The organism is Oleidesulfovibrio alaskensis DSM 16109, from assembly GCF_000482745.1.
Lineage (GTDB): Bacteria > Desulfobacterota > Desulfovibrionia > Desulfovibrionales > Desulfovibrionaceae > Oleidesulfovibrio > Oleidesulfovibrio alaskensis.
The window spans coordinates 1-230686 of the sequence record NZ_KI519494.1; the positions used below are offsets into that span (position 1 = coordinate 1).

General features: G+C 59.9%; 209 protein-coding genes, 4 tRNA genes and 4 pseudogenes. 125 read left to right on the forward strand and 92 right to left on the reverse strand.

Annotated features, from left to right (window positions below):
• Positions 1–657 precede the first annotated feature (657 nt).
• Positions 658–744, forward strand: a tRNA-Leu gene (locus H586_RS0111900).
• 584 nt (positions 745–1328) lie between these two features.
• Here H586_RS0111900 and H586_RS19145 read toward each other — a convergent pair.
• Positions 1329–1694: a hypothetical protein gene (locus tag H586_RS19145; protein ID WP_011369254.1), complete on the reverse strand. Its 366-nt coding sequence runs from the start codon at positions 1692–1694 to the stop codon at positions 1329–1331.
• A gap of 190 nt (positions 1695–1884) precedes the next feature.
• Between H586_RS19145 and H586_RS0111910 the strand changes: the two genes are divergently transcribed.
• From H586_RS0111910 to aroE, 7 genes are all read left to right on the forward strand, one after another.
• Positions 1885–3276 carry an alkaline phosphatase family protein gene (locus tag H586_RS0111910; protein ID WP_051364058.1) on the forward strand — a complete coding sequence of 464 codons (1392 nt, stop codon included), beginning with the start codon at positions 1885–1887 and terminating at the stop codon, positions 3274–3276.
• A gap of 13 nt (positions 3277–3289) precedes the next feature.
• A complete protein-coding gene (locus H586_RS0111915; protein WP_011369252.1) occupies positions 3290–5449 on the forward strand; it encodes an ATP-dependent helicase in 2160 nt (719 codons plus the stop codon).
• Positions 5450–5506: 57 nt separating this feature from the next.
• A complete protein-coding gene (locus tag H586_RS0111920) occupies positions 5507–6526 on the forward strand; it encodes a thiamine-phosphate kinase (RefSeq protein ID WP_027182153.1) in 1020 nt (339 codons plus the stop codon).
• Between the two features lie 26 nt (positions 6527–6552).
• Positions 6553–7551, forward strand: coding sequence for a tRNA (N6-threonylcarbamoyladenosine(37)-N6)-methyltransferase TrmO (gene tsaA / locus H586_RS0111925; protein ID WP_011369250.1), 999 nt, complete (start codon positions 6553–6555; stop codon positions 7549–7551).
• A 166-nt stretch (positions 7552–7717) separates the two neighbouring features.
• Complete coding sequence (gene hisI / locus H586_RS0111935) at positions 7718–8110, forward strand: phosphoribosyl-AMP cyclohydrolase (protein WP_011369249.1); 393 nt, start codon at positions 7718–7720, stop codon at positions 8108–8110.
• Positions 8110–8994 carry an ATP phosphoribosyltransferase gene (gene hisG, locus H586_RS0111940; RefSeq protein ID WP_011369248.1) on the forward strand — a complete coding sequence of 295 codons (885 nt, stop codon included), beginning with the start codon at positions 8110–8112 and terminating at the stop codon, positions 8992–8994. Before hisI ends, hisG begins: the two co-directional genes overlap by 1 nt.
• Positions 8995–9157: 163 nt before the next feature.
• Positions 9158–9997 (forward strand): shikimate dehydrogenase, encoded by an 840-nt coding sequence (gene aroE / locus H586_RS0111945; RefSeq protein WP_027182154.1) that lies wholly within the window; start codon positions 9158–9160, stop codon positions 9995–9997.
• Between the two features lie 85 nt (positions 9998–10082).
• On the opposite strand, the gene H586_RS0111950 is transcribed toward aroE, so the two are convergent.
• The 3 genes from H586_RS0111950 to H586_RS20190 form a co-directional block, all read right to left on the reverse strand.
• A complete protein-coding gene (locus H586_RS0111950) occupies positions 10083–10526 on the reverse strand; it encodes a copper resistance protein NlpE (protein ID WP_027182155.1) in 444 nt (147 codons plus the stop codon).
• Between the two features lie 15 nt (positions 10527–10541).
• A complete protein-coding gene (locus H586_RS19150; protein ID WP_051364006.1) occupies positions 10542–11003 on the reverse strand; it encodes a DUF302 domain-containing protein in 462 nt (153 codons plus the stop codon).
• A gap of 270 nt (positions 11004–11273) precedes the next feature.
• A complete protein-coding gene (locus H586_RS20190; RefSeq protein WP_011369244.1) occupies positions 11274–13295 on the reverse strand; it encodes a methyl-accepting chemotaxis protein in 2022 nt (673 codons plus the stop codon).
• Positions 13296–14093: 798 nt separating this feature from the next.
• On the opposite strand from H586_RS20190, the gene H586_RS0111965 reads away from it, so the two are divergent.
• Both H586_RS0111965 and zupT read left to right on the forward strand, forming a co-directional pair.
• Positions 14094–16070: an acyltransferase family protein gene (locus H586_RS0111965; RefSeq protein ID WP_027182156.1), complete on the forward strand. Its 1977-nt coding sequence runs from the start codon at positions 14094–14096 to the stop codon at positions 16068–16070.
• 81 nt (positions 16071–16151) lie between these two features.
• A complete protein-coding gene (zupT, locus tag H586_RS0111970; RefSeq protein WP_011369242.1) occupies positions 16152–16967 on the forward strand; it encodes a zinc transporter ZupT in 816 nt (271 codons plus the stop codon).
• A 149-nt stretch (positions 16968–17116) separates the two neighbouring features.
• Here the strand turns inward: zupT and H586_RS20195 are convergent, their stop codons facing one another.
• The 19 genes from H586_RS20195 to H586_RS0112065 all read right to left on the reverse strand — a co-directional run bounded on the left by H586_RS20195 (position 17117) and on the right by H586_RS0112065 (position 39230).
• Positions 17117–17413 carry a type II toxin-antitoxin system HicB family antitoxin gene (locus H586_RS20195; RefSeq protein WP_011369241.1) on the reverse strand — a complete coding sequence of 99 codons (297 nt, stop codon included), beginning with the start codon at positions 17411–17413 and terminating at the stop codon, positions 17117–17119.
• A 504-nt stretch (positions 17414–17917) separates the two neighbouring features.
• Positions 17918–17993 (reverse strand) — tRNA-Phe (locus H586_RS0111980).
• A 90-nt stretch (positions 17994–18083) separates the two neighbouring features.
• Positions 18084–18659: a hypothetical protein gene (locus H586_RS0111985; protein ID WP_011369240.1), complete on the reverse strand. Its 576-nt coding sequence runs from the start codon at positions 18657–18659 to the stop codon at positions 18084–18086.
• Positions 18660–18662: 3 nt separating this feature from the next.
• A complete protein-coding gene (locus H586_RS0111990; protein ID WP_011369239.1) occupies positions 18663–20135 on the reverse strand; it encodes an aspartate ammonia-lyase in 1473 nt (490 codons plus the stop codon).
• Between the two features lie 108 nt (positions 20136–20243).
• Entirely contained in the window at positions 20244–20984 is a 741-nt protein-coding gene (locus H586_RS19170; protein WP_162147976.1) for a DUF1045 domain-containing protein, read from the reverse strand.
• A gap of 148 nt (positions 20985–21132) precedes the next feature.
• Positions 21133–21861, reverse strand: coding sequence for a histidine phosphatase family protein (locus H586_RS19175; RefSeq protein WP_011369237.1), 729 nt, complete (start codon positions 21859–21861; stop codon positions 21133–21135).
• Positions 21858–23135, reverse strand: coding sequence for a DVU_1551 family NTP transferase (locus H586_RS0112005; protein ID WP_051364008.1), 1278 nt, complete (start codon positions 23133–23135; stop codon positions 21858–21860). The genes H586_RS19175 and H586_RS0112005 overlap by 4 nt, the downstream gene beginning before the upstream one ends.
• Entirely contained in the window at positions 23135–24196 is a 1062-nt protein-coding gene (locus H586_RS0112010) for an XdhC family aldehyde oxidoreductase maturation factor (protein ID WP_011369235.1), read from the reverse strand. Before H586_RS0112010 ends, H586_RS0112005 begins: the two co-directional genes overlap by 1 nt.
• Positions 24180–25766 carry a DVU_1553 family AMP-dependent CoA ligase gene (locus tag H586_RS20200; protein ID WP_051364009.1) on the reverse strand — a complete coding sequence of 529 codons (1587 nt, stop codon included), beginning with the start codon at positions 25764–25766 and terminating at the stop codon, positions 24180–24182. The genes H586_RS0112010 and H586_RS20200 overlap by 17 nt, the downstream gene beginning before the upstream one ends.
• A complete protein-coding gene (gene trsS / locus H586_RS0112020) occupies positions 25763–27157 on the reverse strand; it encodes a radical SAM (seleno)protein TrsS (protein ID WP_011369233.1) in 1395 nt (464 codons plus the stop codon). Before trsS ends, H586_RS20200 begins: the two co-directional genes overlap by 4 nt.
• Positions 27154–27615, reverse strand: coding sequence for a DVU_1555 family C-GCAxxG-C-C protein (locus H586_RS0112025; protein WP_027182158.1), 462 nt, complete (start codon positions 27613–27615; stop codon positions 27154–27156). Before H586_RS0112025 ends, trsS begins: the two co-directional genes overlap by 4 nt.
• A 31-nt stretch (positions 27616–27646) precedes the next feature.
• On the reverse strand, positions 27647–28378 hold the full coding sequence (gene trsM, locus H586_RS19185) for a DVU_1556 family methyltransferase (protein WP_011369231.1): 732 nt from the start codon (positions 28376–28378) through the stop codon (positions 27647–27649).
• Positions 28375–28590: a DVU_1557 family redox protein gene (locus tag H586_RS0112035; RefSeq protein WP_011369230.1), complete on the reverse strand. Its 216-nt coding sequence runs from the start codon at positions 28588–28590 to the stop codon at positions 28375–28377. The genes trsM and H586_RS0112035 overlap by 4 nt, the downstream gene beginning before the upstream one ends.
• The gene (locus tag H586_RS0112040) at positions 28587–31097 is read right to left on the reverse strand and encodes a pyridine nucleotide-disulfide oxidoreductase/dicluster-binding protein (RefSeq protein WP_027182159.1); all 2511 of its coding nucleotides are present in this window, start codon (positions 31095–31097) and stop codon (positions 28587–28589) included. The genes H586_RS0112035 and H586_RS0112040 overlap by 4 nt, the downstream gene beginning before the upstream one ends.
• 112 nt (positions 31098–31209) lie before the next feature.
• A complete protein-coding gene (locus tag H586_RS0112045) occupies positions 31210–33933 on the reverse strand; it encodes a molybdopterin-dependent aldehyde oxidoreductase (protein ID WP_011369228.1) in 2724 nt (907 codons plus the stop codon).
• Positions 33934–34041: 108 nt separating this feature from the next.
• Positions 34042–35067 carry a molybdopterin-binding protein gene (locus H586_RS0112050; protein ID WP_011369227.1) on the reverse strand — a complete coding sequence of 342 codons (1026 nt, stop codon included), beginning with the start codon at positions 35065–35067 and terminating at the stop codon, positions 34042–34044.
• 452 nt (positions 35068–35519) lie between these two features.
• The gene (locus tag H586_RS0112055; protein ID WP_011369226.1) at positions 35520–36863 is read right to left on the reverse strand and encodes a sigma-54-dependent transcriptional regulator; all 1344 of its coding nucleotides are present in this window, start codon (positions 36861–36863) and stop codon (positions 35520–35522) included.
• Positions 36856–38088, reverse strand: a complete 1233-nt coding sequence (locus tag H586_RS0112060; protein WP_011369225.1) for an ATP-binding protein — start codon at positions 38086–38088, stop codon at positions 36856–36858. Before H586_RS0112060 ends, H586_RS0112055 begins: the two co-directional genes overlap by 8 nt.
• Positions 38088–39230, reverse strand: coding sequence for an iron-containing alcohol dehydrogenase (locus tag H586_RS0112065; RefSeq protein ID WP_027182160.1), 1143 nt, complete (start codon positions 39228–39230; stop codon positions 38088–38090). The genes H586_RS0112060 and H586_RS0112065 overlap by 1 nt, the downstream gene beginning before the upstream one ends.
• 350 nt (positions 39231–39580) lie before the next feature.
• Here H586_RS0112065 and H586_RS0112070 point away from each other — a divergent pair, with 350 nt between their 5' ends.
• Positions 39581–39775, forward strand: coding sequence for a hypothetical protein (locus tag H586_RS0112070; RefSeq protein ID WP_011369223.1), 195 nt, complete (start codon positions 39581–39583; stop codon positions 39773–39775).
• Positions 39776–39845: 70 nt separating this feature from the next.
• On the opposite strand, the gene H586_RS0112075 is transcribed toward H586_RS0112070, so the two are convergent.
• The 9 genes from H586_RS0112075 to H586_RS0112115 all read right to left on the reverse strand — a co-directional run bounded on the left by H586_RS0112075 (position 39846) and on the right by H586_RS0112115 (position 48830).
• A complete protein-coding gene (locus H586_RS0112075; protein WP_027182161.1) occupies positions 39846–40646 on the reverse strand; it encodes a hypothetical protein in 801 nt (266 codons plus the stop codon).
• A 100-nt stretch (positions 40647–40746) separates the two neighbouring features.
• The gene (locus tag H586_RS0112080) at positions 40747–41586 is read right to left on the reverse strand and encodes an FAD/NAD(P)-binding protein (RefSeq protein ID WP_011369221.1); all 840 of its coding nucleotides are present in this window, start codon (positions 41584–41586) and stop codon (positions 40747–40749) included.
• Entirely contained in the window at positions 41579–42667 is a 1089-nt protein-coding gene (locus H586_RS0112085) for a 4Fe-4S dicluster domain-containing protein (RefSeq protein ID WP_027182162.1), read from the reverse strand. The genes H586_RS0112080 and H586_RS0112085 overlap by 8 nt, the downstream gene beginning before the upstream one ends.
• A complete protein-coding gene (locus H586_RS0112090; protein ID WP_011369219.1) occupies positions 42667–43629 on the reverse strand; it encodes a 4Fe-4S dicluster domain-containing protein in 963 nt (320 codons plus the stop codon). Before H586_RS0112090 ends, H586_RS0112085 begins: the two co-directional genes overlap by 1 nt.
• 16 nt (positions 43630–43645) lie before the next feature.
• On the reverse strand, positions 43646–44110 hold the full coding sequence (locus H586_RS0112095; RefSeq protein WP_011369218.1) for a hydrogenase iron-sulfur subunit: 465 nt from the start codon (positions 44108–44110) through the stop codon (positions 43646–43648).
• Positions 44098–46056, reverse strand: a complete 1959-nt coding sequence (locus H586_RS0112100; RefSeq protein ID WP_011369217.1) for a CoB--CoM heterodisulfide reductase iron-sulfur subunit A family protein — start codon at positions 46054–46056, stop codon at positions 44098–44100. The genes H586_RS0112095 and H586_RS0112100 overlap by 13 nt, the downstream gene beginning before the upstream one ends.
• Positions 46053–46979: a CoB--CoM heterodisulfide reductase iron-sulfur subunit B family protein gene (locus tag H586_RS0112105; RefSeq protein ID WP_027182163.1), complete on the reverse strand. Its 927-nt coding sequence runs from the start codon at positions 46977–46979 to the stop codon at positions 46053–46055. The genes H586_RS0112100 and H586_RS0112105 overlap by 4 nt, the downstream gene beginning before the upstream one ends.
• Positions 46976–47533 carry a 4Fe-4S dicluster domain-containing protein gene (locus H586_RS0112110; protein WP_051364010.1) on the reverse strand — a complete coding sequence of 186 codons (558 nt, stop codon included), beginning with the start codon at positions 47531–47533 and terminating at the stop codon, positions 46976–46978. The genes H586_RS0112105 and H586_RS0112110 overlap by 4 nt, the downstream gene beginning before the upstream one ends.
• Before the next feature lie 115 nt (positions 47534–47648).
• Entirely contained in the window at positions 47649–48830 is a 1182-nt protein-coding gene (locus H586_RS0112115) for an iron-containing alcohol dehydrogenase (RefSeq protein WP_027182165.1), read from the reverse strand.
• 430 nt (positions 48831–49260) lie between these two features.
• Between H586_RS0112115 and H586_RS0112120 the strand changes: the two genes are divergently transcribed.
• Entirely contained in the window at positions 49261–49638 is a 378-nt protein-coding gene (locus H586_RS0112120; RefSeq protein ID WP_011369213.1) for a winged helix-turn-helix domain-containing protein, read from the forward strand.
• 152 nt (positions 49639–49790) lie between these two features.
• Here H586_RS0112120 and H586_RS0112125 read toward each other — a convergent pair whose 3' ends face one another.
• Genes H586_RS0112125 through modA form a run of 3 tightly spaced genes read right to left on the reverse strand, consistent with a single transcriptional unit; the run spans position 49791 to position 51965 of the window.
• Positions 49791–50522 carry an ATP-binding cassette domain-containing protein gene (locus tag H586_RS0112125; RefSeq protein WP_011369212.1) on the reverse strand — a complete coding sequence of 244 codons (732 nt, stop codon included), beginning with the start codon at positions 50520–50522 and terminating at the stop codon, positions 49791–49793.
• Positions 50519–51193 (reverse strand): molybdate ABC transporter permease subunit, encoded by a 675-nt coding sequence (modB, locus tag H586_RS0112130; protein WP_011369211.1) that lies wholly within the window; start codon positions 51191–51193, stop codon positions 50519–50521. The genes H586_RS0112125 and modB overlap by 4 nt, the downstream gene beginning before the upstream one ends.
• A 1-nt stretch (position 51194) precedes the next feature.
• On the reverse strand, positions 51195–51965 hold the full coding sequence (gene modA, locus H586_RS0112135; RefSeq protein ID WP_027182166.1) for a molybdate ABC transporter substrate-binding protein: 771 nt from the start codon (positions 51963–51965) through the stop codon (positions 51195–51197).
• A 141-nt stretch (positions 51966–52106) separates the two neighbouring features.
• Here modA and H586_RS0112140 point away from each other — a divergent pair, with 141 nt between their 5' ends.
• On the forward strand, positions 52107–53249 hold the full coding sequence (locus tag H586_RS0112140; protein ID WP_051364011.1) for a TOBE domain-containing protein: 1143 nt from the start codon (positions 52107–52109) through the stop codon (positions 53247–53249).
• An 18-nt stretch (positions 53250–53267) separates the two neighbouring features.
• Here the strand turns inward: H586_RS0112140 and fdhD are convergent, their stop codons facing one another.
• The 8 genes from fdhD to H586_RS20205 form a co-directional block, all read right to left on the reverse strand.
• On the reverse strand, positions 53268–54152 hold the full coding sequence (fdhD, locus tag H586_RS19190; protein WP_011369208.1) for a formate dehydrogenase accessory sulfurtransferase FdhD: 885 nt from the start codon (positions 54150–54152) through the stop codon (positions 53268–53270).
• 29 nt (positions 54153–54181) lie between these two features.
• Complete coding sequence (locus H586_RS0112150) at positions 54182–55105, reverse strand: formate dehydrogenase accessory protein FdhE (RefSeq protein WP_027182168.1); 924 nt, start codon at positions 55103–55105, stop codon at positions 54182–54184.
• Positions 55106–55163: 58 nt separating this feature from the next.
• Entirely contained in the window at positions 55164–55892 is a 729-nt protein-coding gene (locus H586_RS0112155; protein WP_011369206.1) for a 4Fe-4S dicluster domain-containing protein, read from the reverse strand.
• Between the two features lie 51 nt (positions 55893–55943).
• Positions 55944–58985: a formate dehydrogenase-N subunit alpha gene (gene fdnG, locus H586_RS0112160; RefSeq protein ID WP_081701847.1), complete on the reverse strand. Its 3042-nt coding sequence runs from the start codon at positions 58983–58985 to the stop codon at positions 55944–55946.
• Between the two features lie 165 nt (positions 58986–59150).
• Positions 59151–59618 carry a winged helix-turn-helix domain-containing protein gene (locus H586_RS0112170; RefSeq protein ID WP_011369203.1) on the reverse strand — a complete coding sequence of 156 codons (468 nt, stop codon included), beginning with the start codon at positions 59616–59618 and terminating at the stop codon, positions 59151–59153.
• A gap of 174 nt (positions 59619–59792) precedes the next feature.
• Positions 59793–60905 (reverse strand): M48 family metallopeptidase, encoded by a 1113-nt coding sequence (locus H586_RS0112175; RefSeq protein ID WP_027182170.1) that lies wholly within the window; start codon positions 60903–60905, stop codon positions 59793–59795.
• Positions 60906–60919: 14 nt separating this feature from the next.
• Complete coding sequence (locus tag H586_RS0112180; protein WP_027182171.1) at positions 60920–62032, reverse strand: YjgN family protein; 1113 nt, start codon at positions 62030–62032, stop codon at positions 60920–60922.
• Positions 62033–62139: 107 nt separating this feature from the next.
• Entirely contained in the window at positions 62140–64227 is a 2088-nt protein-coding gene (locus H586_RS20205; protein ID WP_051364012.1) for a methyl-accepting chemotaxis protein, read from the reverse strand.
• Positions 64228–64510: 283 nt separating this feature from the next.
• Here H586_RS20205 and H586_RS0112190 point away from each other — a divergent pair, with 283 nt between their 5' ends.
• On the forward strand, positions 64511–65029 hold the full coding sequence (locus tag H586_RS0112190) for a DUF4410 domain-containing protein (protein WP_027182172.1): 519 nt from the start codon (positions 64511–64513) through the stop codon (positions 65027–65029).
• A 151-nt stretch (positions 65030–65180) separates the two neighbouring features.
• Here H586_RS0112190 and H586_RS0112195 read toward each other — a convergent pair.
• Positions 65181–65267 (reverse strand) — tRNA-Leu (locus H586_RS0112195).
• Positions 65268–65462: 195 nt separating this feature from the next.
• On the opposite strand from H586_RS0112195, the gene H586_RS0112200 reads away from it, so the two are divergent.
• Positions 65463–66407 carry a bifunctional riboflavin kinase/FAD synthetase gene (locus tag H586_RS0112200; protein ID WP_011369198.1) on the forward strand — a complete coding sequence of 315 codons (945 nt, stop codon included), beginning with the start codon at positions 65463–65465 and terminating at the stop codon, positions 66405–66407.
• 147 nt (positions 66408–66554) lie between these two features.
• Positions 66555–68363 carry a chloride channel protein gene (locus H586_RS0112205; protein WP_027182173.1) on the forward strand — a complete coding sequence of 603 codons (1809 nt, stop codon included), beginning with the start codon at positions 66555–66557 and terminating at the stop codon, positions 68361–68363.
• Between the two features lie 128 nt (positions 68364–68491).
• On the opposite strand, the gene H586_RS0112210 is transcribed toward H586_RS0112205, so the two are convergent.
• The 3 genes from H586_RS0112210 to H586_RS0112220 are packed head-to-tail and all read right to left on the reverse strand — an operon-like array spanning position 68492 to position 70400.
• The gene (locus tag H586_RS0112210) at positions 68492–68773 is read right to left on the reverse strand and encodes a hypothetical protein (RefSeq protein ID WP_011369196.1); all 282 of its coding nucleotides are present in this window, start codon (positions 68771–68773) and stop codon (positions 68492–68494) included.
• A gap of 2 nt (positions 68774–68775) precedes the next feature.
• Positions 68776–69576 (reverse strand): 2-amino-3,7-dideoxy-D-threo-hept-6-ulosonate synthase, encoded by an 801-nt coding sequence (locus tag H586_RS0112215; protein WP_027182174.1) that lies wholly within the window; start codon positions 69574–69576, stop codon positions 68776–68778.
• A complete protein-coding gene (locus H586_RS0112220; protein ID WP_027182175.1) occupies positions 69573–70400 on the reverse strand; it encodes a tRNA1(Val) (adenine(37)-N6)-methyltransferase in 828 nt (275 codons plus the stop codon). The genes H586_RS0112215 and H586_RS0112220 overlap by 4 nt, the downstream gene beginning before the upstream one ends.
• 230 nt (positions 70401–70630) lie before the next feature.
• Between H586_RS0112220 and H586_RS0112225 the strand changes: the two genes are divergently transcribed.
• Positions 70631–73900, forward strand: a complete 3270-nt coding sequence (locus H586_RS0112225) for a UvrD-helicase domain-containing protein (protein WP_027182176.1) — start codon at positions 70631–70633, stop codon at positions 73898–73900.
• A 75-nt stretch (positions 73901–73975) separates the two neighbouring features.
• Here the strand turns inward: H586_RS0112225 and H586_RS20900 are convergent, their stop codons facing one another.
• Positions 73976–74113: a hypothetical protein gene (locus H586_RS20900; RefSeq protein WP_169727961.1), complete on the reverse strand. Its 138-nt coding sequence runs from the start codon at positions 74111–74113 to the stop codon at positions 73976–73978.
• A gap of 463 nt (positions 74114–74576) precedes the next feature.
• Here H586_RS20900 and cbiR point away from each other — a divergent pair, with 463 nt between their 5' ends.
• From cbiR to H586_RS0112245, 3 genes are read left to right on the forward strand one after another with little or no spacing between them, the layout of a single operon-like run.
• On the forward strand, positions 74577–75371 hold the full coding sequence (gene cbiR, locus H586_RS0112235) for a cobamide remodeling phosphodiesterase CbiR (protein WP_051364013.1): 795 nt from the start codon (positions 74577–74579) through the stop codon (positions 75369–75371).
• Positions 75371–75880, forward strand: coding sequence for a bifunctional adenosylcobinamide kinase/adenosylcobinamide-phosphate guanylyltransferase (locus tag H586_RS0112240; protein WP_011369191.1), 510 nt, complete (start codon positions 75371–75373; stop codon positions 75878–75880). Before cbiR ends, H586_RS0112240 begins: the two co-directional genes overlap by 1 nt.
• Complete coding sequence (locus H586_RS0112245; RefSeq protein ID WP_011369190.1) at positions 75881–76921, forward strand: DHH family phosphoesterase; 1041 nt, start codon at positions 75881–75883, stop codon at positions 76919–76921.
• Between the two features lie 164 nt (positions 76922–77085).
• Here the strand turns inward: H586_RS0112245 and H586_RS0112255 are convergent, their stop codons facing one another.
• Positions 77086–77412, reverse strand: a complete 327-nt coding sequence (locus tag H586_RS0112255) for a P-II family nitrogen regulator (RefSeq protein WP_011369189.1) — start codon at positions 77410–77412, stop codon at positions 77086–77088.
• Positions 77413–77432: 20 nt separating this feature from the next.
• The gene (locus tag H586_RS0112260; RefSeq protein ID WP_011369188.1) at positions 77433–78818 is read right to left on the reverse strand and encodes an ammonium transporter; all 1386 of its coding nucleotides are present in this window, start codon (positions 78816–78818) and stop codon (positions 77433–77435) included.
• 535 nt (positions 78819–79353) lie between these two features.
• Here H586_RS0112260 and H586_RS0112265 point away from each other — a divergent pair.
• From H586_RS0112265 to icd, 14 genes are all read left to right on the forward strand, one after another.
• Positions 79354–80157: a 2-amino-3,7-dideoxy-D-threo-hept-6-ulosonate synthase gene (locus H586_RS0112265; RefSeq protein WP_011369187.1), complete on the forward strand. Its 804-nt coding sequence runs from the start codon at positions 79354–79356 to the stop codon at positions 80155–80157.
• 28 nt (positions 80158–80185) lie between these two features.
• Positions 80186–81001 (forward strand): 2-amino-3,7-dideoxy-D-threo-hept-6-ulosonate synthase, encoded by an 816-nt coding sequence (locus H586_RS0112270; RefSeq protein WP_011369186.1) that lies wholly within the window; start codon positions 80186–80188, stop codon positions 80999–81001.
• 1 nt (position 81002) lies between these two features.
• Positions 81003–81989: a 3-dehydroquinate synthase II family protein gene (locus tag H586_RS0112275; protein WP_011369185.1), complete on the forward strand. Its 987-nt coding sequence runs from the start codon at positions 81003–81005 to the stop codon at positions 81987–81989.
• A 2-nt stretch (positions 81990–81991) separates the two neighbouring features.
• Entirely contained in the window at positions 81992–83131 is a 1140-nt protein-coding gene (pheA, locus tag H586_RS0112280; protein WP_027182178.1) for a prephenate dehydratase, read from the forward strand.
• A gap of 54 nt (positions 83132–83185) precedes the next feature.
• Positions 83186–84514, forward strand: a complete 1329-nt coding sequence (gene aroA, locus H586_RS0112285; protein WP_027182179.1) for a 3-phosphoshikimate 1-carboxyvinyltransferase — start codon at positions 83186–83188, stop codon at positions 84512–84514.
• Positions 84505–85287, forward strand: coding sequence for a prephenate dehydrogenase/arogenate dehydrogenase family protein (locus tag H586_RS0112290; protein WP_027182180.1), 783 nt, complete (start codon positions 84505–84507; stop codon positions 85285–85287). Before aroA ends, H586_RS0112290 begins: the two co-directional genes overlap by 10 nt.
• A gap of 112 nt (positions 85288–85399) precedes the next feature.
• Positions 85400–86833, forward strand: a complete 1434-nt coding sequence (locus H586_RS19200) for an anthranilate synthase component I family protein (RefSeq protein ID WP_034619383.1) — start codon at positions 85400–85402, stop codon at positions 86831–86833.
• Positions 86814–87419: an anthranilate synthase component II gene (locus H586_RS0112300; RefSeq protein WP_027182181.1), complete on the forward strand. Its 606-nt coding sequence runs from the start codon at positions 86814–86816 to the stop codon at positions 87417–87419. The genes H586_RS19200 and H586_RS0112300 overlap by 20 nt, the downstream gene beginning before the upstream one ends.
• 18 nt (positions 87420–87437) lie before the next feature.
• Positions 87438–88433, forward strand: coding sequence for an anthranilate phosphoribosyltransferase (gene trpD / locus H586_RS0112305; protein WP_011369179.1), 996 nt, complete (start codon positions 87438–87440; stop codon positions 88431–88433).
• The gene (locus tag H586_RS0112310; RefSeq protein ID WP_011369178.1) at positions 88426–89187 is read left to right on the forward strand and encodes an indole-3-glycerol-phosphate synthase; all 762 of its coding nucleotides are present in this window, start codon (positions 88426–88428) and stop codon (positions 89185–89187) included. The genes trpD and H586_RS0112310 overlap by 8 nt, the downstream gene beginning before the upstream one ends.
• 19 nt (positions 89188–89206) lie before the next feature.
• Positions 89207–89851, forward strand: coding sequence for a phosphoribosylanthranilate isomerase (locus H586_RS0112315; protein WP_011369177.1), 645 nt, complete (start codon positions 89207–89209; stop codon positions 89849–89851).
• Positions 89852–89938: 87 nt separating this feature from the next.
• Entirely contained in the window at positions 89939–91102 is a 1164-nt protein-coding gene (gene trpB / locus H586_RS0112320; RefSeq protein ID WP_011369176.1) for a tryptophan synthase subunit beta, read from the forward strand.
• 14 nt (positions 91103–91116) lie between these two features.
• Positions 91117–91929, forward strand: a complete 813-nt coding sequence (gene trpA / locus H586_RS0112325; protein WP_051364014.1) for a tryptophan synthase subunit alpha — start codon at positions 91117–91119, stop codon at positions 91927–91929.
• Positions 91930–92226: 297 nt separating this feature from the next.
• Positions 92227–93375: an NADP-dependent isocitrate dehydrogenase gene (gene icd / locus H586_RS0112330; protein WP_011369174.1), complete on the forward strand. Its 1149-nt coding sequence runs from the start codon at positions 92227–92229 to the stop codon at positions 93373–93375.
• A 222-nt stretch (positions 93376–93597) separates the two neighbouring features.
• Here the strand turns inward: icd and H586_RS0112335 are convergent, their stop codons facing one another.
• Positions 93598–94221: a LysE/ArgO family amino acid transporter gene (locus H586_RS0112335; protein WP_011369173.1), complete on the reverse strand. Its 624-nt coding sequence runs from the start codon at positions 94219–94221 to the stop codon at positions 93598–93600.
• Positions 94222–94322: 101 nt separating this feature from the next.
• On the opposite strand from H586_RS0112335, the gene H586_RS0112340 reads away from it, so the two are divergent.
• Positions 94323–95273, forward strand: coding sequence for a LysR family transcriptional regulator ArgP (locus H586_RS0112340; RefSeq protein WP_011369172.1), 951 nt, complete (start codon positions 94323–94325; stop codon positions 95271–95273).
• 8 nt (positions 95274–95281) lie between these two features.
• Here H586_RS0112340 and H586_RS0112345 read toward each other — a convergent pair whose 3' ends face one another.
• Entirely contained in the window at positions 95282–95875 is a 594-nt protein-coding gene (locus H586_RS0112345) for an LOG family protein (RefSeq protein ID WP_155891398.1), read from the reverse strand.
• A 184-nt stretch (positions 95876–96059) separates the two neighbouring features.
• Between H586_RS0112345 and H586_RS20210 the strand changes: the two genes are divergently transcribed.
• Positions 96060–97040, forward strand: a complete 981-nt coding sequence (locus tag H586_RS20210) for a bifunctional helix-turn-helix transcriptional regulator/GNAT family N-acetyltransferase (RefSeq protein WP_027182184.1) — start codon at positions 96060–96062, stop codon at positions 97038–97040.
• Between the two features lie 66 nt (positions 97041–97106).
• Here the strand turns inward: H586_RS20210 and zwf are convergent, their stop codons facing one another.
• Both zwf and gnd read right to left on the reverse strand, forming a co-directional pair.
• Positions 97107–98648 (reverse strand): glucose-6-phosphate dehydrogenase, encoded by a 1542-nt coding sequence (gene zwf / locus H586_RS0112355; RefSeq protein ID WP_051364015.1) that lies wholly within the window; start codon positions 98646–98648, stop codon positions 97107–97109.
• Complete coding sequence (gene gnd / locus H586_RS0112360; protein ID WP_338046810.1) at positions 98645–99715, reverse strand: phosphogluconate dehydrogenase (NAD(+)-dependent, decarboxylating); 1071 nt, start codon at positions 99713–99715, stop codon at positions 98645–98647. The genes zwf and gnd overlap by 4 nt, the downstream gene beginning before the upstream one ends.
• Between gnd and H586_RS0112365 the strand changes: the two genes are divergently transcribed.
• The 4 genes from H586_RS0112365 (at position 99710) to rfaD (ending at position 103744) form a co-directional block, all read left to right on the forward strand.
• Positions 99710–100447: a metallophosphoesterase family protein gene (locus tag H586_RS0112365; RefSeq protein WP_234702964.1), complete on the forward strand. Its 738-nt coding sequence runs from the start codon at positions 99710–99712 to the stop codon at positions 100445–100447. The two genes, gnd and H586_RS0112365, sit on opposite strands and share 6 nt — an antisense overlap.
• A gap of 107 nt (positions 100448–100554) precedes the next feature.
• Complete coding sequence (locus tag H586_RS0112370; protein ID WP_027182187.1) at positions 100555–101946, forward strand: protein kinase domain-containing protein; 1392 nt, start codon at positions 100555–100557, stop codon at positions 101944–101946.
• A gap of 4 nt (positions 101947–101950) precedes the next feature.
• Positions 101951–102613: a YkgJ family cysteine cluster protein gene (locus H586_RS19210; protein ID WP_011369165.1), complete on the forward strand. Its 663-nt coding sequence runs from the start codon at positions 101951–101953 to the stop codon at positions 102611–102613.
• A gap of 141 nt (positions 102614–102754) precedes the next feature.
• Positions 102755–103744: an ADP-glyceromanno-heptose 6-epimerase gene (gene rfaD / locus H586_RS0112380; RefSeq protein WP_027182188.1), complete on the forward strand. Its 990-nt coding sequence runs from the start codon at positions 102755–102757 to the stop codon at positions 103742–103744.
• An 80-nt stretch (positions 103745–103824) separates the two neighbouring features.
• Here the strand turns inward: rfaD and H586_RS19215 are convergent, their stop codons facing one another.
• Positions 103825–105294: a response regulator gene (locus H586_RS19215; protein WP_051364016.1), complete on the reverse strand. Its 1470-nt coding sequence runs from the start codon at positions 105292–105294 to the stop codon at positions 103825–103827.
• 175 nt (positions 105295–105469) lie between these two features.
• The gene (gene mutL, locus H586_RS0112395; protein ID WP_027182190.1) at positions 105470–107548 is read right to left on the reverse strand and encodes a DNA mismatch repair endonuclease MutL; all 2079 of its coding nucleotides are present in this window, start codon (positions 107546–107548) and stop codon (positions 105470–105472) included.
• Between the two features lie 123 nt (positions 107549–107671).
• On the opposite strand from mutL, the gene H586_RS19220 reads away from it, so the two are divergent.
• From H586_RS19220 to H586_RS0112410, 3 genes are read left to right on the forward strand one after another with little or no spacing between them, the layout of a single operon-like run.
• A complete protein-coding gene (locus tag H586_RS19220; protein ID WP_081701849.1) occupies positions 107672–108445 on the forward strand; it encodes an ABC transporter ATP-binding protein in 774 nt (257 codons plus the stop codon).
• Positions 108442–109230 carry an ABC transporter permease gene (locus H586_RS0112405; RefSeq protein ID WP_027182191.1) on the forward strand — a complete coding sequence of 263 codons (789 nt, stop codon included), beginning with the start codon at positions 108442–108444 and terminating at the stop codon, positions 109228–109230. The genes H586_RS19220 and H586_RS0112405 overlap by 4 nt, the downstream gene beginning before the upstream one ends.
• A 30-nt stretch (positions 109231–109260) precedes the next feature.
• Positions 109261–109572: a hypothetical protein gene (locus H586_RS0112410; RefSeq protein ID WP_011369160.1), complete on the forward strand. Its 312-nt coding sequence runs from the start codon at positions 109261–109263 to the stop codon at positions 109570–109572.
• A gap of 79 nt (positions 109573–109651) precedes the next feature.
• Here the strand turns inward: H586_RS0112410 and purE are convergent, their stop codons facing one another.
• Both purE and purD read right to left on the reverse strand, forming a co-directional pair.
• Entirely contained in the window at positions 109652–110158 is a 507-nt protein-coding gene (gene purE / locus H586_RS0112415) for a 5-(carboxyamino)imidazole ribonucleotide mutase (RefSeq protein ID WP_027182193.1), read from the reverse strand.
• 94 nt (positions 110159–110252) lie between these two features.
• Positions 110253–111524, reverse strand: coding sequence for a phosphoribosylamine--glycine ligase (purD, locus tag H586_RS0112420; protein WP_011369158.1), 1272 nt, complete (start codon positions 111522–111524; stop codon positions 110253–110255).
• A gap of 179 nt (positions 111525–111703) precedes the next feature.
• Here purD and H586_RS0112425 point away from each other — a divergent pair, with 179 nt between their 5' ends.
• Both H586_RS0112425 and H586_RS0112430 read left to right on the forward strand, forming a co-directional pair.
• A complete protein-coding gene (locus H586_RS0112425; protein ID WP_027182194.1) occupies positions 111704–113005 on the forward strand; it encodes a phenylacetate--CoA ligase family protein in 1302 nt (433 codons plus the stop codon).
• A gap of 181 nt (positions 113006–113186) precedes the next feature.
• Entirely contained in the window at positions 113187–114425 is a 1239-nt protein-coding gene (locus H586_RS0112430) for an HD-GYP domain-containing protein (RefSeq protein ID WP_011369156.1), read from the forward strand.
• Positions 114426–114732: 307 nt separating this feature from the next.
• Here H586_RS0112430 and argC read toward each other — a convergent pair whose 3' ends face one another.
• The 7 genes from argC to H586_RS20215 form a co-directional block, all read right to left on the reverse strand.
• Positions 114733–115806: an N-acetyl-gamma-glutamyl-phosphate reductase gene (gene argC, locus H586_RS0112435; RefSeq protein WP_027182195.1), complete on the reverse strand. Its 1074-nt coding sequence runs from the start codon at positions 115804–115806 to the stop codon at positions 114733–114735.
• Between the two features lie 185 nt (positions 115807–115991).
• The gene (locus H586_RS0112445) at positions 115992–116297 is read right to left on the reverse strand and encodes a DUF1844 domain-containing protein (RefSeq protein WP_011369154.1); all 306 of its coding nucleotides are present in this window, start codon (positions 116295–116297) and stop codon (positions 115992–115994) included.
• 66 nt (positions 116298–116363) lie between these two features.
• Positions 116364–117539 carry a pyridoxal-phosphate-dependent aminotransferase family protein gene (locus tag H586_RS0112450; RefSeq protein ID WP_027182196.1) on the reverse strand — a complete coding sequence of 392 codons (1176 nt, stop codon included), beginning with the start codon at positions 117537–117539 and terminating at the stop codon, positions 116364–116366.
• A 29-nt stretch (positions 117540–117568) separates the two neighbouring features.
• On the reverse strand, positions 117569–118759 hold the full coding sequence (locus H586_RS0112455) for a class I SAM-dependent rRNA methyltransferase (protein WP_027182197.1): 1191 nt from the start codon (positions 118757–118759) through the stop codon (positions 117569–117571).
• Between the two features lie 76 nt (positions 118760–118835).
• Positions 118836–121433, reverse strand: coding sequence for a DNA polymerase I (gene polA, locus H586_RS0112460; RefSeq protein WP_027182198.1), 2598 nt, complete (start codon positions 121431–121433; stop codon positions 118836–118838).
• Positions 121434–122139: 706 nt separating this feature from the next.
• Positions 122140–122448, reverse strand: coding sequence for a hypothetical protein (locus H586_RS0112470; RefSeq protein ID WP_027182200.1), 309 nt, complete (start codon positions 122446–122448; stop codon positions 122140–122142).
• A gap of 373 nt (positions 122449–122821) precedes the next feature.
• Positions 122822–125218 (reverse strand): mechanosensitive ion channel domain-containing protein, encoded by a 2397-nt coding sequence (locus H586_RS20215; RefSeq protein ID WP_051364017.1) that lies wholly within the window; start codon positions 125216–125218, stop codon positions 122822–122824.
• A 359-nt stretch (positions 125219–125577) separates the two neighbouring features.
• Between H586_RS20215 and H586_RS0112485 the strand changes: the two genes are divergently transcribed.
• Positions 125578–125653: transfer RNA gene (locus tag H586_RS0112485), tRNA-Ala, on the forward strand.
• A gap of 419 nt (positions 125654–126072) precedes the next feature.
• On the opposite strand, the gene H586_RS0112490 is transcribed toward H586_RS0112485, so the two are convergent.
• Genes H586_RS0112490 through H586_RS0112505 form a run of 4 tightly spaced genes read right to left on the reverse strand, consistent with a single transcriptional unit; the run spans position 126073 to position 128872 of the window.
• Positions 126073–126495, reverse strand: a complete 423-nt coding sequence (locus H586_RS0112490) for a hypothetical protein (protein WP_020886689.1) — start codon at positions 126493–126495, stop codon at positions 126073–126075.
• A complete protein-coding gene (locus tag H586_RS0112495) occupies positions 126492–128078 on the reverse strand; it encodes a recombinase family protein (protein WP_027182202.1) in 1587 nt (528 codons plus the stop codon). Before H586_RS0112495 ends, H586_RS0112490 begins: the two co-directional genes overlap by 4 nt.
• Positions 128071–128595 (reverse strand): DUF2924 domain-containing protein, encoded by a 525-nt coding sequence (locus H586_RS0112500; protein ID WP_027182203.1) that lies wholly within the window; start codon positions 128593–128595, stop codon positions 128071–128073. Before H586_RS0112500 ends, H586_RS0112495 begins: the two co-directional genes overlap by 8 nt.
• A gap of 34 nt (positions 128596–128629) precedes the next feature.
• A complete protein-coding gene (locus H586_RS0112505; protein WP_027182204.1) occupies positions 128630–128872 on the reverse strand; it encodes a hypothetical protein in 243 nt (80 codons plus the stop codon).
• 301 nt (positions 128873–129173) lie between these two features.
• Between H586_RS0112505 and lexA the strand changes: the two genes are divergently transcribed.
• From lexA to H586_RS0112565, 12 genes are all read left to right on the forward strand, one after another.
• Complete coding sequence (gene lexA, locus H586_RS0112510) at positions 129174–129797, forward strand: transcriptional repressor LexA (protein WP_027182205.1); 624 nt, start codon at positions 129174–129176, stop codon at positions 129795–129797.
• A gap of 46 nt (positions 129798–129843) precedes the next feature.
• Positions 129844–131010 (forward strand): hypothetical protein, encoded by a 1167-nt coding sequence (locus H586_RS0112515; protein WP_027182206.1) that lies wholly within the window; start codon positions 129844–129846, stop codon positions 131008–131010.
• Positions 131003–132067 (forward strand): hypothetical protein, encoded by a 1065-nt coding sequence (locus tag H586_RS0112520; protein WP_027182207.1) that lies wholly within the window; start codon positions 131003–131005, stop codon positions 132065–132067. Before H586_RS0112515 ends, H586_RS0112520 begins: the two co-directional genes overlap by 8 nt.
• Positions 132068–132389: 322 nt before the next feature.
• The gene (locus H586_RS0112525) at positions 132390–132716 is read left to right on the forward strand and encodes a hypothetical protein (RefSeq protein ID WP_011367849.1); all 327 of its coding nucleotides are present in this window, start codon (positions 132390–132392) and stop codon (positions 132714–132716) included.
• A gap of 195 nt (positions 132717–132911) precedes the next feature.
• On the forward strand, positions 132912–133496 hold the full coding sequence (locus tag H586_RS0112530; RefSeq protein ID WP_027182208.1) for a sigma-70 family RNA polymerase sigma factor: 585 nt from the start codon (positions 132912–132914) through the stop codon (positions 133494–133496).
• Between the two features lie 104 nt (positions 133497–133600).
• Positions 133601–133939, forward strand: a complete 339-nt coding sequence (locus H586_RS0112535; RefSeq protein WP_027182209.1) for a hypothetical protein — start codon at positions 133601–133603, stop codon at positions 133937–133939.
• Entirely contained in the window at positions 133936–134952 is a 1017-nt protein-coding gene (locus tag H586_RS0112540; RefSeq protein ID WP_027182210.1) for a PD-(D/E)XK nuclease family protein, read from the forward strand. The genes H586_RS0112535 and H586_RS0112540 overlap by 4 nt, the downstream gene beginning before the upstream one ends.
• A 26-nt stretch (positions 134953–134978) precedes the next feature.
• Positions 134979–135749 carry an ATP-binding protein gene (locus H586_RS0112545; protein WP_013219084.1) on the forward strand — a complete coding sequence of 257 codons (771 nt, stop codon included), beginning with the start codon at positions 134979–134981 and terminating at the stop codon, positions 135747–135749.
• 12 nt (positions 135750–135761) lie between these two features.
• Positions 135762–136235, forward strand: a complete 474-nt coding sequence (locus H586_RS0112550; RefSeq protein WP_027182211.1) for a DUF669 domain-containing protein — start codon at positions 135762–135764, stop codon at positions 136233–136235.
• Complete coding sequence (locus tag H586_RS0112555) at positions 136235–136717, forward strand: ERCC4 domain-containing protein (RefSeq protein WP_027182212.1); 483 nt, start codon at positions 136235–136237, stop codon at positions 136715–136717. The genes H586_RS0112550 and H586_RS0112555 overlap by 1 nt, the downstream gene beginning before the upstream one ends.
• The gene (gene recD2, locus H586_RS0112560) at positions 136669–138897 is read left to right on the forward strand and encodes an SF1B family DNA helicase RecD2 (RefSeq protein ID WP_027182213.1); all 2229 of its coding nucleotides are present in this window, start codon (positions 136669–136671) and stop codon (positions 138895–138897) included. Before H586_RS0112555 ends, recD2 begins: the two co-directional genes overlap by 49 nt.
• Positions 138894–142223 carry a CHC2 zinc finger domain-containing protein gene (locus tag H586_RS0112565; protein WP_027182214.1) on the forward strand — a complete coding sequence of 1110 codons (3330 nt, stop codon included), beginning with the start codon at positions 138894–138896 and terminating at the stop codon, positions 142221–142223. The genes recD2 and H586_RS0112565 overlap by 4 nt, the downstream gene beginning before the upstream one ends.
• 1 nt (position 142224) lies before the next feature.
• On the opposite strand, the gene H586_RS0112570 is transcribed toward H586_RS0112565, so the two are convergent.
• Both H586_RS0112570 and H586_RS0112575 read right to left on the reverse strand, forming a co-directional pair.
• The gene (locus H586_RS0112570) at positions 142225–142551 is read right to left on the reverse strand and encodes a type II toxin-antitoxin system RelE/ParE family toxin (RefSeq protein WP_027182215.1); all 327 of its coding nucleotides are present in this window, start codon (positions 142549–142551) and stop codon (positions 142225–142227) included.
• Entirely contained in the window at positions 142551–142826 is a 276-nt protein-coding gene (locus tag H586_RS0112575) for a type II toxin-antitoxin system Phd/YefM family antitoxin (RefSeq protein ID WP_020886703.1), read from the reverse strand. Before H586_RS0112575 ends, H586_RS0112570 begins: the two co-directional genes overlap by 1 nt.
• A gap of 648 nt (positions 142827–143474) precedes the next feature.
• Here H586_RS0112575 and H586_RS0112580 point away from each other — a divergent pair.
• The 3 genes from H586_RS0112580 to H586_RS0112590 all read left to right on the forward strand — a co-directional run bounded on the left by H586_RS0112580 (position 143475) and on the right by H586_RS0112590 (position 145119).
• On the forward strand, positions 143475–144245 hold the full coding sequence (locus tag H586_RS0112580; protein WP_027182216.1) for a hypothetical protein: 771 nt from the start codon (positions 143475–143477) through the stop codon (positions 144243–144245).
• 3 nt (positions 144246–144248) lie between these two features.
• Positions 144249–144527 (forward strand): hypothetical protein, encoded by a 279-nt coding sequence (locus H586_RS0112585; protein WP_027182217.1) that lies wholly within the window; start codon positions 144249–144251, stop codon positions 144525–144527.
• A gap of 91 nt (positions 144528–144618) precedes the next feature.
• Complete coding sequence (locus tag H586_RS0112590) at positions 144619–145119, forward strand: hypothetical protein (RefSeq protein ID WP_027182218.1); 501 nt, start codon at positions 144619–144621, stop codon at positions 145117–145119.
• Positions 145120–145719: 600 nt separating this feature from the next.
• On the opposite strand, the gene H586_RS0112600 is transcribed toward H586_RS0112590, so the two are convergent.
• The 3 genes from H586_RS0112600 to H586_RS0112610 are packed head-to-tail and all read right to left on the reverse strand — an operon-like array spanning position 145720 to position 147217.
• Positions 145720–146634 (reverse strand): tyrosine-type recombinase/integrase, encoded by a 915-nt coding sequence (locus H586_RS0112600; RefSeq protein WP_027182219.1) that lies wholly within the window; start codon positions 146632–146634, stop codon positions 145720–145722.
• Positions 146615–146989 (reverse strand): hypothetical protein, encoded by a 375-nt coding sequence (locus H586_RS0112605; protein ID WP_027182220.1) that lies wholly within the window; start codon positions 146987–146989, stop codon positions 146615–146617. The genes H586_RS0112600 and H586_RS0112605 overlap by 20 nt, the downstream gene beginning before the upstream one ends.
• Before the next feature lie 33 nt (positions 146990–147022).
• Positions 147023–147217 carry a hypothetical protein gene (locus tag H586_RS0112610; RefSeq protein WP_011366959.1) on the reverse strand — a complete coding sequence of 65 codons (195 nt, stop codon included), beginning with the start codon at positions 147215–147217 and terminating at the stop codon, positions 147023–147025.
• A gap of 139 nt (positions 147218–147356) precedes the next feature.
• Between H586_RS0112610 and H586_RS0112615 the strand changes: the two genes are divergently transcribed.
• From H586_RS0112615 to H586_RS0112835, 45 genes are all read left to right on the forward strand, one after another.
• Entirely contained in the window at positions 147357–147629 is a 273-nt protein-coding gene (locus H586_RS0112615) for a hypothetical protein (protein WP_011367832.1), read from the forward strand.
• A complete protein-coding gene (locus H586_RS0112620) occupies positions 147626–147904 on the forward strand; it encodes a hypothetical protein (protein ID WP_011367831.1) in 279 nt (92 codons plus the stop codon). Before H586_RS0112615 ends, H586_RS0112620 begins: the two co-directional genes overlap by 4 nt.
• The gene (locus H586_RS0112625; protein WP_027182221.1) at positions 147904–149427 is read left to right on the forward strand and encodes a terminase large subunit domain-containing protein; all 1524 of its coding nucleotides are present in this window, start codon (positions 147904–147906) and stop codon (positions 149425–149427) included. Before H586_RS0112620 ends, H586_RS0112625 begins: the two co-directional genes overlap by 1 nt.
• A 114-nt stretch (positions 149428–149541) precedes the next feature.
• Positions 149542–151050, forward strand: a complete 1509-nt coding sequence (locus H586_RS0112630) for a phage portal protein family protein (protein WP_027182222.1) — start codon at positions 149542–149544, stop codon at positions 151048–151050.
• Positions 151050–155639, forward strand: coding sequence for a minor capsid protein (locus tag H586_RS0112635; RefSeq protein WP_027182223.1), 4590 nt, complete (start codon positions 151050–151052; stop codon positions 155637–155639). The genes H586_RS0112630 and H586_RS0112635 overlap by 1 nt, the downstream gene beginning before the upstream one ends.
• On the forward strand, positions 155636–156148 hold the full coding sequence (locus H586_RS0112640) for a hypothetical protein (protein ID WP_027182224.1): 513 nt from the start codon (positions 155636–155638) through the stop codon (positions 156146–156148). Before H586_RS0112635 ends, H586_RS0112640 begins: the two co-directional genes overlap by 4 nt.
• The gene (locus H586_RS0112645) at positions 156145–156498 is read left to right on the forward strand and encodes a hypothetical protein (RefSeq protein WP_027182225.1); all 354 of its coding nucleotides are present in this window, start codon (positions 156145–156147) and stop codon (positions 156496–156498) included. Before H586_RS0112640 ends, H586_RS0112645 begins: the two co-directional genes overlap by 4 nt.
• A gap of 103 nt (positions 156499–156601) precedes the next feature.
• A complete protein-coding gene (locus tag H586_RS0112650) occupies positions 156602–159010 on the forward strand; it encodes a DNA adenine methylase (protein ID WP_027182226.1) in 2409 nt (802 codons plus the stop codon).
• A 12-nt stretch (positions 159011–159022) separates the two neighbouring features.
• On the forward strand, positions 159023–159385 hold the full coding sequence (locus H586_RS0112655) for a hypothetical protein (RefSeq protein ID WP_027182227.1): 363 nt from the start codon (positions 159023–159025) through the stop codon (positions 159383–159385).
• A gap of 18 nt (positions 159386–159403) precedes the next feature.
• Complete coding sequence (locus H586_RS0112660) at positions 159404–160267, forward strand: HK97-fold major capsid protein (RefSeq protein WP_027182228.1); 864 nt, start codon at positions 159404–159406, stop codon at positions 160265–160267.
• Between the two features lie 18 nt (positions 160268–160285).
• Positions 160286–160645 (forward strand): hypothetical protein, encoded by a 360-nt coding sequence (locus H586_RS0112665; protein WP_011366970.1) that lies wholly within the window; start codon positions 160286–160288, stop codon positions 160643–160645.
• The gene (locus H586_RS0112670; protein WP_011366971.1) at positions 160632–161096 is read left to right on the forward strand and encodes a hypothetical protein; all 465 of its coding nucleotides are present in this window, start codon (positions 160632–160634) and stop codon (positions 161094–161096) included. Before H586_RS0112665 ends, H586_RS0112670 begins: the two co-directional genes overlap by 14 nt.
• The gene (locus tag H586_RS0112675) at positions 161083–161442 is read left to right on the forward strand and encodes a hypothetical protein (protein ID WP_027182229.1); all 360 of its coding nucleotides are present in this window, start codon (positions 161083–161085) and stop codon (positions 161440–161442) included. The genes H586_RS0112670 and H586_RS0112675 overlap by 14 nt, the downstream gene beginning before the upstream one ends.
• Positions 161432–161917 carry a phage virion morphogenesis protein gene (locus H586_RS0112680; protein WP_027182230.1) on the forward strand — a complete coding sequence of 162 codons (486 nt, stop codon included), beginning with the start codon at positions 161432–161434 and terminating at the stop codon, positions 161915–161917. The genes H586_RS0112675 and H586_RS0112680 overlap by 11 nt, the downstream gene beginning before the upstream one ends.
• A 59-nt stretch (positions 161918–161976) precedes the next feature.
• A complete protein-coding gene (locus tag H586_RS0112685) occupies positions 161977–162600 on the forward strand; it encodes a hypothetical protein (protein WP_027182231.1) in 624 nt (207 codons plus the stop codon).
• Positions 162601–162612: 12 nt separating this feature from the next.
• Positions 162613–162870 (forward strand): hypothetical protein, encoded by a 258-nt coding sequence (locus H586_RS0112690; protein WP_020886729.1) that lies wholly within the window; start codon positions 162613–162615, stop codon positions 162868–162870.
• 2 nt (positions 162871–162872) lie between these two features.
• Entirely contained in the window at positions 162873–164402 is a 1530-nt protein-coding gene (locus H586_RS0112695; RefSeq protein ID WP_027182232.1) for a phage tail sheath C-terminal domain-containing protein, read from the forward strand.
• 30 nt (positions 164403–164432) lie between these two features.
• Entirely contained in the window at positions 164433–164879 is a 447-nt protein-coding gene (locus H586_RS0112700) for a phage tail protein (protein ID WP_225940361.1), read from the forward strand.
• A 15-nt stretch (positions 164880–164894) separates the two neighbouring features.
• A complete protein-coding gene (locus tag H586_RS0112705; RefSeq protein ID WP_027182233.1) occupies positions 164895–165572 on the forward strand; it encodes a T4 family baseplate hub assembly chaperone in 678 nt (225 codons plus the stop codon).
• 143 nt (positions 165573–165715) lie between these two features.
• On the forward strand, positions 165716–169351 hold the full coding sequence (locus H586_RS0112710) for a phage tail tape measure protein (RefSeq protein WP_027182234.1): 3636 nt from the start codon (positions 165716–165718) through the stop codon (positions 169349–169351).
• An 8-nt stretch (positions 169352–169359) separates the two neighbouring features.
• On the forward strand, positions 169360–169671 hold the full coding sequence (locus tag H586_RS0112715) for a DUF7768 domain-containing protein (RefSeq protein WP_027182235.1): 312 nt from the start codon (positions 169360–169362) through the stop codon (positions 169669–169671).
• Between the two features lie 3 nt (positions 169672–169674).
• The gene (locus H586_RS0112720; protein ID WP_011366981.1) at positions 169675–170145 is read left to right on the forward strand and encodes a CIS tube protein; all 471 of its coding nucleotides are present in this window, start codon (positions 169675–169677) and stop codon (positions 170143–170145) included.
• Positions 170142–170432 (forward strand): LysM peptidoglycan-binding domain-containing protein, encoded by a 291-nt coding sequence (locus H586_RS0112725; RefSeq protein ID WP_027182236.1) that lies wholly within the window; start codon positions 170142–170144, stop codon positions 170430–170432. Before H586_RS0112720 ends, H586_RS0112725 begins: the two co-directional genes overlap by 4 nt.
• Before the next feature lie 66 nt (positions 170433–170498).
• On the forward strand, positions 170499–171782 hold the full coding sequence (locus H586_RS0112730) for a phage late control D family protein (protein WP_027182237.1): 1284 nt from the start codon (positions 170499–170501) through the stop codon (positions 171780–171782).
• Positions 171775–172149: a YcbK family protein gene (locus tag H586_RS0112735; protein WP_027182238.1), complete on the forward strand. Its 375-nt coding sequence runs from the start codon at positions 171775–171777 to the stop codon at positions 172147–172149. Before H586_RS0112730 ends, H586_RS0112735 begins: the two co-directional genes overlap by 8 nt.
• Positions 172146–172565, forward strand: coding sequence for a DUF1353 domain-containing protein (locus H586_RS0112740; protein WP_027182239.1), 420 nt, complete (start codon positions 172146–172148; stop codon positions 172563–172565). Before H586_RS0112735 ends, H586_RS0112740 begins: the two co-directional genes overlap by 4 nt.
• A complete protein-coding gene (locus tag H586_RS0112745) occupies positions 172558–173607 on the forward strand; it encodes a phage baseplate assembly protein V (RefSeq protein WP_027182240.1) in 1050 nt (349 codons plus the stop codon). The genes H586_RS0112740 and H586_RS0112745 overlap by 8 nt, the downstream gene beginning before the upstream one ends.
• 12 nt (positions 173608–173619) lie before the next feature.
• Complete coding sequence (locus tag H586_RS0112750; protein ID WP_011366987.1) at positions 173620–173994, forward strand: hypothetical protein; 375 nt, start codon at positions 173620–173622, stop codon at positions 173992–173994.
• Positions 173991–174254, forward strand: a complete 264-nt coding sequence (locus H586_RS0112755; RefSeq protein ID WP_013258605.1) for a PAAR domain-containing protein — start codon at positions 173991–173993, stop codon at positions 174252–174254. The genes H586_RS0112750 and H586_RS0112755 overlap by 4 nt, the downstream gene beginning before the upstream one ends.
• Positions 174255–174264: 10 nt before the next feature.
• Complete coding sequence (locus H586_RS0112760) at positions 174265–174573, forward strand: hypothetical protein (RefSeq protein ID WP_013514567.1); 309 nt, start codon at positions 174265–174267, stop codon at positions 174571–174573.
• Positions 174570–175580 carry a carboxypeptidase regulatory-like domain-containing protein gene (locus H586_RS0112765; RefSeq protein ID WP_027182241.1) on the forward strand — a complete coding sequence of 337 codons (1011 nt, stop codon included), beginning with the start codon at positions 174570–174572 and terminating at the stop codon, positions 175578–175580. Before H586_RS0112760 ends, H586_RS0112765 begins: the two co-directional genes overlap by 4 nt.
• A 12-nt stretch (positions 175581–175592) precedes the next feature.
• Positions 175593–176483, forward strand: a complete 891-nt coding sequence (locus tag H586_RS0112770; protein WP_027182242.1) for a hypothetical protein — start codon at positions 175593–175595, stop codon at positions 176481–176483.
• Positions 176483–176911 carry a GPW/gp25 family protein gene (locus H586_RS0112775; RefSeq protein WP_027182243.1) on the forward strand — a complete coding sequence of 143 codons (429 nt, stop codon included), beginning with the start codon at positions 176483–176485 and terminating at the stop codon, positions 176909–176911. Before H586_RS0112770 ends, H586_RS0112775 begins: the two co-directional genes overlap by 1 nt.
• 99 nt (positions 176912–177010) lie before the next feature.
• Positions 177011–178420 (forward strand): baseplate J/gp47 family protein, encoded by a 1410-nt coding sequence (locus tag H586_RS0112780; RefSeq protein WP_027182244.1) that lies wholly within the window; start codon positions 177011–177013, stop codon positions 178418–178420.
• Positions 178420–179994: a phage tail protein gene (locus H586_RS0112785; protein WP_027182245.1), complete on the forward strand. Its 1575-nt coding sequence runs from the start codon at positions 178420–178422 to the stop codon at positions 179992–179994. The genes H586_RS0112780 and H586_RS0112785 overlap by 1 nt, the downstream gene beginning before the upstream one ends.
• Positions 179995–180004: 10 nt before the next feature.
• Positions 180005–180598 (forward strand): hypothetical protein, encoded by a 594-nt coding sequence (locus H586_RS0112790; protein WP_027182246.1) that lies wholly within the window; start codon positions 180005–180007, stop codon positions 180596–180598.
• 10 nt (positions 180599–180608) lie between these two features.
• The gene (locus tag H586_RS0112795; RefSeq protein WP_027182247.1) at positions 180609–181598 is read left to right on the forward strand and encodes a hypothetical protein; all 990 of its coding nucleotides are present in this window, start codon (positions 180609–180611) and stop codon (positions 181596–181598) included.
• Positions 181599–181602: 4 nt separating this feature from the next.
• Positions 181603–181734, forward strand: a complete 132-nt coding sequence (locus tag H586_RS21140; protein ID WP_267878774.1) for a hypothetical protein — start codon at positions 181603–181605, stop codon at positions 181732–181734.
• The gene (locus H586_RS0112805) at positions 181721–182182 is read left to right on the forward strand and encodes a hypothetical protein (RefSeq protein ID WP_027182248.1); all 462 of its coding nucleotides are present in this window, start codon (positions 181721–181723) and stop codon (positions 182180–182182) included. Before H586_RS21140 ends, H586_RS0112805 begins: the two co-directional genes overlap by 14 nt.
• Positions 182183–182194: 12 nt before the next feature.
• A complete protein-coding gene (locus H586_RS0112810; protein ID WP_011366999.1) occupies positions 182195–182728 on the forward strand; it encodes a hypothetical protein in 534 nt (177 codons plus the stop codon).
• A 15-nt stretch (positions 182729–182743) separates the two neighbouring features.
• Positions 182744–186292, forward strand: coding sequence for a DUF4815 domain-containing protein (locus H586_RS0112815; RefSeq protein WP_027182249.1), 3549 nt, complete (start codon positions 182744–182746; stop codon positions 186290–186292).
• A gap of 12 nt (positions 186293–186304) precedes the next feature.
• On the forward strand, positions 186305–186562 hold the full coding sequence (locus tag H586_RS0112820; RefSeq protein WP_027182250.1) for a hypothetical protein: 258 nt from the start codon (positions 186305–186307) through the stop codon (positions 186560–186562).
• A gap of 249 nt (positions 186563–186811) precedes the next feature.
• Entirely contained in the window at positions 186812–187648 is an 837-nt protein-coding gene (locus tag H586_RS19230) for an amidoligase family protein (RefSeq protein WP_234702965.1), read from the forward strand.
• 100 nt (positions 187649–187748) lie between these two features.
• Positions 187749–188270 (forward strand): DUF5049 domain-containing protein, encoded by a 522-nt coding sequence (locus H586_RS0112830; protein ID WP_027182251.1) that lies wholly within the window; start codon positions 187749–187751, stop codon positions 188268–188270.
• Entirely contained in the window at positions 188255–189034 is a 780-nt protein-coding gene (locus H586_RS0112835) for a glucosamine 6-phosphate synthetase (RefSeq protein ID WP_027182252.1), read from the forward strand. Before H586_RS0112830 ends, H586_RS0112835 begins: the two co-directional genes overlap by 16 nt.
• A gap of 28 nt (positions 189035–189062) precedes the next feature.
• Here H586_RS0112835 and H586_RS0112840 read toward each other — a convergent pair whose 3' ends face one another.
• The gene (locus H586_RS0112840; protein ID WP_200903569.1) at positions 189063–189434 is read right to left on the reverse strand and encodes a four helix bundle protein; all 372 of its coding nucleotides are present in this window, start codon (positions 189432–189434) and stop codon (positions 189063–189065) included.
• On the opposite strand from H586_RS0112840, the gene H586_RS0112845 reads away from it, so the two are divergent.
• The 10 genes and pseudogenes from H586_RS0112845 to H586_RS20700 form a co-directional block, all read left to right on the forward strand.
• The gene (locus H586_RS0112845) at positions 189428–189940 is read left to right on the forward strand and encodes a gamma-glutamylcyclotransferase family protein (RefSeq protein ID WP_034619284.1); all 513 of its coding nucleotides are present in this window, start codon (positions 189428–189430) and stop codon (positions 189938–189940) included. The genes H586_RS0112840 and H586_RS0112845 overlap by 7 nt on opposite strands.
• Positions 189941–190088: 148 nt before the next feature.
• Complete coding sequence (locus H586_RS0112850; protein WP_027182255.1) at positions 190089–190709, forward strand: TetR/AcrR family transcriptional regulator; 621 nt, start codon at positions 190089–190091, stop codon at positions 190707–190709.
• Positions 190706–192181 (forward strand): TolC family protein, encoded by a 1476-nt coding sequence (locus H586_RS0112855; protein WP_027182256.1) that lies wholly within the window; start codon positions 190706–190708, stop codon positions 192179–192181. The genes H586_RS0112850 and H586_RS0112855 overlap by 4 nt, the downstream gene beginning before the upstream one ends.
• Positions 192178–193395 (forward strand): efflux RND transporter periplasmic adaptor subunit, encoded by a 1218-nt coding sequence (locus tag H586_RS0112860; protein ID WP_027182257.1) that lies wholly within the window; start codon positions 192178–192180, stop codon positions 193393–193395. The genes H586_RS0112855 and H586_RS0112860 overlap by 4 nt, the downstream gene beginning before the upstream one ends.
• On the forward strand, positions 193382–194389 hold the full coding sequence (locus H586_RS19235) for a patatin-like phospholipase family protein (protein WP_011367009.1): 1008 nt from the start codon (positions 193382–193384) through the stop codon (positions 194387–194389). The genes H586_RS0112860 and H586_RS19235 overlap by 14 nt, the downstream gene beginning before the upstream one ends.
• A complete protein-coding gene (locus H586_RS0112870) occupies positions 194379–194873 on the forward strand; it encodes a hypothetical protein (RefSeq protein ID WP_011367010.1) in 495 nt (164 codons plus the stop codon). Before H586_RS19235 ends, H586_RS0112870 begins: the two co-directional genes overlap by 11 nt.
• Positions 194870–197944, forward strand: a complete 3075-nt coding sequence (locus tag H586_RS0112875) for an efflux RND transporter permease subunit (protein ID WP_027182258.1) — start codon at positions 194870–194872, stop codon at positions 197942–197944. The genes H586_RS0112870 and H586_RS0112875 overlap by 4 nt, the downstream gene beginning before the upstream one ends.
• Positions 197941–198969, forward strand: coding sequence for a putative ABC transporter permease (locus H586_RS20220; protein WP_011367012.1), 1029 nt, complete (start codon positions 197941–197943; stop codon positions 198967–198969). Before H586_RS0112875 ends, H586_RS20220 begins: the two co-directional genes overlap by 4 nt.
• On the forward strand, positions 198966–203477 hold the full coding sequence (locus H586_RS0112885; RefSeq protein WP_027182259.1) for an acyl-CoA dehydratase activase: 4512 nt from the start codon (positions 198966–198968) through the stop codon (positions 203475–203477). Before H586_RS20220 ends, H586_RS0112885 begins: the two co-directional genes overlap by 4 nt.
• Positions 203405–203593 (forward strand): annotated as a pseudogene (locus H586_RS20700) (hypothetical protein); the annotation flags it as partial. The gene H586_RS0112885 and the pseudogene H586_RS20700, both read left to right, overlap by 73 nt.
• Positions 203594–203733: 140 nt before the next feature.
• On the opposite strand, the gene H586_RS20845 reads toward H586_RS20700, so the two are convergent.
• Positions 203734–203988 (reverse strand): hypothetical protein, encoded by a 255-nt coding sequence (locus tag H586_RS20845; protein ID WP_027182260.1) that lies wholly within the window; start codon positions 203986–203988, stop codon positions 203734–203736.
• An 88-nt stretch (positions 203989–204076) separates the two neighbouring features.
• Between H586_RS20845 and H586_RS0112895 the strand changes: the two are divergent.
• Positions 204077–205244, forward strand: a pseudogene (locus tag H586_RS0112895) (Fic family protein).
• Positions 205245–205668: 424 nt separating this feature from the next.
• On the opposite strand, the gene H586_RS0112900 reads toward H586_RS0112895, so the two are convergent.
• The 3 genes and pseudogenes from H586_RS0112900 to H586_RS20225 all read right to left on the reverse strand — a co-directional run bounded on the left by H586_RS0112900 (position 205669) and on the right by H586_RS20225 (position 209391).
• Positions 205669–205869, reverse strand: coding sequence for a hypothetical protein (locus H586_RS0112900; protein WP_027182262.1), 201 nt, complete (start codon positions 205867–205869; stop codon positions 205669–205671).
• Positions 205870–205916: 47 nt separating this feature from the next.
• Positions 205917–207023 (reverse strand): annotated as a pseudogene (locus H586_RS20535) (IS3 family transposase).
• Positions 207024–207309: 286 nt separating this feature from the next.
• Entirely contained in the window at positions 207310–209391 is a 2082-nt protein-coding gene (locus H586_RS20225) for a sigma-54 interaction domain-containing protein (protein WP_081701851.1), read from the reverse strand.
• Positions 209392–209745: 354 nt separating this feature from the next.
• Between H586_RS20225 and H586_RS0112920 the strand changes: the two genes are divergently transcribed.
• The 5 genes from H586_RS0112920 to H586_RS0112940 all read left to right on the forward strand — a co-directional run bounded on the left by H586_RS0112920 (position 209746) and on the right by H586_RS0112940 (position 216802).
• Complete coding sequence (locus H586_RS0112920) at positions 209746–210600, forward strand: substrate-binding domain-containing protein (protein ID WP_027182264.1); 855 nt, start codon at positions 209746–209748, stop codon at positions 210598–210600.
• A gap of 114 nt (positions 210601–210714) precedes the next feature.
• The gene (locus H586_RS0112925; protein WP_027182265.1) at positions 210715–212751 is read left to right on the forward strand and encodes a TonB-dependent hemoglobin/transferrin/lactoferrin family receptor; all 2037 of its coding nucleotides are present in this window, start codon (positions 210715–210717) and stop codon (positions 212749–212751) included.
• A gap of 65 nt (positions 212752–212816) precedes the next feature.
• The gene (locus tag H586_RS0112930) at positions 212817–214679 is read left to right on the forward strand and encodes an extracellular solute-binding protein (RefSeq protein ID WP_051364019.1); all 1863 of its coding nucleotides are present in this window, start codon (positions 212817–212819) and stop codon (positions 214677–214679) included.
• Positions 214676–215773: a microcin C ABC transporter permease YejB gene (locus tag H586_RS0112935; protein WP_027182267.1), complete on the forward strand. Its 1098-nt coding sequence runs from the start codon at positions 214676–214678 to the stop codon at positions 215771–215773. Before H586_RS0112930 ends, H586_RS0112935 begins: the two co-directional genes overlap by 4 nt.
• A gap of 9 nt (positions 215774–215782) precedes the next feature.
• Positions 215783–216802 (forward strand): ABC transporter permease, encoded by a 1020-nt coding sequence (locus H586_RS0112940; RefSeq protein ID WP_027182268.1) that lies wholly within the window; start codon positions 215783–215785, stop codon positions 216800–216802.
• Between the two features lie 5 nt (positions 216803–216807).
• Here H586_RS0112940 and H586_RS0112945 read toward each other — a convergent pair.
• Positions 216808–217443: pseudogene (locus tag H586_RS0112945) on the reverse strand (transposase); the annotation flags it as partial.
• Positions 217444–217737: 294 nt separating this feature from the next.
• On the opposite strand from H586_RS0112945, the gene H586_RS0112950 reads away from it, so the two are divergent.
• Both H586_RS0112950 and ngr read left to right on the forward strand, forming a co-directional pair.
• Positions 217738–218145, forward strand: coding sequence for a GFA family protein (locus H586_RS0112950; protein ID WP_027182270.1), 408 nt, complete (start codon positions 217738–217740; stop codon positions 218143–218145).
• Between the two features lie 315 nt (positions 218146–218460).
• A complete protein-coding gene (gene ngr, locus H586_RS0112960) occupies positions 218461–219069 on the forward strand; it encodes a nigerythrin (protein ID WP_011369063.1) in 609 nt (202 codons plus the stop codon).
• Positions 219070–219370: 301 nt separating this feature from the next.
• Here ngr and phnN read toward each other — a convergent pair whose 3' ends face one another.
• From phnN to phnG, 9 genes are read right to left on the reverse strand one after another with little or no spacing between them, the layout of a single operon-like run.
• A complete protein-coding gene (gene phnN, locus H586_RS0112965; RefSeq protein ID WP_027182271.1) occupies positions 219371–219925 on the reverse strand; it encodes a phosphonate metabolism protein/1,5-bisphosphokinase (PRPP-forming) PhnN in 555 nt (184 codons plus the stop codon).
• The gene (locus tag H586_RS19255; RefSeq protein WP_011369061.1) at positions 219922–220632 is read right to left on the reverse strand and encodes a DUF1045 domain-containing protein; all 711 of its coding nucleotides are present in this window, start codon (positions 220630–220632) and stop codon (positions 219922–219924) included. Before H586_RS19255 ends, phnN begins: the two co-directional genes overlap by 4 nt.
• 57 nt (positions 220633–220689) lie before the next feature.
• The gene (locus H586_RS0112975; protein WP_027182272.1) at positions 220690–221856 is read right to left on the reverse strand and encodes an alpha-D-ribose 1-methylphosphonate 5-triphosphate diphosphatase; all 1167 of its coding nucleotides are present in this window, start codon (positions 221854–221856) and stop codon (positions 220690–220692) included.
• Positions 221853–222551, reverse strand: coding sequence for a phosphonate C-P lyase system protein PhnL (gene phnL, locus H586_RS0112980; protein ID WP_011369059.1), 699 nt, complete (start codon positions 222549–222551; stop codon positions 221853–221855). The genes H586_RS0112975 and phnL overlap by 4 nt, the downstream gene beginning before the upstream one ends.
• Before the next feature lie 38 nt (positions 222552–222589).
• The gene (phnK, locus tag H586_RS0112985; protein ID WP_420835301.1) at positions 222590–223444 is read right to left on the reverse strand and encodes a phosphonate C-P lyase system protein PhnK; all 855 of its coding nucleotides are present in this window, start codon (positions 223442–223444) and stop codon (positions 222590–222592) included.
• Positions 223437–224393 (reverse strand): alpha-D-ribose 1-methylphosphonate 5-phosphate C-P-lyase PhnJ, encoded by a 957-nt coding sequence (locus H586_RS0112990; RefSeq protein WP_027182274.1) that lies wholly within the window; start codon positions 224391–224393, stop codon positions 223437–223439. Before H586_RS0112990 ends, phnK begins: the two co-directional genes overlap by 8 nt.
• Entirely contained in the window at positions 224393–225589 is a 1197-nt protein-coding gene (locus tag H586_RS0112995; RefSeq protein WP_027182275.1) for a carbon-phosphorus lyase complex subunit, read from the reverse strand. Before H586_RS0112995 ends, H586_RS0112990 begins: the two co-directional genes overlap by 1 nt.
• Positions 225580–226191: a phosphonate C-P lyase system protein PhnH gene (gene phnH / locus H586_RS0113000; RefSeq protein WP_011369055.1), complete on the reverse strand. Its 612-nt coding sequence runs from the start codon at positions 226189–226191 to the stop codon at positions 225580–225582. The genes H586_RS0112995 and phnH overlap by 10 nt, the downstream gene beginning before the upstream one ends.
• Positions 226188–226643, reverse strand: coding sequence for a phosphonate C-P lyase system protein PhnG (gene phnG, locus H586_RS0113005; protein WP_011369054.1), 456 nt, complete (start codon positions 226641–226643; stop codon positions 226188–226190). Before phnG ends, phnH begins: the two co-directional genes overlap by 4 nt.
• Before the next feature lie 136 nt (positions 226644–226779).
• Between phnG and phnF the strand changes: the two genes are divergently transcribed.
• Positions 226780–227562: a phosphonate metabolism transcriptional regulator PhnF gene (phnF, locus tag H586_RS0113010; protein ID WP_027182276.1), complete on the forward strand. Its 783-nt coding sequence runs from the start codon at positions 226780–226782 to the stop codon at positions 227560–227562.
• Between the two features lie 11 nt (positions 227563–227573).
• On the opposite strand, the gene phnE is transcribed toward phnF, so the two are convergent.
• Genes phnE through phnC form a run of 3 tightly spaced genes read right to left on the reverse strand, consistent with a single transcriptional unit; the run spans position 227574 to position 230464 of the window.
• Positions 227574–228671 carry a phosphonate ABC transporter, permease protein PhnE gene (phnE, locus tag H586_RS0113015; RefSeq protein ID WP_011369052.1) on the reverse strand — a complete coding sequence of 366 codons (1098 nt, stop codon included), beginning with the start codon at positions 228669–228671 and terminating at the stop codon, positions 227574–227576.
• Positions 228672–228697: 26 nt separating this feature from the next.
• Positions 228698–229579 (reverse strand): phosphonate ABC transporter substrate-binding protein, encoded by an 882-nt coding sequence (gene phnD / locus H586_RS0113020; RefSeq protein WP_027182277.1) that lies wholly within the window; start codon positions 229577–229579, stop codon positions 228698–228700.
• A gap of 57 nt (positions 229580–229636) precedes the next feature.
• On the reverse strand, positions 229637–230464 hold the full coding sequence (phnC, locus tag H586_RS0113025) for a phosphonate ABC transporter ATP-binding protein (protein ID WP_011369050.1): 828 nt from the start codon (positions 230462–230464) through the stop codon (positions 229637–229639).
• Positions 230465–230686 lie beyond the last annotated feature (222 nt).

The window sequence follows — 230686 nt, forward strand, 5'->3', positions numbered from 1 at the left end:
CTTCCGTGCAACGCTGCTTTATGGACCAGCTCATTGGGCGGTTTATGTAGGTTCGGCAAGCCATGAGGTGATTCGGGAGAGCAAACACAGCTCGCCGCGCCGGAGCCATTTCTCTGCCGCCCGCCAACGCCGCGCATCGTGGGTGCAGGGAGATCATCTCCCTGCCCGCCGGAGGCAGTTACTGAGCAACCCTAAATACGCCTCCGGCGGGCAAAGGGATTGATTCCCCTTGCATCCCCCGTTGCGCCCGTCCTGCGCCGGTCAGCTCCACTGCTTCGGGCGTACGGCTGCGGCATACGTTGGCCCTTAGGGAGCCTTCCGTGCAACGATGCTTTATGGACCAGCTCATCGGGCGATTATTGATGGGCATTCGGCAAGCCATGACGTAATTTGCAGAGCAAACACAGCCCGCCGCGCCGGAGCCTTTTCTTTGCCGCCTGCCAACGCCGCGCATTGCGGGTGCAGGGAGATCATCTCCCTGCCCGCCGGAGGCAGATATTAAGCAACCCTAAATACGCCTCCGGCGGGCAAGGGGAAAGACTTCCCTTGCATCCCCCGTTGCGCCCGTCCTGCATCGGTCAGCCCGACTGCTTCGGGCGCACGGCTGCGAGGACAGCTTGACGGAAAGCGTATGTCATACTAGAGAAACCGCCACATGCCCGAGTGGTGGAAGTGGTAGACACAAGGGATTTAAAATCCCTCGGCTTACGAGCTGTGCCGGTTCAAGTCCGGCCTCGGGTACCACGCAAGAAAGGCGGCTATGGCTTTTGCTGTAGTCGCCTTTGCTGTTTCACATAGAATTTTGGGGGATTACGCGTGGCTGTGTAGTCGCTGTCCGGCGTTTGGGCATGCAGCTCCGGTGTCGCCGTACGATCAGGCCAAGTGGTATGTGCGGGGCTGCGCCGGATTGAGCGCTTCCCGGGCGATGCTCCGGCATAGTTTTGAGGGGGGCGCGCGCTGGCAGCAGGGATTGTTCTGTGATGATTTTGCCGGAAGCAATGCCCGTGACTTTGCGCAGAACGGTATCTGCTTGTTCCGGTGGAATTTGACCTTGAGTATATAGAGGCGCAGTACGGTATGCCTGCCGGTCGCGGGAAAGTTTGGACAGGCAGTGACGGCAGGAGATGTGTGCGCATGCCCGTGTTGTATCCGGTTGCCATATGACAGTACGGCGGGCCTGCATTCGGGCTGTTTACCTTTGTGCAGGTACAGACAGGTTGTGCCCGATGTAATGCCGTGACTGTCCGCTGGAAGGGAAAAGCCGGTGTTGGTATGCCATGCAGGGCGGCGCGCGGGGAAGCGTTGCCAGTTTCGGGCGGGTGCCGGGTTCAGATGCTGTCAAGCCCGAGCAGAGACACGGCGGCTTCGGACCAGCCTGTGTGCTGCAGCCGGTATACAAGCAGCTCCTGCAGATTTTTATTCACAAAAAGCAGTCTGCCGTGCACATGGCCCGACATACTCCGTACCACAGTATCGCACACGGCATGAAAGACTTCTTCTTCGCATCCGGCAAATACACACTGTACGCGCAGCGCGTCACCTTCCGGTTCATATTGCATATAGTCAGCTCCGTGTGCGGCCAGCGCATCATGCAGCGTACTGCGGAAAGCTTCTTCCAGCGCATACAGTTCGTTGTAGCTCAGTTCCGGGCTGTACGAGAAAAAACCGAACATTTCACAGTCATACTTGGCCATGTGTTCCCTCCTGCAACACTGTTGTCAGCATACGGCAGTCTGACAGGTGGTTGTGTGCGCCATGGCGGCACCTGTCGAGCATACCGTAAAACGAGGCAGGTTTCCACGGCTGTGCCCGGTTCCGCTTCCGGCCCTTCCTTGGTGGTGGCCGATGCTGGCTTGCCGGCGCATGTTCTGGTACACCTTCGCCATGTCGCAGAAAACGCAAACAGACCTGCACAAGGTTTCTCACCGGCGGCGCATGGTTATTCTGGGACTGGACGGACTGTCTTTGTCCATGGCTGTCAAACTGTGCGCCACCGGCCGCTTTCCGCACCTTTCGCGCCTTGCGCTTGCACCGGAGTGCGGCACAGTGCGGGCCGAGCTGCCGGAACTGTCTCCTGTCAACTGGACGTCTTTTTATACCGGCTGCGGGCCGGAAGATCACGGAATTTTCGGATTCACCCGCATCAGTCCAGCCAGCTATCAGATGGCACTTGCGGATTTTTCTCAGGTGGCTGTTCCCACAATTTTTGACCGGTTGGGTGATGCCGGTTATGCAAGCAGACTGGTGAACCTGCCCAACACGTATCCGGTGCGTCCGGTCAAAGGTGCCATGACGGTGGCTGGATTTGTGGCACCGGAACTATCCCGTGCCGTGCATCCGCCTTTTCTTGCGCACCGGCTGCGCGAGGCCGGATACCTGCTGGAGGCGGATACCACCCGCGGTGCTGCTGACCTGCCGTATCTGCTTGCGCAGCTGCGTGCCACACTGCAGTCGCGCAGATACGCTCTGGAGCTTTTGTGGCCGGACCTCGGCTGGGATGTGTTCACCATAGTGCTCACAGAAACAGACCGCCTTTTTCATTTCTTTTACGATGCGGTGACTGAGCCTGACCACCCGCAGCATGAAGCCTGCATGGTTTTGCTGCAGGAGTGGGACGCACTGATCGGCCGCGTGCTGGAACTGTACGACGCCCTGCCTGTTCCGGGGCGCCTGATGGCGCTGGCAGATCACGGGTTCACACGTCTGATCACAGAGGTGGACATTAACGCATGGCTGCGGCAAAACGGGTACCTGTATACACAGCATCATGACGGTGCGACGGCAGAGCTGGACGCCACGGGTATTCTGCCGGAGACCAGAGCGTTTGCGCTGGACCCGGGCCGTATCTATCTGCATACGGCACAGCGGTTCGGCAGGGGCAGGCTGACCCCCGCGCAGGCCGGACAGACCATGCAGGCCGTCACTGAAGGATTGTTGCGGCTCACATACAACGGTCAGCCGGTCATCAAGGCGGTGCACACGGCCGACAGCCTGTACAGCGGTCCCTTGCGTGACAGGGCGCCGGATATTGTCTGCGAACCGCATGACGGCTTTGATCTCAAGGCCAAGTTCGACAGGACGGAAGTTTTCGGCTTTTTCGGCAGAACGGGTACGCACACTGCGGACGGAGCTTTTTTTTACGATTCGATGCACGCGGCACCGCAGATAATGCGTCATACGGGCAGGCTGGTGCTGGAGCATTTCGGTCTGGCCCCTGTCGCACAATCAGGCCGCCCCGCGGCGACGGGGCTTATCCACCCGCCCGGCAACAAGTAACGATACCATATATATGATTGATTATAAAAAAGAACTGAACGCGGCTCAGTACGAAGCCGCCACCACCCTCGAAGGCCCCATGCTGGTCATAGCCGGAGCAGGCAGCGGCAAAACCCGCACAGTGGTGTACCGGCTGGCAAATATGGTGCAGCAGGGCATTGCCGCGTCCAATATTCTTCTGCTTACGTTCACCCGCAAGGCCGCACAGGAAATGCAGCACAGAGCGGCCCAGCTGCTGGGCCAGTCCGCGGGCATGGTGGGCGGAGTGCAGGGAGGTACGTTCCATGCCTTTGCCTATTCCATTCTGCGCATGCACAAACCGCAGGGGTACGAAGGCGATCTGTCCGTCATGGATTCCGCCGATGCCGCCGGTGCGCTGAAACACTGCAAGGATACGCTGGGACTGGGCAAAGGGGACCGGAGTTTTCCCAAAACGCAGACCGTCATGGGGCTGCTGTCCAAAGCGCGCAACAAGGAACTGACGGTGGAGGATGTCCTGCGGCGCGAAGCCTTTCACCTGGCATCCTACGCGGGCGATCTTACGCGCATCAGCGACACCTACAGGGCGTTCAAGCGCAGACATGCGCTTATGGATTATGATGACCTGCTGTTTGAGCTGGAAAGGCTGCTGCAGTCCGATGCCGACCTGCTGGCGTACTACCGCGACCGGTTCAGATATATCATGGTGGACGAATTTCAGGACACCAACCTGGTACAGGCGCGGTTGGTGCGTTTGCTGGGCAGCGGCCACAACAACGTGATGGCTGTGGGCGACGACGCGCAGTCCATCTATGCGTTCCGCGGTGCCAATGTGCAGAATATTCTTGATTTTCCTGACATGTTTCCCGGAACGCGTATCATCAAGCTGGAAGAGAATTACCGTTCGGTACAGCCTGTGCTTGATCTGACCAACGCCATTCTTGACGATGCGCCGCAGGCGTTCCGCAAAAAGCTGTTCACCCGGCGCGAAGGAGGTCCTACCCCTCATGTGCTGCGCCCGCTTTCAGACCTGACTCAGGCGTCCATGGTCACATCAAAAATAACCGAGCTGCTGCGTACATACCCGCCGGATGAAATCGCCGTGCTGTTCCGCGCCGGATACCAGTCCTACCATGTGGAGATGCAGCTGGGAAAGCTGGGCGTCAAGTTCAAGAAGTACGGCGGGGTTCGTTATTCTGACGCCGCTCATGTCAAGGACGTTCTTTCCTACATACGGCTGGTGGTCAACCCGCTGGATCTGCCGGCGTTTCAGCGGATGGCTTCGCTGGTAAAGGGCATAGGGGCAAAAACCTGCCTGAAGCTGTACGATGCGGCCCAGAAAGCGGACAGAAGTGTTTTGAAAAAGGCCTGTGCACGGTTTCCCGACCTGCAGCACGATCTGGACATGCTGGATGCACTGCGGGCAAAGCCGCTTACTCCGGCCGGTCTGACGCAGGCCGTTATTGAACATTACCAGCCGCGGCTCGAAGCCAACTATCCTGACGACTACCCCCGCAGACAGCACGGGCTGGAACAGCTTGTCCAGATTGCGGCATCGTACAACGATGTGGATCTGATGCTTTCGGACCTGTGTCTGGAGGACCCCGCAACGGACAAAGGTGAAGACATCAGCGCGGTCACGTTGTCCACCGTGCATTCCGCCAAGGGGCTGGAATGGTCGGCGGTGCTGCTCATTGATCTGGTGGAAGACCGTTTTCCCTCGCGCCATGCCCTGAACAAGGCAGAGGACTTTGAGGAAGAGCGGCGGCTTATGTATGTGGCGTGCACGCGGGCCCGTGATTATCTGGCGCTGTTTGTGCCTGCCACCATCTACGACCGCAGCGGAGGCGGCAATACACCGGCCAATCCCAGCCCCTTTGTGCGTGACCTGCCCGCCCATCTTTATGAAGACTGGCGCGAAAACTTTACCGGCACGCTTACCCGCAGGCAGGATGCCCGTCCGGTTACTGTTTCTGCCGCGCGCACGTCCGGCCCTGCGTCCGGCGGTGGCCGGCAGGCGGAACAGGGCGGCGGCGCGCTGGGCAACGGCGGCAGACCGGCTTCGGGGTATTGCACGCACAAGATTTTCGGCAGGGGCAAAATTATTCAGCATGTGCCGCCCGACAAGTACCGCGTCAATTTTCCGGGATTCGGTCTCAAGGTCATTATGGCCCAGTATCTTACTCTGGAATGATAACGGCCCGCTGCCGCGGCCGCCGCAAAATTCACCGGAACCCACACGGATGCGCATATGAGCACCATGACTTCCGAAGATGCGTTTCTTGCCTGTATTGACAGGCACTTCTGTAACGAGCACCCGCATATGCTGCGGGGCAGAGGCGATGATTGCTGCGAACTGGCATGTCCGCCGCGTATGACGCTGAGTACAGACCTGTTCATGCAGGACACCCATTTCCGGCTGAGCTATTTTTCCGCAGCGGACATAGGGCACAAGGCGCTGGCTGTGAATATCAGCGATATTGCCGCCGCGGGCGCCCGGCCGCTGGGATTCAGCATGGGGCTTATGGTGCCGGAAAAGCAGCCGGGGCCGCACCGGCTTACCGGGGCGTTCTGGGACAGCTTGTTTGACGGCATGGCGCAGCTGGCCCGCAGTCACGGCATGGCACTGACCGGAGGCGACCTGACCCGTGCGGGTACGTTCGGCCTGTGTGTGACGGTGTGGGGCGGCCCCTGCGGCGATGCGCCTTTTTTGCGGCGCACAGGGTGCAGACCCGGCGATGCCGTTTTTCTGGCGGGCGAAGCCGGACTGGCCCGCACCGGCCTGATGGCGCTGGAAGCCATGGGGGCGGAGGCTGCCGGCGAGTATCCGCATGCTGTGGCGGCTCATCTGAGGCCGGTGCCGCTGGTGCGCAGCGGGCAGCGTCTTGCTGCTTTGCAGGGGGCACGGCCGCAGTCACGCATCACGTTGATGGATCTTTCCGACGGACTGGCCCGTGACCTGCCGCGTCTTTTTGCTGCCGGTGAAGGCACCTGCGGTGCCTCGCTGGTTCTGCCCGATGCTTCACTGCATCCAGATGTGCGCCGCTGGGCCGCAGAGCAGGGTACTGATGCCGCCGTGCATGCGTTCTGCGGCGGAGAAGATTATGCACTGCTGGGCACCTGTGCGCCCGAAGCCGTGGCCGATGTCATTGAGGCCGCGGCATGCGACGGGGAGCCCGTGCGGGTGCTGGGCACGGTACACGGCGAGCCGGTTGTCATGCTGAACGGCGTACCGGTTACCGGCGGCGGGTTTGATCATTTTTCCGGTTAAGATGCGTCATACAGGAGGCTTGCCCCATGACGGCAGAACTGCGCTTTATAGGTGTTGTCCGTTCTTCTCTTAAAGATATCGGCGATTGCCCCAAACAGGGGGATGAAGGCGGCGTGGAGGCATGGGTGGACATCCATGAAGAGTACCGCGCCGGACTTGATTCGCTGCGGGCGGGGCAGGGGCTGACGCTGCTCACATGGCTGCACGAGGCCGACAGGTCGGTTCTTTCCGTTCATCCGAGAGGCGATACCGGTCGTCCGCGGCGCGGGGTGTTCAATACCCGTTCGCCTGCACGGCCCAACCCTGTGGGGCTGCACGAGGTACGCCTGACGGCAGTGGAAGACGGCAGGCTGAAAGTCGCCCCGCTGGAAGCGCTGGACGGTACGCCTGTCATTGATATCAAAACAAGTTTTGACCAGCGCAGCGGTACTGGCGGCGCAGCGTCGCATGCCGCGCCGCAGGGGGCAGCCGCCGTGCTGCGGCATGCCTGCCGTACCGCGTGGGAGCGCGGACTGCTTTCCGGTTTTAACGGCAACATCAGTCTGCGCATTGACAGCGACACCTGTCTTGTGACCTGTACCGGCTCTGTAAAGGGCGATCTGCATGCCGAAGATACGGCGCTGGTACGTATAGATTCCGGCGAACGGCTGGCGGGAGGCGTACCTTCTTCGGAGACGGCCATGCATCTGGCCATCTACCGCAGCCAGCCGCAGGCGCAGGCGGTGGTGCACACGCATCCGCCCTGCCTGCTGGCGCTGGGCATCCGCGTGGCAGCGGACGAACTGCTGCGTATTCCGGTGTACGAGTCGGACCTGATACGCAGGCGCATGACATCCGTTCCCGCGCATGCACCGGGCTCTCAGGAACTGGCACAGGCAGCGGGTGAGGCTGCGCGGACGCACGAAGCGGTGTACATGGAGCGGCACGGACTGGTGTGCTGGGCCGGTACCGTGCGTCAGGCGCTGGCGCTGAGTGAAGAAATAGAGCATCTTGCCGGAATGCACCTGCATGCGTCAGGCATATAGTGCGTTGCTGCGGGTTGCACATTGTATACAAAAACGGTATTTCGGGCGATTCAGAGCCAGAGATTCTGAACCTGCTCCGGCCGCGTGGTGTACGCGGCCGCACCTTCTGTGTCCGGACACGCGCCGCGGAAATCCGCCATGCGCATAACCAAGAGGATCACATGGAATGACCGCAGACCTTCCCGATTTTGTTCCCGACTTTGAAAAAACGGGCGGCCTTGTTCCCGCCATCGCACAGGACGCCGTAAGCGGCGAAGTGCTGATGATGGCATGGATGAACGAGGAAGCATGGCACCGGACGCTTACCACCGGTGAAGCCCATTACTTCAGCCGCAGCCGTGGTTCGCTGTGGCATAAAGGCGGAACTTCGGGACATACCCAGCATATCAGGGCCGTGCGTCTTGACTGCGACAGCGACACCATTCTGCTGCTCGTGGACCAGATAGGCGGCGCGGCCTGCCATAAAGGGTACAAAAGCTGTTTTTTCCGTGAACTGAAGGATGGCGAGATTTCCGTATGCTCGCCCTTGGTGTTCGACCCTGAAGAGGTATATAAATAATGTCTGCAGATACACATATCATCAAGCTCGGCCTGCCCAAAGGCTCTCTGGAACAGTCCACCATCAATCTGTTTGCCAAATCCGGCTGGAAGATACGCCAGCATCACAGAAACTACTTTCCCGAAATCAACGACCCCGAGATCACGGCGCGTCTGTGCCGTGTGCAGGAGATTCCCGGATATATCGAGGAAGGCATTCTTGACGTGGGGCTGACCGGCAAGGACTGGCTGCTGGAACAGGGCTCGGACGTCGTGGTGGTTTCGGATCTTGTCTACTCTAAAACGTCCAACCGCCCCGCAAGCTGGGTGCTGGCCGTGGCAGGAGATGCTCCGTACCAGCGCCCCGAGGATCTGGCAGGCAAACGTATTGCCACCGAACTGCTGGGCGTGACCAGACGCTATTTTGAAGATGCGGGTATCCCCGTCAATGTGTTTTATTCATGGGGAGCCACAGAGGCCAAGGTTGTCGAAGGGCTTGCCGACGCCATTGTGGAGGTGACCGAGACAGGCACCACCATAAAAGCGCACGGGTTGCGGGTTATTGCTGAAGTGCTGCTGACGAACACTGTGCTTATTGCCAACCGGCAGGCATGGGAAGACCCGGCCAAGCGGCAGAAAATCGAACAGCTGGACCTGCTGCTGCAGGGCGCATTGCGGGCCGAATCGCTGGTGGGGCTTAAGATGAACGTGCCCACGGGCAAACTTGATGCAGTGCTGGACAAGCTGCCCAGCCTCAATTCACCTACGGTGGCCAGCCTGCGCGACGGCAAATGGGTGGCGGTTGAAATCGTGGTGGATGAAGGCGTGGTGCGCGACCTGATTCCCGAGCTGAAAGACGCAGGGGCAGAAGGCATCATCGAATACGCCCTGAATAAAGTCATCTGACGCATGGCGCAGCCGTGCCTGCGGCGTTTGCGGCCTTCCGGCCGGAGCCGCAGTTCTTTGCTATATGCCGGAGGCTGCCCCATGTCACAGGGGCAGCCTTTTTTCGTTCAGCAACCGTCTACCGCACAGGCCCGGCCGCGCCGGTCTGTTTTCAGGAACCCCTATGACAACTCCGCGTATTCCACGGCAGCTTTACGGCATCATCGGATATCCTCTGGGCCATTCCATGAGCCCCTTGCTGCATAATTGGGGCTTTGAACTGCTGGGCGAGCAGGCCGCCTATATGGCTTTTCCCGTGGCGTCTGAAAAACTGGCGGAATTCATCTGCTGTGCACGTATGCTTCCTGTATCCGGGCTCAGTGTGACCATACCGCATAAGCAGGCGGTCATGCCGCTGCTGGACGCGGTGACCCCTCGTGCGCAGGCTGCCGGCGCGGTGAACACGCTTTTTTATGATGATGGAAAACTGACCGGCGATAATACGGATGTGTACGGCTTTCTGCATCCGCTGGATTTGTGCGGTACGGCGCATGCTGCCGCGCTGGTGCTGGGAGCCGGCGGGGCGGCCAATGCCGTGCTGGCCGCGCTGACTGCGCGGGGCATGTGCAATGTGACAGTGACCAACCGCAACGGCGACCGCGCCCGTATTCTGGCAGAGCGTTTCGGGGTGCGCTGTGTGGCGTGGGAGGAACGCCATGCCGTGGATGCGGATCTTGTGGTAAACACCACACCGCTGGGCATGGCCGGAGACCGGCAGGCGCAGACGCCGCTTGATCCGGCATTTTTCAGCTCCCGGCCCGCGGGGCTGGCCTATGATCTTATATACAATCCTGCACAGACGTTTTTTCTGGCATCGGCACAGGCGGCAGGCTGGCGGGTGTTGAACGGGCTGGACATGTTTGTCGCACAGGGGGCGGAACAATTCCGCATCTGGCGCGGTCGTGAGCTGCCCTTTGCGCAGGCACGCGCGCTTATCGCAGACGCGCTGGCTTCAGGCTGCTGATTGTACCGGTTTTTGCCGCGTACGCGGAGCGCAACGGAGCGGTATGTGCGCCCCGCCGTCGCGTGGAGGCGGGGCGCACGGGGTATTACGGGTACTGTGATTTTTTCAGTATGTAGTGGGGGGCAAGGACTCCCTGCACCCTGTTGCCTTCGCGGTCCAGCAGAAAAAGCTGATTTTCGCCAACAAAGAACATCTGGTGATCCGCGGCGGCATCCAGTTCCACACGGAAGCCGTCAACCCAGCGGAAGGTGCCTTCTATCATGGTGCCGGGGTCTTCTTCTTCCTGATATTGCTGCCACCATGAATAGGTTCCGTTTGCTGCCAGTGTTACGCGCATTTCGATGCCGGGGCAGCTGGCACAGGGGATGACCCCCGCGTAAATTCCTTCCCAGTCCAGCGCGGTGCGGGCTGTATGTCCGGCGTCGGCATAGCCGGAACTTTCTGTCCGGTGTCCTTCCGGCTGCGCGGCTGCGCAGCCTCCCAGCAGAACCACCAGCAATGTCAGGCAGAGCAAGGGTATTCTGTTCATCGTATCAATCCGTAGTTATCTGGTTATGGCGGAGCCGCACGCCTGTTGTACCAGACCGGCAAGCAGCCGGTCTACGGCATCAATGGCTTGGGCGATGGCCGTAGTATCCTGAGCATTCGGGGCATTCGGGGTGTGCGGGGCTGCATGACCGGCGGAAAGCCCGTGGCGTGCCGCAGTGACGGAAAACGGCGTGTAGACTATTTCACAGCCGGAACGCGTCTCGCGCACAAGAACCTTCAGCGGCAGTTCCAGCGCCAGTGTGGGGGCCTGATTCATAAGCGGTGTGCCCGCAGCAGGGTTGCCGAACACCACTACTTTTGTCTCCGGCATGGTCAGACCGGCGTCTTCCGCGTTCTGTTTGTGGTCAAACACGGCAAAGACGCTCATGTTACTGTCGCTGAGGGCGCTCAGAAACGCTTTCCAGACGGCAAGAGTGTCTGCGCTGCACGGAATCTGCACAATCTCTCTGGTGTCCATGGTTGTTTTTCCTCGCGTTGCCGTTGGTATACCGGCATTTGCAGGTTGCGGGCCCCCCGCTGTACAGAGCGACCTTTATCCACGTTGCTGCAATATACCCCCCCGTTATAAAAAAAGAAACATGTAAAGCAGTTTTTACGGCACTGCCGTACCCGCATGCTGCATACGCCGCCGGTGCGGGTACAGGTAATAATTTTACAGTATGACCCTGCATACAAAACAGGCCGGAGGGCAAACGTCCTCCGGCCTGTTATCTGCTGTGTGGCGCGGTTATGATTTTTTCAGATTTTCCACGATAACCTGCAGCTCGCCGGACATTTTGGCAAGCTCTTCCAGAGCCGCAGTGGATTCGGCCATGCTCTGCGTCGTTTCTGCAGTAATGTGCGCCACCTCGTCCACAGCCTGATTTATCTGTTCCGACGCTGCGGACTGTTCTTCCGCCGCTGTGGCGATGGACTGCACCTGCGTGGCGTTGGCCTCGGCATAGGCGAGAATCCGCTTGATGGCTTCGCCGGATTCTCCGGCCAGTGTTGCGGCGTCTTCCACTGCATCCGAAGCGGATTCCATGGAGCGGATACTTTTTCTGGAAGAGTTCTGGATGGCGTGAATCTTGTCACCCACCTCTTTGGTGGCCCCGATGGTTTTTTCGGCCAGTTTGCGGACTTCATCGGCCACCACGGCAAAGCCTCTTCCGGCGTCGCCCGCGCGGGCGGCTTCTATGGCGGCATTAAGCGCCAGCAGGTTTGTCTGGTCGGCTATGTCGTTTATGACGTCCATTATCATGCCGATGCCGTCAGCCTGTGCCCCAAGCTCTGTCAGGTCCGTGGTCATCACCTGCGTTTCCTTGTGCAGAAAGTTGACCGCTGCGGCCACTTTGTCCACCAGTTCGGCGCTGCGTCCGGCTTCGCGGTGGGCGGCGGAAGCATTGGAGGCAGCCTCTCCGGAATTGCGTGCAACCTCCATGACCGATGCGTTCATCTGCTCCATGGCGGCTGCGGTTTCTGTCATGCGCGCCTTCTGGATATCTGAAGCACTGCTGATCTGGCGCGCCTGTGCTGACAGTTCTTCCGTGTTGGTGGCAATGCGTTTTACCACTCCCTCTATCTGCGATGTGGCCTGCAGAATACCGCGCCTTGTGGCCTGCAGGGCTTCCCTGCGGGCTTCTTCGGCCTGTTCGGTAGCTTTGCGGGCGCGTTCTGCCTCCTGCGTGGCGGCGCGCTCTTTCTGTTCCGTTTCGGTTATCATTTCTTTCAGCCGTGCCACCATGGTGCGCAGTGCCTCGGCAAGAACACCCACTTCGTCGCTGCGGTTGATGTCCAGCGTTTCATCCAGCCTGCCTTCTGAAACAGCGGCGGCAAATGCCACGCCCCTGCCAAGCGGACGGAATATGAGAAATGAAGCCAGCAGGTTGACCATAAGCACAGAAAGAAGCAGTGCCGTTACCGCCATGCCTATGGTGAGGTACAGATTTTCTTTTGAGTCTTTTTCAATGGCCGCAGTGCTTTCAAAGGCCAGCACTTTCCAGTTGAGACTGTCTATGTAGTACAGGCTTCCTTCATACGTCTGGCCGCCATGCGTGAACGACAGCCGGCTGGTTCCGGTGGTGCCCTGATATCTCTTCAGGTCGGGAATGACATCCCACAGACTTTTGCCGATGTCCTTTTCGTCGGGAGCCGCCATGATGAAGCCGTCGCGCCTTATGAGCAGGACATTTTTAAAATCCAGCACCTGCCGGGTGAAGCTTGTGATTTCATTCATGGCCAGATTGGCGCACAGCGTGCCGGCCACTGCCCCGTCTTTTGTTATGGGAACACCGGCGGCCATGACCAGTTCGCCGATGGAGGATGTGTAGGGCGTTGTGATGATTCTTTTTTCACCGTTGAAAATTCTTACATACCATTCGCGGCCCAGATCTTTTGCGTTGAAGTTGCGTATCTGCCCCTTGGCCGTGTAGGTCAGCCCGTCGCGCAGGCCGTAATAAGCTTCGCTCACGTTTGTCTGCAGCATCAGGGCGTGCAGCACTGAAAGCCTGTACTCCATGTCATCGGGGGTATGAGGGCTTAACACCGGCGCAAGCATTCTCGCTGCAAGCTCCAGCGCGTTGAAGTATGTATCGGTTTTTTCCGAAACAGCTTTGCCCACGGCCGTGGCCACTGTTTCCAGCTTGATATGCTGGGCTTTGTTCGATGATTCGCTGAAGCGCTGGTATGAAACTGCGGCCATTGCGATGATGACCAGTGCGAAAAAAGATAACACACTCAGTACAATTTTATTTTTTGCACTTAACGCCATGTCTGCCCCTGATGATTGCCGCAGGCACAGTGCGCCGGCGGGGGACAGGCGCTGCAACAGGCGCCTGCATATCTTTCATATAGTATGTGTGGAATGGAGAGCCTTTCACAGGCCCAGCGTTTGCTGTGTGCTGCCGTCCAAAGGTTTGCAGCAGGCGCTTTCCAAGCATGAAGCATGCCACTATATATAAGATATCAAGGAACTGTACTGTGTATTTATTGCGTATGATGCGTACTGTTATATTATGTATGCAATGGTATGAGCTCGAGCGGAATGTGTGGATATGTATTCATGGTTTGTGTGTTCCATAAAAGAAACATGACAGGTGCTTCATATGATTCAATTTGCATGCTATTGATTTTTGTGTGTCATTATTGAAACGCTAGTTCCATAATTGAAACGCAGGAGCAGATTTTTCTGTATCGTTGTTCTAATTGGCAGGATGTATGAATTTGCCATATTGCTATATTGTTTGTATTTTTTATGATGCAATGTGATTTTTATGGCAGTAGGAATATTTTTTTGAAAACTTGATGCTCGTTAATTCGATGCTGTATCGCTTCTGTGTGTATATTTTTGTTTTTGTCCTATATGTATTTTTTATTAAATATCCTGTTTTGCATTTGCGATATAGTGATTGAACTTTTTAATTGCGTACCGCTGTATTTGTTTTTGTGTGTATTCGTGCTCTGCAATTTGATGCTTTTAGCTGCTGTTGCAAATACTTTGCAAAAAAAGTAAGAAAAACGCCGCAATCACTCCGGTTGCCAAGGGGATTTTCAGCTCAGGGAGGGGGGCTTGCGCTACAGAGCGGATATCGACGGTCTGCGGGCCGTGGCTGTGGCTGCTGTTCTTTTGTATCATTTTGAGGTGGGGGCGTTGGCCGGGGGATTTCTGGGGGTGGATGTTTTTTTTGTGATCTCCGGATTTCTGATTACCGGCATTATCCTGCCCGCCGTGCAGAACAACACTTTCACCTTTTCCGGTTTTTACAAAAAGCGCGTGCTGCGTATTTTTCCTTTGTTTGCCGTGGTGCTGGCGTGCTGTTTTGCTGCCGGCATGCTTATTCTCAGCCTCAAGGAATTCCGGCAGTTTTCGCAGGATGCGGCGTATGCAGCGCTGGGCGTTTCCAATATCCATTTTTTTCTGCACACCGGTTATTTTGACTTGGCAGCAAAAGCGAAGCCGCTGCTGCATACCTGGTCGCTGGGTGTGGAAGAACAATTCTACTTCTGTCTGCCCGTGCTGCTTGTCATGCTGCGTGCGCGCAGCGTCCGCTTCCGGGCTGCGGTTCTGGGGGGGCTTGCGGCCTGCTCGCTGACCGCCATGCTCGTCACGGGACGTACAGCGCCGGACGCGGCGTTCTATCTGCTGCCGTTCAGAGCGTGGGAGCTGCTGGCAGGGGCCTTGCTGGCACTGCATACGGGGGCGGTTCATGCAGGACGCGGCAGCTTGGCGCTGCGTCAGGCCGTTTCGCTGGGCGGGGCGGCGCTCATAGGCTCCGGCATGGTGTACGCCACCCCCGCCATGCATCCCGGCTGGGTGACGCTGCTGCCTGTGGCGGGCACATGTGCTGTCATCTGGGGAGCACATGACAGCCGCACGCTGGTGAACAGACTTCTGTCGCTTTCTGCCATGCGGTTTACTGGCCGTATTTCCTATTCACTGTATCTGTGGCACTGGCCTGTGCTTGTTTTCGGTGTGATGCTGGGAGGGCCGCTCACACCGCAGCGTACGGCGGTCATGCTGATGTTCTGCGTGGTGCTTTCGTGGCTTTCATGGCGTTATGTGGAGCAGCCGGCACGACACAGCGAGCGCCTGCTGTCCGGCTGGCGTCCGGTACAGGTGTTTGTTCCCGTGTTGCTGCTGCTGGTGGCCGCGGGCATAACCGGCTTTGCCACCAAGGGGCTGCCGCAGCGGCTCACAGCACAGGGACGGCAGATGGAAACGCTGCGGGCATTTAAAAATACCGATGTGCAGCCGGAAAAACTGACTGTTGCCGCCATGACGCCGCTGGGCGGAGGCAGCGGACACCCGGACTTTATCGTGTGGGGTGACAGCCATGCGGAGCACCTGTATCCGCTGTTTGTCCGTCTGGCACAGCGGTACGGTCTGCACGGGCTGATGGCCACCCATTCCAACACCATACCCTCGCTGAATGTGCAGCTGGGCGAACAGTACGACGCCGCAGTGCAGTTTAACAGAAAAATGCTGGAGGTGGTGCGCGCCACGGGTGTGCGCCATGTGATTCTGGCTGCCCGCTGGCAGGGCTATCTTGCAGCGCGCATGTTGCAGGACGGCAGCCCCGTGCCGCCGGACAGAACCGCCGGTGCGGTGTTTGCCTCGGTCGGGCAGCTGACGGCAGACCTGCGCGCCATGGGCTGTACCGTGTGGCTGGTGGAGGATGTGCCCGGCCACGCCTTTTCTGCGCTGGATGAATTGCAGAGGCCGCTGCGGCCCAGCAATGCCGGTGAATTTGAGTCAACCGCAGCCGCTGCAGCCGATAAAGGGCGTGCCGTTGTCGAGCGGTTTCTCGATGGGCAGGCGGCAGCGGGAGTGCAGGTTGTCCGCACACGCGCTCTCTTTCTGTCCGGTGACCGCTATCTGGCTGTACGCGGCGGTGTGCCGCTGTACAGGGATACAAATCACCTGAGCGCCCCCGGTGCCCTGCTGCTTGAAGGAGCGCTGTGGCCTGCGCTGGCACAGATAGGGACCGACCGTGTTGTGGCGCACCGCACGGCACCTGTCCTTGCCCCGCAGAACTCCCGCCCGTGATGTAGTGTGTTTATTCTTGCTCTGAGGCGCATATCTGGTATTGTTTCAGACTGATATCTCTACCTGTGCCAGGAGCTGAAAATGTTTGCTACCCAAGATATTCTGTTCGCCTTCGGCCTGACGCTGTTTGCCGGTCTGTGTACCGGCATCGGCAGCGCTCTGGCGTTTTTTACCCAGAAAACCAATACAAAGGTGCTGTCTGTGGCACTGGGGTTTTCGGCGGGTGTCATGCTGTACGTTTCTTTTGTGGAAATTCTGTCCAAAGCGCAGGATGCCCTGACGGCATCTCTGGGCAATGTGGCCGGTGCGTGGGCAACTGTGGCTTCGTTTTTCGGGGGCATCGGGTTCATTGCGCTTATCGACTATTTTGTGCCGTCGGAAGAAAACCCCCACGAGGTGCAGAAAGTTGAGGCCATGGACGACCAATGTGAGGCAGCGCGTTTTAAAAAGCTGTACCGCATGGGAATCTTCACTGCCCTTGCCATCGGTATTCACAACTTTCCCGAAGGGCTGGCAACGTTTACAGCGGCCCTGACCGATCCCCAGCTGGGTGTGGCCATTGCCGTGGCCATTGCCATTCACAACATACCGGAAGGCATTGCTGTCTCCATACCCGTCTTTTATGCCACCGGTGACCGCAGGCTGGCGTTCAGGCTGTCGTTTCTGTCGGGGCTTTCAGAGCCTGTGGGCGCGCTGGTGGGCTATCTGCTGCTGATGCCGTTTTTTTCAGATACGGTCTTCGGCGTGCTGTTTGCGGGTGTTGCAGGTATAATGGTGTTCATTTCGCTGGATGAACTGCTGCCTACGGCAAAGGAATACGGCGAGCATCATCTTTCCATTGCCGGTGTTGTGGCCGGTATGGCTGTTATGGCGCTCAGCCTGCTGCTGTTTATCTGATTGCGGTGGCGGACCGTTGCAGAAAAGCCCCCGCAAGGGGGCTTTGTGTTTGCTGCAGACCGGCCCTGTAAAACGTACCGGCCATTCTGCGGGCCTGCTGGCTCCGGTTTTCTGCTGCTCCGTATGGCCGGCAGGAAGGGGGAACGCCTTTATGCAGGGGCTCCGCAAACCGGTACCGCTCTCACCAGAAAGTCCCGTGAGCGGTCTATACCGTCTTCTTGCATACTTGCAGCGGCAAATGCCACAACCTCTTCGAAGGAGGCGGCAGGGGGCATTTCGCGTTGTTCCTCAGCCCGGACCTGAGCCTCAAGAGCAAGTACATCGGCTGCGTTTTCAAGTGCGTCAGCAAGGTCCTCCCCGTATGTAAAAGCCCGTGGACACTCCGCGAACCGGACAAGATAGCCACCTTCCATAGCGGGCAGAAGTGCTGCGTAATGGTTTTCCATATCTGTTGTTTTTCCTTGTGGCAGAAGAACCGTCCCGCGAAGCCGTCAGTTTTGCTGCCGGTGCTGCGCCACATGCGTGATTCTGTGCCGCCAGCGCCGGTTGTCTGATGGAGATCCGGGCCGGAACGTGTTTGCCGCCGCTGGAAACGGGACGGCGGGCAGTGAATGAGGGCTTCCACCGGAGGGCGGGGCCGGTGGGCCTGTCTGACGGGTAACATGTTGATGATATGCTTTTTTTGCAGCAAGGCAAGAGGCTTTCAGCGGCTTTGTATAGATTATGCCTTTCAGATTTTTGCAGCACTGTCTGCAGCAGTGAGCGGCGGGCGCGAAAGGTCGTCGGCGGTTTTCCGGTGTCTTTTTGCGGCACAGGAGGGCTTGAGGTCTTCGGTGCGGAATTGTGTGCGGCGATGCGCCGCAAGGGGGCTTTGTGTTTGCTGCAGACCGCAGATGTGGGCGAAAGAATAAAAAAAGGCGGCTACATTTCTGTAGCCGCCCTGGCACTCGTGGTGCCGAGAGAGAGAATTGAACTCCCGACACGGGGATTTTCAGTCCCCTGCTCTACCAACTGAGCTATCTCGGCGTCGCGGAGACATTGTTTAAGCAAAGCGGCATATCATTGCAAGCCTTTTTTTGCCTTTTCCTGAAAAAAGTTGCCGGAACGCCCGCGCAGCTACAAAAAAAGCCGCTTGGCATTGCGCATGGCGTAGTCGCAGTCGGCCACAAAACGCAGTGAAGCCTTCTGCGTGGGGGTGGCGTCTTCGGGTATCCGGCCATGGCGCAGCCAGTCGAGCATATCCTCCACAGGCGCGGTAACGCTGAACCAGTAACCCTGCGGGGCCGGTACGGGGCTGTGGGCATAATGTCCGAACAGGATTTTATCATCCACGATGATGACGGGCATGCAGGGCATGGCACGGGTTTCGTACAGTTCCACCAGTCCGTCATGGCGTGCGGCAAGCCGGACAAGAAAGTCGCGCGAGCTGTTGAACTCATGCTCCATCTGCGCCAGAGAATAATCGGGCCGCAGGACATGCATGAATTCTTCCATCCAGCCCCTTTTGGGGTCAAACGGCAGAGTGATGGCATGCAGCTTGCGGAAGCCGGGCTTGGTGAGTGCGGTGCTCAGGGCTTCGATGTGACGCGGTGAACGGGCGAAGTTGGAGTAAAGTGCGGCGTGCATGATGATGCGCCTGCGGGCTTCTGCAAAGACAAACGGCAGGCTTGCCGTATGGATGCCTACATACATGGATCATTCTCCGTTGTTGGATTCGTCCGGCAGAGCCTTGTCCGGTACCGTGTGTCCTGTGCGGCCGGAGCATTGCTGCGGCAGGTCCTGCGGTGTGAAGCCCAGCTTGCGCATACGCTCCGGTGCCAGCAGGCTGCGGATGTTGTCTTCCGGCACGCAGAGAGCCTGCGCCGCCACCCGGGCAAACGGAGTGCCGGTGGTCCGGGCCGTGTGCAGCATCTGCTCCACGGCAGTGTGGCCGGCCAGCGGCACCAGCACCGCCGCCAGTGCGGCGGAACGTCCCACATGGCTTTGTGCCTGTTCCGCCTGCGGCTCAAGGCCCTGCATGCAGCGGTTGTTGAGCAGCGTCACGCTGCTGCGCATCAGGTGCAGCGACTCAAGCAGGGTGTGTGCCAGCAGCGGCATGAACTGGTTCAGTTCCAGCGTGCCCATGGCCGAAGCGTGCGCGGCAAGACCGTCGTTGGCCAGCACCCGCAGCGCAGCCTGTGAAACGGCTTCGGCGATTACAGGGTTCACTTTGCCGGGCATGATGGTGGAACCGGCCTGCATGGCGGGCAGTTTCAGCTCGCCCAGTCCGGCACAGGGGCCGCTGCCCAGCAGCCGCAGATCCGTGCTGATTTTAAGCAGATTGGCTGCCAGTGCCTTGAGAATGGCGGAAACCTCGACCAGCTGGTCGGTGTTCTGGGTGGCATCCACCAGATTTTCCGCTCTGGAAAGTTTGAGTCCCGTAACGCTGCGCAGGGTGTCTGCAGCTTTCAGTATGTAGTCGCGGGGGGCTCCCAGACCGGTGCCGATGGCCGTGCCGCCCAGACTGACCTGTCGTATGCGTTCTCTGGATTTGAAAACCCGCCATCTGTCGCGGGCCACTGCTTCTGCCCATGCCCCGAATGTCATGCCGAACGTCATGGGAACAGCGTCCTGCAGCTGGGTCCGGCCCAGACGCAGCGTGTCCTGATGTGCGGCTTCAAGCTGCTGCAGCTGCGCCTGCAGGGCGGCGGTCTCTTTTTCCAGCGCAGTCAGTTCGTGCAGCATGGCCACGCGCAGTGCGGTGGGAAAAACGTCATTGGTGGACTGGTGCATGTTGACATGATTCAGGGGGCTGACCAGCGAATGCTGTCCGGGAACGCCTCCGAGCAGCTGGCAGGCGCGGTTGGCCACCACCTCGTTCATGTTCATGTTGGCCGAGGTGCCGGCCCCGCCCTGAAACGGGTCTGTGATGAAGCTGTCCTGATGGCTGCCGCCGATGATTTCCAGGCAGGCGGTTTCGATGGCTTCTGCCAGCCGGTTGTCCAGATACCCCAGACGGGCGTTGGTGCGCGCGCAGGCCAGCTTGACCTGAGCAAGAGCACGGATGAGCGGGGGGGCAAGGCGGTAGGGGCTTACGGGAAAATTTTCTGCGGCACGCAGCGTGTGTATGCCGTACAGCGCATCTGCGGGCAGTTCCCTGCTGCCCAGCGCGTCATGTTCAGTTCGCATAGTCCTCCGTGCCTGTTCACTTTTTCAGGATGTCGGTACCGTAACACGGGCGGCCATGCGGTTCAACAGAACGGCGCGGTTATCAGAACGGCACGGGCGGTGGCGTGGCTACAGGCGGGCCCGGTATCTGCGTGCAGGGCTTTGCCGGCCGGTAAGGGGAATGCGTTTTTGCAATATGAACGGAGAAACACGGTTTTCCTGACGGAAAAGGCACAGTTCGCCGATGTGCAGTGCGCCGGGCAGAAAAGGAGCGACGAGGGGCGCCAGTTTTTCGCACAGTGCGCGTCTGCATGCGGGGTCGCGGATTCTGCCCGTGAGGGCCATGTAAAAGCGGTAATCTTCAAGCACAAAAGGATAGCCGAACCGCATCAGCAATCTTTCCTGTCTTTCTGTGAGAGGCTTCATGCGGTGACGTTCCATGTCTGCGGGGCTGAGCGGTGCACGCAGCGGTTCAAAAAAACGCAGGCAGGCATCGGCCAGTCTGCTGATGGCTTTGCAGGGGCGTTCCGGCACCAGCGCCACCTGTGCTCCCAGACAGGCCAGCCGCAGCGGCGGGCCGCAGACCGGCGGCTGTGTTGTGCAGAATTCTTCCAGTGCGGCGGAAAGCTGCGCCGGTGTGATGCGCGGTGCAGCCTCGAACGGGGCCCGTATGGTGGCGTGGAACCCGCGCCGGCGTGTTCCGGCAATCAGGTTTTCTGTTTTATGCCCGCAGAATGAATCCCGCAGTGCCGGATGGGACGGCATTGTGTCGGGTACCGCGGAAGGCGTCCGGCCCAGCCAGCGGCGGCCGAATTCTTCCAGCGGGCTGCCGTGCGGCGGAATCATGTATACAGCGTATCTGCGGGACAACTGCGTTCTCCGTTGCCGTAGGCCGGACACGGGGACGTCCTGATGCCGGACATGCGCGGCCATCAGGCGTCCTCCGGTGCAAAAGGGGGATGTTCCGTTGTGCCTGTGCCGTGTGACGGAGATGTGGCGGCGGTGTGCCTGTTGCGCGTCAGAAAGGTACGGGGGTGCCCAGCAGGGCCGCGGCCTCGTGGGCGCGCAGGTTGTGCCCCAGCAGTCTGGGGATGCCGGTGTTCAGTTCGACCACTGCGGCACACGCGTATGAAGGATAAAAGGAGAAAAGATCGTCAAGCGGGGTGTCTGTAAGATGGCAGAGCAGCGTGCGCAGCCACCCTGCGTGTGTCACCGCCACGGCGGGAAAGGGACCTGCGCTCATGAGCGCCAGAGATTTGCGCATGCGGATCTGGACATCGGCAAAGCTTTCACCCTGCGGCGGGCGGAATCCGGCCATGTTGCGGCCGCGTTCTTCGTATTCGCGGGGGTACAGATGCTCGATGGCGGCAAAGGGCATACCCTCCCACCGGCCCAGATTGATTTCGTCCAGATCGGCCAGCACGGTGACTTCACTGCTTTCCAGCCCGCCTGAAAGGGGGGCCAGCGTCTGACGGGCCCTGATGGCGGGGCTGCAGTACAGTGCGGCTATGCGCGGCGGGCGCGGGGGGGCATCGGCGTGCACGGCTCCGCAGGCGGCCTGAGCAGCCTGCGCTCCGCACCGGCAGGCTTCTTCAGGGTCGGGCAGCTGTTCTATGCCGAACGCCGCGGCTATGCCCTGCGCCTGAGTCAGACCTTCCGCCGAAAGCTGCACGGGCGTCCTGCCGATGGCGCGTCCTCCGCTGCCGGAGGTGGCCGCATGGCGGAACAGCGCGATACGGCCGTTCATGCAAGCTCCTGTTGCAGCAACCGGTAGCTGTCCTGCCCCAGAGCGGCGTCCAGCAGACGCCGCAGCGTCATTGCGCGGTGTTTGCGGGCCGAAATATCGCGTACCGCCTGCGGGTCGCGGTTCCACTCTCTTATGCGTTGGTCAAAGCGTTCTTCCATGGGAATCAGCGTCGTGCCCCGTATGTATTTATCCGCCAGCATGACCAGTTCGCGTTCACCGGGTATGCGCACCCGCGCGGGGTCCGTATCCCTGTGGGCCGCCACTATGCGCGCTGCGGCGTCAAATCCGTACCGGCGCAGCATGGCTCCGCCGGCTTTTTCGTGCTGCCTGTAGCCCTTCAATATATCGTGCAGGGTACCGGATGCAAGGGCAAGACCGGCATCGGGCAGAGATTCAACGGACGGAGAGGCGCAGCTGACCATCCGGCAGGCGAACAGAGCGGCCGCCTGTCCCACGCGTACCCCGTGTGCGCGCACATGGGGCGGCGTTGCGGCAATATCAAGCAGCGCCAGCACTTCGCCTGCCGTGGGGATGTGCCTGCGTCTGAAGGCCGCAACGGCCAGCCTGTATGCTTCGGGCGTGTCCATGTCGCGCAGGCAGCCTTCATCGGCAACGGGCACCGTGGTGTTCATGCCGAGGTCTGCAAATGCCCGGATGACGGCCCGCAGTCCGTCTTTGCCGTCATGCCGCAGTACGCTGCGCAACACATCAGCGCGCAGCAGCGGCGGATGCCCCGTGCGGCTGCGGTGCGGCGATGCCACAGGCAGCGTGACGGCGTGCCCCTGCCGGACAAAGGAGGCCGCAAGCAGCATGCAGGTGGACGCGCGTACCAGCGGGGTGTCAACGGGCAGAATAAAGGCCGCGTCAACGTGAGAGACAATGGCCTGTATGCCGCACTGTACAGAGGAAAACATGCCGTTTTCCGGATGCGGGTTGGTCACGGCGGTCAGACCGCAGCGGCGGGCTTCGGCGCGGACAGCATCGCCGTGATGACCGCAGACGACAACCACGGGGCCTGTGACGGCCGCTGCCAGCGCCAGCGCCGTCTGCTCCAGAACGGTGCTGCCGCCGAGGGGCAGTATGGCTTTGCACCGCCCCATGCGTGATGATTCTCCTGCGGCCAGAATAATACCGCCGATGCGCGGCAACGGGCCTGTGATGTCCTGCGGCGGCCATGCGGGAAGACACAGCGCCGGAGGCGGGGCCGGTTTGGGCCCCCGGCACGCGCTGTTATCCTGCTGACGCAGGCCGGGGGTGGATAAACTGCGGGGCATCAGCTTGCTCCGTCTCCGTTGCCGGCGGCACGGCAGGCGATGATTTCCGCCATGATGCTCACGGCGATTTCTTCGGGAGTGCGTGCCCCGATTTCCAGGCCGATGGGGCAGTGGCAGCGCGCGATGGAGCTTTCATCAACCCCTTCGCTGCGCAGCTGATCATACAGCGCGTCGCGTTTGCGTCTGCTGCCGATCATGCCCACATAGCAAGCGGGAGTCTTCAGCGCCTGTTCCAGCACGGTTTTGTCGTGCAGGTGTCCTCTGGTCATGATGACCACGTAGCACTGCGGAGTGATGGTCAGCTGTGCAAATGCCTGACCGAAATCCGGCAGCACCACGGTGCGGGCCTGAGGAAACCGCTGCGGACTGGCAAATTCTTCGCGGTCGTCCAGCACGGTCACGGCAAACCCCGTCATGGAGGCCATGGCCGCCGTAGGCAGTGCCACATGACCTGCTCCGAAAATGATCATGCGCGGTGAGGGCTGCAGCCATTCCGTAAACCGGCATGTTTTTCCGTCGCAGTCCAGCGTGGCAGACGCTGCGGCAGGCGCTGCATGACCGCAGTCAGGTGTCTTGCGGCCGGTGACGGCAAAGCAGGCCTCGCGCGTGGCGGCTGCGGTGTGTTCCAGCCGCTCCATGGTTGTTTCCAGCCCGCAGGCTTTGCCCTGCAGCAGGCTGTCGCGTGCGGCGCACAGCACCTCGGCCCCGCGCCTGCCTGCCTGTATGTGTTCAGCCACCACGGTCAGCCGGCCGCCGCAGACCATGGCGGCCTTGGCAGCTTCTTCATTGCTCAGGTCAAAATGCCTGATGACGGCCAGTTCCGGACCGGACTCCGCTGCGGAAGAGGCGAATCTGCCGGTGAGCATTTCGCGTCCCAGTTCCATGCAGCCCGCCTCCATCAGACCGCCGCCCACGGTGCCCAGTATGCTGCCGTCACGTCGCACGGCCATTTTGGCACCGCTTTCCCGCGGGGTGGAACCGGACTGCATGGCAATGGTCACAATGACCACATCTTCGCCCTGTTCAAGAAGTGCGCATACAGAATCAAGGAAGCTGTTCATGGTATGATTCTCCGGAGTTGAGAGGTGGCGTGCCCTGTGGAATGACGCGGATACGGCGTTTGCCGAAACCCGCCTGCGGTGCGGTGCGGGCGACATGGAACGTTGTCCCGCCGTGGCGTGTCAGAGCCGCAGGCAGGGGTGAATCCGCCAGCGCTTTTTCTGCCTGCTGCCGCAGCGTCCGGTCCGTACCGGCTGCCGGCGCGGGGTACAGCGTGATTTGCAGCGGGGTACCGGCCCACGGCTGCCAGCATGCTTCAAAATCATGCAGCCCGGCAAGGGGCAGAAGAATGTTGTCCAGATCGGCAGGGTACAGGCTGCCGCCGTCCGGCAGTGTGATTCCTTCGCCGGTTCTGCCCCTGCCGGGGCTGATGCGTCTCAGCGGGCTGCCGCAGGGGCATGCACCGGCAAGCAGCCGCGCCAGATCGCCGGTACGGTAGCGTATGAGCGGCATGGTGCGGCGGCGCAGGGTGGTGATGACCAGTTCGCCCTCCTGTCCGTCGGGCAGGGGGGTGCCGGTAACGGGATCTATCACTTCGGCCAGCAGGTCGGCTTCGCGCAGGTGCAGTCCCTGATGTCCGCAGCCCAGCGCTCCGCCCAGACCTGTTTCCGTCATGCCCCAGTGGACAAGCACTCTGCAGCCGAAAATGCGGCGTATGAGTCCGGCCACCGCGGGGGGCACGCTGTCCCAGCACAGCAGCACCGTGTGAATGCGGCCGGGGTCGTAACCGGCTTGCTGCCAGGCCAGTGCCAGATGCCTGACATGGCTGGCCGACCCGACAATCACTGCGGCTTTTTCCGTATGGGCCAGCCGTGCCAGCGCCGGAGCGCCCTGCCCCATATTGCCGGCCACGGAGCGCATGCCTGCGTTTTTCAGCGCGGTACCCAGCAGGCGCCCCACACTGGCGGGGCGTTCTCCCGGCAGGACAGCCAGCACGGTATCGCCGGGATGCCCCACGCTCAGCATGCCCCACGAAAAAAATTCCACCGTGGCGTTCAGGTCTCCTTCAGAAAAGAAAAGTCGCTTTGGCCGGCCGGACGTGCCCGATGTGTCCAGCGTGACCACCCGCGCCACGTCATCCTGCGAGGTGCACAGCAGGCTCAGAGGTGCGCGGCGCAGCACATCGGCATGCAGCAGAGGAAGGCGGTGCAGCCCCCCGCGCGCGCTGATGCTTGCCGGGTCCACACCCTGCAGGGCTTGTCTGTAATAGGGTGAAGCCTCTGCGGCGAGGGCGAGCACCTCGCGCAGTCTGTCTGTCTGCCATGCGCTTATGCCGGAAGCCGTGAGCAGCCTGCGCAGTTCCGGATCGCTGTATGCGGGGTTGCAGGCCGCGGCGCAGGAAATTCCCATGGCCCGGGCCGTCAGCCCGTCCGGAGTGAACACCGCCTGATTGCGCTGTCCTTCTGCATCGCTACCTGCATCGCTGCCTGCATCGCTGCCCGTGCTGTCTTTTCCGCTGTGATTTTCCCTGTCCGGTCCGGCGCAGCACGGCGGGGCTGTGTGCGGGGCCTCATGCGGCATGCCTGCCTGTCCGCGGCATTGCCGGGGCAACACGCTGCGGTCTGCTGTCATTGTCCGCTCCTGTGCAGGGGCACTCCCAGCGCACTGGTGCAGTTCCATGCGCAGAAAGGCACTATGCGCCCGTCCGGAGCGGCCACATGGATGCAGCATCCGCGTACTCGTTCCAGATCAATGTTCCAGACATCCTGAAAGGCCATGGCCGACACGGCAAAGGTGTGCGTGGCCGCACGCTGCAGAAAACGGTCAAGGTCGTCGGCGGGCGGCTGCGGTGCGGTGCTTTCCTGCTGTTGCGGGGCGCCGTTACGCGGTGCGGCCCATTGGCGTTTGACAAAGGCTTTGGCAGCGTCGGCGCCTTCGCTGGCGGGTCTGGGGCGGCAGTCGCAGGCACTGCGCTGTACGGAAAGGCGCTGGAGTCCGCCGTCTTCACGCACCAGATAGTTGGCATGGAATGAACACAGCGAATGCTCGCAGCCGGGCGGCAGAAAATCATCGGTGGTCACAAGTCCCGCGGTCTGCTTTTCAAGGCCGCGCATGATTTCAGGCAGGGTGATGCGTTCTGCGGGGGGCGGGCCCTGTTCGGGGGCACGGGTTGCGCCGTCTGGCGCGGGGTGTCTGCCGAAGTGGCTTACCGGCTGGAAATGGACTCCGCGCACGGCAGGACACAGGGCAGCACCAAGGCGCAGAATTTCTCCGATATTGTCGTCGTTGACTCCCGGTACCACTGTAGGAACCAGCACAATGCCTATGCCCGCTTCGGAAAGCAGTCTGACGGCTTCCATTTTTTCGCGCAGCAGGGGCATGCCGCGCAGGGCGGTGTAGATGGCATCCTGTGTGCCGTCAAACTGCAGAAAGACGGAATCCAGTCCGGCACGGGCCAGCTGCGCGGCAAGAGAAGGTTCGCGGGCTATGCGCAGACCGTTGGTATTCAGCTGGACAAAAGGAAAACGTTCCTTTGCCATGCCGATTATCTGCGGCAGGTCGTCGCGCATGGTGGGCTCGCCGCCGGAAAGCTGCACGTTGCAGGGGCCCGTGCGCGGGCGGGCGTTGTCCATGAGCGTCCGCAGCGCGGCCATATCCGGGTCGGGCGGGGCGGACTTGCCGGCGGAGGCAAAACAGAACCGGCAGTGCAGGTTGCAGCGTGAGGTTATTTCAAAAAGCAGCGTGCAGGTGTGCTGGTTGTGTTCCGGACACAGGCCGCAGTCAAAGGGACACCCTTTTGTTCTGCTTCCTCCGGGCGCGGGCGGAGTGGGCAGCTTGGGTTTTTTCCAGCCCTGCATGGCGGGCAGCCCCCGCCATACCGGGGTGCGGAATTCGCCGTGGCGGGGACAGCGTTTTACCTGCAGCACGGTATCACCCTCGTGTTCGTGCCGCGCGGGAATACGTTGCAGGCATACGGGGCAGAGGCTTTCGCGCATGTCGGCTTCAAGAAAAAATGGATTCATGCAGGTTCTTCGTCCTTTCCCGTGGCGGAGTCCAGCGCATGGGCGTCCAGAATTTCCAGCAGCCTGCCGTACGCCGCTGCCACCAGTGTGCCGCAGCGGCTCATATCCGGCGTGCGGCATTGGCCGCCGGTAATCTGACTGCATTGAATGCCGCCGTATTGCGCGACTGCCTGCCCGAACCATTCGCCGTATTCTTCCAGCAGCAGCGGCAGAATTTCGTCTGCCGTGTCGTTATCGTGTCCTTTGGCCGTGTACAGGGCCAGCAGACAGTTGCCGCCGGTAAGTACACCGCAGGGGCCGTCGCAGTCACTGCCGCCATGGCACAGGCCCGCGGCCGCGCGCACAAGGTCGGGGTTGCGTCTGCCCATACCTTCAAGAGCAAGCAGTATGAGAATCTGGCTGCAGCAGTAGCCCTGCCCTGCCAGCCGCATCATGGTAAGCGATGTATCGTCGAGCATGGTTATTCTCCGTGGAAGGTGTGAGTGGTCTTCAGCCTGACCTGCGGGCCAGCAGCAGAAAGTAGCCTGCGCCCGTTCCGGTGTGCGGGATGTTTGCAGACCGGCCCGCAGCCGCGGCGCTGAGAGAGCACAGCGGTTCACCCGCCAGAACAAGACGGGCAGCCAGCGTACCGAGCATGGGGGTATGGTCCTCAAAGCACAGAGGCAGAAAGCCGGCCTGCCGCAGCATGGCCAGAATGCCGCTGCGCGTTGCCTGCCATCCAAGGCAGGAACCGGCGGGCAGCGTATGTTTTTTCTGACCGGTCAGGTACAGGTCGGTAACGGCCAGCGTGCCGCCGGAACGCAGCAGATTGCGGAAAATATGCAGTGCGCGGGCGGGGTCCGGCAGCAGGGAAAGAACGCATTCACACAGAATCATATGAAAGCTTTCCGGAATGAAAGGCGGCTGCATGGCATCGGCCCGCACCATGGGCACTCCTGTTGCGACGCGGCAGGGAACATCCCCCTGCCGGTGACGGCCGGCCAGCATGTCCATGCCTGCAGCCAGCGCCCCGTAACGGCGACGCAGATGCAGGGCGGAAGCGCCGGTGCCGCAGCCTGCATCAAGCACTCGCCAGCCGGGCTTGACCCCTGCCAGCGCCGCGGCGCGGTCGGTAAGCTCCAGCCCGCCGGGGCGCCATGCATCGGGCGAAGCTCCGCGCATGGCCGGACGGGCCCACAGCGGCTCGCAGGCAGCTGCCGGTGCTGTGCCGGTGCAGGTCACTTGTCCTCCAGCAGGCTTTCCACATCCGCCATTTTACCGGTGGCCAGATCTTCGGGAATCAGCACCAGTCCGCAGGCGGCGCAGGCAGGCAGTTCCACGTTGAACAGGCTGTCCAGATATTCCAGTTCCACGGTGGCGGGCTGCAGGGGTTGCCCGCAGCGGGCGCACACCCAGTGTGAATAATCTTTGTCCAGAACCTTCATGGTGCTCATGACGGTGTTCTCCCGTTGACTGTGCGCACGTGCATCCGGTGGCTCCACACGTTGTGCACCGTGAAGGTGTTTTCATCGTGCCGGGTGAACTCCACCCAGTAGGTGACCACAACGGGCCGCAGCGATGCCAGCCGGTGGCCCTGCGGGCTGCGCGTATCCTGCAACCAGCGGTTGTCGCGGGAATGCAGCAGCACTTTGCGCACGTCGGCATCCAGAATACGCCGCTCTTCCATGCGTGCGGCGGCCTGTGCCGTGTAGCGTATTTCGAGCGCCGCCTGCGGGCCGGAGGCGGCAGGCGCTTCATCCCAGCAGGATGTCAGCAGATATTCCCGCAGTCTGGCCCTGTTTTCATGCCGTGCCGAAAGCGAGGGGGCATGCCGTGCCGCGGCGGAAAAACCTTGCGCGCAGCAGTCGGCAGGCAGGGTTCCGGCGACGGGCTCTTCCTGCGCGGAAGGCAGGGGGGCTGCGGCGATGGCGGGAGCGTCAGCCTGCGCGGGCAGCAGAATGTCGAGCAGGTGGGCTGTGCGTTTGCCGTGCGCCGCAAGCCTGTCGCGGCACATGGCGCAATAGGTCACGGCATCGGCCTGCAGGTCTGTGCCGGAGGGGGCTGCTTCCGCTGTCTTGCCTTGTGCGGGGGGGGCCCCCAGCCGCAGCGCTCTGCCTTCTGTTATCTTTTTTCCCAGTGCCGCATTGGCCTCTGCCGCCAGACCGCCGAAACCGCAGCATTCCGTGGTTTCCGCGGTCAGTTCCGGTTCGTGCACGGCTATGCCGTAGCGTTCCAGCAGCGACCTTACGGCCTGTCGCATGGGGGCGTCTTCGCGGGTGCCGCATGGGTCGTGCAGCACCACGGCGGGGTGTCCGTCTGCGGTTGCCGGCTGCAGAATATCCGGCCGGCTGTCAGTCAGGCTGTCCATGATTTCCCACAGTCCGGTCACGTCTGCCTGCGGCAGATGGCTGCGCAGCATGACGGCGCATGAGGGACAGGCGGCAATGATGACGGGAGAGCCGAGGTTTTCCCAGTCCTGTTTCAGGGCGGCCACGGTGCCGGCGGTCAGTTCGTTTCTGCCCGACCATTGTGCAGGAGCACCGCAGCAGCGCAGCATCAGGCCCACACCCTGATTCTGCGCGGTACCGCATGATGGGGGCAGATGCCGCCGCAGCCATTCCCATGTACGGGGAATGCTGTCCGGGTCCGAAGCAGCAAGCTGGCATCCGGGGAAAAACACCCAGCCGCTTGCCTGCGTGTCCGGAGCGTGGCGCGCCAGCGTACAGTGTTCTCCGTTGGCAAATTCCATATCGCGGAGCGCGAAATCGTGGGCCGAAGGGGGCATTTTGCCGCGGCGGACCATGCTTTGCCGGGCCTCTGCACACAGCGCGCCCATATCAAAGCCGTTGGGGCACAGGGTGGCGCACAGTCCGCACTGCATGCATGAGTTGATCATGGTGTTGGCCTGCCGCGTACCCATGACGATGGATTCATTGTTGTATATGCGACGGGCGTACTGTTTCGGATAGCTGCCGTATTCCTGCAGAAAGACGCAATGCCTGACACATTCCATGCATTCACAGCGCAGGCAGCGGGCTGCTTCGTTACGGGCCTGCGTGGCGTCGTATCCGCCTGCGGGTACGGGCACGGGCGGAGCGGGTTGTACTTTTTCCAGACTGGTGAACAGCGTGGATTCAAACACGCCTTCGCGTTCGCGTCCCGCAACCAGTGAAGCTCCCTCGTGCAGCCGGGCCACAGAGGTGGCCGCCCGTCTGCCCTGTGCCGCGGCGGCTACGGGGGAAGCCCCCTCCGTAACGGAGCATGGCAGCGGCGGTGCTGCAAACACGCCGTGCGTTGCCGTGCCCAGCGTCAGGGGGTCCGGTTCCGGCAGGCCTGCCATGAGCCTGTCATAGGCGCGGGGCGTGATGAATACGGCTCCGCACTCTTCCAGACAGCCGGCTGCCAGACCGGAAGTGATTTCTGTGTGTTCCTGTATTTCCGCGCCGAGTCTGCGCATGGTGTCCAGCTCTTGCTGCAGCATGCTGTCTATGCTGTCTGCGGCAGCGGGGGGAATGTGCAGACCGTCCAGCGCATCCGCGGGCGGGGTGTCCGTGTATATGGTGACGGCAATGCCTTTTCTGGTCATATCCCATGCGGCGGCAAGACCGGCCAGATCGCATCCGAGCACGGCGGCTTTTTTGCCGCGGGAAGGGGCGGGCAGTATGCGCGGCTGGCGGGTTGCCCGCTGTGCGCAGACGTGTTCCAGCGCCGGCAGTTCTATGCTGCCGCCTGCCTGTCCGCGAATGCAGGCACTGCGGCACGGCCCGTCGCAGATGCGGGCGAGCACCCGGGGCAGGGGCATGGTGCGGCACAGTGTGGCCCATGCCTGATCATATTTTTCTTCCGCCATGCGGGTGCAGAATTCTTTCACGTCCACGTGCAGCGGGCAGGCGGCGCGGCATCGGGGCGGCTCTTCCTGTGTGCAGCGTGCTTCCCAGCGGCGCAGTTCGGCCTGTTCCATAACGTCTGTCCCCCGGAACGTCGTTCACGCATGCACCGTTACGGCACACGCGCGGAAAAAAAAGGACGGCCCCCGCCCCTGAGCGGGGGCCGTCTGCATGGTATCTGTTACGCTATGCCTTGGCCTGCAGGCCTGCAAGCACCTTTTCCGGCAGGGCCGGCAGTCGGGTGATGCGTACGCCGCATGCGTTGTATATGGCGTTGATCACGGCTGCATGGGGGCAGGTGAGCGGCAGTTCGCCCACACCCGCTGCGCCGAAGGGCCCTTCAGGCCGGTCCGATTCGTGGTAGATCAGTTCGATTTCATCGGGCACCTGCTTGATGTAGGGGAAGCCCGCACCCTTCATGGTGGAGTGCTTTTTGATGTCTTCGAAGTCTTCAGTGAGGGCCAGACCGATGGCCTGAGCAACACCGCCGTACATCTGTCCGTCCACGGCCAGCTTGTTCACGATTTTGCCCACGTCGGCGATCATGGTCATTTTTTCCACGGTGGTCTTGCCGGTGGCCACTTCCACGGCCACTTCGGCCATGAAGATGCCGTACATGTACACGGCAAAGGGGTTGCCCTGACCGTTGGTGTCGCAGTCGGTGCAGGGGGCTGTCCATTTACCGTTGTACTTGGTGGCTATCTTTTCATCGACCATTTCCTGATAGGTGCGGTAGGTGCCGTCGCTCTTGCGCATGCCGCCGAGCAGCAGCTCACATGCCGCTTTTATGCCGCGTCCCACCACAACCTGCGAGCGGCTGCCGCCTGCGGGGCCGCCGTTGGGGCAGAATTCGGTATCGTTGAGCACCAGCTTGATGTTTTCAGGAGCGATGCCCAGCGGGCGCAGCGCCTCGTGGGCGGTGGTCAGCGCGCCGATGTCGGCACCCTGTCCGTGGTCGTGCCATGTGGTGTAGATGCTGACGGTGCCGTCGGGATGCAGTTCTGCATCGACTTCGGCGGTGTCGGGGCCGTCAAGACCGCAGCCGTAAACGCCCAGCGATATACCCACACCGCGTTTTACTTCGGCGGTGCTGTTTTTGGCTGCTTTTTCCAGTGCGGCCTTGTACTTGGGCCGCGCGGTGTCAAGCATGTCGGGCAGGCTGAATACTTCGGGATTCTGGCCGGTGGGCGTGGTGGCTCCGGGGCGGTATGCGTTTTTGTAGCGCAGTTCCAGCGGATCCATGCCCAGTTTTTCGGCCAGCATGTCCATAAGCACTTCAGAGGCGAACTCACTCTGGGGCGAACCGTAGCCGCGGAATGCCGAACCCCATGCGTGGTTGGTGCAGACGGTGCGGCCTTCGCCGCGGATGTTGGGAATGTCGTAGCCGGCACCGATGAACTGTGCGCCGCGCAGGGTCAGCAGGTCGCCGAATTCGGAATAGGGACCGTGGTCCACCGACCAGTCGCTTTCCATGGCAAGCAGCTTGCCCTGCTTGTCGGCAGCAAAACGCACATTCATGAAGAAAGGCGAGCGTTTGCCGGTGTAGGTCTGTTGCTGGTACCATGTGTAGTTAAGGTATACGGGCTTGCCGGTGGCCATGCATGCCGCGCCGACCAGCGCTTCCATGGTGGGGCTGAACTTGTAGCCGAAGGTGCCGCCTGCGGGGTTCTGCACCATGATGACGTTTTCGGGTTCAATGCCCAGACCGGGAGCGATCATGTACAGGTGCAGGTGCAGGCCGATGGACTTGGAATGGATGCACAGCTTGCCGTCTTCGTTGAAGAAGGCAAAACCCACGTCGGGCTCGATGGGCATATGGGGCTGACGGCCCACATAGAAGTCGCCTTCGGCCACCACATCGGCTTTTTCAAAGTAGGATGCTGTTTCCTCGCCCTTGGCGATTTTCTGTTCAAAGTACACGTTGGGGGTGCCGGGATGAATTTCCATGGCGTCTTCGGCCATGGCTTCCGGAGCGCTCATGTAAGCGGGCAGGACTTCCAGATCCACCTTGACCTTGGCGGCAGCAGCTTTGGCGTGTTCTTCGGTGTCGGCGCATACGATGGCTATCGCGTCGCCGTACTGGTATACCTTGTCATCGCAGAGGATGGGGCGATCCCAGCCGTCACCTTTGTTGGTGGGAAAGGTGATGAGACCGGTGATGCGGTTTTTGCCCTTGATGTCTTTGTGGGTCACAACCTTGGCGACGCCGGGCATGGTTTCCGCTTCGGAGGTGTCGATGCCGAGAATGCGTGCGTGCGAGACTTCGGCCTGCACCAGAGCGCAGCGCAGGGTGCCTTCGGGCATTTTTATGCCCAGATCGGCGCCGTAGTCCAGCGTGCCGGTAACCTTGGCAATGCCGGAAGGACGGGGGTATTTGGTGCCCCAGATGCGTCCGTCTTCGGGAATTTTGAACAGCAGCTCGTTGACTTTCATGTCGCCGCGCAGCACAGCTGCGGCATCCATCACGGCGTCCACCAGCGGCTTGTATCCGGTGCAGCGGCAGGCGTTGCGATGTTTCTGGAACCAGTCGCGTACATCCTCGCGGGTGGGCGAGGTGTTCTGATCAAGCAGAGCCTTGGCGGAAACGATGAATCCCGGCGAGCAGAAACCGCACTGTGCGGCGCCGTGGGCCAGCCATGCCACCTGCAGGGGGTGCAGGTGGTCGGGAGTGCCTATGCCTTCCAGCGTGGTGATGACCGCGCCGTCGGCAAGGCGGCTCATCTTGTAGCTGCACGAGCGGACAACCTTGCCGTCGACAATGACGCTGCAGCTGCCGCACTGACCGGTTCCGCAACCGATCTTGACACTGGTAAGCCCCAGGCTTTCGCGCAGGTACGTTGCAAGCGTTGTGTCCGGCTTGGCAATGGCCATCCGGGGCGCTCCGTTGATCATGAGCGAACGTTTGATCATCGCGATCCTCCTTGCGGATTGATGTGCCGGTGCCTGTTCACGCAGACCGCGGCACTGTGTATGTGTATCCAAAAGCCCGTAAGCGGGCGGTCTGGAACATGTTGCTGCTTATGCCGACTTGCCGAAGGGGCAGACCGGATATCTGCACGGTTCGCATCCTGCGCAGAAACCGCCGTGAGCCAGCGAGGCAATGTCCTGCCTGGTTACCGGCTGCCCTGCCAGCAGACGGGGCACCACCAGATCAAAAATGCTCGCGCGGTAGTACATGACGCAGCCGGGCAGCCCCAGAACGGGCACATCGCCCAGATACGCCAGCATGAACATCACCCCCGGAAACGTGGGTGAGCCGTAGGTCACCACGTCGGCTCCGGTGGAACGTATGCTGGCAGGTGTCTGGTCGTCGGGGTCCACACTCATGCCGCCGGTCACCACCACCATGTCCGCGCCTTCTGCGACAAACGAAAGTATGGCGGCACGGGTGGCCTGCGGGTCGTCGCCCACAAAGGTCTGTCCCATGACGGATGAACCGAGCGCAGCGAATTTTTTGCGCATGACCGGTCCGAATTTGTCTTTGATGCGGCCGTGGAGAATTTCATTGCCGGTGGTCACGGCCCCCACCCTGAACTGACGCAGCGGGGCGACCTGCACCACCGGATAGTGGGCGGCGCAGATGGCTTCCACCTGTTCTATGCGTTCGCGTTCTATGACCAGCGGCACAATGCGTGTACCCGCCACAGGCCGGGCCATGGGAATGTGCTGGTTGGTGTGCATGGTGGCCAGCACCACGTCGGGCACGCTGTTTATGGCGGCCAGCGCCTGCGTGTTGATCTGCAGCAGCCCCGGTTCGGCGATGAAGTTGATGCGGCCCTCGCTGCATTCCGAAAGAGATATGCCCGGTCCGGCAGCCGCTTCGGCTATGCGCCGCGCGGCTTCATCCTCATGTATGTGCGTGTCGCCCAGCGAAAGAACATAAAGATGTTCCTTGCCGATGTTCAGCAGGTGGGGAATGTCTTCTGCGGTGATGACATGGCCTTTTTTGAATGCGCGGCCTTTGAATTCTCCGGGAACGATACGGGTCAGGTCGTGGCAGAGCACGGTGCCGACAGCTTCCTGAACAGGGATGGATTTCATCATGACGAGGCGTCTCCGGTAGAGCGGCAGAGCCGTTGCTGATTTTTCATATGCCTGTGCAGGCATATGAACTGTTCTTAAAAAAGACACAAAACGTGTCTGTACACACAGCGCAGCTGCCGTGCGGCAGACGCTGCGTTGTTTGCGGTGCCACATGGCACTTCGGGGGCCGGTGCCGCACACAGCGGCTGCCGGTATATACGCAAAGAACGGGCCAGTTTTATATGGTTAGTGATATAGCATTGTTATGTATTATTGTATGCCTTCACGTGGGCTGTGTCATCCGTTAATTTGTGCTAAAAAGCACAAAGTCTGCCTGCGTCGTACTGAAAAACATTGATAATCTGGCACGTTATCATGTGTGTCATTGTGACCCTGTTTTATATCGCCGTTGAGTCACTTTGTCACATCTTTCAAGTCGCCTGTGCGTATAGGTTATTCTTTGTGTTCTGCGGTTACAAATTGTAACGCTCCAGCTTGCGGTACAGGGTTTTGCGTCCTATGCCCAGCGCCTTGGATGCCTGCTGTCTGTTTCCGTTAAAAAAGGCCAGAGCGCGGGTGATATGTTCACGCTCCATGTGTTCCAGCGAAAAGATGCTGCTTTCCAGCCCGCTCTGTTCAGCCCGTTCCACAAGATCGCGCGGCAGTGAACGTTCTGAAATGATGCCGTTTTCTGAAAGAATTATACTGCGCTCCAGCACGTTGCGCAGCTCGCGCACGTTGCCGGGCCAGTCGTAGTGCTGCAGGCACTGCATGGCTTTGTCACTGACGGTCAGTTCGTTGTGACCCATGGCATTGCCCAGTCTGCCCAGAAAATGCTCCACAAGCAGGGGGATGTCTTCTTTGCGGTCGCGCAGCGGTGCCACGCAGATGTTGAATACGTTGATGCGGTGAAAAAGGGCGTCATTGAACCGGCCTGCCTCCACTTCTTCCAGCAGGTTGCGGCTGGTGGCGAAAAGAAAGCGGATATCCACCTGCCTCTCGCTTTTCTCGCCCACGCGGCGGTATCGTTTGGCCTCCAGTACCCGCAGCAGTGCGCCCTGCACTTCCGGCGGCAGTTCGCCGATTTCGTCCAGAAACAGTGTGCCGGTGTCTGCAAAGGCAAGCAGCCCTTCGCGGTTGTCGGTGGCGCCGGTGAACGAGCCTTTGGTATGGCCGAAAAGTTCGCTGCGCATCAGTTCTTTTTGCAGGGTGGCGCAGTTTTTCACCAGAAAAGGCTTGCCGCTTCGGGTGCTGAGCGCCTGAATGGAATGGGCCACAACATCTTTGCCCACGCCGCTTTCGCCGGTGATAAGCACAGGAACGTCGGTGGGAGCGACTTTGCCGACCAGATAGCGTATCTGTTTTATTTCTGCTGAATTACCGACCATCTTTGAAGGCGGCGCGCTGCTGTGCGAGTGGCGGAAGCTGCGGTTTTCGCGCTGCAGGCATACCCGCTGGTAGGCCCGTTCGACCACCAGTTCCACCCTGTCCAGATGAAAAGGTTTGGTCACATAGTCGTAGGCGCCCAGACGCATGGCTTCCACGGCGTTGTCTATGTTGCCGTGTCCGGTGATAAGAATGAATTCCACGTCGGGATATATGCCTTTCAGCTCGACCATGAGGTCCAGCCCGTCGGCGTCGGGCAGGCGGATGTCGGAAATGACAACGTCATAACGCTGGCGGCTCAGTTTTTCACGGCCTTCGCGTCCGTTCTGGGCGGTGTGGACAATGCGGTCCTGTGTGGTCAGTTCGCGTTCGAGCAGTCGCAGTATGGATTCTTCGTCATCGATGACCAGAATGCTGTAGATGTCAGACACGTTGTTCTCCGCGGTTGCCGGGTAGCGTTACGGTGAATTGCGATCCTTTGCCTTCCGTGCTTGTGACGGTTATTTCGCCGCCGTGCTTGCGGACTATGGAATAACAGGTGGAAAGACCGATGCCGATGCCCTTGCCCACGTTTTTGGTGGTGAAGAAGGGTTCGAAAAGTTTGTCTATGTTGTCCGGCGGAATACCGCAGCCCGTGTCGCTGACAATGAGTTTTGCGCCGCTTTCGCCGAAGGGGGCTGTTTCCACGGCCAGCACGCCGGAAAAGTAGCAGCGGTCTTTGTTTCCGGTTTCGCTCATGGAGTCGAGCGCATTGGTCAGCAGGTTGAGCACCACCTGTTTCAGCTGGGCTTCGTCGCCGAAAATATGAGGTACGGTTTCGTCAAGGTTCAGATTGACCTTGATGTTGTGATGCTTTTTGAAGTGGTTGTGCAGCAGCCAGACCGTTTCCGAAACCACGGAGTTGAGACTGAGCTGCGAAAACTCCGCCGAGGAGGGACGGCTGAAGGTCAGAAGTGTCTGTACGATGTCCTGACAGCGCAGACATTCTTTGAGAATGGTGTCGGTGTATTCCTGAAAGTCGGTGAACAGCTGGTCATCCACCAGTCCGCGCAGCTTGGGCAGACGACGCCGGATGCCTTCGGCAAAGCCTGTCACCGCCGTAAGGGGGTTGTTTATCTCGTGTGCGACACCGGCTGCCAGCACACCCATGGTGGCCATTTTTTCGGCCTGATAGAATTTCGCCTGATATTCTTTTTCCAGTGTCACATCGCGTTTGAAAATGAGCACGCGGTGTTCGGGCAGGTACGGGCTTTTAAGCGGCGATGCCACCATCTCGAACTGCATGTTGCGTCCGTTGATGCGGAAAATGGCAGTCTCGCGGCATACCGTGTCCGTGCTGAGCGAGCGGAACGCGGGACATTCGCGGCAGGGGGTGTGGGAATGCCTGAAGTATTTGTAGCAGTACTGTCCGTGGGGGTCGCTGTCGGGGAACAGCTGCATGAACACATGGTTTACCGAGATGATGCGCAGGTCTTCGGAAAGCACCATCATCACATCGGTAATGCCGTCAAGGATGGCGGCTGTTTCGCGGCGCTGTTCCTCCAGCTCCTTGTTGCTTTCTTTCAGTTCCTCAATGCTCTGCTGGAGTTCCTGAAAAAAATTCAGCTTGCTGTGTTCAATGCCGACAAGGTCTTCTATGGTTGTTTTGCCTTTCATTACCAGGCCTCTTTGCATATCCCCATCAGGTCAGCCCAGGTGGCTTCGCGCGGGTTGGTAAGTGCGCATTCGTCCGGCACCGCCATTTTGCATATCTGCTCCAGCTGACTGTCGTCGGGCAGAATATCACGCAGTCTGGTGGTGACCTGCAGCGAACGGAACATGTGTTCCAGCTGTTCTATGCCCTCCAGTGCGCGGCCGGCTCCGGCGGTGTCGCAGCTTTGCAGCACCACGGCGGCGATGTTGTCCATTTTTTCGCGGCACACAGGCAGGTTGTACCGCATGACGTGCGGCAGCAGTACCGGATGCACCAGCCCGTGCAGCACGTCGTAGCGTCCGCCCAGCGAGTGCGCCAGCGCGTGCCCTATGCCCAGCCCGGCATTGCTGAAAGACATGCCCGCCGCGGTACTGGCGATGCTCAGCTTTTCCAGTGCCGAGGGGTTGCGCGTGCGGGCTGCCGTTTCCAGATTTTCCATGATCAGCCGGATGGCATACAGCGCCTGCGTCTCCGTAAACGGAGAAGCCAGCCGCGATACATAGGATTCAACCGCGTGGGCCAGCGCGTCTATGGCCGAAGCGAGAATCAGTTCCACGGTTTTTGTGAGCAGAAGAGAAGGGTCTATGATGGAGACGTTGGGCACCAGCGAACGGCTGATGATGGACATTTTGAGCTGCCGCTCCACGTCGGTGATAATACAGTACTGTGAAATGTCAGAGCCGCTGCCCGCCGTGGTGGGGATGAAAATCATGGGCGGCAGGGGACGCATGATGCGGTTGGCGCCCTCGTAATCATGAATCCGCCCGCCGTTGCTGGCAATGGTGGCAATGCCCTTGGCGGCGTCAATGGGGCTGCCGCCGCCGAGACCGATGATGAGATCGGCGCGTTCTTCAGTGTACAGACGGGCGCCCTCGTGCACCTGCCAGTCTCGGGGGTTGGAATCCACATCGTTGTAATAGACGCATTCCAGCCGGTCTTCGGAAAGAATGTCAATGACGTGCTGCACCCAGCCCGCCTTTTCCAGCCCGGGATCACTTACCAGAAATATCCGTCTTGCTCCGAGCCGCAGCGCACACTGTGCAAGATACCGCAGGCTGGAGTTGCCGAAGATGACTTCCGGAATAGCGAACTTCGTTACCGACATGCCGCCTCCTCGGAGCGTATAAAGAAAATCAGTCTTGTTGATACCCGCTTATCTCCCGTTAGGGCAAGCCCGTGAACAAAAATTGCTTATGCTTTTCAGGACATAATAAATATCCGTCGTGCCCCTCATGTGCAGTGTCGCGGTGTCCGGCGTACCATAATCATCAACCGTCTGTAAAAGTGCAGTTACTGCCGGACGCGTTATAAAGACCGTTATTTTGTGCCATGTCTCCGTACGTTCTGTTGACCTGTATGCAGCACAATATATATTCAAATGATGAGGGACCGTGCCTGCACTGCGTGGCAATAGTGCCTTTTGCGCATGCATGTTTCTGCAACAACGGGGGATTTATGAAAATAGCTGTGGAAATAACAGTGTTCGGCCATGTGATAAAAGAGGTCGTAGACTATCCCGGGCAGCCTGCTTCGCAGGCGGAAGTCATCCAGTGGCTGATGAATCAGACCGGTTACCGCTGGGCAGATTACGAAAATGCCGCAGCCGAGGACAGGCAGATATACCATCTGGATGATTCCGTGGTGCACTGACCGTGCCTCAGGGCACGCAGGCATATACAGGCCTCCGGCAGCATGCTGCCGGAGGCCTTTCACGTTCATGTCATCCTCTGCTGATGACGATGCCTGCTTCGTCTTCGCCCCGTACGGGCAATGCGCCGGCGGTGCAAAGCTGTCGTACCGTGGCGTGCAGCGCCGTGCGGCTTCCGGCGCAGCCGCCGGAAAGCGGCCCCAGCTGGTCAAAGGGAATACACATCTCGCTGCTTACGTATACCATGCCGTGCAGCCAGCGTTCCAGCGAACGGGCGCGCAGGGCAAAACGGCTGCGGGTGAAGGACCGCATGTCGGGCAGCGAGCGCAGTGCGGCAAAAACCTGCGGCGAAAATTCCACAACGCAGCGGTCCTGAGTGCTGTCCAGCAGCAGTCTGTTGATGATGCGCAGCGTGTAGTGCAGTCTGCCGTTGGAAACTTCAAGCAGGCCGCAGGCCATGCGCTGCAGACTAAGGGCTGTTTTGCGCCGCGTGGCGCGGTCGTCAGGCCTTTTCATGGCTCTGGCTATGCCGCCCGTCATCATGCCCACGCAGGTGCCTGTGCGTCTGCCGGTATGTGCCGAGCTTTCCATGCAGGCCAGCAGTACATCAAGGTCGAACTGGTCAAGGCGTTCTCCGGAATACAGCATGGTACGTGCGGAATCTGTGGATGCCAGCGGCAGCCTGCTGACCACCGGCCTTTTGCGGGCGTACACGGCCTGAAAGAGGTCCGACGCCAGCAGCGCCGACGGCGGCAGGTGCATGAACACCGCCTCGTTGTGCAGGATGGGTGTGCTGCGCTGTACGGCATGGGCCGGTCTGCGTTCCGCGGGGGCGGATTCACTTTCCAGTCGGTCGAATTCATCATAGAGCATGGTTAGTTCTCCCGGCAGTCTGTTGTGATGGCGCAGCCCGTGCCCGGCGCAGGAACCGCCGGCGGGGATGCCGCGCCGGCGGTTCCGGGCAGTTGCGCGGTTACAGCTCGTTGGGCAGTTTTTTCAGCTGGGCATAGCTGAAAACAGGCCCGTCCTGACAGACGTATTCTGTGCCGATGTTGCATCGGCCGCATATGCCCACGCCGCACTTCATGCGTTTTTCCAGCGTGGTGATGATCTGCTCGTCGGCAAAGCCGAGTTCATGCAGCGCCTGTATGGTGAACTTGATCATGATGGGCGGTCCGCAGGTGACTGCCACGGCATTCTGCGGCGAAGGATTCATTTCTTTCAGAATGTTGGGTATGAGGCCCACTCTGTGGGGCCATTCGTCGGCGGGGTTGTCCACCGTGAGCACCGTGTGCATGTCGTCGCGTTCCAGCCATTGCGGCAGCTCATAGCTGAACGCCATGTCCGCAGGGCTGCGTGCGCCGTACAGCAGTGTTATTTTGCCGTAGTCTCCGCGGTTGTCCAGCATGTAGAGCAGCAGTGTGCGCAGCGGTGCCATGCCGATGCCGCCACCTATGAAAACGATGTCTTTGCCCTGCATCTGCCTGTACGGAAAGGCGTTGCCCAGCGGGGCGCGCACACCTATCTGGTCGCCGGCACGCAATGAGTGCAGTTTGCCTGTCAGTTCGCCCACCTTCATCACGCTGAACTGCAGGTATTCTTTGCGGGTGGGCGGCGAATTGATGACAAAGGTTGATTCTCCCGCGCCGAAGACGGAAAGCTGTCCCACCTGCCCCGGTTCAAACTGGAAGTTGTCCATGGCTGCGGGGTCGTTCAGCCTGACGCGGAACGTTTTGATGGCGGGTGTTTCGGTGACGACTTCCTGTATGGTCGCCATGTAGGGCAGATACAGATTATCCTGCGGGCTATTCATGAGCTTGCTCCGGCGTTGCGCATTGCGCCCGCTGCATGGCACTGTGCACGATGCGGCGGATGTCCATGGTTACGGGGCAGGAGCTGATGCACCGGCCGCAGCCGACGCACGAAAGAGCCCCGTCGTGTATTCTGGGATAATAGCTGAACTTGTGTCCGATGCGGTTGCGGTAGCGGTGGGCTTTGGTCGGGCGCGGATTGTGCCCGCTGCCTTCCAGTGTGAACTGGAAAGACATGCAGTTATCCCACGTGCGCAGTCTTCTTCCTTCCAGCCCGTTGCTTTCATCCGTGATGTTAAAACAGTAGCAGGTGGGGCACAGATAGGTGCACGCCCCGCAGCTGAGGCATTTGGCCGTGACTGACTGCCAGAACTCCATATCGTCGAACAGCGCCGCCACGGGTTCCGGCGCGGCCGTGAAATCGGCCGGGGCGCAAGGCACGGCCGCGCGGGCTGCAGCGCATACGTCCGCGGCTTCCTCTTCTCTGTGAGCGGCTTCGGTAAACAGCGGGTGCCGCAGCACTGCTTCGCCGGCCTGAGTCAGCGGGCGCACGATGAAGCCGTCCTGCACAGGGGTGAACAATATGTCGCTGCCTTCGGTATCATCGGGCGCACCGCCCACGGCTGTGCAGAAACAGCTCTGTTCCGGACGGGTGCAGACGACGGAGGCCACCACGGTGGCTGCACGCCGCGCCGTGTAGTAAGGATCTTTGCCCCTGCCGGCATCGTATACGCGGTCAAACACCGTGAACGCCCGTGCGTCGCAGGGGCGCGGCCCGAAAAGCAGTACAGCCCCCTGTGGCATGACGGGCTGCACGTCCAGCGAGGTGCTTCCGTCTTCCTGCTTTGCGTAGCTGAACTCAAGCAGAGTCTCGCAGGCCGGTAGCAGTACGTTTTTGGGCGGGGTCTGTGCCTGTCTGTCCAGTTCAAGCGCCTGTGTCTGCGCGGCGGCGTCCTGCGCGCAAAGCCGGTGAAAGCGCACGCCTGTCTTGTCGCGCAGCGGTGCGTACACCGTGTGCGTGGCAGCCGTGTCCGCCAGCCATGCGGCAATGTCGCCGCGTTGTATGAACAAGGTCGTTGCCATCACCAGTCCCTTTCTTTGATGTTCTCTTCGGTTTCCTTGAAGTGGAACAGCGGCGGGGTTGCCTGCGGGTCTGTGCCCGCGCGGTAGTCGAACAGCCGGTGTATTTCTCTGTTCAGCGCCTGCTTGAGCGCCAGCACCGGAATATCCATGGGGCAGGCCCGTTCGCATTCGCCGCATTCCGTGCACCGTCCTGCAAGGTGCAGGGCGTGGATAGCCTGAAACATCAGTTTTTCACGCGGGGTGTCTTCCTGTGTCACCCAGTGCGGATTGCGGCTTTGTGCGGCGCAGTGATCCTGACACACGCACAGCGGGCAGGCACTGCGGCAGGCGTAGCAGCGCAGGCAGCGGCTCATTTCCTGTTCCCAGAAGCGGAAACGGCTTTCAAAGTCCATGGCTTCCAGCCGCTCCAGCGTTCCCTGAGGGTTGCCGGAGACGGCGGCACGTTCAGCCGTGCCGTGCGGTCCGGCAAAGTGGTCGCAGATGAGCGCTTCCGGCTCGGTACACGTCAGGCATTTGGCGGCCAGCGCTTCCGCTTCCGGCAGCGCTACGGGGCCGGTGTCCGTCTGCAGACGCACCTGTCCGCTGCCGTGTTCCATGCTCTGCACGGGGTGTCTGTCGGCGGCACCGCGCAGACGCGGCACGTTGACCACGCCGGAGCACGCAAAACCGAAAACAGTCAGGTTGTCGCGGTCCACCAGACCTTCCTGCAGCAGTTCAATAACAGAACGGCTGTCGCAGCCTTTGACCACTATGCCCACCTTTCTGTCCCTGAGACCGGGCAGATAGGTGGCAAGATTGTGAACGCACGAGGGGCCGAGGATCATGTCGTCGAGGTCTTCCGGCTTGGTGATGAACAGCGGCGTGGCGCCCAGCGCATCCAGCCCGCGCCCCCATGCGATAACCACGTCCAGTTCGGGCAGTGCCTTTGCGATGGCGTCTTTCAGAGATTCAAGTTGCGGCATCGTGTACTCCTCGCGGTTAGATGACGGCTTTCAGAACGGCCTGTGCCTGTTCGGAAGCTTCCTGCGCAAAGGCGGGAGCAGGCCCCAGTCCGTGAATCTGGGCGGTGAATTCCCGCACCACCGTCTGCCAGCGGTTGCCCTCTGAAGCGGAGACCCATGTGTACTCGAACCGGAGCGGGTCTATGCCCAGCACCGGCAGCAGCGCCTTGAGCACTTCCATACGTCTGCGGGCGTAAAAGTTGCCCGCCGTGTAGTGACAGTCGCGCGGGTGGCAGCCTGAAACGAGCACCCCGTCGGTGCCGTTCAGCAGGGCGCGCACAATGAACAGCGGGTTGATGCGGCCCGTGCAGGGCAGCCGCACGATGCGCAGGTCAGTGGGCTGGGCAAACCGTCCCACGCCTGCGGTGTCGGCACCGCCGTAGGAGCACCAGTTGCACAGAAATCCGATGATGCGCAGTTCTTTTCCTTCTAGTACCGGCATAGGGCGTTGACCTCGGCAAGTATCTGGTTGTCTGTGAAATGCTGCAGCTGAATGGCACCCTGAGGGCAGGTGACGGCGCATATGCCGCATCCCTGACACACGGTTTCCACCACGGAGGCTTTGGGCATGCCGCGGAATTCGGTCATTTCGATGGCACCGAACGGACACGTTTCCCTGCATTTGCCGCATCCTACGCATCGCAGCAGCGATACGGCGGAAACCTGCGGGTCGCTTTCCAGCTTGTCTCTGGAGAACAGGCTGAGCACTTTGCTGGCGGCGGCGCCGCCCTGTGCCACGGAAGAGGGGATATCCTTGGGGCCCTGACAGGAACCGGCCAGATACACACCTGCGGTGTTGGTTTCCACGGGCTTCAGCTTGGGATGGCCTTCCATGAAAAAGCCGTAGCTGTCGTAGGAGATGCGCAGTTTTTCAGCCAGTTCAGAGGCGCCCTTGGCCGATTCCACACCTACGGCCAGCACCACCATGTCGGCTTCGATTTCCACCTGATTGCCCAGCAGCGTGTCCGCGCCCTTCACCAGATATCTGCCGCCCCTGGGCTGGATGGCGGAAACGCGGCCGCGTATGTAGCGGGCACCGTATTCCTCCATGGCTCGGCGGGTGAACTCGTCGTACATTTTGCCCGGTGAGCGGATGTCCATGTAAAAGACATAGGACTGGGAGTCGGGAATGTGATCTTTTGTCAGAATGGCCTGTTTGGCCGTATACATGCAGCAGAACCCCGAACAGTAGGGGCGGCCGATGGACTTGTCGCGCGAACCGGCGCACTGGATGAAGACGATGTTTTTCGGTTCGGCGCCGTCTGACGGCCGCTTGACGTGCCCGCCCGTGGGACCGGATGCCGAGAGCATGCGTTCATACTGCAGCGAGGTGATGACATCGGCGTAGCGTCCGCCGCCGTACTGCCCCAGTGCGGTGTGGTCAAACAGGTCATACCCCGTGGCGGCGATGATGGCTCCCACTTCTTCCGTGACAATGCTGTCCTTCTGGTCAAACTGAATGGCCCCTGCGGGGCAGACCTTGGCGCAGTTTCCGCACTTGCCTTTGGTCAGCATGATGCATGTTTCCGGTGTGATGACGGCCTTTTTGGGTATGGCCTGCGGAAAGGCTATCTTGATGGCCGTGGTGCGGCCTATGCCTTCATTGAATTTGTCATACGTTTTGCGCGCGGGGCATTTTTCTTCGCAGGCACCGCAGCCGGTGCACAGCGACCAGTCCACATAGGCGGCCTTTCTGCGTATGTTCACGCTGAAATTGCCCACGAACCCGTTCACGCTTTCCACTTCTGAAAGAGCGTACAGCGTGATGTTGGGGTGCTGGGCAATGTCCACCATTTTGGGGCCGAGGATGCAGCTGGAACAGTCCACGGTGGGGAATGTCTTGTCCAGCTTGGCCATTTTGCCGCCGATGGTGGGCTCGCGCTCCACCAGCACCACCTCAAGCCCGCCTTCGGCGCAGTCCAGTGCGGCCTGAATACCGGCCACGCCGCCGCCGATGACCATGACGCGTTTGTTTATGTCAAATTTGCGGGGATGCAGCGGGGTGTTGCGGCGCAGTTTTTCCACCGCGATGCGTACAAGGTCCATGGCCTTGGACGTGTTGGCTTCCATGTCTTTGCCGATCCATGAAACATGTTCGCGGATGTTTGCCATTTCGAACATGTAGCGGTTCAGCCCCGCCCGTTCCAGCGTGCGGCGGAAAGTGGCCTCGTGCATGCGCGGCGTGCATGACGCCACCACCACGCCGTCCAGCCCGTGTTCGCGGATGGCGGATATGATGCCCTCCTGCCCCGGTTCGGAACAGGCGTACATTGTATCGGTGGCAAAGCGGACTTCGGGATACATGCGCGCGGCCTCGGCCACTTTTTCCGTATCCACGGTGCCGGCAATGTTGCTGCCGCAGTGGCAGACGAAAACACCTATGTTCATGCTCCGGCCTCCCGTGGTTGCGCCGGTGCGGTGTCCGGCCCCGCGGCGGGGGTTATGCAGGCAAGGGCGCCTGCCGGGCTGACGCACAGCTTGTCCAGCCCCATTTCCGCCGCGGTGTATCCGGTGGCAAGGCCCACCAGCTGCGTGTAATAAAAGACAGGCATATGAAACTGCGTGCCGTTGTCTCTGTTTATCTGCTGCTGGCGCATGTCCAGATTCATCTGGCACATGGGACAGGCCGTCGCCATGGCATGCGCGCCGGCTTCGGCCGCGGCATCAAGCAGCCGGCATGAAAGCGAGGTGACAATGTCGCGGCGTGTCAGCGCAAGCGAGGCGCCGCAGCAGTCCACTTTCATGGCATAGGGCACCACCGTGGCTCCCAGTGCCGCCAGCAGTCCGTCCAGCGCCACGGGGTTTTCATGATCGTCAAACGCCATGACATCCGGAGGGCGCGACATGAGACAGCCGTAATACGGAGCCACCTTCATGCCGGTGAGCGGCCGGGTGACATGTTCCTGAACCCGCTGCGGGCCGAAATCTTCGGCAATGACCTGCAGCACTGATTTGACGGGCAGCGTGCTTTGCACGGGGTAATCCAGCAGGGCTTCAATGCCTGCCCTGTAAGCGGGCCGCTGCAGGCGGTGCTGGGTGGTCTTGAGATTTTTCAGACAGCTGGGGCACGGGGTGATGATGCCGCGCACATCAGGCATCTGTTCGGCCAGCATCAGGTTGCGCGCCACCAGTGCTCCGGCCAGTGTGTGGTCTGTGGCATGGGCCGGAGTGGAGCCGCAGCAGTTCCAGTCGGGTATTTCCATCAGTGTTATGCCCAGCCTGCTGCACAGGGCGCGGGTGGATGCTTCATATTCCGCCGAGGTGCCCATGGCGGAGCAGCCCGGATAGTAGGCGTAGGTGAATGTGCTCATGCCGAACGCTCTCTGTAACGTCTGAAAATTTGTCTTATGGCTTCCTTGTCGGTCACCGGATGCGGCCTGAGGGGAAGTTTGCCCTTGCCCAGCGCCGCCGGAGCAAGATCTGCGTCGGTCCAGAACCGGCCAGTTTTACGCACATATGCGGCCATGAGGCCTACCTCGTACACGCGTCCGTGTTTTTCGACGGACTCGAGAAAGGCGTCCCAGAAATCACGTATGTTTTTTTCGGCCACATGATTTTCACGGCGGGCCATATGACGCAGCACATCCATGACGCGTGCCACGTCGATATCATTGGGGCAGCGAGTGGTGCATGTTTCGCATGAGGCGCAAAGCCATATGGAATCGGCCTCCAGTGCGGCCTCGCGCTGACCTGCCTGCACAAGGCGCATGACCTGCGTCACCGGCGTGCTGCTGGCGCGTGCCACGGGGCACCCCGCCGTGCAGTTGCCGCACTGGTAGCACAGTGCCATGTTCTGCTCGCTCTGCTGCTGCACGCTTTGTGTGAACGCGGCATCGCAACGACGGATGGTACGGTCGTCTCGCATGGGTATATTTCTCCGGAAAGATTACCGCCGGGGCCAAGGATGACCCCGGCGGCGGGTTCTGCGGATATGCAGGGCAGCGGGAGAAAAAGGGGTTTTCCCCCGCTGTAAGCAGGCGTTACAGAGCAGCCTTGTAGATGGCCATCACGTCGGCATCGGTGGGGCAGCGGGGGTTGGTAAGACCGCAGGCGTCCTTCTGGGCGTTGGCGGTCATGGTCGGAATATCAGATTCCTTCACATCCTTGCCGTAGCGCTTGCCCAGCTCGATAAGGCCGGAGGGGATACCCACGTCGGCGGAAAGCTGGCGGATGGCGTCGAGGCACTTTTCGGCTGCGGCGCGGGGGCTCAGGCCTTCGGTGTTTTCGCCCATCCAGCGGGCCATTTCGGCAAAGCGCTCAACCTTGGCTATCAGGTTGAATTTTTCCACGTGGGGCAGCAGGATGGCGTTGCATTCGCCGTGCGGCAGGTCGTAGAAACCGCCCAGCTGGTGCGCCATGGCGTGCACATGCCCCAGGCTTGCGTTGTTGAACGCCATACCGGCAAGGTACTGGGCGTAGCACATGCCTTCGCGGGCTACCACGTCCTGTCCGTTGGCCACTGCGGCACGCAGGTGCTGGAAGATAAGCTTGATGGCTTTTTCGGCGCAGGCGTCGGTCATGGGGGTGGCAATGGTGGAAACATAGGCTTCCACGGCGTGGGTCAGGGCGTCCATGCCGGTGGCTGCGGTCAGTGCGGGGGGCATGCCCATCATCAGCAGCGGGTCGTCAAGGGCGATGGTGGGAGTAACACGCCAGTCGACGATGGCCATTTTGACCTTGCGGGAGGTGTCGGTGATGATGCAGAAGCGGGTCATTTCAGAGGCGGTGCCCGCCGTGGTGTTCACGGCAACGTAGGGGGGCATGGGCTTGGTGGACTTGTCCACGCCTTCGAAATCATGAATTTTGCCGCCGTTGGCGACCACAAGGCCGATACCCTTGCCGCAGTCGTGGGAGCTGCCGCCGCCCAGAGTGATCAGCGAGTCGCACTTGTTTTTCTTGTACACGTCCACGCCGGCATGCACGTTTTCATCGGTGGGGTTGGGAATGGTTTCATCGTAGACAACGCAGTCCATTTTGTTGTCTTTCAGCAGCTTGACGATTTTTTCGGTCAGGCCGACCTTGGTGATACCTTTGTCAGTTACGAGCAGAGGCTTCTTGCCGCCCAGAGCCTTGATCTTGGCCGGGATTTCCTTGTGGCTACCGATGCCCATCAGGGTGACGCTGGGAATAAAAAAGCCGTAAACTTCTTCACGTACTGCCATAACTTTATCCATCCTTACCGTTTGTGTGTTGGTGGCAAAACTGTGGACTTTGCCGTGAGCATTAGTGTTGCTCTCCCATAGGCAAGGAACGGGCCAAAGTTATATAGTGCATTAAAACATGCAGTTATGTATTTTATACCTGTTATACCTCTGGGCCGGTCCGGACGTGAAAAAAGTGCCGGTTGTGTCCATTTGACCCCCGGACAGCACAGAAGGCCGATATAACGCCGCTGCGGACGTGTGTTTCATTCTGATACATGTGTTCCCGCTGTTTGAGTCAAATAGTCACCCCGGCCGGAGGCTGTGCGGACGGTATCAGGCCGTGCCGCGGTGACGGCCCTTGGAAAGCTGCTGCGCCGGTGGTAAGCAGCCGGAACGGTACACGCGCATGTTGTGCGGCGGACACGGTTGCTGAAGGAGGAAATAACGCATGGAACACAGTACCCCGCAGCTGAAGATGAAGCTGTGGATTGAAAAAGACGGTAAAAACGCCTTCGGCATGGGCAGTGCCGCGCTGCTGCGCGGAGTGAATCAGACGGGGTCGCTGGCGGGTGCCGCCAAGGCTCTGGGCATGTCGTACCGCGCCGCATGGGGCCGCATACGCAAGATTGAAGAACGGCTGGGCACCGATGTGCTGGTGAAGCGCGGCGGCAATAAATCGGGGTATGAGCTTTCGGCGGACGGCAGGGCCTATCTGGAAGCTTATGAGCAGCTTGCGCGTTCTCTGGAAGAAGAAGCGCAACGGCGTTTCGGCGAGTTGTTCGGCGGGCTGCCGGCCTGCCGCCGCGGGGGAACGGCGGAACGCTGACATTGGGGCTGCTGCTGTGCCGTGGCTGACGGAATGCTGCGGCATGCAGGTGTCATATTGCCGGTAACAGGTATATATGCGGGCCGGAGCACAATGCTCCGGCCCGCAGGTCTTCCGCCTGACAGATGCCGGACGGAGGATGCGATGCGTTTTCACAGGCTGACCGGCGCTGTCCTCAGCGAGGCGCCGCAGGCGGCGCTGCGGGCGGCCGGTGCCGTGGTGTGCCGCCGCGGGGCGGGCATGTTGCGGCCAAGCCACTGCTCATCCGGTATGCCCGCATTGACGGCGATGACGGTGTCGCCCAGCATGGCTGCTTCTTCCAGATCGTGCGTCACGTGCACGATGGGTATGTCCAGCTCATTTTTCAATTCCAGCATGGTCTGCCGCAGGCTGCGGCGGGTATCCACATCCAGCGCGGAAAAAGGCTCGTCCAGCAGCAGCATGCGCGGACGGCGTGCCAGAGCCTGACACAGGGCCACGCGCTGTTTTTCGCCGCCGGAAACGGCAGAGGGGCGCTGGGCTGCCAGATGGGCTATGCCCATGCGTGCCAGCAGTTCACGGGCCTGTTTTTTGTCTCCGGTGGCAAACGATACATTGCCCAGTACATCAAGGTGCGGAAACAGGGGATAGTCCTGAAACACAAATCCCAGCTGTCTGCAGCGCACCGGCATAAAAGTGCCCGCGGCTGTGTCGCACCACACCGTGCCGTTCAGCTTCACATGGCCTTCATCGGGTTGTTCCAGCCCTGCAAGGCAGCGTATGAATGTGGTCTTGCCCGCACCTGACGGCCCCACAACGGCTGTAAGGTGACCGCAGGGGCATGTCATGGCAACGTCCAGCGTGAAGTGGGGCAGCGTTTTGCAGATGCGGGCGTCCAGAGTCATTGCAGGCTCCTGTTCATTCTGTTTACGGCCAGCAGCACGATGAAGCTGGCGGGTACCAGCGCCAGACACAGCAGAAAGGCATCGTCATAGCGCAGCGCTTCCACGGCTTCGTATATGGCGATGGATGCCACTTTTGTGGTGCCCGGCATGCTGCCGCCCACCATCAGGATGACGCCGAATTCACCCAGACTGTGGGCGAACACCAGCACGGAAGAGGCGGCAAGCCCCGGCAGGCTGTTGGGCAGAATGACCCTGCGGAATGTGGCAAGCGGCGAAAGCCCCAGTACGGCGGAACATTCCAGCAGTCTTCTGTCCATTTTTTCAAAGGTGGCCCGCAGCGGCTGCACCGCAAAAGGCATGTTGTACACCACGGATGCCAGCAGAATGGCGGGAAAGCTGAAAATCAGCCGTTCGTTGAAAACCGCCTGCCACGCCTGCCCCATGAATCCGTTGGGGCCCATGACCACAAGCAGCCAGAAACCCAGCACCGTGGGGGGCAGAACCATGGGCAGGGCCACAAAGGCCTCGGCCAGACTTTTACCGGCAAACCGGCGGAAGGCGAACAGCCACGCCAGCGGCAGCGCTGCCACGGGAATGAACAGCGTGGTGAAGAATGCCAGCTTGACCGAAAGGTACAGCGGGTCTGCTATGGCGGGTACCGCTTCCAGCATGCTATTCGTATCCGTATTTTGCCTTGATTTCAGCGACCAGAGGCGAATTGAGGAATTCGACAAATCTGGCGGCAGCCTGCGGATTCGGAGCGCTTTTCAGGATGCACGCGGCCTGAATGACGGACGGTGCCTGCGGCACGGCAAAGGTTGTGCCGGTGCGGCCCTGTTCCGTCAGAGTAGACGACAGCGCGCAGAATCCGGCATCGGCCGCGCCGGAGGAAGCAAACTGGAAAACCTGTGCGATGGATTGTGCATAGGCAAGACGGGGACTGACGGTTTCAAACAGCCCTGCCTTGTTCAGCGCTGCCACGGCAGCCGCGCCGTAGGGGGCGGATTCGGGGTTGGCCACGGCGATGCGCTGTATGGTATCGCGCTGCAGGCACTGCTGCCAGTCGGCGGCGGTCACGCCCGGCTGCGGCAGCCAGAGCACCACCTTGCCGCGCGCATAGACAAAAGGTGCTTCCGATTTGCCTTCGGCGGCCAGCTTGGCCGGTCGTGCCTCGTCTGCGGCCAGAAAAACGTCAAACGGTGCTCCGTTGGAAATCTGGGCGTACAGTTTGCCTGTGGAGGAATATACGGCGTGCCCTTTGATGCCTGTGGCGGCTTCGAAGGCGGGCAGAATTTCTTCCATGGCGGGCATGAAGTTGGCGGCCTGCGCCATCAGCAGGTCCTGCGCGCCGGCGGGGGCTGCCAGCAGACACAGGGTCAGGCAGAGGGGCAGGCAGAGCGGGGCCAGCAGGCGTGCCGGCAGAGCGTACAGACGTGACAGCATGGGATGAATCCTCCTTGATGCGTGTGCAGAAGTGCGAGTATGTATTTACTGCATGTACGCACTTACGAAGTTGTGTATCGTCTGCCAACGCGGTCACGAATGCCCTGAAAATCGTGACAAAACCAGTTTACGGGAGCAGCCATGACGACAACCGGCACAACAGTACGGTCCGGCCGTCCGGCGGGCGGCAGAATAGCGCCGCATGCACTTTTTGTGGTGCCGGAGGGGGTCAAGCTGCTGGATGCGGAGCAGCTTTTGCGGCTGGAACAGGCGTTCAGCCGCTGGCGTGCCGCGGCCGCAACCCCGCATGCCGAAATTTCGCGCGGGCGCATGTGGCTGCTTTTTCAGCTGTTGCGCCATACGGGAGCGCGCCTCGGCGAGGTGCAGGCGCTTGATGTCCGCACCGACGTCTGTCTGCAGACGGGAAGCGCGCGCTTCGGGCACAACGGCAGAATGCGGGAGGTGCCGCTGCCCCGTGCCTTGTGCCGTGAAATCGACCGGCTGCTGAACGGTGTTTCGGGCGGCGGGTTCGGGGAGTATCCTTTCGGCGTTGACCAGGGGTATGTGCGCCGCGTTTTTTATGCCCGCGCAGAGGAGTGCGGCGTGCCCAGAGACATGGCCACGCCGCGTGTGCTGCGCAATACCCGCGCCGTGGAACTGCTGCGTAGCGGTGTGCCGCTGGCCGTGGTGCGCGAAGTGCTGGGGCAGGCATCCGCTGATCTGGCTGCGGTGCTGCAGAACTATTCATCGGGTGACATGCGTGCCATCGTGCGGCGTCTGGCCATGGATGCGGGAGAACGCAGCAGTGCGCGAAACAGCTTCAGAGGGCATGTGAGCGCCATCAGAACAGATGCGATCATGGCCGAGGTCAGTCTGTGCACGGTGGGAGGGCATACCGTTTCGGCGCTTATCACCATGGAGAGTCTGCGCGCGCTGGAGCTGGAACCGGACAGCCCTGTGGGGGCAACGGTAAAGGCGCCCTATGTCGATGTGCGGCTGTGCGCACCCGGCAGCGCAGATGGGGATACGGGCGGCAGCGGGCGGCCCAACTGCATGACGGCCGCCGTCACGCAGGTCCGCAGCTCCGGTGTGATGGCCGAAGTCATGGGAGCCTGCGCCGACGGCACCCAGCTGTGCGCGCTGCTTTCCATTTCTGATGCCGAACGCATGGGGCTGGTATCTTCGGAAGCAGGCGCGGGGCAGGATGTGGCAGCACCCGGCGTAAAGGGTATGACCGCGGAATTTTTTTTTAAACCGCTCTCCGTGGTGCTGCATACCGTGTAAGAAACGGCTGTTGTCCGGTCATGACGGGCGGCGCAGCGGACAGCTTTCTGCCGGACCGCTGCACGGGGTCGTGCCGTCGCATGCGGCGACCATGCGCTGTGCATGTGTATAGATGTTCATTCTGCCGCTGCGCAGAAAACCCACCAGCGTGATGCCCGAGGCTTCCGCAAGTTCCGTCCCCATGCTGGTCACGGCGGACAGCCCTGCCACCACCCGGGCCTTGAGAGCCAGCGATTTCTGTACCATCTCGAAGCTGAGCCTTGACGAGAGCAGCACCAGATGCACGTCTGCCGCCGTGCCCTGCATCAGGGCCTGTCCGGCTGCTTTGTCCAGTGCGTTGTGCCTGCCCGTGTCTTCGGCAAAGGCCAGCATGGTCAGCTGCCCGTCATACAGCGCACAGAAATGAGTGCCGCCGGTCCGGCTGAACAGCGCCTGATAGCCTTCCGCCTCGCGCAGCAGGGCATTGAGTGTTTCCGGTGCCACCCGGAAAGCCTCTTTGTTGTCTGCCGGGCCGGAGGAAGGCACGGGGGGCAGAGTCCGGACAAGTTCCTGCGCACTGACGGCGTTACGGTTGCCGCAGCAGGAAAACCCCATGCGCACGCCTCTGCCGCGCATCATTTCCTGCACGCGCCGCGGGCCGCCCTGAATTTCCAGCAGCATCCGCATCGTGCCGTCCGCGGCGGTGCACCGGTTCATGCTGTACGGTTCGCCCTGCTGCAGCAGTCCTTCCGTATGGCAATACCCCAGTGCCAGCGCCTCGTCGTCGCCGGGGGTGCGCATGAGAGCGGCCCACGGCACGCCGTTGACCACTATCTCCATGGGGGCTTCGATGATTATCTCATCGTCGGAAAAACGCCTCAGACCCTGATTCAGTCTGGTGATGCGCCTGCTTCTGGTATGCATATTAACGGGTTCCGTTGCTGCGGGGCAGGTTATTCGTCGTCAAATGTGTTCCAGAATGACGGGGCCAGCGGCATCAGTCCTTCACGGGCGGCCACAAGATCAAGATGCAGCATACCCAGTGCCATGGCATCCATCTGGGGATTTTCCGTGGTTTCGCGCAGATCGACTCCCGGGCAGTAGGTGTTGCATTTGCGGCACAGGTCTATGCGTTCCCACGGGGTCTGCGGGTCGCGCAGGTATTCCAGCGCTCCGGGGTCTTCGTTGCCGCACGAAGGACAGGCTCCGCGTCTGAACAGCCATTCGTGCGTGCACAGGGAACAGTGCAGATGCTTTTTGCCGCCGCCGCTGCGCAGAAATTCCGACTGGTCAGGGTCTGGCCTTCCCAGATACGCGATGGAAGGAAATGAGCCGCAGACAGGGCATGTTCCTTCACGCCACGCGGCAAAATCAGCGTCGTGCAGGTGGTGCTGCGTCATGGCGTGCAGTACCGGACCGGCAACCGCGTTTGCGGCAAAAGCAAAGACCGCTTCGGGTACGTCGTGCTGCCGGGCGGCGCGTGTGAGGGCACCGGCGTCGCCGTGCACGATGGCGGACATGAGGCCGGCCAGAGCGGAATCATCCTGATCGAAGGCTTTTTCCAGCCCTGCGCGCGAGCCGGCCAGCGACTGGTGCGCGGTTATGACGGGCAGCAGGTGCCGTGCTGCAACGCGCATGAGCGGCGCGGCCCACTGTGTCGGGGCGTCTGCCATGACGGGCACGCCCTGTGCCAGTCTTTCAGACCGGGCCTGCGGCAGGGGGGCTGTGCCGTTGCGCAGTTCATCCGCCAGAGCGTCCGGCAGGGCTGCGCTGGCGGTAAGCAGCGGTTCGAATGCGCTGAGTATGGAGTGCAGCGCCGGACGGCGTGAGGCAATGGCGTTCAGAGTGGCACTGACTGATTCGCGTGATTGTGGCATTCGTGCTCCGGTAAAGCCGGAAGGCCGGGTAAGCGGCCTTCCGGGCTGTTGTTCGGTCCTAGCTGTTTTCCGTCATGGCCCGCACGGGACGCCGCAGCGAGGCAAACAGCCGCTTGCGGCTGACGGGCTCGGCCTGAGCCACGCTGTATTCGTGGTACCGTTCGGGGTCGTCTGCCAGCAGAAAGATGACATTCACGTCATCGGGGTCTGCCAGCATGGCGCGGGGGTGTTCTTTGCGGACTTTTTCAAGCCGGGTTCTGGCCAGCTTGAGCATCTCTTCGCGCTCTCCGAAGTTCATGGTGCCCGTGGGGCACACCTTGACGCAGGCAGGCTGCATGCCGGCCTTGATGCGGTCAAAGCACATGACGCATTTTTTGACCTGTCCTGTCTGCTCGTCGCGGCGGGGAATGTCATAGGGACATGCGTCGCGCACGGCCTGAAAGTCTTCGGCCGAAAGCAGGCTGGATTTTTCGGTGGTCAGCACCGCGCCGGTTTCTTCATCGTGCACCAGTGCGCCGTCCACAATCATGTTGGCGATGTCCACGCACGGCGGGTTGACGCAGTGCCTGCACTGGTCGGGAAAGAAGTACCAGACCACGCGGTCGTCTATCATGTGTTCATGAAAACGGACCAGTTTGAAGTTGTTGGGGTTGAGGTCCGGCGGATTCTGGTGGCTGCCTGTCTGGCGCGTTTTGTTGGCGGGCAGCTCGTACCATTCCTTGCAGGCAAGCTGGCAGCCGCGGCACGCCGTGCAGCGGGTGGTGTCTATGAATATGGCTTTTGACATGTCATGACTCCTTGGCGGGGCGGCCACATGAAGCGGCCGTCCGCCGTATGGCTATCGGTCGATTTCGGTCAGGGTGTCGGCCTTGCGTATATTGACGCAGCTGGCCTTGTATTCCGGTATGGATGTGTTGGGGTCGCCGACCGAAGGCGTAAGCCTGTTGGTCGAGTCGCCCGTGCCGGGTGTCGTCCAGCCGAAGCAGAACGGCATCCCCACAAGGTGTACCGTTTTTCCCTGAACGGTGAAGGGGCGTATGCGCACCGTCACCATGGCGATAGCCTCTACCCTTCCGCGGGCACTTTCCAGAATCACTCCGTCGCCGTTGGCGATGCCTTTTTCTTCTGCCAGCTCGGGGCTTAATTCCACATACAGCTGCGGTTCGGCCTCAAGCAGGTTGGGCACGTTACGGGTTTCGCCGCCGCCGCACCAGTGTTCCGTCACGTTGTAGGTGGTCAGCACATAGGGGAAGCGCGGGTCGGCCGGTCTGGCCAGTTTATCCATGTCGCTCGAAACGAACTTGTACACGGGGCTGCTCAGCTGTTTGGAGAACGGATGCGCGTCGATGGGGGTTTCCACCGGCTCGTAGTGTTCCGAGAACGGCCCGTCCATGCGGCCGGTGCCGTACAGCTGGCCGAAGCCGTGCTTGCTCATGATGAACGGATGTCTGCCCTTGCCGGTGGCCATGGGCGGCCAGCCGCCGTCGGGGACATCGCCTTCCCATTTTTTGCCGTTCCAGCTGATGACAGCCTTGGCAGGGTTCCACGGTTTGCCCTGAGCGTCCACGGACGCACGGTTGTACAGAATACGGCGGTTGACAGGCCAGCACCACGACCACTTGGGGTACAGGCCGATGGCGGCCTGCATGGGGGTCTGCGAGGGGTCCCGCCGCTGAGCCTTGTTGCCGTCTTCTTCCGTGTAGCTGCCCGAGTACAGCCAGTTGAGCGAAGAGGTGCTGCCGTCATCGGCAAGCGCCGTGAAGGAGGGCACCAGCTGCCCTTTTTTGTACTCTTTGCCGTTTACCGTGGTGTCCTTGAGGAAGAACCCGTTGATGCGGCGTGCCCATTCCTCGGGGTCGTACTGCTGCGGCCAGTCGAGGTTAAGCACGGCTTCAGGCATGGTGCCGCCTTCTTTGCGGTACAGGTCGCGTACCACGTTTATAAGCGGTACGAACATGTCGCCGAAGCTGCGGGCTTCGCCTTCGGGTTCCACGGCCTTGTGGTGCCACACAAGCCAGCGCCCGCTGTTGCTCACCGAGCCTGCCTTTTCAACACGGTGGGCGGAAGGCAGCAGAAACACCTCGGTTTTGACAGTTGCCGGGTCCACGCCGGGTCTGCGCCAGTTATCCGTGGTTTCGGAATGGTGCAGTTCCGCGGTGACCAGCCAGTCGAGGTTGTCCAGCGCCTTGCGCACCTTGTTGGTGTTGGGCACGCTGTTCATGGGGTTCAGCCCGATGATGAAGCCGCCTGTGATCTTGCCGCTGTACATCCTGTCAAACAGGAACATGTAGGAGTGGTCGGCGCCTTTTTCTATTTTGGGCAGCAGCCCGTAGCAGTAGCCGTTTTCCGCCGTGGCCGCATCGCCGAACCATGCCTTGAGCAGGCTGGTCAGGTACTTGGGCTTGTGCTGCCACCAGTTGGCGCTCTGCGGGTCTGCGGAAACAGGCGTGTTGGCCTTGTTGTAATCGGCATAGGTCTGCCAGTCGGCCATGGGCATGGTCATGTAGCCCGGAATGATGTGATAGAGCAGGCAGTGGTCGGTGGAACCCTGCACGTTGGGTTCGCCGCGCAGGGCGTTGATGCCGCCGCCCGCCACACCTATGTTGCCCAGCAGCAGCTGCACAATGGCGGCGCTGCGGATGTTCTGCACGCCCACCGTGTGCTGTGTCCAGCCGAGGGCGTACATCATGGTGCCTGCTTTGTCCGGTTTGCCGGTGGCGGCAAAGGCTTTGTAGACCTTCAGCAGGTTTTCCTTTGTCACACCGGTTACAGATGAAACATTGTCCAGCGTATAGCGTGAATAATGTTCCTGCATCAGGCGGAAGACGCAGCGCGGGTGCTTGAGCGAGGGGTCGCGTTTGGGCGTGCCCTGCGCGTCGGTTTCAAAGTTCCACTTGCTGCGGTCGTAGCTGCGGGTGTGTATATCGTACCCGCTGAACAGTCCGTCCTTGAACCCGTACGATTCGCCCACGATGAACGATGCGTTGGTATAATCAAGCACGTACTGCCGGAAGTAGCTTTCCGTTTCCAGAATGTAGTGTATCATCCCGCCCATAAAGGCGATGTCGGTGCCCGAACGCAGCGGTACATGAAAGTCCGAGCGTGCGGATGTGCGCGAAAACTTGGGATCGACGTGCATTACCACGGCGCCCTTGTCTTTGGCCTGCAGCACCCATTTGAACGAGATGGGGTGGTGTTCGGCAGCATTGCTGCCCATAATAAGAATTGCATCGGCATTCTTGATGTCGATCCAATGGTTGGTCATCGCACCGCGTCCGAACGACTCTCCCAGAGCCGCTACAGTTGCGCTGTGTCAGATACGTGCCTGGTGGTCCATATGGACGACACCGAGGCCTCGCATTGCTTGGTGCACAAGGGCGCACTCTTCGTTGTCCGCATGGGATGTGCCCAGCAGGAACATGGATTCCAGACGGTTGACCCGCTGGCCCTTGTTGTTTTCGAGTATGATTTCCTTGTCGCGGGTATCCTTGACGCGGCGGGCTATCTGCTCCAGCGTCCAGCCCCAGTCTTTTTCTTCCCACTTGTCGCTGAAGGGGGCGCGGTATTTGGGTTTGAGCAGTCTGTGATGACTGGTCGACATGGTCAGCAGCGCGGCGCCCTTGGCGCACAGCGAACCTTCGTTGATGGGATAATCCGGATCACCTTCCGTGCTGATCAGCTTGCCGTTTTTCACATACGCGATGATGTGGCAGCTGACGGAACAGAACGGACAGACGGTGATGACTTCCTTCGCCCCTTCAATCTTCAGCGACGCGGCAAAGGCGCGCGCCTCTTTCAGACTGAAGCCGAGCTGTGCCAGAGAAATACAGGCTGCGCCCGCTCCGGCCAGCTTCAGGAATCCTCGCCGGGTGCAATTCATGTCCTCGGCCTCCTTTTTCGGTTGCTAATGCCGCGGCGCAGGTGCACGCCGCATCCTATGCAACGGATGCCACGTCAGGAAATGTTTGGTCAATAAAAAGTCAGTTATTATAATGTGTTAATATTAACACAACGGCGGGCGGAGCAATGCATACCGCAAGGTGCCTCAGTGTGCGGAGGCGGATTTTTCCACAGCCGCCTGTGATGGTGTGTTTTTCTTTTTAGCTGCGGGGGCATGCCGCGGTGTCAGGGCACAGGCTCCGTGCCGGTTTATAAACCGTTCGGGCATGTAGCCCAGATGTTCTTCGGCCTTTTGCAGCGCCAGAGCTTCCACTTCATCCAGCCAGTTACGGTAGCCGGTCATCAGCATGCGCGCCGCATCGCTGAGCCGGCAGCCGGAACGTCTTCCTTCGGGCTGTTCCAGCAGTTTGAAACCCAGCGCTTCTTCCGAAGCTTTTATTTTACCCCACGCCGCGCGGTAGGACATGCCCAGCCGCTTGGCCGCCGCGTTTATGGAGCCTGTCTGGTCTATGTATTCGAGCAGCTGCAGCCGCCCCTGACCGAAAAGTACGCCATCGGACTGTTCGAGCCACAGGTGCAGGCGCATGACAGGTTGTTGTGTCTTTTTTGGCATATTTACCTCCGCGGGCTTTCCCGTGGTGCACGGCTGTGAACCACGCGGAAGAGCTTGAAGCAGACAATACAATGGATGTTATGTCTTGTTGAGCATATTATTCTTGCGCATGGTTTGACATGACCGCGGGCAGCCGGAAACCCTGTACGTTTCCGGCTGCCCGCGGGATGAATGTCATAACTGGTCTGTGCGCCGGGAGCAGGCGTTTTTGACCGCCTGCCACTGTCGGGACGACAGCGGTGACTGCCGCGGCGGCGGTGTGCCCAGCGCGTCGTATTGTGCCTGCATGGCTTTTACCCTGTGCGGGGTGTCAGGGTGGGTGGAAAGGTACCTGTCAATCAGCTGCAGCGGGGTGTCGCCGTCTTCGGGCGGGGGAGCGGCCCGGACAAGAAAGTCCTGCAGCCGGCTGATGGGAATACCGGCGCGGTGCAGCGCGCGCACGGCACCGCTGTCCGCGGCGTCTTCGGCCTCGCGGGAGAAGCGCAGCAGCATGAGGGCCTGCGCGCTGCCGCCAATCATCCGCAGTGTATCGCTGTTGGCGGCAAACATCTTCAGCACCATGCTGAATGCGGCATTGCGCACGTAGCTGGTTGTGCCGTGGTGCTGGGTTATGTGGGTGCGTTCATGGGCCAGAATGCCCGAAAGCTCATCGGGGTGCTGCAGGTCGTTTATCAGCGCGCTGGTCACCAGTATGGTGCCGCCCGGAATGGCAAGCGCGTTGTTGAATGAGCTGTGCAGAATCCGGATTTCATAGGGCTGCGGGTCTTCCGGCGAAAGCAGTTCGCTTTGCATTGCGTCCAGTGCGGCCTGCGATTCCGCCGAGGTGCACCACTCCGGAGTGGTGTTGAGCGAGAGCAGCGGCAGCAGACTTTCCATGGCCTGTCTGCCCATGGCTTTTTCCACATCGTGCGGAATGCACGAGGCAATGAAGCGGGTGGTGACGTCGCCCATGAAAATCCCCCAGCATACCATGGCCACGACTGCCGTCAGCGCCGCCACACCGAACTTGCTGATTACGGGCAGGCGGATTCCCCTGTGCATGCGGATGTGGCGGACTATTTCGTCCGTGCGGCTTCCGGCAGGCAGGGTCAGCCGTTCATAGGTGTCGGGGGTGCGTTTCAGACGCAGCGGACGGCTGCTCCAGCCGTCCACTGCGTCTATGCGGGAAAGCGGCCAGCGGCAGGGTTCTCCTTTGTGTTCAAAGACAAGAGACCCTGCCGACATCTGCGGCGAGACTTCGGCCGTTTCGGGTGTCAGGCCGTCGTTATACAGTGCGCAGTGCTGCATGCGGGACACAGCGGTTAAAAGCCCATGTCAAAGTCAAAGGCCTGTGCAATGCCGTCGCCGGTGGCTTCATGCTGTTCCGGTCCGCGGTGCACATCGGCAAAGACAATGTCGCCTGTGGGTTCGTACAGCTGCATGAAAAAGCGCTGCAGCCCGACGATGGCCCACGGCAGGCCGATGCCCAGCGTGAACAGCGTGATGAGCATGAATTTGAGCAGGGCGACAAACAGGCGCAGCGGCGTTATGGAGCATGTCAGTCCGGCTTCGCCGAAGTGCATTCCGGTGGCTGCCCAGCGGATAAAGCGGCACTGCCACAGCAGGCTTGAGATAAAGGTAAGAAGGCCCAGCGCGCTGGCAATGATGAGAATTAGCGTCCTGAGTTCCGAGGATGAATACCCTGCTAACGAGCCCGAGGCCAGCATGACAAGAAAACCCACATAAGCGGCCATAGGCACAATTACAAGCAGCATGGGCAGAATGGCCGCCTTGACCAGAGCCATGGGCTTGCCGGTGAACGTGAACATCTTGTCGCCGTACCGGATGTTGCCCAGAATGTCGGCCGTGACCTTGGCGTATGCCCACGGAATCATGAGGCCAAGAGTGACCAGTGCGATGAACGAGCGCAGCAGCGTGCGTCCGGCGAACCGTACGGGGGAACCTTCCAGCCCGAAGGGGATGCCGTGCAGGCGGGTATGCGCCAGCCTGAAGCGCATGCTGCGGAAGATGGCGTACGGGGCAAACAGCAGTGCTATGAGAATACCGGTCAGCGTGCCGGCGGGCGGTCCGAAAAGCATGTCAGTGGCCAGAGCGATGAGAGCCAGCAGTCCCAGCAGAACAATGCCGATGAGAAAGCCTACAAACAGCTGCCCGCCTGTCCCCGTGTATTCCAGCGGTTCGCCCTGCACCTTCGTGTGCGACCAGAAATATCGTCTGATCTTGGTGGTACCCCAGAAACTGTAGATTCCCAGCGTGAGAATTGTCAGTAATCCGTTTATAATGTATAGAAAAAAGAGCGACTTTCCCGTGCCGGTAAATGCAAGGAACGGGGCTGTTGCAGCGGCATCTGAAGCCGCATGATGCATGGTTTCGCCTGCCTCGGCAGGCGCTTGTACGTTGTTTTCATGATGCATATGAGTTTCTCCGGATAGTATGATCCTGAATCTCATATAGAAAGACAGACGCGATGGGAAGCATTTTGAAGAAGCTTGCTGTTCCGCACCCTTCCGGCAGGGGGTGTTCAGCACATCGGATTGTTTTCATCCTCCATTGAGCAGATTATCTGGCGCAGCTGTGTGGCCAGTCCCGCAAGGTGCTGTACCGCCTTTGCCGCTTCTTCCATCAGCGAGACCGTGGAGGAAGAAAGGGTGGCAACCTTGTCGAGTGACGCGTTGATGGCTTCGGAAGCCTCGACCTGCTGCTCTGAAGAATGCGCGATGGCGCTGACTTCCTGTGACGAGGCGGAAATCAGCCGGACGATGGTTTCCAGCGCTTTGCCGGAGTCGGCGGCATAGCCGTTGGCGGTCTGTGTGACGGCAAGCGCGTTCTGCGCATTTGCAATGTTGCCTGTGATGCTGGTGCGGATTGCAGAGACTGAACGCTCCACCTCTTTGGTGGCGCTTTGTGTTTTTTCGGCAAGTTTGCGCACCTCGTCCGCCACCACGGCAAAACCCCGTCCGGATTCTCCGGCCCGTGCGGCTTCTATGGCGGCGTTCAGTGCCAGCAGATTTGTCTGGTCTGCAATGTCGGATATCATGTTGACAACCTGACCGATGCCGGCAGCGTGTTTGCCCAGTTCGTCCATCTCCGTTGCAAGGTTGCGGGCTATTTCATGCACTTCGTTAATGGAGCGGATGACTTCCTGTACCACGCTGTTTCCGGAATCAGCTTCTTTTCTGGCATGTTCTGTTGATTCGGCATTCTGTCCGGTCCGTCCTGCTATTTCCATCACACTGGCGTTCATTTTCTCCATGGCTGTGGAGGAAAGCTGAAGTTGCTGTGCCTGTTCATGGGCGCCCTGACTGCACCCGTCAATGTCTCTGGCCAGTTCGTCGGCCGTTTCCATAATGCCGGATACTGCCTGACTGAGCTGGCGCGTGGCATACAGCACGCCTTCGGACCGCGCCTTTTCGGCCTGAATTTTGGCTTCTGCCGCTTCTTCCGCGGCCCGCTGTGATTTTTCGGCTTCGCGGGTGGCTGCCGCGCTTTTCTGTTCCGCCGTTTCATTCGCGGCTTCCAATTCGTGCACCATGGAAAGAAGACTCTGCTTCAGCACATCAAATTCAAATGCATATGCTCCGCGGGGTGTGGCCTGCCAGTCACCGGCGGCGACCTCTTCTGCAAATTTCTTGATATTCACCAGCGGAGTGATGACCTTTATGCGCAGGACCGCGTATATGACCGTGAAAATGATAAGAAAACCGAATCCCATGGTGATGAGTATATATAACCCTGCTTCCATGGCGGCGCTGATTTTGGCCTCGACGATGTGCGCGTCCTTGGCCAGCAGATACAGGCCGGTCTGCCGTCCCTGCAGATCCAGAACTGGTTCAACCACAACGAACAGGCCGTCGGAGATGAAATATCTGTCGCGGGTGACGCGTGTAAGGTCTATGTCCTCAAGCCGCTGGACCACGGATGAAGAAAACCACTTGTTGTTTGCCAGTACATAACCGCCCAGACGTGTATTGTTTCTGAGGCTGTCCGGAGGAGAGGCCCCGTCGGCACTGACCAACTGTACAAAAAACATGCCCTCTTTTTCAAAGTCGCGGGAAATGCTGCCAACACCCTGTATGAACTGGATATAGCCCGCGATGTTGTCCGGCTGGCCGATAAACGCTGTGCCGCGCAGAAGCAGGCCGTCTTCATCCAGTACAAAAGCGGAAGCCGCCTGCCCCTGCCGGGCGGCGGCACGCAGCACTTCGCCGGCGGCTGCGGGCGCATCCCCGTGTTTATCTTTGTTCCAGCTGCGTACCAGCGTACGGCCTTCCGCATCGAAAATGTGAAGCCTGATGCCGCGGAAGTTGGAAGTTTTTTTAAATATGTCACCGATACTGCTTACATGGCGCATCAGACCTTCCCTGTCCTGTGTGCGGACAAGACGCACAAGGTCGGCCGAAGAGGCAAAGGAGATGCTGTTGGTGATGCCGATATCAATCTTTTTTTCCAGCCGCTGCTGCAGTGAATGAATCATGGTTGCGTATTCATTCTGCAGCGTTTCCTGCCGGACCTTTTTTTCCTGAAGGTGAAAGAGTATTCCGCAGGCAGCTGATATGGCGAGCGATGCGGCCAGAAGAAGGCCGATGGTGTATGTACCTAACGATTTCACGGGGCATCCTCCGCAAAAAGGGGTGAAAGGCAGGGGCGCGCCTCGGCGGAACGCTGTGTGCCGCAGTCGGGGCCGGAGCGTATAGTATTCTCTGGCGGGTGTTAGTCGCCTTTATTTTTTATGCGGCGCATGAACGTGCCCCTGTCTGTGCCGTCACGGCGCGGGCAGGGGGGATTGCCGTTCCGGCGGATGGATGCGGGGACCGGAAGTGTATTTTCCTTTATTGACAGGCTTGTTTTTATCCGGTCGGTGCGATACGACCTTTGCGCCCGAAGGAGGGATTATGAAACGTATTGTATTACTGATTTTTTTATGTCTGGCCATGGCGGGCTGCTCCACAAAAGCGCAGCTTGTTCCGCAGACGGAAAGCGGAAAAACTATCATGGCCGACAGCTTTGCCATCAGCAGCGTGGAAGACCGTTCCGGCTATGCTTTTGAAAGCGCCGAGGAGAATTTCAGTCTGGCGGAAGCCATGCGCACGGCCCTGAACAAAGCTCTGACCAAAGAGCATCTTGAGCGGGCCGACAGTGAGTATGTGCTGGTCACGACCATTGTGTCTTACAGCCCGGGCAATGCCTTTAAACGCTGGCTGCTGCCCGGAGCCGGAGCCACCGAGCTGAAAACCGAAACAGCCATCATGGACAGAGAGGGGACGGTGCTTGCCACGGTTCCTGTGGAACGTTCCATCGCGGCTGGAGGCGGATACACCATCGGCGCATGGATGTATGTTTTTGACGATGTGGCCGAAGCGACTGTTGATGTACTGAAGACAGTTGTCAGACAGGATGTAGCTGTGAAGTGATGCGCGCCTGCGCGGCTTGCCTGTACAGAGACGGAAAAACGGGGGCGGCGGTGCCGCCCCCGTGTGGTGAGCGGTGTTGCAGAGTCTGTGCAGGGTGGCAAATAAAGAAAAAAGGGAAACCGACATATGTCTGTTTCCCTTTAATCGCGAATGGTGCCGAGGGGGAGACTCGAACTCCCACGGGGGAACCCCCACTAGACCCTGAACCTAGCGTGTCTACCAATTCCACCACCTCGGCGCGGAAGAGGCATATAGACAAAAGACCGGCGCCTTGGCAAGTTTTTTCTGGTAAAAAAGTAAAAAAAGTCCGGCCGGATTCCGGCGGGGTGTCCGTATGCTTGAACGGATGCGGGTTTTGGGGTAGCTATAGCGGTCTTCGGCGGGCCGAACGGATATTTCCGGCGCCCAACCCAACCCGGAGAACGGGAACCCCATGCAGATCGCAAGACAGCTTCAGGAAATAACCCTTGATCTTTCCGGCGGGTCGTGTGTCACCATCGGCAATTTTGACGGTGTGCACAACGGCCACCGCAAGCTTATAGGCCGCATGATGGCCAAAGCCGCCAAGGCTTCGTTGCCGGGTGTGGTGGTCACGTTCTGCCCGCATCCGCTAAGGGTGCTTGTGGGCCCGCATACCCCCCCGTTCATTACTGATTATGAAAAAAAACTTGACCTGCTGGAAGCGCTGGGGGTTGATCTGACCCTTATGCTGCAGTTCACGCGGGAACTGGCGGCGCTGGAACCTGAAGAATTTGTGCGCAGTATTCTGGTGGACGGCCTGAATGTGAAGGAGCTGGTCGTAGGGTACGATTACTCCTTTGGCAAAGGGCGCAAGGGACACTTTGAGCTGCTGGTGGAACTGGGAGAAAAATACGGCTTTTCATGCGAGCGGCTGGACCCTGTCATCATCGACGGTGCCGTGGTAAGTTCCACGCGCATACGTGATATGATAAAGGCCGGTGATGTATGGGGAGTGCGGCCTCTCATGGACAGGTTCTATGTGGTGCGGGGCACTGTTGTGCACGGTAAAAAACGCGGAGGCCGGCTGCTGGGTTTTCCCACGGCCAACCTTGAGGTGAGGGACGAGCTTGTTCCGGGACCGGGCGTATACGCCGTGTGGGTTGAAGTGGACGGCAACCTGTACAAGGGTGTCACCAATATCGGGTACAATCCCACATTCGGCAACGAGACGCTGAGTGTGGAAACATATATTATGGATTTTGACCGCGACATCTACGGATGGGAGCTGCGGTTGAATTTTGTGCACAGGCTGCGGGATGAACGCAAGTTTTCGGGTCTTGACGATCTGATGACGCAGATTCGCAGCGATGTGGAACTGGGGCGGCAGATACTGGATTCTCAGGAAGCCGGACTGTAGCCTCCCTCTGCGTTGTTTCGCGCCTTTCTGTACGCCGCCCGGCACCGCCGCGCGGCGTGGCGGTGTTTGCACCGTGCAAAAGCGGGGCGGCAGGTATCTGCCGTCATAACCACGCGGCGCTGTTGCCGTAACGGAGTTTCACCTCTCATGTTTCGCCCTTTTGTCCGTTTGTGGGAAGAATACCTGCGGCTGTACCGTAATGTGACCTATGTGCGCATGCTTGTGCTGGGCGTGGTGCTGGGGGTTGTCTCGGGCATAGCGGCCACGCTGTTTTTTCTCGGCATAGAGTATTTCAAGCACCTCATTCAGGCCGTCTGGGCCGGCTACAGCCTGCCGGCACCGGCTGGCGAAGCGCTGTTTCACGGACATGCGGGCGAAACATTCCGGCCGTGGGTCATTCCTCTGGCCACCACCACCGTGGCGCTGGTCACCGGCTGGCTGGTCAGCCGCTTTCTGCCGGACAGCTTTCACGGCATGACCGACGGCACGGACTCCATGATCAGGGCTTTTCACCGGCAAAAAGGTGTTATCCGTCCTGTGGCCCCGCTCATCAAGGGCATTACCTCCATTTTCACCATTGCGTCCGGCGGCAGTGCAGGACGCGAAGGGCCCATATCGCAGATAGGGGCCGGTATCGGGTCTTTTTTTGCCGACAAAATGGGCCTGAGCACCAAAGAGCGCCGCATACTGATGCTGACAGGCGCCGCGGGCGGACTGGGTGCCGTCTTTCGTGCGCCGCTGGGCGGGGCGTTGACTGCCGTGGAAGTTATCTACAAGGAAGACTTTGAATCCGAAGCCATTCTGCCTGCGGTGACCTCATCGGTGGTATCGTATTCCATTTTTACGCTGGTGTTCGGTACCGAACCTATTTTCGGCATACCGGAGTTCAGCTTCAACAGCATGAGCGAACTGCCGTTTTACCTGATTCTTTCGCTGGTCTGCGCCGCTGCGGGCTGGCTGTATGTAAGCACGTTCCGGTTCATCAAATATTCCGTGTTTGCCCGTATGCAGCAGAAGGTGGGCATCATGTGGACCATGGCGGCCGGAGGGCTTTTGATGGGGCTTTTCGGCATGCTGTACCCCAAGGTGCTTTCGGGCGGCTACGGCTGGCTTGAACAGGCCATTCTGGGACAGATGACCGTTGCCACCATGGTGACCATCATACTGGCAAAAACGCTTGCCACATCGGTCACGCTCGGTTCGGGCATGAGCGGCGGCATGTTTGCGCCGGCTCTGTTCGTGGGAGGGATGAGCGGCGGCATTGTGGGCTTTACCGCGCATAAATATTACCCCGATATAGTAACGCAGCCGGGCGGGTATGTGCTGGTGGGCATGGCGGCCTTTTTTGCCGGTGTGGCCAACGCACCCATCGGCCCGCTGATAATGGTGTGCGAACTGACACAGGGCTACGGTCTGCTGGCGCCGCTTATGCTGGCCTCTGCCGTGTGCATTGTGCTGGGCAGGCGCAGCAACCTGTACGAAAATCAGGTGGAGAACAAATTCGAGTCACCCGCCCATATCAATGATGCCACCATCAACCTGCTGGAACAGCTGAAGGTGACTGACCACTTTGAACGCGGCAGAGTGACCATTCTGGAGGAAAGCGTCACCCTCAAAGGCCTGACGGACATTATTTCCGGCACCAATGAATTTTTCTTTCCCGTCAAAAGCGAAGAGGGAGAAATCACCGGTATCCTTTCCATAAATGACGTGCGCAGCCTGCTGTATGAAGAGAGCCTTTTTGATCTGGTGCTGGTGAAAGACCTTGCGCGCAAGCCTGCCACACTGGAGGAGGAAGATGATCTGTACACGGCGCTGCTCAAGTTTGTGGATACGGATCTCGGCCAGATTCCTGTGGTGGACGCGGACGATCATAATACCATTCTGGGACTCATCAACCGCTCGGACGTGTTCCACGCTTATACCAAGACATTGCAGAAACTGCGTGAAGACTGATGTCTTGTTCCGCGATGACAAACCCCCGATGACAAAACCCCCGTCTGCATATGCTGACGGGGGTTTTTTATGCCGGATGCTGCATGCTGAAAAACAGGCAGCGCCGCTGCGGAAAGCCGGCGGATATGTCAGCGCCGCCGCGGACCGTTGCCCGAAGACATGCCTTTAACTATCCATATGGAAACAAAGTAGGAGCCGGCAAAGAGCGCCAGCGTGAGAGCCACCTGCAGCAGAAAGTGGTCTTTGACGAACTGCTGGCCGGAAAGCAGGGTGTTGCCTGTGAATACCAGCGCCGCCCACAAAATGAGCTGGAGCAGGTGGTTTGTGTCGCGGATGACCTTGCGCCGGCTGCTCAGAAAAAAGCTGAGCACCCAGACCGCGACAAACAAAATGACAACAACCTTGAACATGATTACCCGTTCCGCACGTCGTTTTCCTGCGGTGTTTTGTCGTCCCGCTGGCTGTGTACCACTGTCAGCAGTTTGTCCAGCGCCGCCATGGGGTCGTCCTGCTGAAAAATATTGCGCCCGATGCTTACACCGGCGGCGCCGCATTCAAGCGCTTCTTCCATGTGCCTGATAAAATTTTCAAAGTCACCCATAGAAGGGCCGCCCGCCACCAGTACGGGCACGGGACAGGCATCAACGGCCCGTGAAAAACTGTCCATATGACCGGAATAGGGAACACAGACCATGTCGGGCCCCAGCTCGCCGCCCAGCCTGACACAATGGGCGATGAGCGAAGGGTCAAGCTCCTGCACTATGTTGCCGCCCCGCGCCACGATGACGGCCATCACCGGCAGGCCGTGCTGGTGCGCTTCTTCCGTGGCCATGCCCAGATCCGTAAGCATCCGGTCTTCCTGTTCGTTGCCGATATTCACCTGTACGGCCACGGCGTCGGCCCCCAGGCGCAGCGCTTCGGGAATGGAGCAGACCAGCGATTTGTTCCACGCGGGCAGCCCGTGCCGGGTTCCGGCGGAAAGCTGCACCACAAGCTGCGTGGCCGTGGGGATTTCATTTGCGTAGGCGCGTGCCGTGCCCTTGTTCAGCACCACGCCCTGCACCGGACGGTCGCCTATGTCCGCAAGCAGGCCGGGTATATTGTCCAGCCCGTGCAGCATGCCTTCACCGGCACCGTGGTCCAGCGGCAGCACCACGGCCCTGCCGCTGGGGGTCATGAAAAATCGTTCGAGTTTGCGGATGGCTCCGATCATGGTGTCTCCTGTGTATGGCATTGAACGCCGCGGGCATTGCAGCCGAGGAACGGACAGAAGGCCAGCGCTTCCGGCGTGAGATGTGTCCTGTGGCCGCTGCCTGCATACAGAACCAGCGGCGGGTGTATGGTGATGGCGGGATTAGCGTTTTTTCTGGCTTCCAGCAAGATGAGTCTGGCCGGCTGCTCCGCGCGTGAATGAACGGGCAGCAGGCTTTTGGCTTCCAGCCCTGCGGGGCGCAGCGTGCATAAAAGATCGGGCAGTCTTTCCGCCGGATAGATGCAGAAAAAGCGGCCCTTGTTGCGCAGAGCGTAAGCGGATGCGGCCACAAAGGCCGTCAGCGGACCGGCTGTTTCAAACAGGGCGCGTGTGCGTTGCTGTGTCGCCGCGTGCCTGCCCTGATGCGGCCGCCGGTACGGAGGGTTTGTCACCACCAGATCGAATGATTCCGGCGTGATGTCTGCGTGCGCGCGTACCTGCTGCGCATCGGCCTGTACCGCGCTGAACCGGTTGCCCAGTCCCAGCATGGCGGCGTTGTGCATGGCTGCATCGGCCAGCTGCGGGTCTATGTCAAATCCGGTGCCCTGCACCGTATCAAGCAGCAGGCACAGTGCCAGCCCCACCACCCCGCAGCCCGTGCCCGCATCAAGAAACCGCAGCGGTTTTGCGGGGGTGCCGTATGCGGCGGCGGTCCATGCGGCCAGCAGCAGCGCGTCCGCGGAAAAGCGGAACGAATCCGGCGGCTGCAAAAGTCCGCGCGGAAAATATTCCCGCGCCGCGTGTACATCCTGTTCTGTATTTTTTTGCGGCCTAAGGTTCTGCATGGGTATGTCCGATAGTGTGGTGTCAGTCTGCACGGTGTCAGCCTAGCCTGACGTGCCGCCGCGGACAAGTGCGGAATGCAGGACAGCTGCCGGGCGTGCACGGCGTGTCCGGTATTTGGCTCCATGCACGTTTTCTGCTAGCATCCGTCAAACCACCGGCAAACGGCCGGGGCGGCATCCGCAGGTGCCGGATGCCATGCTTTTTCACATGCTGCAAGGACAGGCTATTCATGAAGCAGTTTAGGGCCGACCTGCATATACATTCCCGTTTTTCCCGCGCCACAAGCAAAAAACTCACTGCCCGTCATCTGGCGGCATGGGCGGCCGTCAAAGGGCTGGATGTGCTGGGTACGGGAGACTTCACCCACCCCCAGTGGCGCGAGGAACTGGCCGCACAGCTGATTCCCGACGACAATACCGGCCTGTTGCGCCTGCGTGAAGCGGACGGGCTGGACGAAGAGATTTCTGTTTTTGCCGGGCGCCCGCTGGGCGGCCGTGTGCAGTTCATGCTGCAGGCCGAAATAAGCTCTATCTACAAACGGGGCGGCAAGGTGCGCAAGGTGCACAACCTTGTTTATGTGCCCACGCTGGAAGCTGCGGAGTCACTGTCGCGCAAGCTTGAGCAGGTGGGCAATCTCGCTTCCGACGGGCGGCCCATTCTGGGGCTTGATTCGCGCGACCTGCTTGAGATGGTGCTGGAAACCCACCCCAGAGCATTTCTTGTGCCCGCGCATATCTGGACTCCGTGGTTTTCCGTGTTCGGGTCAAAATCCGGCTTTGATTCCATAGAAGAATGCTACGGTGATCTGTCAGCGGAAATATTTGCGCTGGAAACAGGTCTGAGCTCCGATCCGGACATGAACTGGATGTGGAGTGCGCTGGACCGGTTCCGGCTTATCTCCAACTCGGACGCGCATTCCGGCGACAAACTGGGGCGCGAGGCCAACCTGTTCAGCGGAGACGTTTCCTACGACGGCATTTACAGGGCATTGCGCGGTGAAGGGCTGGGGCACCGGTTTCTGGGCACGCTGGAATTTTTTCCCGAAGAAGGCAAATACCACATGGACGGCCACCGCAAGTGCGGTGTCATCATGGACCCGCGTGAAACGGCGGCCAGAGACGGCATATGCCCCGTTTGCGGCAAGCCGCTCACCGTGGGGGTGCTGAGCCGTGTCATGGAGCTGGCGGACAGAGAAATGCCCGAACGACCGGCGGGACAGCCCGGTTTCATTTCGCTGGTGCCTCTGGCAGAGGTCATATCCGAAATTGTCGGCACCAGACCGGGCACCCGCAAGGTACTTGATTTTTATGCAGGCGCCGTATCGCGGTTCGGTTCGGAGCTGGGCATTCTGCAGGATGTGCCGGAAGAAGATCTGAGGACATTTTCCGCGCCGCTGGCTGAAGGCATTTCGCGCATGCGCCGCGGCGAGGTTGCGCGGCAGCCGGGTTGCGACGGCGAATACGGGGTTATCAGCGTGTTCACCCCGCGTGAGCGTGATGAGTTTAAAAACGGCCGCATGCTGATGGACCTGCCCTTGCCCGCTTGTGGCACAACGCGTACGGCGGAACCCGCCGCGGCTGCAGATGCTGTGCCGCAGGACGGCGGCGGAAACGGGCCGGAAACGCAGGCTGCGGCGTCCGGCGGAACGGCGGGTGCGGCCCTGCAGGACGCTGATGCCGGTGTGCAGGGTGTTTCCGACGAATTTATTTTTGAAGACGACGAGGCTGCGGAGCAGCCGCAGGGAGCCAACGAGGCCCAGCAGCGGGCCATGGACGCCGGACCGGAACCGGTGCTGGTGCTTGCCGGACCGGGAACGGGCAAGACCCGCACGCTGGTGGGGCGCATCCGCAGACTGGTGGATAACGGGGTTTCTCCGCGGCAGATACTGGCAGTGACATTCACACGCCGTGCCGCGACAGAGATGGACGGCAGGCTGCTGGCCGAGCTTGGGGGTAATGCGGCGCTGCCCCGTACCGACACCCTGCATGCGCTGGCCTTTGAATACTGGCACAAAGCCTATGACGATGCGCCGGTGCTGCTTTCGGAAGACGGCGCGCGGCGTGTGTTTGCCGAGGCCAATTCCGGCGAGACCGCGCAGCGGATACGGGAAGCGTGGGAACGCATAGCCGTGTGCCGCGAACGCATGTCCGTGTGCCATACGGATGATGCCCCGTTTCTGCACAGGTATGTGAAGCTCAAGGAATCGTGGAATCTTGCCGATTATACCGACCTGCTGGAATTCTGGCTGGAGCAGGTGAACAACGGTATTTACGCCTGTCCGTATGTGCATGTGCTGGTGGATGAAATTCAGGATCTTTCACCTCTGCAGCTTACACTGGTGCGTTCTCTGCTGCCTGAAAACGGTGCGGGGTTCTTCGGCATAGGCGACCCTGATCAGTCCATCTACGGTTTCCGGGGGGCGCACGGCGATGTGCGTGCGTTTTTCGGTGCGGCGTGGCCGGATATGCAGGTGATCAAACTGACCCGTAACTACAGATCTTCTCAGGCCATACTTGATTTTTCGGCTGCTCTGCTGCCGCAGGACCCGCCGCTGGTTGCCATGCGTGCGCTGCCGGGCGAGATACGGCTTTTTGAAGCGCCCACGGCAGAAGGTGAAGCTTCCTGGATTGCCGGGCAGGTACGTTCGCTTATCGGCGCCACAAGCCATTCTCTGGCCGACAGCGGGGCCACCCGCCTGAAAAGCGGCGGGCATGACGACGATGTGAGCGGTATGGCCGGTGCTCTCGCCCCCGGCGACATTGCGGTACTGGTACGCTTCAAGGCGGTTATTCCTGTTATCCAGCGCACGCTTGTCCGGCTGGGCATACCCTGCTCCGTGCCCGAGGCCGAAGCTTTCTGGGTGGAACCGCGCATACAGATGATTCTGGCCGCGGCGGGCCGTGTGCTGGGCATTGCCTACCGGTCGGAGGAAGAAACCATTTCGTGCCCCGACAAGGTGCTGGCCAAAGGACCTCTCGGGGTTTCGGCGTATCTGCAGGACATGCCGCCTTTTGATAATCTGTTCTGGCAGTCTCCGGAGTTCAGGCGTCTGGTGAAAGCTTATGACGAGTACGGGGGCTGGGCGGGTCTGCTTAACTGGGTGCACCTGCAGACAGAGCTTGAACTGGTGCGCAGCCGCAGCGAAAAAGTACAGATAATGTCGCTGCATGCGTCAAAAGGTCTTGAATTTAAAGCGGTATTTCTGCCTGCGCTGGAAGACGGCATACTGCCTTTTGCCAGCGCGGGCGTGTTGACGGGCAGCGTGGACAAGGCCCGCATGCGCACGGATACGGAGGAGGAACGCAGACTGTTGTATGTGGGGATGACCCGTGCGGAACAGGCGCTGTTTCTCAGCCGCGCGGCGCGGCGGATGCTCTACGGCAAGGAACTGCGGCTCAGGGAATCACGGTTTCTTCAGGGGCTGCCGCTGGGCGACCTGCGCCGTTCGACGCTGGTGGCGCACCAGAAGCGCAAGGAAAAACAGCTGACATTGATGTGACGGCGGCAGGGGGCGTGCGTACGCCCGCCTGCATACGGCGCTGCCGGCGGTGCGGGCTGCCGTCTGCAGTTGCGGCTAAAGCCTGTACAGATAACGCTCGTACAGTGCCGAAAACCGTGCGGCCGCACCCGCACTTATGCCGCAGTCGCGCAGTCTGCAGTATATGTGCAGCGGGTTGAGACGGTGTTGCAGGTAGCTTTTTATTTTCCGCATGGGAGCAGTCTTCCGTTGGGGGTGCTCATTCCGGATGCCGTCCGTGGACACAGGCTGCCGGTAATTTTTTTTGTGCAAGCGCCGTGCCTGTGCCGTACGGGGTGCACAACACCGGCTGGTTGCCGCTGCAGCCCGCCGTTACAGCTGTCTTGCCGTGCTCGTTTCGCGCGCCGTGCGGCGGTTTTCCGGCACGGGGCCTCGGGTGGCACGGACTGTGCTTTGTACAGGGCGGCTGCACTTCTTTCCGGTTTCCATATAGAACGTATCGGCGCAAGGCAAGCCCGGCACTAGGTCCGGGCACGTTTTTTATGGCGTGCCCGTTACCGTGTCCGGCCCTCTTCGGGACAGGGATGCTCCGGCGTGCATGATATGTCTGTTATCCTGACAGCCTGCGGCGCGGTTTGTGCTGTGTCCGGCCATGATGTATACTGAATAACCCGCGTAAGATTGCGGAACGGTGTGTATGAAGGAACAGCAAGGAACAGGGCGGTTGCCGCACGGCAGAATTCTGGCGGCACCCTCGTGGGTCATTCCCGCGGGGGTGGCGGAAAACTGCCGCTTTCTTGCCGGCAGGGTGGATGAAGTCGGGCTGCTGTTTCTGGAAAGTGAAGCCTGTCTTGCCTATTCGCGCCATGATCTGCCTGTGGATTTGGCCGACCTGCCCTTGAGCTGGCATGTGCATCTGCCTGTGGATTTGCCGTGGGGCGCAGCCCGCGCCCGTCCGGATACCGCACACCGCGACGGCAGCCGCTGTGCTGATATCTGCCTGCGGCTTATGGATAAAGTTGATTATCTGGGGGCGGTACGCGGGGTTGTGCATCCGCCGGCATATTGTCATGCCGCATACGCGGCGCAGGCGCTGGAAGCCTTTACCGCTGCCTGGACTGCCGCCGGTCTGCGGCCCGAAGACATTCTTCTGGAAAACATACAGGGCCAGCCGCTGACGGAACTGGCGGAAACTGTCCGGTCTCTGGGACTGTCGGTTTGTCTGGACACGGGCCATATGCTGTCCTACGGTCAGCATGGGATTCTGCGGGATGCGCGCCTGACAGGGCGCATACGCATGCTGCACCTGAATGCGGAACGCGCGGGCCGGCATGTGCCGCTGACTGTGCTGCATGACGAAGCGCTGCGCGTCTGCGCATCTGCCGTGCAGGCCGCCCCGTGTGACTCTGTGGTCATGATGGAACTGTTCGACTGGAAAGAAATAGAAGAATCACTGCCTGTGGCGGTCATGTGGCTTCGGGGGAGCGGCTGATGATACGGTTGATACTGGGGGGGGACAAATCGGGCAAGTCGGCCTTTGCGCTTTCTGCGCTGCAGGAAGGGGCAGGGCCGCATCTGCTGCTTGCCACCGGGCAGGCTGCCGATTTTTCCTTCAGGCGTCAGATTCTGGAACACAGAACTGCCCGCGCCCCTCATATTCCCGTTCGGGAAACCGGCACGGATCTGGTGTCCGCCCTGCTGCGGGGCAGAGACGGTTTCGGCTCGGTGCTGGTGGACAGTCTCGATTTCTGGCTTTTTGCCTGCCGCGAGGCAGGCATGCAGCAATACAGCGGAGACTTGGCGGAGTGTCTGCGGCTGGTCGGGCGTGATACAGAGATCACGCTTGTTTCCTGCGAGGCGGGGCTGGGCCCCGTACCTGCTGACCGCGCGACACGCATGTTCATCAGAGAACTGGGAGCCCTCAACCAGACCGTGGCGGCGCTGGCCGACGAGGTATGCTTTATGGTTGCCGGTATTCCCATGTATCTTAAGAGGCGCTAGATGTCTTATTTTCGCAAGCTTGAACCGGGGCTTTCACAACTTCTCGAACTTTTTTCGCGCGATGAGCGCTGGCTGATTGTCATCAACGCCGATCCCGACGCCATGGCATCGGCCATGGCCCTGCGCCGCATCATGATTCACAGGGTGTCCGACGTGGGCATAGCCCATGTGAACACCATATCACGGCCCGACAATCTGGCCATGGTGCGCTATCTGCACATTCCCATGGTCAAGTTCACCCCCACCGTGGCGGCGCAGTATGACCGGTTCGCCATGGTCGATTCTCAGCCCCATCATCATCCGGGGTTTTCCGGTGTGCATTATTCCGTGGTGTTCGACCACCATCCCCTGAGCGAAGAGGAACCCGTCATTGCCGACTTCAAGGACCTGAAGCCGGAATACGGCACCTGTTCGGCACTGATGACCGAGTATCTGTACAATCTCAAGATACGTCCCGGAAAACTGCTTGCCACCGCGCTGCTTTTCGGCATCAAGACGGATACAAACAGCTTCGAACGCGAATCCTGCGACATCGATATCCGCGCATTCCGGTATCTTTCCAAGTTTGCCAACCATCAGCTGCTCTCGCGCATCGCCCGCAGCGAATTCCGGCTGGAGTGGCTGGATTATTTTTCACGCGCGTTCACCAGCCTGCACACTGTGCGTTCCGGGCGATACGTGTATGTGGGCGAGGTGGACAACCCCGATGTGCTTGTGGTTATTGCCGACTTTTTTACGCGGGTGCACGAAATCCGCTGGGCCGTGGTGGCCGGGGTGTACAAGGATACGCTGGTCATTATTTTCCGCGGCGACGGTGTGGTGCGCAATCTGGGCAATTTTGCCAAGCTGCAGTTCGGCGATATCGGCTCTGCGGGGGGGCACAAGACCATGGCCCGCGCCGAGGTGCCTTTGCAGCGTCTGGAGGGCAAAGATGTGGAAATGTTCGTTTTCAAGCGTCTGGTAAGCCCCCCGAAGCGCGTCCGCCCCAGAGAGGAAGAGCGTCAGGCTGATGCCGCAGGCAACGACAGGAAAAAAGAATGATACCCCGCCGCCCGCTTGCGGGCTGTGCAGGTGATGTTGTTTATATGGGAAAAGGCAGCCGGAGGCTGCCTTTTCCTGCAGGGATTGCGGATGGAGTCCGCCGGAACCGTTCATGAGCCGGCAGTTGTTCCTGTAGTCGGCGGCCTTGCGGCCGCGGGGTATGTTCAGGGGGCTTCGCCGGTCCGTACCCGTACTGTTCTGGCCACGTCCTGCACAAAGATTATGCCGTCTCCCTCACGTCCGGTGTGGGCACCTGTCTGCAGCGCCGCCAGAGCGTCTTCCGCTTTGTCCGCGGGTACCCCCACCTCTATGCGGACCTTTTTCAGCAGATTCACTTCCGTCACAATGCCGCGATAGGTTTCGGTAAAGCCTTTCTGCTGTCCGCTGCCCAATGCGTTGGTCACGGACATGGCGTATATGCCTCTGGCATAAAGAGCCTTTTTCACCGTCGAGAGCTTTTCAGGGCGTATATAGGCGATAAGCAATTTCATGATGGTTCTCCTTTGGCCTGCTATTCCACGGTGAAAATCTGAAATCCGTTGTACGATTCGGAACCGTGTTCCGTGATATCCAGACCTTTGAGCTCTTCTTCGGGAGAGACACGCAGGCCCGCCACTGCGGCCACAATGCGGAACACCACCAGCCCCATGCCGAAGGCCCAGGCGAATACCACCGCCACACCGAGAGCCTGTACCATGAGCAGAGAAGCATCGCCGCCGTATACAAGGCCTGTGGATCCGCCGTAAGAGGGATGCGCCAGCAGCCCCACCATCAGCGTACCTATGGCGCCGCACACGCCGTGCACGGAAACCGCGCCCACGGGGTCGTCGATCTTCAGAATCTTGTCCAGAAACTCAATGGAGAGCACGACCACAAAGCCGCAGATGATCCCCACGATGATGGCGCCGGAAGGGGAAAGCTCGTAACAGCCTGCCGTGATGCCCACCAGACCTGCCAGAGCGCCGTTCATGGTTATGGATGCATCGGGTTTGCCGAACCGTATCCATGCGGTGAGCATGGCGGTAACGGTACCGGCACAGGCTGCCAGACTGGTGTTCACGGCGATATAGCCTATGGTGCCGTCTGCGGTGGTGGTGGAGCCGGGGTTGAACCCGAACCAGCCGAACCACAGTATGAACACACCCAGAGCCGCCAGCGGAATGTTGTGGCCCGGTATGGCCCGCACGGAGCCGTCGGGTCCGTATTTGCCCGCACGGGGACCCACCACGATGGCCCCGGCAAGGGCAACCCAGCCGCCCACGGAATGGACAACCGTCGATCCTGCGAAGTCGGCAAAGCCCAGCCCTTCAAGCCATCCGGCGTTTCCGGCCAGTCCGCCCCATGCCCAGTGGCCCGATACGGGGTAGATGATGCCTGTCACCAGTACGGAGACAATGATGTAGCTGGCAAATCTGGTGCGTTCGGCAATGCCGCCGGATACGATGGTGGCCGCCGTGGCCGCGAACACCGACTGGAAGAACCAGAAGGTCAGATCCCACATGCCGCCTTCTGTGGCGGGGTCCACATGGGCAAGGGCAAATCCCGATGTGCCGATGAAGCCGCCTGCGTCGGCGCCGAACATGAAGGCATAGCCGACCAGAAAGAACACCAGTGAACCCGCCGCAAAGTCCACAAAGTTTTTCATGAGGATGTTGCCCGCGTTTTTGGCACGGGTGAATCCGCATTCCACCATGGCAAATCCGGCCTGCATGAGCATGACCAGAATGGCGGCGATGAGCGTCCAGAGGATGTTGCCATGCTGCTGGCTGAGCATTGCCGGAGCATCTTCCGCCAGTGCGGGTGAAGCGTGGAGCAGAGTTGCCACAACCAGCCAGAGAGCCGCCGTGCGGGCAAAACGTTTTGCCGGATGGCGGGGTGACGATACGGGTGCGTGCATGGAATAATCCTCCTTTTGGGCAGGGCCCGTTCTAATGGCGATGTTCCGGTAAGAGCAAAAGGAGGGCCAAATATGATAACGTGCTGTTATTATATGTTTTCTGTTTTTAAGTGGGATTCAGGCGCTTTGTTATAGTGCTAGTAATTCACATATATGTTAAAAATAAGCTTGTGTAATTTACAAAAAAGTAAATTTACGTCAAAAAAGAACGGAAATAAAATATCAGAAAAAACAAAAAAGCCGATTGACAATTCCGGTAACAGCTGAGTAGGTAGACACATGCATCGGAATTCCGGTTGCACAAAATACTGTTGAGGACGTAGCTGACACAATGAAGACCCAGACTTCCGCCATATCTTACGTGTACTTTTGGTACTACTTTTTTGGCTATGGAAGCGTCCGTGGTCTCTTTGTCGCTGCGTAGCAGCCGGAATACCAGAAGGTAGACTGAATCAAGGGCCGCGGGCGAAAAGCCGGCGGCCCTTTTCTTTTGGCCGCAGGTGTCCGGGGCCGAAAACGGGAAAAGGAGCTTCGCATGCTGCTCGGTAAAAGTGTCCGTATGGAACGCATCATCAACAGAAACACGGGAAGAGCCATCATCGTGCCCATGGATCATGGTGTCAGCGTGGGGCCCATTTACGGGTTGGTGGACCTGCCCGGTACTGTGAACAAAGTGGCCGAAGGCGGTGCGGATGCCGTTCTTATGCATAAGGGGCTACCGCGCTGCACTCATCGGGGGTATGGTAAGGACGTCGGGCTTATCGTGCATCTTTCGGCCAGCACGTCGGTTGCCACCCTGCCCAACGCCAAATCGCTGGTGGCCACGGTGGAAGACGCCCTGCGGCTGGGTGCCGACGGCGTGTCGGTACACGTTAATCTGGGTGATGAGACAGAGCGTCACATGCTGGAAGACCTCGGCCGCGTGACCTCGCGCGCCATGGAATGGGGTATGCCGGTGCTGGCGATGGTGTACGCCCGCGGGCCGAAAATCGACAACGAGTTCGCCCCCGGTATTGTCGCCCATTGCGCCAGAGTAGGTATGGAGCTGGGTGCTGATCTTGTCAAAGTTAATTATACCGGCGATATGGACTCTTTTGCAGACGTGTGCGAAGCGTGCTGCGTGCCGGTGCTCATAGCCGGCGGGCCCAAGCTTGATTCCACAAGAGAGCTTGTTCAGGTGGTGCACGATTCGGTGCGCGCCGGTGGTGCCGGTCTTTCCATGGGACGCAACGTGTTTCAGCATGCCCGTCCCGACATGCTTATGAAGGCCCTGCACGGTGTGGTGCACGAAGACTGGGACGTGGAACAGGCCATGGACGTGCTGGAAGGCGCGGAATAACTTTTACGTTCGCAAGCGAGGAAGCGAAATGCATATCGGCAAACGTATTCGTATAGAGCGGCTGTTCAACAGAACGACAGGCCGCACCATTATTGTTCCTCTGGACCACGGTGTCAGCGTGGGGCCCATCGACGGGCTGGTGGACATGCGCGACACGGTGAATCAGGTGGCGGAAGGCGGCGCGGACGCCGTGCTGATGCACAAGGGTCTGGTGCGCTGCGGCCACCGCGAAGGCGGTCGCGACGTGGGTCTTATCGTGCATCTTTCCGGTTCCACGGGGCTTTCGCCCATCCCCAATTCCAAAATTCTGTGTGCCACGGTGGAAGATGCCATCAAACACGGCGCCGACGGCATCTCGGTACATGTCAATCTGGGCGATCCTAATGAGCGCGAAATGCTGGGCGACCTTGGCAGGGTGTCTGCCGTGGCGGCGGAATGGGGCATGCCCCTGCTGGCCATGATGTATGCCCGCGGGCCGGAAGTGAAAGACCCGTATGACGGCATGGTGGTTGCTCACTGCGCACGTGTGGCGGTCGAGCTGGGCGCGGACGTGGTCAAGGTGCCCTATACCGGTGATATGGATTCCTTTTCCCGCGTGGTGGAAGCCTGCTGCGTACCCGTGGTCATCGCGGGCGGTCCCAAGCTTGATTCCACGCGTTCGCTGCTGCAGATAGTTCATGACTCCGTGCGTGCGGGCGGTGCCGGTCTTTCCATCGGCCGCAACATTTTTCAGCATGAACGCCCCAGAGCGCTGGTAAAGGCGCTGCGTGGTCTTGTGCACGAAGACTGGGACGTGGAACAGGCACTTGAAACTGTGGGCGGGTGCGCCCCCGAGGGTGAATAACATGAAAAAAGTGCTTTTCCGTTGCGTTCCTTACGATAAAGACGCAGTGACGCTCGCGCTGGAATCGGGGGTGGACGGTCTGGTGGTTCCTGCCGGTCATGTGCAGGAGGTGGCTTCACTGGCACGCTGCACCGTGGTGGCCGACGAGGATATGCCCTGCATACTGCTGCAGGAAAAGGCGGATGAGGAAAACGTGGCCCGCATGCTGCAGCAGGGGCGCAGTGTAATACTGGCCCGCGGCTGGGAAATCATTCCCGTGGAAAACCTGCTGGCGGTTTCGGATAACGTGGTTGCCGAAGTGGCCTCGCTGGAGGAGGCAAGACTTGCGGCGGGCATACTGGAACGCGGTGTCTCCGCCGTGGCCGTGTCTGCCCGGGGTGTGGAGGAACTGAAGGACATCGTGAAGGAACTCAAGCTTTCTCAGGGGACGCTGGAACTTGTGCCCGCCACGGTCACTGCCGTCTCTGCCGCGGGACTGGGGCATCGCGTGTGCGTGGACACCATGTCGCTTATGCGCACAGGACAGGGCATGCTGGTGGGTAACTCCAGCGCGTTCACCTTTCTGGTAAACGCCGAAACCGAGCACAACGAGTATGTGGCGGCGCGTCCTTTCAGGGTTAATGCCGGAGCAGTGCATGCCTACGCCGTCATGCCGGGTGACAGGACAACGTATCTTGAGGAACTGTCCGCCGGAACAGAGGTGCTGGTGGTTGACCATACAGGTGCCACGGGCATTGCCACGGTGGGCAGGGTAAAGGTGGAAGTGCGCCCCATGCTGTTGGTGCGCGCGCGGGTGCAGGGACCGGACGGGCAGTGCACCGAAGGCGCTGTTTTTCTGCAGAACGCCGAGACCATACGGCTGGTACGCACCGACGGTACTCCCGTAAGCGTTGTGGCACTGAAAGAGGGTGATGAAATTCTGGTGCGTACCGATGCTGCGGGCCGGCATTTCGGCATGCGAATTTCCGAAGAGATAAGGGAAGAGTAGCCATGGCAGACGCAGACCGGATTCAGGAACGGATGGGCAGCGTACGTGAAGATATAGACGCCGTGGACAGAGAGCTGCTGGCCCTTTTGAACAGGCGGGCGGAACTCAGTCTGGAAGTGGGCCGCATAAAACGCGACGACCCCGGCGTCATATTCAAACCGTTCCGCGAGCGTGATGTGCTGGAAAAACTGCGCAGCCTCAGCGCAGGCCCGCTGCCGGAAGAACACCTGCGGTCCATATACCGCGAGATACTGTCGTCTTCACGCAGTCTGCAGCGTCCTCAGCGTGTGGCCTATCTGGGGCCGGAAGGCACGTTTTCATATTTTGCGGGCATTCAGTTTCTGGGGCATTCCGTAGAGTTTCTGCCCCAGAAGGATCTGCATGGTGTCATCCGCTCCGTGCACGCCCGCGAATGCGAACTGGGCGTCCTGCCGCTTGAAAATTCGCTGCACGGCACCGTGGGGCAGAGTCTTGATCTGTTTCTGCGTTACGAGGTGTTCATCAACGCCGAACTGTTCTGTCGTATCAGCCATTCATTGCTGACGGCGGAAAAACGGCTTTCCGACATCACCACCGTGTATTCGCACCCGCAGCCGCTGGCACAGTGCGGCGAATGGCTGCGGCTTAATCTGCCCGGTGCGCGTATTATTCCCACCGAATCAACGGCAGCTGCGGCTCGGCGTATCAAAGGCGAAAAGGGCGCTGCGGCCATCGGTCACGGCAACCTTGCCGAACGTCTGGGACTGAGAGTGCTTGCTTCTGCCATTGAAGACCAGCCCGATAACTGGACCCGGTTTGTTGTGGTGGGGCCGGTGCCGGCCGACAGGGAAGGCAGGGACAAAACATCCATGCTGTTCACCCTGCCTGACAAATCCGGTTCGCTGGCGCAGGTGCTCAATATCCTCGCGCGGGAGGATATCAATATGAAAAAGCTGGAATCCCGCCCGTTGCGCGGCGAAAAATGGCAGTATGTGTTTTTTGTGGATGTGGAATGCGACCTGAACCATGAAGATTACCGGCAGCTTGTGGACGAGTTGAAGCATGTCTGCCACAGCCTGCGGATTCTGGGCAGCTATCCTGCCGGAATGTATTTTGATGTGGCCCGCACGGCCGATGGTTCGGAACGGCTGGTGACCGAATAGTTTTTTTAGCGCACGACGCCCGCAGGGGCGCACAAGCATACGACGGATGAACGCATGAACAGCAAGACCGTAACGGCTCCGGCCTCCAAATCCGTGTCCCACCGCATGGTCATAGGTGCCGCGCTGGCCGCCGGCACTTCCACGCTGACCAACGTGCTGGAAAGTGATGATCTGACGCGCACCGTGGAGATAATGAAAACCTGCGGCGCAGACATTGTGCGGCAGGGTGCAGGCCGGTATTCGGTGCGTGGTGTGGCCGGTACGCCGCGCGGCGGCAGTACCGAACCCGCTTCGTGCTATGTGCACGAATCCGGCACCACCTGCAGGCTGCTGACCGCGGTTGTGGCGTGCGGGCTGGGCACGTTCCGCATTCACGGGGTGCCCCGCATGCATGAACGTCCCATAGGCGAACTGGTCACCGCTTTGCGCATGGCCGGGGCTGATGTGCGCTATGAACAGCATGAGGGGTTTCCGCCGCTCATTGTCGAGGCGCTGGGACTTTCGGGCGGCATGGTGACCATCGGGCTGGACGAATCCAGCCAGTACCTGTCGGGGCTTCTGCTGGCCGCGCCGCAGGCGCGTTCCATGACAATCACCGTGGGCGGAGCCAAAGTGGTCTCGTGGCCCTATGTGGGGCTGACGCTGCAGGCCATGGAGGATTTCGGACTGCGTTTCAGCGTGGAGACAAAGGACGACGAAGGCTGGCACAAGACAGACTGGCGGACAGTGAAGGATATCGTGCCCGGCAGGGTGCGGTTTGTGGTACCCCCCGGCATGTACAGAGCCGGTGATTATACCGTGGAAGGCGACTGGTCCAGTTCGTCGTATTTTCTTGCCGCGGGAGCGGCGGGGCAGGTTCCCGTCACCGTGCGGGGGTTGCGCCGCGATTCTCTGCAGGGTGACCGCGCCATGCTGGATATTCTCCGGCGCATGGGGGCCGGTGTGGCATGGGACGGCGACGCCGTCACCGTGAGCCCGGCTCCGCTCAAAGGGATAGCGGTGGACATGGGCCACTGTCCTGACCTTGTTCCCACCGTGGCCGCAGTGGCTGCTTTTGCCTCGGGTGACACCACCATCAGCAATGTGGGGCACCTGCGCATCAAAGAATGCGACCGTCTTGCCTCGCCTGCCGCGGAACTTGCCCGCGCGGGTGTGCAGTGCGAGGTGCGCGACGACGGTCTGGTGGTGCACGGCGCAGGCAGAGAAAATATCCGGATAGCACCCGGCACCGTGTTCAGCACCTACGCGGACCACCGTATGGCCATGAGCATGGCTGTGCTGGAAATGGCCGGACAGCCCGTCACCGTGGATGATCCTGCCTGTGTGGGCAAATCATTTCCCGCATTCTGGGAACAGTGGAAAAAGGTTTCGCCATGCGTATAGACAATGTTGCCGTGGTGGGCGCGGACGGCCGCATGGGGCAGCTGTTCTGCGCGCGGGCCCGTGCGGCCGGCATGGGGGTGGTCGCTCTGGACAGGCCTCTGGAGCCGGAAGCCGTGCGGCAGGCTGTGCACGGGGTCCAGATGGTGTTGCTGTGTGTTCCGGCAGCAGCACTTGACAAAGTAGCTGGACTCATGTCAGGTATTCTTTCAGGTAATCAGATTCTGGCAGACATAACTTCGGTAAAGGTTCTTCCCATGCAGCAGATGCGCAGACAGTACAGCGGCCCCGTGGTGGGTACGCATCCTCTTTTCGGGCCGGCGCCCGCGCAGGGCGAAACCCGCGTGGCCGTTGTTCCCGACAGCGGCCATGCTGCCGGTGAAGCGGCCTGCGCCGCGGTGGAGGATTTTTTTGTGCGTCTGGGGTGCGAGCCTTTCCGTACCACGGCGCAGGAACACGACCGTGCGGCCGCGTGCATCCAGAATCTCAACTTCATCACGTCCGTGGCATATTTTGCCACACTGGCGCATGACGACGCCATTACGCCTTTTCTTACTCCTTCGTTCCGCCGCAGGCTGGACGCCGCACGTAAAATGCTGACCGAAGACGCCGAACTTTTCGAAGGGCTTTTCGAGGCCAACCCCTACAGTCAGGACGCCGTGCGTGCGTTCCGTGCCATTCTGAATCATGCCTGCGCAGGTGACGTGAATCTGCTCGTCGACCGTGCCGGCTGGTGGTGGCGCTCCTCGGATAACAGGGGAGGTGCGCCCTCGTAGCGCATGGCAGCACGATATGTGCAACAGTTTGGTTGATACCAAGGCCGCATCCTCCCCGGATGCGGCCTTTTTTGTTTTTACCGCCGGAACCACCGCAAAGGAGCACAAGACAATGAACGTGAATCTCAGGCAATCGGCCCGCTGGATAGCCGCCGACGTGCAGACCCCCATCAGCCTTTTTCTGGGGCTGGTGGGCAACGGGCAGGGCATTCTGCTGGAAAGTGCCGAGGTGGACGGGCGCTGGGGCCGTTACAGTGTCATCGGTTTCAACTTTCTGCTGCGGCTCGGGTGCAGGGACGGCAAGCTGACAGTGGCTTCGCGCGATGCCCGTCTTGACTGCCTGAAAGAGCTGGAAGGCATGGATTTTACAGATGGTGTGCGTGCCGTGCAGGCCGCCGTCGACATTACACCGGCAAGCGGATTTGAAGACCTGCCGCCCATTACCCGCGGGCTGTACGGATACTTCGGGTACGGGGTGGCAGGCATGTTCGAACCGCATCTGCAGCGGGTTCTGCCGGTGCAGAGCGCGGAAGCATGTCTGGTGCTGCCCGGCACCGTGGTGCTGGTGGACCACCTGTACAACAGGTTGTGCCTGCTGAATCTGGCAGAAGGGTTTGTCATCCGCATGGACAGGGATGCCGTGGACAGAAAACCGGAGAATCCCGATGTGGGTCCCGTTGTCATGGTGCCGGACAAGGCGACGTTCATCCGCAATGTGGAGCGGGTGAAGGAGCTCATACGGCAGGGCGAGGCCATTCAGGTGGTGCTTTCCACGCGTTTTCAGGCGTCGTTCAAGGGCGATCCTTTTGTGCTGTACCGCCGGCTGCGGCAGATCAATCCTTCTCCGTACATGTTTTTCATGCGTCTGCCCGGCGTCAGTGTGCTGGGGTCGTCTCCGGAGGTGCTGGTCCGCTGCAGGGGCGGCGAAGTGCAGGTCTGCCCCATAGCCGGTACCAGACCGCGGGGCAGCGATGAGGCGGAAGACATGCGGCTGGCCGAAGAGCTGCGCAACGACCCCAAGGAGCAGGCGGAGCATGTGATGCTGGTCGATCTGGGACGTAATGACCTGGGCCGCATTGCAGAGGCAGGCACCGTAAGCGTTGAAAAGTACATGCAGGTCGAACGGTTTTCCCACGTCATGCACCTTACTTCCTATGTCAGGGCGCGGCTGGCCGCAGGCAGGGACGCTCTGGATGTGCTGGCTGCCACGTTTCCGGCGGGAACGGTGAGCGGTGCGCCCAAGGTGCGTGCCATGGAGATCATAGCGGACATGGAAGGGCTGGCCCGCGGTCCTTACGCCGGTGCCATAGGCTGGCTGGGACTGGACAGCGGCAGTGTGGACATGGACACGGGCATTCTCATCCGTTCCATGTGGGTGCGCGACGGCATGGTCAGCTGGCAGGCGGGAGCAGGCATCGTCTACGACTCGGTGCCCGAAAAAGAATGGGAAGAGTGCTGCAACAAGGCCAGAGTGGTGCGTTCGGCCATCACGGGTACGCATGGCGGCGGATCAACGGGAGACTGCGATGTTTTTGCTTATCGATAACTACGATTCGTTCACCTTTAATCTGGTGCAGGCCTTCAGCAAAGGCGGGCTTACTCCGCAGGTGCGCAAAAATGACGACCCTGAACTGCCCGCGCTGGCACAAAGCGGGACACTGACCATGGTGTGCATTTCTCCCGGGCCGGGCAATCCGGCGGGGGCAGGACTGTGCCTTGAATTTCTGGACAGGCTGCCCCGCCATGTGCCGGTACTGGGCGTGTGTCTGGGCCATCAGGTGCTGGGCGCCTATGCCGGTGCCGCGGTGGAAGTGGGGCCGCGTATCATGCACGGCAAGGCATCCCGCGTTGTCCATCAGGGCACGGGCCTGTTCGAGGGTGTGTGCAACCCCATGACTGTGGGCCGGTATCATTCGCTGGTTGTGCGTGCGGAACAGTGCCCCGGCACGCTCGAAGTGCTGGCCGTCACAGACGCGGCGGCGGATGACGGGTGTGTGATGGCCATGCGTTATCGCGACAGGCCGTGGATGGGGGTGCAGTTCCATCCCGAGTCCGTTCTGACCCCGCAGGGTGAAACCCTGTTGCAAAACTTCTGCCGCATGGCGACTGCCTGCACGGCCGGGGCCGTGTGAATACGAGGTAAAAAGACAATGCATACTGCAGAAATACTGGAAACACTGGCTTCGGGCGGCGTGCTGCCGCCCGAAACGGCACACATGGCGTTTGACAGACTCATGTCCGGCGAGATGACTCCGGCGCAGGCGGGCAGCTTTCTTATGGGGCTGCGCAGCCACGGAGAAACGCCGGAACTGGTGGCCAGCGCGGTGCGTGCGGCGCTGGCGCATGCACGGCTCATACAGGGGCTTGAATATGACCGCATAGACATAGTGGGCACGGGCGGAGACGGACGTAACAGTTTCAACTGTTCCACCGCCGCGGCGCTGACTTTGGCAGGCATGGGGTACAAGGTGGTCAAGCACGGCAACAGGGCTGTTTCGTCCACCAGCGGCAGCGCCGATGTGGTTGAAGGTCTGGGACTGCCGCTGGAAACCGCGCCCGAAGATGTGCCGGTTTTGCTGGCACGGCATAACTTCGTGTTTCTGTTTGCCCCCTTTTATCATCCCGCTTTCCGTCATGTGATGCCTGTACGCCGCGATCTGGGTATCCGTACGCTTTTCAACGTACTGGGCCCGCTGCTTAATCCCGCCCGTCCCACCCGCATGCTGCTGGGTGTGGCAAAACCGGCCATGCTGCATACCATGGCCGACGCCCTGCTGCTGACAGGCGTGCGGCGCGCGGCGGTGGTGCACGGTGCCGGCGGCTATGATGAGCTGACCACCATGGGGCCTGCCCGCGTGGTCATGGTGCGCGACGGCGCCACGGAAGAGATGGAAATAAATCCGGCGGACCACGGATTTGCCCCGTGCACGCCTGCGCAGCTGGAAGTGCACGACAGGCAGGAGGCGCTGGAGGTCATGCGGCTGCTGCTGGCCGGAGAAGGCCCGGCTCCTATGCTTGACATGATGGCGTTCAATGCGGGGCTGGCGGTGTATCTGATGGAAGATTCCATGCCTATTTCCGCAGCCATGGCCCGTGCGCGGCAGGCTGTTGCCGGCGGCGCCGGCGGGAAGGTGCTGGATGCTTAGCCGTTTTGCCGCAGCAAAGGAGGCCGAAATTGCAGTGCTGTGCGCCCGGGAACGGGCCGGTACGCTGCCGCAGGCGTACCGGGGTGCCCGTCCGGTGTTTTCGCAGGCGCTGCGGCGTCCCGGACTGGTGACCATTGCAGAATACAAACGGGCATCACCTTCAAAGGGCGACATAGCACCGGAACTGACACCGGAACAGGTGGCGGCGGCGTATGCCGGTGCCGGTGCGGGAGCTCTTTCCGTCCTGACGGAGGAAACCTATTTCCGGGGCAGTCTGGGCTATCTGGAACGCATGGCATTTTGCGGACTGCCCATGTTGCGCAAGGATTTCATACTGCACCCGCTGCAGGTGGTGCAGACGGCGGCGACTCCTGCGTCGGCGCTGCTGCTGGTGGTACGCATGCTGGAGGGTGCAGACGGTGTGCGGCGTCTTATAGAGGCGGCCCATGAAAAAAGTCTGGAGGCCGTAGTGGAGGTGTTTGACGAGCAAGATCTTGAAATAGCTCGCAAAGCTGGCGCGCGGATAATACAGGTGAATAACAGGGACCTGTCCACGTTGCGCACGAGCCTTGCCATTTCCGGCAGGTTGGTTAAGGAACGGGATGCGGCCGAATGCTGGATTTCGGCAAGCGGCATCACCGGAACCAACCACAGGAAGTATGTCGAGGCGCTGGGGTTTGACGCCATGCTTGTGGGCACTGTGCTCATGAGCGGGGGCGACCCCGCGGGAAACCTCGTCAGGCTTCTGCAATAGGACAGGAGAGTTTGAGGCCATGTTTGTTGAAAAAGACGCCCTGACAAAGGTGTGCGGCATTACCCGTCAACAGGACGCCGATTTGTGCGTCGAGTTGGACGCCGACCTTGTGGGTTTTGTCTTTCACCCCGAAAGCCCGCGCTGCATGACTCCCGAAGCCGTGCGCGCCATCGAGACGCCCGGACTTATGCGTACAGGCGTTTTTGTCAACCAGACTGCGGACGAGGTGCGGCTGATCATGCAGCGCGCCCGTCTGGACGTGGCGCAGCTGCACGGCGGGCAGGACGAGGCTTTCTGCACCAGAGTGGGCAGAAGCCGTGTGATCAAAGTGCTGTGGCCTGCAACGTATGCAACCCGCAGCGAGCTGGAAGACGACATGCGGCGGTTTGCCCATTGTTCGCGCTTCATGCTTTTCGACGCGGGCACTTCGGGCGGCGGTTCGGGCGCCACGCTGGACTGGAAATGGCTGGCGGGCACTCCGGGCATTAAAACATGGTTTGTTGCAGGTGGTCTGGGACCGGATACGCTGGCGGAAGCCATCCGTCAGTGCAATCCTTGCGGCGTCGATCTGAATTCCGGCGTCGAGTCCGCTCCCGGCATCAAAGATGAAGCGCGGCTGCGCGCCTGCTTCCGCATTCTCGGCGGAGACCATCGCCCCATGTAGGGCGGTGATGTCTCTCCTGCGGCGGCGGGTGTCCGGCGGCTTCTGCACTGTGCGGTGCGCAATGCACCGGCAGAACAAGGACTGGACATGAAAAAAGGGTATTTTGGTGATTTCGGCGGGCAGTTTGTACCCGAACTGCTCATGCCGCCGCTGAAGGAATTGGAAAATGCGCTGGAAACCGTGGTGCCTTCACCTGAGTTTCAGAATGAATTCCACATGCTGCTGCGCGAATATGTGGGCCGCGAAACGCCGCTCACCCTGTGCCGCAGGCTGTCTGCCGAGCTCGGGTTCAATCTGTGGCTCAAGCGTGAGGACCTGGCGCACAGCGGATCGCATAAAATAAACAACACGCTGGGGCAGGCGCTGCTGACAAAGCATATGGGCAAGCCGGCCATGCTGGCGGAGACAGGTGCAGGTCAGCATGGCGTGGCCACGGCCACGGCCGCCGCCGCTCTGGGGCTGGAATGTGTGGTCTTTATGGGCGCCGTGGACGTGGAACGTCAGGCGCTCAATGTGGAGCGCATGCGCCTGCTGGGGGCCGAGGTGGTGCCCGTGCAGAGCGGCACCCGCACCCTCAAGGATGCCATCAACGAAGCCATGCGTTTCTGGATAGCCAATATTGCCACGCACCATTACTGCTTCGGCACGGCGGCGGGTCCGCATCCTTTTCCCACGCTGGTGCGCGACCTGCAGTCCGTCATAGGGCGCGAGGCACGCAGGCAGATTCTGGAAAAAACAGGCAGGCTGCCCCATATGGTGGTGGCATGCGTGGGCGGCGGTTCCAACGCCATCGGCGCATTCCATGCCTTTATTCCCGACGGGCAGGTACAGCTTGTGGGGGTTGAGGCTGCAGGCAGCGGAGAACCGGGCTGCTACAATTCTGCGCCCATCAATCTGGGTACTCCCGGCGTGCTGCACGGCAACCATACCATGCTGCTGCAGAGTGCCGACGGGCAGATACTTCCCTCGCATTCGGTTGCTGCCGGACTGGACTACCCCGGCGTGGGGCCGGAACATGCAGCTCTGGGCCGCAGCGGCAGAGCGCGGTACGGCATGGTGAACGATGCGCAGGCGCTGCATGCGTTTAAAACGCTTTCGCGCATGGAGGGCATCATACCGGCGCTGGAAAGCTCGCACGCCGTGGCGTGGGTGCTGGAAAACCGCGACGGGATTCCCCGCGGGGCCGATGTGGTCGTCAACCTGTCCGGTCGTGGCGACAAGGACATGGGCATCATCAACAACCTGCTGTAAAAGGGGAACACACCATGCATACAGAACATATCACAAGCCCCGCAGACAGGCTGACCATGCGTATCCGCGAGGCCAACCGTCAGGGCCGCAAGGCTCTTATCCCGTTTCTTCCGGCAGGGTTTCCCGATTCCGGGGATTTCTGGCGGCAGCTGGACGAGCTGGACGCGGGCGGTGCCGATGTACTTGAAATAGGCATTCCTTTTTCCGACCCGTGCGCCGACGGACCGGTGGTGGAACAGGCTTCGCTGGAAAGTCTGGCCCGCGGAACCACCCTGCGCGGCGTGCTTGAAGAGCTTGAACGGCGCAAGGGACGCTATCGTGCAGGTATTGTGCTGATGGGGTACCTTAATCCGTTTCTGCAGTACGGGCTGGATGCGCTGGCGCGCGATGCCGCCCGTGCCGGGGTTGAAGGGTTCATCATTCCCGACCTGCCGCTAGAAGAAGATGCCCTGTGCCGCGGGGCGCTTGCGGCTGAGGGGCTGGCGCTGATTCCGCTGGTGGCATCCAATACCGATGAAGACCGTATGCGTGCCTATGCCGGAGTGGCGCAGGGCTATGTCTATGTGGTTTCGGTTATGGGTACCACCGGTGCCCGTACCAACCTGCCTGCGGGGGTTACCGCCACGCTGGAACGCGCCCGCCGGTGCTTTGACCTGCCGCTGGCGCTGGGGTTCGGCGTTCGTGAACCGGAACAGCTGGCAGCCTGCGGCGACAGACTGGATGCTGTGATTTTCGGCAGTGCGCTTATCAGCCACATCCGCACACAGGGCAGTGCTGCTTCATTTATGGAACGCTGGCGCCGGCCTGTGGCAGAACCGGTGCTCTGACGGCGGGCGCGGGGCTGTCAACGGCTTCTGCGCAAAAGAAACAGGGTTTTTTTGACAAAAAAAGTAAAAAGCAGTAAACGCGAGTTGTCAGTCGCCCTTTTTTACCGCATGGTAGGGGCGACAGACAGCCCCGCTTGGCGGTGGCTGCCGCCTGAGGAATATCCGGTGCGGAGTGCCGTGCCAGATGGATAGTTTGGTCACACCATCAATACGTGATTTTGGACAGGTCGTGACCTGCTTACCGCCGCTCTTCTCTCGCAGAAGGGCGGCGGAAATTTTACGGGAGGAACGCTCTTTATGCGCAAGACTGTGTATTTCATCGAAGGTGACGGCATCGGACCGGAGGTCTGGAACGCCGCCCGTCCTGTCATCGACAAGGCCGTGGAACTGGCATACGGCAACGGGCGTTCTCTGGAATGGAAGGAACTGCTTGCCGGCGAAAAAGCCTATGCCGAGACAGGCACCTATCTGCCTCAGGAAACGCTCGACACGCTGGCCGGTGCCGAACTGGCCATCAAGGGGCCGCTGGGCACCCCCGTGGGCAAGGGGTTCCGCAGTCTCAACGTGACCATGCGCCAGACTCTCGACCTGTATGCCTGCATCCGGCCCATACGGTATTTCGAAGGCATCGAATCACCGGTGAAGCATCCGGAGCGGGTCAATATGGTTGTCTTCCGCGAAAACACCGAAGACGTGTACGCCGGTATAGAATACAAGGCTGACACCGACGAAGCCAGAAAGCTGATTGCCTTTCTGCGCGACGAACTGGGCGCCAATGTGGACGAGCGCTGCGCCGTGGGCATAAAGCCCATGAGTGAAAAAGGCTCCAAGCGTCTGGTGCGCCGCGCCATGGACTTTGCTCTGGCGCAGGGGCTGCCCAGCGTCACGCTGGTGCACAAAGGCAATATCATGAAATTTACCGAAGGCGGATTCCGCCAGTGGGGCTACGAACTGGCGCATGACGAATACGCCGGACGCGCGGTGACCGAAGCACAGGCAGCCGCCGGGGAAACCGGTCTGGTGGTCAAGGACCGTATAGCCGACGCCATGTTCCAGGAAGTGCTCATCCGTCCGGAACAGTACAGCGTGGTTGCCACCAGCAACCTGAACGGCGATTATATTTCGGATGCGCTTGCTGCGCAGGTGGGCGGTCTGGGACTGGCTCCGGGCGTGAACATGTCCGATACGCTGGCCTTTTTTGAAGCCACCCACGGCACGGCACCCACCATTGCCGGAAAAGATATGGCCAACCCGGGCAGTCTTATTCTGTGCGGGGGCATGCTGCTGGAACATCTGGGCTGGCATGAGGCTGCAACCCGTATCCATACCGCCATGAACACCGTCATAGGCAACCGCACGGTCACCGTGGATCTGGCCAGCCAGATGCAGGGTGCCTCCACTGTGGGCTGCCGGCAGTTCGGCGAATTGCTGGGCGCGGCATTGTAGCCGCGGTCACATCATGCATCCAGACGTCCCGGTTATGCCGGGACGTTTTTTTTTGCGCTCCGGACTGCCGGTTGAGCCGGTGCGGGCTGTGGCGTGCAAACAAATACACCCCGGTGTTATGGCACCGGGGTGTGTTTGTGAGGCGGCTTCTGCGGCGGAGGAGATGATGAGGATACGGGAAAACCGCCGCAGGAGCCTGACTATGATAACAGCGTGCAGGTGCTACGCCGTAAGTGACAGTGCATGGTGCGCCAGCGAGGCGGCAATGCCCCACATGGTCAGGCAGACAAAGCCGTCGAGCATGCGCCATGTGGCGGGCCGCCGGAACAGCGGGGCCAGCAGACGGGCGCCGAATGCAAGCGAAAAAAACCAGACAAACGAGGCGCTGAGCGCCCCCGCGCCGAAAACGAAGCGCTGGCTTTCGGGGTATTGCCCGCTGATGCCGCCCAGCAGCACCACAGTATCCAGCCATGCGTGCGGGTTAAGCAGCGACACGGCAATGGTGGTCGCAGCCACGGCCCGCAGACTGTCGGAACCGCGGGTATCGGCTTCCAGCGTGCCGCCTCTGATGGCGGAACGCAGCGCGCCCAGTCCGTACCAGCTTAGAAACACCACACCCGCCCAGGCCGTGGCTGCGGTGAGAGCACTGCTGGAAGAGACAAATGCACCCACACCGGAAAGTCCCAGCGATATGAGGAGCACATCGCACAGGCAGCACAGCAGTGCCACGGTCAGCACATGCCTGCCGCGGATTCCCTGTGACAGGATGAAGGCGTTCTGGGCGCCTATGGCGATGATAAGGCCGGCACAGATGCCGAATCCCTGAAAAAATACTGCGGAGTTCATGGGGTCCTCTGGTGTGGTTGCGTGCATGGGAGATATACCCCCGCGTTCAAGAAGTGAAATTACTAGTTTATATGCTTCATAAGTTTTGCTAATGTCAGGTCATGCTTGAATACCGGCTTATAGAGGCTCTGGCCATGGTGGTGCGCGAAGGCGGGTTTGAAAAAGCAGCCCGTGTGCTGCATGTGACCCAGTCGGCCGTGTCGCAGCGTATCCGTCAGCTGGAAGCGGCAGCGGGTACGGCGCTGGTCACACGGGCGGCACCTGTTACACCTACCGAGGCAGGCCGCAGACTGCTGCGGCATTATCATCAGGTTTCCATGCTGGAGGCTGACCTTGAGCGTGACATGGCCGCGCGCTTCAGCGCGGAACTGCTGGGCGAAGGCGGTGCTGCGCACGGGCGGGCCCCCGCCTACCGGCAGCTGAGTGTGGCCGTCAATGCCGACAGTCTGGCCACATGGTTTCTGGAGGCGGTGGATGCCGTGGCGGAACAGGAAAAGCTGCTGCTTGATGTGCTGGTGGATGATCAGGACAGAACGCATGACCTGCTGCGTAACGGTGAAGTGGTGGGCTGTGTGAGCACGCGGGCCACGCCGTTTCACGGGTGCAGCATGCAGCGGCTGGGCAGTATGGAGTACCTTGTGTGTGCTGCGCCGGATTTTGCCGCTGAACACGGCCTGCGCGTGGGGGCGGACGGCCGTGCCGCCACTGCCGCCGATCTGCTGCGGGCGCCTGCCGTGCTGTACAACAGGGTGGACGGGGTGCATGACACCATGCTGCAGACCTTGTACGGCATTGCGCCGGACACCCCGTATCCGCGGCACTATGTGCCTTCTTCGGAGGCATTTGTAAAAATGGTGGCTGCGGGGTTCGGGTGGGGCTGCGTGCCGCATCTGCAGGCCGAACCGCTGCTTGCCGGCGGTGAACTGGTCGATCTGGCACCGGGCTGGGCATTGCCCGTGGCACTGCACTGGCACTGGTGGGATCTGGGTACGGGGCTTTTCAAGCGCATGGCCGCGGTCCTTTCGGACCATGCGGCTCTTGTTCTGCGCTGAGGCGTATGTCAGCTTTTTGCCAGCGCCTCGTCAAACCATTTGGGGCTGCATACGGGCTGCCATGCTGCCATGCGGTCCAGCAGCGCTGCGGCGTTTTGTTCCACCAGCAGCATGTCGCGGTGGTCCTGTTTTATAAAGCGTTCGTCCTGCATATGGCGGGTGAACTGTACAAGCCCGTCGTAATAGCCCTGCACATTCAGCAGGCCTACGGGTTTGTGGTGAAAGCCCAGCTGTGCCCACGTGAGCATCTCGAAAACTTCTTCCAGCGTGCCGATGCCCCCCGGCAGGGCGATGAAGGCGTCAGCCAGATCGCACATGCGCTGTTTGCGTTCATGCATGGTTTCCACCACGTGGCGTTCGGTAAGGCCGCTGTGCCCGATGCGTCCGGCGATGCGTGCGGGAATGACGCCTACGGCCCTGCCGCCGTGTTCCAGCACGCCGTCTGCCACAGCTCCCATCAGACCGGTGGCGGAGCCGCCGTACACCAGTGTCATCCGGCGCATGGCAAGAGTTTTGCCCAGTTGCCGCGCCGTATCCATATATTCCGTACGCAGTCCCGGATTGGAACCGCAGTAAACACATACGCTGTTAATGGTGTGCATGGCGGATTCTCCTGTTGTGTCCATGATGCGGCAGTGCTTGCCGTGCTTCGTTGGTAGTTCCGCATGTGGCCGGTGTCAATCTGCGGTCATGTGCAGCCGATTGGTTTTGTGAAGTACTTGTGGTATCTGTGTCGTATTCGGGTGTGAACACTGCAATTTACAGGAGTTTGCTACGAGGAGCGTTATGGAGAAAGTAACTTCGTGTTTTATCAGGAAGATATCACGCGAGCTGGCGCGGGAACTGCGCCTTGTGGGCAGTTATGCAGACCAGAAGGGGCTGACGGTGGCGGAGGCGCATGCGCTTATCGAGCTGGGTGAGCATGGAACGTTGTCTGTGCAGCAGGTGGCGCAGTTGCTGCTGATTGATGCGGCCGATGCCAGCCGGGCGGTACAGTCACTTATTTTGCAGAAGCTTGCCGTGCTGGTGCCCGAAGGCCCGCCGGACAGGGCAAAGGGAGTGGCATTGACCGAAGCCGGACACCGGAGGCTGGCAGAAGTGCACGGCGAGATGGACAGTCTGGTGCGTGCAGGGCTGGACCAGCTGACCCCCGGAGAACAGAAAGCAGTGGCTGACGGCCTGATGACCTATGCCAGAGGGTTACGGTACAGCAGGCTGCAGGAAGGATTTGTCATCAGACCCGTCCGGCCTGCCGACAATGCTGCGGTGGCAGAGATTATCCGCAGCGTTTCACAAGAGCACGGTCTGACGGCCGAAGCCGGTTATGCCGTGGGGGATGCTGCGGTGGACGCCGTAAGTCAGGCGTATGCCGCGGACGGAGCCTGTTACTGGGTGGTGGAACATCAGGGGCGGGTGCTGGGCGGTGGCGGCGTGGCGCCGCTTGCCGGTTGTGACGGCAGCATCTGCGAGCTGCAGAAGATGTATCTGCTGGCGGAATGCAGAGGACGCGGGCTGGGCAGGCGGCTGGTGCTCACAGCGCTGGAATTTGCCCGCAGCCACGGATACAGGGCCTGTTATCTGGAGACCACCGGGATATTGCAGCAGGCCGCACGGCTGTACGAATCGCTGGGGTTCGAGCGTTGCACAGCGCAGGGCGATACGGGACACAGTGTCTGTGAGCTGCGGTATATCATGCATTTTACCACGCAGGCATCATCAGCCCGCGGGGAACACCCCCCGCAGCCCTGCTGCGGCTGCGGCGCCTGAGTAGCCGCGTATACGGATGAATTCCGGCCGCCCGCGCATCATGCGCGGGTGGTTTTTGTCATTTTTTCAGCGCCGCCACTGACGCCCTGCGGCACTGATCATCCGCTGCGCGGCTTCCGGCCCCCATGTGCCGGCTGTGTACTGATGCAGCGGCGAAGTCTGCGGGTTGTCGCACCATGTATCCAGCACCGGGGTTATCAGCCGCCACGAAGCTTCCACACCTTCGCGGCTCCAGAACAGGGTCCTGTCGCCCAGCATGCAGTCCAGCAGAAGCCGCTCGTAGGCGTCCGGAGGGTTGATGCCGAATATTTCTCTGTACTTGAATGCCAGAGCCATGGTTGCCATGCATGATTTCGGGCCGGGCTGCTTGGCCTGAATATGCAGGTCGATGCCTTCTTCCGGCTGGATTTTGAGTACCAGTACATTGGCCGGCATTTCGGATTTTGAGTGCATGCCGAACATGGAGTGGGGCACCCGCCGGAAGGTGACGGCAATTTCGCTGACCTTGCGGGGCATGCGTTTGCCGCTGCGCAGAAAAAAAGGAACGCCCTGCCAGCGCCAGTTGTCGATGAAAAGCCGCGCGGCCACATAGGTTTCCGTGGTGCTGCCTTCGGCCACACGGGGTTCGTGGCGGTAACCTGCCAGCGATGCGCCTTCGGCGGTAACTCCCTGTGTATACTGGCCGCGCACGACCCAGTGGCGCATGTCGTCCGCTGTCCACGGCCGGATGGAGTGCAGCAGTTTGACCCGCTCGTCGCGTACCCGTTCCGGGTCGAAACTTGTGGGCGGTTCCATGGCCACCAGCGCCAGCATCTGCATCATATGGTTCTGGAACATGTCACGCAGACAGCCGGCACTGTCGTAGTATGCCCCCCTGTGTTCTATGCCCAGCGATTCGGCCACGGTTATCTGTACATGGTCCACATAGCCCCTGTTCCACAGCGGTTCGAAAATGGCATTGGCAAAGCGGAACATCAGTATGGACTGCACTGTTTCCTTGCCCAGATAGTGGTCCATGCGGAAAATCTGTTCCTGCCGCAGCACGGAGCACAGCCTGCTGTCAAGTTCCAGCGCCGAGGCAAGATCGTGACCGAAGGGTTTTTCAAAAACAACTCTGCGCCACGGGCTGCCGTTTTCACCTTCCGCCGTAAGACCGGCGCCGTGCAGATGACGCACCACTCCGGCGTGCAGGTGCGGCGGCAGAGCCAGATAAAACAGCAGGTTTTCCGCGGCGTGGTAGTCCATGACGCATTCCGAAGAACACAGCGCAAGGTTGGTATAGGCCGCGGGGTCGTCGTAGTCGCCGTAGGTGTAACGGCACAGCGCCAGAAAATCGTCCAGCTGGCCGGCGCCCTGCGGGTGCGCGGCAAGGATGGATTCGCGTACTTTGCCGCGGAAGTCGTCATCCGTCATGGGGGTGCGGGCAAAACCCAGCATGAAAAAGCGTTCGGGCAGCAGCCCGCGGCGGAACAGCCCGAACAGCGCCGGCAGCAGTTTGCGCGCCACAAGATCGCCGGATGCGCCGAATATGACCATACCGCACGGTTCCGGCGGTGTTTCCTCACACATGGCTCTGCCTATGGTCACGCGGGTGTCTGCGGGACTCATGAGGCATCCCCTTCGTCAGTGTTTTTTACCGCATGCCCGCCGAATTCGTTGCGCAGGGCGGCCAGCACCTTGTTGGAAAACAGATCGTCCTGCCGTGATTCGAACCGCCGGAACAGCGCCTGTGCCAGTACCGGAACCGGCACCGCATGGTCCACGGCATCGGTTACTGTCCAGCGTCCCTCGCCGGAATCGTCCACATATCCTTTCAGCGATGCAAGGCCGGGGTCTTTTTTCAGCGCTGCATCCAGCAGTTCCAGCAGCCACGAGCGTACCACGCTGCCCCTGTTCCACAGGGCGGCGATACCCTGCAGGTCCAGCCCGCTGAACGGGCCGTTGCGCAGCAGGTCAAACCCTTCGCCGTATGACTCCATCATGGCGTATTCAATGCCGTTATGGACCATTTTGACAAAGTGTCCGGCTCCGGCCGGGCCGCAATGCATCCAGCCCTGCGGCGGGGCCAGCGTATCCAGTACCGGCGCCAGATGCCGGATATCAGCCGCTTCACCCCCCAGCATGGTGCAGTATCCGTTTTCCAGTCCCCATATGCCGCCGGAAACTCCGGCGTCCACATACCGTATGCCGTGTGCGGCCAGCCTGTCGGCACGGGGCCGGTCGTCCTTCCAGTAGGCATTGGCACCGTCCACCACCACATCGCCGGGCTGCAGAAACGGCAGTACTTCGTCCATGCACTGTTGCGTGGCCTCTCCGGCGGGCAGCATGAACCACAGCGTACGCGGCGGGGCAAGACTGGCGGCCAGTGCCTGCAGGCTGGTGAATCCGGCGGCTCCTTCGGCCTCCATTACCTGTGTTTTGGCAGGGCTGCGGTTCCATACGGCAACCTCGTGTCCTCCGCGCAGCAGGCGCCGGGCCATGTTCATGCCCATTCTGCCCAGTCCTATGATGGCTATCTGCATGTATATGCTCCGTTGGTGTTGTACCCGCGGCGTATTGCTGCCGCCGCGGGGCCGCACGGGTGCGGTTTGCCCCCAGCATAGCGTATCGGCGCGGCCGCGGCAACGGCGCACGTCATTTGCCGCTTTCATGACGGTGCGAAGCTTGGTATGCATGAGGCTATGCCCGTAGCCATTCTGTCAGACATACACGGCAATCTGCCGGCTTTTGAGGCGGTACTGGAAGACATGGACGCCTGCGGCGTGCACGAGATCATTTCTCTGGGCGATAATGTGGGCTATGGCCCGCAGCCTGACGAGGTGGTCAGACTGTGCATGCGGCGCGGTGTCATTTCCGTGGCCGGAAACCATGAAGCCGGCGTGCTGCTGGAGCGCGAACGCAGGCGGTTTAATTTTCAGTCGCACGAGGCGCTTATGCGCACCATTGCACTGCTGTCGGATTGTGCCGTGGAGTGGATAGCATCGCTGCCGCGCGGGCTCAGCCGGCACGGCTGCCGCTTTGTGCATGGCATGCCTCCTGACTCCGTGCACAAGTATCTTTTTGCGGTGAGCGGCGGAGAACTGAAAGGAGCTTTTCAGGCGTTTTTGGGTCCGTTGTGTTTTGTGGGACATACGCATGATCTGGAACTGGTGTGCCTGCGCGGCGGCGTGCTGGAGAGACGGCCGCTGGAGCAGGGGCCGTGCCTGTTTGAGCCGGACTGCCGCTACATAGTCAATGTGGGCAGCGCGGGCCAGCCGCGTGACGGCGACAACAGAGCCAAGTATGCGCTGTGGTGGCCGGACGACGGGCGTCTGGAGATGCGTTTTGTTTCCTATGATATCGAGCGGGCCGTGGCGCTGTTTGCGGAGCGGGGCATGCCCCTGCGCTATGCGCAGCGGTTGCGCTGAAGCACGGATGTACAGATGGGCAATATATGTTATGTGATATGTCAAGTGTCGGGTGCGCCGTGCAGGACATGGTGTCCGGCGGCGCACAGGCGGGGAGTGGCTGCTGAATGTTCATAGGCAGATACAGGGTTTGCGGGCTGCTGGGACGCGGAGGCATGGGAGCGGTGTACAAGGTGCTTCAGCCTGTCACCGGCCGTATGGCGGCGCTCAAGCTGCTGCGTCCTTCGGATGTGCTGGAAGAACTTGTGGGCACAGAAGAGCTTGCCCGGCGGTTTTATGAAGAGGCCCGCATCATGGGGCAGCTTGAACATCCCCATGTGGCCGCGGTGCTGGATGCGGACCACGACGCCCGCAACAGACCGTTTTTTCTGATGGAGTATTATTGCCTCAATTTGGGTATGCTTATCGGCGAAAGCTACAGGGTTGAGGCTCCCACACGGCGGCTGCCGCTGGACAGGGCGGTGCGTTATGCCCGCCAGACCCTCGAAGCGCTGCGGCGCATGCATTATGCGGGCATCGTGCATCGCGATGTGAAGCCTTATAATATTATGATAACTGCCGATGATGATGTGAAGCTCATTGATTTCGGCCTGTCGCGGCTGCGCGGCGAGACCGGTCACGGCACCGCGGGACGTCTGCACAAGGGCGTAAAGGTGGGGTCGCCCTATTATGCGCCGCCGGAACAGGAAAACGATCCGGAATCTGCTGATGCGCGGGCGGATATCTATCCTGTGGGTGTTATGCTGTACCGTATGCTTACCGGTGTGCTGCCCACCGGTGAAGAGGTCATGGCTGAAGGGGGCATTCCTCCTGCCAGCCAGTTCAGCGACGATCTGGATGCGGAGTGGGACGTTTTTTTTGAACGGGCCATGGCCCCTGACCCCGGTGCACGTTTTGCCTGCGCCGCAGCCATGCTGGACAGGCTGAATGTGCTGGAGCGCCGCTGGCGGGCGCGGGTGACCAATACCTGTACGCTGGCCGGTGCTTCGCCGCTGCGCAGGCAGTGCCCGCCCGTGCACACCGACGTGCGCACCGTGCCACTGAAAGCAGGCACGCGCGAAGCGCGCGGGGTATTCGGGCTGGATGACCTGTGGCGTCCGTTGTGCCCCGCGGGTGAAACTTTTGAAGATCAGGGCGATATGACCGTGCTGGACAGCGCAACTGATCTGATGTGGCAGCAGTCCGGCAGCGACTATCCTTTGACATGGGACGAGGCTGCCGAGTATGTGCACTCGTTGAACGCGATGCGGTTTGCCGGATACGGCGACTGGCGCCTGCCCACTGTGGCCGAGCTGGTCACCCAGCTGGCCGAACCGCCCATGCTGGGCGATTACTGCGTGCCCCCTGTTTTTGACACCCGCTGTGATGTGCTGTGGAGCGCCGACACCAAGTCGCATGTGGCGGCATGGTTTGTCTCGGCATCCATGGGGTTTGTGGGCTGGCAGGATTTCACCTGCCGGTTTTCCGTCCGTGCGGTGCGGACGCATTCAGGAGAATAACCCTGTGACCGAAATTATCTGCGACCGCTGCGGCACCTGCTGCCGCAAGGGCGGACCGGCTCTGCACCGGCAGGACATGGACCTTGTCCGCAGCGGTGTCATACGCCCTGCGCACATGGTCACCCTGCGGCGGGGCGAAATGGCCTATGATGAAGCCCGCGACGAGGTGATTCCCCTGCAGGAAGAGCTGGTCAAGCTGCGCGGGGCGGTGCGCGGCAGCTGGACATGCCTCTTTTTCATGCCCGCGGAAATAGGCTGCCGCATCTACAACAGCCGCCCTGCGGAGTGCCGCGCTCTGTCCTGCAAGGATACTTCTGCCATTCTGGGAATGTATGACAAAGACAGGCTGACACGGCGCGATATTCTGGCGGACAATGCGGAACTGCTGTCTCTGGTGGAGGCGCACGAAGCCAGCTGTCCCTATGCGCCGCTTGCCGAGCTGGGGCCCCGGTTGCGCAGTGATGAGGATGCGGCGCGCAGGCTGCTGGAAGCCGTGCGTCTTGATCTTTCCTTCCGCGAGGTTGTGGCGGAACGCACATCCGTTCCCGCAGAGGATATGGATTTTCTTTTCGGCAGGCCCCTTACCGAAACAGTGCACCGCATGTACGGCATCAGAGTGCAGCGGCGGGGCGATGATCTTTTTCTGGCGCCCGCACAGGCTGTCTAGGTTGCGCGGGCACCATGTCCGGTGCAGGGCGGGACAGGCGCCCGCGGCGTAAAACGCCGCACTGCAGGCGGCATGGTGATGAACAGCGGCGGACAGGGGATGACCGGCCCGCCGCACTCACGGTTTTTTTCAGGAGAATATATGTACATAGTCACAGGTGGTGCAGGATTTATCGGCAGCGCCATGGTCTGGAAGCTCAACACCATGGGCATAGACAATATTCTGGTGGTGGATAATCTGGCCAGTACGGAAAAATGGAAGAATCTCGTAAATCTGCGGTATGTCGATTACATGCACCGCGATGCATTTCTCGATCTGCTGCTGGATGACTGCCTGCCGTGGAACGTGAAGGGCATTGTGCATATGGGCGCCTGCTCTTCCACCACGGAACGCGACGCTGATTTTCTGATGGAGAACAACTACCGCTATACCAAAGCCCTGTGTGATTTTGCCCTGCAGCATGGCGCGCGTTTTATCAATGCCAGCTCGGCAGCCACCTACGGCGACGGCTCATGCGGGTTTGATGATTCCGTGGAAACCATGCACCGCATCAAGCCGCTGAACATGTACGGCTATTCCAAACAGCTGTTTGACCTGCGCGCCCATGCCGAAGGCAAGCTGGACAGCATAGCCAGCCTGAAGTTTTTCAATGTTTACGGTCCCAACGAATACCATAAGGATGATATGCGTTCGGTGGTGTGCAAGGCTTTTTCACAGATAGGTTCTGAAGGGCTCATGCGTCTTTTCCGCTCGTATCACCCCGATTATCCCGACGGCGGGCAGAAGCGTGATTTTGTATACGTGAAAGACTGCGTGGACGTGATGTGGTGGCTGCTGGAAAATCCTTCCGCCAACGGGCTGTTCAATATCGGCACCGGCAACGCCCGTACGTGGAACGATCTGGCGCGGGCGGTGTTCAGCGCCATGAACGTGCCCGAACGCATCGAATACATCGATATGCCCGAGCAGCTGCGCGGCAAATACCAGTATTACACGCAGGCTCCCGTGCAGCGGCTGGCTGATGCCGGTTGTCCGGTGACGTTCCGTTCGCTGGAAGACGGTGTTAAGGATTATGTGCAGAATTATCTTGCAGCGGAAGATCCGTATCTCGACCCCCGTGCAGGGGTATAGGCGCATACCGGAAAGGGTGCGTAAAGCTCAGAACGCCGCGGGCAGGTCCTGCGGCGTTTTTTTTATGCGGCGGCAGCACGTCAGGAAGCACCGGCACCCGTGCCGGGTACGCGGCTGTCGTGTCCGGCGGGCAGCGAAAGAGTAAGCGTATGCACGTTGTGGCTGCGGGTGACGGACAGCAGCCCGCCGATGGTTTTTACCAGCCGGTAACTTACCGCAAGGTTTCTTTGCGGTCCGGAAACGTCAAAGGGCAGCAGCAGCTGTTCGGGGTCGGCCATGGGCGTGCCCTGCACCGGTGCCATGAGCGTCACTTCCTGTGTTCCGGCACTTTGTGAGGTGATCAGCCGCAGCGTTTCGCCTTCAGGCATGGCATCCAGCAGGTTGGTCACCAGATTCATGAGCACCTGCAGCAGAATGTCTGGATCGGACTGTATTTCCGGCATGCCGGCTTCCAGATTGCTGGAAACGGCCGCCCGGCGTCTGGCTATCTGAGGTTCCAGCCTGTCCAGCGCAAAATTGACGGATGTGTTGACATTGGTGGGTTCCGGCGAGACGTCCACAGGGCTGGTGTACTCCTTTAGCCTGTCCAGCATGGTTTCCATGCGTTTTGCTTCTTCCAGAATGATGCCGGCCTCCATGATGTCGGGCATGCGCGCATGCAGTCTGCGTGCAAAACCGCCCAGCGCAAACAGCGGGTTGCGGAATTCATGGGCCACTTCATCGGCCATGGCTCCCAGCGTGTTCAGTTTTTCGCGCTGCACAAGCACCTTATCCAGAAAATCGCGGTCGGTGATATCAAGCAGAACGCCTTCGATTCTGCCCGCGCGCGCAGCGTCCGGAGCAGATACGGATGTGGAGCGCGCCTGCAGGCGGATAAGGTAGCCGTGGCGGTGGCGGAATGAAAATTCGCAGAAAATGTCGTTCCCGCGCTGCAGCGCGGCTTCCAGTGCCTGTTGCAGTGCGGGCCTGTCCGGCGGGTGCACGTTATCCATGAACCAGTTTTCCGTCCCCAGCGCTTCTGCCACGGGCCAGCCCAGCACTCTGGGGCATGCGGCATTGAGCCATGTGACCTGCATGCTGCCGTCCATGGAAAACACCGTCACGGGCAGATGCTGGATGAACTGGAAATAGCGGGTCTCTGCGGCGTCCAGCCGTTCGCGCAGTGATTTGCGTTCCAGACAGTTCCGCACGGTTTTTTCCAGCAGTTCCATATTGGGCACGGGTTTGGTGATGAAATCCCATGCGCCGTTCTTGAAGGCGCTGATGGCGGCGTCTATCTCCGCCGTGCCGGAAACGATGATGACCGGCGTGTCGGGCTGTTCCTGCACCATGAGCTTGAGCAGGCTTTCACCGCTCATGCCGGGAATGCCGAGATCCAGCAGTACAAGGTCTGGTGTGTGCCTGCGGAAAACGTCCAGACCTTTGCTGCCGTCTTCGGCCTGCAGCACGGTCAGGCCGGAATCCTCCAGCCAGGCTGCTATGGTTTCGCGGATGACAGGGTCATCTTCCACCGTAAGTACCGTGGCGTGTTGTGCCGGTGCGGTTTGCATGCCGTATTCCCGCGCGTGTTCCGCGCCGTTGATGCCGTAAACTGTGCATTGTGCAAAGTCCTGCGGATGCAGGTTGCCCAGTTTACGACGGAGCGCGCGCTGCGTCCACCCTGCGGAAAAATAAGACGCAAAAAAAGGCCGGAATGTTCCGGTCTGCCGGTGCGCCGTCTCCGGCTCACCCTGTGCGTTTGAACATTTTTTCCAGATCGGCGGGGGTGAAGCGCAGCACCGCGGGCCGCCCGTGGGGGCAGAATTCTCTATCGGGCACTTCAAGCCATTGGGCAATAAGGCCCGCAGCCTCGTCAGGAGTAAGCCGCTGCCCCGCCTTGATGGCGGAGCGGCACGACATCATCACCCACATATCGGGCAGTCTGCCCTTTCTGTCTGCCAGCACTTCACGCAGAAATTCCGTGGCCCCGCGCTGGTCCAGGGTGGACGGTATGCCCCGGATGCGCAGCGAAGGCCCGTGCGTTTCCAGCGCAAACCCCATGGCTGCCAGCTTTTCCCACACCGAGGCAAGACGTTCCGCTTCTGCGTTATGCAGGGGCATTTCCGCAGGAAAGGCCAGCAGCTGCGTCTGCCCCTGCGTGGCATCGCGGCGGATGCGTTCGTACAGCACGCGCTCATGCACGGCATGCTGGTCGAGCAGCAGCAGGGTGCTGCCTTTGCGCCTGACAACCAGATACGTGTCCGCAATCTGGCCGAGATAGGTGTATTCGCCCACGGTGACACCCCCGTGTGCGGGGTCCGCGGGGGCACCGGCCGGCTGCGGGGTGCTGTGCGGGGCTGCATGGCCGTATTCCGCTTCCGGCTGTTCCGCAACTGCGGCGTCCGTGTGTCCTGCCGCCCGCGAAGGGCCGCCTGCCATGAAGTCAATGCGCACCCCGTCGTCACGGTGAGGCAGGTGCGCGTCCGGTGCTTCCGCACTGTCCGTATGCTCCGTGCGGTCTGTTCTGCCGTCGGCAGAGGACGGCTGCGGCATATGACGCAGCGTCACCTCGTCGTCCTCATGGTCACGCGGCGCTCTGGGTACAATGGGTGCTGCGTCTGCCTCTCCCCAGAATCCCAGCGGACGGGCGGCTGCCCTTGGGGTGGCAGGGCTGTCCGGTGTCAGACGCAGACCGGCTGCGCCGGAAGCGGCATGTCCGGGTATGTCTGCAACGCCTGCGGTATCCGGACTGTCCGGTGTCCCTGTGGCGCTCAGCTGCTGCAGGGCGGCTTCAACCGCGCGGCGCACGGCACTGAAGACATGCCGTTCTTCGCGGAAGCGCACTTCGCTTTTGGCGGGATGCACGTTCACATCGACCATTTCGGGGGCCAGTTCGATGAACAGCAGCACCTGCGGATACTCGCGCCCCAGCATTCTGCCGGAATAGGCATCGCGCACGGCACGCATGAGCAATTTGTCGGTAACCGCTCTGCCGTTGACGTAAAACAGCATCTTGTCCGCCCGCGGCTGCGACTGGCGGGGGTCGCCGCACAGTCCGCGTACCTGCACGTCGGGTACTGTACCGTCGTGGGCGCGGCTGCACAAAGGCGGTACTTCCACCATTGATTCCGTGATGCTGGGCGGCCACAGCACCGCAAGGCGTTCGCGCCACGTCTGACCGGCAGGAAAGCGGAACACCTCGCGCCCGCCGCTGGAAAGTGAAAACCCCGCGTCGGGGCGTGCCAGCGCCAGCCTGCAGAACAGTTCCTGACAGCGTTTGCTTTCCGTGGCTGTGGTTTTAAGAAATTTAAGCCGTGCCGGAACGTTCATGAACAGGTCGCGCACTTCCACCAGTGTGCCTCTGGACAGCGCTGCCGGCCCGTGCGAAATGATGCTGCCGTGCCGCACATGGATGCAGCTGGCTTCCGGTGCGGTATCAGCCGCCGTGCGCTGAGCAGGCGCTGAGGTCATGCGGAAATCTGATACCGAGGCTATGCTGGGCAGTGCCTCTCCGCGGAAGCCGTAACTGGCTATGCGCATCAGTTCGTCAAACGTGGTGACTTTGCTGGTGGCGTGTCTGGTCACGGCCAGTTCCAGTTCGGCCGCGTCTATGCCGTCGCCGTCGTCGCGTACGGTTATCAGGCTGCGTCCGCCGTCTTCAATGGCCACTTCCACCGTGCGTGCACCGGCGTCCAGACTGTTTTCCACCAGTTCCTTGACCACGCTGGAAGGGCGTTCCACCACTTCGCCCGCGGCTATCTGGTTGCGCAGGGCGTCGGGCAGCAGCTGTATGCGTTTGCGCTGCGGAGTGTTATCTTGCGTCATGGATATGTGTCCTCATAGTCTCGTGCACTGCCCATCTAGCCATAAACGGGCGCGCGGGTAAAGTGCGGCGCGTAACGCGGCTGACACGGTGCGCCCGTATGAGAAGCAGAACCGTGAGGGAATATGAAGCCGGTATTATCATTTTGTGACATGAGTTTTTTCTGGCACGGCGGTACGGGGCTGCGCAATGTGGCGCTGGACATTTACGCGGGTGACCATGTGCTGGTTACCGGACCTTCCGGTGCGGGCAAGTCAACCCTGCTGCGTCTTGCCGCACGTCTGGAGGAGCCCTCATCGGGCTGCATAGCATTGGACGGTCAGCCGCTGGCGCAACTGGATGTGCACGAACTGCGGCGCAGGGTGGGGTTCATACAGCAGACCCCCGTGGTCGATGAAGGAACGGTGCGCCACAATCTGCTGCTCGCTTTCGGTTTTCGCGCCAATGCCGCGCTGCGGCGTCCTGATGATGCGGCATTACGGCACTGGCTGGACAGGTTTCTGCTGTCATCCGTGGGGCTGGACGACTCCGCGTCCGTGTTGAGCGTGGGGCAGCGCCAGCGGCTGTGCATCATCCGCGCCATGCTTGCCGGTCCGCAGATGCTGCTGCTGGACGAGCCCACAAGCGCGCTTGACCCGGAAAGCCGTGGCGTTGTGGACAGCAGGCTGGCGGCATTGAATGCCGAAGGTGTGACTCTGCTGATGGTGACGCATGCCGAAGGAGCATGCCGCGGGGCAGGCAGGCGCAGGGTGGAAGTCTGTGGCGGCAGGGTGCGCGAGGTGCCGTCGGCAGAGGTGCCGCGATGTACACAGGCGTCCGGTGCCGCGGGGCCGGATGCCGGAAGCCGTGACCGTGTTGCCGGAAAATGCACTGCGGACAGCGGGGAGGGAGTGGCATGACGTCCGGATACATTGCCATCGAGTGGTGGCAGCTGTGTTTTGCGCTGGGGTTTGTATTGCTTTCCGGGGCGGTCTCAGTATGGTACGGCCTGCGTCTTGAGCGCGACCTTGCATGGGGCACTGTGCGCACTTTTGTGCAGCTTATGGCCATGGGATATATACTGCGCCTGCTTTTCGGGTTGCAGAACGCTGTGGCGGTATTATGTATATATGTGGTCATGACATGGTTTGCATCGCGAATCGTGCGTGACAGAGTGGGGGAGACAGGCGTATCCTATTTCGGGCCGACCTTTCTTTCCGCGTCATTCAGTTTCATGCTTGTCACCATGCTTGTGACGGCGGTCATTGTGCAGGCCAGCCCGTGGTGGGACCCCCGCTATTTCATTCCCATAGGGGGAATGGTGGCAGGCAATTCCATGAACGCGCTTGCCATTTCGCTGGACAGGCTGTTCACGGAACTGCGCCTGCGACGCAGTGAAGTTGAAATGCGCCTTTGTCTGGGCGCCGATTACGAAGAAGCGAGCCGCGATATTTTCCGGGACGCGCTGAAGTCCGGCATGGTGCCTTCCATCAATTCCATGATGGGCGTGGGCATAGTTTCGCTGCCGGGCATGATGACCGGTCAGATTCTGGCTGGTGCCGATCCCGCGGAAGCTGTGCGCTACCAGATTGTGGTCATGCTGATGATAGTGGCGGCAACGGCGCTCAGCAGCTTTCTGGTGCTGCGGCTGGTGCGCAGGCGCTGCTTCGGTACAGGACACCGTCTGCTGGTTCGTTACAGATGAGCGGCAGTACAACATAAAAGGGGATCAGTTTTGATACACGACATCGAAGCGCTGTTCCGGCGCGGCGTATTGTCGGAACGGCTGTTTGCCGGGGGCTTTGACCCCGAGCTGCTGTTTGTGGAATGCCACAAATGCAGCAGGCCGATTTTCTGGGAAAAGGGAAGAACAACCCATATTCTGCAGGATGCGGGCATTTCTGTGCGCGATCTTGATGAACGCTGTATGATAATGTCGCACGGCTGCCCCCAGTGCAGCCCCGAAGAAACCGAGTTTGAGCTGCAGGTGGTGCGTCTTGCGCCTGAGGGGGAACCTTCGCTGCCTGATGTTTTCGGCACGGCGTAAAGGCAACCTGTGCAGAAAAGCAGAAAAGGGCCGTGATCGCATGCGATCACGGCCCTTGCTTTCGGTCTGAGGACAGGGATTATCTGCCCTGTGCCATACGGCGTTCCAGATCTTCTCCGGCGCGTATCACCTCGGCGGTGAACTCCTTGCGTGCCGCGGCAAGGCGCTGTGCCAGTTCCGGGTCGTTCAGGGCGATTATCTGCGCGGCAAACCAGCCTGCGTTTTTGGCGCCTGCCTTGTCCAGTGCCACGGTGCCCACCGGATATCCGGGAGGCATCTGCACCGTTGCCAGCAGCGCATCCATGCCGCCCAGTTTTGAGGCGGTGACAGGTACCCCGATGACAGGGCGCAGAGTGCGTGCGGCCACGGCGCCCGCCAGATGGGCGGCCATGCCTGCGGCACAGATAAAGACCTGACAGCCGTCTTTTTCCAGCGTATCCACCAGCGATTCCGTGCGTTCAGGGGTACGGTGCGCGGAACTGACAGTAAACAGATAGCTGATGCCCAGCTTGTCCAGCACCTCGGTGCAGGGGCGCAGGGTTTCCTCGTCAGAGATGCTTCCGATGAAAATGCCGACCTGAGGCATTGTCTACTCCATACAGGTTGATGGTGGATATCAGAGCGGGCCGCACAGGCGGCCCGCAGTCCCGGTTGCGGAGCTGTGCCCCGCTGAAGATGTATTACGCCCGTGAGAGGCCTTTGTTGCCTATATCACGACGGTAGTAGCTTTTTTCCATGCGTACGCGGTCTGCGGCGGCATAGGCTTTTTGCTGCGCCTGAGCCAGCGTGTCGCCCAGCGCGGTGACGCACAGCACACGTCCCCCGCGGGAGACCGTTTTGCCGTCTTTCAGGCTGGTGCCCGCCTGAAACACTTTGGCACCGTCTGCTTCTGCTTCTTCTATGCCGCTGATTTCCATGCCCGAATCATAGCTGCCCGGATACCCCTGTGCCGCGATGACCACTCCAAGCGCTGTCCGGGGATTGTATGTCACGGGCACGCTGTCCAGTCTGCCTGTGGCGGCAGCCATCATGATGGCTGCAAGATCGCCGTCCAGCCTCATGAGCAGCGGCTGGCATTCCGGATCGCCGAAGCGGACATTATACTCCAGCACATAAGGTCCGTCCGCGGTCATCATGAGTCCGGCGTACAGCACGCCGCAGAAAGGTGTATCTTTGGCGGCCAGCGTGCGTACGATGGGGCGTATGACCAGTTCGGTCATCTCGTCCCAGCGGTCTGCGGGCAGGACCGGTGCGGGGCTGTATGCGCCCATGCCGCCGGTGTTGGGACCGGTGTCGCCCTCGCCCACGGCTTTGTGGTCCTGCGCCGAAGGCAGGGGCACTATGGTTTCGCCGTCCACCAGCGCGAGAAACGATGCTTCCTCTCCGGCCAGTGCGGCTTCCACCACCACATGGGCTCCGGCGCTGCCGTAGATTTTTTTGACCATGATGTCATCAAGGGCTTCGATGGCTTCTTCCGTGGTGCGGGCCACCACAACACCTTTGCCCGCGGCCAGCCCGTCGGCTTTTACCACGATGGGCGCGCCATGACGCAGCACATAGTCACGGGCTTCGTAAAAATCGTCAAACACGCCGAAGTCGGCAGTGGGTACGCCTGCTTCGCGCATGATGTGCTTGGCAAAGGCCTTGCTGCCTTCGAGCTGGGCGGAAAAAGCGTTGGGGCCGAAGCAGGCGATGCCTGCGGCGGCAAGGGAATCCTTGATGCCGAGAACAAGGGGGAGTTCGGGCCCGGGTACCACAAGGTCTATGCTGTGTTCGCGGGCAAAGGCCACGATGGCAGGCAGATCGTCTTCGGCGATGGGCACGTTTGTGCCTTCAAGGGCGGTACCGCCGTTACCTGGGGCGATGAACAGCTCGTCGACGAGCGGACTTTGGCGCAGCTTCCATGCGAGGGCATGTTCGCGTCCGCCGGAGCCGACAATCAGGATCTTCACGGGTGGGCCTCCGGATGTCTGTGGCAGGGGCGGTGTGGCCGGGGTTTTCCCCCGCCGTGTTTCGTGTTAGCACGGTCAGGCCCCGTAGGGGCGCTTTTCGTGGGCACTAGGTACAGTTTTTTCGGCCTGCGGGCAAGCAGGGTATATGTTCCTTTTTCCGACGCTCAGGGAGTCTAGCCATGTCCCGTTACCGCTTTTTGCCTGATCTTTCAGATGATGCTTTTGCAGCTGTGCAGCTTTCGGGGTTGCAGTGGACCGTTGAGCATGCCTTGCGCAACAGCCCGTTTTATCGTGGAGTTCTGACTGCTGCCGGTGTGCAGTCCGGCGACATACGGTCGCTGGACGATCTGCGCCGGCTGCCTTTTACCACCGTGGCAGACCTGCGCGAAGGCTATCCGCTGCCGCTGCTCAGCGTGCCGGAAAAAGATGTGGTGCGTATCCACGCTTCTTCGGGAACCACGGGCAAGCGCAAGATTCTGGCCTATACAGCCACCGATGTGGAAAATTTCAAACTGATGATGGCCCGTTGCTACGAGCTTGCCGGTCTGTCTGTGGAAGACAGGGTGCAGATAGCCGTGGGGTACGGGCTGTGGACGGCCGGTGCGGGGTTTCAGCTGGGGTGCGAACATTTCGGGGCCATGGCCGTGCCTGTGGGGCCTGGTAATCTGGAAATGCAGCTGCAGCTGCTGACTGATGTGGGCGTGACGTGCCTGTGTTCCACTGCGTCCATGGCTCTGCTGATGAGTGAAGAAGTGGAGCGCCACGGGCTGCTGGACAGGGTGCGGCTGAAAAAGGTCATATTCGGCGCCGAAGCGCACAGCCCCAAGATGCGCAAAGCCTTTGAGGAACGGCTGGGGCTGGAAGACAGCTTTGACATTGCCGGTATGACCGAGATGTACGGTCCCGGCACCGGGCTTGAGTGCCGCGTCCATGACGGCATCCACTACTGGGCAGACATGTTCATCATAGAAGTGCTGGACCCTGTGACGCTGGAACCGGTGGCCCCCGGCGAGGTGGGCGAGATGGTTGTCACATCGCTGCGCAAAGAGGCGGCGCCTCTTATCCGCTACCGCACCCGCGACCTTACACGCATGTTGCCCGGCAGATGCAGCTGCGGTCTGGACTGCCCGCGGCATGACCATATTCTGGGCCGTTCCGACGACATGATTATTTTCCGCGGGGTGAATATTTATCCGGGGCAGATAGCCGACGTGCTGCAGCAGCATGCGGAACTGGGGGCGGAGTATCAGCTGACGCTGACCCGCCGCGACGGCAGGGACGCCATGCAGCTGCGGGTTGAACGTGCGCAGGATGCCCCCGGGCTGGGCAGTGAAGGTGAAGCTGCGCTGGTGCGCAGCGTGGCGGACGAGCTGCACCGCAAGCTTATGGCCCGCTGCGGTGTGGAACTGGCAGCCCACGGCGAGCTGCCTCGTTCCTTTGCCAAATCTAAGCGGGTGGTGGACTTGCGCGAACAGGAATAGTAAGTAGTGCGTAACTGACATTTTTCTGCCGCGAGATGGGGGTCGGACGGCAGACTCTGCCGCTGCGTGTGCTGCGGCGGGGTGTTTTCCTTGGTGTGGACGTGCGGGAGTCTGCCGGCAGCGTCGCTGAAAAAGCGTGTGCTGCGGTGCGTCCTGCTTGTGCGGAAGGAGGACGTCGACCGTGTACAGAAAAATCAAGGCGCAGGACCTGCGTCCCGGTATGTATGTGGTGGATGTGGGGCTTTCATGGCTTGAAAACCCGTATCTGTATATGACGGAAGGTGTGCTGGCCGATGAAGAGGCCGTCGGGCGCGTTTTGTCTGAAGGATACGAAGAGGCCGTCATTGACCTGCGCCGCTGTCTTGAAGGATCTGTGCCGGATGATCTGGCAGAACTGGAACCGCTGACCGATGCCGAGCATGTTTCGCGCGCTGTCAGCGCAACGGCGGACAGTCCAGTTTCCGCAGTGGCGCAGCGGGTGCCTGTGGCGCAGGAGATGCTTGCCGCCAAAGCCATTTATTCGGAAAGCATCACCTTTGTGCGGGGCTTTATGGAGGGCGCGCGCGAAGGCAGACCTGTTGATCTGAAAGCGGCTGAACCGCTGGTCGAAGACATTATTCAGTCTGTAAGCCGCAATGCCGGCGCGCTTATCGGGTTCGCCAAGCTGCGTGCCTATGACCTGTACACCTACACGCACAGTCTCAATGTTTCGCTGCTTGCCGTGGCTTTCGGCAAGTACCTCGGCCTTGATACCGTAGCCCTGCGACAGATTGGTCTCGCGGGGCTTTTTCATGATCTGGGCAAGGCGCTTATTCCCGATTTCATACTCAACTGCCCGGGCAGACTCACGCCGGAAGAGTTTTCGGTCATGAAGCGGCACCCTGTGCTGGGCAGGGATGTACTGCCCGGCGGAGGCCGGATTCCCGACATGGTGCTGGAGGGCATGCTGCAGCACCACGAGAAATTTAACGGTACGGGGTATCCTGCCGGTCTGAAAGGTGATGCCATAAGCGAGGCAGGCAGGATTATCGCCGTGGTGGATGTGTATGACGCCCTGACAAGCAAGCGTCCCTACAAGAATGCCATGCTGCCCAACAAGGCGCTTTCCATTCTGTACAGCATGGCCGGTGAAGAGTTTTATCCGGGGTATGTCGAACACTTCATCAAGTGCATCGGTATTTATCCCGTGGGCCAGATTGTCCGCCTGAATACGGGGCAGGTGGGGGTTGTATCCGCCACGGACCCTGCGGTGCCGCTGCGTCCGGAAGTTATTGTGGTGCGCGACCCGCTGGGCAGACCGGCCCCGCCGCGTCTTATCCGGCTGGCGGATGTCATCTCTGTTTCTGTTACGGAAACGCTGGAGGCCGCACATGCGGGCATTGATGCGGCAAGGGTTCTGCAGGACGGGGCGGCATCCTGAAAACCGCAGGCATGGCGGACCGGCATAATGAATCTGCACCGCTCTGCAGGTGGCGGCAGCGCAGCATGGCAGACCCTGAAACTGCGTGACGGCGCGGGCGGGAGTGCTTTGTGTCCGGCGGAGCCTGAGCGGCCCTGCGGCGGAAGGCAGTCACCGTAATGCTCCGGTGCGGGGCGGGATGTTCCGGAAGATGACGGCTGCCAGCTGCAGGTGCGCCGTGCAGGGGGGCGGGCAGAACTGGTTTTTTGGAAGTGAAAGCGCCCCGCTGCGGCTGATGCCGCGGCGGGGCGTTTTATTTTTCCGGCGGTCAGGGAACCAGCGGGGCCAGATCGAGGCCGGTGTTCACCGGCTGGCCCAGCATGAGGTTGGCATTGGCCAGAGCCTGCCCCGATGCACCACGGCACAGGTTGTCAATGCACGAAACAATGATCAGGCGGTGCGTGCGCGGGTCGACCACCAGTGCCATGTCGCAGTACATGGTGCCGCGAACATTGCGCAGTGCGGGCAGACTGCCTTTGGGCAGCACGCGCACCCATGGTTTGTCCGCGTAGGCGTTTTCATAGATGGCCTGCACGTCGTCTGCACTCATTTCGTGCTGCAGCGTGGTGTATATGGTGGACAGTATGCCGCGGTTGACAGGCAGCAGGTGCGGGTTGAAGGATACCGTCAGCGGCGCGCCGGCAATGGCTGAAAGCTCCTGTTCTATTTCCGGCGTGTGACGGTGGGTGCCGATGCCGTATGCACGGAAGGAGTCATGCACTTCGCAGAACAGCGAGGGCACGGATGCCTTGCGCCCTGCCCCTGTGGCGCCGGACTTGGCGTCGATGACAATGCCGTTGGGCAGAATCATTCCTTCTTTGAGGGCAGGGTACAGGCCCAGAATGACAGAGGTGGGGTAACAGCCGGGGTTGGCCACCAGCGTGGCGTTGCGGGTCTGTTCTGCATACAGTTCGGGCAGCCCGTAGACGGCCTGTCCGAGCATTTCCGTACGGGTGTGGCCGGTATTGTACCACTGCTCATATACATCGCTGTCGTGCAGACGGAAGTCGGCGGAAAGGTCAACCACTTTCAGCCCGCGTGAATGCAGCTGTGCGGCCATCTCCATGGCGGCGCCGTGGGGTACCGCCAGAAAGGCGATGTCACAGGCCGCGGCAAGGTCTTCCGCATCCGGTTCCGTGATGGCAAGCCCGCCGTAGCGGGTGCCCTGTGTAAAAGGATAGATGTCGTCGAGCCGCTTTCCGGCTTCTGCGCGGGATGTCACCCGCACCAGCTCCATGCTGTGGTGTCCCAGAAGCAGGCGGATAAGCTCCATGCCGGTGTATCCGGTAGCTCCCACAAGACCTGCGCGGACGGGGGCTGCCTTGGTGGCGCCAGTGGTCATTTTTTCCTCCGGAAGATGCGGCGGTGCGGCCTGTGTTGCAGCCGGACCGGTAGCGTGCGGCGTGCCGCGGGTGCGGGCGCGCCGGTCTTATAGTATGCGTTGCCGCCGGGCATGCCGCCGCCGTCACGCCGCACCGGCAAAAAATCCGGCGTCCTGTGCGGCCTGCGGGTGTCATGCGGGCCGGGTTAGCGCGATTTCACAACATATTTCATGCGCAGTTCGTACAGCAGGCCTTCCAGCAGCCGTGCCTCGTCCGCATCCAGACAGCTGCGCGTTTTTTCCTGCAGCATCTGCAGCACGTCTATGCTGTGGCGCGCCATAAGCAGGTTTTCGCCGGTCTGTCCGGTTTCGGGGTCGGGTACTTCACCCAGCTGCACCAGCGCCGAGGACGCCAGCGAAAGAATGAATGTGGAAAAAGTCACGGAGGGCATCTGCCCTTCGGGGGTTTTGCCGGTGCAGCCGCAGCCGCTTTTTTCCTGTGCTTCTGACATGCGATGACTCCTGATGCCGTTTCTGCGGCAGCGTCATACGCGCTGCCGCACCGCCGTTTTTTCGTCTCAGGCGAACGGGTTGTTCTCTGCGTAGGAGAGTAATGCCTCGTTGTAGGCTTGCAAGGCCTGTTCGATATAATCGCGGCAGCCTATGTAGCCCCCGCAGGCGCGGTAGCTTTCTGCCAGTGCGTGCAGGCCGGCGGCTATGTCGCCCCAGTCCACCCAGCCCATGTGTCCCATGCGTATGATACGGCCCTTCAGGTGGTCCTGTCCTCCGGCCATGATAACGCCGTAATGCTGCGCGGCATGGGCCAGCACCGCAGTGCCGTCGATCCCTCCGGGCAGTGCTATGCTGGTCAGCCCCCAGCCGTAGTCCGCGGCCACAAAGGGAGCAAGCCCCATGGCGCTTACACCGGTGCGCGCCATCTGTGTGAGCGCCCACTGCTTGCGGAAAACCTCTTCCAGCCCTGTTTCTTCGTACATGCGCAGACTTTCGCGCAGTCCGATTATCAGGCTGACAGGCGTTGTGAACAGCGTCTGGTCGGCTTCGGCATTTTTACGTTCAGCCCGCAGGTTGAAGTAAAAGCATGAGGGCGTCACCGTGGCGGTACGGGCCCAGGCCCGCTCGGACAGGGCGATGAGCGCCAGACCGGGGGGCAGCATCAGTCCTTTTTGCGAGCCGGTGAGCAGACAGTCAACTCCCCATTCGTCCATGGGACAGGGCGAAAGCCCCACCGAGGAAATGCCGTCCACCACCAGCAGTGTTTCGGCGGAGCGCGTGACGGCGGCTATCTCGCGGACGGGATGCATGACACCGGTGGATGTTTCCGAGCACTGCACCAGCACACCCGCCGCATCGCCGTGCTGTTCCAGCGTCTGTTTGACGGCCTGCGCGGTTACCGCACTGCCCCAGGGCACCTCGATGACCACGGGTACAAGACCGTGCGAGCGGGCAATTTCTGTCCAGCGCTGGCCGAATTTGCCGCCTTCCACCACCACCACCTTTTCACCGGCGGAAAACAGGTTGGTGACCGCGGCAGTCATGGCGCCCGTGCCGGAACATGACAGCGGCAGTACGGGCTGCGCAGTGCCGAAAAGCGGTCTGAGCAACCGCTGGGTTTCGGCCATGACGGCTTTGAACGCGGGTTTGCGGTGGTGGATCATGTCCTGCGCCATGGCCAGCCGCACTGCGGCGGGTATGGGCGTGGGGCCGGGGGTGAGCATTCTGGGCTTGTTCAGCATGAGATTCTCCGGTTCAGGTAGGTACTGAATCAGCTTGTGCGGTTGACCCGCACGGTGAATGTTTTCAGATAATTCGTTTCCGGCATGGCCGGATGAACAGGGTGGTCCGGGCCCTGATGTCCCTGAATGAGCGTCTGAATGCGGCAGCCTGCCCGGCGGGCGGCGCGGTTGAGCACGCGTCGCAGCTCGTCGGCGGAAAGATGCTGCGAACAGGAGCAGCTCATCAGGATGCCGCCGTCTTCTGCCAGTTCCATGGCCAGCTCGTTTACGCGCTGGTACGCCTTTAGCCCCTGCTTCTGGTGCTTGCGACGTTTGATGAACGCCGGCGGGTCAACACAGATGACATCGTAGCGGCGGCCCTGATCGCGCAGTCTGGCAAGTGTTTCCAGCGCGTCTCCGGCCACTGTCTTTACACTGCCGCTGACGCGGTTAAGGGCTGCGTTGGCTTCCACTGTCTGCAGCGCAAGCGGTGAGGCGTCCAGAAACGTGGTCTGTGCGGCACCGGCAGCCGCTGCGGTCACACCGAACCCGCCTGCATAGCAGAATGCATCCAGCACCTTTTTGCCCTGTGCGAACGAGGCAAAGTCTCTGCGGTTGATGCGCTGGTCATAAAACCAGCCTGTTTTCTGCCCTTCCATCAGCGGCGCGTAAAAACGTACTCCGTTTTCTTCTATTTCCAGCGTGTCGGGAATGTGTCCGAAGGCTTGTTCCACATAGCTTTTCAGACCTTCCATTCCGCGATTGGCACTGTCGTTGCGGTACAGGAGTCCGCGCGGTCTGACCACATCTTTTAGTACCGCGGTTATCTGCGGTTTGGCGGCTTCGGCTCCTGCCGTTGTCAGCTGCGCCACCAGAAAATCGCCGTACCGGTCCACGATGAGGCCGGGCAGCCAGTCGCCTTCGGCAAAGACCATGCGGTAATATGGTCTGTCGAAAATCATCTGCCGCATGGCCAGAGCTTCCGTTATGCGTCTGTGCAGCAGTCCGGCATCAAACGGCGTGTCGGGCTGCTGCGAAACAACGCGGGCCGCAATGACCGATGACGGGTTGACATACGCCGAGGCAACGGGAGAACCGCCGGAGTTGCAAACGGTTACATTTTCTCCGGGGGTGAAGTCGTGCAGAGGGCTTTTGCCTGTGTCCACCTCGTTGCTGAAAATCCATTGGTGGCCGATGCGCAGGCGGCGCTCCTCGCCCTTCTTCAGGTACAGTCGTCTCATTATCTGTCGGGTCCTTCGCGCCGCGGTGCGGTCGCGGGGTGTTGCGGGTCTCTTTTTTATTGTGCCGTCAGGCCTGTTAGTGCGCCTGACCCCAGTTGTCGCCGATGCCGTAATCCACGGCCAGCGGAACGTCCAGTGCCGCGCCGCCGGGACGCACGGACGACATGATGTCTGCCAGACGTTTTGCTGCGGCTTCTGCGACGTCCTGAGGCGCTTCAAGCAGCAGTTCGTCATGCACCTGCAGAATAAGCGCGGCGTTCAGCTGCTGCAGGGTTTCGTCCGCTGCGGCCTTTAGCATGGCAATTTTTATGATATCGGCGGCACTGCCCTGCACCACGGTGTTGATGGCCTGCCTGCGGGCCTGAGACCGCAGCTGGTTGTTGTCCGAATGGATTTCGGGCAGCAGCCTGCGGCGGCCCGCCAGTGTGGTGACAAAACCGTGTTCGCGGGCACTTTGTTCCACGTTGTCGTAAAATTCTTTCAGGTGCGAAAGTTTGCTGAAATACCGTTCGATGAATTCTTTGGCTTCGTTCAGTGTCACTTTAAGTTCCTGCGCCAGCTTCTGGGGGCCCATGCCGTATATCAGCCCGAAGTTGATGGTTTTTGCATTGCGGCGCTGGTCGGGTGTCACGTCCGCGGCGGTCACATCGTACAGCAGGCCTGCCGTGCGGCTGTGAATGTCTTCATTGCGGGTGAACGATTCAATGAGTGTGGGGTCTGCGGAGACATGTGCCAGTACACGGAGTTCAATCTGCGAATAGTCCGCTGCCACCAGTTTGTTGCCCGGAGCGGCGGTGAAGCAGCGGCGCATGCGTTGTCCCATGGGACCGCGTACGGGAATGTTCTGCAGGTTGGGCTGGCTTGAAGAAAGTCTGCCTGTGGCCGTGGCCAGCTGGTTGAACGTGGTATGTATGCGGTCGTTTTCCTGCGCCAGTCTGGGCAGCGGTTCCAGATAGGTGGAGCGCAGTTTTTCCAGCTTGCGGTATTCCAGAATGGTATCGATGACAGGGTGCTTGCCCGCCAGTTTTTCCAGTACGGCCTGACTGGTGGATGCCTGACCGCCTTTGGTCTTGCTGCCTGCTTTAAGTCCCAGCGTGCCGAACAGCAGTTCGCCCAGCTGCTGCGATGAGCGGATGTTGAACTGGCCGCCGGCCACGGCGTACACTTCCTGTGTCAGCCGATCAAGCTCCTTCTGCACTTCGGCAAGAAATCCTGAAAATTCTGCGCGGTTGATGCGTATGCCGCGCAGCTCCATGTCTGCCAGCACGGGAATAAGCGGCATTTCCAGCTCTTCCATCAGCGCGCTCAGTCCTACGCCTTCAAGCCGGGCTGCGGCATCCTGTGCCAGCGTCAGCGCCAGCGTGGCGGGTGTCTGTGCGTCAATGCCGAATTCTTCGGCTCTGCGCGCAAGACTTGTCCATGAATAGTCGCGTTCTTCGGGGTTCAGCAGGTATGCCGCGAGTCCGAGGTCAAACCAGCGGTGTACCTCTATGGCCCGCCATGACGTATGGCTGCGGTAGAGCGCCTTGACGTCGGGAGCGATGATCCGGCTGATTGCGCCGGTCTGCGCCATATGGGCGGCCAGATCTTCCGGTTTTCCGGTGTACAGGTACTCGTTGCCGTTAAAGGCTACGGCAATGCCTTTTTCGGCGGGTACAAGGGCGACCGTGCCCGAAACGGCAGGTAACTGGTCTGCGGAACTGAATGAGGGAATCTGCGGGGCCGCCTGCGGTTCTCCGAATAGCGAGGCCTGCTGCATGGCGGCTGCACCGGACCGGGCAGGACGCACCGGCACGCTCTGAGGCAGTTCCCGCAGCAGTGTGCGCAGCTCAAATTCTCTGAGGAACGCCGCGGCGTTGTCTGCATCCACTGACTGCACGGTCATGTCTTTGAGGGCAAGGCTTGTGCAGCGGCCGGTGTCCAGTGTGGTCAGGCGGCGGTACAGATATATGTTGTCCCACTGACCGGCAAATTTTTTCTGCACACCCGGCTTCAGTGCCTTTTCGTTTTCCTGAATGGCTTCCAGCGTGGGAAATTCGGCAAAAATCTGGGCGGCTGTTTTGGGGCCGACACCCGGTACACCGGGAATATTGTCGCTGGAATCACCTATCACCGCCTGAAAATCGGGCCACTGTGACGGGGAAAGTCCTGTTTCCTCAGTAAAGCCGGCAAGGTCGAGCAGTTTTTCCTGCTTTGCTCCCGGATCCCACAGGTACACGTTGTCGTCGATGCACTGTTTCAAGTCTTTGTCGGCACCCACAATGATGACTGGCCGTTCGCTTTTGAACTTTGCCGCCAGCGAGGCAATGCAGTCGTCGGCTTCGCAACCGTCCGAGACTTCCAGAGGGATGCCCAGCGAGCGGACTCCGCGGCGGATGGGGTCCAGCTGCTGTACCAGAGGTTCCGGCGTTGCAGAGCGGTTGGCTTTGTACTGGTCGTACAGGGCATGGCGGAAAGTGGGCCCTTTGCCGTCCATGAAAAAAGCTGCGTAGGCTGGCTGCTCTTCTCGCAGCAGCTTGAGAAGAATGCGCAGCACGATGAACAGGGCGTTGGTGGGCAGACCGTCGGAGCGCTGCATGTTCTGAAACGCGTAGAAACCGCGGAAGATAAATGCAGAACCGTCGATGAGGTAGACCGGTTCCTTGTCAAGGCCGAGGCGTTCCTTGAGCGACATGGTAATTCTCGATGATGTTTTCGCTGTCCGGCGACAGCGTTTGGTGCCGGATTGTCTGGCGGGAACCGCAGGGGCTGCCGCAAGCAAGGCAGGTATGGTAACGATTTTCCCCCTGTCCTGTAAACTGTGCAGGCAGTCTGCCAAAGCATAATGGTATAAAAGACGCGGGTACACGGCCGGAGTCTGCGTGCTTCGCACTGCGCAGATGTGACACGTGCAGACTACGCACAGGCGCTGATGGCGGTGCGGCAGCCGGCGGTCCGCAATATTGTATGCAGCGTCACGGGGCGGTGCTTCTGTGTAGCGACTGTGCTGCTACTGTGTCGGAAGACAAGCCGGAAAACGAGGACAATGCTTCGGGGCGTGAAACGGGGCAGGGGCTCAGGTTGCGGGCGTTGCCGGATGTCCCGCTGGACGGCAGGGCGGGCTGTCGGGCTGTCGGGCTGTCACGCTGGCGCGCTGCCGTTGAAGTTGTCAGCAGAGAATGTGCAGCCCCTGAAGATGTGCCGGTATGCCGTAACGGAGCACCGGTGGCAGGCCGTTTGCTGTGCCCTGCTGTCTGCCGTATCACGCACAGTTGTTTTATGGCCGCATGCAGGGCTTCGGGCGGTGACCGGAGCCCTGCATGCCGCCCGTACCGTCCGTACCGCGTGTTCTGCGGGATTCTTTGAGCGGGTTTCTTTGCGTGGGCTTCTTTACACGGGTTTCAGGGGACAGACAGCTGCCGCTGGCAAAGGTGGTCGTTTTTGTCCAGCATACCTTCATGTTTCCATGTGTCTGTTCTTACCCGTGGGCGCACGTCAAGACGCCAGCGGTTCAGCGGACTGCAGCAGCCGGAACCCACATGCACCAGACGTCCCACGGCTCCGCTTTGTTCAGCAAGCGCGCAGCGGTAACATTCGCCGTTCCAGTAAAGGGCGGGGCAGATTCTCCGCGGACCGAAGAGAGCATTGCTGGGCGGGCACTGCGATTTGACGCAGCAGTAGCCGCACCCCACACAGGCGTGAGCTGACATGGTGCCTCCTCCTGACTGTTGTCTGAAGGGTATTGTATGCACAGAGTATAGCAGGGCAGGCGGGGCGTGTCAGCCGGAACGGGCGATGTGCCATAGTGAAACAAAAATAAAACCGCGCCGTGTGGGGGGCGCGGTTTCAATTCATTTCTGCGTTGTATTCGGGCATACATCGCAGAATGAGGAGGCTGGGTCACGGAGGTGGACTATTCCCCCGTGAGAAGAAAGCTAGCATTGAGTGAGTGCACAGTCAACGGCTGTCGCGCAAAAAGATGAAAATAGTCCGGACGCCCCCTTACCGCCGTGCGCGGCAGTACTCCGGCCGCTTGTGCGGGCGTCTGTGTGCCGCCTCTGCGGGTTGCACACAGGGACATGCCTATGCCGGGGCGTCGTTGCCGGACTGCGCAGACGGTATGTTGTCTTCTCCTCCAGTGCTGTTGTGTTCCTGCCGGACGGACGCAGATGGTTGTACCTGCCACGAGGGGGGCAGGCTGCGCAGGTGCAGGTCCATTTGCGGAAAGGCTATTTCTATTTCTTCTTTGCGGAACTCTTCATCAATGGCAAAGCGCAGCGATGATGCCGTGGTGAGCATGTTGTCGATGTCATCTATCCAGATGCGCAGGAAGAAATCCAGCGAGCTGGCGCCGAAGTTGCTGAAAATGACCTGCGGTTCCGGACGGCGCATGACATTGGGGTGCGCCTTGGCCAGTGCCAGCAGGGTTTTTTCCACTTTGCGCGTATCAGAACCGTAGGCCACTCCCACAAGGATGTCGCGCCGGATGGTTGTGTTGTTTTTTGTCCAGTTGGTGACCTGTGTGGTCACAAGGTCCGAGTTGGGGATGAGAATGGTGGCGCTGTCGAATGTTTCCACAATGGTGGTGCGTATGGTCACGTTTTTGACTGTGCACCACAGTTCGCCCACTTGTATAATGTCTCCCTGCTGTATGGACCGTCCGAACAGCAGGATGAGACCGCTCATGAAGTTGTTGAAAATGGTCTGCATGCCGAACCCCAGACCGACGCTGAGGCCACCGGCAATGACCGTGAGGCTGGTCAGGCTTACCCCCAGAATATGCAGCGCGATAAGCGCATACAGGCCCCAGAGTGCATATGTGGCGGTGGTCTGCAGTGAAAGTACAGCGCCCCGCTGGCCTCTGGGCCAGTGCAGCGACATGCGTGCCAGTGCGCCGCGCGCCAGTGTGGTGCAGGCACGCGTGATGTAAAAAAGAGCAGCCAGCAACAGCAGGCTGGCCAGCTTGAGTGAAAAACCTTCCCAGCTCAGTTCAAGATTGGCAATGCTGGCAAACACCCCCTGACCGACAAAGCCGTACAGCCAGAGCAGACCGGCGCCGAAGCTCATCAGCCACACCCCCGGAGAGGCAATGCCCACAAGAACCCCTTTGCCCATGACCAGTGCCGTGGAATCAGCCGTGCTTGCGGCCCCGCGCAGGTGGATGAGTTCCGTGAGCGCGATGCTGGCGCTGTATGCCGCGTACAGAACAAACCACACCATAAAAAGAAAGGCGGAGAATACGCCGTAGCCTGCCACGGCCACTATGAGCAGCAGTGCGCACAGCCAGAACCATGATCTTTTGGCTATGCTGCCGTGAATACCGCGCCGCCTGTCGCGCAGGCTCATGTAGAACCCGTACAGAACCAGCAGCAGGGCCCATAGCGGTACCGCCAGCTTGGCGGGCATCTCGCTGACCACAATCAGGCTGCTGCACAGAAACATCACCGCCGCAGGGCTGTGTGACAGCCGTATGAATCCGGTATTGATCATGCGCCGCAAAATGGCCGAAGCCCGAATGGTGGCAAAGCCGAGCATCACCATACCGGCTACGCTGGTATATATGGCCGCTCCGGCAAACATGCGCGACGATGCTATGACCACGGCCAGACCGATACTGCCTATGAGGCAGCTGGTGTGCAGCGCCCGCACGGCCTGCGGGGTGGCGCCGGGGGTACCCCGTGTAGCCGACCTGATGACAGGCACGCCGCCCAGCGCAAGCAGACCTATGATGCCCAGCGCAAACAGCACCGCAGAAAAAGCGTTGCTGCTCAGCATGCCCAGTTCACGCGTCATGCCGGTCATCAGCATGGATGCCCATAACGCCACGGAATCGGATTGCCGCCACAGCTCCACGGAAAGAAGCGGATCTTTGTTGCGGAAAAAGAAATCCCGCCAGCTTGAAACCAGCTCTTCTTCGCGTTGCAGGCGTCTTTCCTGTACGTTTTGCCGCAGCTTGCCCAGCCTGCTTTCCAGCTTGGCGGCACGGGCCTCCTGTGTCTCCAGCCTGCTTTGGATGTTGCGCAGATCGCGCAGGTAGGCGTCTACCAGATTGCGCGTAGCCGCTGAAATGTCACGGGATTTGAGCAGCGGGGCCACATCAACAGCGCCTATTCTTTCCAGACGTACCCGCGCCTGATCGCGCACATTGGAAAGAGACTCCTGTGCTGTTTCCAGATCGTTGTATAATGCGTTCAACCGCTGTACGGATGACCGGGTAAGCATGGGGGTGCCGCCGGAAAGCCCGTGCGTAAGCTGGGCTTCCTCATAGTCGCGCAACGCTTTTTCGTATGTTTCCGATGCCGATTTCAGCGCGCCTTTCATTGCTTCCTGCAGCTTCAGGTCCGACTGTTCCAGCAGGTTCAGCTCGCGTTGTTTTATCTCGACAAGGTGCAGTATTTCACTGTTTTCAATCTCTTCCGGTGACTGTTCTGCCTGTGCGGCGCTGACGTGCAGCAGCACCACGGCGGCAAAGGTGATCAATAGGGCTGTAATATTCCGGAAAGTTTGAGATATTGCGGGTGCTGCAGGTGTCATATGCTCTGTTCCGTAATTTGTGGCTTCCGCCGCAGCGCGGCGCGCCGGTATGGCAATGTGCGGAAAGGCAGCATAACAGGTTCATGTGCATACGCAAGGTGCGTCCCAAGGACTGCCGGGGCGCCCTGTGTGCCCTGACGGTATGCTGCCGGATGCACAGGGCATGCGCTGCATGCGGGGGCGTGGTTGCCTCCGGCTGTCAGCACTGTGCAGCCTGAGGCTGCCTGCACAGGTACTGCAGCTAAAAATGTTTAAAAATTGTATTGACAATTTTCTCTCTTTGAGAGAGGAATCAACTTCGCTTTGGGGCTGTAGCTCAGTTGGGAGAGCGCTTGAATGGCATTCAAGAGGTCGTGGGTTCAATTCCCTCCAGCTCCACCATTTAGAAAAGACAAACCCGTCTCTCTGGGGTCATTCTCCGGGGTGACGGGTTTTCTTTTTCCCCTTGTTTCTAAAGGGTTTGCGCCTGTTTCACATCCTTCCAAATCACCCCTCCGCACCATCGATTTTCCCCATCCTCCAGCCTTTCTTTCTCTGTTTGGCCCCTGATTCTCTGTTTTCTCCGGACCAAGTCCGAAGCTCGTCCGGAAAGCTACATCCTTGATTGATATGAGTTTGCGGCTGATTGCCATTTTGGGCGGTTGTCTTAGGTCATCGTTCGATGCCGCAACCGGACGTTTTTTTCGAAATCACCTGCATCGGCCGTGAAAAGAAGCGTGGTCAACTCCGGCTTCCTGCCCCCTAAAGAAGAAAAGCCGACGCTGATGGTCGGCTCTCTGGGGCGGTCTCCGGTCCGGTCGTCAGTCGGTGGCGAAGCCGAACTGGCGGCGCTGCTCGGCCCAGTCCTCGGGGAAGGTCTGGGTCAGTTTGGCCAGCGAGAGCCCGTTGGGTTCCTCACCGTTGATCAGGGCTTCGACGATGTCGGGGGCCAGGGTCGTCAGCTTGAGAATGCGGGCCACATACGAACCATCGACGTCGAGGGTACGGGCAAGCTCGCTGATAGACTTGATCTGGCCGGATTCGAGGATGTCGGCCCAGGAAAAGGCCCTTGCCAGTGCCTGGAGGACGGCGGACTGCACAGGCTCCTGCGCTCCAGGGATATCTCCATCCAGGGCCTGGGGAGCGATGACCGTCTTGCGGCCGCGCATACGCCGGATCAGCATCGGGATGTGGATCTGCAGGTTGCCGTTGTCGGCTACGGTAATGGTCGGCTTCATTTTCATCGGCTTGCCCTCCGTTCGGTGACTTCGCATGCCAGACCGGCCAGCTCGGCGATGAGCGTTGTCAGCCCGTTGGTGCGCAGCTCCATGTCGATCCCGGTCTCGCGGATCTCGACCTTATCCACCAGGAGGCGGATGAGCCGGTTTCGCTCCACCGGGAAAAGGTCTTCCCAGACGCCTTCGACATTCTGGAAGGCCTCCGAGACATCCTGTTCCGTGATGCTGTTCCCCCGGTAGGCTCTGCATCGCTCGCTCACGTGCGTCAGTTGTTTCGAGAGCTCGACCGCCTGGCGGTTGACGGTCGTCAGCATCTCTGCCTTGCCCGGCTGATCGCTGCCGGGCTTCATCAGTTCGAGTGCCTGCTCCCGCGCCTGCGACAGCTCAATCTCGAGCTGGGCTTTCTGTTTGAACAGCCGCTCTCGCTCCGCCTGCTCGATGTCCCGGGCAGCGAAGTAGGTCTTGGCCACTAGCGTCGGTGTGCGGAACACCGCGCTCAACTGCTCGACTACGGCCTGCTCGATGCCCCCGGCGGGAATACGTTTGAGCGGGCACCGGCTAACGGTCCGCTTGCTGTCCTTCTGGCAGATGTAATAGGTGTAGTGGCGGCCGTTCTTGCGGGCGTAGGTCGGTCCCATCGAGCATCCGCAGTGGCCGCAGCGGATGACGCCTTTCAGCGGGGCGACCATTTTGGTTCTGGCCATGGATACCTTGACCGGTTTGTTGTCCTCCAGGATGGCTTGCACCTTGTCCCAGGTCGCCCGGTCGATGATCCCTTCGTGCTCGCCGGGGTAACTGCGGTCCTTGTGGGCGATCTCGCCGATATAGATCCGGTTGTTGAGCAGCCGGTAGATATGGGCGGTGTTCCATTCGGAGCCCTCACGGACTTTGCCTTTCTTGGTGGTCCAGGCCTTGGTGCGGTAACCCTGTTCGTTCAGCTCCTGGCCAAGCTTCTTGGCCGAGCCGATCTGGATAAAGCGGCGGAAGATGTACTGCACCGTCCTGGCCTCATCGGGGTTGACCAGCAGCTTCTTATTATCCCGGTCAACGTCGTATCCGAGGATGGGCACGCCGCCGCAGTATTTCCCCCGGCGCTTGGCAGCCGCCACCTTGTCCCGGATACGCTCGGCAATGACCTCCCGCTCGTACTGGGCGAAGGTGATCAGGATACCGAGAAACATCCGGCCGGTGGGATCGGTGGTGCTGAAGTGCTGGGTGACCGAGACGAAGCTGACACCCTTCTCGTTGAAGAGGTCGATCATCTTCATGAAGTCCAGCAGCGAGCGGGACAGCCGGTCGACCTTGTAGACCACGATCACGTCAATCTTCCCGGCGTCGATGTCCGCCAGCAGGCGGCGCAGCCCCGGACGCTCCATGTTCCCGCCCGAGAAACCACCATCGTCATAGCGATCCGGCAGAGCCGTCCAGCCCCGCATCCTCTGAGCTTCGATATAGTGTTCCGCCGATTCCCGTTGCGCATCTAACGAGTTGAACTCCTGTTCGAGACCTTCTTCGTGGCTCTTGCGGGTGTAGATGGCACAGCGCAAGGTCTTGTTCTTGCCCGGCGCGACATTGCTGTTATCAAGCATCTGAACCTCCCTCGGCTTTTCTGCCGTAAACCTTCTTCAGCCCGAAAAAGACCTTGCCGTTCCAGCGCGTCCCGGTGATCTCCCTGGCCACCGCGCTGAGCGACCGGAAGGTGCGGCCTTCGAACTCGTAGCCATCGGCAAGGACGGTCACCTCATATCGCCGGTCGTTCCATACCCGCACCAGTCTGGTCCCGGGCAGGATCGCCTCGTTTGATATCCGCTCCTCTGGGATGCGTCGATTGACAGTGGCGACCGGGTCCTCCTTGGCGGCCTGCTGGAGATGGACCTTGGCCTGCTCGGACAGCCCGCCGTAGAAAAGCTCCTGGATGCGATAGGCCAGCCGCTTGATGAGGAATTGCTTTTTGTACTGGGGCGGCTCTTCGCCGTAGAGGTCGAGCCATTTTTCCCGGAGCTGCTCCAGGGACATGGATCGCAGCAGGGCCATCTGCCGAAGGACCGAGTTTCGTGTTCGATCCTGGTTCTTGCCGCCTGTGGCGGCGTTCTGTAACTCATTCATTTTCAACTCCTTATTTTGGTTTCCGGACGAGTTGTCATGAATGAATGCTCTGTTCTGGCAATGAATCAAGTCCTTCTCCGAGCACAGGGGAAGAATCTTCGAAAATCTCTAACTCACTGCCTCCACATGCTTTTTTGGCCTTTCGGCGCAGGATCGCAGTGGCCAGAATGGAGGCGGCTGACTGGAGCCTCGCCTCACCCGACAGGCGGCCGGGTTTGCCGTTTTCGCCAAGTTCATCCGTCCCCGGTACATCATTCATTTCCTGTACATCCAACATCGAACACCTCCGGTGGGACCGGGGGGCTGGATGGTGTGGATGCCAGAAAACGGTGGCGGTCGGGATGCGCGTTCGATGGCACCCACAACCGCCTCAGCTCCGCCTCTGGTCGGTTATCTGGTTTCTAACTGCTCGTCCGGTTTCAAACCGGCTTTCTTCAGGCCTTACCTACCGAGGGGCTCATGGAAGTGTCGGAAATCAGGTGTGAGATTATTTCTTGACCTGATATGCATCAGGTTTATATTATTAAGGTTTGCTGGCGCATTGCGCCTTTTTGTCTTTCAACAGAAATGGAGACGCCATGGGCAAAGCGAAAACGGATGAGATAACGCCGTTGCAGCGGAAAACGCTCGAAGCGATATGTCGTTTCGTCGATGCCAAGGGCTTTCCTCCAACGGTGAAGGAACTGAGCGAGATCTTTGAAATCAGCCCGGCGAGTGCCCACGACCGGATCAACCAACTGGTGCGCAAGGGATACCTGAAGCGGGAGGACGGAAAGTCGCGAGGCATAGCTGTTGCCCGTCGCCCCAGCGAGATGGCTGCCTCTCTGGTTTCAGTACCTGTTGTGGGGATGGTGGCGGCTGGCCGTCCCATCCTGGCCGAGGAGAACATCACCGGCCAAGTGCTGGTCGAGTCGGACGTCGTTCGTTCCGGACAGCACTTCGCACTCCGTGCGGTGGGTGACAGCATGATCGGTGCCGGTATCAACCATGGCGATTTGATCATCGTGCGGCAGCAGCCCATCGCCGAGGATGGTGACATCGTTGTAGCGCTGCTCAACAACGAGGCGACCGTCAAACGGCTGAAAATCAAAGACGAGCTCATCGAATTGGTGCCCGAGAACCCGGAGGCAAGAAAGATCCGGATCAGGCCGGAGGATGATCTTCGCGTGTTGGGTAAGGTCGTTGGATGGAAACGGAGTTAACCGAGACAGACATGGACGAATAACGACAAAACGACAGGAGTATTTGATGGCAACTTTTAACCTACGCCGCTTTTCGAAGCCGGAGATGCTCCGGCGAATCGACAGGAAGCATCTCATTGCCTTTCTGGAGCCTCATGCCGCCTATTTTTCAGCTCGCGGCGTAGAGTTGCCACCAGTCCAGCACGAAGATGGCCTGGACTACAACGCGCTCAGTCACATTTTGCTGACCCCGGACGGTTCAACCCCAGACGACCTTGCAGAGGCCTTGTTCTATGTGAATGAAGTTTCGACTCCTGAAGGATTCGACTCCATTCAGGATGAGATCGCTGGAACGGACATCGACGTGGAAATCGGGGAAAACGCCGCACCGGCAGACTTGGCGATCCAGGTCTGGATGGCTGACCGGGAAATCATCGAGAAGGTACACGCCGAACAGTTCTTCATGAACGTCAGGTCCTTCGAGTATTTCAAGACCAAGAAAAAACCGCTGCCGGATTTCGTGCTGCCATCGGAGGAAACCCTCGCGGCCCTCGAAGCCGATCTTGACGAATGGTTTTCCAAGAAGCGTCGGGGCAAGTATTCCAAGGTGTTCGTCTATCCGAAGGAAGGCCACACATGGTTCCTCGTGCGCCACGGCAAGCCCTATGCCCGTGAAGCGGTCATTGAGGCCGGTGAATCCACCAGCCAATACTTCCGCCCTGAAAAATTCGACGTGCTTGCATACAACCCCGTCATCGGGGAGATCCGCATGAACGCCGAAACCAAGGGTGAGAAGGAGCTCTACCGCAAGAAATTTGGATTTCACCTGTTCGGAGACGAGGAGTTCTTCAACGAACGCAGCCGGTTTGACCTGGAACCTTTGCGGCAAATTGGTGAAGACGCGCTCCTATGTGACGATGTCGATGGCATCGAGTATGTCAGGCTCAAGGAAGTTCAGGTCTTTTGGGGCGGCGCTCATAAAGACGTCGAAATCCGCAGGTCTGAGGACATTTTTGCATCCCTTCGTGATCGAGGCGCTTCACTCCCAGGCGGAGGGAAAATCATCAAAGCAAGCTTCCAGATTAAGTTCGAGGGGTCCAAGACTCCAAGATCTGTGATCTTGAGTTCAGGCAACCGGGCGCAATTCAAACGTGATGGTGATGCCGAGGTTATCGAGCGGTGGCTTGGACTCAGGGGCTTTATTGTCGGGGCCGGAGGGACATCGGATGAATGACCCCTTCTGGGCATATCTGGAGAGATTGCCTGGAAAGTCGGCGGCGCTGTTCGATTGGGATAAGGCGCTCTCCGGTTGGGACCGATACCCGTTGTTTCGGGATCACTTCCTTCAACTGACCAAGAATCACGCGACCGCCGTGGATTGCCCAACGGAATGTGGCCTCGGTTGCCCACGAAGTGTGGTTACCCATGCGAAGACCAACATCCGGGCCATCTGCAATGAGAAAGAAGGCCCGGCCATTCAACTCTCTCCACGGCAGACGCTGATCTACCGGCTCAAGCAGTCAGCCATCAATGGCGCTATCTGCACGGCCATGGGAATTGAACACCGAGAGGCAAAACTCGATGGCCTGCCCCACACATGGAGACTGGGCGATTTCATACCCACGGCTGGGATGGACTTCCCCGTTGTGCTGACAATGCAGGACAGCAAGGACGCGCTGGTAGAGGTCGTCCGATCATTATGCCTTTCGACCCCCAAACCCTTTGTTGTAATAGCGCCCACGCGCCTTCATCTGAGTCCTGCAGTTGAAACACTGCTGGCGCAGAAAGACAGCCTTTTCGTCGCGCTGAACGAAGATCTGTACCTGGGTGATGCGCCACGACTCCTGACCTGTCGGGACAAGACTGAGATATTCGCTCCCCTTATCGATCAGGTGCCTGGGCCGGATTCAGGCGGCACAGTGTTTTTCATGACACCGCCGGGCACCACATGGCCACAAATCAAGATTCAGTTCCGCGATGGCCATACCGTCACAATATGGGCGGGAGATCAGAGCGGTCGATACACCTATACGCAAATGGGAATGGCGAGCAGGAAGAATGGCAATCCTACCGAGCAATGGAAATTGCTTGAGGGGTTTGCCAACTCCCGTGGCGAGATTGACTGGCACAGCCGATACGCGTCGGACAAACTGAAGAAACAGAAGCAAGAGCTGTCGAAGCACCTGCGGGAATTCTTCCGGCTCGATGACGATCCTATCGAATGGGTCAAGGACACAAAGACCTACCGGTGTAAGTTCCGCATCCTCCCGGAAGGTGCCGAGGTTTACTGACCACCCTTTATAGCGCCCGACAAATCTATAGCCCCGATTCAGGATTCTGGATCGGGGCTTTTTGCGTCTTGGAGGCCCGCTCGGTGAAATTTCACTGGGGCCGGGCAAAAAAAGTTAAAAAAGTTTTCCTCTGTAAATCCACCACCAATCAGAGCCTTACGGGCTTTCCTCCTTCTTGAGCCAAGGCGTTTTTCGGGGTCGCAACGAAAATTCGCCAAAGCAGGGTGACAGGTCTGGTGAACACGAAAAGTTCACGACCGCCACCCGGGAAATTCATGCCGGACCTGTCTCCCGGTCGGTCCAGAAATGAAGGAGGTTCGGCATGAACCAGACAAGCAAAGCACACCTCACCCCACCGAAGCGGCGACTCATCGAGTTGATGCAGGACATCAACTTCGGCCGCATCACCAACATTCCGGTCCGCGACGGCGAGCCGGAACTCACCCCTGACACGGTCATCGAGCGCGAGATCAAGCTGGGCGGACAAAGCGGTCCCCGGCCCGAGCGCGACCAGGATGACTTCATCCTCAAGCAAGAGGTCGTGGCGCTGCTGGAGCACCTCGCGCAGATGGGCAGTGGAAAAGTCTGCCTGCTCGAGATCAAGCACGGTCTCCCGTTCCTGATGCGCATCGAGGAACGGGCAGCCTGAACACGTAACGACCTGAACCCTTAGACACTGGACAACAAGCTGGACGCATGGCGGAGGCTGTTGTGGGTGTCGCCGAGCCGAATACGGCAATTGGCGGCGTACCTGCGACCCCTTCGCCCACGCGACAGCTTTGTCCTGTGATCTGGCCCGTGCCGACACCCACGCGGACCTCCTCCTCGCTCCGAGGAGGCCCCGATGGTTTCACAGAATTCTTACGACGGCATCGACAAGTATGCCGCCGACCTCATTCGGCACAAAGCACGTCAACTCGTAGGCAAGGCCGGATTCACCGAGGACGACAGACCCGACCTCGAACAGGAACTGATGATCGATCTGCTGCAGCGGATGCGGCATTTCAATCCCGCCAAGGCCAAGAAGACCACCTTCATGGCCCGGATCGTCGAACGTCACATCTCCACCATTTTGGAGGCCCGGTTCGCCCAATGCCGGGACTGGCGGCTCTGCCAAACATCACTCAACGAACCCCTCGACAACGGCGAAGGCGACACCACCGAACGGATCGACTTCCTGGACAGCGAAGGTTCTCTGGGGGGCGGCACCCGCGAAACAAGAGAGCGCCTCGCCCATGAGATCCGCATGGATCTCGACCAGGCCATCGCCTCGCTGCCGGAAGAGCTCCGGGATCTGTGCGTGCGCCTGCACGACAGCACCATGGCCGAGGTCGCCCGGGAGATGGGCATTCCCAGAACCACCCTCTACGACCGGCTGAGCAAGCTGCGGGACGCGTTCCGCGAGGCTGGCCTGACGGACTACCTGTGATCTCCGACGCATCAGCTCTGGCTCCGGTAAGTAAGCACCGTGCCGCATGGTGCGGCTATCCGGGGCCTCGGAAATCAGAACCTGAACAAAAGAGGAGTTCAACCATGACTCACGACACCTACAAGTACCGTTTTGACGAGTCGGTCCCGGCCCAGGAACTGGAAGACACTTTCATGCTGGCGATGCTGGCCGTCGAAAGCCTGCATGGCCGTTCCCGTGTGCGGATGGAGAGCCGGTTCAATTTGGACAAGGCCCGACGCACCTGCGTGATCGACGCCTCCACCGATGTCGGCAGCGACCTCGCCCGCATCTTCACCGGCTTCGCCACCAAGGAGTACGGCGAACGTTCGGTCCTGATCGAACGTACCCAGCCGTCAGGTTGCGCCTGTGCCTCAAAGCATCGCGCAGCGCCCGCCGCTGCAGCAGCGGGGGTGGCGGTATGAGCGAGCTGATGACCACCACCTATTCCATGTGGCGGATGTTCCGCAACTGCCGCATGGCCTGCAAGTGGCGCTACATCGACGAGCTGGTGCCGCTCGAACGCGACCCCAATCTGGCCTTCGGCTCGGTCATCCACGACTGCCTGGAGTGCTGGCACGGCGAGCGGGATCTGGCCAAGGTCCTCGACCACATCGACCGGACCTATCCAAACCGGGCGCAGGACGACCATCAACAGGCCGACTGGCATCTCGCCCGGGCCATGATGAGCGCCTATGCGGAACACTACCCGGCCGAAGCGTTCGAGGTCGTCGCGCTCGAGAAAACCTTCGAAGGTCCCATCGTCAACCCAGCGACCGGGGCGACCTCACGCAGTTTCATTCTCGCCGGGAAGGTGGACGGCATCGTCCGTCAGGATGGCCAGTATTTCCTGCTGGAACACAAAACCGCCTCGCAGATCGACGCCAGCTACCTGGAGCGGCTGTGGACCGATTTCCAGATCATCCTCTACGCCTGGTACCTGGAGCAGACCCTCGGCATCACGGTCAGCGGCATCATCTACAACGTCCTGGTCAAGGCCAAGTTGCGCCAGGGAAAGGGTGAGACCGAAGCCGAATTCGAGGCCCGCCGGGCGGAGCTGATCGCCAAGTCGAAAACCGGCAAGAGCAGCGCCAAGCGCAAGCTGCCCGAGGACGACGACACCTTCCAGCAACGGCTCCAGGAGAAGTACCTCGAGACGGGCATGTTCCACCGCGAGGTGCTCTACATCTCCCGCGACCAGTTCGAGGAACTGCGGGCGGAGCTGTGGGAACTCTCCAAGGCCATGCTCGACGCCCGTCGGCGCGACACCTTCTACCGCAACACCAGCTACTGCTTCCAGTACGGAAGGCCCTGCGCCTACTTCCAGCTCTGCCGCTCGGGCGGCAACCCCAACGTCATCGAAAACCATTTCCAACGGATCGCCCCGCACGAAGAGCTGCGGGACGGAGCCGGTGAAGACGCCGCTCCGGTGTTTTGAAATCCCAACCATAAGGAGACGAAGCCATGCTTCCCAAGACCAAAAGCAAACCCAAACACACACTCTCGGACCTCACCGCCCTGGTGTACGGCCCGAGCAAGATCGGCAAGAGCACCTGGTGCTCCAAGGCCGATGACGCACTGTTCCTGGCGACCGAGCCGGGCCTGAACGCCCTGGAGGTGTTCCAGACCCCGATCACCTGCTGGGACGATCTTCTGCAGGCCTGCGCGGAGATCGCCGAGGGCAAGCACGAGTTCAAGACCATCGTCGTCGACACGGTGGATAACGCCTACAAGATGTGCTCGGACTACGTCTGCAAGAAATTCAAGATCGAGCACGAATCCGACCTGGGCTACGGCAAGGGCTACGCGCTGATCAACAACGAGTTCCAGCGCGTCATCAACAAGCTCGCCTTCCTGCCCTACGGGCTGATCCTTATTTCCCACTCCCAGGAGCGGGACATCGAGACCCGGACCGGCAAACACACCCGCATCGTGCCGACGCTGCCGGAAAAGGCGCGGAAGCTGGTCACCGGTCTGGTGGATCTGATCCTGTTTTGCGACCTGGACATGAAAACCGGCGAGGACGGCAAGCCGGTCTGGCAGCGCGTGATGCGCACCAAGCCCAGTCCCAACTACGACGCCGGTGACCGCACCGGCCGACTCCCCGAAGTCATCCCCCTCGATTTTTCGAGCTTCGTGAAAGCGTTCAACAACACGGCAGCCGGAGCTGCGGCGAGTGCCGCCCGGCCGAAGCCGGAGCCGACCGCGAGTGCGGCGGCGAAACCCCAACAGTAAGGAGATCCGACCATGGAACACTACGAAAACCAATCCAGCAGCAACCTCGACCTGGCGCAGTTCGACGACGCCTTCGAAAGCGCCGAAGTCGAGGAGCGTGAGTTCGAGGCCGTCCCCGACGGCAAATACCAGGTCAACGTCGACCGGGTCGAACTGACCCGCGCCCAGACCTCGGGCAATCCCATGCTCAAGTGGACCCTGCGCATTCTCGCGCCGACCCACAAGGGCCGTCTGCTCTGGCGCAACAACGTCATGGCCAGCAACGAGAACATCAAGTGGCTCAAGCAGGACCTCTACACCTGCGGGCTGCAGCTTCAGAAGCTCTCCGACCTGCCGGGCCACCTCGAGCAGCTTCTCAATATCAAGCTGGAGGTGACCAAGCGCACTCGCGGTGAAAACGAGAACATCTACTTCAACCGTCGCATTGTCATGGCCGACGATGCCGGGGCTCCCGGCGCGGCGATGGACGACATGATCCCGTTCTGATGATGGACCGGATCACCGTTGTCGTCGACACCCGCGAACAGGAGCCCTACAGCTTCGATAGCGACAAAATTTCGGCGGTTCGCAAGGCGCTGCCCGCCGGTGATTACTCACTGGTCGGCCTCGAGGAACGGGTGGCGGTGGAGCGCAAATCCCTGACGGATTTCGTCTCCACCGTCATCCGGGGGCGAAAGCGGTTCCACCGCGAGCTGGAAAAGCTATCCGCCTACGAATCCGCCTGCGTGGTTGTCGAATGCAACTTTCGCGATCTGGTCGATGGCCGCTACCGCAGCGATGCCCACCCGCATGCGCTGATCGGAACGGTCGCCTCCATCGTCGTCGACTTCGGTGTCCCCGTCTACTTCTGCTCGGACCGGCAGGCCGCCTGCCGTTTTGTCGAGGAGTACCTGACACGTTTTCACCGGAGGATCGCGAGATGCCAAAAAGAAATGAGAGTAACCCGGCGCGACTCCGGGGAAGAATAGAGCGCGTTTACTATGCCGGACCCAAGTTCTCCGCAGGCCGACTGCTCACCCCGACCGGTGAGGAAGTCCAGTTCGCGGGCAATTTGTTCGCCCGGGAAAATCAGCCTGTGGTCCTGCTCGGGTCGTGGGCCACCCATCCCAAATACGGCCGTCAGTTCAAGGTCGACGGGATGGAGCACGACCTCGAACTCGATCCGGAGGGGCTGATCCATTATTTGGCTAACCATCCGGAGATCAAGGGCATTGGTCCGGCCAAGGCCAGATTGATCGTCGAGAGTTTCGGCGACGCCTTTGAAGAAACCCTTCTGAACGACCCCGAGCGCATCGCGCTCAAAGCCCGGCTGCCCTTGGATGCTGCCCGGCGGCTGCGCGACGAATGGTTGAAGAACCGCAGCGTCAACGCCGTCATGGCCTGGTTGTCGGCATTCGGACTGACCCATCATCAGGTCACCACTCTGGTCGAGAGACTCGGCGGCAACTGCCTCGATATCCTGAAGGAAGACCCGTACATCCTCATTCGGGAGATCCGGGGATTCGGCTTCAAGAAGGTCGACAAGATCGCCCGCAAGCTGGGCACCCCCAAGGACCACACCCCTCGTATCCGCGCTGGGTTGAATTTCTGCGTCCGTGAAGCCCTGGACAATGGTCACTGCTGGATCGAATACGAGGATCTGGTGGATCAGGCCAACCTGCTGCTGGTCATGGATGCCTTGGACAGCCGGGTCCGTATCGAGAGCGCCCTCGACGCGCTCATCGAAGAACAGGCGCTTTCCTGCGATTCCCACGGCGGACGTTTCGTGGTCGCTCTGCCGGAGATCGTCCGCATGGAGCGGGAGCTGGCCTCGTTGTTCGGCCAGGCCGAAACACCCAACCCGCATTTCCAGTCCGTCAAGAAACTCGATGCCCTGATTCGGCGCTGCGCATCAACGCTGAACGAGAAGCAGCTCGAAGCGGTGCGCTCGGCCCTCCACCACAGCATCAGCCTGATTTCGGGTGGAGCCGGTTCGGGCAAGAGCTACACCATTTCGGTCATCAACACTATCTGCGAGGAGAGCGACCTGGAGGTCGTGCTCGCCGCGCCGACCGGCAAGGCCGCCAAGCGCCTGGAGGAAGTCAGCGGCCGTAGCGGCACCACTATCCACCGTCTGCTCGGCTATGACGGAAAGGGTTTCTCGCGCAGCAAGGAAAATCCCATCGATGCCGACGTCCTGGTGGTCGACGAATTTTCGATGGTGGACGTGCCGCTGGCCTGGCACCTGTTCGAGGCGGTCGATCTGTCGCGGACCACGGTGCTGCTGGTCGGGGACCACAACCAGCTTCCGCCGGTGGGACCCGGAAACATCCTGCGCGATCTGATCCAGACACGCGCCATCCCCACGGTCATCCTCGACAAGGTCGTGCGCCAGGCGGGCGTCCTCAAGGAGAACTGCACCGCCGTTCTCAAGGGCGAGGTGCGCAAGACCAGCGAGGCGTCGGTATCCGGATGCCGGGATTGGTATCTGGTGGATCAGTTCACAGATCCGATGGCGGCACGCTCGTTCCTGCTGGAGCTGTTTCAGGAGCGGCTCGACGCCCTGGGGTTCGACATCATCAAGGACGTGCAGGTGCTGACGCCGACCCACAAGGGTCCGCTCGGAACCAAGGAATTGAACGAGGAACTGCAGCGGCTCATCCAGCGCAAGCTCTGGAACACCGAGGTGCCGCCGGTCGCCATGGGTCGCCGCGCTCCGTTTCTCAAGCACGACAAGGTCATCCAGACCCGGAACAACTACGACCTGAACGTGATGAACGGTGCCATCGGCTATGTGGTCGATGTCCTCGCGAACGGCACTCTGGTCATCGATTTCGACGGCATGCCGGTGGAGCTGGAGAAAGGGTCGCCCGACCTTCAGGACCTGCAGCTCGCCTATGCGCTCACCATTCACAAAACCCAGGGTTCCGAGTTCCCCTGCGCCGTGGTGGTGGTCCACAAGGCACATTCCTTCATGCACCACCGCAATCTGCTCTACACCGGGGTGACCCGCGCCCGGCGCACCGCCATTGTCCTGGGCGACCATTGGGGCATCCAGAACTGCGCCAAGCGTTGCCAGGTGGATGACCGCCGGACCTTCCTGCCCCTGTTCCTGGACGCCGCCCAGCATGCGGAAGGCGACTTCGCCCGTGTCGCGGAGGCCGAATGAGTATGGGCGGAACGGATAACGTCAGGGAGTATTACCGGCTCGTCACCGAGATGGACATCGGTGACGTGGCCCGGGAACTCCTGCCGGGACGGATCACCCAGGAGACCGGCCAGCGCTTGATGTGCGACTGCCCCAACCATCAGAGCCAGTCGCGCCTGTCGCTGCACGTGATGCTCGACAAGCAGGGCTGGTACTGCTTCGGCTGCGGAGTCGGCGGTGACGTGCTGCAGCTCGTGGAGTTCATTCAGACGGGCTCGGTCACCGCCGGGCAATCCGGTCCGATGCCGGACAGCCACCGCCAGGCCCGGGACTATCTCGCCAAGAAGGCGGGTTTGCCGCCGCTGTCGCGCTATGGTCTCAGCCAGGAGCGTCTCGCCCAGACGGAGGCGGACCGCGCCTTCGAGTTGCGGGTCAAGGACGCGTTGACCGCGCTGGCCAGGCTTTACCACGCCAAGCTCAAGGAGTCGCCGGAGGTCATCGACTGGCTGAAATCCAAATACGCCCTGAGCGAGGAGACCATCGACGATCTCCTGATCGGCTACGCGGACAACGCATCCGGCGCGGTCGTCCAACTGACCGGGGGTGAGGACGGTTTCTCCAAGCGGGAGCTCGCCGCCACCGGCGCTTTCCGTCCCACCAGCCAGGACGGCCTGACGCCATTTTTCGAGCGCCGGATCGTCTTTCCCTACTGGAGCCGTGGCCGGGTGGTGTTCATGATCGGCCGCAAGACGCCGTGGACCCCGGACGTGGGCTGGGAGCAAGGGAAATACAAGAAACTGCCGGTTCACGACGAACACCAGCGGCCCTACGTCGCCGACTTCATCAACAACGCGCTGCTGTTCAACGAGGACTGTCTGCTGGCCCGGCCCGGCAAGGTGATCATCACCGAGGGGGTGACCGATTGCCTGGCGCTGATGCAACTGGGCCTGCCCACCGTATCGCCGGTCACCGTCCGCATCCGGGCCGCCGATTGGGAGCGCCTGATCCCCAAGTTGCGCGGCGTCGAAACCGTCTACATCTGTCAGGACAACGAACTCTCCCAAGCCGGTCTCAAGGGGGCACTGCAAACCGCCCGCACCCTGGCCGAACACAAGATCGACACACGCCTGGTGACGCTGCCCTTGTCGGAGACACAGATCTCAGCCCGGCAGGAGCTGACCGAACGCTTCGGCCTGACGGCGAGCGTGGGGCCGAAGGAGCTGGCCAAGCTGCTGGCTGGACGGCCCGCCGAGGAAACCCAGGCGGCCGAGGCGCTTCTCGCCACCGCAAAGATCGACGTCAACGATTACATTGCCGCCGGGCATACCCGGGAGGATTTCGAACGCCTGCTCGCCGAGGCCAGCACGCCCATCGAGTTCGGCGTGCGCTCGCTGCCCGAGGGCGCTGAGGAAGAGGAACGCAACCGCCTGCTCGAACCGATCCTGGGGGAGATTTCCGAGCAGTCGCCGCTGGAACAGGCCCGCCTGCTGAAGCTGGTGCAGGAGCGCATCGGCGGTGGCGTCTCCATGGCCACCCTGAAGGAACAAATCCGCGCCATCCAGAAGGACCGAAAGGTCGAGTTCCGCAACGAAAAGAAAAAGGCCAAGCGGATGTCCGGCGCGATGCCCGGATCATGCCGCGCCCGGGTCGACGAGGTGCTAATCGACACGGAACTAGAGAACGGCGCTCCCGACTACACCTTGGCCGCCGAGGCTGCCTACGACTGGTTCAACGCCAACGGTGCCCAGTTCTTTCACACACTGCAGGGCGAGCCGTTCATGTATTTCGACAACGCCATCTACTGGATGGATTCGCCGGACCGGGGCCGCAAGCGCCATTACGCGGCCATGCTCTATAAGCACACGGGCATGGTGCCGACCACGGGCGGCGGACGGACATTTTTCGAGGTGTTGCCAAGCCTGGCCATGATCCGTGGGCAGGTGCGCGACCATTTTTCCTGGCTGCACACGGATGTGGCTTCCTACACCGTCTATTTCAACCTGAACAATCCGGAGCACGAGATCGCCAAGATCACCCCGGACGAAATTCAGATCATGAAGAACGGCGGCAACGAGGACGGCATCATCCTGGACGGCTCGCGCAAGATGAAGCCGCTAAAATTCCTGCCCGACGCCGACCTCGAAGAGGCGGACCGGCTCCTGGTCGATCTGCTCGTAGGCAACATGACCTGCCCGCAGGGGGATCGCTTTCTCATCCTTTCCTGGCTCTCCTGTTTCCTGCTGATCGACTTCGCCGGGACGCGGCCCATGACCCGCTTCGAGGGCTCGGCCGGATCGGGCAAGACTACCGCCAGCAAGATCACGTCGACATTGCTTTACGGCGAGCCCCAGCACAAGAAGGCCACCGACGCGGCGAACTACACCGATGGCTCGCAGAACCCACTCATCGTCCTCGACAACATCGAGGTCAAGCAGATGACCGAGGATCTGACCACCTTCATGCTGACCAGCATCACCGGCATCGCCAAGGAGAAACGCAAGAGCGGCACCGACAGCGAGACCATCACCGAGCGGACCAAATGCCTGCTGAACACCACCGGCATCGAGCCGCTGTGCGGGGAACTTTCGGAGATCCTGTCGAGGTCCTTCGTCATCAACTTCGACCTCGCCAACCAGGCCAGCGACTGCTTTCTGGAATCGGAGGTCATCTCGGCCATCCAGCAGAACCGGGATCTGATCATCTCGGCCATCATGAAGCGGACCAGCCATGTGCTGGCGATGATCCGGGACGGAGCCCAGAAACAGGTCATGCGCCTGCTGCACCGAACCATGCCGACCCATGGCAAGCGCCGTTGCAACGACTATCTGAGCCTGATGTACCTGATGATGCTGGCCGGGTCCGAGGATCACGAGGTGACCACCGGACTCGAGGATCTGAGCCCGCTGTTCATCGAGCAGATCCATTCCATCAACGACACCAGCCAGGAGATGGCCCGGGAGTCGAACCCCATCGCCACGGCGCTGGCGTCGCTCTTCCACGCTTATCGGAACGCGGTGGAGCTGGACGAGAAGGCCCGCTACGGCGAGGACGACCGGGCAAACCATGTGGTGGGGTTCATCGAACGCTACCAGGTGAGGTTCGAGAACGAGAACACCATGGAACCGGTGTCTGCGGGAAGGCTGCTCGCGGCTCTGCGCAGGGTCGGCCGGGAATTCAACCTCGAATTCGAATACAAGAAGCCCGCCCAGCTCGGTCGGCGCATCAGCAACGACCTGGACATCATCCGGGACGCCGGGTTCGACATCGACCGGCAGCGCAACGCCCACACCAAGAACTTCGAGTATTGGATCAGCGCAAACAGGGGGGAAATGAAGGAGAACTGGTGAGTTATGCCTGTAATAGACGACGTTGCAGCAAGGTCTGCATATCACGGCGGCCGTCGGCAATCACCATGACATAAACATTTTCGGCCATGACTCGATAGATGATGCGGTAGGGTTTGAAAAATATCTCTCGGTACTCGCGAAGCCCGACGGCCAGCAGTTCCTTCGGATAGGCTCCTCGCTCCGGGTTCTCGGAGAGGCTCGAAAAGGCCTTCTCTATTTGATCGAGAACGTAATCCGCTTTTCCCGGCGCGTCGTGGGATGCAATGTAGTCGTACAGCTCCTCCAAATCCCGTGACGCATCGTCGGTCAGAAATATCTGAAAGGCCATCAGCGACTCTTGCTCCGGTCGCGAAGCCGCTGAATGACATCACCGGCGGGCTGGACCTTGCCTTCCTCGATCTGGCGCGAGCCGAGCGCGAGGATCTTCAGAAGGGCCATGGTCTCCTGGGTTTGCTCATAGCTTTCGATGTCCTGCATCACGACCTTGGCTTCGCCATTCTGGGTGATGACCAGGGGTTCACCTTGCCCCGACATGTTGCGCACGATTTCTGCGGCATGGGCCTTCAGGTAACTGATCGGTTTGATCTGACTCGATAGCTTCATATCCATCCTCCTTTGCATGACCAAATATAGTCCAAAAACGGGTCAACTGTCAATCTGAAACGCTCCGAGTCGCCATCGTGGTGGCTTGAAAAATCATCCAGGACGCTCTCGGGCGTCCTTTTCTTTTGCGGTGGTGCGGTGAACACCGCTGTCTCTTGCGGTGGATGACCACCGCACGCCAAACCCTTGCCAGACAAGGCGTTCATGGCCTTTGCGGTGGTTGCGGTGGTAAATCCAGAGGTCTCACCCCCTATGGGGTGAAATATTTTTTCGACCCACCGATCCGGCGTTCCCCGCCAGATAAATTTCGGCCCAGCGTGAGAGGCATTCCCCAAATACCACCGCAACCACCGCACTCTCTCTTTTCTTTCCTCATAACTATCGAAAAACAATAAACAAACAACGCACCACCCCCTGCGGTGGGACGAGAAAATCTTCCACCGCACGACCACCGCAGCCACCGCATATATCCACCGCAGAACCTGCCGGTTTCTCGAAAAACGTTTAGAGACCTCAAAAAACAGTTACAAAACGGCCTCTCGCTCAAAAAACGATTACAAGCGAAGGCATCGGTCCGCCGTCATCTGGCTTTGGGTTCCGGTAAGTAACGGGAAAAGCAATTAACCCGTATTTCTGGAGCGTGAAGCCATGAGCCTTCTGAAAACCATGATCAAGCACACCGTCGGTGGGCAGGAAGCCTCGGCCGGAGGTGAAACCCCATCATTACCACCGCAACCACCGCAGCCCGCCATCTATGTCTCCACCGGGCTCGACGTCCACGAGGTCGAGGACGCCCGCGACTGGCCTGAAGACAGGGAGATCAACGGCACGCTGTGTCGCCGTCTGTCGCCTGAATACTTTGTCTGGCTACGTTCCCGCATGGTCACGGCCCAAGCCGCGCACAAGGCCGGAAAGCTCCCCGAGGATGCCTGGAATACGCTGCGGCAGCGATTCAACGCCCTGCAGGAGCTGGCCATCCGGGAGTTCGGCAAGGAAAGCCTCCAGGATGTACTGCAGTCCTTTTCCCCGAAGAACTACCGGCCACCCGCGCTTCGTCCCGAACCCCAGAAGAAACCCGTCGAAGTTCCCAGAAAGGTCTGGATTTACCCTCAACACGCAGCCGGACGCCATAGGCAGCCGGTGACTTCCCAGGCTGTCGCCAAGGTCGACACCATCCGTGAGGAGGCCATGGCCAAGGGTTGGTCCGAGGCACGCCTCTATCAGAACCAGGGCCGGTTCCGGTTTCCCTGCGGCGAGGACTACGGCCTGGTCTGTTTCGTCGATGGCGATCAGGAGATTGGCGAGGTCACCGAGCGTTTTATCGAAATTGTCCACGGGCCGAAGTCCGGGCGTCACAGCACGCTGCGGTTCTACAACCCGGACGTGCCGCAGCCGTGGATGAAGAAAGTGGAGGATTGAGCCGTGAAGAAAAAGAAACGCTACGCCAACGCCAAGGATGTCCTGCCCGAGGAACTCTTCGAGCAGATCCAGAAGCACTACACCGGAATTCTCTGGGTCCCGGCACCGAGCCGGTTTTACCAGGAACGCCGCGACCTGGTGCTTGCCCTTCATCTGCAGGGGATCAGCAGCCAGGAGATCTCCAACCTCGCCGGAGTGACCACCCGCCGTGTCAACCAGATCATCGCCGCCGAACGAAAACAGGACCGGGACCGACAGTTGAGCGCCGCTTCCGGTAAGTAACCCCTGAACCGGCGGGAGCGCGTTTGGAGGCCAAATCGGCCTCCCGCCCGGCATCCCGGCATAAAAGAACAAACATTGGCAGGAAATCGACGTGACTTTGAGCAAACCTGACAAAGAGACAATGGACCGCTGGCACCGCAACGAGGGCAAGACAGAACCGCCCCGGCGCGGCCCTGGTGCGCCTGAAGGCAACCAGAACCGGCTGCGTCACGGCATCTTTGCCGACCGCTGCCTGACCCCGGAAGAGAAGGTCATGTTCGACGCCATCATCGACCGCCTCAACCAGGATTTCGAGTTCAACAAGTCCAGCGACTTCCTACAGGTGGAGCTGGTGGGCGTCTACTCGGTGAAGCTGGTCCGCGCCCAGATCGAGGGGAACACGGACGCCGCCGAAAAACTCGACCGGATGATCCGCTGCCACATGAAGGACCTCAAGACCACCAAGATCGCCCGCGAGGGTGAGGAGCCGAAAGGCCCGCAGACCTCTCCGGCGGAATGGGCGGCGGCGCTGCTCGAGAAGGTGGCCGAGGCCGCCAACACCACGGCCGAGAAGACCTCCAGCCGCAAGAAACGCGGAAAGAATTTCGGATAACACCATGGAGGGCTTTTCCGATGACCCCGGCACACGGCGACTTGCGGCAGACAGCTTCACCAGGAATTGCGGATAAGACGTGTTCCTTGCACTTTCGGTATCGGCATTCTCCGGCGGCCGATCATCATTCCCACTCCTCGATTTCTTCCTGCAGCTCTCGATATCCGCTTGGCATGTGTGCGCATAAGCCGAGCCGCATAACCCAAGTAGATATTGGCATGTTCACGCCGGGGCTCTCTCACACAACCCAAGTAAATATGGGCATGTCGAGCCCCAGGCAGAACCGGCCAAGCCCCGCAAACAGCCATTCCTTCGCCAGCAGCCACCGCATAAGCCAAGCAGATATTGCCATGTGTGTTCCGCGCCCGGAGCGCATAAGCCAAGCAGTTATTGGCATGTGCGGCCGACAGACAGCGAAGGAGAAATTCCGGTCAATCGATATTTCCCGCTCCGCCCGGGAGGCTGAGACCTATCGTCATGATCATTCATCATCGGCGGATGTGTTCTTCTGCGGGCACTGTCATTCACTGTCTTCGACACTGTCTCGCCCAACGAAAACAGGAGCAGCCGAGGCCGCTCCCATCGTCGGGTCAGGAAGGATCAGAGGCGTTCGAGGGCTTCCTCGAGCTGGCCGTCCACGAGGTGGGTGTAGATCTGGGTGGTGGACACGTCGCGATGCCCCAATGCCCGCTGCACCACGAGCAGGTCGTTGGTCGCGCCGTAGAGGTGGGTGGCGAAGGTGTGCCGCAGCCCGTGCGGCGTCAGATCCTTTTCGATCCCGGCTTTCCGCAGCCAATGGGCGAGCCGGTTGGCAATCTGCCGCTGGCAGAGTCTGCCGTCCCGGTTCGACAGGAACAGGGCTTCCATTTCCGGGCGGCCATGTCGACGTCGCTCGGTCAGGTAACGGCGAAGCAATGTGCGGAGGTCGGTCTTGATGAACTTTACCTGCGGCACATTCCCCTTGGCCCGGACCCGCAGATGTTTGGCGTCGAGGTCGATGTCATCCATGTCGAGCGCGGCCAGCTCACCAAGCCTGATCCCGGTGCCCAGCAGCACCTCGATCATGGCGCGGTCGCGCAGCGCGGAGAAGTCGGGCCGTCCCTTGAGCTCCTTGAGCAGACGTTTCTTTTCGGCGGCGGTCAGGAACACCGGCAGCTTTCTCGGCAGCCGATGCATGCGAATGGACCGGGCCGGATTGTCATCGACCACGCCCGCCTCGGCGGCCCAGGCGAAAAAGGCCCGCACCGCAGCCTTCATCCGATGGAGCGAAGCCGCCGAGCGTTGGCCTCGCTCACTCTCGATGACCGCCCCGGCGGAGAACACCTGGTCGAGGAGCCCGGCCGTAACCTCCCGGCAGACGATGCCCGGGGTCAGCTCCCCGGCCACGCGGGCCACCAGGGCGATGTCCCGGCGGTATGCGGATATGGTCGCCGGGGAGCGTCCTTCGGCCGACAGGCGGGCACAGAACGCCTCTGCCGCGCCCGTCAGGTCGAGGTCAGCCGTTCGGTTGCTCATCGCTGGACTCCTTCACCCGGCTGTGGCCCATGGGTGTGCTCTTGGGCAGAGGCAGCTCCTCGATGCGCCCCGACTCCCTGGCCCAGACCATCATCATGCGGAACACCCGGACGGTCTTGGCAATGGTGCGCTCGGCCCGCTCCTTGCCGTCGGGGAGTTTGAGCAGCAGGTCGGACTTGTAGAACTTTCCGACCTGGGGAAGCCGGATCTCGGCGAGTTGGCGATCCGCGCCGAAGAAGGCCTCAACCACGTCGAGGTCCTTCCGGTAGGTGTAGAGGGTCCGCTCTTTCTTTCCGGATTCCCGCAGGTGGCCGATGAAAGCCTCGGCGGCTTGATGCACGGTGCATTCGGTCATGTCGATGTCTCCTTTGTCAGTGGCCCGGTGTGTTCAGGACAGGAACTCGTCCAGCTCCCGCAGCAGTTCCTCGACGTGACCGAGGGAGCCGACGCTCGCCCAGGTGATGTCCGGCTGCTTCGCGTCTGCTTCGAGCTTGCCGCGAATGCCCTCGATCAGCCGGGCGATATTCTCCTGCTTTTCTCGGTACGCCTTGAGTGCCTGCTGGCGGTTTCTGTCGTAGGTCATGGCCTGCCTCCGGTTCCGTTTTCGTGGATGCGGGACCATCCCGCGTCACATCCAATGACGCTTCTATTTCGTTGGAAATCAAGTGTTTGCAGAGATCTTTCTGCATGTGCCCCAAACCCATAACCCAAAGGAGATCAACATGTTGAAGAAGACCCTCGAATGGACCATCCCACTGGCGCTGGCCGGGATCATGACCGGCTGCGCCACCTACCGGCCTCCGGCCCAGATCCAGTCGGCGGTGGCCACCGTCAACCGCCACACGCCCGAGTACGTGACCGAGGCCAACAAGGCGCTGCGCGAGGTCGGCCACCCGGACGCCGAGCGCCTGACCGGAGTCGGTCTGCGCCTGCAGACCGCCGTGGACGCCCTTGACCAGTGGGCCAACGGCGCGAACCAGGAGGCAGGCCAATGAAAGAGATCCTTCAGGAAAACAGCGATGCCGTTCGCCAGGCCGGTGAGGCCCTGGTTGAAATCGGCACCGAGCTGGCGGCGGGACGGATCGAGAACGCCCTCGGCCGTCTGGAAGCGGCCCAGCAGCAGTACCTGGCCTGGGCGGAGTTGGACCAGGCCATCATCGACATTCAGGAAGCTGTCCACGACCGGAAGAACACCCTGGCCGTGCAGCAGATCCTGACGGAACTGGTGGGCACCATCCTCGGCAGCGCCTTGAGGACGGGAATGCACTGATGGCGGTAACCGACAAGGAGCGCAAACTCGCGGCGACCCTGAGCGATCCCGTGTTGTGGGGGCAAGCCTACCTCTACAACCGGGATGGCTCAGGCCGCGACTACTGGCCGCACCAGGTGGAGGACCTGCGCTGCCCGGCCAAGAACATCATCCACCTCGACGGCCGGGACGTGGGAAAGTCCATCGTGCTCTCGACCGACGCGCTCCATTACGCCTTCACCACCCGGGGCGGCCAGGGCCTCATCGCGGCTCCGCACCAGGGGCACCTCGACACCATCATCGAGGAGATCGAGTTCCAGCTCGACAGCAACCCGGATCTGATGAACAGCATCGCCCTGACCAAGTACGGCAAGCCCAAGATCCACCGCAAACCCTACTTCCGGCTGGAGTTCACCAACGGTTCGGTGCTCTATTTCCGCCCGGCCGGGGCTTATGGCGACGCCTTCCGGTCCCTGCACGTGGGCCGCGTCTGGGTCGATGAAGGAGCCTGGCTGACCGAACGGGCCTGGAAGGCGCTGCGCCAGTGCCTCAAGGCCGGGGGGACGCTACGCATCTACTCAACGCCCAACGGCCTGCGCGACACCACCTATTACCGGCTCACCTCGTCGGATCAGTTCCATGTGTTCCGCTGGCCGTCCTGGCTCAATCCCCTGTGGACCGAGGATCGCGAGGCCGAATTGCTGGAGTTCTACGGCGGCCGTGACAGCTCCGGTTGGCAGCACGAGGTGGCCGGTGAACACGGTAAGCCTTCCTATGGGGCCTTCAATGTCGAGCAGTTCAACCTCTGTCGGCAGGAACTGCTGGAGTACCAGAAGATCGTCATCACCGATTCTGAGCTGCGCGACTGCGACACCGAGGAAGCGGCCCATGACCGGCTGGAGATGCTGCTCAACCTCACGCCCCGCAGCGGTCAGTTCTGGGTCGGCGGCGACCTGGGCTACACCAACGATCCCACCGAGATCGTCGTATTCCAGGAGTTGGAGATCGGCGAGCGGACGCTGCTGAAGATGATCCTGCGCGTACATCTTGAACACGTTTCCTATCCGCACATCGCCCAGATCATCGCGCTGCTGGAGCGTTACTACACCCCGGCGGGCATCGGCGTGGACAACGGCGGAAACGGTCTGGCGGTGGTTCAGGAGCTGCTCACCCTGGACAAGTACAAAGGGCTGGAGCTGGAAGGCAGGCTCAAGGGATACGACTTCGGCGGCATGACCCGGCTGGCGGTGCGGGACGGAAAGGAAATCAAGAAGCGAACCAAGGAGCTGATGACCAGCCTCATCAACGGAGCCCTACAGCGTAAGCAGGTCATTTTCCCCTCGGACGACCTGGAGGTGGAAGACCAATTCACCACCCACACCTACACCCTGCGGGACGGCAAGATCATCTATTCCAAGGGCAACGACCACATCATCGACGCGGTGCGCTGCGCCATGCTGATCCGGGAGGAAGGCAACCTCGACCCGGTCGGCGATGAGGTGGTCTCGCTCAAGCCGGTCCTCACCAATCCGGTCTTCATCTGATCGCATCCTCCGACGCTTTCCACCCCGCTCCGGTAAGTAACCGGCATCGAACCGGGTTCGGCCCACACGGGCCGGATGTGTGGCTGTCATGGCCGAAACTACCGAGAGGATCACGTGGAAAGCACCGCTCATCAGGACGAACAACCCGAAAGCCTGGACACCACCGGCTTTGTCATCGCGCCGCTGGCCGCAGCGGCCGCGCTCGACTCGGCCGCTTTCAGCAAGGTCAACGCCGCAGAAGCAATTCCGGCCACCTGGGAAGAACGCGCCCGTAAGGCCTGGGAATACTACGTCGAGGAGCCGCTGGTGAAGAATTGCGTCAACTCCTGGCGCACCTTCGCCGTGGGCGACGAGATCAAAATCACCAGCGATGACGAGACCCTCAAGGACCAGGCACTGGAGGCCGCCTGGCGGTTGAACATCACGCAATTCATCAAGGACATGGTTCTTCAGCTCCTGGTGAAAGGCGACGCCATCGGCTTCAAGCGCTTCACCAAGTCTGGCCAGGACATCGAGGAACTGGTCTGCGTCAACCCGGTTTCGGTCAAAGTCAAATACGCCCAGGGCGAGCTGATCGAGGCCCGGCAATTTCCCGAGGACACCCCCGGCGGCGGGGAATCCATCCCGCTGCCCGTCGAACAGGTGGTCCACCTCAAATGGGATGCTCCGGCCTTCTCGCCCCGGGGTAACTCCCTCGTGCTTCCCGCCTTTCAAGCCATCGAACTGCTGCGCGACTACCGCCGGGCCGAACAGGCTATCGCCAAGCGCTGGGCCACGCCCTTTCGCCTGCTCAAGGTGGGCGGCGCGTTCGGCCAGAAGATGGTGATGCCGGACCAGCGGATGCTCGAACAGGTTCGCGACATGGTCAACAAGATGGACATGAAAAGCGGCCTGGTGGTCCCGTTCTACGTCAACGTCGAAACCCACGGCACCGACGGTCAGGTCCTCAACGTCGAGGACAAGGTCAAGGAGGTGAAGGAAGACATCGTGGTGGCCCTGGGGCTGTCACGCTCGCTGGTGACCGGCGACGGACCGAATTTCGCCACCGCCTCGGTGAGCATGCAGAAGATGATGGTCATGATCCGCGAGATCAAACAGGCCGCACGCAAGCTCCTCGACTGGGTGTTCGACGACTGGATGGAGCTGAACGGCCACGGCGACAAAAGCATCCAGTTCATCTTCAACGACCTCGACCCCAGCGACGCTGTCGATTTCAAGAAGCTCCTCATCGAACTCTACGACCGCAAGCTCATCAGCCGCTCCAGCCTTCAGCTCAAGATGGACCTGGACCCGGACATCGAGGCTGCCAACCGCGAGACCGAACGTAAGCAGATCGACCTGATGGACGAAAAGCAGGTGAAGCCGGTGGTGGATATGGTCGTCTCCGGCATCCTTAGCGTGCCTCGCGCCCGGAAGATGCTCGGGATTCCGGCCGAGGACGATGAACCCACGGCGGAGGCGGCATTGGTCTGGTCGGGCGACCTGGAGTCCACCGGCATTGCTGCCGTGTGCGACGAGTGCAGCCACTTCATTGCTGACACCAACCACTGCCGGGTCCACAACAGCGAGCGCACCTTCGACGCCCCGGCCTGTCGTTTCATCGACCGCCGGGAGCCCCGCTGATGCCGTCGGACCTGAAGCAACGCATCCAGGCGGCCACCCTGAAAAGCCTGACGGCCCGCAACCGCTACAACGACCAGGTCACGGCCCATCTCACCCAGGCGCTGAAACAGGCCGAAGACGAGGTCGCCCGCGCCATCCTCCAGTACCGCTCCCTCGGTTCCCTACCGGACAACAAGCTCGCCGCCCTCAAGGGGCTGGAAAAGCTCCAGCTCGAACTCGACGACAGCATGAAGCGGCTCAAGCGGGAGCAGACCCTGGTCTTTCGCAAGACGACCAAGGACTCCTTCAAACTCGGCATCCAGCAGGGTATCGGCGAACTCGCCGACGCCGCGCTGCCGTTCTACGCCGACCTCAAGCCCGAAGGCATCGACAAGCTGGCCACCAAGGTGTTCACCATCGTCGACACCAATGCCCTCGACTTCATGGCGCAGTACAACCTCACGCTCGCCGGTGACGTCCACCGCGAACTCGCAGACGGCATCAAGCGCACCATCCTGAACGGTGTCGCCACGGGCAAGGGAGCCGACGACATCGTCCGGGACATGGGCAAGGTGATCATCGACAAGGACTCCTTTCGCCAGGCCGGAAGCCGGGTGTTCAGCAAGGCCCAGTACCGCATGGAGATGATCGCCCGCACCGAGGTCCTCCGCGCCCACAATATGGGCAGGCTCAAGTTCCACGAGCGGGTCGGCATCCAGAAGCTGGAATGGCTGGCCATGGAGGACGAGCGCATGTGCCCGGTCTGCGGCGGCCTGGACGGCAAGACCTTTCCCATCGACAAGTTCCCCCAGCAACCCGCGCATCCGCACTGCCGCTGCACCAACATCGTGGCCTGGCCGATGACCGTCTGCGGTAGCGAGATGGCAACCAAGGCCGCCGCCCAGGCATCGCAGGGAGACGCCTGCATTCTCCCGCCCCACGTGCTGGAAGGCATGGCCGACGCCCAGGCCAAGGAGAACGCCAAGCTCAAGAGCGCCTTTGAAAACGGCGACATTGCCGACCTCGGTTCCCTGACGGTTAAACAGCTCCAGACTCTGGCTAAACAGAACGGCGTGGCCATCGCCCGGACCAAGGCCGATTTCCTCAAGCTGCTCGACCTGGCCGAACCAGGGATCGATCACGGTGACCTGGCCGGAGCGGCGCTCAGCGCCAAGCTCAAGGAACACAAGATCGGCCTGCTGCGGACCAAGGAAGAACTGGTCGAGCTGCTCGGACTGAAACAGGCGGAACTCAAACAGGCCAAGCTGCTCGCAGCCCAGATGGCGAAGATCCCGCCCGCCGAGGGGCTGGAGGGCATGACCGCCCAGCAGCTCAAGGAGATGGCGAAGGAGAACGGCATCTCCCTCAACATGACCAAGCAGGAGACCATCGAGCTGCTGGACAAGCTGGAGCCCGGCGTGGATCACAGCGGCCTGATGGGCAAGGAACTCGCGGCGGCCAAACAGAAACACGGCATCGGCATCCTCAAGAACAAGCAGCAGCTTGTCGAGGCGCTGCAGAAGAAGGCCGGTGCCGACATGGCCGAGTCGGTCAAGAAAAAGGCGGTCGACGAGGCCAAGCAGAAGCTTCTCCTGAAACAGAAAACGGCCCTCGAGGACGCCGCCAAGGCCGTGGTCGTTCCCGACACGCCGACCGGCTACAAGGATTTCCTCGACGCGATTGCCAAGGCGGAACAGGCGGTTTCCGGCGGCACCGATCTGCCCCAGGAGCTGCTCGCGGCCCACAGCAAGGAAATCGCCCTCAAGAAACAGCTCTTCCAGGATCAGGTCGGCAAGCTGAAATCGGCGGAGCTCAAGACGCTCGCCAAGGAGACCAAGGTCCAGTATTGGCAGTGGGCCAACAAAGACGAGCTGACCACGCTCTTCACCGAGACCGACCCGGCGAAAATCAAGGCGGTTCAGGCCAGCATCGACGCCAAGCACGCCGCCTGGGCCGAAAAGCATGGCGGCAAGAAGAAAACCGCTCCTGCCAAGCCCGCCACGCCGAAGAAAGAGCCGCCGAAATCGGCTCCGCAGCCGAGCCCGGTCAAGCCGACCGAGGCCAAGATCGGCAAGAAAGGTGCGGAGTTCGCCACCGTTGACACCGCGTGGCAGCAGAAGAGTCTGCCTTCGAAGTTCAAGAAAACCGGCAAGGCCGTTGTCGGCGGCGCACACGAAAAGGAGTTCTGGACCGACGAGCACGGCGACAAATGGCTGTTCAAGCCCATTGGCCGCAAGGACGATGAGTTCATCGCCTTCGGAGAGGAAGCCGCCTACAAGATCGGTCGCCTGATCGACCATCATTCCATCGAGGTGCGCACCATCCAATTGAACGGTCGCACCGGCTCCATCCAGAAATGGCGCACCGATCTGCGGGACGACTTCGATTTTCGCAACATCCTGCCCCAGGACCTGACCACCATCGAACTGGAGCAGATCCAGCGCGAGCATGTGGTCGACTGGCTGATCGCCAATCACGACGGACATTCCAAGCAGTTTATCCGTTCCCGGGACGGTCGCGTCTACGGAATCGACAAAGGCCAGGCATTCAAGTTTCTGGGCCAGGACAAGCTCTCGCTCGACTATCACCCCAACGGCGTCTGCGGCGAGGAAGAGCCGTTTTACAACAAGGTCTTCCGGGCGGCCAAGGAAGGGAAGGTACGGGTCGATCCGAACGCGACCCTTCGCTACATCCAGGAAGTCGAAAAGATCGCCGACGAGGATTATCTCGATCTGCTGCGCCCCTACGCCGAGGGCCGGTTCGCCAAGGACCCGGCCGGGCTGAGGCATTTCTACGATCTGGCCCTGGAACGAAAGCACAATCTTCGACGGGACTTCGAGGCTTATTACGCCGATGTGCTGGGGGATCGGGGCTTCCGTTTCGGCAAGCTGAGTACCGCCACCGGCAAGAAAAAGCTGCTCTCCTCCGCCGAGGAAGCCCTGGTCGAGGAGGCCCGCAAACTCGGCTGGCAGGGCAAGACGCTGCCCTTCGACAGCGGCGACGTGGAGGACCAGAACGCGCTGATCTTCACCGAGAGCTTCAAGGGGAAGAAGCGCACCGTGGTCAAGATGAAGATCCGGCCGGACACGGACCGCCGAATCGACGAGGTGCTGCGCAGGTATGTGCAGACGGCGGCCGGGGAAAAGGGACAACCGCTGGTCGAAGACAGCTTCTTTCCGACGATTCTGGACGCCGTCAAAAACGTCAATTTCCACGTGGGCGATGGCAAGTACAATCGGACCAAGATCGACAAGGCCCTGCGCCTGCGCAAGAAACTGGAAACCCTGCAGAAGAGCGCCGACCCCAAGGTCAAGGAGATGGCGGACCACTATCTGAAATGGGTCAAGGAGATCGAAGAGTCCGTCGACTGGGACCGGGCCACCAACGGCGTTTTTGAGCAGTATCTGCCCAAGCTCGACGCGCAGAAACCCAAGGAGAAACCGCCGTTCAAGGTGGAACGCGGCAAGGTGACCCACACCAAGCGCAGGATCGGTTCCGGCACCATCACCGTCGAGGCCGACGACATCGACAACCGGACGCTGTTCAATCACAACTCCTGCATGCAGGACGGGCACCAGTACACCGTCACCTTCGAGGACGGCACCCGGGTCCGCTATCGCCCCTGGTCGGACACCAACCTTTATGCCCAGCGCGGAGAGCTGGAAATGATCCTGGATGGCGATGCCACCCCCGGACGGGTCGAAGCGATGCTGGAAAAGCTCGAACAGCTCGGCATCGACACCCGGGTGGCCACGGCGGAAAACGCGGAGCAGATGTATCTCGAAAAGCTCGCCTACATCCGCAAGACCGACAAAAGCGCCGACTTCAAACGACTGCAGAAATCCCTTGATGACCGCAACGCCACCACCACCGAGCGGGTACAGGCCCTGCGCGGCTATTGGCAAAAGGAGCTGGGCGTCCAGGACATCACCCAGCTTTCCGGGTACAACCCGCTGGGCGAATACCAGGCGGGCTTTCTGGACCGAGACGCCAAGGGCGGATACCGGCACCAGTTCCGGTTCGACATCACCGAGGAGGACCTGGAAAAACAGATGAAGGGCTATTCGCTGGTCCATGATCTGACCAACGGCGAGAGTATGTCCGGCTTCATCGACTTGATCATGGAGAACAACGGAGCCATGGTCAGCACGGTCGAGAAGATGCGCATGGGCGTGGCTCCGGGCGGAATGTCCCCGGTGGCTGACATGCAGACCGGCGGCGCGAGCTATTTCTTCACCCGGATCAAGAAGCAACCGGCCAGCGACGCCTCACCGGCCCTCTATTTCAAGAAACAGATGCTGCGGCGCATGGACGCTATCAGTTATGACCATGACGCCTACGGCAAGGTGATTGATGACTACGTGCAGCGCAACCGGGGGGCCAGCATCGACGACTGGAAGCGGTTCTCGCAGCGCCATGGTAACGAGACCATCTTCAAATACTCGGTGACGCTGCTGGACAACATCGAATTCATCGTCGCCAGAAGCGACAACGAACGCCGGGAGATCATCCAGAGTTTCACCCGGCGCGGCATCAAGAAACTACCCGACGGGCGCAAGGTGGAGGACATCGTCCATACTCCTCAAAGCTGGAGCAAACGCAAACAATGACCATGAAGGACTTTATCGAACAAGAGAAACGGCGGCTGCAGGAAGCGCTGCACTGGTTCAACGACCGGGGCAGCCGCATGACCGTCAAAGAATCCGGGGATCTCTTCCTGGATACCCTGGTGGACAGCTTCACCGTCACCCGGATCGCACCCCATTTCGACACCGCTGGCAACCATCTGCGCACCGATTTCTGGCTGTTGTGGAAGGCACTCGGTTATGACGAGGGTTTTCAGCACGCCCACACCATCAAAGTGGTCGATGTCCGGGTCGAAGATACCCTGATGGCCGAACATGACGGCAAGGAGGTCGAAGGCTGGCTGATTGTCGAGCTGACCGACGATCTGGGCCGCATTCACCATGTCGAAATGATCGAGCCGGTCTCGGAGCCCGAGCTCGCGGCGGACTGGCAACGCTGGATCGCCTACCGTCAGAAAAACGCCGAAAGATTCCACCGGATCGACGCCCAGCTTCTAGCCGAGCATCTCCGGATCGCGGAGGACTGGTCATGAAACTGCGCTATATGATCGACTCGATAATGGCCGACCGGCAAGCCACCGTCCCGGAATACGTGCCCGTGGGCGTCTGGGTTCAGGGGCCGGGTCCCGGTCTGGATGTGGAGATGTACTACCTCGACCGGGGGCCGAACGGGCTTGCCGACCGCAAGGACGAGGCCGCCTGGGTGGTCAACCGTCTGGTCGAGGCCGAGGCCACCTCGCTTCCGGCGAATTTTCTCGAATATCACCGGCTGTCCCGCTCCCCCTATGACGGGGTCTTTTCCGAGATCACCGAGAGCGACGAAGACCCCTCCCTCGACGCCTGCGGCAAGGCCGTTCTGGGCCGGCTGAACCCCGTCCGCTGAAATTCGCCGTCACCCTCCGACACATCGCCGACGCTTCCGGTAAGTAACCGCTGAATGCTCCCCGCAGGTCGCGGAGAGCACAGCAAACTGACCGGAGACGTTGATGGAACTGTTCGCCACAGACCTGGAAAGGCTGGCGTTTCTACTGGAGGCCGATGCGGCGCTGACTCTCGATCCCGACACGCTCGGGACCGAGGCCGCCGAACAGTCCGCTCCTGAAGAGCTCCCTCCCGAGAAACGCCCCAAGTACATCACCAACTACATCGGCAGTAAGCAGAAGCTCGTCGACTGGATCTGGAAGCATACCCCGGAAGGCACTGGCACGGTGCTGGACGCCTTTTCGGGATCTGCGGTCGTGGCCTACATGTACAAGACCAAGGGCCTGCAGGTCATCGCCAACGACCGGCTCCGCTACTGCCACCATGCCGCCAAGGCGATCATCGAGAACAACTCGGTTCGCCTGAGCGAGGACGAGATCGAAGCGCTTCTGGCCGACAACGCCAAGGCGGGCAGCTTCGTCCAGGACAACTTCAAGGGCATTTTCTTCGCCAAGGGCGTCCATGCGCTGATCGACACCATCCGCGCCAACTGCGACAAGCTCTCCGGCTTCAAGAAAGACATCGCCCTGTTCGGCCTCGGCAAAACCTGCATGAGCGGCAAGGGCGGCTTCGGCCACTTCTCGTCGTCCACCGATTATGGCCGCCGCCAGGACACCCCCGACGAGTTCAAGGATCGTCTGCGCAAGAACCTGCAGCGCATCAACGCCCTGGTCTTCGACAACGACAAGGAGAACAAGGCGCACCGGCAGGACATCAACGACCTGCTGCCGAAAGCCAAGGCGGATCTGGCCTACTTCGACCCGCCTTACGCCACCGAGTTTTCGACCACCAACTACGAGCGGGCCTACCACTTCGTGGAGGGGCTCATGACCTATTGGGAAGGGCTCGAAATCAAAGCAGACACCAAGGTCAAGTATTACGAGACCGACCACAAGACCGTCACCAAGGCCAACGCCAGCGAGTTCTTCCAGACCTTTCTCGGCAACGCCAAACACATCCCGAACTGGCTGATCTCCTACCGCGATCACGCCTATCCCAACGAGCAGGAGATGAAGCGGATCATCGGCTCCTTCGGCAAACAGAGCCGGATGAAGTCCAAGGATCACCACTACGCCATCACCTCCAAGCACGGCGAGGCTTCCAATGCCAAGGAGCGTCTGTTCGTCTGCGCTCCCGGGGCCAAGGCCAGCGCCGAGCGGGAGGAGAAACCCGTTCCGATGGCCGCCGCAGCGAACTTTCACACCAGCATTCCCGTGGACATCCGGCTGGGTGAAGGCGAACGCCTCGCGACCGAGGCCATGGATGTCGGCTCGGCGGGCGACCCTCAGTTCAGCTTCGTGCTCTGCCGCACCGGGACCAACAAGAACGGCGACCACTTCACCGCTGAGGAGTTGTCCGGTCGGCACATGACGGCCGTGAACAAGAAGGTCGATCTGCAGCATTCGCAGGAGTTCAACGACATCGTCGGTGGCATCGTCGCCGCCGACTACCTGGAGGACGACAACGGCGGCCGCGTGGAATGCGTCGGCGAGCTGTACGTCCACGACACCCCGGCCGCCCGGCTGGCCTACAAGCTGATGAAGCGCGGGATCATCTCCCAAGTCTCCATGGAGTGCGACTACCAGGAAGGCGAATGTTCGGTCTGCCACAAGCGCTTCCAGAACAAGGCCGACTACTGCACACACCTGCGCAAATTCAAGGGCCGTGATTTCAACGGCCAACCCGTTTTCGAGATTCTGCACGGCGTCACTTTCACCGGACTGGGACTGCTCGACCGCAAAGGCGCGGACGAGAACGCCAGGATTCTGCAGGTGGCGTCCCTTCAGAGCCAGCCCGACCAATCCCAACCCGAAGGAGATTCCATGATGGAAGACAAAACCAAACCCACCGATGACCAGGCCGCCAAGACTGAATCTGACGCGGCCAAGAAGAAACCGGCCCAGCAGGAAGGCGATCCTGCCCGCGTTTCCGACCTGGAAAAGGAAAACCGGCAGCTCAAAGCCCAGGTGGCCGAGCTGCAGAAACGAGTCCAGGAACTGGAAGCCGAACAAAAGGCGGTCGCCTGCCGCTCCCGGGCCAAGAAGCTGCTCACCCGGCTGGAAAAGCAGGGACTCTCTTTCGCTTCCGAGGAGGACCGGGAAGCCGAACTGAAACGCCTGGCCGAACTGTCCGACGAAGCCTTCGCCGCCACCGAGGCCGCTTACGAACGCCTGCCCAAATCGGCCAAAGCGGACAAGGACAAGGAAGAGAAACCCACCGACAGCGACCAGGGCGGCAAGCCCGCCGCCAAGGCATCGACGGAAACCCCGCTGCGCAGCGACGCCGGTGTCCGGCCCCACGATGTGGACGACCGCAAGGTATCGCTCGAGGACCGCCTGCGCGACGGGTTCATGGCCGCTTACCGCAACCGTGTCGGCGAGGACTCTCCCGAACACTCGGAAATCAACGCATAAGGAGGAAACACCATGTCATTCATCAATCCGTGTCACCGCAGCCTCGCCTATGGCGACGGCCACATCCAGGGCGACGGCCAACTCGGCCAGGTGGTCCGCGTGGTCGGCGACGACCTGTTCGCCGTCAACACCGATCCCACCAAGCGCTCCTTCGGCATCCTGATCAAGGACTACGCCGGTGGCGAAATGCCCGGCATTTACTGTGACGGCGGCGTCTACGAGACCGACGCCTTCGAAGGGACCGTCGTCGCCGGAGACGACCTGAAAGTTTCGGCGAGCGGTCGCCTGACCAACGGCGTCGCGGCCGGAGAGCACGTCGTCGCCCACGCCATTTCCGTACAGAGCGGCGTCCTCAAATTCCGCCTGCTCGTATAACCCAAGGAGCCAACGCACATGAAAACCAATCAGTTGAAGATCCATTCCCAGGAATACATGGAAACCATGGCGCGGCTCATGAGCGAGGCTCTCGAGTCGCCCGAAGGCATGCGAGCGCTTGCCGCCGCCATTGCCGCGCCCATCGAACAAGAGATCAAGCGCAAGGAGATCTCCTCGCTGCTGCTCACCAAGCACACGCTGCCCAAGGGCGAACGTCCGGTCTACCAGAAGAAACCGACCGTGAAGGCCCACTGGATCAGCAAGGACGGCGACGCCCAGGAGCAGGAGGTGGGCAAGGACGAGGTCGAGTTTCCCACCAACCGCATCCACTCCAACCCGATGGTGGACGTTTCCGTCCTCAAAAACGGCAACATCGGCACGCTGATGGACATTCAGACCAGCGCCGCCGACGCCATCCGCAAGGAGATGGACCGCCGCACCATCTCGGTGCTCTCCTCGGCCATCCCGGCGGCCAACACCATTGAGGTCACCGGCGACCTGCTCACCGAAGAGGCGCTGAACGAAGCCATCTCGATCATCGAGGACCTGGAGCTGTCGGTGAAGTACATCGTCATGCGCGGCCGCCGGTTCAACGACATGCGCGGTTGGAACCTCGATCCCCAGACCAAGCTCGAGCTGCGCCAGAAGGGTGTCATCAAGAACTACGGCACCGGCGGCATTCTGCTGACCGCCTCCATGCCGCTGGACGAGATCATCATCGTCCCGGATGAAGAGGTCGGCAAGATGCCGGTGCGCGAAAACCTGAAGACGGAGTCCATCGACCAGAAGACCCGGTTCAAGACCGGCTGGCTGGTGTGGTCAGAGATCGGTCAGGGCATTACCCGCCCCGACATCATGGCCAAGGTCAAACTGGTTCCGTAATCCGGGAGGTGATGTGACATGAATCGAATCAAGAACATCCGTCCCGGCGTTCTGGTGATCCCCGACGCCGGGTTGAAGCTCAAGCCCGGTCAGGTGGTCGAGGTGGAACGCCTCACCAAGCAGATCCAGGCGGCGCTCAAGAACGGCCGCCTGGCCATGGCCGACAAACCGAAGCAGGAACCGCTCGCCCCTCCAGAGCCCGACCAGGACGCGGAACCGGTGGACCTGAGCAAGCTCTCCGCCACCGACGCGATTTCCAAGGTCAACGAGGAGGCCAATCCGGAGACCCTCAAGGGCTACATGGAAACCGAGAAACGCCGCACGGTGATCGACGCGCTCAAGAGCCGTCTGGAGGGCCTGCAAGGTGCTGCTGAGTGACCTGATCGCCGACCTGCGGCTCGACCTGTCCGATCCGGGCGCATCTCTCTTCGAGGACCAGACTCTGGAGAGATGCGTCCGGAAGGCCGTTTTCCGGGTCGGCCGTGACCTCGACCAATCGCTGACGATCACGGCCGGAGAGATCACCCCCGATCCCACCGGCGAGGTCCGCGAGCTTCTGGTGATCATGGCGCAGATCCACGCCTGCCAGGTCATGCGTTCGGCCACCGCCAACGCCTTCTCCTTTTCCAGCGGCGACAAGCGGGTGGACAAAACCGGCCAGCCCGGCCACTGGGCCAAGCTCGAGGCCGATCTGCTCGCGGACTACCGGCAACGCATCGCCGAACTGTTACCTACCGCGCAGGTTGATCCTGAATCCTACATCCTGACCCCGAGCGGACTCACTCCGGTCATCTACGAACAAGGGATAGACCTCGATGTTGTTGAATGACCGGGAACGCGCTGAAGCCGTGGCCGACGTCGCCCGGCTGATCCTCTCCTCGGGCCAGACCGCACGCGTCCTGCGGGTGGTTCCCGGCGAGCGGCTCTACGGCACCGACGATGCCGAATACACGGAAATCTCCGTCATCCCCCTCGAACTGAACGAAACCCCGCCGGAGGAGCTTAGCGGCAAGATCGACGCGCTCGCCTGTGTCCTTCCGGATGCCGACGTCCAGGGTGAAGACCGCCTGGCCGCAGACTGGGAAACCTATCGCATACAGAGTGTGGAAGAAGAACACTTCTTCGGCACTGTCACTCACAAGAATCTGCAACTGGTGAAGCTCAATGGGCGTTAGGCGGACCGGTGACTGGGACAAGGCCCGCGCCAAGCTGACCACCGGCATGGGGCCGCGCCTGGCCACGGCCCTGCGTCAGGCCACGATCCGCAACGCCCTTTTTCTGGTGCGCGAGATTCAGCGGGGGATTCGCTCCCAGGCCCCGGGCGGACAGGCCTTCGTGAAACTCGCCGAGAGCACCACCCTGCGCAAAGGCTCAAGCAAGGCGCTCATCGACACCGGCTTTCTGGTCAACGCCATCACCCAAAAAATCATGGCAGACAAGGCGTTCGTCGGCCTGCTGCGCGGCACCGTCAACAAGGACGGGGAAGACATGGTGAACATCGGTGCCGTCATGGAGTACGGAGCCACCATCAAACATCCGAACGGCGCGACCATCATCATCCCCGCCAGACCTTTTCTACATCCGGTGATGGAGAAGTACCGCGAGCAGATCCTCCAGAACTATCGTGAGGCGATCCGCTCCGCGCTTTGAGCCTCCGACACATCGCCAGCGCTTCCGGTAAGTAACCAGGCAGAAAACGGAGGCGTCCCTTGAGCACGATACAGACCGTCACAGAAACCCTGATCCGCCTGGCCAAGCAGGCCATCCATCCGGACACCGTGCTGGTGTTCCCGGATGACCTGTTCGAGGTCCAGCGCACCCCCAGCGTCATCCTCCAGGGGCCGAAACTGACGGAAGACCGTTTCCGCCGCAGCCAGAGCCGCCTATTCGAGAAGAATGTTGCGGAGCTGACTTTCGAGGAGTGCCGGTTTCCCAGGCTCTATCACCTCGATTTCGATCTGGTGGTGACCGTGGACCGGGAGGCCGAACTGCTCGGTTTTCACGAGTCGGTATCGCGGTTCCTCCAGCTTTACCCGGAGATCGCCATCGCCGACCAGGGCAGTTTGAACCTCACTGAACTGGTTCCTCTGGGCGGTCTGGCCCGGGTGAACCTCTCCAACCTCCGGCAAAGCTCCGGACGCATCCGTATCGAATCCTGCCCGGTGTACGACGGCGACCTGCGCGACGGTCGGCTGATCCGGGACCGGACCTTCCAGTTTCATGTCGCACATCCCTGTGCTCCACCCCTTCGGGGCGACCTGCGGTCGTGCCAACCGGCTGTCCTGCCGGTTGGTCACGGCGACGTGACAGAGCAACGAACCATTCAACCGTAAAGGAGAACAACCGTGATCGAGATCAGAAACCTGCAGTTCCAACCCCTGACGTTCAACCTCTCCGGCCAGGGAACCCTCCACCTCGGGCCGCGAGAACGCAAGAGCATCGCCCGCAAGGACCTCTCCGCCGAGATCAAGACCGCCGGAAAACGCGGACTGGTGCGCATCACCGACCTGACCGGCGGCGCGGAACCGGAGCCGGAAAAGCCCACGGCGACCGAGGACGCCGGAACCGATGAGGCCAAGACCACCAGCAAGCGGAGGAAATAATCATGCCGACCTATCTATCGCCCGGGATTTACACCCGGGAAACGGACTTCAGTTTCTATGTGAAGCAAATCTCGACCTCGTCGGCCGCCATGGTCGGGGTGGCCGAGAAAGGTCCGATCAACAAGCCCGTGCTGGTGACGAGCTGGGAACAGTTCATCAACCGTTTCGGCTCCTACATCAATGAAAGCTATCTGGCCTACGCCGCCCGGGCGTTTTTCGACAACGGCGGCTCGGTCCTCTACGTCACCCGCATCGCCCATCTCACCGATCCCACCGACCGGGACACCCTGACGGCGCTGAAGTCTTCCATCGTGCTGCAGAACCGGGAGGCGACGCCCGCCGACGCCCTGCGGATCGAGGCCGTGAACGAAGGCGTCTGGGGCGACCGGCTCTCCGTCTCCATCGAGGACGGCTCCCTTGACCCGACCAACCATTTCAACCTGGTGGTCCGGCATAAAGGCGATGTGGTCGAGGTGTTCAAGGATCTGAGCATGGACGAGACGCTGCCGAACCACGTGGAGCTGGCGATCAACGACCGCTCGGATTTCATCCTGATCCAGGATCTGTCCACAGCAACGGGAACGCCCGGCGACCGCCCGGCATTGGGCGTGTTCACGCTCAGCGGCGGTGACAACGGGCTCACCGATCTGGCCGATGCGGACTTCATCGGCGATCCCTCGCAGCATACCGGCCTCTATGGCTTTGACGAGATCGACGCCCTGAACCTGCTGATGGTCCCCGGCGTCACCACAGTGCCGGTCATCAACGCTGGAATCGCCTATGCCGAGGGGCGCAAGGATCTGCTGTTCATCGCCGACACGCCCATGCACCTGGAGCCGCTCGAAGCGGTCGACTTCCGCAAGGGACAAGGGATGTACAGCCACGCGGCATTCAACTCCTCCTACGCGGCGCTCTACTATCCCTGGCTGGAGATCAGCGATCCGGTCAACTCGCGCAAAAAGCTGGTGCCGCCCTGCGGCGCGGTGGCGGGCTGCATCGCCCGCAGCGACCAGAAGACCAACGTCTGGAACGCGCCCGCCGGTATTGACCGTGGCCGCATCTTCAACACGCTCTCCCTGGCCTACAAGACCAGCCGTGGCGAGCGCGATGTGCTCTATCCGGAAGGGGTCAACGTCATCGCCGTGTTCCCCGACACCGGCATCAACATCTGGGGCCAGAAGACGCTGCAAAGCCAGCCCTCGGCCGTGGACCGCATCAACGTCCGCCGTCTGATGATGTTTATGGAGGAAGCCATCTCGGAATCCTCCCGCTTCGTGGTGTTCGAGCCGAACCATCCCCAGACCTGGCGTGCCCTCGGCCGCCTGATCAACCCCTTCCTTCAGGACATCAAGGACAAGGGTGGCCTCTACGACTTCGCCTTCCAGTGCGACGAGGAGACCAACACCCCGGCGGTCATCGACCGCAACGAAATGGTGGCCCGCGTGTTCGTCAAGCCGACCAAGACGGCGGAGTTCATCGAGCTGAACTTCATCCTGACCAGCACCGGCGCGGACTTCAAAGAAATCATCTAACGGGAGAACACGGCTATGAGAAGCGGAAACATGCCCAAAAGCCTTTACCAGAACTGGCAGTTTGCCATCGAGGTAAACGGCTTCGACGTGGCCCTGTTCCACAAGGGACAGGAGCCCAAAACCGAATTCGAGGAAGTGGCCTTCGCCCCGGCCGGGTCCATGTTCGACCAAAAGGTGGCGGGCCGGGTCAAGTTCGAGGACATCACCCTCGAGAAAGGCAACCTGCAGGACGGCTCCGACGAGGCGGCCCGCGAATGGATCAAGAAACAGGTGGACGTGAACGCCGTCACCGGTGGTCTTCCGGCTGACTACATGCGCGACATCGATGTTGTCCGCTACGACCGCACCGGCAACGAGACCCGCCGCTGGACACTGCACGGGGCCTGGGTGAAGGCGCTTGAATATGACGAGCTCGAGGGCGGCAACACCGAGAACACCATCGAGAAGCTCACCATCTGCTTCCAATACTGGACCTAAACCGGAGGATCGACCATGTACAGCTTTGAACTGCCAAGCGGCACTGAACTCGAACTCCGGGAAATGACCGGGACCGAGGAAGAACTGCTCACCAACCAGCGCCTGATCCGCTCCGGAGAGGCGATCAACCAGGTGCTCCGCAACTGTTTCGTCCGGCTGGGCGAGAAGACCGACCCCGATCTTTCCGAGGTGATGAACCTGCTCTCGGGTGACCGGCTGTTCGCCTTGGTCCGCCTGCGCCAGATTTCCCTCGGCGACGAGGTGGAGCTGGAGCTGAGCTGCCCGAACAGCGCCTGCCGCATGACCAATTTCGTGACCGTCAATCTCGAGGATCTCAAGGTCACCCCCTACGGCGAGGAGCGGGAGTTCGCCTTCAAGCTGCCCGGCTCCAAGAAAACCGTGCGCTTCGGATATCTCGACGGCCACAAGGAAAAACGCCTGGCCAGCCTGCGCGAGCCCAACATCACCTCGGCCATGCTCATCCGTATCCTCGACATCGACGGCAAGGCTCCCTCCAAGAAGAGCCTGGCGGAAATGTCGATGCGCGACCGCAACGCCCTGCGGCAGGAGATGTCGCGGGTCGACGCGGGAATCGACACCTCGGTGGAGACCGAATGCGATGGCTGCGGCACCAAGATCCGCACCCGTCTGGAGGCGGAACCGTCTTTTTTGTTCCCAGGAGTTCGCTTGTAAGCGACGCATTCTTTCTCGCTTACGGCGGACTGCACTGGGGCTGGTCGGAAACCCGCTCGCTGCCGCTCAGGGTCCGGCGTCAGTTCGTCGAGGCCCTCGAGCGGCAGCTTGATTTTGAACGTGAGCAAACGGAACGGCGATAGATGAACGGCGATCTCGGACTGGGCATAGTGGTATCGATGAAGGATGCGTTCTCGCAGAACGCGCAGCGCATCCGTGGCTCCATGATGGACCTCGATTCCACCGTGGCGGATGCCAGCGAGCGGATGACCCGCAACCTGGACCGTATCCAGCAAGGCACCATGATGCTGGGGGCGGGACTGGCCCTGATGGCGGTGCCCGCCGCCCTGGTCGCCTCCACCGCCGCGACCCAGAAAGCCCTGGGCGAGCTGGCGTCCCTCGGCGTGCAGGACCTCCGGGCCATCGAGGACGCCGCCGAATCCTTCACCAACCAATGGTCCGGTGCCGACAAGGCCGCCTTCATCACCGCCACCTACGATGTGAAATCGGCCCTGTCCAACCTCAGCGACGAGGCCGTGGGCGTCTTCACCTCCATGGCCGCCATGACGGCCAAGGCGACCAAGGCCACCACCCAGGAGATGGTCGGCACCTTCACCACGGCCTACGGGATATTCAAGCCCATCATGGCCGACATGAACGACATGGAATGGGCGACCGCCTTTTCCGGAGCCATGGCGCAGACCGTGGCCTCGTTCAAGACCAACGGCACCCAGATGGCCGACGCCATCAAGAACATCGGCGCGGTGGCCGCCGCGAGCAACATTCCCCTGAACGAGCAGCTCGCCGTGCTCGGCCAGCTCCAGACCACCATGCCCGGCTCCGAGGCGGGCACGTTGTACAAGGCGTTCATCATGAAGGCGGCCGAGGCCGGTGACGAGCTTGGCCTGTCCTTCACCGATACCAGCGGCCGTCTCAAGGGCGTGGTTCCCATCCTGCAGGAGATCAAGCGCCAGTTCCCCGATCTCTCCAACGCCGCCGCCCAGGTGAAGCTGAAGAAGGCTTTCGGTTCCGACGAGGCGGTCAAGTTCCTGCTGCAAATGTCGGCGGGCATGGAGAGCCTCGAAGGCAATATCCAGTCGGTGGGCCGGGCCATGAAGACCGGCACGGCGGTCACCGAACAGATGGCCGACGCCATGAACCAGGACATCGGAGCCCGATTCCTGCTCCTGCGCCAGCAGGTGGCCAACCTCAGCGAAATCCTGGGACGCACTCTGCTGCCGGTGGTCACGCCGGTGTTGGGCGGCATCTCCCGCGTCATTCTATTCCTGCAACGCATGGCCAAATCGATGCCGGGCGTGACCCGGGTGGTCCTTGGATTATCCATGGCCCTCGGCACCATTCTGGTCGTGGCCGGAGCCGTCACCGCCGCCGTGGGCATGGTGGGACTCATGCTGCCCGCCATCAAGGCCGGGTTCGTGGCCATCAGCGCCGCGCTCGCCGGAGTGGGTTCGGCGGTCGCGACCTATTTTCTGCCTGTCACCGCGATCATCGCGGGCGTGATCCTTTCGGTGTATCTGCTCAAACGCGCCTGGGAAACCAACTTCGGCGGCATCCAGGACGTCATCACCGGGGCCTGGAACAAGGTCTCGCTGGTCTTCCGGGGGATCAGGGAGCTGGTGGGCTCGCTCAGCGGCGGCGTCGGACAGATGTCGGCCGAACTGGCCCAAAAGCTCGAATCCGCCGGTCTGCTGGGCTTCGTGGTCACCGTCTTCAAAGCCTATTATCGCGTTCGCGAAGCCTTGGCCGGATTGTGGGGCGCTTTTTCCCATGCCTTTGGCCGCATCCGCGCCATCCTCGAACCGACCGTCCGCACCCTGATGAGCGCCTATGCGGCGCTGGCCAGCGCGGTCTTTTCGGTGGTGGAGATCTTCGGCGTGGCCGCCAGCGCCACCGATGGGTCGTCCTGGCGTACCTTCGGCACGGTTATCGGCACCGTCGCCGGTGTGCTTCTTCAGGGGTTGGCTTTCGCACTCAAGATCGTGGCCTGGAACCTGTCTCTCATTGTTCGTGTCCTGGCGGTCGTAGTGCGCAGCGTGGTCTGGGTCGGCAAGGTCATCGTCGGGTCCCTGGTCGGAGCAACCAAGTTCATCTACAAGTTCCTGCTACCCGTGCGCATGATCGGCGAGGCCTTCATGGCCGCCGGGAAGATCGTCTATTCCGTCTGGCAGGTGCTGACCGGCGACATCTCCCTGCTGGACGGTCTCAAGGCCATCGGCGGCGCTGTCTACGATTTTCTCGCCACCCCGTTCCGATGGGCGCGGGATGTGGTGGTCGGTGTCTGGAATTTCATTTCCGGCATCTTCACCTCCATCGGACGCCTGGTGGCCGACGCCGCCGGGCAGATCGGCCAGGCGATTTTGAATCTGCCGATCATCAGCACCCTGCGGGATCTGTTTGCCACCGTGCGCTCCTTCTTCGCCGGGGACACCACCTTTTTCGAGGCGGGCAAGAAGCTACTGATCACCCTGGGTGAAGGGATCTGGTCGGCGGTGACCTATCCCTTCACCATGCTCAAGAACGCCTTGGGCAAGCTGCGCAATCTGCTGCCGTTTTCCGACGCCCGCGAGGGACCGCTCGCCAGCCTGACCGCCTCCGGCTCCGCGCTGCTCAAAACCCTCGCCGACGGCATGAGCCTTACCCAGACGCTGCCCGCGAAAGTGTTCGGCTTCGCCGCTCGCGGGATTCTCTCGGCCGCTGCGGGAGCCTGGCAGCAGATCAAAACGGCGGGCGGAAACCTCATGGACGCCGCCTCGGCTCCTTTCCGGATGGCCGGAAAACTCTGGGACGGTCTGACCTCCGGGGCTCAATCCGTCGCGGCCAAGGCCGGTGCCATCTTCGAAGGTCTCAAACAATCCCTGTTTGGCGGCACGCCTGAGCTGGCGATCACGCCGCCCCAGGTCAATGCCTGGGACGCGCTGGCCACGGGAGCCGTCACTGTTCGCGACCGGATCGTTGCCACGCTGTCTGCCGTCCCCGGGGCTGTGGGCCGAATCTTTGCCAGTGCCGGTACCGAGGGTCAATCTCTCTGGCAGAGGCTTTCCAGTGGCGCGAGCGCGGGCATTCAGGCGATCAAGGATCGCAGCGCCGGGATCGCCAATGGTTTGCTCTCCTCCGCTCGCGCCATGCTGGGAGTCCAGACCCCGGTCCCGCAGGTGGCCGAGCGGAAACAACCGCTCGGAGCTGCGCCGCCCGCCGAATCGATTGGGCAACGCATCATCGAAAGCGTGCTCAGTCTCGTGCCGCGTCTGGACGAACGCCTGGTGCCCAAGGCCCTGAGCGCCATGCTGATGCTCCAGCCAGTCATGGCCACGGCCGCGCCACCCCCACAACCGATGAGCGGCACCGTGCAGACCGTCGCGGCGGCCGTCGAGCCGGTAAGTAAGAGCTATATCCAGCCGTTTGCGGTGGAACCGGCACCGGAAATCGGAAGTGCCTCTCCCGCTCCGGCCGGGATCGAGCGGCCCAAGACGGCCGCGCCGACTCCGATAGCGAAGCCCCTGCAATCCGGACTGACCGAGACGGTGCCTTCCGAACGCTTGATCGCTCCGGCCCGCACCGCTCCCGCGACACCCCTGCGGGCAGAGGAAGCCGGTCCGGGGCTGCGCGAACTGCTGGAATCGCTACTCTCGCGCCTCGATGGCCTGGCCGACCGCCCGGTGGAACTGAGCGTGACCACCAACATCGATGGCCGGAAGGTGGCCGAGGCCGTCTACAAGGACCTGCGGGAGCGGAAAATCAGAAACTACGAAACCCTGTGAGAGGACCGATGAAACGCATCTTTGTCTGCAGCCCGTTCGCGGGCGACATAACCCGAAACGTGAAGGTCGCTGAGGCACTTTGCCGCCAGGTCATGAGAAGCGGTCACGCGCCGTTCGCGCCGCACCTGCTGTATCCGACCTTCACCGACGACAGCGTTCCCGAGCAGCGGGAGATGGGCATCGCCTGCGGCCTGGCCTACATGGAATGTTGCGAAGAGGTGTGGGCGTTCACCGGCAACGGAATTTCCAGCGGCATGCGGCGGGAACTCGACCGGGCCGGACAACTGGGCAAGCCAATCATCGAGATCGCCGAGGTGTAAGCAATGGCCTGGGATCAACAGCCCATCAAGGGATATCTGGTGGACGCCGACACGGGGGAGCGGCTCGAATTCCAGTACAACCCCAACTCCATCAGCGACGAGAAGTCGACCGACTACGCGACGATCAAGATCCCCGGCATGAGCCACCCGCGCTACCAGTACGTCGCCGGAGAACCGCGCCGGATCGCCTTCAAGGTCGAGCTGTTCAAGGGGCCGGTGAAGCAGAAGGTCGACTGGCTCCGCTCGCTGCAATATCCGGAACACGCCGGAACCATGCTCAAGAACGCGCCGCACCGTGTGCTGCTGATTTTCGGCGATCTCTACCCGGGCGTGACCTGCATCGTCCGGCAGGTGAAGGCGCGTTTCTTCGGCCTGTTCGACCGGGACAACCTGCTGCCGCAACGGGCCGAGGTGGACATCGTCCTCGAGGAATATGTGGACCGTTCCATTAACTGGTCGGAGGTGCGCTCATGATCGGCCGCAATTCCCGCTACGCCCGCTGCGTTCTTTACCGGGACAGCGACGGCACCTCCCTCGGCATGCGCCAGCGCATCGACACCACCCCCAGACACGACGACCGCCTGCACACCGTGGTCGAGGGCGACCGTCTGGATCTGCTGGCGCACCGCTATCTGGGCGACGCCCGGCTCTGGTGGATCATCTGCGACTACAACGACCTCTTTTTCCCGTTGGCGCTCGAGCCGGGTCTGGCGCTGCGCATTCCCTCCCGCGAACACGTCCAGATGCGCCTTCTCGACTGAAGCGTCCGACACCTCGCCATGCCTTCCGGTAAGTAAGCAGGGAACTGCGAACCGCCGGAGAAACGCATGGATCTGGATACCTTCAAACCGACATTTCTGATTCAGATCGAGGGGCAAGACCTCTCGAAGGACATCACCCAGGAGATCACCTCGTTCGTCTTCACCGACAACGAGGAAGAGCTGGATGTTCTCGAGCTGTCGGTGACCGACCGCAACCTGCAGTTCGTCGACGATCCGCTGTTCCAGGAAGGCAACGAGATCGTGGCCCGCTTCGGCTACGTGGGGAACCTCTCTCCGCGCAAGAAGGCGGTCATCAAGGACATCGATTACGACTTCCCGGAAAACGGTGATCCGACCATCCGCATCAAGGCCTACGACAAGGGCTTCAAACTCGCGGGCAAGGAAAACCAGAAGGTCTGGCAAAAACCTGCTCCCGGCATCCTCTATTCGGAAATCGCCGAACAAGTCGCTGCCGCCAACGGCCTCACCCCGGTGGTCACGGCCACCAAGGGAACCCATCTCCGCGTCACCCAGAGCAACATTTCGGATGCCCAGTTCCTCAAGGATCTGGCGGAAAAGGCCCGTGACCGCGATGGCGACGGCGTGAGCGGCTATGTCTTCTACATCCAGGACGACGAACTCCATTTCCATCCCCGCGAGCTCGACCAGACGCCGCTTCTGACCCTCGAATATTTCACCGACACCAAGGGCCTGCTGCGCTCGTTCCGCCCCAGCACCCAATCCCAGGGAGCCAAGGGCGCGGGTGTCGAGACCAAGACGGTCGGCGTCGACCCGCGCAAGAAGGACGTGGTCGAGCACAAGGCCAACAACGCCAGTACGCCCGAGCGGACGGCCCTGGGCAAGCAGACCTATCTGGTCGACGGCAACACCGGCGAAGGCAGCTTCAAGGAACAGGAGACGGGGCAGATCGTGCCCAGCTTCGACCGCTCCGAAGGCTTTCACGAAGAGCCGCGCCAGGAGCCCGCCCAGGACAGCGCCGAAGGCAAGTTCCGCGAGGCCGAGCTGCGCCAGGTCGAGGCGGATGCGGCAACCATCGGCATTCCCCAGCTACGCGCCAAGAAGAACGTCGAGATCAAGGGCGTGGGCCGGAAGTTTTCCGGCATCTACTACTGCCACTCGGTGCGCCACAGCATCAGCGGCGCTGGCTATCTCTGCGAACTCAAACTCAAGAAGAACGCCCTCGGCAAGGGCGCGGGCGACAAGTCCGCCGAGTCCCAGGGCAAACCCAACGACAGGGAGGCCCCGCCCACGCCGCAAAACGAGCCGCCAGCCATGGTGACCATCGACGCGGATTCCGGCGCGGTCACACAAGGAGGCGGCAATGGGTGATCTCAGCAAGAATTTCAACCGTTCGGAATTCGTCTGCAAGGGCAAGAACTGCTGCGGCCATTCGGCTGCGGTCCATCCCGACCTGGTCGACGCCCTGCAGGCCTTGCGCGACCGCATCGGCAAACCGCTGTCCATCACCAGCGGCTTCCGCTGCAACCGGCACAACCAGGCGGTGGGCGGCGCGGAGCAGAGTTTCCACACGCTGGGCATGGCGGCCGACGTGAGCTGTCCCGCTGGCGTTTCGCCTGACGCACTGGCGGTCATCGCCGAGGAGATCCCTCTCTTCCGCGAGGGGGGCATCGGCGTCTATGCCTCCTGGGTCCATCTCGATGTGCGCCAGTCGGGCAAGGCGAGGTGGCGGTCATGAGCGCCCAAACCAAGACCCTGTTTTCCGGCACCGCGCTGGGTCTCTCCGGACCGCTTCGGGTGGAGATCCTGCCCAATGGAATGACCGCGAGGCTGACCCAGCCGTTCCGTGTCCGCACCGGCGCTGGCCGCATCATCGAAGTGCCCGCCGGGTTCGAGACCGACTTCGCCTCGGTGCCGCGCCTGTTCTGGCGCGTGGTGCCGCCCTGGGGACGATATTCCCCGGCGGCCGTCGTTCACGACTATCTCTACCACACCGGCAAGGTTTCGCGGCTTGCGGCCGACCGCGTCTTTCTCGAACTGATGGCGGCCCTGGGCGTGCCTCTGTGGAAACGCCAGGTCATGTATTGGGCGGTTCGCCTCGGCGGATGGCTGGCCTGGGACGCCAGTCGAAAACGGGAGGCGGAGCATGCTTGAAACCCGCGACCGTCAATCCGAGGAGCGCTACCGCAACCGCTGGTACGGCAAGTACCGGGCCTTCGTGCGCGACAACAACGACCCCGAACGCCTCGGCCGGGTCCGCCTGGAAATCCCCGCCGTGCTCGGCAGCGGCCGGGAGAACTGGTCCGAATGGGCCGCGCCCTGTTTCCCCTACGGCGGCAACGACGACACCGGCATGTTCCTGGTCCCCGAGGAAGGGGCCTCGGTCTGGGCCGAGTTCGAGGGCGGCGTCGTCCAGTATCCGATCTGGACCGGGGTCTGGCTGGCCAGGAGCAATCCCGGCGAACAGCCCGAGGAATCCAAGCGCACCTGCGCGAATGCCTTCTGCCATGACTGCGAGGACAAGGTCGAGCATCAGGCCAACCGGCACGACGATCTCGAACACAAGAAGTACCACGGCCATCCGCCGTATTACTGCCCGCGCCTGAAGGTCCTGCTCAAGACCGAGACCGGCCACACCATCCTGGCCGATGACCGCGACGGCGACGAGCTGCTGCGGATCATCGACCGCGCCGGACAGATCCTCACCATGGAAGGGAAGGTGAAGCCGGAAATGCAGAGCGGCAACGCCCTGCGGCGAGGCACGAAGGATGCCGAGAAAGGCGACCAGCTCGACATCGTTTCGCAGATCGTCGGCTCCCGCGCCCGCATCCAGCTTACCGACCTCTGCCGCCAGCAGGTGATCCTCGAAGCCTGGCAGGACAAGGAGAAGGTCCACATCCTCTCGTGCGACAAGGGCCGCTCCCGCTGGCAGAAGATCCTCATCGATACCACCAAGGGTCGGGAGAAGGTTCACATCTGGGGACTCAACGGCGCCCAGGAAATCCTCGTCGATTCCACCGCCGCCGCCGAACAGATCCGGCTCACCGACAGGGCCGGTCAGGTGGTGCGCATGAACGCCGCACCCGGCCAGGAGAGCATCAGCGCCACCGACAAGTCCGGCAGCCTCGTGTTCATGGATGGGGTGGCTGGAAACATCATCATTCGCTCGACGAGCACCGTCTTGATCAACACCTGAAGGAAGCATCGCATGGGAGAAAGAACAACAACGCCCTCCGGACTCTCGGCCAGCGAGGAATTGCTGGCCAGGACCTTCGAGCATTGGCGGGAGGAATTCCGCAGCATCCTCGAAAACCACCGCCGGGAAATCCAGGACCGCCTCGAGAAGATCGAGCGCGAAATCGAGAAGAAATCGGACAAGGAAAACGTCGAGGTGCTGGTCCGCTCGATCTATTCCGATCTGCACCGGCACGCCGAGGAGATCGACCGGCTGCATGCCCGGGTCGGCTCCAAGATGGGGACCGAGACCATGTGGAAGATCGTCGGCCTGGTGTTGACCATCGGCAGCACCATCGGCGGACTCGTCGGCTTTCTGATCCATCTGTTGCTGAAGGTGAACCCATGAGCTCCCAGGCGCGACTCGGCGACATCAGCAGTCACGGCGGCGTCATCATCACCGGGGCGAGCCGGACGCTGGACAACGGCATGCCGGTGGCCCGCATGGGTGATCTGCACGTCTGTCCCATCCCGGGGCATGGCGTGACGCCCATCGTGACCGGCAGCTTCGACACCATCACCGAAGGATTGCCCAACGCCCGCATCGGCGACATCACCGCCTGCGGAGCCATCATCGTCACCGGCAGTCCCAACACCATCGACAACTGAGGGGGACGCCATGAACAATCTTGAACAGCCGCAGGAACCGCACTACTGGGATGTTTTCCCGAAACTGATCCGGGTCTCGCGATCCCCATTCGTCCAGCGCATTCCGCTCTCGATCCGTGGTCTACCCGAAGCGCCGGTGTTTGAAACGTCCAATCCCGACGTGGCCAGTGTCGATGAGGACGGCAATGTCGAGTGCGGCTTCGTTCCCGGGGCGGCCATGATCCTGGTCTGGGATTCGCCCGAGCGGCTCAGCCTGCGTCACGTCCAGGTCGAGGTCTATGGCGGCGGCGTCTCCGCACCGGTGGAGGTCCCTTCATGACGGATGCCCCGCCAACCTTTTGCCACTGGGAGGTACAGCCTCGCTCCATCCGCCTCTCCGCTGGCGAGTTCGAGCAACGGATTCCGCTCTCCCTGCGCGGCGACGTGGACGCCCCGGTCTTTGCCTCCAGCAATCCGGAGGTCGCGGAGATCGAGCCGGACGGTGTCATTCGCTGCGGCTGGACCATCGGCAACGCCGTGCTCATGGTCTGGCGATCCTCGGTCCGGGACAGCCTCCGTCATGTACTGGTGGAGGTCCGCGATCCGTCCTGGTTCGCCGACCACCCGGACTTTGCCAGCGGAGCATCGGTTTTCCTCAGTGGCACGGTGGTCAACGCCCTCAACACCAGCGGTGTCGGCAACGCGCTGATCGAATTCCGCCGCTCGGAAACCGGCCCGGCTGCGTACCAGACCTTCGCCAACGCCTATGGCGGATTCGAGCTGTCCGTGCCCGAGGGGTTCTATTACGTGGAGGTCACCGCGCCGGGATACATCGCCTGGCACGGCTGGGTGAACGCCGACCCCAACACTTCCGGCGACATCCAGATCGTTCTCTCGCCCGAACTCGACGGCCAGGTCGCCCGCATCGTGTTGCAGTGGGGGCTCAACCCCCGGGATCTCGATTCCCATCTCACCGGACCGACGCCATCCGGCGGCAGGTTCCATGTGTTCTATTCCCACACCATCGAAAACGAGGCGGCGGAATTGGACGTGGACGACACCAGTTCCTACGGGCCGGAGACCATCACCATCCATCGGCTCATCCCCGGTGTCTACCGCTACGCAGTCCACGACTACACCAACCGCAACGCCAATCCGAGCACCGGCCTGGCGCAGTCCGGAGCATCGGTGAAGGTGTTCTTGAGCGATGGCCGTGAGCAGACCTTCAACGTTCCCAACGCCCCCGGCACGGTCTGGACCGTGTTCGAAATCGACGGCGCGACCGGGACAGTGACGCCGGTCAACGCCATGAGCTATCAATCCCAACCCGCCAATGTCGGCATGTAATGGAGGTTTTCCATGATTTCCGAAGAACCCGCCGACTTGCAGGCCACCATCGAACAGACCGATTCCGGCGAACAACAGTATGTGCTGCGGGCGCTCTGCGATCACCTGTCCGGCATCCGTGAAGAGCTTTCCGGCATCCGCACGCTGCTGGAGGCCGGTCACGCCGCCTCGGAGGCGATGCGTGGACAGGCCCAGGCCTATCTTGAGGCCCAGCAGGCCAGGACACAGGAGTACCTGGAGCAGGTACAGATCGAGCCGGAGCCCGATTTTTATCCCTTCGTCGAACTGCCTGCGGGCACAGCACCCCGGGATCTGCCGGACGGCAACCGGCTCTTCACCTTGCCCGACGGCATGATCCTGCGAACCACGGACGACCAGCGAATCTGCGTCATCGACGCCGGGGAACAGCAGGTCATCACCCCCGGACCCGGCACGACCATCGAGGTCGCCCCGGGACGCCTTTACACCCTGGTCGAGTCCTATCTGCGTTCGACCCAGGAGGCAGCCGGTATCAGCGGACTGCCCGCCGGGATCGAGCCGACCGCCATGGGCGCGGAGCGCTTCGCTGTGAATCTGCCCGAGGGCATCCGTCTCGATGTCGATCACCGAGAACGGTTCATCACCTTGATCAACCCGGCCGGACCTATTGACATCATCGGCATCGGCCGCATCGATGGCATCGGCGAAACCATCGCTGTCCGTCTGCTCTCCGGGGGAGCCAAGGGATTCCAGTGCGGCCAGTCCGGCCACGGCGGACTGATCGAGGCGGACGGCACCATCCATCTGGGACTCAAGAGCGGACTGGATCTGGTGATCCGATTCCTGGGAGAAGCCGTCGACGACGGCGCACCGGGAAATGGCTGCTCAGGACAGTGCGGCATCGACTGCGTGGAGCGTACCTGATGAGCTACGACTTTCTCGGCAAGGGGTTGCGTTACCCGTTCCGGTTTCAGTCGCTATCCGGCGGCACCCAGATCTCGGCCGCCACCTCGCGGGAGCACGAACATATCCGCGAAAGCATCCTGCAGATCCTCGGCACCCGGATCGGCGAACGGTTCATGAATCCGGAGTTCGGCTCCCGGCTGAAGGATCTGGTGTTCGAACAGAACGACGAGGTGCTCAAGGGCCTGCTGCGCCATTACGTGATCGACGCCATCAAGCGCTGGGAAAAGCGGGTGATCATCACGGAGGTACACTTCGACGACCGGCCGCTGAACATCGACGGCAACCTGCTGCTGGTGCATATCGCCTACCGGGTGATCCAGAGCCAGGTGGAAGGGAATCTGGTTTATCCCTTCTACAGGGAAGCGCCAGCCAGCCCCGCTCGCTGAACCATCCCGTCTCCGACACATCCATGTCCCTTCCGGTAAGTAACCGGCGTGGCGAGAGCATCAGGCGCTCTTGCGTAACCGCCGAAAACCGGAGAGACCATGGGCCGCGCAAGCATCGGATACATCAACAAGGATTACGAATCGATCCGTCAGGAGCTGTTGGCGAAAATCCCGCAGCTCACCGACCGTTGGACCGATTTCAACCACTCCGATCTCGGCGTCGTCCTGCTCGATCTGTTCTGCGGCGTGGGCGACATGCTGGCCTACTACCTGGACGCCCAGGCGGCCGAGGCCTTTCTGCCCACGGCCCGCCAGCGCCAGAACGTCATCAACCTCTGCAAGCTCATCGGCTACCGGCTGGACTCGCCGGTGGCCTCCACCACCACGCTGCGTTTTCGGCTCTCCGTCCCGCTCGGCAAGGACCTGATCATTCCGGCGGGGACAGCCTGCCGCGCCTTGCTGAGTGACGGCGAAGCGGATTTTGAGACGGTCGAGGACGGTCTGATCCCGCGAGGCGTGCTCTCGGTGGACATCTCGGCCCGGCAAGGCGTGCGCCGCACCGAGACCTTCACTTCGACGGGGCTGCCATTCCAGCGCATCCGCCTGACCGGCGACGTCATCGCCCAGGGCACCATCACCGTTTCGGTGGGGGACGACGCCTGGAGCGAGGTCGATCATTTCCAGGACAGCCTGGCCGACAGCCGCCATTTCATGGCCGACCTGGACGCCCTCGACATCTCTACCCTGATTTTCGGCGATGGGCAAAGCGGCGCTGTACCCGCTCAGGGAAGCGCCATCACCGTCAGCTATCTGCAGACCATCGGAGACCAGGGCAATCTCGGTCCGAACCGGATCATCCAACTGCTGAGCCCGGTCTACCTCGACGGCGGCCAGGTCTCCCTGACCGTCACCAACCCGGTGCCCGCCACCGGCGGCGCTTCGCGGGAAGCCCTCGAACACGCCCGCCGACAGGCACCGGCGGAGCTGCGCAGTCTCTGGAAGGCCGTCACCCTGGAGGATTACCAGGCGCTCGCCGAAGGTTACCCCGGCGTCGCCAAGGCCAAGGTGCTCGACACCAATGCCTGCCAGAACATCCGCTACTACAACGTCCAACTGGCTATCGCCCCCAACGGCGGCGGCATGCCCTCGGCGCTGCTCAAGCGGGACCTCGCCGAGTTTCTCGAACGCCGCAAGGTCATCACGGTCGAGATCAACCTGTTCGACCCGATCTACCGCCCCGTTTCCATCGACGCCGAGGTCTACATCTGGCCCGGTGAACCGCTGGAAAATGTGCGCAGCCGCATCGAAGCCGCGCTCTCCGATTTCTTTTCCTTCGACCAAGTCTCCTTTGGCCAGACCATTCACTTCTCCGACCTGGTGGCCCTGATCGACGGCGTGCGCGGCGTCAGCCACATGCATCTCTACGCGCCCCAGCAGGACATAGAGCTGCGCCATGGCGAAATCCCGGTTCTCGGCACCGTCAACCTCGATCTGCGGAGGGCTGGTTGATGTCGGATTGGTTCAAGGACAATCTGCTCGGCCTACTGCCGCCGCTTTACGAGCACAACGACGAGGCCGGTGACCTGCGCACCTTTCTGAGCCTTCCCGCCGGAACGCTCGACGAGCTCAAGCAGGCCATCGACGATTTCCCGACCATCTTCGACGTCGATCACTGCGACGAGCGCTTCCTGCCGCTGCTGGCAAGGCTCGTCGGCCTCGAAGTGGACGGCACCTGTTCGCCGAACTGCCAGCGCCGCCGCGTGCGGGAGGCGGTCGAAATCTATCGCCGCAAGGGCACCATTCCGGCCATCGAACGCGACTTCGACGCGCTCGGTTGGCAGGGGGAACTCCAGGAAACCTTCCGCTCGGCGCTGCGTCTCAATGCCCGCTCCCGACTCAGCAGCGCCAAACTACCCGGGCTGGTGTTCAGCCTCGGCGTGTTTCGCGTGCTGTGTCTCAACCAGACCGAGGGGCTGCGCGACGCCCTGGTGTTTCACCACCCGGCGGGCACCCGCTGTTTCTGGCTCCAGTTTCTCCTGGAATGGATCGAAGGCGGCGCGATGCTCGACTTCGGGCATGCCAACGCCGTGCGCAGGATCGTGCTGGCGTTCCTCGACGAGACCTTCGTCCTTGGCCGCTCCTCGCTCGGTTCCTGTCGTCACCTGACCAACAAGCAGAGGGCCTGGGAGCTGCTGCAGCTCACCAGCACCACGGAGATGATTCCGGAGATCGACCGGGCCGCCGTGAAGGTCTCCCGTTTTCACGGCCGCCAGAACCGGATGCGTCTGAACCACAAGGCCCTCAACGACTGGCGGTTGCCGCACACCCGCGTCGGCGAAGATCGGGTTTCCTTCTGCACGCCCATCTACACCGGCCGAGACTTCGAAGGGGATGTGCTGGAAAGCGGCTTCGGGCTGGGCGAGAGCCATCTCAACCGCAAGCCGCTGACCCATGGCGAGACCGCGCTGCGCTACTGCTTCCGGCAGAAGGATTTCTTTTTCGACACGCAAGCGGAACCGGTCGAACGGGCGGAGGCCAAGTACGACCTGCGCCTGCCGCTGGAATCTCGTCACCGCCTCTGCTTCCAGCTTGGCCGCGCCAGGCTCAACACTGGTCTCGACCTCACCGCCAACCAGGGCGGCATCAGCAATCTGCTGCTCGCCTCCACTGCTGGCTGCGACGCGGACGTCACCCTGGCCGTCGACCGGATCGACCGATGGCGGCGGAGAGGGCCTGTGTTCCGGCTCAACGCGAACACCCTGAACACCCGGTATCTGAGCAATGCGAATCTGACCGGCGAACGGGCCTCGCTTGAAGTCTACGTGGACACGGGCTCTCTCCAGCGCCATCGGGTCGAGACCATGAAGCTGGGCGCGAGCCCGCTCAACACCACCGGCCTGCGCCTCTCCGTTGATCGGACCCGCCCGATGCGCGTCAGCCGCATGCGCCTCAACCAGGCCGGATTCCGCTGGTCGCGGCCGTCCTACCGTTGGCTGTTCCGTCAGCAGGATCTGCACGCACCCACGCAGGCCGGGTTCGAGGCCGCCACCAATAACTATCGTGCCACCCAGTGGCCCACCTGAAGGAGAACCCATGGCGATTCACCTCTATCTTGACGAAGCGCTGACTCAGCAGATTTCCGAGGGGGATTTCAGCCGCCCCGAGGCCGAGAGCTACAACGGCACCGATGGCGACATCAAGGATCGGCAACTCTACGTCGCCAACGAGCAGACGGGCCTTGCCTCGGCCATCGACGCGGCGCAGACCTCCATCGCCCTGGCCGAACCGCGCTTTGCCGACGGCGAACTCATCATCATCGACGGCGAGCAGATGCTCATCGAAAGCGGCGGCGGCACCGCCAATCTCACCGTGCAGCGGGGCGTGGCCAACACCGCTCCGGCCGCGCACGACGCCGGAACGACCGTCTATTCCGGCTACGACTACACCGGGCTGGTGCTCGATCCCATTGATGAGACCGGCACCGACGAATCGGTCTGGTACCGCCTGGCCCTGACCCAGGCCGGACTCGACACCGCCACCCAGGGCGCACCGCTGAATCTCGGCGACAAGGCCTTCCAGCAGACGCTGTCTTTCTGGCGGCGCTGCACCGTGCTCCCGGGCACCCCGGTGCAAAACAAACTCGACATCAAGCTGCGCCTGACCGGCACGGAAAACCCGATTCTCTAAGGAGGCCGCCATGGCATACCACAGCATTCAAGGACTCGCCCACGGTCGGCTCGACCTGCTCAATCAACTGCGGACCTTCCTGGTGACCACCACCGGCTGGACCCTGCACGACGACCAGTCGGCCGACTCGCAGCCGTATTTCGTCTTTAAGTCGCAAGGGGAATCCGGGGCCGAGGACGTCTATCTACAGTTCCGTATCAGCACCACCTCCGGGCGGATTCACGTCGCTGCATTCCAGTATTGGATTGCTGCCACCCACACCGGCGTCAACGAGGCTTCGCACACCAGTTACACCTACCTGCGGGTGGAGGACAGCGCCGACTTCATCTTCTGGCTGTTCGCCGATCTGGATCACGTCTTCGTGGTCACCAAGCTCGTCTCCACCTACTACGGCCATTACAGCGGATTGCTGAAACGGTTCTGGTCTGGGGCCGTCGCGCTCACGCAGGCGGCGGTCACCGCCGGAAGCGGCGTGGTGATTCAGGTCAACGACGCCACCGTGGTCACGCCCGGACAGGACTATGTGATCAAGGACGACGCGGGCATCGAACGCGTGCGGGTGAGCGCCATCGACACCGCTGCCACGCCGAACACCATCACCGTCGAGACTCTCGTTCGGGATTACGCCTCGGGAGCCAAGATCGGCGAGGACCCGCAGCCGGTCATCAACAGCTACTACAACGCGCCGGGCACATTTTACGCCGTGAACAAGTTCGACGGCTGGACCTCCGCGTCCGGCCAGCAGGGCCGCTGCGGCGCGGCCCACGGCGGTCTCCAGGGCGAAACCGATCCGGAAATGCGCTACGGCACCACCATCCTTTTTCCCTGGCTCGCCTCGATGTCCGGCTCCGCCGCCTACCAGGAACTGCGCGGCGAACTCATCGAGATCTTCGCCGTGGGCGGCGGCAACGTCGCCTCTGAAGACACCATCCAGATCGGAACGGACAGCTACCGCGTGTTCAACCTGACCACCGGCGGCTGGTGCGCGGTGAAGGAGTAACGCCATGGCAACGCATAGCGGAAAGCTCAAATTCGTCACCACGATCACCGGCCAGCGACGCCCGGAAACGCTCCTGTCCATGAACCGGGGCCAGGCGCTCAAGCTCAGCGGGAGGATTCGCCGTGGCCGTGCATAAGGGACAACTGGCATCCATTACCACCCGCCGAGGCATCCGGCGGCCGGATCTGCTCGCCATCGGCGCGGCGCAACCCGGAGCGCTCTTCGAGCTGTTTTCCGGGGCACCGGCCAGGCGCACGGTGATGATCCGGGCCGACAGCGCAGTACGGGTCGCCCATCGGCTCGAACGTCGGTCCGACCTCGCGCTTCGCGTGAACAACCGCCTGAACCGGAACACCGACCTGTGGCTCGTCGTCCATGGCCGTCTGGGCGTCGATGCCGACGCGGCGGTGCGGGTGACGCGCCCCTGGCTGCGGAGCATCGACACCAGCGTCCGGACGTCCGGCGCACACATCAGTCTATCCGACACCGTTCAGCGCATCGCGATCCCGGCCGGGATGCTGGCCGACACGCGCCAGATCCTGTTCGCGGTGCTCATCGATCAAGACCACGAAATTCAGACCTAAAGGAGAACAGCAATGGCACTGGGACTCATCGTCAAAACCGGCCGGATACTGACGGCCAAACTCCTCCTCGGCCAGGCCGTGGACGGCATCACCCACTGCGCCATCGGCGACGGGGATGCCAGCTTCAGCGACCCGCAGAATCCGCCCGCGCCGGACATCGGCCAGACCGGGCTCAGAAACGAACGCGCCCGCAAGTGCTACTACAAGCGGACCTTCCTCAAGGAGGACGCCGAAGGGGCGCTGCTGGTCAACGGCGTGCGCTATCTCGAAACCGGCGAGGAGACCAACACCATCGGCATCTTCTTTCGCTTCGACGAGGCAGAGGCCAACGGCATCACCATCCGCGAATACGGCTTCTTCGGCGGCGACGTGCAGTACGTGCAAAGCGTCACCGGGGATCTCGCCATGGGCGGCGTGTTCCATCAGGACACCAATCCGACCGGCGAGGTGCTGCGCCCGGGCTACCTGTACGAGGTGAAAAACATTCCCGACTTCAACAAGATTTCCGACACCCGCGTGGAGCTGGTCGGGATCATCAAGATCTAACTGGAGGATTCAAACATGAGCATCTCACGCGAGACATTCGACCCGACCAAGAACTACAAGCGCATCCGCTACCATCAGGATCGCGACCTGCTGGATTCCGAACTCAACGAGCAGCAGGACATCATCAACCTGGAGCGGCGCAAGATCGCCGACATCCTGTTCAAGGAAGGCTCCATCATCATGGGCCTCGAGGTCAGCGCGGCCGCCAACGTCCTGACCCTGGCTCCGGGCGTGGTCTACATCGACGGTCATCTGGAACAGGTGAGCGGCGCGACCCTGACCTATGATCCGGCCACCACCAGCGGGGCCGACTACGTCTATGTGGAGCTGCTGAAGTACAACTATGGCTACACCCAGGACCCGGCCCTGATCAATCCGGCCACCGGCGAGCCCACCGCCGAGCGGGAAAAATGGGCGCTCTCCCTCAAGGCGACGGATACCAGCGGCCAGACGCTGCCCAACAACGTGACCGAGCGCCGGGTGATCCCGATCTACAAGTTCGACCGCGAGAGCGGCGACGTCACGCCCACTGTGCAGGAGAAATCAAACCTCTACCTGCGGGATCTGCTGGGCACGCTGCCGGGCAGCCGGATCACCGTCTCCTCGATCACCGAGGACCAGCTCTCCTTCGCCGCCGCCGAGGGGCTCAATTCCCTGATTCAGAATCTGGCCGAGCGCACCTTCGATCAGGCCGGAAGCTATTTGGTGCGGGGCTTCGACACCTTCATCGGCGGCGTCGACGACGACAGCGTGGAGGCGATCACCAACGCCGGACGCGCCTACATCCAGGGCTTCCGGCATCAGCGCGATCTGCCCACCTCGACCCTGGTGCCCAAATCCATCGCCACCAAGTCGGTGCGCGGCGAGCAGAAGACCTTCGACATCAACAAGCGTCGCTATCCGGTCAACTCCACGCCGCTCAAGGAGACGACCCAGGTGGAGGCCATCGTCGAGATCACCCGCAACGTCACTCGCGGCTCGGTGGGCGGCGGCGAAGACCTGCTCGATCCCAATCCTGTGGTGGACATCCTCGAGGTCAGCCAGGGGGCGACCATCTTCCAGGAGGGCGTGGACTGGCAGCAGTCGGGCAACCATGTCGACTGGCTCGGCTCCGGCAACGAACCGGCCATCGGCACCACCTACACGGTGCGCTGGACCTACACCAAGCAGATGGTCAAGGGCACCGACTACGTGGACAGCGGCTGGTTCGGACAGGCCAACCATCCGGCGGCCGGAAACTATTTCTATCTGGTGACCGCCTACAACGCCACCGGCGAGACGGCCTTCAACGCCGCTGCGGTCGTTGCCCGGGCCACCACCGCCGGGGAGATGAACAAGCTCTCCTGGCTACCGGTCAGCGGCGCGACCGGCTATCGCGTCTACCGGGCCGCCACCAACGGCGCACGCACCGACTACAAGCGACTGATGGAACTGGGCAGCGAGGCGCTCTCCTATGTCGACGACGGCGTCGAGGAGATCGGCACCGCTTCGCCTCCGGCCACCAACACGGCCGGACTCACCATGTCGCCAGTGCAGCTCGAGCTGGGCAACCTCAACGTGATCAACTTCGGACGCGGCAACCTCGGCGATCAGCCGGTGAACGGCTCCAACTGCAGCCTGGACTACGACTATTACCTCGGTCGACGCGACATCGTTTACGCCACCACCACCGAGATCAAGCGGCTGGAAGGGGCTCCGGCCGATTTCCCGAAGCTGCCCATCGTGCCGGAAAACGCCCTGGGGCTGTGCAGCATCGACTGCCCGCCCAACTCCACCGACATGGAGATCCGCAACTTCGGCCTGACCCGCATCACCATGGACCAGATCCACGACATCATCCAAGACGTCGAGGACCTGAAGTACAACGACGCCCAGTACCAGATGAACAACGAGCTGCAGAACCGGGACGCCCAGACCAAGAAAGGCATCTACTCGGACGACTTCTCGAACACCGCCCAGTCAGACATCTACCACGCCGAATGGGACGCCCGAGTCAACGAGATCGCCCGTTTCGTCGCGCCGGACCGCATTCCTCACTCCACGGTGCTCTCGGTCGATCAGGCGGGCAGCAATGCCAGCTTCTTCGGCAGCCTGGCGCTACTGCCGGGCAACGAGACCGTGCTGGTGGAACAGAACGACTGGTCCGAGGAGCGGAACATCAACCCCTACGCCGTGTTCGACAAGCCCCCGGCCATGCTGCAGATCACGCCCAACCTCGGGCGGCGCGGCCAAACCGGGATCGCCGTCACCGGCATCAACTTCACCCCGAGCAAATCCGGCATCGTGCTGCGCTGCGACGGCCAGGTGATGGCCAGCAACCTGATCAGCGACGAGGCCGGTCGGGTCAGCGCCTCCTTCACCATTCCGACCAACGCCCGCAACGGCAACCGGATCGTGGAGATGGCCGACGGCGTCTACTCGGCCCGGGCCAGCCTGCAGATCAACGATCCGCTGGTCATCACCCGTATCGAGCGCATCATCGAGAACCGCATCATCCGCGTGCCCGTGGTGCAGGTGGTCTGGCGCACCCAGACCATCTTCGTGCCCCGCGATCCGCTGGCCCAGACTTTCAGCTTCACCCAAAACCAGGTGATTTCCAGCATCGGACTGCAGTTCACCGCCAGGGACCCGAGCATTCCGGTCACGGTGCAGATTCGCGGCGTCACCACCGGTCTGCCCAACGGCGTGGTGTTCGCCGAGAAAGTGCTGGCCCCGAACGAGATCAGCCTGAGCGGCGAGACCCGCATTCGCTTCGACGACCCGTTCTACGCCGAGGCCAACACCAGCTATTCCGTGGTGCTGCTGACCAACAGCACCAATTACAAGGTGCGCACCGCCACCCTGGGCAAGATGGGCCGCTGGGGCATCATCACCCGGCAGACCTATATGGAAGGCGTGCTGCTGGAGAGCTCCAACGCCGAGACCTGGACGCCGCTCAACGGCTCCGACCTGGCGATGAAGATCTACGGCTACAACTTCCAGTCCGAGGGGATGATTCGCTTTCAGCCGATCACCGGCGTGCAGTTCTCCGACATCAACCTCGACGAATACTCGGCCATCCCCCAGGGTACCGGTCTCGACTGGGAATACTCCACCGACGGCGGCGTGACCTGGGACGCCATGGTTCCGGCCGAGGAGGAACGGCTGCCCAACCTCGCCACCCGGGTCCAGATCCGCGTACGCCTGAGCAGCTCGCTCTCCAACGACACCCCGGCCATCAACTTCCGCGACGTCAACCTGGTGGGCTACCTCAACAAGACCACCGGGGCCTATCTGACCCGCGAGAACGAGCTGACCCAGGGGGTGGAATCGACCAAGGCCTATGTGCAGATGCAGATCCCCAGCGGCACCACCCTGCAATGGTTCGCCAGCAACGACGGCGGCCTGACCTGGGAGGCGATGACCGTCCAGGACACCCGGCCCATCGACGAGAACTGGACCGAGTACACCCTGGTGCGAACCTTCACCGACAACACCGGCAACAAGGTCCGTTACAAGGCCGAGATGACCGGCACGCCGCTGATCTACCCGCGCATCCATTCGCTGGGCGCAACCCTGAGCTAAGGAGGCACGGCCATGATCGTTCGACGCAAAGGCGGCCTGACCGAGTTCATCCCCACGCCGCAAGAGAAGCGCGACGGCTTGATCCGCGACCACGTCCTGGGCCTGCTGGAGAATCTGCACCAGCGCCTGGCGCGGCTGGAGCGGGCGTCAAAGCTCCCGGCCGACGAAGCGGAGGCCTTCACGGCGTGGCTTTCGCGGATGCGGGCCGACGAGTCGCGCAACCTCGAGCTGCACGCCAGCCTGATCACCTCTGATACCGCCTCCGGCTGACCCGCTCGCTGCCACCGCCAATCCAGAAACCCCGGATACGGCCAGCCCGTTCCGGGGTTTCTTCCGTCTGTGCGCCGCCCAATCCGGCCAAGTTCGCAAGTCATTGAAAATAAACGTGTTAAATGTCGGCTTCGGCTGTTCTTCTACTTGATTTGTGTCCGGAAAGAAGCATTCATTCATGGTGTAAGCAGAGGCTAAAAAGCCTTGCCAGACAACGACTTAGAAGCGCCATGAACGACGGAGGCACGCATGAACCTGAAAGAGATCCACTACGGGATCGAGATCGAGACCGTAAAACGCACCCGGGAGCAGATCGCCTGGGCCATCCACTCGGTGGTGGGCGGCACGGTCCGCCATGTCGGCATCCCCAGCAGCTATGACCCCTGGGAGGTCGAGGACCTGCGCGGCCGCGTCTGGAAAGTGGTGGGGGATGCCTCCCTGACCAGCGTCCCGGCCCACCTGCGGGCCGAGGTGGTCAGCCCGGTGCTCGGCTACGACGACATCCCGCAACTGCAGGAGGCGGTCCGGGCCATCCGCCGCGCCGGGGGCAAGATCAACAGCCAGTGCGGCATCCACATCCATATCGACGCCGCGCCCTTCGACGGCAGGCACCTGGGGAACCTGGCCAAGATCATCTACAAGCAAGAGCCGCTGATTCTCCACGCCCTCGGCATCAGCCGCGACCGGCTCAACCGCTACACCCGGCCGGTGAGCGACGAGCTGATCCAGCGCATCGAACAGCATCGCCCCCGCACCAAGGACCAGCTCAACCGCATCTGGTACGGCTACCACAACCGCCAGCCCCAGCACTACGACAACAGCCGCTATCACGGGGTCAACCTGCACAACGTCTGGTACCGGGGCACGGTGGAGTTCCGCTGGTTCGAGGCGACCCTCCATGCGGGACGGATCAAAGCCTACCTGCAATTCTGCCTCGCCGTCGCCGCCAAGGCGCTCAACGGTCGGGCAGCCTCCAGCCGCAAGCGGGATTTCGATCCCCAGAGCGCCAAGTACGACTTCCGGGTCTTCCTGCTCCACCTCGGCCCAATTGATTTGGGATTGGCGATTTGGGATTGCGGATTGTGAAAACCAATCAGGACATCAAAAACAGGACTGTGCCTAATCCACATTCCGAAATCCGCATTCAGCAATCGTAGCCCGGCCTCACTGTTTAAGGAGGTGCCCCATGAAGATTCTGATCCGCTCCACCCGGCTTTCCGGCGAACCGATCCCCGGCAGCGGGGAAACCCTGCAAGCCGCCGACTGCCTCGAAGTTGTCGAGCTGATGCGCGGCCAGACGCCGTTTACCGCCAGCCGAGCACCCCGGGACTACATGACCGAGGTGCTCTCAGGCATCGAAGGCGGGCCGACCCAGCCTTTGCCGGAGGACGCCGCCGCTGCGGCCGCCGAGTTTCTCACCCGTCTGGCGCGGCACGGCCTGATCGAGTTCCTGCCTGACGACAAGGCCAGCGATCCCTGGCCGGAACGCTTCCTCGAAGCCCTGGAGACGGTGCGGCTCTCCGGGCGCACCAACATGCTCGATCACCCGGAGGTGACCCGGCTGATCGCCGAGATGGGCTACCCGGAGGTGGCCGAGTGGCTGGCTGACCACCGGCGCGAATACGCGGCCTTCGTCCTCGAGGGGACGAGACCGCTCGGCAAGAACTTCGGCGGCAAGGAGGACCCGGCTCCATGTGCGGACAAGTAGGCATCATCTTCGGCCGCAAGCGCAGGAGGCCCGACGAGCGGGATTACCTGTGCGAGCTCTTCATCCGCATGCTGCTGCACAGCGAAGAGCGTGGCCCGCACGCCTCCGGTCTGGCCTGGCTCAAGACCGACGGCAGCCACCGGATCTTCAAGCGGCCGATGCGGGCGCACGAGCTGGTGTACGAGAAGCCGTTTCAGGAGCTGCTCGGGCAGGTCGACAACGAGACCACCATCCTCATGGGGCATACCCGCTGGCGCACCCGGGGCAACGAGTTCAACAACCGCAACAACCATCCCATTCGGGCCGGGATCGTCATCGGTACTCACAACGGCACCATCTACAACGCCGATTATCTGTTCCGCCGTCTCGGGCTGCCGCGCTATGCCGAGGTGGACAGCGAGCTGATCTTCCGCCTGGCCGACCGCTTCGCGCCTGAAGGCCCCATCGACCAGGAGGGCCTGAAGAAGGCGCTTGCCCTCTGTCGCGGCCAGATGAGTGCCGTGCTGGCCTCGCGGCTCGACCCCGGCACCATCACCGTGCTCAAGGGCAACAAGCCACTCTGCCTGCGCATCCACCGCCAGCACCGGGTGGTGCTCTACGCCTCGGAGCCAGCCTTCATCGACTTTGCCGTGGACTTTGATCCGGGCTGGCGCGAGCTGGAGGTGCCGCCCATGACCATGCTCACCATCCGCCACAAGGATGTGCGGGCCATCGAAAACAGCGAATTCCGCTTCATACCCCAGGAGCGCAAAGGGACGAGCTGATTGATGATCTCGGATTGCGGACTGCGGATTACTTGCGGGAGCGGGCGGTTTTTATGGAGGCGACGACCATGGAAAGGATTTCATTTGCTTCGTTTTTCAGATCGGTCAAGCGCTTCTCGTTCATTAAACCGGCTTCGGCGATCAGCTCCATCCAGTAGATGGATTCATCGCATTCTTCCTCGACGATGGCCATCTTAGCGATGAAGTCGGCAGGGGATTTGGCGCGGCAGGAGGCCCGATAGTTCGCGCCAACCGAGGTGCCACAGCGGAGCAACTGGTTTCCAATAACTTTCGCGGTCTGGTTTTTCGGCAACGCTTCCACCAACCGGATCACCCTGATCGCGAAAGTTTTGGTTCTGTTTTTGAACTCATCAGCATTCATGGAGGCAACATATGACATTTTCATTCAATCCTCAATCCGAAATCCCCAATCCGCAATTGTTTCGGCTCTTCGTCTACGGCACCCTGAAACGGGGCTATTGGAACCATCAGCGCTTCTGCGCCCAGGCCCGCAGCATCGAACAGGCCGTGGTCTGGGGCAGGCTCTACCATCTCCACGCCGGGTTCCCGGCCATCGAGGTGCCGGAAGGCCTGATCCTGGCCCGGGGCAGTGTTGATCCATTGGCCGACGCCCGCAGACAGCAGGAGATCGGCACGCCGTGCTTCGGACGCCCGACCGGCGACTGGAATCTGATCCACGGAGAGCTGGTGACCTTCACCGACCCGCAACGCGACCTGCCGCCCATCGACCGGCTGGAAGGCTTCCGGCCCGGCGGGCACAGCATGTACAAGCGGGTGATGGTGGCGGTGCTGTGCGGGCGCACCTCGATTCCCGCCTGGACCTATTGGATTCCATGCCCGCCTTACGCGGAAAGAGTCGCCAGTGGCCAGTGGTTACGCCCGTGAACCGATCTTTGCGGCCTTATCCGGATTATTGGTTTTCCGCTTGACACAAGGAGCCAACGCGCGCATTGGTTAGAATATAACGTCATAAAATGAACATGCCGTCACGTTTTTAAATGTTCTATGCTGCCAAGGAAACGGAGGTCAGGCAATGCAAGATGAGAAGCTCCCACGTCGGGAAAGAGAAAAACGCAGACATCGTCGGCAGATGCTTGCCGCTGCACTCGAGCTTTTCTCGAAGAAAGGATACCACAACGTCTCCATGCACGAGATCGCGGAAAGAGCCGAGTTTGCCATCGGTACGCTTTACAAGTTCTTCAAAAACAAAGAAGACCTCTATAAGTCCCTCATGATGGAAAAGGCAGCGGAATATCACCATACCCTGAGCGAAGTCCTTTCACGGGAAGGTGACGTCCTGACTATTCTCAAAGACTACATTTCCGCTAAAGCGGGTATCTTTGCTGATGACGTTGCCACGTTGCGGCTCTATTTTGCTGAAACTCGGGGTGCGAGTTTCAACATCAAGGCTGGCCTTGATCAGGACATTCGCAAGCTTTATGACGAATTGATAGAGCAACTGGCTTCGACACTGGAAAAAGGCATCCGCGAAAATGTGCTTCGGAATCTAACTCCCTACTATATGGCCGTGGCCTTAGAGGGGCTCACCAACGCTTTTCTCTTCTGCTGGTTCGAGGACCCGGAGCGACATTCATACGAGGCGAACATCCCGGTGATGAGGGACATGTTTCTCAAAGGAGTCTTGGCCGAATGAGGAAAACATTCAGGACGACCACTCGCATCATGGTTCTGCTTCTGGCGGAGGGCGGATTGTTGCTGATGGTGGGTTGTGCTTCTGTGCGCACTCCTGCACATCTACCGCACATCTATTCTGGCGCAATTGCCGAGGCATCACCGGAAATAGAAGGCAAGCGTCCCCCTTCTTCCGGTGAAGCGCTTCGCAAGCTCGAAAAGGATGGCAATATACACCTTTCGTTAAGCGATTGCCTGAAAATAGCGTTGCAACACAATTACGATATCCGCCTTACCCGGGAAGCCCTGACTCAAGCCGACACAAAGATAACTCAGGCCAGATCGGCTATGCTCCCATTTTTGGGGGCGGAGGCTTCCTATACACGACTGGACGAGGAGTTGAGTTTTAGCATGGGGCCGCAATCATTGACCTTCATGGATCGTGATCAATACAAGGCGGGGCTCGTCATCCGGCAGCCCATTTTCACGGGAGGGCGATTGAATGCGGCGCGCAAGGCATCCCAGTATTCACGAGACGCTCAAGTTCAAGGAAACAGGGCGCTCGAAGAGGAAGTCGTTTTCCAAGTTACACGCGCTTATCGGACCGCACAGTTGGCCGAAGCGTTTCAAGATGTTGCCGTCGAGGCTGTCGAGTTGCTCAAGGCGCATGAACATGACGTGGCAATCCTGGTGGAGAAAGGGGCGAATCCGGAAATCGATCTGCTTCGCACCCGAACGGAACTTGCCAATGCCCGCAAGGAGCTGAATGGCGCTGACAACGCCGTCGACCTGGCATATTCTGCACTCAAGAATTTGCTGAGCATGCCCCTTGAAGAATCAGTCCGTTTGACGGAAGCCTTGGTGCGGTCGCCCGGGCCGGAAGCGGATCTTTCCTCGTTGACCGAGTTGGCCCTTTCACAACGTCCCGAACTTTCCGCAATCGATTCCCAGGTGGCGGCCGCGGAACAGGCGCTCAAGGCAGCCCGGGGAGAATATTTGCCGACCATCGCCCTGGAAGGGCGCTACGAATACATGGAAGGCGATTTCCGGGACCTGGAAGGCGGTGACCACTGGACAATCGGAGTAGGGGCACAGCTTCCCCTCTGGAATTGGGGGGAGACTGCGGCCAAGGTCCGAGAGGCGAAATCCCAACTGGTTCAGGTGAGAATCCAGCGAGATAAAACGACAGATCGCATTCGTCTTGAGGTCCGCAAGGCTTTCCTGGACCTTGGGAAAGCAGAAAAGAATATCGAAGCGGCAGAGAGTGCACTGAATACAGCCAAAGAGGCTTACCGCCAGGCAAGGGCCAGATACCGGGCAGGAGAAGGCACAAATACCGACGTGCTGGACGTTCGTACGGCCTTAAGTCGAGCTGAAGCGAATCACGCACAGGCTCTTTTTGATTACAACGTTGCCCTTGCCGCCCTTCATCGAGCGGTGGGCGTAATGGTGATAGAGCCGCCTGATATCAAGGAAAAGGAGTCTGCCGAATGAGACGAAGAGGAGTCTATATATCCATTGCTATTGCGGCTGCTGTTATTGCGTTCTTGGCTGTCCAAGTTTCCAGGAAGCAATGGCAAAAAGATGAAGATCCGAACGCGGCGGGCAAGGCGTTGCCTGTCACAATCGCATCTGTTGTCCCGCACGAATTCGCTGATGAAATCAGCGCCGTCGGTACCCTGAAAGCCCGAGACACGAGTCCGCTAAGCCCCAAGGTGGCAGGAACGGTGAGCCAAGTGATGGTTGATATCGGGGATCGTGTCAAAGCCGGCGACGTCGTCATAAAACTGGATAAGACGAACTTTGATCTTGGTGTCAAACAGGCCCGGGCGGCGCTTGCCGCTGCGCAAGCAGCGGTCCCGCAGGCTGAAGCCCAGTTTGAACATGCCAGGAAAGAATACCGCCGCGCAATCGAACTGCTGAAGGAAAAAGTGATTCCGCAAAGTCGCTTTGATGCATCAGAAGCGGCCTTTAAAAGCGCCAAGGAAGCGGTGTTCTACGCCCGAGCACAGAGGGACCAGGCAAAGGCCGCCTTGGAGACAGCGCTGGAACATCTCAAGGATGCAGATATCCGATCGCCTATCGGCGGCACTGTCGTGGAGAGAAATGTGGAAATCGGTCAGGCGGTCGCTCCCGGCGGCCGACTTCTGCTAATCGTGGACCAAACATCTCTGAACCTGGATGTCGATTTGCCGGAAGCAGACATTGGCCGGATTGTCGTTGGAACTGTTGCGCTGATCACGACAGACGCCTTCCCGGGACATGAGTATTCAGGGAAAGTAACCGTTGTCAATCCATTGGTGGACCGAAAGACGCGTACTTTCCGCATGAGAATCGAGGTGCCGAATCCGTCCGGGAAGTTGGTGGACGGAATGTATGCCAGGGTGAAGCTTTCGGCAGAGAAAAGAAGGTCCCTTGCCGTTCCCCGTGAAGCCTTGCAACGCCTCCCCGGCAGCGGCACCTATTACGTTTTTGTGGTGGAAGGAAATAAGGCCCATAAGCGAACGGTCGAAATTAGGGCCATGGATGACCAATTTGCCGAAGTGATGGGCGGCTTGGTTGAGAATGACAAAGTGGTCACCAGCGGAGCGGGACGTTTACAGTCAGGCATGGAGGTAAGCGTGCAAGATATTTTGAACAAGAATGGGACGGATAACTCTGGGGGACAACTTTTCAAGAAGAACGGCGGTGAACATGTCGGACGATAGCTCAGGTTTTCCGAAAAATATCGGCCTGGCTCTGGGTAGCGGCTCCGCACGGGGATGGTCTCATATCGGTGTATTGCAGGCACTAGCTGAGGCAGGAATAGAAATCAGGTACGTCGCCGGCACCAGCATTGGTTCGTTGGTAGGGGCCGCATGTGCCCTTGGCAAAATGGATGTGCTGGAAAATTTTGCCCGTCAGCTCGACTGGAAACAGATTGTTTCCTTCCTGGATGTAACTTTTCCGAGGTCGGGACTCATTGATGGAAAGAAGATCAGCGATTTCTTTCGTTCTCATGTTCGAGAAATGAACATTGAAGAATTACCTCTCCGCTATTGCGCGGTTGCCACCGACCTGGCCACGGGTCGTGAGGTCGTGTTGAACAAAGGGGACCTCATAGAGGCAATCCGCGCGAGCATCTCGGTTCCGGGCATTTTCACGCCGGTCAGGAAAAACGGCGGCTTTCTGGTGGATGGAGGGCTGGTCAACCCCGTGCCGGTGAGCGCTGTCAGGAAAATGGGAGCGGATTACGTCATCGCTGTTGATTTGAACCATGACATTATCGACAAAAGGAGTACCGCCGGCATCGCTCCGGTTGATTCATCGGTGGCAGGTATGGTTGTTCAGCCCCAGCCCGCAGAATGGAGAATCGCGCAGGATCTGACCAACAGGCTCAGCGAATTCGGTTCGCCCGCGTTATCGCAAGTGCGCCAGTGGCTGCAAAGGGACCCCGTGCCAAATATCTTTGATGTGTTGACGACTGCAATCAATATTATGGAAGTGCAGATCACCGCAACAAGATTGGCAACCGATCCGCCCGATCTGCTGATTCGGCCGAAGCTGGGGGATGTTCGTTTTCTCGAATTCCATCGGGCCGAGGAGGCCATTGCCGAGGGGTACCGAGAAGCCATGGTGCAGCTCAAAGAAAGATGGAAGTGTGCCGCCAAAAGAGATTTGCCAGGAGGTTTTTTACCGGGGAGGACGGAAGATGGGAATTAATATTTGTCAGTTACAAGAAAAACGCCTCGTTGATCGTCTGCGTTCTCTGAGGGTCAAAGGAGAAGTGATCGAGAAAAAAAGAATGGAATCATTCAGTGGACGGCCCGAAAGGAAGATTGTCGTTGTCAAGTTCAAGAACAGGATAATTGAAACAAACCTTGATGACGCAGAATTCGAACGGACTGAGATCGGGGAACGGATTTGGTTCTCTCCTCCGGTCCCTGATCGTGATCCGTGCACTTGCCATCTATTCGTCTGGCTGATTGTTGGAATCACATCTGGGGCACTGGCAATCTGGGCCATCACAACCCATTTTCCTGGAAAAACCGCCGCTATCCTTTCTCTTGTCGCAGCAGGTTGGATCAGCGTTATTGCCTGGGCCAGGATATGTTCGCACGAGCAAAGCAAATGCCTTCGGGACCTTAAGACGGAAGTCGACTTTTTTGAAGCTGACGGTGACGACAAGCAAGGGGAACAGAAATGAAATTACCGGAGATATCCGTCCGCAGGCCGGTCACGACCGTTATGGTTTTCGCTGCCATTACATTGCTGGGTTGCGTGGCTTTTTTCAGGCTCAACCTCGACTTGTTGCCGGATATTGAACCTCCGGCCGTGAGTGTCATCACACCCTATCCGGGGGCTTCCGCCACGGATGTTGAGTCGGAGGTGACCAAGTACCTGGAAGACCAGCTTTCCACCACACCGAATCTCGACCGGCTGGAGTCAAAGTCCAAAGACAACATCGCCATCGTCAATTGCATATTCAACTGGGGCACCGACCTGGATGTTGCGGTCAACGATATCCGGGAGAAGATCGATCTTGCCAAGCCGGACCTTGCCGATGGAGCGGAAGACCCCTTTATCTTCAAGTTCAGCAGTTCCATGGTGCCGGTGCTCATCATGACGGTGACGGCGGAAGAAAGCAGTCCCGATCTTTACAGAATTGTGGACAAGCAGATCGCCGATCCGTTGAAGCGTGTGCCCGGCGTGGGCGCTGTCGTCTATATCGGCGGTCAGGAAAGACAGATCAATGTGCATTTCGACCGCGAAGCAATAGATGCTTATCACATTTCCGTCCAGCAGATCAGAAATGTTCTCGCCGCTGAAAACCTGAACCTTCCGGTGGGCACCGTCAAGATCGGGAGGAATGAACTCCAGATCAGAGTGGCGGGGCGCTATCGGGATGCAGCGGAAATCGCAAATACGGTGATCGGAAGCAACGGCGACGCGCTTGTGCGGCTCAGAGACGTGGCCACGGTCACCGATGCCTTTGAGGAGCCGCAGGAGTGGGCACGGTCGGGCAAGCTCCCCGCGATTGCTTTACTTATCCAGAAGCAGTCCGGCGCCAATACCGTCAACGTGATCGAAGCCATAAAAGATCGCCTCAAGACACTGAAGACCGAAGTGCCGGCGGATATCGAAATCCACGGGATTCTGGATAACTCAGATCACATTTATGCGATGATCAATAGTTTGACCGAAGCCGCCGTCGTCGGAGGCCTTTTGGTCATTGTCGTCTGTTTCCTGTTTCTCCGGCGGTTTCGCACCAGCCTGGTCGTCTCAATGGCAATTCCTTTTTCGATTATCGTCGCCTTTATCGGCCTCTTCGTCATGGATTATACCATCAACGTCATTTCCATGATGAGTCTTGCCATTGCTGTGGGAATGGTGGTGGACGATGCCATCGTCGTACTTGAAAACATCGTGCGGCATGTGGACGATGGCAAGCCTCCGCAGTTGGCCGCCGTGGAGGGAACATCCGAAGTGGGTATGGCGGTAGCCGCGTCAACATTGACCATTGTAGCTGTCTTCGCCCCTCTTCTCTTAGTGAAAGGGATCGCCGGCATCATCTTTGGTCAGTTGGCGTTCATGATCTTGATTACGATTCTGGCCTCGCTTTTCATTTCATTGACGTTGACCCCCATGGCTGCTTCCCGTTTGCTCCGTTCACGGGATCAAAGAAAGCTCAATCCGGTATTTGTATGGAGCGAGCGTTTGCTGAATGGAATCGAAGCCGGTTATTCTCACGTCCTGGGATGGGGACTAAGGCACCGTAACATTTTGCTTTCACTTATAGTTATTGTATTTATCGGCAGTCTGGCACTGATTCCTTTGGTCGGTACGGAATTTTTCCCCGAAGTGGATTCGGGGGAAGTGGAGGTGGTCCTGGAGATGGCGCAGGGCACCCGAGTGGAGGTCACGGCCGGAATTACGCAAGAAATGCTCAACGCGGTGAACGCCATTCCGGAAATGGAAGCCTCCTATGCCCTGGCAGGTCAGACCAAGAAAGGTTTTTTAACGGCCCTCGGTTTTGAAGAGGGGACCAACATCGGTCGCATCGGAGGCCGTCTCATTGATAAGAAAGAACGGAGTCGCCATGCCAAGGAGATCGCTTCGGAGCTTCGTGAGCAAGTCACAAAACTGCCGGGTGTTGAGAATTTTTCCGCCAGCGCCGTAAGCGCCATCCAGAAGGCCTTTCTGGGGGGCGGCCGTGCCATCAGCATCGATATTCTGGGTCATGATATCGAGATGACAAACGAAGTTGCTGCGAAAATCCAACGCATCGTGGAATCAACACCCGGAGCGGTGGATGTCGCTGTCAGTAGAAAGAGACCACGGCCGGAAGTGCGGATTTGTCTTGACCGGGATAAGGCGGCATCTTTGGGGTTGAATGTGGCGCTTGTCGCCGACGCATTGAGAACCAACTACTATGGTTTCGATGATACGAAGTTCCGGGAGGCGGGTGACGACTTCGACATCGAGTTGCGACTGAAAAAAGACCAGCGGGAAACGATTCGTGAAATCGGGGAAACCCCCATCACCACCCTGACCGGTCAGACCATCAAGCTCCGGAACGTCGCGTCTGTTCGTGAAACCTTTGGGCCTGTGGAGATCGACCGGAAAAACAGGACCCGCGTCACAAAGGTTCAGGCGGGCGTCCAGGGCAGGGTTCTGGGGGATGTGGTACGGGATGTTCGAGAAAAGATGGCCTCTCTTGACCTGCCTCCCGGCGTTTCCATCGAATGGGGCGGGGAGGTGGAGGAACAGCGAAAAGCGTTCCGCGACCTGACCCTCCTTTTGATTCTGGGAATAGTCCTTGTCTACATGGTCATGGCAGGGGAGTTCGAGGATTTCGTTGACCCATTCATCATCATGTTTTCGGTTCCCTTCGCTTTCGTCGGGGTGATCTGGGCCTTCGTTGCCACGGCCACTCCGCTCAACCTGATGAGCTTCATCGGGGTAATCATGCTCATGGGCATTGTTGTAAAGAACGCCATTGTGCTCGTGGATTATACCAAGCAACTGAGAGCAGGTGGGATGACGCTAAACGAAGCGGTGGTCACGGGCGGAAAAACACGCCTGAGGCCGGTGCTCATGACGAGTTTGACCACCATATTCGGCATGGTCCCATTAGCCCTTTCCAGAGGGGAAGGCTCTGAAATATGGAATGCACTGGGCATCACGGTCATTGGGGGACTGTCGGTCAGCGGCCTTGTGACATTGATTCTGGTGCCGCTAATGTATTCGCTGGTTCACCGGGGTAAAGCAAAATGACGGCCGATGTTGTAAACTTCTTCTTTTCTTTCTCCTTTTTTTCCATTCTTGGATGGATGCTGGAGGTCTCCTATCGTTCCGTGCGTGACAAGCGGTTCGTCAATCCCGGCCTCCTGAAGGGGCCGTATCTCATCCTTTACGGTGCCGGCGCAGTGATGCTTATGGCAGCGGTTTCATTGCTGCAGGAATCCAATTGGGGAACCAAGGCCTTCGCTTATTTCATAATCACAACCGGACTCGAATTCGGCTCCGGATTGGTTGCTCAATACTTTTTCCAGATCCGTCTGTGGGACTATTCGGACCAAAGATTTAATTACAGGGGGCACATCTGTCTAAAATTCTCCCTGTACTGGATACTGCTGGCCTTCGCTTTTGAATATGCCGTTTTGCCCCCCTATCAAAGCATGCTCGTCCTGCTTTCACCGGTCTTCAAGTGGATAGTGGCCGGAGCAACGATCTCAATCATGTCGATGGATTTCCTGGCGGTTGCAGCCGGGCGTTTCCTCCGCCTGACGCCGGAAGAGAAAACTCTGATGGAGGCGGAATTCGTCAACACGGCAAGGCCGCTTCTCGATCTGCCGGAGGTTGCAAAACTGGCGCAGTATAACCATCACAGGGGGAAAACCCGATTGGATCATGTGGAGGAGGTGGCCTGCCTGAGCTTTCGCTGGGGAAAAAGACTTTCCCTTGACACCCGGGCGATTATCCGGGGTGCGTTGCTGCACGATCTTTTCTACTATGACTGGCTGCATGACGGACCCAGGCTGCACGGTTTCCGGCACCATACTATCGCTCTTGAGAACGCCCGCAGCATCACCGGTCTTACCGAAAAAGAAGCGGATATTATTAAAAAACACATGTGGCCGCTTACTGTTATACCGCCGCGCCATATGGAATCGCTGGTGGTTTCTCTGGTGGATACCTTTTGCTCTGCAAGGGACTATCTGAGCATGAAGAAACAAGACAAACCCACAGAGGCGGCCTCCCGTTGCGTTCATCCGGAACCGGGAGATGAAAAAAGATGAAGAACCATGCAGAAAGTCTCTATTTTGCCGGGATCGATATCGGTTCAACTACAGCCAAGGCGGTTATCCTGGATAAAGAGGGTGGCATGGTATTTTTCCGCTACTGTCGTCATCAGGGCAAAACAGTGGAAACAACACGGCGTATTTTCAATGACGCCCTTGAGAAACTTGGCGACGTGGAGCTTGATTTGGCGGTTACCGGATCGGCGGGGATGGGTGCGGCCGAATTCTTCGGCCTGCCGTTCGTGCAGGAAGTGGTGGCCTCCGCGCACGTCATCGAAAAGTTTTTCCCCGAAGCCAGGACATTTATCGAAATCGGCGGAGAAGACTCCAAAATAATATTCTTTGACGGCAGTGGCCGCCCCGATATCCGGATGAACGGAAGTTGCGCCGGCGGGACCGGTGCTTTTATCGATCAAATGGCGGTTCTCCTGGGTGTTGATGTAGCGGAACTGAACGTTCTGGCCGGAAAAGCCACGAATATTTATCCGATTGCGTCGCGGTGCGGCGTTTTCGCCAAAACCGACATCCAGGCCCTGCTGAGCCGCCATGTATCCAGGGAAGATGTGGCGGCTTCCATATTTCATTCGGTCGCCCTTCAGGTGATAACCGCCTTGTCCCGTGGACGGGAGATGGAAAGAAAAATACTGATCGGAGGCGGGCCGCTGACATTTTATCCAATCCTGCGGAAAGCCTTTGCAAATCTGCTCGGCATTGAGCATCCGGATGACCTGGTACTTCCGGATCATCCGGAACTGCTTCCCGCCATGGGAGCGGCCATGGTGCGCAATGGCAAACCATGTCGGGGCCGGATCAGCAATTTTTTATCCATGTCCGAGAGAGGTGTCAGCCGTGCAACCAACAGCGGCACCAAAAGGCTGCCCCCCCTGTTTGCAAGCAATTACGAATTTGAAATATGGCAAAAAAGGCATGAGCGAAATTTGGTTCCCAGGATTGACCTGCCTGAGGCAAAAGGAAAAGATCTTTTTTTAGGTGTGGATTCGGGGTCAACCACCACCAAGATCGTCCTTGTCGATGAGAAAGGCAAACTGGTTCTGAGCTATTACGGCCCCAACAACGGCGATCCCATCCAGGCGGTAAAAAAGGGACTGGCTGAATTCAGAAAAAAGTTTGTTTCTGCCGGCTTTGCCCCGCGGATCACCAGAACGGCGGCCACCGGCTATGGTGAAAGTCTCATAAGAACCGCCTTCGGGTTGGACGACGGCCTGGTTGAGACCATGGCGCATTACCGGGCGGCGCGGCGCTTTGAGCCGGATGTATCCTTTATTCTGGATATCGGCGGGCAGGACATGAAGGCGATCTATATTCATGACAACGCCGTGGCTGAAATTCAGATCAATGAGGCCTGCTCATCGGGATGTGGTTCCTTTATTGAGACGTTTGCCCGTTCGCTAGGGTATAGTGTCCAGGAATTCGCAGAGATTGCATGCGATAGCAAATCACCTTTTGATCTGGGAACCCGCTGCACCATCTTCATGAACTCCAAAGTGAAGCAGGCCCTTCGGGAAGGGGCGACGGTCGGCGACATTTCGGCAGGTTTGGCGTATTCGGTTATCAAAAATGCTCTGTACAAAGTGCTGAAGCTGAAGGACGTCGATGTCCTGGGGGACAAAATCGTAGTTCAGGGCGGAACTTTTCGAAATTCAGCCGTATTACGCGCATTGGAAATGCTGCTGAACAAGGAGGTTATAAGGCCGGATATTTCCGAGCTGATGGGTGCATACGGCGCGGCCCTGACAGCCCTTGCCAATCATCGTGCGCATGTTGTGGCGGCCGTTGCTCCGCAGCAAGAAGCGCTGAAAGGTCCGGATCGGCCGGGACGGGAGACCGACGACCTGGTTTTTGAGAAATTGGTGATGGGAAGTGGTTTTTCAAAAAAGGAAATCCGCTGCCGGGGATGTGAAAACCAGTGCAGGGTTTTGAAGCTGACTTTCAGCAACGGAAACCATTTTTATACAGGGAACCGATGCGAGCGGCGCTTCAGCAACAATCCGGATGCTCAACGCAAAGGAAGGAACCTGATTGATGATCAGATAAGGCTCCTGTTTGAGCGAAACACGGAACCCGAAGGCGAACCGATTTTCACCTACGGTATCCCCCGCTGCCTGAACATGTATGAAAACTTTCCCTTTTGGTGCGCCTTTTTGACCACATGCGGCTTCAGGGTGGTTCTCTCGTCCGAGTCCAATTTCCAATTATATGAAAAGGGGTCTTCCACTGTCATGTCGGAAAACATCTGCTTTCCCGCCAAGCTTGCCCATGGTCACATTTTCGACCTTATCGGAAAAAAAGTCGACAGGATATTCTACCCTACCGTGGTCTATGAGCAGGAAGAATACGAAAATGCTTTAAATACTTATAATTGCCCGGTGGTTACCGGATATCCCGACCTTTTGAAAAGTGCGGTTAACCCTGAGCGGAAATTCGGGATTCCCCTGGAGAACCCGGTTATCAGTTTTAAGGATTTCAATTTGCTGAAGGATCAGCTTTATCTATTCTTCAAGCAGTCCGGAATCAATTACCGGACGGTGTCGGAAGGTGTCGAAAAGGGGATGGCGGCACAATCGAATTACAGGAAACAACTCAAGTCCATGGCGAAGACGCAGCTAAGCAAGGCGGATGCCGAGGGGCGGACAACAGTTGTTCTTGCCGGTCGCCCCTATCATGTGGACCCGCTTATCAACCACGGTGTTCCGGATGTATTGACGGAACTCGGCGTGGACGTCGTCAGTGAAACCGCGCTTCCCCTGAATGCAGATACCGTCGCTCTGGAAGATGTCAATGTCCTGACCCAGTGGAGCTATGCCAACAGGCTGTACGCAGCGGCAAGGTGGGTAACAAACACGGCCAATGCCCAAATGGTTCAGTTGACCTCTTTCGGCTGTGGGCCGGATGCGATTTCGGCCGATGAGGTCAAAGAAATTCTGCGCCATGGCGGGAAGATTCATACCTTGATCAAAATGGATGAAATCGTCAACGTGGGCGCCGTCAGGATCAGACTGCGCTCCATGCTGGAAGCGGTGAAGGAAAAGAACGGCAAAACGAGAGCCGTAGGGGGCGGCACAATGCAAACGGGCCGGGCGGTTGTGGGCAAGTCCGGAAAGAGAACCCTGATCGCCCCCTATTTTTCACCCTTCTATTCACCGCTGGTCCCGTCGGCTTTCAGGCCCTTCGGTCACCGGGTTGAAGTCCTTCCGCCCCAGGACAGGGAGTCGGTTGAATGGGGACTTAAAACCATCAACAACGATATGTGCTACCCCTCTGTCCTGGTAGCCGGCGACATTATCAAGGCATTTCAATCAGGCAGGTACGATCCTGAAAAAACCGCTGTCGTCATGACCCAAACCGGCGGTCAATGCCGGGCATCCTCTTACGTGTCGCTTATCAAAAAAGCACTGGCCGCCGCCGGCCTGGATGAGGTTCCGATAATCGCTATATCCAATGAGGAAATCAATGCACAACCGTGGTTTAAAATAGATAAAATGGGGCTGATAAAACGGATGGGCTTGGGAATTATTTTCGCCGATCCCCTGGCCAGGATGTATTTATCAACAATGGTCAGGGAAAAGGTGCCCGGGACATCCAAGAACCTGCATGAAAAATATCTCTTTGAAATGGAAACAGGTATCGAGAATGCAGATTATTATTATCTTCTCAATCTTCTGAAAAGGGCCGTGGCGGACTTCAACCGGGTTGAGATCAACGACAAGACTGTCCCAAGAGTCGGGATCGTTGGAGAAATCTTCGTTAAATATAACTTCTTCTCCAACGGAAATATCATCGACTGGCTGTCCGGCCAGGGGGTGGAAGTGGTTCTTCCTCCTATACAGAATTTTTTCGCCCAGCGCTTTATCAATGAGACCTACGACCAAAAGGCCTTTTTTAAACGTTCTTTGGCGGATCGTATCAAGTACAGGCTGCTGGAGATATACTCAAATTACCATGTCGGCCAAATCGAGCGGATTATGCAGGGATTTCGTTTTTACAGAAAGGCTCATGACTTAAGAAAACTGGCGGCGATAACCGGCGAGGTAGTCAGTTTGGCCAATCAGTTTGGCGAAGGATGGCTTCTTACGGCTGAAATGATCGCCATGCTCAATGAAGGAATCGACAACATCGTCTGTCTCCAGCCCTTCGGCTGCATTGCCAACCACATCACCGGGCGGGGCATGGAAAACAAACTCAGGGAGATGTTTCCTCATCTGAACCTACTTTCACTGGACATGGATGCAGGGGCAAGCGAGGTCAACATGATGAACCGCCTCCATTTTATGGTGACAGCCGCACGGGAAGAGGTGGACCGCGAGGTGGGAACACAGCCGGCGCAGAAGACCGCTCGAAGATTTGCCATTCCCGATGCATGGCCGCGCGAACTGGATTCTTTCAACGCCTACACGTCTTTGGAGGTCGAAAAATGGAGGGCCTGGGCGTCCAACCTGGGACTGTGGGAGAAGACGCGGCAGATGAAGCGCTGGGTCGGCATGTAACCTGCAGCATTGCTGAATTTGACGGTCAGAAGGCAGAGGGCATAACCCTCCGCTCGTCAAACGAGAAGCAGGATGCCGTCGATGCCGGGCGCAAGATCAGCCAGAATCAAGGCACCGAGTTCTACATCCACGGCAAGGATGGAAAGATCCAGAACGTGGAAAGCTCATCTTTTCCGAGATCACCTGGCTTTGCTCCACACGAGCGGCGGAGCTCCAGTCCCATTGGCAGACGGAGTACCCGGAGATCGATATCGCTTCAGCGAAAATCTGGCTCTTCGAGAGGGATAGCTACAGCCCCGAGACCTACTTTGTACTGCCAGTGCATTGCTGGCTTGAGAATTACTATCGCCCCATGCAGGGCCGTTTTGATGCGTTCCTTGAGCGGCATGGCCACAGCGACCAGGCCAAGGCTGTCGTCTATGCCGAACGGAACGAAATTGCCCTTTAGCAAATGCGTTGCGACGTCGAACGCTCGTCTGAGGAAATCGAAGTGGCCGTTCAGGAAATCCACTTGATTTTTCCTTCCCGGTTCTTTATTTTAGGATTTGCAGTTAAGATAAAATAAATCCGAGCCTTATTTTAGGTTCGAGGCAGGTAGGATGAAGCGAGAACTCCAAGGCAGACGGGAACATATCGACGGTGGGTGAGAAGGCCCAGGCCTTCGTGCCTGCGCCGCTGCCGCCGCGTCCGCCCATCGACTGGACCCCGGAGCTGCGCAGCAAGTTTGACCAGGCGTTGCTCGCGCTCGGGCGGCTGGACAGCGTTTCGACTCTGCTGCCGGACACCTCCCTGTTTCTCTACATGTACGTTCGCAAGGAAGCGGTGCTCTCCTCCATGATCGAGGGGACCCAGTCGTCCCTGTCCGACCTGCTGCTGTTCGAGTTGGATCAGGAACCGGGCGTGCCGCTGGATGACGTGCGGGAGGTCAGCAACTATGTTGCCGCCCTCGACCATGGTCTGCGCCTGTTGGAGGAAGGGCTGCCGCTGTCGCTGCGGCTGTTCCGCGAGATTCACGGCGTGCTGTTGACCAAGGGGCGTGGCAGCAATCAGACCCCGGGGGAGTTTCGTCGCAGCCAGAACTGGATCGGCGGTACCCGGCCGGGCAACGCGGCCTTCGTTCCGCCTCCGGCCGAAGAGGTACTGGAGTGCATGAGCAAGCTGGAGCTCTTCCTCCATGACCAGCCGGAGCCGACCCCGGTGCTGCTCAAGGCGGCGCTGGCCCATGTGCAGTTCGAGACGATCCACCCGTTTCTGGACGGTAACGGCCGTTTGGGACGTTTGCTGATCGCGCTGCTCCTGTGCGAGCAGAAGGTGCTGCGGGAGCCGATGCTCTACCTCAGCCTCTACTTCAAGACGCATCGTCAGTATTACTACGAGTTGCTCAACAACGTGCGTCTGACCGGCGACTGGGAAGCCTGGCTCGATTTCTTCTCCGAGGCGGTGATCGTCACCGCCACCCAGGCGGTGGAAACGGCGCAGCAACTTCTCGACCTTTCGAACCAGGACCGCGACAAGATCAGCGGTCTCGGCCGGGCGGCTGCATCCACGCTGCAGATTCACCGGGCGCTGATGGAGCATCCCATCGCCACCTCAGGCTCGCTGGTGGAGAAAACCGGCATCACCCCAACGACCGTCAACAAGGCGCTCGGTCATCTGGAGCAGCTCGGCATCGTCAAGGAGTTGACCGCCCAGAAACGCAACCGCCTGTTCAGCTATGCGGGCTATATCGAGATCATGAGTCGCGGCACGGAACTGCCGGGCAGGTAGGTCAATTCGATTCGGTTATGGGAACCGAACCGGCGTCCGAAAACCGGATTCGAAGTTGTTGCGGCTCGACGCCAGGTATCCGTTTTTACTGCAAACCCGTCACCCTCGTCCGGTGCCGGGAAATCAGGGTAGAAAATCGTTTCTCTGGTCTGGTTGGCGGAAAATGGTTGTGTGAGATGACTTCGGCGCATATTATCAAGGCGTTACGAGGAGCGCGGGCTTTGAGACTGTTTTGCGGTAGGTCGGCGTTCCCTCCACCAAGAATTTCTAAGGCTTACAAGTTTTGACTTGTAAGCCTTTTTTCGTGTGGATAACCGTTTGGATAACATTTCCGGTTAGCCAGGATTTGCGAGATTCCGTTGGGAACCTTGGGTTTTCTTATCGAGGTCCCATGAGGGTGAATTGGGCTTGGGCTTAGTTGAGCCTAAGCTAAGTCAAGGTCTTCCGGGCGATAGTTAAATATTTCTCCATCAAACGAGACTGAAATTTTGGGATTATCGTTGTAGTTTCTAAGCTTCCACACGACTCCGATTCTATTGAAATTTTCAGAACCTTCTTTGATGACGATTACGTCTTCTCCAAGTTCAAAACGACCAAGAACCTTGATGGGTGAAGTGTCACTCATAATTGTTGTTTCCTTATGGTTTTAGCATGTCTTCGTAAGCTTCCCCGTCAAGAGGACAGTTGAAAAATAGAGTTTCCAGCGTTGTTGGATAAAAACTCGGAGGGTGTCAGGTCCCCGAGAGAGTCATGGGGCCGCTGTTCGTTGTATTCAATCTTCCACCAGTGGGTGATCTCCCGGACCTCATTCAAAGTCCTGAAGAGATAGAGATCAAGCACTTCGGTGCGATATGTCCGGTTGAACCGTTCAATGTACGCGTTCTGATTAGGTTCTCCGGGTTGAATATATTGGATGCTCATTCCTGCCGACTCGGCCCAGGCTACAAACTCACCGGAAAGGAATTCCGGTCCGTTGTCCGTCCTTAGCTCTTGGGGAAGGCCTCGTTCCAAACGTAGCCGTTCAAACACTCGGATTAACCGCCTTCCGGTAATGGACGTGTCGATTTCGACGTGCAGCAGTTCGCGGTTGAAGTCGTCAATAACGTTGAAGGTTCGAAATCGTTTCCCCGCATAAAGCGAGTCGCTCATGAAGTCGGCAGACCACGTCAGATTGGGCTGGGCCGGGATCGACAGCGGCTGCTTAGTGCGTTGAGGCAACCGCTTCTTTGCCCGGCTCTTCAGGTTCAGCCGCAGCTCGCAGTAGACGCGATATACCCTCTTGTGGTTCCAGCAATGCTTGCGACGCAGTACCTTGAAGCACTTCCAGAATCCCAGCGAGGGTGTTTGTCTATTAATGAGTTGATCGCCTCGATGACTTCGTGATCACGGCTCCCACTTGCAGGCAACCGATAATAGGCCGTCCTGGATAAGCCCACACAGCGGCAACTGCGTAGTATGGACAGATTGTGCTCGACAGTCAGATAAGCGACCGCCTCGCGTTTCCCGGTCGGCCTTAAAGCTTTTTTCGATCAGATCCTTCAAAGCACGGTTTTCGAGGGCCATGTCCGCATACATCCGCTTCAACTGCGCCAGCTCAGCCTCCATATTCTTCATCCGTTTCAGATCGGAAGCCTGCATGCCTCCATACTTGGATTTCCAGCTATAATAGGTGGCGTCGGAAATACCGTGGGCGCGGCAGATGTCTTTGACTTTGATACCGGCTTCGCCCTCTTTGAGGATCGAGAATATCTGTGTCTCAGTGAATCGTGATTTCTTCATGAAAGTCTCCTGACGGGGATATGCCAGAAAACTCCAGTTTTGGCCTGTGTCTTCTTAGGGGAAGCTTACGAGTGCCCTTTTGCGCATTCACTATTGCGGCTTTCAAAGCAATTTGCTCTCGCAGATTGCGAGGCATTGTAGTGGAGAGGCCCTCCTTTGCGGTGGAACCACGGCCAAGGGGCCTTTTTGCTTTTTCGCCATAAATTTGGCAGCCTTACCGTAAAATAGGATCATTCAAAAGGAGAGATTTCTGTTTTTTTTTTATTTCTACCAGACATCTAGGTTGTCAGTTCTCATCCAGCCGGTAGTTGCGGATTTTTTCATAAAGCGTCCGGCGGTCAATACCCAAAGCCTTGGCGGTTTTTGTCCGGCTCCAGCGGTGCCTTGCGAGTTCCTGTTTTACTATCCTTCTCTCAACTTCCGCCATTCTGTTTTTCAGCGTTCCGTCGGCACAGTCCGGCAAGCTCTCCCGGGATTCTTCAAAAATCTCCGGCGGAAGTTCGCCAAGCGTGGCGTAACGCATCGCCGCGTTGCGCAGTTCTCGCACATTTCCCGGCCAGTCATAATTCATGATACGCTTAAGCAAACGACCGGACATGGGAGGTGCTTCAGGATACTCGCCCAGAAAAAAACCGAACAATAAAGGTATGTCATTTTTTCTTTCGCGCAGAGGCGGAATATGCAGCGGCAGTACATTTATACGGTAGTAAAAGTCCTGCCGCATCCTGCCTTGGCTGACAAGTTGCTGAAGATTACGGTTTGTAGCTGCCACAAGTCTGAAATCAGGCCGTTGCAGCGCGTTGCCGCCTATTGGCTGAAATCCCGCTCCTTCAATCGCCCGCAACAATTTTATCTGCACAGAAAGAGGAATTTCACCAATCTCGTCAAGAAAAAGAGTCCCCCCGTGAGCCTGAGCAAGCAGGCCGTCATGATCAGATTCTGCGCCGGAGAAGGCGCCTTTTCGATGTCCGAAGAATTCATTTTCCATCAAGTTTTCCGGGATGGCACCGCAGTTTACCGAAATAAACGGGCCTGTCGCTCTGGGGCCTGCATCATGCAACGCTTTTGCGGCCAGTTCCTTGCCTGCCCCCGATTCACCAAGGACCAGTACACACTCGTCTGAAACCGCTGTTTTGCGTATATTGCGGATTAGCTCTGTCAATGCGGCAGACCGTCCGACCAGTCCGAACGGAAACATGGGGCTTTCTTTCGGACCGGCACCGGCTTGTAAATCGGCGGCCTGCGCCTGTTCTGCCAGTTTTGCCGGCATTATCACGCCATCAAAATGTGTGGGATTGCCGTTATGATCGCAATGCCATTTGCCCATATGCGTAACGTAAAGGTCGTCGCCTCTGTCACGGCCAAGCAAATAGGTGAACCTGCAAGGCGTTGCTTCACGGGACGTAGCCTCAAGCTGCCCGCATGCTCTTTGCCTGTCGCAAGGATGGACCAGCTCGGCAAAGCTTACAGGCCTACCTGTATGCAACAATCCCGCAGGAAAACCTAACAACTCTTCACAACACCCTTCTGCGTCGAGTACAGGATACTCGGGAGCGGCTCCCAGAGTGATGCAAACTGCAGGAAACGCGCTTTCAAGCTTTCGGAAGCCGCCTGATGGTGCCTCCTTGTGTGCTCTTTTCACTGCATAGCCCAGGCATAAAGTCCCTCTGGCCTCTTTATGGCAAATACGCAGCCCGCGTACCCAGATATTTTTTCTCCCACAATCTGTCGCTAAGAGCCGGTTGCAGCCTCCGGTTGCCTGCAGCCTTCTGCGTTCCGCAGCCGTAAAAAATGACAAAACATCCGGGAAAGGGTTCTGACATTGCCCATGGTGGGCTTCGGCAGGATGCTGTTCCGGTGCGGCATGAGCACTGCCCGCGACACGCCTGTCAGAACTGTTGTAGATGGCGAACGGGGTGCCGGTCGCTGCCAACGCCGCGCCAAGCTCTCCCAGAGCGGCATCTTCCGAAGGAAACGACAAATCGTTTTCAGCAAAAATTACAAGGTAGCCGTGTATATGTATATGCGAAGGGCCGAGGCGTACTATCTGCATATGGCTGATTCCGTCAGCAAACCTTACTGCTGTCGAAACCAAAGCTGTTGCTCCGGCCTGTGTGATGAGCGAGCTGATGTCAGTGTGAAATTCCAGCGCCTCAGCAAGGCTCTGCCCCTTATGAATCTGCCGGCGTATATCGGCAGGAATATGCTGCGCTCTTTCTACTAAAAGAGGTACTCCGTTTTGATCACAAAGGCAGTACCCGACGCGGGCGGTGGTTTCGAGAGTGCGTGCCATCTGCTTATATCCTGAAAGGGGCGGTTGTTGTCCGTAATGGCGGGGTTGTCTGTCGCTATCGATATTGACATTCATTATCTAAGTCAACATCACACCCCGCGATGCCGGTTCCTGAGCAACCGTCCACAGTCCAGAATAACCTCACTTCCGGAAGGCAGCCCGTATGGGAATAAAAACTCTCAAAACAGGCTGCGCAAGTCATTCGATCGAAAAACTATAAATTCAGATCGTTATATTAAAAGTACTAAAAAGCGGGAGGAAGACGTCTCATGTTGCATAAATAGAACAAAAAAATGAGTAAGAATAACATTTTGTTTTATCAGTATAAATTTAAAAATTGCGACATGGAACACTCTTTGCTGAATATGATAATCAAAAACATTATCGCATATGAGCTGCCTCAGGCCGCTTATGTTGCAAGGAGCATCCATGAAACAGGGTCCGAAGCTATTGCCGGTAATTTTTATAGGTGACCGTGTGGCAGATGTTGCCCGCGCTCTCGGGTGTTATCCCACCGCCATGATAGGTGGACAAATACCCATGATTGAGAAGGAGTTTCCCTTTGCACGACAGCTTGAATGCGTGCTTTGCGTCATGGGCAGCAAACGCAAGATACTGCTGCATGCCTATAAAAAGATGCAGATAGAGTATGTTGTCATTGAAAACACCAAGGATTCTCCTAATCCGGCCAGCATTGCCCCTGAACTGGAGGCTCAAGGACTCAAGGTTGCCGTTCTGGATTTCACCAGAGGAATGGAGCAGGCCATTCATGACGCTGGAAGAATTTTCAACATGCCGAAAAAGGCTGAAAAAGTTGCCTCAGACTACAAAGTGTCCCTTGAACAATCGCTTGCCAACCTGCCGCAACTGGGCAAGCGCGTTGTCACTTTGCTGGGCATCAGCAATCCTCAACGGTCTGATTCTTTTCTTCTGGCCGAAACCCCCGGCGGCTACATCGACAGCGCCGTTCTGGGACCGCTGGGTTGTATCAATGCCGCAGGACCAATGTTGAGTTCCACTGAAGAAACCGTCATGGACGGTATCCAGCTTCTGCGCTCCTTTACAGGACTTGAAGAAGCCAACCCTGATGTCATTGCGCTTACAGGTGACCCTCTTGTGGGCCAGCGCGCCCTACGCTCTTTTGTTCAAAAGCATCCGGAAACTGCTGCAACAATCCCCGCCTTAAAAAAACTGGAAATTTATGCATTACCACACTGTTGCAGTGCCAATCCCATGGAATATCCCCAAGCGCTAGCTTTGTGGAAGCAGGCACTGTCCGGTTAACAATCATATTATTGATCAGTTTTTCAGGAGCAAAAGAGGATGGCTACTATCTTTGGGGGGCGATTCCGGGCCTTATGGCTTGCAGTCGCGATTATTATTACAGGCACGGGCTTGATGCATCCTGCACATGCTGCATCCCGCAACACGGAAAATCAGCAGAATACCCACAATGCCACATCACCCGCCGCGGGGAAGGAGACTCCCCGCGAGAACACAGGGCCGGTCATCAGGCTGGATAAAATTGTCGTCAGTGCAACCCGTACAGAGCACAGCGCTTTTGAAGCTCCGGCATCGGTAGTGACGATGGACAAGGAGGCCATTGAGCGCCAGCAGGCAACCTCATTGCGTGACATCCTTGAAGGTGTGCCGAACCTTGAATTTTCAGATCCTACCAATCCGTTCATTCAGAAACCATCGCTGCGCGGACTCGAGCCCGATCAGACGATTTTCAAAATTGACGGGGCACGCCAGAACTATACTTCGCAATCCGGTATAGGGCATGCTCCCGCAGTAACCGACCCGGACATGCTGAAACAGGTAGAAGTGCTTCGTGGTCCGTCATCGGCATTACATGGCAGCGGTGGCATAGGCGGCGTGATTTCCATGCGTACTAAAGATGCGTCCGACCTGCTTGAACCAGGCAGTTCATTCGGCGGAAAGGTCAAAACTGGGTACATGTCCGCCACGCATCAAAGCATGAATTCGCTCTCTTTATACGGCCGGCATGGTATTTTTGATGTACTTGCCCACGGAGTGTACCGCGATTTCGGCGATACGCAGACAACCAATCCTTCGCCAAGCAAAGACACCAGTTACAAGACAGGCTACTCCCGCAGCAGCCTGCTCAAACTGTCCGCCTTTCCGGATGACAGCCAGTATCTTTCGCTGGCGTATTCATACAACGACGGGCGCTTTGACTCTACACGGGCACACAGCACATTTACCGAACAGGAACACAAACTTGTCGGCAACTACGAAATCGCACTGCCAGATAGCCCGTGGCTCGATCTTAAGCTGACTACACAAACAGCCTGGCGCGATAACGAGTACATGAACGATGCTCCCCGCGAGCTTAAAGACGAATACCGTTCCGTCGGCGGAAGTCTTCAAAACACTTCGCGTTTTGAACTTTTCGGAATGACCAGCAATGCTCTGACATACGGTGTGGATTACTACCGTGAAAACCAGCAGGGCACGGATTTCGGCCTTGCCGACCCTTCGCGTCCCAAGGCAAGCGCAGACGATCTCGGGCTGTTCATTCAGAACGAAATGGTATTGTTTGACCGGCTTACCCTGATTCCGGCCATGCGCTACACATCGTATTCCCGATCTTCAGATTCCGACATTGCTGAAGATCAGAGCGAAGAACGTGTAACCCCGAAGCTCACTGCAGTCGTTAAAATTGCACCATGGCTAAATGTGTTCGGCACATATGCCGAATCATATCGCCCCCCCTCGATGGATGAAATCTACTTTGCCATGGACAACACCATGCCATGGGGCACTATCCGCGTGCTGCCCAACCCCGACCTGAAGCCGGAGTCAGCTCAGACATGGGAATTCGGGGCATCGTTCGGTTTTGACAGTGTATTCGCTGATGCCGACCCGTTAAGGTTCAAGGCAGTTTACTTTCGCGAAGACATAAAAAATCTGATTGAAGCGCAGATGGTAAAAGACTTTTCGTCAGCGCCGTTTGACGAGCTGCACTACCAGAGCGTCAACGTGAGTAAAGCAGAAAGGTTCGGCTATGAACTGGAGCTTGAATACGGCATAGGTGCATTGTCTCTTGCAGCCTCTTACGGAAAAACCATCGGGCACGATAAAGAAACCCGTGAACGGGTAGGCGGCAGTCCGGAAAAGCTCAGCCTGCGGGTAGGTTACCTGCTAGCCTCATATGATCTGGACCTTTTTTGGAAGTCACGTTTTGTAAGCACGCACAAATACTATAACGTATTTGAAAACAAGGAAATGACCAGAAACCCTTACGCAGTTCACGGGGTAGGGTTTGCATGGACTCCCCGAGGTGGAAATCTTGAGGGCTTCCGCCTTGATTTTGGCGTCGATAACCTCTTTGACAGCCGTTACACAAACTCGGACGGCGCCTACGAAGTTGGCCAAAATATAAAGATGGCAGTCTCCTATAGCTTTTAGGGACCGTCAGACCGTTTGCCACATGTCCGGCTCCGCCCTGCGGAGCCGGACCCTCTGGAGTTTTTATGGAATCAGCGAACATGTCTGCACTGATGCCTGATGCCGCAGTGCGGACTGTCTGCGCGTTGCTTGTCTGCCTATGGATACTGCCCGTGCCCGGGGCTTTTGCCCGGACAGAAAACGTAATCGAAACCCACGCGCTGACCATAGCTGGCGATCCGGCAATGCCTCAGGGCTTCAGCCATTTTCATTATGTGAACCCCGATGCCCCTAAAGGAGGGACTCTGCGGTTGTATGCCACGGGCACATTTGACAGCACGAATCCTTTCACCCCCAAAGGCAAGCTGCCTGCAGGTTTCAGCTTGCTGTATGACAGTCTGACAACAGCAGCACATGACGAGCCTGATACCCAGTATTGCCTGGTGGCAGAACGTATCCGGTATCCGGAAGACCGTTCATGGATTGAGTTTGATATCAATCCGGCGGCCCGTTTTCAGGACGGCAGCCACATAACGGCAGAAGATGTTGTTTTTTCATACAATGCGACCATGAATAACATGGGAAATATTCTGCAGCGCTTTTTTTCGGATATCACGATGGCTCAGGCTGTGAACAGATTGACAGTGCGCTACGAATTTGCCCCCGGTGCCAGCCGTGAGATTCCTCTGTATATCGGCAGTCTGCCCATATACCCAAAAGCGTTCTGGCAGCATCGTGATCTAAGCAGAACAGCTCTGGAAAAAGTTGTGGGCAGCGGGCCTTATAGAATGGATTCATACAGGCAGGGGCGCGAAGTAATTTACAAAAGAGTTGATGGTTACTGGGCGGAGAATCTACCTGTATGCAAGGGACGATACAATTTTGACACGATTAGGTACGAGTACTACCGCGATGCCACCGTTGCACTGGAAGCATTCAGAGCGGGCCATTATGACATACGCGAAGAACACTCGGCCAAGAACTGGCATACATTATACAAAGGCCCTGCATTTGATCGGGGAGAAATAATATGCGAGCGGTTGCCACATGACAACGCTCTAGGAATTCAGGGTTTTTTCTTTAATACACGAAGACCTATGTTTTCAGATGTCCGTGTACGCAGGGCCATCATGCTGGCGATGGATTTTGAGTGGATCAACCGGCAATTCTTCTGGAATGAGTATATCCGCACTACCAGTTATTTTACCAACACAGATCTGGCCTGTACCGGCCTTCCTCGGGGGCGCGAGCTGGATTTGCTTGAACCCTTCCGCCACAGGCTGCCTCGGGAAGTTTTTGATACCCCGCATGTTTTCCCTGTTTCCGATGCTGACGGTTTCAACCGGACAAACTTGCTAAAAGCAGCAGCCCTGCTTGATGATGCGGGGTACCGCATACAAAACGGTATCCGCGTTAATACAGCCACGGGGCGTCCTCTGCGGTTTCAGCTTCTTACAGATTCTGCATCGGTACGCCGTCTGGCGCTTCCTTTTGCCGCCAATCTTCGACGTCTGGGCATTGAGCTGAATATCTTTACGGCCGATACCCCTACCTTTGTGCGCAAATCAACAACCTTTGATTTCGATATGATTTCAACTGCATTCGGTCACGGAACATATCCCGGACGCGAACTTATATTTTACTGGCACTCCTCTACAAAAAACATGGAAGGCAGCCGCAATGTGGCGGGGGTTGATGACCCGGTTGTCGATGCGCTGATACAGACCATCATCGGGGCGAAGGACCGGGAATATATGCAGGCCGCATGCAGAGCGCTGGACAGAGTTCTGTTGTGGGGGGAGTACGTTGTCCCTCTCGGAGCTTCGAACGTGCATCGGGTGGCTTACCGGAAAGGGCTTAAACGACCTGATGCAGGCAGGTATTCGTTTGCAGATATAAATGCCTGGTGGGATGAAAAGCAGGAAGCCGCGCAGGGGGCAGCGCAATGAGTACATATATTTTTAAAAGGCTGGCTCTGGTTATTCCGACGTTGTTCGCTATCCTGACAGTGAATTTTTTTGTTATTCAGTTATGCCCGGGGGGGCCTGTGGAACAAATGATTGCACGTATTCAGGGAGAGGAGCGATCTGTTTTGGAACGTGCGGGCGGGTCTTCTCAGGATGAAATAAAAGTCGTGCAAAGCTCTCTGGACAACATGGGAGGATACAGACCCGGGGCCCATGCCGACCCCGAGCTGGTTGAGCGTATACGCAGATATTACGGTTTTGATAAACCGCTTTTGGAGCGGTACTGGGCCATGCTGCGCGATTTTTCCGTATTCCGCTTCGGGGAAAGCTTTTATCAGGACAAAACCATACTGGAACTGGTGAGGGAAAAAATGCCGGTTTCTGTTTCTCTCGGGTTGTGGACCACTTTGATTTCGTATGTTGTTTCTATCCCTCTCGGTATCCGCAGGGCTGTAAAAGCCGGTTTTTCATTTGACGCATGGGCCGGATTTGTTGTTGTGGCAGCCGGCGCAGTTCCCACATTCCTGTTTGCCATTCTGCTGGTCATTCTTTTTGCCGGAGGCAGCTACTGGAGCGTATTTCCTCTCAGCGGCCTGACCTCACCGGATTTTGAATCCATGTCTGCCATCGGAAAAATGGCAGACTACCTGTGGCATATGGCTCTTCCTGTTTTTTCTCTGGTCATCGGCGGCTTCGCAGGCATGACTCAGCTGACACGCAACTGCTTTCTCGATGAAATCAGAAAGCAGTATGTGGCAACGGCTCGCGCCAAAGGTCTTACAGAGCGACGGGTACTGTACGGGCATGTTTTTCGTAATGCCATGCTCATTTTCATTGCCGGTTTTCCCGGTGCTTTTCTGGGATTGTTCTTTACCGGCTCGCTGCTTGTCGAGGTGATTTTCTCTCTGGACGGGTTGGGGCTTATGGGGTTTGAAGCAACTATGCAGCGAGACTATCCGCTGATGTTTGCAACACTTTACCTGTCGACCCTTCTTGGTCTGGTAGTCAAAATTCTCAGTGACCTGACGTATGTTCTGGTCGACCCGCGAATCGATTTCCGCTCATTACAAAAATAAGAGAATACCATGTCTATATTGCAAGGCGTGAACGCCCGCCGCTGGAAAGTCTTTTGTTCTAACCGCCGCGGGTACTTTTCTTTGCTTCTTTTTTTGGTTTTTTTCGCTATCAGCCTGAGTGCGGAAGTTATTGCCAACGACCGCCCCCTGTTACTTATGTACAAAGGACAACTGTATTTTCCCGTAGTCAGCGAGTACCCGGAAACAACATTTGGCGGAGAATTTGAAACTACACCCGACTATCATGACCCGGCACTGCAACACCGTCTGCAGGGGAACGGCTGGATGATATGGCCTCCGGTAAAATATTCGTACAGCACTGTATCACGCTGCGCCGAAGTTCCGTTTCCCGCACCGCCTTCTGGCTCGCACTGGCTGGGCACCGATGACAGCGGACGCGATGTATTGGCCAGGCTCCTCTACGGGTTCAGGCTTTCAGTCGTTTTCGGCCTTCTGCTCGCCTCTTTCAGTTCTATCGCCGGCATTTGCTTCGGAGCAGTCTTGGGCTACCACGGCGGGTGGCTTGATATGGCCGGGCAGCGTTTTATGGAAATATGGGGCGGAATGCCGGTAACCTACCTGCTTATTATTCTGGCAAGTTTTGTAGAACCTACCTTCTGGATGCTGCTGGGAATCATGTTGCTTTTCAGCTGGATGGGGCTTGTGGACGTCGTCCGCGCCGAGTTTCTGAAAGGTCGGAAACATGATTATGTACGGTCTGCCCGCGCACTGGGGGTTTCAAACTCCCGGATAATGTTCCGCCATATTTTGCCTAACGCACTGGTAGCCACAATATCCTTCCTGCCATTTATCCTGAACGGGTCCATAACAACGCTTACCTCTCTCGACTTTCTGGGATTCGGTATGCCTCCGGACTCTCCCGCGCTGGGAGAGCTTCTTTCGCAAGGTAAAACCAATATTCAGGCCCCATGGATCGGACTATCTGCGTTCGCAGTGCTTGGTGGCTTGCTGATGCTGTTGGTATTCATCGGAGAAGCCGCCCGCGATGCCTTTGATCCGAATTCGTAAAAATACATGATCCGGTAAACAAGCTTGTGGTTCACCGATGGACACCTTCGGACCTCGGAAGCGTATTGAGCTGCGGCTGAACCGCCGGTAACCACAGGCCTGGCGTTCATCCGGAATGGCGCGGATATGATGAAGCAGTTCTTCGTCCTGCTCCTTTCTATATCGGGGAGTTCGAACCGGAGGAGTGCCACCAAGGCGTTCTGCCAAACGCCAACGCGAGACTTCCGGGGATTCGGCAATCCGCTTCATAGGGAACCGTCCTCGAAAGGCAACGGTGGACGCGGGATTAGTTTTTCTCGCGGGCCATGGATGGCTTCCTTAAGGATTTCCGCTTTCATTGTCTTCCAGCCAAGAAGCCGTTTCAGGTCCCGGATACGCTTTTTCAGGGCTTTTGCCTCAGCAGCACTCACCACGTGGTCACCGGCCTGAATGGCCGCCTTTCCGCCGCCGCTCATGAGCTTTCTCCAGCGGAAAATCTGATTCGGAGCGATGTCGTATTTGCGGGTTGCAAAAGAGACGCTCATACCGGGCAGGAAGGATTCCTCAACGACCGGGAACTGCTTGGCAATGGTCCACCGGCGACGTCGGACCACGTTCACGACCTCGACAGTGGAACTTGAACTAGCACTCAGTCTGGGCATGCCTCTGGCTCTACCTCTTGGGTTGGCCGAGGTGTCCGGTCTGATCGGGGGCTGCTCCGGAAAATTATTTCCAAAAAGGCAGTTCGATAAGCGCACTTAATTTCAAAAGTACGTTGAGAGTATTCTTAAGGACAAGTTTCAGAGCGGTTGTTCAGGGTTGGTTTTCAGGTATCTGTATCTCCTCATCGCGTTGATTTCAGCGTCTCCGGTCTGGTATTTTGCCGGAAAAGCATGTTTTTTTTACTTCAATATGACATTTTGATATGAAGGGTTGTATCCGAAGGAGGGCTGCCGGTGACATACACGGGAACATGTCTGTGCGGAACCGTGGCGTTTGAGGTCGAAGGGGAGTTTGAAAAATTTTACCTGTGTCACTGTGAGCGATGCAGGAAAGACTCAGGCTCCGCGCATGCTGCCAATTTATTTTCTTCTACGGCTGAATTGCGATGGCTGGAAGGGGAAGAACATGTGCGGACATTTGATCTGGACGGACACATCAAAAGCTTCTGCAGCCGTTGCGGGTCTGCGTTACCGAATATTCAGATGGGCGGAACGCTGCTGGTGGTGCCTGCGGGCAGTCTGGACTGTGATGTTCCCATACGGCCCGATGGTCATATTTTTTATGCGAACAAGGCAAATTGGGACACGGCACTGGAAAATGTAGCTGTTTTTGACAGGCTTCCGGAAGAGCCTGACAGTTGAATGCCGGTGAAAGCCGTGCAGCGTACAGCTGCGGTGGTGGCTGATCTGTCTCGATGCTTGTCGGAAGGCAGCGGCGTGCATATGACCGTGTGATGCTGAAAACAGCGTATGCCGGCCGCAGTTGTTTATGCCGCCCCGCGGCTGCACATGTACGATGGCTGTCGTGTGCCGACTACAGGGTACCGTGGCGGGTACGTTTTTCTGCAAATTTTATTGAAGAAACGTTGACGTAAATTTACGGCAAAAGATATGGTTGCTGCCTGTGTGTACTATGTTTGTATTGTGAACAAACTGTAACGACAGGAGAAAATTCACATGAAGGTACGAGCTCAGATTCCCGGTGTGAAGAATGCCACAAATTTTAATGTGGTTGCAGACAGCAAAACGCCCGTGGGCAGCACGCTTGAAAATCTGAAGGCAGCCATTGCAGGGGAAACCGCTGCATACACGAAGTACATGACGTTTGCCAAAGCAGCCAGAGAACAGGGCTATGAACAGGCAGCCCGTCTTTTTGAAGCCACTGCGGCGGCGGAGCTGATCCATATTGATCTGGAATACACTCTGGTAGCACAAATGGATCCGGATTATGAAAAGCCCGCTGTGCAGGCTCCCGCCTCCTACTCCTGCGATCTTAATCTTATCTCCGGCGCCAACGGCGAGATATATGAAACCTCTGACATGTATCCGGCATTTATAAAAAAGGCGCAGGAAGAGGGCAATAACAAGGCCGTTGCCGTGTTTACGCGGGCAAAGCTTGCAGAAGCCGTACATGCGGAACTCTATCTTGGTGCGTACAACGATCTTGACGCCCCGGACGACGACAGGTTTCACCTGTGCCCTGTGTGCGGATACATCCACAAAGGGGAAGACTTCGAGAAGTGTCCCATCTGCTTCCGCCTCAAAGATTCTTTTACCGCATACTAGACAGTCTGTGCGACTGTTTTCCGGCTGGAAGATGCAGTGATTCTGCCGGTCTTACGGGCCGCCACGCTTCGGTTTGATTGCCGGATCAGCGTGGCGGCGCAGTATATTACAGACCTGTATGAATCTGCCGCATGGCCGTACTCCCCCCATTTCTAGGGAGCCTGAAAAGTAGAGGCTACGCCACCTTGGTCAGGCCCCCTAGAAATGGGGGGGATTACCATCTGCCGCATGGCGGTCTGATATGGCCGTCTGACATGGCCGGATATCACAGCGCGCCCGTAACACGGGCGCGCTGTGTGTTTCAGCGAAGATAAGGGCGCAATAATGAGAAAAAGCGCTCCGCTGCCGCCTGCACTGTGGAGTCATTGACAATGACGGCGCAATCTTTGCCGGTGCCGCAGTCCGCCAGCAGGCAGTTGTGCTGCAGGCGTCTGCGAATCTGCGCTTCAGTCTCGCGCCCCCGCTGTGCAAGGCGTTCTGCAATCAGACTTTCGGGTGCCGTCACAAGCACGGGATGCATGGCGGGGTACCGCAGCAGTGCGCTTTTCAGATAGCCTCGCGAACCGTTGACGACCACGGCGTGTCCCTGTGCCAGCCATCCGTCGATTTCTATGCCTATGCCGTAGTGCAGACCGTGGCTTTGCCAGTGCAGGGCAAACTGACCTGCATGACGCATGTCGTCGAATTCTTGGGGATGAAGCGGCATGTGGCGTTCACCGCCGGCTGATGCAGGCCGTGTGATGTACCGCCGTGCAAAGAGAACTCCGGCGCATTCCGCGCGGCTGCGCACGGCATCCAGCACGGTATCCTTGCCCGCGCCGGAAGGCCCCATGACATAAAACAGCGGGCCGGTCACTGCGCATTCTCCTGTGTGCTGCCCAGTGCCACGCGGGCGCGTTCGGTAAACGGCGAGCTGCGGTCAGGCTGAAAGCATACCGTGACTTCGTGTACGGGCACGGCATCTGCCAGATACGCATGCAGCAATGCTTCAAGCCTGTTTTTGTATTCCGGCCGCAGGCGCGTTTCCACGGCATCGGTCAGCGTCATGTGAAAGCGGTATTCCTCAAGCACAAACGGATAGCCGAACCGGCGCAGCAGACGCTCCTGCCGTCCGGAAAGTCCTTTGCGCATATGGCGTTCAAGGTCGTGGCGCGAAAGAGGCGCCCGCAGGTGGTCAAGCCTGCGTACACAGTCGGCGGCCAGTTTGTGCAGTGCGGGCGAAACTGCCGTGGGAGTAAGTGCCAGAAAATTGCCGAAATAGCTTACGGCAAGGCCGGAAAGGGCGAAGGGGCTGTGTTCGCGGCATATGGTTGCTGTCTCGCGCAGCAGGTCTTTTTCGGTGACTTCCGGCGCCAGTTCGAAAGGAGCCTTGAGCGTGGCGTGAAAGCCGTATTTTTTGGGTGCACCGGTCAGAGAGGCGTGCTCCGGAACGGAAAACCCGAGCGGCGGGCGGGGCGGTTTTCTGTGCGGGTCGTCGGGTGTTCTGCCCAGCCAGTCCGTGCCCAGAGCTTCCAGTCGCGAGCGGCGCGGCGGCAGGTAATAGATGGCATAACGTGCGGTCATGGTGTGTCTCCGGCGTTTATCCCTGTGCAATTCAGTCGGGCGGTTGCGGCCTGCCGTCTACAGCAGGCGGTTGCCGCCCCGCCATACCGTGCGCACCACGGGCACATCGTCCACCAGCTTCACCCGGACAATATCCGCGCGTTTGCCGGTTGCTATCTCGCCTCTGTCGTGCAGGCTGAGCAGACGAGCGGGGTTGGCCGTCACCGTGGCCAGCGCCTCATGCAGCGGTATGCCGACCTGCTGATGCAGCATGAAGGCGCCGTGCAGCAGGCTTGCGGGAACATAGTCGGAAGAAAGGATGTCCAGCAGGCCCTGCGCCGCCAGTTCGCGTGCGGATATGTTACCGGAATGTGATCCGCCGCGCACCACATTGGGAGCGCCCATGACAATACCCAGCCCCAGCTTGCGAGCTTTGGCCGCGGCTGCGGCCGTGGTGGGAAATTCCGATATGGTTATGCCTTCGCGCACGGCCTCGGCCACATGTTCTTCGGTGGTATCGTCGTGGCTGGCCACGGGTATGCCCCGTCTGTGGCACATGGCCAGAATCACGGAGCGGTTGACGGCGGCGTTGCGTTCCTGCTCGCCTTTCAGTTTTTCCACCAGTCCGGAAAACTGCTCGTCAGTCCAGTCTTCCTGTTTGTAGTATTCGCGGTACTTGGCGTAGTCGCAGAACTGCCGCTGTCCGGGAGTGTGGTCCATCAGCGAGACAAGCCGCAGGATAGCCTCATCCGCATACGGTTCAAACATTTCCATGACATAGGGGTCGCATATTTCGCAACGCAGATGCATCTGATGATCGGCCCGCAGAATATTTTTGCTGCGGGCGTCCCGTATGGCCGCCACCGACATGGACAGCAGGGTGTGCCGCATTTTGCCTTCATTCAGCTGGCCGCAGCATATGGAGTCGAGCACCGTGGTTATGCCGGAACCGACAACCTGTGTGTCGTGCGCCACCAGTGCGGCAAGCGCCGAAGGCCACAGCACGCCCGGACGGGGCTGAAACTGGGTTTCCAGATGGTCGGTGTGCATCTCAATAAGCCCGGGGATGATATAGTCGCCTTCAACGTCGCGTACCATGCTGCCGCCGCAGCTGCATACCCCTCCGGTGCGGACGGTGCCCTCTTCCACGGCGGCAATGGTTTCGTCCCGGGTGACAACGGTGCCGTATATGGTTCCCTGCGGGGTGACCACATTGGCGTTGGTGAATATGACTTCTCCGGTCATGCCGCCATCTCCATGGTCTGCATGTCAAAAACACGGTCGGCCACGGCACCGCGCACGTCGTCATCATGAAAGATGCCTACAACGGCGGTTCCGCGTGCTTTTGCCTCATGTATCAGCTCTGTCACTATCTGCTTGTTGGCGCCGTCCAGCGATGCCGTGGGCTCGTCCAGCAGCAGCACGGGGTAGGGCACGGCAAATCCCCGTGCGATGTTCACGCGCTGCTGTTCGCCGCCGGAAAACGTGGCGGGTGCAATGTCCCACAGTCTGCGCGGAATATTCATGCGCTCCAGCAGTTCGGCTGCCTGTTTCCGGGCTTCTGCCGTATGGCCCGTCACTTCTTTGCGGGCGGCCGCCACTATATCCAGTGCGGTAACGCGCGGAATGACGCGCAGAAACTGGCTGACATAGCCTATGGTGTATTTGCGGATTTCCAGCACCTTGCGCGGCGGGGCCGGGACAATATCCACCATGGTGCCGCGGTGCAGCACGCTGATGGAGCCGGCTGTGGGTTTGTAGTTTGCATACAGCGAGCGCAGCAGGGTGGATTTGCCCGCGCCGGACCGGCCGGAAAGCGCTACGCATTCTCCGGCCCGCACCTGAAGTGAAAGATTGTTGAAGACAGCGATGTGTGTTCCTCCCTGATTATGCAGGGTGAATGTTTTGCACACGTTCTGCACGTCCAGCATTACAGTCATGAATCAGTTCCTGTGAATGATGTGAAAAGGGTTGCGGGTCAGACCTGCAGGATGGAAGAAACCAGCAGCTGGGTGTAGTGGTGGTGCGGGTCGTCCAGCACCTGATCGGTCAGACCTGCCTCCACCACCTGCCCCTGACACATGACCATGAGCCGGTGTGCCAGAATGCGGGCCACTGCCAGATCATGCGTCACAATAACCACGGCCAGTCCCATGTCGGCCACCAGCCCGCGCAGCAGGTCCAGCAGGCGCGCCTGTACCGAAACATCCAGCCCGCCGGTGGGCTCATCCATAAAAACAAGCCGCGGGGCAGATACCAGATTGCGTGCTATCTGCAGCCGCTGCTGCATGCCGCCGGAAAAGGTGCGCGGCAGGTCGTCCATGCGGTTGCGGGCAATTTCCACACGGTCCAGCCACGTGGCCGACCGCTGGCGGATGTTGCCGTAGTGACGCATGCCCACGCCCATGAGCCGTTCGCCGATGTTGGCACCCGCGCTCACATTGCCCCGCAGGCCGTCGCGGGGGTTCTGGTGCACATATCCCCACTCCGTGCGCATGAGCATGCGGCGGATATGCTCCGGCGCGGCGTGCACATTGCACAGGGTGCCGTCCTTGCCGCGATAGTGCACCGAGCCGCAGGTGGGTGCCTGACGGCCGGAAATGCAGTTGAGCAGCGTGGATTTGCCGGAGCCGGATTCGCCTACAATGCCGATGATTTCGCCGGGGTAGAGATCAAAGGAGACATCAAGGCAGCCTGCGCGGTCTCCGTAATATCTGCTCAGCCCTTTGACGCTGAGAAGCGGATTTTCTTCGCAATGCGCTGCGGGCATGCCGGGTGCGGGTATATTCCGTGCGGCCGGAAAACGGCCGGAAACGCTGAGCAGATTATCCATTGTCGGCTTCCTCCTTCCGGCCGGATGCAGGCACCGGTTCACGGTGCGCAGAGGGCGCGGCCATGGCGCCGGTGTGCCCCTGCGCTCTGCGTCCGGCGCAGTAGTTGCTGTCGGAACAGACAAACATCCTGTTTCCCTGGTTATCGAGAATTATTTCATCAAGGTAGCTGTCGGATGCCCCGCACAGCCCGCATACGTCATCCCATTGCTGCACGCTGAACGGATGATCCTCGAAGTCGAGGCTGCGTACCGCGGTGTACGGCGGGATGGCGTAGATGCGCTGTTCGCGGCCTGCCCCGAACAGCTGCAGCGCCGGGCTGTTGTCCATTTTGGGGTTGTCAAACTTGGGGTTGGGCGAGGGACTGGCGATGTATCTGCCTGCCACCAGCACGGGGTAGTCGAAGCTGGTGGCAATATGACCGTGACGGGCAATATCTTCGTACAGCTTCACATGCATCACCCCGTACTCCTGATGTGCATGCATTTTGCGCGTTTCGGTTTCCCGCGGTTCCATCCAGCGCAGCGGTTCGGGAATGGGTACCTGAAAAATCAGTATCTGCCCGTCGCTGAGCGGCTGTTCGGGAATACGGTGACGGGTCTGGATGAGTGTTGCTCCGGCGGTGTCCTCCGTGGTGGCAACTCCCGTTGTGCGCCGGAAAAAGCTGCGGATGGAGACCGCGTTGGTGGTGTCGTCCGCGCCCTGATCGATAACCTTGAGGGTGTCGTCACGCCCGATGACCGACGCGGTTATCTGGATGCCGCCCGTGCCCCAGCCGTACGGCATGGGCATTTCGCGGCTGGCGAAAGGCACCTGATAACCGGGAATCGCCACGGCTTTCAGTGTGGCGCGGCGCACCATGCGCTTGGTCTGTTCGTCCAGAAAGGCGAAATTATACCCCTGCGCCGCAAGCCGTGGGCCGCCTGCTGCTGTGGTGTTGCACTGTGTCATTATGCTGCTCCTTCCAGCAGGGCGGCGCTGGCGCTGTCCTGCTGGTCCGCCTGCTGTGCCGCCTGCTGTGCCGCCTGTTCGCGCGCTTCTCTGCGGGCTTTGCTCTGCGCCCAGTTGGTGCGCAGGCGGCGCAGTATTTCCAGCTCGCTCTGAAAGTCCACATGATGCGGCAGCTTGAGGTGCTCCACAAAACCTGTGGCTTCAACATTGTCGCTGTGCATCAGCACAAATTCTTCATCCTGTGCGGGCGCGGTGATATCTTCATGCAGTTCGCGGCAGCGCAGGGCGCGGTCCACCAGCGCCATGGAAATGGCTTTGCGTTCGCCGCTGCCGAAGGTGATGCCGTATCCTCTGGTAAAGGCCGGCGGCGTGTCTTCGCTGCCGTCATACAGCGAGACGATTTCGCTTTCGGTAACGGTGATGTCGCCTATGTTGACGGCGAAACCCAGTTCTTCGGGCACCACATGCACGGCAACGCTGCCCATGCGTATTTCGCCGGCAAAAGGATGGCCCCCGGAGCTTTTGAAGCCGCGCTGGGTGGAGTAGCCCATGGCGAGTAAAAAACCTTCGTCGGCACGGGTGAGGTTCTGCAGACGGATATCGCGTTCAGCAGGCAGTTCCAGAGGTTCGCGTGTTATGTCGCCCACATGGTGCGCGTCAGGATTTCCGGCTGCTTCCACCAGCCCGTCGCCATGCAGAAAGTCGAGTATGCGCGGTGTTTCCGCATGGGGTTCCTGCAGCGGTTCCGCCTGCAGCGGGGCAGGCGGTGCGGCGTGCCGGTTTGCCTGTCCGTCTGCCAGTGAAAAGTCGAGCAGCCGGTGTGTGTAGTCAAAGGTGGGGCCCAGCAGCTGTCCGCCGGGCATGTCTTTGAACGCTGCGGAAATCCGCCGTCTGAGCTGCATGGCTGTTGTTTCCAGCGGCAGACTGGTGCAGAGCCGCGGCAGGGTGGTGCGGTAGGCCCGCAGCAGAAAAATGGCCTCGATGGCATCGCCGCGGGCCTGTTTAAGGGCCAGTGCTGCCAGTTCCGGATCATACAGCGAACCTTCGGTCATGACGCGGTCCACTGCCAGCCGCATCTGTTCGCGTATCTGGGCCACGCTGATTTCCGGCACTGCGGGATCGCCGCGGCGTTCTGCGGCCAGATACAGGTGTGCGCTGGCAATGGCTTTTTCGCCGCCTTTCACTGCTACATACATGTTGTCTGCCTCCGTATGCGTACCGTGCGCGGAAGGCAGAGCACTCCTTCGGGCGCGGCAAGGATGGTGTCTGTTCCCTGCGGAAACAGCGCGGCGTTGGCCTGATGCATTGTCCAGAAGGCATCGGCCAGTCCGCTTACGGAAATGTGTGCCTCTTTCTGTATGCCGGGCCCCTGCAGCGTTACCGGTCCGGCTGCTGCTGCGGACTGCACCTGAATGATGAGCGTGGCTGACCTGTCGGGGTATTCCGGCGTGCCTGTGGCAAAACGGGACCAGTCCGGCACGGTGTTACTGTCTGTGATGACGGCGAATGCGGCATCTTCCGGACGGTGTGTCAGCGGACAGCCGCAGTGGAACTGCAGCCAGTGCGCCAGCGGACTTTCCGGCTGCTGCAGCCAGACGGGGGTTTCGTGGTCCAGCAGGGTCAGAGCCACTCCTGCCGCGGCGGGGCTGCATGGCGCGGGCACCTGCTGCGGCATTGCCTCGCCGCAAGGTGCGCACACGGTGCCCGGACGCGACATGGCGTTGAGCAGGGCACGGTACCACTGCTGACTGTGGTGTACCGGGTCGGCAAAGCCGGGAAGCATCTGCTGCTTGGTCATGGCTGGTCCTCCCCGCGTACCATGGTGAAAAATTCCACTCTGGTGGCCGCGGCCTGCGCCGCCTGCGTGCGGCGGGTTGCGGCTATGCGCTGCTGCAGAGGCAGTATGACCGTGCGTGTGAGCGTGCCGGTGTGTTCAGGGTCTTGCAGCAACCCGTCAAAGACCGCGGCCAGCTCGGCGTGGCGGCTGCTGCGGCCCGCCACATAGGCGTGTCCGGCAAAGCCGTTCACATCCACCGCACAGCGGGTCAGGGTCATTTCACCCATATTGAACGGAGCGCCGCTGCCGTTGGTGCGTGCCTGCACCATGGCCAGTCCGGTTTCGGGCTGCCGCAGCAGCGCATATTCTGGTCGGCGGGGCAGGCTGTTCCAGGCTGCTTCCAGCTCGGCCAGCGGGGCCCGTGCCAGTACGGACATCCAGTGCTGCCGTGTTTCTGTAGGTATCTGATCCATGTCTGTTTCCGGATGTATGCTTATGGTTGTCTAGATAACTTTATGTGTTTCTGTAACACTGCCGGCATGCTTTCATTCTGCCGTCCGTCTATGCTGCCTGTTCCGCATGGAACACAGCAAAAAGGAGAGGCAAGCAATGACGCATGACACGGTACCTGTTGCGCATCGGGAACTGGAACGGGGAAACGGAGTGGCGCTGTGGCGCCAGATTCAGGCTGTGCTGGAGCATGACCTGCGCAGCGGATATGTGGCTGCAGGTGAAAAACTGCCCACGGAGCGGCAGCTGGCACAGCGTTTCGGCGTAAACCGTCATACCGTGAGGCAGGCGCTGGCTGAACTTGCCCGTAAGGAGCTTATCGTTGTGGAACAGGGACGCGGCGCGTTCGCCCGCAGGGACAAGCTTGATTACGCGCTTGCGCGGCGGGTCCGCTTCAGCGAAAACCTGCTGCGGCAGAGCCGTATTCCCAGTGAGCGGCTGCTGGGCAGCGACAAAGTGCAGGCCGGGCGCAGGGCGGCGGAAGCGCTGCAGGTGCTGCCCGCCACGATGCTGCTGCGGCTGCGCACCGTGGGTAATGCCGACGGCCGCCCCCTGTGCTGCACCACGCACTATTTTCCGTACGGGCGGTTTGCGGGTTTTGCCGCTGTCTACGGACAGCTGCATTCCGTCACTGCTGCATTCCGGGCGCTGGGGGTGGCTGATTATGTACGCACCTCCACCCGCATCACGTCCAGAATGCCCGATGCCGCAGAGGTCCGGGCGCTGGGGCTGGCGCGGCAGACTCCGGTGCTGGTGGTGGAATCGGTCAATGCCGACGGCGCCGGTACTCCCGTGGAATACGGGGTGTGCGTCTGGGCGGCCGACCGCATCCAGTTTGTCATCGATGCCGCGGAAAGCGTCTGCGGCGGTACAGGCGGCTGAACTGCGCATGGTTATACAAACCTGCTGCGGATGATGCCGCACATGTAATCGATGACGGTGACCATGAGGATGACCAGAATCATCATGGTGCTTACTTCGCGGTACAGGTAGCCGTTCAGCTTGTCGAAAATCAGAAAGCCTATGCCGCCGGCACCCACAAATCCCAGAATGGTGGCGCTGCGCACGTTGGTTTCAAAGCGCAGCAGGCTGTAGCTGACAATGAGCGGCATCATCTGCGGCAGCACGGAAAAGACAATGGTCTGTACCGAGCTGGCGCCGCTGGCTTCCACGGCTTCCACCTGACCGGGTTCGATGGCTTCGATACCTTCGCTGAACACCTTGCTGAGAATGCCGAACGAGTGGATGGCAAGGGCCAGCACCCCGGCATAAGGCCCCAGACCGATGACTGCCACGAAAATGAGGGCCATGACGAATTCATTGAATCCGCGGCAGAAGTCGAGCAGCCGCCGCATGGCAAACTGGATGCTGCGGCGCAGCTTTTTGCGGGCGGGCGAGCTGCCCGGCAGAATAAGACACAGCGTGTTGCGTGCCGCCAGCATGGATGCGGGAATGGCTGCCACAAAAGCCAGCAGCGTGCCCCATATGGCTATGGCAATGGTTTCAATCAGGGCGCGGCTGTACTGCATCAGGGGGCCGGTACGCATTTCCGGAGGAAAGAAACCGCCGCGCTTTTCATCCAGCACCCGTTCGTATTCTTCCTGCACTATGGCGTCGAATGCCGCAGGGTCCATCGCGGCCAGCCTTTTTTCGGCCAGTTCGTTGCCGCGTCCGGTCATTTCCGTAAAGTCCGCGGAGCCTTTGGCAGCCATTTCTTTGCGCACTTCGTCCATGGCTTCCTGATGGATGATGATGGCGGGCAGCCTGCGTGCCTGTTCCATGGCAGCCGTTCTGTCGGCATCTGAAATGCTGTGCCCGAACAGGTATTCCACGGCGTTGTTGCGTTTTTCGTACAGTTTGACGGGGTCGATGCCGCACCACACGTACGTTACGGCAAGGACTGCTGCTACAGTGAGGCTCATGAGTCCGAGAAGGACCCTCTGGGTGAGGGTCTTTCTCGGGGTGAGCTGTTCGAGGGTCAGTTCTGACATGCTCTTTTCCGGTGGATGGACTGGTGCTATTTGGCTGCCAGTTCGTTTTTCAGGCGCTTCAGGTAGCGGATGATGTCGTAGGTGCTGTCGTCGGTGTACTGGTATCCGCCGTTCTGCAGTTTTTCGAGTCCGGCTTTGTCGGCGTTGAACATGAGCATGGCGCCGGTGAACGCTGCTTTCAGGCTCTGGGGCAGGTCGCGTCTGGCGGCCATGGGGGCACCGGGAATCAGCTCGGACCGCCACAGAATGCGGAAGTCGTCGGCGGCCACCTGTCCTTTTTCAATCATGCGGTCGAGGTCGATGTTGTTGGTGGCCGCAGCTTCGATGGCCTTGTTTTTCACTGCCAGAATGGACGCACCGTGTGATCCGGAAAACTTGACCTGCTTGAAGTAGTCTTCGGGTTTCACTTTCAGGTCGCGGGCAAAAAGCACGTTGGGCACAAGGTATCCCGACGTGGAATTGGGATCGGTGAAGGCGAAAACGCGTCCCTTGATGTCGTCAAGCTGCATCATGTCGGAATCTTTGCGCACGATGATGATGCCGGTGTATCCGGGCTGCTTTTCCTTGTTCAGTTCCATCACCAGCGCCTGTGCGCCTGCCTTTTCCGATGCTTCCACATAGCTTTTGGGTCCGAAGTACGCGAAATCGATGTGCTGGTGGGCCATGGCGGTGATGATGCCCGCATAGTCGGAAGCGCTGAAGGCTTCCACCTCGATGCCCAGAATGTTGCGGAGGTGCTCGGTAAGAGGGGCAAACCTTTTTTTTATGTCGGCGTTGCCCTCGGTGGGTATGAAGCCCACGCGGATTTTTGCGGGCCAGTTTTCGGGGGTGGAGGCGGCCATGGCGGGAATGACCATGGAAACCAGCATGACTGCAGTCACAATGCCTACGATACAACGTCGGAACATGTTTTTTCTCTCCATAGCGGTTAAAGGGGGCGTAAGTAATCTGGTGCCGGGCAACGGCTACGCACAGGCGGCCAGTTCTCCGAAGGCTTCGTTGATGCGCGCGCCGTAGATATCGGTAATCAGGTCGTCGGTAAGGCAGGATGGCGGGACATCGTGTATGATTTTTCCTTTGCGCATGCCCACGATGCGTTTGCCGTACCGTGTGGCAAAGTCGATGTGGTGCAGGTTGACCAGCACGGGTATGTGCCGTGTTTCATGAATCTGCATCAGCGTGTCCATAACCACCTCCGCACTGTGCGGGTCCAGACTGGCTATGGGTTCGTCAGCCAGAAAGATTTCAGGTTCCTGCGCCAGCGCCCGCGCTATGGCCACGCGCTGCTGCTGCCCGCCGGAAAGTGTGTCGGCGCGCTGAAACGCAAGATGCTCAATGCCCACCTGCTGCAGACATTCAAAGGCGAATTCTTTTTCGTTACGGCTGAAGTGGCGTACCAGCGTGCAGCAGTGGCCGATGAACGAGCTGTTGAAACGCAGCCGGCTGACCAGCACGTTTTCCAGCACCGAAAGGCGGCGCACCAGATTGAATTGCTGGAAGATCATGCCCACCTTGCCGCGAACCTGACGTATGTGACGGCCCGAGATTTTGGTTATGTCTTCGCCGAAGAGTTCCAGCGTGCCGCTGGTGGGGCGTATGAGTCTGTTTATGCAGCGCAGCAGCGAGGACTTTCCGGCACCGGAAGAGCCGATGACCGAGACGAATTCGTTGGTGTGCACCGTCAGCGACACATCGGAGACGGCCCGGGTGCCGTTGGGGTATATTTTGTTCAGCTGGTGTGCTCTGATGGCCGGTACCGGCAGCCGGGCGGCAGGTCTGGTTGTGTTGTGCATGGCGCATTCCCTTTTTCAGTCCCCTGCTGGGGCGTTTGTCATTTTCCGTTGCGGGAATACTAGGCGGCCATTGTGGAGGGTCTGTTACACGTATATGCCAGACTCTTGACCGCGGCAGAACGTGCAGACAAATCGGATACAGGTCTAAGGGGCTTTTTTTGAGCAGTTAAAACGGTGTACTATGCGCTTGTGACGGCCTGCGGGACATGACGGCGCGTGCAG

Bases quoted from the DNA above. Each gene is read 5' to 3' on its own strand.
- H586_RS0112765 (WP_027182241.1), top strand. From the start codon at position 174,570: ATGACGGATGCCCCGCCAACCTTTTGCCACTGGGAGGTACAGCCTCGC.
- H586_RS0112500 (WP_027182203.1), bottom strand. From the start codon at position 128,595: ATGAATGAGTTACAGAACGCCGCCACAGGCGGCAAGAACCAGGATCGA.
- H586_RS19215 (WP_051364016.1), bottom strand. From the start codon at position 105,294: ATGCAAACCGCACCGGCACAACACGCCACGGTACTTACGGTGGAAGAT.
- rfaD (WP_027182188.1), top strand. From the start codon at position 102,755: ATGTACATAGTCACAGGTGGTGCAGGATTTATCGGCAGCGCCATGGTC.
- phnE (WP_011369052.1), bottom strand. From the start codon at position 228,671: ATGTCAGAACTGACCCTCGAACAGCTCACCCCGAGAAAGACCCTCACC.
- phnH (WP_011369055.1), bottom strand. From the start codon at position 226,191: ATGACCAAGCAGCAGATGCTTCCCGGCTTTGCCGACCCGGTACACCAC.
- H586_RS0112120 (WP_011369213.1), top strand. From the start codon at position 49,261: ATGGAACACAGTACCCCGCAGCTGAAGATGAAGCTGTGGATTGAAAAA.
- H586_RS0112885 (WP_027182259.1), top strand. From the start codon at position 198,966: ATGAAGAACCATGCAGAAAGTCTCTATTTTGCCGGGATCGATATCGGT.
- H586_RS0111985 (WP_011369240.1), bottom strand. From the start codon at position 18,659: ATGTATGTAGGCATCCATACGGCAAGCCTGCCGTTTGTCTTTGCAGAA.
- H586_RS0112275 (WP_011369185.1), top strand. From the start codon at position 81,003: ATGAAAAAAGTGCTTTTCCGTTGCGTTCCTTACGATAAAGACGCAGTG.
- H586_RS0112605 (WP_027182220.1), bottom strand. From the start codon at position 146,989: ATGACCGAATGCACCGTGCATCAAGCCGCCGAGGCTTTCATCGGCCAC.
- H586_RS0112240 (WP_011369191.1), top strand. From the start codon at position 75,371: ATGATACGGTTGATACTGGGGGGGGACAAATCGGGCAAGTCGGCCTTT.
- H586_RS0112900 (WP_027182262.1), bottom strand. From the start codon at position 205,869: ATGAGTGACACTTCACCCATCAAGGTTCTTGGTCGTTTTGAACTTGGA.
- H586_RS0112335 (WP_011369173.1), bottom strand. From the start codon at position 94,221: ATGAACTCCGCAGTATTTTTTCAGGGATTCGGCATCTGTGCCGGCCTT.
- H586_RS0112775 (WP_027182243.1), top strand. From the start codon at position 176,483: ATGAGCTACGACTTTCTCGGCAAGGGGTTGCGTTACCCGTTCCGGTTT.
- H586_RS0112050 (WP_011369227.1), bottom strand. From the start codon at position 35,067: ATGATGAAATCCATCCCTGTTCAGGAAGCTGTCGGCACCGTGCTCTGC.
- H586_RS20200 (WP_051364009.1), bottom strand. From the start codon at position 25,766: ATGACAGCAGACCGCAGCGTGTTGCCCCGGCAATGCCGCGGACAGGCA.
- H586_RS0112645 (WP_027182225.1), top strand. From the start codon at position 156,145: ATGAAACTGCGCTATATGATCGACTCGATAATGGCCGACCGGCAAGCC.
- H586_RS0112245 (WP_011369190.1), top strand. From the start codon at position 75,881: ATGTCTTATTTTCGCAAGCTTGAACCGGGGCTTTCACAACTTCTCGAA.
- H586_RS0112930 (WP_051364019.1), top strand. From the start codon at position 212,817: ATGGAATCAGCGAACATGTCTGCACTGATGCCTGATGCCGCAGTGCGG.
- H586_RS0112080 (WP_011369221.1), bottom strand. From the start codon at position 41,586: ATGAATAGCCCGCAGGATAATCTGTATCTGCCCTACATGGCGACCATA.
- H586_RS0112220 (WP_027182175.1), bottom strand. From the start codon at position 70,400: ATGCAGAACCTTAGGCCGCAAAAAAATACAGAACAGGATGTACACGCG.
- H586_RS0112935 (WP_027182267.1), top strand. From the start codon at position 214,676: ATGAGTACATATATTTTTAAAAGGCTGGCTCTGGTTATTCCGACGTTG.
- H586_RS0112675 (WP_027182229.1), top strand. From the start codon at position 161,083: ATGTTGTTGAATGACCGGGAACGCGCTGAAGCCGTGGCCGACGTCGCC.
- H586_RS0112045 (WP_011369228.1), bottom strand. From the start codon at position 33,933: ATGATCAAACGTTCGCTCATGATCAACGGAGCGCCCCGGATGGCCATT.
- H586_RS0112310 (WP_011369178.1), top strand. From the start codon at position 88,426: ATGCTTAGCCGTTTTGCCGCAGCAAAGGAGGCCGAAATTGCAGTGCTG.
- zwf (WP_051364015.1), bottom strand. From the start codon at position 98,648: ATGAGTCCCGCAGACACCCGCGTGACCATAGGCAGAGCCATGTGTGAG.
- H586_RS19220 (WP_081701849.1), top strand. From the start codon at position 107,672: ATGAAGCCGGTATTATCATTTTGTGACATGAGTTTTTTCTGGCACGGC.
- lexA (WP_027182205.1), top strand. From the start codon at position 129,174: ATGGGCAAAGCGAAAACGGATGAGATAACGCCGTTGCAGCGGAAAACG.
- H586_RS0112745 (WP_027182240.1), top strand. From the start codon at position 172,558: ATGCTTGAAACCCGCGACCGTCAATCCGAGGAGCGCTACCGCAACCGC.
- H586_RS0112655 (WP_027182227.1), top strand. From the start codon at position 159,023: ATGTCATTCATCAATCCGTGTCACCGCAGCCTCGCCTATGGCGACGGC.
- H586_RS0112540 (WP_027182210.1), top strand. From the start codon at position 133,936: ATGAGCGAGCTGATGACCACCACCTATTCCATGTGGCGGATGTTCCGC.
- H586_RS0112845 (WP_034619284.1), top strand. From the start codon at position 189,428: ATGACATTTTCATTCAATCCTCAATCCGAAATCCCCAATCCGCAATTG.
- H586_RS20225 (WP_081701851.1), bottom strand. From the start codon at position 209,391: ATGAATGTCAATATCGATAGCGACAGACAACCCCGCCATTACGGACAA.
- H586_RS0112140 (WP_051364011.1), top strand. From the start codon at position 52,107: ATGACGACAACCGGCACAACAGTACGGTCCGGCCGTCCGGCGGGCGGC.
- H586_RS0111990 (WP_011369239.1), bottom strand. From the start codon at position 20,135: ATGCGAACTGAACATGACGCGCTGGGCAGCAGGGAACTGCCCGCAGAT.
- H586_RS0112715 (WP_027182235.1), top strand. From the start codon at position 169,360: ATGAAACGCATCTTTGTCTGCAGCCCGTTCGCGGGCGACATAACCCGA.
- H586_RS0112225 (WP_027182176.1), top strand. From the start codon at position 70,631: ATGAAGCAGTTTAGGGCCGACCTGCATATACATTCCCGTTTTTCCCGC.
- argC (WP_027182195.1), bottom strand. From the start codon at position 115,806: ATGACCACTGGCGCCACCAAGGCAGCCCCCGTCCGCGCAGGTCTTGTG.
- H586_RS0112555 (WP_027182212.1), top strand. From the start codon at position 136,235: ATGATGGACCGGATCACCGTTGTCGTCGACACCCGCGAACAGGAGCCC.
- H586_RS0112875 (WP_027182258.1), top strand. From the start codon at position 194,870: ATGAAATTACCGGAGATATCCGTCCGCAGGCCGGTCACGACCGTTATG.
- H586_RS0112255 (WP_011369189.1), bottom strand. From the start codon at position 77,412: ATGAAATTGCTTATCGCCTATATACGCCCTGAAAAGCTCTCGACGGTG.
- fdhD (WP_011369208.1), bottom strand. From the start codon at position 54,152: ATGCATACCAGAAGCAGGCGCATCACCAGACTGAATCAGGGTCTGAGG.
- H586_RS0112115 (WP_027182165.1), bottom strand. From the start codon at position 48,830: ATGGCAGTACGTGAAGAAGTTTACGGCTTTTTTATTCCCAGCGTCACC.
- H586_RS0112650 (WP_027182226.1), top strand. From the start codon at position 156,602: ATGGAACTGTTCGCCACAGACCTGGAAAGGCTGGCGTTTCTACTGGAG.
- H586_RS0112175 (WP_027182170.1), bottom strand. From the start codon at position 60,905: ATGCAGCACTGCGCACTGTATAACGACGGCCTGACACCCGAAACGGCC.
- H586_RS0112795 (WP_027182247.1), top strand. From the start codon at position 180,609: ATGGCATACCACAGCATTCAAGGACTCGCCCACGGTCGGCTCGACCTG.
- H586_RS0112810 (WP_011366999.1), top strand. From the start codon at position 182,195: ATGGCACTGGGACTCATCGTCAAAACCGGCCGGATACTGACGGCCAAA.
- icd (WP_011369174.1), top strand. From the start codon at position 92,227: ATGCGCAAGACTGTGTATTTCATCGAAGGTGACGGCATCGGACCGGAG.
- phnG (WP_011369054.1), bottom strand. From the start codon at position 226,643: ATGGATCAGATACCTACAGAAACACGGCAGCACTGGATGTCCGTACTG.
- H586_RS0112005 (WP_051364008.1), bottom strand. From the start codon at position 23,135: ATGCCCCGCAGTTTATCCACCCCCGGCCTGCGTCAGCAGGATAACAGC.
- H586_RS0112620 (WP_011367831.1), top strand. From the start codon at position 147,626: ATGAAAGAGATCCTTCAGGAAAACAGCGATGCCGTTCGCCAGGCCGGT.
- H586_RS0111910 (WP_051364058.1), top strand. From the start codon at position 1,885: ATGTCGCAGAAAACGCAAACAGACCTGCACAAGGTTTCTCACCGGCGG.
- H586_RS0112515 (WP_027182206.1), top strand. From the start codon at position 129,844: ATGGCAACTTTTAACCTACGCCGCTTTTCGAAGCCGGAGATGCTCCGG.
- H586_RS0112495 (WP_027182202.1), bottom strand. From the start codon at position 128,078: ATGCTTGATAACAGCAATGTCGCGCCGGGCAAGAACAAGACCTTGCGC.
- phnC (WP_011369050.1), bottom strand. From the start codon at position 230,464: ATGCACAACACAACCAGACCTGCCGCCCGGCTGCCGGTACCGGCCATC.
- H586_RS0112575 (WP_020886703.1), bottom strand. From the start codon at position 142,826: ATGAAGCTATCGAGTCAGATCAAACCGATCAGTTACCTGAAGGCCCAT.
- H586_RS0112290 (WP_027182180.1), top strand. From the start codon at position 84,505: ATGCGTATAGACAATGTTGCCGTGGTGGGCGCGGACGGCCGCATGGGG.
- aroE (WP_027182154.1), top strand. From the start codon at position 9,158: ATGACAACTCCGCGTATTCCACGGCAGCTTTACGGCATCATCGGATAT.
- H586_RS0112085 (WP_027182162.1), bottom strand. From the start codon at position 42,667: ATGGCAACGACCTTGTTCATACAACGCGGCGACATTGCCGCATGGCTG.
- zupT (WP_011369242.1), top strand. From the start codon at position 16,152: ATGTTTGCTACCCAAGATATTCTGTTCGCCTTCGGCCTGACGCTGTTT.
- phnK (WP_420835301.1), bottom strand. From the start codon at position 223,444: ATGGATAATCTGCTCAGCGTTTCCGGCCGTTTTCCGGCCGCACGGAAT.
- H586_RS20190 (WP_011369244.1), bottom strand. From the start codon at position 13,295: ATGGCGTTAAGTGCAAAAAATAAAATTGTACTGAGTGTGTTATCTTTT.
- H586_RS19255 (WP_011369061.1), bottom strand. From the start codon at position 220,632: ATGACCGCACGTTATGCCATCTATTACCTGCCGCCGCGCCGCTCGCGA.
- H586_RS0112815 (WP_027182249.1), top strand. From the start codon at position 182,744: ATGAGCATCTCACGCGAGACATTCGACCCGACCAAGAACTACAAGCGC.
- H586_RS0112870 (WP_011367010.1), top strand. From the start codon at position 194,379: ATGGGAATTAATATTTGTCAGTTACAAGAAAAACGCCTCGTTGATCGT.
- H586_RS0112535 (WP_027182209.1), top strand. From the start codon at position 133,601: ATGACTCACGACACCTACAAGTACCGTTTTGACGAGTCGGTCCCGGCC.
- H586_RS0112095 (WP_011369218.1), bottom strand. From the start codon at position 44,110: ATGCCGGTACTAGAAGGAAAAGAACTGCGCATCATCGGATTTCTGTGC.
- H586_RS0112260 (WP_011369188.1), bottom strand. From the start codon at position 78,818: ATGCACGCACCCGTATCGTCACCCCGCCATCCGGCAAAACGTTTTGCC.
- H586_RS0112610 (WP_011366959.1), bottom strand. From the start codon at position 147,217: ATGACCTACGACAGAAACCGCCAGCAGGCACTCAAGGCGTACCGAGAA.
- H586_RS0112820 (WP_027182250.1), top strand. From the start codon at position 186,305: ATGATCGTTCGACGCAAAGGCGGCCTGACCGAGTTCATCCCCACGCCG.
- H586_RS0112075 (WP_027182161.1), bottom strand. From the start codon at position 40,646: ATGCTCTATGATGAATTCGACCGACTGGAAAGTGAATCCGCCCCCGCG.
- H586_RS19145 (WP_011369254.1), bottom strand. From the start codon at position 1,694: ATGGCCAAGTATGACTGTGAAATGTTCGGTTTTTTCTCGTACAGCCCG.
- H586_RS0112860 (WP_027182257.1), top strand. From the start codon at position 192,178: ATGAGACGAAGAGGAGTCTATATATCCATTGCTATTGCGGCTGCTGTT.
- H586_RS0112730 (WP_027182237.1), top strand. From the start codon at position 170,499: ATGGATCTGGATACCTTCAAACCGACATTTCTGATTCAGATCGAGGGG.
- hisG (WP_011369248.1), top strand. From the start codon at position 8,110: ATGTCTGCAGATACACATATCATCAAGCTCGGCCTGCCCAAAGGCTCT.
- H586_RS0112180 (WP_027182171.1), bottom strand. From the start codon at position 62,032: ATGCATCATGAAAACAACGTACAAGCGCCTGCCGAGGCAGGCGAAACC.
- H586_RS0112010 (WP_011369235.1), bottom strand. From the start codon at position 24,196: ATGAACAGCTTCCTTGATTCTGTATGCGCACTTCTTGAACAGGGCGAA.
- H586_RS0112760 (WP_013514567.1), top strand. From the start codon at position 174,265: ATGAACAATCTTGAACAGCCGCAGGAACCGCACTACTGGGATGTTTTC.
- H586_RS0112940 (WP_027182268.1), top strand. From the start codon at position 215,783: ATGTCTATATTGCAAGGCGTGAACGCCCGCCGCTGGAAAGTCTTTTGT.
- trpB (WP_011369176.1), top strand. From the start codon at position 89,939: ATGAAAAAAGGGTATTTTGGTGATTTCGGCGGGCAGTTTGTACCCGAA.
- H586_RS0112035 (WP_011369230.1), bottom strand. From the start codon at position 28,590: ATGAGCACCATGAAGGTTCTGGACAAAGATTATTCACACTGGGTGTGC.
- H586_RS0112370 (WP_027182187.1), top strand. From the start codon at position 100,555: ATGTTCATAGGCAGATACAGGGTTTGCGGGCTGCTGGGACGCGGAGGC.
- H586_RS0112470 (WP_027182200.1), bottom strand. From the start codon at position 122,448: ATGTCAGCTCACGCCTGTGTGGGGTGCGGCTACTGCTGCGTCAAATCG.
- hisI (WP_011369249.1), top strand. From the start codon at position 7,718: ATGACCGCAGACCTTCCCGATTTTGTTCCCGACTTTGAAAAAACGGGC.
- H586_RS0112785 (WP_027182245.1), top strand. From the start codon at position 178,420: ATGTCGGATTGGTTCAAGGACAATCTGCTCGGCCTACTGCCGCCGCTT.
- H586_RS20900 (WP_169727961.1), bottom strand. From the start codon at position 74,113: ATGCGGAAAATAAAAAGCTACCTGCAACACCGTCTCAACCCGCTGCAC.
- H586_RS0112455 (WP_027182197.1), bottom strand. From the start codon at position 118,759: ATGAGACGACTGTACCTGAAGAAGGGCGAGGAGCGCCGCCTGCGCATC.
- H586_RS0112735 (WP_027182238.1), top strand. From the start codon at position 171,775: ATGGGTGATCTCAGCAAGAATTTCAACCGTTCGGAATTCGTCTGCAAG.
- H586_RS19200 (WP_034619383.1), top strand. From the start codon at position 85,400: ATGAACGTGAATCTCAGGCAATCGGCCCGCTGGATAGCCGCCGACGTG.
- H586_RS0112550 (WP_027182211.1), top strand. From the start codon at position 135,762: ATGGAACACTACGAAAACCAATCCAGCAGCAACCTCGACCTGGCGCAG.
- H586_RS0112750 (WP_011366987.1), top strand. From the start codon at position 173,620: ATGGGAGAAAGAACAACAACGCCCTCCGGACTCTCGGCCAGCGAGGAA.
- H586_RS0112565 (WP_027182214.1), top strand. From the start codon at position 138,894: ATGAGTATGGGCGGAACGGATAACGTCAGGGAGTATTACCGGCTCGTC.
- H586_RS0112780 (WP_027182244.1), top strand. From the start codon at position 177,011: ATGGGCCGCGCAAGCATCGGATACATCAACAAGGATTACGAATCGATC.
- H586_RS0112640 (WP_027182224.1), top strand. From the start codon at position 155,636: ATGACCATGAAGGACTTTATCGAACAAGAGAAACGGCGGCTGCAGGAA.
- H586_RS0111915 (WP_011369252.1), top strand. From the start codon at position 3,290: ATGATTGATTATAAAAAAGAACTGAACGCGGCTCAGTACGAAGCCGCC.
- H586_RS0112835 (WP_027182252.1), top strand. From the start codon at position 188,255: ATGTGCGGACAAGTAGGCATCATCTTCGGCCGCAAGCGCAGGAGGCCC.
- mutL (WP_027182190.1), bottom strand. From the start codon at position 107,548: ATGACGCAAGATAACACTCCGCAGCGCAAACGCATACAGCTGCTGCCC.
- H586_RS0112635 (WP_027182223.1), top strand. From the start codon at position 151,050: ATGCCGTCGGACCTGAAGCAACGCATCCAGGCGGCCACCCTGAAAAGC.
- H586_RS0112450 (WP_027182196.1), bottom strand. From the start codon at position 117,539: ATGCTGAACAAGCCCAGAATGCTCACCCCCGGCCCCACGCCCATACCC.
- H586_RS0112840 (WP_200903569.1), bottom strand. From the start codon at position 189,434: ATGTCATATGTTGCCTCCATGAATGCTGATGAGTTCAAAAACAGAACC.
- H586_RS0112150 (WP_027182168.1), bottom strand. From the start codon at position 55,105: ATGCCACAATCACGCGAATCAGTCAGTGCCACTCTGAACGCCATTGCC.
- H586_RS0112705 (WP_027182233.1), top strand. From the start codon at position 164,895: ATGTACAGCTTTGAACTGCCAAGCGGCACTGAACTCGAACTCCGGGAA.
- H586_RS0112790 (WP_027182246.1), top strand. From the start codon at position 180,005: ATGGCGATTCACCTCTATCTTGACGAAGCGCTGACTCAGCAGATTTCC.
- H586_RS0111920 (WP_027182153.1), top strand. From the start codon at position 5,507: ATGAGCACCATGACTTCCGAAGATGCGTTTCTTGCCTGTATTGACAGG.
- H586_RS0112700 (WP_225940361.1), top strand. From the start codon at position 164,433: ATGCCCAAAAGCCTTTACCAGAACTGGCAGTTTGCCATCGAGGTAAAC.
- H586_RS0112170 (WP_011369203.1), bottom strand. From the start codon at position 59,618: ATGCCAAAAAAGACACAACAACCTGTCATGCGCCTGCACCTGTGGCTC.
- H586_RS0112525 (WP_011367849.1), top strand. From the start codon at position 132,390: ATGAACCAGACAAGCAAAGCACACCTCACCCCACCGAAGCGGCGACTC.
- H586_RS0112405 (WP_027182191.1), top strand. From the start codon at position 108,442: ATGACGTCCGGATACATTGCCATCGAGTGGTGGCAGCTGTGTTTTGCG.
- H586_RS0112740 (WP_027182239.1), top strand. From the start codon at position 172,146: ATGAGCGCCCAAACCAAGACCCTGTTTTCCGGCACCGCGCTGGGTCTC.
- H586_RS0112210 (WP_011369196.1), bottom strand. From the start codon at position 68,773: ATGTTCAAGGTTGTTGTCATTTTGTTTGTCGCGGTCTGGGTGCTCAGC.
- H586_RS0112345 (WP_155891398.1), bottom strand. From the start codon at position 95,875: ATGCACACCATTAACAGCGTATGTGTTTACTGCGGTTCCAATCCGGGA.
- H586_RS0112580 (WP_027182216.1), top strand. From the start codon at position 143,475: ATGAGCCTTCTGAAAACCATGATCAAGCACACCGTCGGTGGGCAGGAA.
- trpA (WP_051364014.1), top strand. From the start codon at position 91,117: ATGCATACAGAACATATCACAAGCCCCGCAGACAGGCTGACCATGCGT.
- H586_RS0112205 (WP_027182173.1), top strand. From the start codon at position 66,555: ATGTTTCGCCCTTTTGTCCGTTTGTGGGAAGAATACCTGCGGCTGTAC.
- H586_RS0111950 (WP_027182155.1), bottom strand. From the start codon at position 10,526: ATGAACAGAATACCCTTGCTCTGCCTGACATTGCTGGTGGTTCTGCTG.
- gnd (WP_338046810.1), bottom strand. From the start codon at position 99,715: ATGCATACCAAGCTTCGCACCGTCATGAAAGCGGCAAATGACGTGCGC.
- H586_RS0112545 (WP_013219084.1), top strand. From the start codon at position 134,979: ATGCTTCCCAAGACCAAAAGCAAACCCAAACACACACTCTCGGACCTC.
- H586_RS0112105 (WP_027182163.1), bottom strand. From the start codon at position 46,979: ATGAGCACATTCACCTACGCCTACTATCCGGGCTGCTCCGCCATGGGC.
- recD2 (WP_027182213.1), top strand. From the start codon at position 136,669: ATGCCAAAAAGAAATGAGAGTAACCCGGCGCGACTCCGGGGAAGAATA.
- H586_RS0112365 (WP_234702964.1), top strand. From the start codon at position 99,710: ATGCATGAGGCTATGCCCGTAGCCATTCTGTCAGACATACACGGCAAT.
- H586_RS0112770 (WP_027182242.1), top strand. From the start codon at position 175,593: ATGATTTCCGAAGAACCCGCCGACTTGCAGGCCACCATCGAACAGACC.
- H586_RS0112625 (WP_027182221.1), top strand. From the start codon at position 147,904: ATGGCGGTAACCGACAAGGAGCGCAAACTCGCGGCGACCCTGAGCGAT.
- trpD (WP_011369179.1), top strand. From the start codon at position 87,438: ATGCATACTGCAGAAATACTGGAAACACTGGCTTCGGGCGGCGTGCTG.
- H586_RS0112720 (WP_011366981.1), top strand. From the start codon at position 169,675: ATGGCCTGGGATCAACAGCCCATCAAGGGATATCTGGTGGACGCCGAC.
- H586_RS0112995 (WP_027182275.1), bottom strand. From the start codon at position 225,589: ATGTATGTAGCAGTGAAAGGCGGCGAAAAAGCCATTGCCAGCGCACAC.
- modA (WP_027182166.1), bottom strand. From the start codon at position 51,965: ATGCTGTCACGTCTGTACGCTCTGCCGGCACGCCTGCTGGCCCCGCTC.
- H586_RS0112695 (WP_027182232.1), top strand. From the start codon at position 162,873: ATGCCGACCTATCTATCGCCCGGGATTTACACCCGGGAAACGGACTTC.
- H586_RS0112270 (WP_011369186.1), top strand. From the start codon at position 80,186: ATGCATATCGGCAAACGTATTCGTATAGAGCGGCTGTTCAACAGAACG.
- H586_RS0112660 (WP_027182228.1), top strand. From the start codon at position 159,404: ATGAAAACCAATCAGTTGAAGATCCATTCCCAGGAATACATGGAAACC.
- trsS (WP_011369233.1), bottom strand. From the start codon at position 27,157: ATGAATCCATTTTTTCTTGAAGCCGACATGCGCGAAAGCCTCTGCCCC.
- H586_RS19150 (WP_051364006.1), bottom strand. From the start codon at position 11,003: ATGGACACCAGAGAGATTGTGCAGATTCCGTGCAGCGCAGACACTCTT.
- pheA (WP_027182178.1), top strand. From the start codon at position 81,992: ATGGCAGACGCAGACCGGATTCAGGAACGGATGGGCAGCGTACGTGAA.
- H586_RS0112200 (WP_011369198.1), top strand. From the start codon at position 65,463: ATGCAGATCGCAAGACAGCTTCAGGAAATAACCCTTGATCTTTCCGGC.
- modB (WP_011369211.1), bottom strand. From the start codon at position 51,193: ATGCTGGAAGCGGTACCCGCCATAGCAGACCCGCTGTACCTTTCGGTC.
- phnL (WP_011369059.1), bottom strand. From the start codon at position 222,551: ATGACTGTAATGCTGGACGTGCAGAACGTGTGCAAAACATTCACCCTG.
- H586_RS0112315 (WP_011369177.1), top strand. From the start codon at position 89,207: ATGTTTGTTGAAAAAGACGCCCTGACAAAGGTGTGCGGCATTACCCGT.
- H586_RS0112520 (WP_027182207.1), top strand. From the start codon at position 131,003: ATGAATGACCCCTTCTGGGCATATCTGGAGAGATTGCCTGGAAAGTCG.
- H586_RS19175 (WP_011369237.1), bottom strand. From the start codon at position 21,861: ATGAACGGCCGTATCGCGCTGTTCCGCCATGCGGCCACCTCCGGCAGC.
- H586_RS0112925 (WP_027182265.1), top strand. From the start codon at position 210,715: ATGCATCCTGCACATGCTGCATCCCGCAACACGGAAAATCAGCAGAAT.
- H586_RS0112190 (WP_027182172.1), top strand. From the start codon at position 64,511: ATGAAACGTATTGTATTACTGATTTTTTTATGTCTGGCCATGGCGGGC.
- tsaA (WP_011369250.1), top strand. From the start codon at position 6,553: ATGACGGCAGAACTGCGCTTTATAGGTGTTGTCCGTTCTTCTCTTAAA.
- H586_RS0112665 (WP_011366970.1), top strand. From the start codon at position 160,286: ATGAATCGAATCAAGAACATCCGTCCCGGCGTTCTGGTGATCCCCGAC.
- H586_RS0112040 (WP_027182159.1), bottom strand. From the start codon at position 31,097: ATGGAACAGGCCGAACTGCGCCGCTGGGAAGCACGCTGCACACAGGAA.
- H586_RS20220 (WP_011367012.1), top strand. From the start codon at position 197,941: ATGACGGCCGATGTTGTAAACTTCTTCTTTTCTTTCTCCTTTTTTTCC.
- H586_RS0112990 (WP_027182274.1), bottom strand. From the start codon at position 224,393: ATGACACAGTGCAACACCACAGCAGCAGGCGGCCCACGGCTTGCGGCG.
- H586_RS0112265 (WP_011369187.1), top strand. From the start codon at position 79,354: ATGCTGCTCGGTAAAAGTGTCCGTATGGAACGCATCATCAACAGAAAC.
- cbiR (WP_051364013.1), top strand. From the start codon at position 74,577: ATGAAGGAACAGCAAGGAACAGGGCGGTTGCCGCACGGCAGAATTCTG.
- H586_RS20195 (WP_011369241.1), bottom strand. From the start codon at position 17,413: ATGGAAAACCATTACGCAGCACTTCTGCCCGCTATGGAAGGTGGCTAT.
- aroA (WP_027182179.1), top strand. From the start codon at position 83,186: ATGAACAGCAAGACCGTAACGGCTCCGGCCTCCAAATCCGTGTCCCAC.
- H586_RS0112340 (WP_011369172.1), top strand. From the start codon at position 94,323: ATGCTTGAATACCGGCTTATAGAGGCTCTGGCCATGGTGGTGCGCGAA.
- H586_RS0112215 (WP_027182174.1), bottom strand. From the start codon at position 69,576: ATGATCGGAGCCATCCGCAAACTCGAACGATTTTTCATGACCCCCAGC.
- H586_RS21140 (WP_267878774.1), top strand. From the start codon at position 181,603: ATGGCAACGCATAGCGGAAAGCTCAAATTCGTCACCACGATCACCGGC.
- H586_RS0112725 (WP_027182236.1), top strand. From the start codon at position 170,142: ATGATCGGCCGCAATTCCCGCTACGCCCGCTGCGTTCTTTACCGGGAC.
- ngr (WP_011369063.1), top strand. From the start codon at position 218,461: ATGAAGGTACGAGCTCAGATTCCCGGTGTGAAGAATGCCACAAATTTT.
- H586_RS0112530 (WP_027182208.1), top strand. From the start codon at position 132,912: ATGGTTTCACAGAATTCTTACGACGGCATCGACAAGTATGCCGCCGAC.
- H586_RS0112490 (WP_020886689.1), bottom strand. From the start codon at position 126,495: ATGAAAATGAAGCCGACCATTACCGTAGCCGACAACGGCAACCTGCAG.
- H586_RS0112755 (WP_013258605.1), top strand. From the start codon at position 173,991: ATGAGCTCCCAGGCGCGACTCGGCGACATCAGCAGTCACGGCGGCGTC.
- H586_RS0112125 (WP_011369212.1), bottom strand. From the start codon at position 50,522: ATGACTCTGGACGCCCGCATCTGCAAAACGCTGCCCCACTTCACGCTG.
- H586_RS0112300 (WP_027182181.1), top strand. From the start codon at position 86,814: ATGTTTTTGCTTATCGATAACTACGATTCGTTCACCTTTAATCTGGTG.
- H586_RS0112425 (WP_027182194.1), top strand. From the start codon at position 111,704: ATGTCCCGTTACCGCTTTTTGCCTGATCTTTCAGATGATGCTTTTGCA.
- H586_RS0112090 (WP_011369219.1), bottom strand. From the start codon at position 43,629: ATGCCGCAACTTGAATCTCTGAAAGACGCCATCGCAAAGGCACTGCCC.
- H586_RS0112855 (WP_027182256.1), top strand. From the start codon at position 190,706: ATGAGGAAAACATTCAGGACGACCACTCGCATCATGGTTCTGCTTCTG.
- H586_RS0112680 (WP_027182230.1), top strand. From the start codon at position 161,432: ATGGGCGTTAGGCGGACCGGTGACTGGGACAAGGCCCGCGCCAAGCTG.
- H586_RS0112445 (WP_011369154.1), bottom strand. From the start codon at position 116,297: ATGTCAGAAGCACAGGAAAAAAGCGGCTGCGGCTGCACCGGCAAAACC.
- phnF (WP_027182276.1), top strand. From the start codon at position 226,780: ATGACGCATGACACGGTACCTGTTGCGCATCGGGAACTGGAACGGGGA.
- H586_RS0112060 (WP_011369225.1), bottom strand. From the start codon at position 38,088: ATGAAAGGCAAAACAACCATAGAAGACCTTGTCGGCATTGAACACAGC.
- H586_RS0112065 (WP_027182160.1), bottom strand. From the start codon at position 39,230: ATGTCGGTAACGAAGTTCGCTATTCCGGAAGTCATCTTCGGCAACTCC.
- phnD (WP_027182277.1), bottom strand. From the start codon at position 229,579: ATGTTCCGACGTTGTATCGTAGGCATTGTGACTGCAGTCATGCTGGTT.
- purE (WP_027182193.1), bottom strand. From the start codon at position 110,158: ATGCCTCAGGTCGGCATTTTCATCGGAAGCATCTCTGACGAGGAAACC.
- H586_RS0112155 (WP_011369206.1), bottom strand. From the start codon at position 55,892: ATGTCAAAAGCCATATTCATAGACACCACCCGCTGCACGGCGTGCCGC.
- H586_RS0112615 (WP_011367832.1), top strand. From the start codon at position 147,357: ATGTTGAAGAAGACCCTCGAATGGACCATCCCACTGGCGCTGGCCGGG.
- H586_RS20210 (WP_027182184.1), top strand. From the start codon at position 96,060: ATGGAGAAAGTAACTTCGTGTTTTATCAGGAAGATATCACGCGAGCTG.
- polA (WP_027182198.1), bottom strand. From the start codon at position 121,433: ATGTCGCTCAAGGAACGCCTCGGCCTTGACAAGGAACCGGTCTACCTC.
- H586_RS0112110 (WP_051364010.1), bottom strand. From the start codon at position 47,533: ATGCGAGACGACCGTACCATCCGTCGTTGCGATGCCGCGTTCACACAA.
- H586_RS0112850 (WP_027182255.1), top strand. From the start codon at position 190,089: ATGCAAGATGAGAAGCTCCCACGTCGGGAAAGAGAAAAACGCAGACAT.
- H586_RS0112100 (WP_011369217.1), bottom strand. From the start codon at position 46,056: ATGAACATAGGTGTTTTCGTCTGCCACTGCGGCAGCAACATTGCCGGC.
- H586_RS0112600 (WP_027182219.1), bottom strand. From the start codon at position 146,634: ATGAGCAACCGAACGGCTGACCTCGACCTGACGGGCGCGGCAGAGGCG.
- H586_RS0112830 (WP_027182251.1), top strand. From the start codon at position 187,749: ATGAAGATTCTGATCCGCTCCACCCGGCTTTCCGGCGAACCGATCCCC.
- H586_RS0112975 (WP_027182272.1), bottom strand. From the start codon at position 221,856: ATGACCGGAGAAGTCATATTCACCAACGCCAATGTGGTCACCCCGCAG.
- H586_RS19235 (WP_011367009.1), top strand. From the start codon at position 193,382: ATGTCGGACGATAGCTCAGGTTTTCCGAAAAATATCGGCCTGGCTCTG.
- H586_RS0112025 (WP_027182158.1), bottom strand. From the start codon at position 27,615: ATGCTCGACGATACATCGCTTACCATGATGCGGCTGGCAGGGCAGGGC.
- H586_RS0112710 (WP_027182234.1), top strand. From the start codon at position 165,716: ATGAACGGCGATCTCGGACTGGGCATAGTGGTATCGATGAAGGATGCG.
- H586_RS19230 (WP_234702965.1), top strand. From the start codon at position 186,812: ATGAACCTGAAAGAGATCCACTACGGGATCGAGATCGAGACCGTAAAA.
- H586_RS0112570 (WP_027182215.1), bottom strand. From the start codon at position 142,551: ATGGCCTTTCAGATATTTCTGACCGACGATGCGTCACGGGATTTGGAG.
- H586_RS0112070 (WP_011369223.1), top strand. From the start codon at position 39,581: ATGAAAATAGCTGTGGAAATAACAGTGTTCGGCCATGTGATAAAAGAG.
- H586_RS0112920 (WP_027182264.1), top strand. From the start codon at position 209,746: ATGAAACAGGGTCCGAAGCTATTGCCGGTAATTTTTATAGGTGACCGT.
- H586_RS0112505 (WP_027182204.1), bottom strand. From the start codon at position 128,872: ATGTTGGATGTACAGGAAATGAATGATGTACCGGGGACGGATGAACTT.